This is a genomic window from Bradyrhizobium sp. SZCCHNRI2009 (genome assembly GCF_032485115.1).
Classification (GTDB): domain Bacteria; phylum Pseudomonadota; class Alphaproteobacteria; order Rhizobiales; family Xanthobacteraceae; genus Bradyrhizobium.
Genome location: NZ_JAUEUH010000009.1, coordinates 57,672 through 288,357, shown reverse-complemented (window position 1 = coordinate 288,357; position 230,686 = coordinate 57,672). Strand labels below are relative to the sequence as shown.

Below are 230,686 nucleotides of genomic sequence, written 5' to 3'. Positions count from 1 at the left end.
CGAAAATAAGAAACAGAAGAATTTCTTCAGGAGGGGCTGGACGGGCTTTTCGCAGACACGACCCGTCGGGCAAATCATCACACCTATCCGCCGTTGTCGCCGGCGGCTTGGCTTTGATGGATCATGACTGCCCTGGCCGCGATCAGGCGATCCGCTTCAGGACGACCCGGAAGTGACATTCTGTCGGTGACGACTTCGGTGAGATAGTTCGCGATCGACTCGGCATCGGCACCATCGTCAAGCATGCTGAAGACCTGCAGAGCGTAGCGGTCATATTCGTCTTCGGCGCCCTCGCAGCCCGAAAGGCCGATCGGGTCCCACTCGGACAGAAGAAGAGCTCTGATGAGATCCAGCTTGGATGGCATTGTCTCGCGATTGCTCGGCTGCGGATGTCCACTGATCCTCTACGAAGCCGCCGTCCCATTCCCCGCCGTCTCGTTCCTGAACGCCGCTGCGAACAGCGCGCGGGTGTAGTCGGTCTTCGGCGCCTTGAACAGCTCCACCGCCGGCCCCTCCTCCACCACCTTGCCGTGGCGCATCACGATCAGGTGGCTGGCGAGCGAGGCGACCACGCGCAGATCGTGCGAGATGAACATGTAGGTGAGATCGAGCTTGCGCTGCAGATCGCGCAGCAGCGCGACCATCTGCGCCTGAAACAGCATGTCGAGCGCCGAGGTCGGCTCGTCCAGCACGACGAAGCTCGGCTCCAGCACGACGGCGCGCGCGACCGAGATGCGCTGGCGCTGGCCGCCGGAGAATTCGTGCGGATAGCGGAAGCGCGTCGTCGGATCGAGCCCGACCTCGTTCAGCGCCTTGATGACCTTGGCCTCCCGCTCCTCTTCGCTGAGCCTGGGCTGATGCACGCTGATGCCCTCAGCGATGATGTCGCCGACCGACATGCGCGGGCTGAGCGAGCCGAACGGATCCTGAAACACGATCTGCATGTCGCGGCGGAACGGCCGGACATCCTTGAAGGACAGACCCTGGATCTCCTTGCCCAGGAACACGATCGGGCCGTCCGAGGAGATCAGCCGCAGCAGCGCCAAGCCCAACGTAGTCTTGCCGGAGCCGGACTCGCCGACGACACCAAGCGTCTCGCCCTTGCGTACGGCGATGCTGACGCCGTCGACCGCCTTGATGTGGCCGACGGTCGAACGGAACAGGCCGCGCTTGATCGGAAACCAGACCTTGAGGTCCCTGGCCTGCATCACGACCGGCTGATCGGGCCGCGGCGGCGCCGGGTCCGGCTTCGGCTCGGCCGCGAGCAGCGCCTTGGTGTAGGGATGGGAGGGCGCGGTGAACACCTGCTCCACCGGCCCCTGCTCGACGATCTTGCCACCGTTCATGACGCAGACGCGATCGGCGATGCGCCGGACGATGCCGAGATCGTGGGTGATGAAGAGCAGGCTCATGCCGAGCCGCGCGCGGATGTCGGCGAGCAGCGCCAGGATCTGTGCCTGCACGGTGACGTCGAGCGCGGTGGTCGGCTCGTCGGCGATCAGCAGATCCGGCTCGTTGGCGAGCGCCATCGCGATCATCACGCGCTGACGCTGGCCGCCGGAGAGCTGATGCGGATAGCTGCCGAGCCGCGTTTCCGGCTCGGGGATGCCGACCTGCGTGAGCAGCTCGAGCACGCGCGCCCGCGCCGCGCCGTTCGAGATCGGTCGATGCAGATGCAGGATCTCGCCGATCTGCCGCTCGATCGTGTGCAGCGGATTGAGCGAGGTCATCGGCTCCTGGAAGATGATGGAGATGTCGCTGCCGCGGATGCCACGCATCTCGCCCTCCGACAGCGGCAGCAGATCGCGGCCGTTGAAGCGGATGCTGCCCGACGGGTGCGAGGCGACCGGATAGGGCAGCAGCTTCAGCACCGACAGCGCGCTGACCGATTTGCCCGAGCCGGATTCGCCGACGAGGGCAACGCACTCGCCGCGCCTGATGTCGAACGAGACGTGGTCGACGGCGGTCGACACGCGGCCCTGCTGGTGGAAGGTCACCGAGAGATCGCTGACCGAGAGCAGCGGCTGGCTGGTCGCATCCATGTCGGTCACCTGAACGTCTTGCGCGGATCGAACGCGTCGCGCACGGCCTCGCCTATGAAGATGAGCAGCGACAGCATGATCGCGACCGAGAAGAAGCCGGTCAGGCCGAGCCACGGCGCCTGCACATTGGCTTTGGCCTGCGACAGCATCTCGCCCAGCGACGGCGAGCCGGGCGGCAGGCCGAAGCCGAGGAAGTCGAGCGCGGTCAACGTCATCACCGAGCTCGACACGATGAAGGGCAGGAAGGTCATGGTCGCGACCATCGCGTTCGGCAGGAGATGCCGCCACATGATGACGGCATTGGAGACGCCGAGCGCGCGCGCGGCCTGGATGTATTCGAAATTGCGGCCGCGCAGGAATTCGGCGCGGACCAGGCCGACCAGCGACACCCAGGAGAACAGCAGCATGATCCCGAGCAGCGTGAAGAAGCCGGGCACCAGCACCGCCGACAGGATCAGGAGCAGATAGAGATAGGGGATCGCGTTCCAGATCTCGATGAAGCGCTGGAACAGGAGATCGACCCAGCCGCCGAAATAGCCCTGCACGCCGCCGGCCGCGATGCCGATGATCGAGGAGAAGAACGTCAGGGACAGGCCGAACAGGACGGAGATGCGGAAACCGTAGATCAGCCGCGCGACGACGTCGCGACCCTGATCATCGGTGCCGAGCCAGTTGTATTCGAGATCCCGGCAGCTCTTCAGCCCCTTTCTCTCGACCACCGCCTTGCACTGCGATTCCTTCAGCATCCAGGTCGGCGGCGACGGCGCGGGCGTCGGCAGGTCGAGATTATGCGTGGCGTAGGAATAGCGGATCAAAGGCCAGATCACCGTACCGCCCTTGTCGGCGATCAGCTTCTGCAAATAGGGATCGCGGTAGTCGGCCGCGGTCTCGAAGTCGCCGCCGAATGCCGTTTCCGGATAGGAGACGAACGCCGGGAAGTAAAGGTGGCCGTCGAACTTGATCAGGAACGGCCGATCGTTGGCGATCAGCTCGGCGAACAGCGAGACGACGAACAGAAACAGGAATAGCCACAGCGACCAGTAGCCGCGGCGGTTGGCCTTGAAGTTCTGCCAGCGGCGCTGGTTGAGTGGCGACGGCCGGAAACGATGCCGCGTCGGCGGCACGGCCTCGCCGAGCGGGGCCTGCGCCGTGGTCTCGACCGGAGGGGTGGCTGTGATCGTCATCAGACCTCCCGCGCCTCGAAGTCGATCCGCGGATCGATCCACATGTAGGTCAGATCCGAGACCAGGTTGATGGCGAGGCCGAGCAGCGAAAAGATGAAGAGATTGCCGAACACAACGGGATAATCACGATTCAGAATGCTCTCGAACGAGAGCAGGCCGAGCCCATCCAGCGAGAAGATCGTCTCGATCAGCAGCGAGCCGGAAAAGAACGCGTGGATGAAGGTGCCCGGAAAGCCGGCGATCACGATCAGCATGGCGTTACGGAAGACGTGGCCGTACAGCACCTGGTTCTCGCTGCAGCCCTTGGCGCGCGCAGTCATGACATATTGCTTGCGGATCTCGTCGAGAAACGAGTTCTTGGTCAGCAAGGTCATGGTCGCGAAGGCGCCGAGCGCCATCGACACCAGCGGCAAAGTGAGATGCCAGAAATAGTCGATGATCTTCCAGTACCACGGGAAGTCCGACCAGCCATCCGAGGTCAGCCCGCGCAGCGGGAAGATGTTGAGGAACGAGCCGCCAGCGAGCAGGATGATCAGCAGGATCGCGAACAGGAAGCCCGGAATGGCGTAGCCGACGATGATCACGGCCGAGGTCCAGACGTCGAAGCGCGAGCCATCCTGCACCGCCTTGCGGATCCCCAGCGGAATCGAGATCAAATAGGTCAGCAAGGTCATCCAGATGCCGAGCGACATCGACACCGGCAGCTTCTCCTTGATGAGCTGCAGCACTGACGTGTCGCGGAAATAGCTCTTGCCGAAATCGAAGCGCGCGAAGTTCCAGACCATCAGCGCGAACCGCTCCGGCGCCGGCTTGTCGAAGCCGAACTGCTTTTCGAGCTGCTTGATGAAGGCGGGATCGAGCCCCTGCGCGCCGCGGTATTTCGAGTTCAGCTCGCTGCCGGATCCCACCTGTCCCGGCGGCCGCGCGCCGAAATCCGAACCGCTGCCGCCTGAAATCCGCGAGGTGCCGCCGGTGTCGGCGCCGGTCAATTGCGCGATGACGCGCTCCACCGGACCGCCCGGCGCGAACTGCACCACGACGAAGGAGATGAAGAGAATCCCGAGCAGGGTCGGGAGCATCAGCAAGATGCGACGGGCAATATAGGCAGCCATGAACTACTTCGCCTGCTCCAGCTTTGCGGCCTTGGCGGCATCGTACCACCAGATGTCGGGGGCGCCGACGCCCGAGGCGTATTTCGGCGGCTTCGGCGGATGGTCGAACTGATCCCAATAGGCGATCGGGTGGGTCTGGCGATACCATTGCGGTATCCAGTAGTGGCCGGCGCGGAACACGCGGTCGAGCGCCCGGCAGGCCAAGGTCAGCTCGCTGCGCGTCTCCGCGGCGATCGCCTTGGCGACCAGCGCATCGATCGCGGGATTGCTGATCCCGGCGAGATTGTAGGAGCCCTTGGTCTTGGCCGTGTCCGAGGTGAAATAAGCCCGGAGGCCGTCGCCGGGGGTCGGCGACATCGACATCCGCTGAATGGCGATGTCGAAATCGAAATCCTCGACCCGCGCGCGATATTGCACGGCGTCGACGATCCGCAACTCGGCGTCGATGCCGAGCGTCTGCAGGTTCTTGATCAGCGTGCCGTGGTGCGGCTTGAACGAGACCTCGTCGATCAGGAACTCGATCGCGAACACCTCGCCGGACCGCAGCAGCCGCTTGCCGTCCTTGACCGGCAGGCCGGCCTGCTGCAAGAGCTGCATGGCCTTGCGCAGCAGCGCGCGATCCTGGCCGGAGCCGTCCGAGACCGGCGGCACGAACGGCTCGCCGAACACATCGTCGGGCACCTGGCCGCGGAACGGCTCGAGCAGCTTCAGCTCCTCGGGCGAGGGCGGCCCGACCGCGACCATGTCGGAATTCTGGAACGGCGACACCGTGCGCGCATAGGCGCCGTACATGATGGTCTTGTTGGTCCACTCGAAGTCGAACGCGTAGGTCAACGCCTGGCGGACGCGGGGATCCTTGAACTTGTCGCGGCGGGTGTTGATGAACCAGCCCTGCCCGCCGGACGGCGTCTCGTCCGGCAAGAGCTCGCGCTTGACGCGGCCGTCCTTGATCGCCGGGAAATCGTAGCGCGTCGCCCAGATGCGCGCGGTGAACTCCTCGCGGAACAGATAGCTTTTGGCGGTGAAGCCTTCGAACGCGACGTCGCGGTCGCGATAGAATTCGTAGCGCACGATGTCGAAATTATACATGCCGCGGCTGACCGGCAGATCGGCCGCCCACCAGTCCTTGACACGCTCGAACTCGACGTAGCGGTTGATCTCGTATTTGCCGACCTTGTACGGCCCCGAGCCGAGCGGCACGTCGAGCGGACCCTCGTCGAACGCGCGGTTGGCGTACCAGGCCTTGGAGAAGATCGGCAGGGTCACGACATAGAGCGGCACGTCGCGCGCGCGCTTCTCGACGAAGCTCACCACGACGGTCGCATCGTCGATCGCCTCGGCCTTCACGAAGTCGCGCAGCTGAACAACGATCAGTGGATGGCCCTTCTCCTTCAGCGTGTTCAGCGAGAAGGCGACGTCTTGCGCGGTGAGCTTCGAGCCATCGTGGAAGCGCGCTTCGGGACGGAGCGTGAAGCGATAGGTCAGCTTGTCCGCGGAGATCGCGACGGACTTCGCGACCAGCCCGTACACCGCGTCCGGCTCGTCGCTCGCGCGCACCATCAAGGTCGCGAACGTCATGTCCATGCCCTGCGCGCCCTCACCTTTCAGGACGTAGGCATTGAAGGAGTTGAAGGTCTGATAGGACTGGTTATAGGCGCGCACCGACGGGATCAGCGAGAACAGCCCGCCCTTCGGCGCGTCCGGATTGACGTAGTCGAAATGGCGAAAGTCGGCCGGGTACTTCAAGTCGCCGAAGGCCGACATGCCGTGCGACTCGGGGCCGAACTCCGCGGCCACGGCCGGCGTCAGCAGCGGATAGCTGAGCGCGCCGAACCCAAGCCCGAGCACGCCGCGGCGCGACAGATGCGGGAGCCGGCTCAAGAGCGCTTCACCTTGGCGGCCTTGTCGGCATCGTACCACCACAGATTCGGCCAGCCGGACCGCGCATATTTCGGGAACGGCGTGAAATGGCTGAAGCGGTCCCAGCGCGCGCTGCGCGCAAACGGGTAGGTGAACTGGGGGACGACGTAGAAATTCCACAGCAGCACCCGGTCGAGCGCATGCGTCGCCGCTTCGAGGGAGGCACGATCCTTGGCGTAGATGATCTTCTCGATCAGCGCGTCCACAGCGGGGTTCTTGATGCCGATCGTGTTCTTCGAGCCGGACTCGTCGGCGGCCTTGGAACCCCAGAAATCGCGCTGCTCGTTGCCGGGCGACAGCGACTGCCCCCAAACGTCGATGATCATGTCGTAGTCGAAGGTGCGCACCCGGTTCTCATACTGGACATTGTCGACCTGGCGTACCGTCACGGCGACGCCGAGGCGCTCCAGCGACGGCTTGTAGAACAGCACGATCCGCTCGGAGGACGGGTCCTGGACCAAGAGTTCGACCGTGACCGGCTTGCCGGCGGGATCGACGAGCTTGCGGTCCTTGATCTCGAAGCCTGCGTCCTTCAGCAGCCTGGTGGCCTCGCGCAGATTGGCGCGAACGTTCTCGGGATTGCCGCCCACCGGGGCCTGGTAGACCGTGGTGAACACGTCCGGCGGCACCTTGTCGCGCAGCTCCTCGAGGATCTGCAGCTCCTGGCCCTGCGGCAGCCCGGAACAGGCCAGATCCGTGCCTTCGAAATAGCTGTTGATCCGCTTGTACTGACCGTAGAACAGCTGCTTGTTCATCTCCTCGAAATCGAAGGCGTAGTTGAAGGCACGCCGCAGCCGCGCGTCCTGGAATTGCGGACGCCGCAGGTTGAAGGCGAAGCCCTGCATGCGGCCGGAATCGCTGATCGGGAATTCGTCCTTGACCACACGCTTGTCGTTGATGGCCGGGAAGTCGTAGGCCGTCGCCCATTGCTTGGCGGAATTCTCGTTGATCCAGTCGGCCTGATCGGCCTTGAAGGCCTCGAGGGCGACGATGTTGTCGCGGAAATATTCGAACTGCAGCTCGTCGAAATTGTTCTGGCCGATCTGGACCGGCAGGTTGGCGCCCCAGTAGTCCTTGACGCGCTCCATCTTGATCGAGCGGCCGGGCACGAACTCCTTGATGCGATACGGGCTCGACCCGAGCGGCGGCTCCAAAGTCGTCGCAGTGACGTCGCGCTTGCGGCCCTGCGCGTCGGTGCCTTCCCACCAGTGCTTGGGCAGAACCAGCAGCTCACCGACGATGTGCGGCAGCTCGCGATTGCCCGGACCATCGAAGGTGAACTTGACCTCGAGGTCGCCGGTCTTCTCGGCCTTTACGACATGGCGGTAGTAGGAGGAGTAGTGCGGGCTGTTCTTCTTGAGCACGTCGAGCGAGAAGATGACGTCCTCGGGCGTCACCGGCTTGCCGTCGTTCCAGCGCGCTTCCTTGCGCAGCCGGTAGATGACCCAGGAGTAGTCGTCCGGATAGGCCGCCGACTCGGCGAGGAGGCCGTATTCGGTCGACACCTCGTCCTGCGAGCGCGTCATCAGGGTCTCGTAGACCAGCCCCGCCGCGGACGCGATATTGCCCTTCACATACATCACGACGATGTTGAAATTGTCGAAGGTGCCGAGCGAGATCATCCGCGCTGTGCCGCCCTTGGGCGCGTCGGGATTGACGTAGTCGAAGCGCTTGAAGTCCGCCGGGTACTTGATCTCGCCGAACAGCGACAGGCCGTGGCGCCAGACCAGTTGTTCACCGGCCTGCGCCTGCGCGGCGTCGAGCGGGGCAAGGCTGGCGGCGGTGCCGAGCACCGGGGTCATCGCAGCGAAGACGCTGCTCTGCAGGAGCTGTCGTCGGGTAATCGTCAAATGAGACTTCCTCTGAATAAGACCGCTTGAAGCAGGTGGTCGGCCGTGGCCGCTGCTGCTCCCAGATCCAACGTTCGATCGTAACCCAATTCGCAAGGGCAGGTTTCGCCGGCCTCAGCCAGGGTGCTCCGGCCCCGCGAACCCGTTCCATTCAGGGGACCAATATACGGCAAGGTTTCGACCAATAACCTTGCTTTTTCCTCATGATACCGGGTTGTGAACGAGGTGGATGCGACCAAAGGTCCCAAATGCGGCGAATTTCGTCCCGCAAAGCAAAACGGCCGGGCTTGAGGCCCGGCCGTCGGAAATTGGGGGGTTAGCAGCCGATCACTTGGCTGCGGTCGGCAGCGGCGCCGGATTGTCCGACAGCGAGTTCAGGTAGGCCAGCACGTCGGCGCGCTCCGAGTCCTTCTGGATGCCGGCAAAGCCCATCGCGGTGCCCGGGATGTAGCCCTTCGGATTGGCGATGAAGTGGTTGAGATCCTCGATCGTCCAGGTGCCGCCCTTGGCCTTCATCGCGGCCGAGAAGTTGAAGCCGCGGCCTTCGCCGATCTTGTCGCCGACGATGCCGTAGAGGTTGGGGCCGACGGCATTCTTGCCGCCCTTGTCGAAGGTGTGGCAGGCCGCGCATTTCTTGGCGGCGGCAGCGCCCTTCTCAACCGAGGCGGTCTGCAGCAGCTTCTCGATCGGCTCGGCCGCGGCCGGCGCAGCGGCTTCCTTGCCTGCGCCCTGGGCCTCCTTCACGGCGATCTCGAACCCCGGTTTCTCCGGCATTTTCGGCGCGAAGATCGCGCCAGCGGAGAAGCTCGTGACCAGCACGACCAGACAGGCGGCCAGAACGGCGCCGAGGATTTTGTTCAGTTCGAAGGAGTCCATTTTGGAATCAGGCTCCGAGGGCGGATTTCATTGCTTGGGAGGCCGCGGGGCCGCGACCGTGAATCGCCCCAGGATTCGTCAAGGCATCGAGCGGAATCGAGCCGTCGCGCCTCCCCCTGCGGCAGAAGTGAGATATCGGTTTGCCCGTGCTCTGGCAACCCGTATAAGCGGGCCGCCCCTGCTGTCCCCATCCAGTCCGGCCCGCGCTGTTGCGACCGGCTCCGACCTGCCGTTTCCCGGATGACCAAGTCCAAAATCCTCGTGCTGATCCCTGCCCGCATGGCCTCGACCCGCCTGCCCGGCAAGCCGCTGCTCGACATCGCCGGCCAGCCGATGATCGTGCAGGTGCTCCGGCGCGCGCAGGAGGCCGCGATCGGCCGCGTGGCCGTGGCAACCGATACGCTGGAGATCGCGGACGCCGTGACGGCGGCGGGTGGCGAGGTGGTGATGACCAAGCCCGATCATCCCTCCGGGTCGGACCGCATCTACGAAGCCATGTGCAAGCTCGACCCTGCCCGCGAGGCCGAGATCGTGGTCAATCTGCAGGGCGATTTCCCGACCATCGACCCGCAGAACATCAGCGACGTGCTGCCGCCACTGGACGATCCCGCCGTCGACATCGCGACCCTTGCCGCGCAGATCCATACCGAGGAGGAGAGCCTCAATCCGAACGTCGTCAAGGCGGTCGGCTCGCCTCTCGGCGGCCGGCGCATGCGCGCGTTGTATTTCACCCGGGCCACGGCGCCGTATGGCGACGGACCGAGGTACCATCACATCGGGCTCTACGCCTACCGCCGGGCGGCGCTGGAGCGCTTCGTCAGCCTGCCGCCATCGCCGCTGGAGCAACAGGAAAAGCTGGAACAGCTGCGGGCGCTGGAAGCCGGCATGCGCATCGACGTGATGGTCGTCGACGCCGTGCCCCGCGGCGTCGACACCCCCGCCGACCTCGAAACCGCACGCCGGCTGCTGTCCAAGTCCTAAGCTGCTGCTACAAGGCCCCTCATGAGCAAGATCTTGAAAATCGCATTCCAGGGCGAGCCGGGAGCCAATTCCCACATCGCCATTTCCGAGGCCTATCCGACCGCCGAGGCCATGCCGTGCGCGACCTTCGAGGACGCGCTGAGCGCGATCTCCTCCGGCGAGGCTGACCTGGGCATGATCCCGATCGAGAATTCGGTCGCCGGCCGCGTCGCCGATATCCATCACCTGCTGCCGGCCTCCGGCCTCTACATCATTGGCGAGTGGTTCCTGCCGGTCCGCCACCAGCTGATGGCGCTGAAGGGCACCAAGCTCGCCGACATCAAGACCGTCGAGAGCCACGTCCACGCGCTCGGCCAGTGCCGCCGCATCATCCGCCAGCTCGGCGTCCGGCCGATCGTCGCCGGTGACACCGCGGGCAGCGCCCGGGACGTGGCGCAGCGCGGCGACAGGAGCGTGGCGGCCATCGCCTCGCGCCTCGCCGCCGAGATCTACGGCCTCGACATCCTCGCCGAGGACATCGAGGACGAGGCCCACAACACCACCCGCTTCGTCGTGCTGGCGCGCCAGGAGCAATGGGCCGAGCAGAACTCCGGGCCGCTGGTCACGAGCTTCGTGTTCCGCGTCCGCAACCTGCCGGCTGCGCTCTACAAGGCGCTCGGCGGCTTTGCGACCAACGGCGTCAACATGACCAAGCTCGAGAGCTACATGGTCGACGGCAATTTCTTCGCGACGCAGTTCTACGCCGACGTCGACGGCCATCCCGACGACAAGGGGCTGGCCTTCGCCCTGGAGGAATTGAAGTTCTTCTCGCGCGAACTGCGCATCGTCGGCGTCTATCCGGCGCACCCGTTCCGCGCGACCTTCAGCGAGCGGATGGAATGATCGGACCGTCATCCCGCGGCTCCACATAGGCCGCCAGCTCGGCCGGCGTTCCCACCGGGAATGCCTGCTTCAGATGGTCGAGAAAGGCGGAGACGCGCGCGCTCAACAGCCGCCGCGACGGATACAGCGCCCACAGCGCAACCGCTGGCGCGTCCAAATCGCCCCAATGCGCCAGCCGGCCAGCCGCCAGATCGCGGCTGACGAGCGAGAGCGGCAGGCATGCGGCACCGACGCCGGCACGGACCGCATCGCGCACCATGATCAGCGATGACAACCGCAGGATCGGATCGATCGCGATGCGCGATGATCCCGTTGCAGCCATGACGTCCCACGCTGCGATCTGCTCGGTGCTACGAACAACCGCAGGAACGAGCGCGCCGTCCGCCGGCCGCGTCAGGCTTGGGCTGGCCACGACCACCAGCTGATCGCGCAGGAAGATGCGGCCGACAAGGCTCTCATCGGGATCGGGATTGACCCGGATCACCAGGTCATAGCCCTCCTCGACCATGTCGACGGCGCGGTCGTCGGTCGTCACCTCGAGCCGGACCTCCGGATATCTGAGCGCGAACGTAGCGGCGAGCTTGCCCATCGCGGTCTGCGAGAACAGCAGCGGCGCGCTGATCCGCAACCGGCCGCGCGGCTGGTCGCCGCCTGAGGCTATCGCACCGACGGTCTCGTCGAGCTCGGTCAGCAGCGCGCCCGTGCGCTCGAACAGCGCCCGCCCTTCCTCGGTCAGCTTCAGTGTGCGCCCGCCGCGCTCGATCAGCCTGATGTCCAGGCTCGCTTCGAGCTCTGCGACGCGGCGGGACAGCGTTGCCTTCGGACGACCGCTGGCGCGGGCGGCCCGGCCGAAGCCGCCGTGGCGGGCGACGAGCGTGAAATCGGCGAGCGCAAGCAGATCCATCTGTTCCACCAATGAGACGACATGTCCAAATATAGCGCCTATTGGCTCGCATGTGGATCGATATCTTCCGGGTGTCTCAACACCAACCCGGAGTGATCCCATGACCATCCTCGTGACCGGTGCCACTGGAACCGTCGGCCGTCGCGTCGTCGAACAACTCGTCAGGCGCGGGGCCGATGTCCGCGCCCTCGTCCGCGATCCTGGGAAGGCCAACCTTCCGGCAGGCGTTCAGATCGCCCAAGGCGACCTGCTCGACGTCGATTCGCTGCGCGGCGCGTTCTCGGGCGTCTCGACCCTGTTCCTGCTCAACGCCGTCACGCCTGATGAATTCACCCAGGCGCTGATCGCGCTCAATCTGGTCCGCGAGGCCGGCATCGAGCGCATCGTCTATCTCTCGGTGATCCACAGCGACGTCTACGTCAACGTGCCGCACTTCGCCGGCAAGTTCGCCGTCGAGCGGATGATCGAGCAGTTGGGCCTGAACGCCACCATCCTGCGCCCCGCCTACTTCATGAACAACGATCTCGCGATCAAGGACGTCGTGCTCGACTACGGCGTCTACCCGATGCCGATCGGAGCCAAGGGCCTCGCGATGATCGACGTCAGCGACATCGGCGAGATCGCAGCGATCGAGCTGATCCGCAGGGAGCAGTCAGCCGTGCCGCTGCCGCTCGATCGCATCAACCTGGTCGGTCCGGACACGCTGACCGGCGCTGATGCCGCTGCGATCTGGTCTGACGTGCTGGGCCGCACGATCGCCTATGGCGGCGACAACACCGCGCAGTTCGAGACCAACCTCCGGCAGGTCATGCCGAGCTGGATGGCGTTCGACATGCGACTGATGGCCGAGCGCTTCCTGACCGACGGCATGGTGCCGGACGAGGGCGACGTCGCGCGCCTCGCCACGCTGCTGGGCCGGCCGCTGCGCTCGTACCGCGACTTTGTCGCCGAGATCTCGGCCACGGCCTGAAGCCGAGCCGCTCATCATCCCCCGAAACCGAATTGCGCGGCGCGCTTCCGCGAATGCGCCCCCTCCATGGAGATCATCATGACCAGTCAAGATAGCAATGTCACCACACCCAAGTCTAACATCCTCGTGCTTGGCGCCACCGGCGGCACCGGACGGCTGATCGTGCGCGACGCGCTGGCGCGCGGCCATCACGTCACCGCGCTGGTGCGCTCGCCCGACAAGGCCGGGGACCTGCAAGGCGCGCAACTGATCGTCGGCGATGCGCGCGACGAAGCCACGCTTCGCAAGGCGCTCAAGGGACAGGATGTCGTCATCAGTTCCTTGGGCACCTCGCTCAGCCCGTTTCGCGAGGTCACCACGCTCTCGACATCGACGCGGGCGCTCGTCAAGGCGATGGAGGCCGAGAATGTTGCGCGCCTTGTCGCCATCACCGGGATCGGCGCAGGCGACAGCCGGGGACATGGCGGCTTCGTCTACGACCGGGTCATCGTCCGTCCCGCCATGCTCAACGACAAGCCGGGCGGCCAGACGGTCCGCGCGCTGACGGACCTCACAGGTTTTCACGGCGGCACGATCGCGCGGGCCGATGTCGCGCGCTTCGCGGTGGACCAGGTGAGCGACGACAGCTTCCTGCGCCGCTCTCCGCTGATCACATGGTGAGACCGGCACGGCGCGCTTCGAAGTCCAGATCGCGCCATTGTTCGCCTCAACTCTCTGCACGAACTCCGTTCATCCAAGTGGGGCTAGTTCGAGCACACATCTTCGCGGCGACGGGATTTTACCTCGCCCCGCTTGCGGGGAGAGGTCGGATTGCATCGAAAGATGCAATCCGGGTGAGGGGGGCTCTCCGCGAAGGCGGTGCTCGCGGAGAGCCGGGGCGAGAGAGCCCACCGTCCGTTCCTTGAAGTGACTGGATCCGACTTCGAGATGCGTGCTCACGCTAGCCCCGTCGGGGAGAGCTGAATCTTCATGCTGCACGATCCAGAACTCATCGGCTGCTAGGTTCGTGCGGGACTACGCCGCCGCCTTCCGCTCCAGGCCGAAGGCGTCGGCAAGCAGGCTGTAGGAGCGCTTGCGGGCGTCGTGGTCGAAGGTCGCCGTGATCACCATCAGCTCGTCCGCCTGGCTCGCCGCGATCATCGGATCGAGCTTGGCTCGCACCGTCGCCGGGCTGCCCACGAACAGCCGCGACCGGTTGCGTGCGATCGAGGCGCGGTCGGCGTCTGTATACATGTACGCCGCGGCCTCCTCGGGGCTCGGCAGCGGCAGGAACTGGCCGCGGTCGCGCCTGAGGCGGTTGAGGTCCATCGACGACGCCAGCCGCTCCGCCTCGGCGTCGGTCTCGGCCGTCACCACCGCGACCGCCAGGATCGCATGCGGCTGTGTCCGCCAGCGCGACGGCGTGAAATGTGCGCGGTATGTTCTCATCGCGTCGACGGCGTCGTGGCTGGCGAAATGATGTGCGAAGCCGAACCCCATGCCGAGCTGCGCCGACAGTTCGCTGGAATAGTCGCTGGAGCCGAGCAGCCAGATCGGCGGCAATGGCGCGTCGTCGGGCATGGCGATGACGTTGTTGTAAGGATGACCGGCAGGGAACTCGCGGGTCTCCCACAGCATCAGCTCATGCAGCCGCTCCAGGAAGTCGTCGCCCTCGCGGCGGTCGAGCCGGCTGCGCAGCGCATAGGCCGTGGTGCCGTCGGTGCCCGGCGCGCGGCCCAGGCCGAGATCGATCCGGCCGGGAAACAGTGCCTCCAGCATCTTGAAGCGCTCCGCGACCACCAGCGGCGCATGGTTGGGCAGCATGACGCCGCCGGAGCCGACGCGGATGTGCTGCGTCGCTGCCGCGATCTGCCCAATCATGATGTCGGGCGACGGGCTCGCCACCGACGGCAGGCTATGGTGCTCAGCCAGCCAATAGCGGACGTAGCCGAGCTGATCGACATGGCGGGCCAGATCGATGCTGTTGCGCAGCGCCGCCGAGGCAGGCGTGGCGGTGGTGGTGACGGAGAGGTCGAGGACGGAAAGCGGGATCATGGCTTCAACCTAATGACTGCGCGACGTGCCACAATGGGCCAACCGCGGCGGAGACCTGCTGGAAATGCAGGGATCGACATCAGCCCGAGTTGGGACACGAAAATTGTATACAACACCGCCTTCGAAACGTCCCACACTCAATCTCGATCAAAGCCGCTCACCCACAGCCAACATACGTTGAAACATCAACATTTTGTCTGCCCATTGCGCGATCGGTGACAGCGGACAAAAGTCGTCAAAATACATACAAGTGGGCGAAATCCCATTCCGAGTGGGCTGTCTATTGCGACGCACTTCCCTTATCTTCCCACATCCAAAGAGCGATCCCCTCTTGAGTTGAAATTTACGCGCCACCGGGAACCTGCGCTGCCATGACCGACCTCGCCACCGCCATCGCCGACGGCCACTCCGCAATCATCCGGCCGAAGATCTCGTTCGAGTTCTTCCCGCCGAAGACCGAGGAGATGGACCGGACGCTGTGGGCCTCGATCGAGCGCCTCGCCCCTCTGGAGCCTAGCTTCGTCTCGGTGACCTACGGCGCGGGCGGCTCGACGCGCGAGCGCACCCACGCCACGATCGCGCGCATCCTGAAGGAGACCGCGCTGCTGCCGGCGGCGCATCTCACCTGCGTCGGGGCTTCGCGCCACGAGATCGACGAGGTCGTCGACCGCTATCACGAGGTCGGCGTCCGCCACATCGTGGCGCTTCGCGGCGATCCGCCCGGCGGCATCGGCACGCCCTACTACACCCATGCCGAGGGCTATCAGAGCTCGCCCGAGCTGATCGCCGGCATCAAGAAGCGCCATCCCGATATCGAGGTCTCGGTCTCGGCCTATCCGGAGAAGCACCCCGAGAGCCGCGACTTCGACGCCGACATCGACATGCTCGAGGCCAAGGTCGACGCCGGCGCCACCCGCGCCATCACCCAGGTGTTCTTCGACAACGATCTCTACTTCCGCTACCTCGACCGCGTCCGCGCCCGCGGCATCACGATCCCGATCGTGCCCGGCATCATGCCGATGCACAATTTCAAGCAGGCGCGTGGCTTCGTGACGCGCGCCGGCACGACGGTGCCGGACTGGCTGGCGGAAAAATTCGACGGTCTCGACGACGATCCCGAGACCCGCAAGCTGGTCGCGGCGACCGTCGCCGCAGGCCAGGTGCAAAAGCTCGCCAAGCATGGCGTCGACACCTTCCATTTCTACACCATGAACCGCGCCGACCTCGTGTTCGCGATCAGCCATCTGCTCGGCATCCGTCCGAAGTCCGCCAACAAGGCTGCCGCCTGATGTCCGCCCCTGTATCTCCAGCGCGTACCGCCTTCCTTGCCGCTGCAGCTAAGCGCATCCTGATCCTCGACGGCGCCATGGGCACGATGATCCAGGCGCTGCAGCTCGACGAGGCCGCCTTCCGCAGCGAGCGGTTCAAGGACTTCCATCGCGACCTCCGCGGCAACAACGACCTGCTGATCCTGACGCAGCCCGACGCCATCGAGGACATCCACGCGCAATATCTGCGCGCCGGGGCCGACATCGTCGCCACCAACACCTTCTCGGCAACCTCGATCGCGCAGGCCGATTACGACCTCTCCGACATCATCTACGAGCTGAACCGCGAGGGCGCCCGGCTCGCCCGCAATGCCGCGACCCGCGTTGCGGCCGAGGACGGCAAACAGCGCTTCGTCGCCGGCGCAATGGGCCCGACCAACCGCACCGCCTCGATCTCGCCCGACGTCTCCAACCCCGGCTACCGCGCCGTGACCTTCGACGACCTCCGGCTCGCCTATGGCGAGCAGGCGCGCGGGCTCCTGGACGGCGGCGCCGACATCCTGCTGCTCGAGACCATCTTCGACACGCTCAATGCCAAGGCGGCGCTGTACGCCATCGCCGAGCTCTGCGAGGAGCGCGGCATCGACGTGCCCGTCATGATCTCGGGCACCATCACCGACAAGTCCGGCCGCCTGCTCTCGGGCCAGATGCCGGAGGCGTTCTGGAATTCGGTCCGCCACGCGAAACCGCTGACCATCGGCTTCAACTGTGCGCTCGGCGCCGAGGATCTGCGCGCCCATGTCGCCGACATCGGCCGCGTTGCCGACGCGCTGGTGTGTGCCTATCCCAATGCCGGCCTGCCCAACGAGTTCGGCCAGTATGACGAGACGCCGGCCTACATGGCGCGACTGATCGGCGAATTTGCGCGGGACGGCCTCGTCAACATCGTCGGCGGCTGCTGCGGCACCACGCCCGAACATATCGCGGCGATCGCCGCCGCCGTCGCCCCGCACAAGCCTCGCGCCGTGCCGGAGATCGCGCCGCGGCTGCGGCTGTCGGGCCTCGAGCCGTTCGAACTCACGCCCGCCATTCCGTTCGTCAATGTCGGCGAGCGCACCAACGTCACGGGCTCGGCCAAATTCCGCAAGCTGATCACATCAGGCGATTACACCGCGGCGCTGCAGGTCGCGCGCGACCAGGTCGAGAACGGCGCCCAGGTCATCGACGTCAACATGGACGAGGGCCTGCTGGATTCGGAAGCCGCGATGCGGACCTTCCTCAACCTCGTCGCTGCCGAGCCGGACATCGCCCGCGTTCCCGTGATGGTCGATTCCTCGAAATTCCACGTCATCGAGGCCGGCCTGAAATGCGTGCAGGGCAAGCCGGTGGTGAACTCGATCTCGCTCAAGGAAGGCGAGGAGAAGTTCATTCACGAAGCGAAGATCGCGCGTCGCCACGGCGCCGCCGTGGTCGTGATGGCGTTCGACGAGACCGGCCAGGCCGACACCTACAAGCGCAAGACCGAGATCTGCGCCCGCGCCTACAAGATCCTGGTCGAGCAGATCGGCTTTCCGCCTGAGGACGTCATCTTCGATCCCAACATCTTCGCCATCGCGACCGGACTTGAGGAACACAACAATTACGGCGTCGACTTCATCGAAGCGACACGCTGGATCCGGCAGAACCTGCCGCATGCGCATGTCTCGGGCGGCGTCTCCAATCTCTCCTTCTCGTTCCGCGGCAACGAGCCGGTGCGCGAAGCCATGCATTCGGTGTTCCTGTATCACGCCATCAAGGCCGGCATGAACATGGGCATCGTCAATGCCGGTCAGATGATCGTCTATGACGACATCGATCCGGAGCTGCGCCAGGTGTGCGAAGACGTCGTGCTCAACCGCGACCCCGGCGCCTCCGAGCGGCTGCTGGCGCTGGCCGAGAAATTCCGCGGCCAGGGCAAGCAGACCAAGGAGGCCGATCTGGCCTGGCGCGAATGGCCGGTCGACAAGCGGTTGAGCCACGCGCTGGTGCATGGGATCACCGAGTTCATCGAGCAGGACACCGAAGAGGCACGCGCCGCCTCGACGCGACCGCTCGACGTCATCGAAGGCCCGCTGATGGCCGGCATGAACGTGGTCGGCGACCTCTTCGGCGACGGCAAGATGTTCCTGCCGCAGGTCGTGAAGTCCGCGCGCGTGATGAAGCAGGCGGTGGCCTATCTGATGCCGTTCATGGAGGCGGAGAAGGCTGCCAACAAGGGCCGGGCCAACGAGCGCTCCAACGCCGGCAAGATCGTGCTCGCCACCGTCAAGGGCGACGTCCACGACATCGGCAAGAACATCGTCGGCATCGTGCTCCAGTGCAACAATTTCGAGGTCATCGACCTCGGTGTCATGGTGCCCGCGGCCAGGATCATCGAGACGGCCAAGGCCGAGAACGCCGACATCATCGGTCTCTCCGGCCTGATCACGCCCTCGCTCGACGAGATGGCGTATCTCGCCTCGGAGATGGAGCGCCAGGGCCTGAACGTGCCGCTCCTGATCGGCGGCGCTACGACGAGCCGTGTCCATACTGCGGTCAAGATCGATCCGAACTACCAGAATGGCCCGGTCGTTCACGTCAACGACGCCAGCCGCGCCGTCGGCGTCGCCTCCTCACTGCTGTCGCCGGAGCGCAAGGATACCTACGCCACGGAGGTTCGCAGCGAGTATCAGAAGATCGCCGCTGCGCATCTGCGCGGCCAGGCCGACAAGAAGCGGCTGAAGCTCGCGGACGCCCGCGCCAACGCGCCGAAGATCGACTTCGCCAAGGCGAAGCCGGTCAAGCCGACCTTCCTCGGCACCAAGACGTTCGTCGACTACGACCTCGCCGAGCTTGTGCCCTATATCGACTGGACGCCGTTCTTCCAGACCTGGGAGCTCGCCGGCCGTTTCCCTGGCATCCTCGACGACGCCAAGGTCGGCGAGGCCGCGCGCTCGCTGTATGACGACGCGCTGAAGATGCTGAAGCGCATCGTCGACGAGAAGTGGTTCACGGCGCGCGCCGCGATCGGCTTCTGGCCGGCGAATGCGGCCGGCGACGACATCGTGCTCTATGCCGACGAGGGCCGCACCAAGCAGATCGCGACGCTGCACACGCTGCGCCAGCAGCTCGAGAAGCGCGAGGGTCGCTTCAATACCGCGCTCAGCGACTTCATTGCGCCGCAGGGCTCGGGCGTGCCGGACTATGTCGGCGGCTTCGTCGTCACGACAGGCCTCGGCGAGGATGCCGTCGCCGACCGCTTCAAGAACGCCAATGACGACTATTCCTCGATCCTGGTGAAGGCGCTGGCCGACCGCCTCGCCGAGGCGTTCGCCGAGCGCCTGCATGCCCGCGTCCGCCGCGAGTTCTGGGCCTACGCTCCGGACGAGGCGCTCTCGCCGGACGATCTGATCCTGGAGAAGTATCACGGCATCCGTCCCGCGCCCGGCTATCCGGCGCAGCCCGACCACACCGAGAAGGCGACCTTGTTCGAACTGCTCGACGCCGAGAAGAATGCCGGCGTGCGGCTGACCGAGAGCTTTGCGATGTGGCCGGGCTCGTCGGTGTCGGGCCTCTATTTTGCCTCGCCGGAGAGCTTCTATTTCGGCGTCGGCAAGATCGAGCGCGACCAGGTCGAGGACTACGCCGCGCGCAAGGGCATGACCGTCGCCGAAGTCGAGCGCTGGCTGGCGCCGATCCTGAACTACATTCCGGCAAGGGGCGGCCAGCAGGCGGACGCGGCAGCGCGCGCCGTCGCTTCGCCCGCTCCGGCCAACGACGCCGCCCCCGCCGAGCTCGCGAGCCATCCGGTGGGCTGCACCTGTGCCGTTCATCTCGCCTGGCGCAAGAAGGCGGTCGGCGCGAAGTAGCCGGCGCGGTCGCCCCATCCACAGCTGTCGTCCCCGCGAACGCGGGGACCCATACCGCGTGATCTACCCGTCGTCCGCGGGGCTGATATCGCGCAAAACAACATCTCCCTGTGGTTATGGGTCCCTGCGTTCGCAGGGACGACAGCGGTTATGACGCCCCCTGCTCGGCTCACACGCTGCACTTGGACGCCCCTGCCCGTGTCCCCCGCGCCACGGCCGCCGCGAATGACAATGCGCCACAGCCGGCGCCATGCGATGCAGCGTGGACTTATCCCCGGTAACCGGCTGAAATGCCGCCGGGGCCTCCGGGTGGTTTTTCGTTCATGTCGTTGCAGTTCAGGCTTGCGTCCCGAAACCTGTTCCATGACAGGCTTCGATTCATTGCCACCATCATCGGCATCATCTTCTCGATCGTGCTGGTGACCGTGCAGATGGGCCTCTATGTCGGCTTCCGCCGGATGGTCACGACCATGATCGACCATTCCCCGGCCGAGCTGTGGATCATGCCGGTCGGCACCAAATGCTTCGAGGACCCCTCGCTGCTCGACGAGCGGCAGCGGTTCCGCGCGCTTGCTGTTCCCGGCGTGGCGGAGGCGACGCCGCTGGTGATCGGCTATGCGCAATGGCGGCTGCCGCAGGGCACCACGACGCCGGTCTTCGTGGTCGGCTCGGAACTGCGCGGGCTCGGGCTGCATCCCTGGAACGTGGTGGAGGGACGGCTGGACGACCTGTCCGTGCCGGGCGCGGTCGCCATCGACCAGACCTATTTCGAGCGGCTCGGCATCGGCGGCGCCGGCCAGGCTGCGGAGCTCCGCGACCAGAAGGTGCAGGTGATGGCTGTCACCAAAGGCATCCGCTCGTTCACGACAACGCCTTACGTGTTCACCGACGTCGACCGCGCCCGCGCCTATACCGGCATCGCCTCGAACAAGGCGTCCTATCTGGTGGTCAGGCTGGCGGCCGAGGCCGACCTCTGGACCGTGCAGCGGGCGCTGCGCGACAGCCTGTCCAATGTCGACGTGCTGACCGCAGCCGAGTTCGCGAGCCGCAGCCGCTCGTTCTGGCTGTTCGGCACCGGCGCGGGTGCCGCGCTGTTCGCCGGCGCCCTGCTCGGCCTCATCGTCGGCACCGTGATCGTGGCGCAGACGCTCTATTCCAGCACCAAGGATCACATCAACGAGTTCGCGACCCTGCGCGCGATCGGCTCGTCCAGCCGCTACATCTACACCGTCATCATCTGGCAGGCGCTGCTCAGCGCCATCGTCGGCTTCGCCGGCGCTGCGGCGATCGGCAGGATCGTGGCGGCGGCGACCGCGGAATCGGCGCTGCCGGTCATCATGACCCCGACGCTGACGGTCGCGCTGTTCGTGCTGACGTTGACGATGTGCGTCGGCTCGGCGATCGCGGCGATCCTCAAGGTCATGCGCATTGACCCGACCCTGGTGTTCTCGCGATGACCGACACCGTGCTCGAGGCCACCGATCTCGTGCATCACCTCGGCCAGGGGGCCGGCCGGGTGCAGGCGCTGAAGGGCGTGAGCCTGTCGTTGAAGGGCGGCGAGCTGGCGCTGCTGATGGGCCCCTCAGGCAGCGGCAAGACGACGCTGTTGTCGATCCTGGGCTGCCTGATGACGCCGGATGGCGGTGCCGTGCGGGTTGCCAACCAGCCGGTCGCGGGGCTCGATCCCGAGGCGCTGGCGAAGCTGCGCCGCGAGCGCATCGGCTTCATCTTCCAATCCTATCATCTGTTTCCGACGTTGAACGCCGAGGACAATGTGCGGCTCGCGCTCGACGTGCGCGGCGAACGCGCGCGGGCCACGAAACTGGCGGCGCGCGAGGTGCTCGAGCGGGTCGGCCTCGGCCCGAAGAAGCGGTCGTTCCCGCGCCAGCTCTCGGGCGGCGAGCAGCAGCGCGTCGCGATCGCCCGCGCCATCGTCGGCAAGGCGCAGGTCATTCTCGCCGACGAGCCGACCGGCGCACTCGATACCGCCAACGGTCAGGCGATCATGACCCTGCTCGCCGATATCGCCAAGGATCCGTCGCGCGCGGTGCTGGTGGTGACGCACGATCCGCGCATCCTGCCGTTTGCCAATCGCGTCATTCACATCGAGGACGGCCGCATCGTCCGCGAGGAGAGCGGCGGCGAGTCCATGAAGAAAGTCTCGCACGCATGATATCGGGAATTCCAGAACGCGCTCACCTGCTCGGGCTCGTCGCCGCGGCTGCATTGGCTATCATCGTCACGCCGACCTCGATTCCACCGACGGCGCGTGCCGCCAATGCCCAGGAGGAACGCTGGCTGGCCGTCGCACCCGGCCGGGTCGAGCCGGCATCCGGCCTGATCAAGCTCGGCGCGCCGGTGGTTGGGCTGATCCAGGAGGTGCTGGTCAGGCCAAACGAGACCGTGTTCGCCGGCCAGGCCCTGGTGCGGCTCAGCGATGGCGAAGCTCGCGCGCAGCTCGCCAGCGCCGAGGCGCAGGTCGCGATGCGCAAGCGCGTGCGCAACAAGGAGTCGACGCCGTCTGGCGCGGGTCCCCGGCGCCGCGCCGAAGACGGCCTCGCCGATGCGCAGGCGGCGGCGTTCGACGCGCGTGCTGCGCTCGACAAGGCCGTGACCGAGCGGCGCGCCGGGCGCGGCGCCGATGCCGATGTCGACACCGCACGCACGCAATTGACAGCCGCGCAGGCGAAGCTGGAGCAGCAGGCCGACGAGCTGCGCAAGGTCACCGCTGATGCGCCACTGCCGATCAGCGCCGAGGGCCAGCTCAACGTCGCCCGCAGCGAACTGCAGAGCGCCCGCGCCACGTTGGAAAAGCTCACCATCCGCGCGCCGCTCGACGGCACGGTGCTGCAGGTCAATGCGCGCACCGGCGAGATCGCTTCGCCGCAGACGACGCCACCGCTGGTGCTGCTCGGCGACACGTCCTCGCTGCGCGTGCGCGCCGAGCTCGACCAGCGCGACCTCGACAAGATCAAGGTCGGCCAGCAGGCGGTGGTCCGCTCCGACGCCTTCCGCGGCCGCGACGTCGCCGGCAAGGTCGCCGCCATCGCCCCGCTGGTCGAGAGCAGCCGCACTGCTGCGCTCAGCCAGCGCAACATGACCGATGTCGACGTGGTGGAAGTGCTGGTCGATCTGGCCGAGCCGGGGCCATTCGCGGTTGGGATGAAGGTGGACGTGTATTTCAAGCCGTGAGGGGCGCGCCGTTCGGCCTACGCCTCGTGCGCTGCTGCCCACCCTCCCCTGGAGGAGGAGGGTCGCTCGCACGCGCAGCGGGCGATCGGGGTGGGTGAAGCCACGAGCACTGCTGCTGATGAGAGATCACCCCACCCCGCCTCACGTTTCGCTTCGCTCATCGTGCGGCGACCCTCCCCCTCCAGGGGAGGGTGAGCACCGAGCAAGCGGCACGGTCTGACGTCTCGATGGACTCCATCAATCCCCGCTCGGCGGGGCCAGCGGCTGGACGATCTCCTGGAATGGCGGCAGCGCCTCGCACCTTGCGGCGTGGGCCGCCAGCGCCGGATAGCGCGCGGCGTCGAACAGATGCGGATGCGCCTCGCGTGTGAAGCGCAGCACGCAGGCGACGGCGATGTCGGCGTGGCCGATGTTGTCGCCATACCAATAGGCGCTCGTCACATCTGCGCGCTCGGCCTCCAGCATTGCCAGCACGCCGGAGATCTGGGCCTCGCAGCGCGCGACCCACAGCGCGAGGCGGTCCTTGCGCAGCACGCGCTCGTAGATCAGGCTGACGGCCTTGTCGCCGAGACCGGTCGCGAGCGCGATCGTATGCAGCTGCCTGCGGCGCAGCGCGCCGCTCCGCGCCAGCATCGCGCGCTCGGGCCCGACGGTCTCGTCGAGATGATCGAGGATCGCCGCTGAATCGATCAGCGCCTCGCCGTCATCCAGCACCAGCACCGGCACGCGCAGCAGCGGATTGTACGGCGCGATCTTGTCGGCGTCGCCGAAGGTCGACCACGGCTTGTGCTCGAACGGCACGCCGTAGAGCTTGAGCGCGATCGCGGTGCGGCGGACGAAAGGCGAGTCGTATTGGCCGATCAGGAACATCGGTTATCCTCCTGTGCGGCGCATTGAAGCGCCGTTCGGCGCCGTTGTCAGCTCCCATGTTCAGGCGAGCAGCGGCACATGCGCTGCGACGTCGCGCGGCAGCGTGCCGTCGAGGCGCGGGTCGGGCGCGATCTCGATCTGCCGCTGGAAGGGACGGAAGCCGGAGCGCTGGTAGAAGGCCAGCGCACGGGGATGATCGAAGCTGCAGGTGTGGACCCAGAGCCGCGTCAGCGGCTGCGCCCAGGCGCGGCGCAGCGCGTGGTTCATCAGCAGCCGTCCGGCGCCGGTGCCGATCAGCTTCGACGTGACGCCGAACAGCGCCAGCTCGCAATCGGTCTTCTTGCGGAAATCGAGCTCCAGCAGGGCTTCATCACCGCCGCCATGCGCCAAGGTGTAGATCTCGACTCCGTCAGCGCGAATCGTCTTGGCAAGCTCCGCATCGCTCATCCGCGTGCGCTGCGACCACAGCCACTCCCAGCCGACGCGGGCATAGAGGTCGCGGTACCAAGCGAGATCGGGCTGCGCGACGCGGCGAATGCTCCAGTCGCCGACCGGATCGGGCGGCAGCACCGGCGGTGCCAGCATTTCCAGCGAGGTCACCACGGCCGCGACCTTGCCGGGCGGCACGTCGAAATATCCGTCGGGAATGGTCACTCAAGACGACCTGATTGGAGAGTGATCGGCAACCTGCTTACCCCGGACGTAATTGGAACCGCACAGCGGTCCCGGCATGGTCGGCGCATTCAACATCAGGAGCCATGCCCATGCAACGACGAGACGTGCTGCTGACCGCGGCAGCAGCCAGCTTCGCGGCGACGGGAGCGAGCCTCGCCGCCGCACCGACCGCGGCGCGCCCCCGTATCCGCTGCAGCGACGGCGTGACGCTCTATCACGAGGAGTGGGGCAGCGGCCGGCCGGTGCTGTTCGTACATGCCTGGGCGCTGACCAGCGCGATGTGGACCTACCAGATCTCCGATCTCAGCCAGCGCGGGCTGCGCTGCATTGCCTTCGACCGCCGCGGCCATGGACGCTCCGACGTGCCGGGCAGCGGCTACGAGCTCGACCGCCTGGCCGACGACATCGCCGAGGTCATCGCGCAGCTCGACCTTGATGATGTCGCGCTGGTCGGCATGTCCATGGGCTGCAACGAGATCCTCAACTACGTCGCGCGGCACGGCACGGGACGCATCTCGCGCATCGCGATGCTCGGACCGACGACGCCGTTTCCGCTGCAGACCGCGGACAATGCGCTCGGCGCGCCCCACGGCTATTTCGAGCAGTGCTGGGCCGCGTGGCAGAGCGACTTTCCGAAATGGATCGAGGACAACAAGCTGCCGTTCTTCACGAAGGACGCCTCGCCGCAGATGATGGAATGGGTCGCGGCGATGATGCGCCAGATGCCCATTCCCGTCGCGGTCGCCACCAACCGCGCGCTGATCGCGACCGACCTGCGGCCGGTGCTTGCGAAGATCGACCGTCCCGTGCTGATCCTGCACGGCGACAAGGACGTCTCAGCGCCGCTCGACATGACGGCACGGCCGACCGCCAAGGGCATCAAGGGCGCCGAGCTGAAGGTCTATCCCGGCGGCCCGCATGGGATATTCGTGACCCACATGAAGCAGGTCAATGCCGACCTTGCTGCGTTCCTGGCTTAGCTGCTGTGGGAGGCGAGCGCCCTACTCGCCCTCGTCGCTCGCCAGCACCCCCTTCACGGCGCGAGCCCAGCCGGCGAGCTTGCGCTCTCGCGTCGCCGCGCTCATCGCCGGCCGGAAGCGGTGCTCGAGCCGCCAATTGTCGGCGAACTTTTCCGGCTCCGGATAGACGCCCGCGTGGAGGCCGGCGAGATAGGCGGCGCCGAGCGCGGTGGTCTCCTGGATCATGGGACGGTCGACTGGTGCGTCGAGCAGGTCGGCGAGACGCTGCATGGTCCAGTCCGAGGCGGTCATGCCGCCGTCGACGCGCAGCACGATCGTCGCCGCGGACGCATCGGGCCAGTCGGCCCGCATCGCGGCCCACAGATCGTAGGTCTGGTAGCACACGCTCTCCAACGTGGCATGCGCGAGCTCGGCCGGGCCGGTATTGCGGGTCAGGCCGAACAGCGCGCCGCGCACCCGCGGATTCCAATACGGTGCGCCGAGGCCGACGAAGGCCGGCACCAGATAGACCGACTGCATCGAGTCGGACTTGTCGGCGAGCGGGCCGGTTTCGGCGGCATGCTTGATGATGCCGAGCCCGTCGCGCAGCCACTGCACGGCCGAGCCGGCGACGAAGATCGAGCCTTCGAGCGCGTAGGTCCTGACGCCGTCGAGCTGATAGGCGATCGTCGTCAGCAGCTTGTTGTTCGATTTCACCGGCGTGGCGCCGGTGTTGAGCAGCGCGAAGCAGCCGGTGCCGTAGGTCGACTTCATCATGCCCGGCGTGAAGCAGGCCTGGCCGATGGTCGCCGCCTGCTGGTCGCCGGCGATCCCCGCGACCTTGATCGGGCCGCCGAACAGATCCGGCGTGGTGGTGCCGAAATCGGCGGAGGAATCCTTCACCTCGGGCAGCATCGAGCGCGGCACGCGCAGCAGCTTCAGCAGCGTCTCGTCCCACGCACCGGTGTGGATGTTGAACAGCAGCGTGCGGGAGGCGTTGGTGGCATCGGTGGCATGCACCTTGCCGCCGGTCAGCCGCCACAGCAGGTAGCAGTCGACGGTGCCGAACATCAGTTCGCCGCGTTCGGCGCGCTCGCGCGCGCCCGGCACATGGTCGAGAATCCAGGCCACCTTGGTGCCGGAGAAATAGGGATCGATGATCAGGCCGGTTTTGGCGCTGACATCCGGCTCGTGGCCATCGGCCTTGAGCTTGGCGCAGATGTCGGCGGTGCGGCGGTCCTGCCAGACGATGGCGCGGTGGACGGCCTGGCCGGTGGCGCGGTCCCATACCACGGTGGTCTCGCGCTGGTTGGTGATGCCGATCGCCGCGATGTCCTTGGCCGTCAGTCCCGCCTTCTCAAGCGCATCGCGGCAGGTCATCACCGTCGAGGTCCAGATGTCCTCCGGCTCGTGCTCGACCCAGCCGGAGGCCGGGAAATGCTGCGGGAATTCCTGCTGCGCGACCGCGGCGATCGAGATGTCGGAGCGGAACACCATCGCGCGCGAGGACGTGGTGCCCTGATCGATGGCCAGCACGAAGGACATGGGTTTTCTTCCCGGTAGGTTGACGACGTTGGGCCGACAAGCAAGCGGATCGGGCGGGCGAGGTCAAGGTGGAGCGGCACGTGTCTATCCACCCTCCCCTGGAGGGGGAGGTGAACACCCGCGATCAGCACCGCCGCTCGGATACGAAGGCTACACCGCGGCCGTTGTCACGCCGCCGTCGACGACGATGGTCTGGCCGGTCATGAAGGTCGACGCATCCGAGGCGAGGTAGGCGACCGCGCCGGCGATCTCGTGCGGCTCGCCGATGCGACGCAGCGGGGTGGTGGCACAGCGCTGCTTCAGGCGGGCTTCGTCCTCCCACAGCGCGCGGGCGAAATCGGTCTTGATCAGGCCGGGCGCGACGCAATTGATGCGCACGCCGTGCGGCCCCCATTCGCCGGCAAGGCTGCGGCACAACGCGAAGTCGGCGGCCTTGGAGATGCCGTAGGCGCCGATCACGGTCGAGCCGCGCAGGCCGCCGATCGAGGAGACAATGATCACCGAGCCCTTGCCCCGCGCGGCCATCGGCGGGATCGCCTTGGCGCAGAGCCAGAGATTGCTCTTCACGTTGGAGGCCATGATCTTGTCGAACGCCTCGTCGGTGATGTCGAGCAGCGGACCGTAATACGGGTTGACCGCAGCATTGCAGACGAGGATGTCGACCTGGCCGTATTGGTTGACGGCACCGTCGATCAGCGCGTCGACCTCGGCCCGCCGGGAGATGTTGCAGGGGATGACGTGGGCCTCGCCACCATTGGCGCGGATGGCGCTCGCGACCTCCTCGCAAGCGTCGGCCTTGCGGCTGGAGATCACCACCTTGGCGCCGAGTTGCGCGAGCAGCTCCGCCGACGCCCGGCCGATTCCGCGGCTCGAGCCGGTGATGACGGCGACCTGGCCGGAGAGGTCGAAGGGATTGGGGGTCATGTCTGCTTCCTCCGCGTCATTGCGAGGAGCGAAGCGACGACGCAATCCAGAGTCAAGCATACCGCCCTGGATTGCTTCGCTTCGCTCGCAATGACGGCTCGATTGATCAAATCACTCCGGAGCCGGTCGACACCGGCAGCGTAGCCCTCTCAAATCCGTCATGCGCCGGCTTGACCCGCCTGCGGGGCCGAAGCCCCTTCGGCGCGGCGAAGGCCCGCGCATCCATCTTCAGAAAGCGATGGGTTGCCGGGTCAAGCCCGGCAACGACCAAGCTTTCTAGATCAACCCGCCCGCCTCGCTGACGCGGCGCATGTGGTAGTCGGTGTCGCCGAAGGTGCTCTCGATCATCGTCAGACGCTTGAAGTAGTGGCCGATCTTGGCCTCCATGGTCATGCCGATGCCGCCATGGAGCTGGATCGCCTGCTGGCCGACGAACTTAGCCGACTTGCCGATCTGCACCTTGGCCGCGGCGATCGAGGTGGCGCGCTCCTTGGCGTCGTCGAACTCGGCGGCCATGGTCGCGAACATCGACATCGAGCGGGCCTGCTCCAGCGCGACGAACATGTCGGACGCCCGGTGCTGCAGCGACTGGAACGAGCCGATCGCGACGCCGAACTGCTTGCGCGTCTTGATGTACTCGACCGTGGTCTTCAGCGACTCGTCCATCAGGCCGACGGCCTCCGCGCACAGCGCGATGCGGGCCTCGTCGACGACGCGCTCGATCAGCGGCAGGGCATTGACCGGATCGCCGATCGCGGCGTCGGCGCCGACTTCCACACCGGTGAAGGTGATGTCGGCGGCATGCAGACCGTCCTGGGTCGGATAGCCCTTGCGGGTGATACCCTTGGCGTCGGCCGGCACGATGAACACGCCGATGCCCGACTTGTCGCGCTGGCCGCCCGAGGTGCGCGCGGTCACGATCAAGGTGTCGGCGTTCTCGCCGTTGAGCACGACGAACTTTTCGCCGTCGATGACCCAGCCATCGCCCTTCTTCTTCGCAGACGTCGCAACGTCGAACAGGTCATAGCGCGACTGCTTCTCGAGCTGGGCGAATGCAAACGTCCTGCTGCCGTCGATGATCCCAGGCAGATGCGCGGCCTTCTGCGCCGCCGAGCCGCCATGACGGAGGAAACCGCCGGCCAGCACCACGGTTGCGAGATACGGCTCGAGCACCAGCGCGCGGCCCATCGCCTCCATCACGATCATGGTCTCGACGCCGCCGGCGCCGAAGCCGCCATCGTCCTCGGAGAACGGCAGCCCGAGCAGGCCCTGCTCGGCGAGCTTGGACCACATCGCCTGGCTCCAGCCGCCCTTCTCGCTCATGTACTTCTTGCGCTTGTCGAAATCATAGGCATCCGCCAGCAGGCCGTCGATGCTGTCCTTGAGGAGGCGTTGCTCCTCGGTGAGATCAAAATCCATTGGTTGACTCTCCAGTATCCCCATTCTCCGTCATGCTCGCGCTTGTCGCGGGCATCCACGTCGTGCCGTTGTGCGGGCGGCGTGGATGGCCGGGTCAAGCCCGGCCATGACGGCGTGCGTCGTCGAGGCGCTGCGGCTCACATGTCAGAGCCCCAGCACCGCCTTGGCGATGATGTTGCGCTGGATCTCGTTGGAGCCGCCGTAGATCGAGACCTTGCGGTTGTTGAAGTAGCTCGGCGCGATCTGGGCGGTCCAATCCATGGTCTCGTTGCTGTCGTCGTCGCCGTGAATGTCGTACGGCGCGGCAAACGGGCCGATCACCTCCATCAACAGCTCGGTCGTGGTCTGCTGGATCTCGGAGCCCTTGATCTTCAGCACCGAGGAGGCCGGATTGGGCTTGCCCTTGCCGTGCTTGCCTTCGTCGGCGACGACGCGCAGCTGCGTCAGTTCCAGCGCCTTCAGCTCGACCTCGCAGGCCGTGAGCTTCTCGCGGAACGACGGATCCTCCAGCACCGGACGGCCGCCGGATTCGATCTTGCCGGCGAGCTCCTTGATGCGGCGGATGCGTTCCTTGGAGACGCCGACGCGGGCAATCCCCGTGCGCTCGTTGCCGAGCAGGAACTTGGCGTAGTCCCAGCCCTTGTTCTCCTCGCCGATCAAGTTCTCGATGGGCACCTCGACGTCGTCGAAGAACACCTCGTTGACCTCGTGGCCGCCGTCGATGGTCTGGATCGGACGCACCGTCACGCCCTTCGACTTCATGCTGAAGACGATGAAGGAGATGCCCATCTGCTTCTTCGCCGCCGGATCGGTGCGGCACAGGCAGAAGATCATGTCGGCGTGCTGCGCAAGCGTGGTCCAGGTCTTCTGGCCGTTGATGATCCACTTGTCGCCGCGGCGCTCCGCCTTGGTCTTCAGCGAGGCGAGGTCGGAGCCCGAGCCCGGCTCGGAGAAGCCCTGGCACCACCAGTCGTCGACATTGGCGATGCGCGGCAGATACTTCCTCTTCTGCTCCTCGTTGCCGAAGGTGTAGATGACGGGGCCAACCATGCTGACGCCGAAGGCGAGCGGCTGCGGCGCCGGATAGGCCTGCAGCTCCTCGTTGAAGATGTAGTGCTGCACCGAGGTCCAACCGGTGCCGCCATATTCCTCCGGCCAGTGCGAGACACCCCAACCCTTCTTGTTGAGGATGCGCCACCAGGTCACCATCTCGTCCTTCGACAGATGGCGGCCTTCGATCATCTTCCGCCGCGTCTCCGGCGGCACGTTGTCCCTGAAGAACTGCCGCACTTCCTCGCGGAACGCCTGCTCTTCCTTCGTAAATGCAAGATCCATCGGATCCTCCCTTTAGGTATTCAAATCGACCTGCGGTCAGTTCGTCTTGCTCCGCTGTCGTCCCTGCGAACGCAGGGACCCATATCCACCGGCGGACGTTGGAGGCAAAGGCGTCTGCCAGAATGCCTCAAGCGATATCACGCGGTATGGGTCCCGGGTCTGCACTTGCGAGCGCTCGCGCGCTCGCAAGCTTGCCCGGGACGACAGCTGTGGGAAATCCCGCGCGAGATTCGCGCGGGACGACAATCAAGTTACTGCAGCACTTCGAACAGGCCGGCGGCGCCCATGCCGCCGCCGACGCACATGGTGACGACGGCGTATTTGGCCTTGCGGCGGCGGCCTTCGATCAGCGCATGGCCCGTCAGCCGCGCGCCCGACATGCCATAGGGATGGCCGACCGCGATGGCGCCGCCATTGACGTTGATCTTGTCGGGGTCGATGCCGAGCTTGTCGCGGCAGTACAGCACCTGCACGGCGAACGCCTCGTTGAGCTCCCACAGGCCGATGTCGTCGACGGTGAGGCCGTGGCGCTTGAGCAGCCGCGGCACCGCGAACACCGGGCCGATGCCCATCTCGTCGGGCTCGCAGCCATGCGCAACGAAGCCGCGGAAGATGCCCAGCGGCTGAAGGCCGCGCTTGGCCGCGTTGGCGTCGCTCATGATCACGCAGGCCGAAGCGCCGTCCGAGAGCTGGCTGGCATTGCCGGCGGTGATCGAGAAGCCGTCGCCGCGCACGGCCTTGAGGCCGGCGAGACCTTCGGCGGTCGTTTCCGGACGCGGACCTTCGTCCTGCGAGAAGGTCACGTCCTTGAACGAGATGTTGCCGGTGGCCTTGTCGGTCACCGCCATCTTGGTGGTGATCGGCGCCAGCTCGTCGTTGAACTTGCCGCCCTGCTGCGCGGCCGCGGTGCGGCGCTGGCTCTCCAGCGCATATTCGTCCTGCCGCTCGCGCGAGATGCCGTAGCGCTTGGCGACGATCTCGGCGGTGTCGATCATCGGCATGTAGACGTCGCCCTTGATCTCGAGCAGCGCCGGATCGGTGGCCTGGAACGTGTTCATCTTGTCGTTCTGGACCAGCGAGATCGATTCGCCGCCGCCGCCGACGGCGATCTCGACGCCGTCGAAGATCACCGAGCGCGCCGCGAGCGCGATCGCCTGCAGGCCGGAGGCGCATTGGCGGTCGATCGTGGTACCGCCAACCGACACCGGCAGGCCGGCGCGCAGCAGCGCCTTGCGCGCGATGTTGCCGCCGGTCGAGCCCTGCTGCAGGGCCGCGCCCATCACGACGTCCTCGACCTCGGCCGGATCGACCTTGGCGCGCTTGACGGCCTCGCCGATGGCGTGGCCGAGCAGCGTCGCGCCGCCGGTGGCGTTGAGCGCGCCGCGATAGGCCTTGCCGATCGGCGTGCGGGCGGTGGAAACGATGACGGCATCGGTCATGGGCGGACCTCCTGTTGTTGTTACGGATGTTTGCTGTGAGACGTGGGTGATTGCTGCTGGCGCAATTCGTGGCGCGACAGCTTGCCGACCGGCGTGCGCGGCAGCTCGTCGACGAACTCGAGCGCCGCGGGCAGCTCGTGCTTGCCGAGCTTGCCGGTGAGGAAGGCGCGGAGATCCTCGACCGGGAACGGTGCTGCGCCGTCGCGCAGCTTGATGAAGGCCTTGGCGGCCTCGCCGCGATAGGCGTCGGGAATACCGATCACGATGACCTCCTGCACCGCCGGATGGGTGTAGATCGCCTGCTCGATCATCTGCGGATAGACGTTGAAGCCGCCGGAGATGATCATGTCCTTCTTGCGGTCGACCAGGAAGTAGAAACCGTCGGCGTCGACATAGCCGATGTCGCCAGTCAGGAAATGATCGCCGACGAACGACTGCGCCGTTTCCTCCGGCCGGTTCCAATAGCCCTTGGTGACGTTTGGCCCCTTGATCCGGATCTCGCCGACCTCGTTCACGCCAAGCACCTTTGAGGGATCCTCGAGCGACACGACGTCCATCTCGATGCCGGGCAGCGTGATCCCGATCGAGCCCGGCTTGTCCGGGCCGCCCTTGGGGTGGGCGGTGCCGGGCGAGCAGGTCTCGGTCATGCCCCAGCCGCTCTTCAGCTTCATGCCGACGCGGCGCTCGAGGATGCGCGCGACCTCGACCGGAAGCGGCGCGCCGCCGGAGCCGACGCTGGTCAGCGACGACAGATCGCGCGTGTCGAGGTCGGGCAGGTTGGCGATCGCGATCCACATCGTCGGCACGCCCGGGAAATAGGTCGCGCGCTTGACCTCGATGTCGCGCATCACGGCTTCCAAGTCGAAGCGCTGATGCAGCGAGATCAGGCTGCCGAGGCGCAGCGAGGTCAGCAGCACCACCGTCAGCGCATAGATGTGGAACAGCGGCAAGACGCAGATGACGCGGTCGGAGCCGTTGCCGTTCGCGCGCCCCCAGATTGCGGCGATCGACACCGCCGAGGTGAGATTGCCATGCGTCAGCATCGCGCCCTTGGGCAGGCCGGTGGTGCCGCCGGTATATTGCAGCAGGGCGATGTCGTCGGGCGAGATGGCCGGCCATTTCGCGGGCACCACCGCGCCATCGACGAAGGCGCGGTGCGTGACGACCGCAGGGTTGTCCGGCAGCGGCGTTTGCGGCGTGCCGACCTTGCCCCAATGGTCGTCCTCGCAGACGATCAGCCGATCGAGCAGGCCCTTCTCCAGGAACTTCAACGCCGTCGGCAGCAGCGCGCTGAGGTTCGACGTCACCAGGATGCGCGCGCCGGAATCGCTGAGCTTGTGCGACAGCGCGATCTCGCCATCGAGCGGCGACAGGTGCACCACGCGGGCGCCGGCCTTGAGCGCGCCGAAGAAGTTGATCGGATGATCCGGCGTGTTGCCGAGGAACAGCGCGATCGAGGCACCCTTGCCAAAGCCCGCACGCAGGAAGGCCGCGGCGGCCTGGTTGGCAAGCGCTTCGAGCTGCTTGAATGTGATGGGGCGGTCGCGGAATTCGAGCGCGTCGCGATCGCCGAACTCGCTCACCGCCTGCGCCAACAGGTCCGGCAAGGTGCCGCGCGCGATCGGCGCGTCCCAGCGGACGCCTTGTGGATAGTATTGTTCGCCGGGATGGGTCATGAGGACTCTGTATTTCTTGCCGTAAGGCGGCCCCGCTCTCTCCGTTCCCTCCCCCCTTGTGGGGGAGGGCCAGGGAGGGGGGTGGCCCCAGGCGAGACCGCCGTTGTGGACCCCCACCCCCGCCCCCTCCCCGCAAGGGGGAGGGGGGCGCAGTTGAGCGCGGAGCTAGAGCGAAGCCTCAAGCGGCCTTCCCCTGTGCCAGCGACGCGAAGGTCTTGCCTTCGTCGGCGAGCTTCTTCAAAAGCGGCGCCGGCTCCAGCGACGGGTCATTGGTCTCCTTGGCGTAGTAGGCCAGCCGCTCGGCGATGTGCTTCAGACCGACGCTGTCGGCCCAGTACATCGGCCCGCCGCGATAGATCGGCCAGCCATAGCCATAGAGCCAGACGACATCGATATCCGACGGCCGCGCGGCAATGCCCTCGGCGAGGATCTTCGCGCCCTCGTTGATCATCGGATACATCATGCGCTCGAGGATCTCCTCGTCGCTGACCGCGCGCCGCTTGAGGCCGAGCTTGGCCAGCGTCTCGTCGATCAGCTTCTCGACATCGGGATCCGGCAGCGGCGCACGCGAGCCGGCCTCGTATTTGTAATAGCCCTTGCCGGTCTTCTGGCCGAAGCGGCCGGCCTCGCACAGTGCGTCCGCGATCTCGCTCTTGATGCCGCGGTCCTTGCGCGAGCGCCAGCCGATGTCGAGGCCGGCGAGATCGCCCATCGCGAACGGGCCCATCGGCATGCCGAACTTGGTGACGACGGCGTCGACCTGCTGCGGCAGCGCACCTTCGAACAACAGCTTCTCCGCCTGCTTGCCGCGCTGCGCCAGCATGCGGTTGCCGACGAAGCCGTCGCAGACACCGACCACCGCCGGCACCTTGGCGATCTTGCGCGCGATCGATACTGCCGTGACAAGCGCGTCCGGCGCGGTCTTCTCCGCACGCACGATTTCGCACAGCTTCATGACGTTAGCCGGCGAGAAGAAATGCATGCCGAGCACGTCCTGGGGCCGGCTGGTCTGCTTCGCGATCTCGTCGATGTTCAGATAGGACGTGTTCGAGGCGAGCACGGCGCCGGGCTTGGCGTATTGATCGAGCTTGCCGAACACTTCCTTCTTGACGGCCATGGTCTCGAACACCGCCTCGATCACGAGATCGGCATCCTTGACGTTCTCGAGTCCGACCTTGCCATCGATCAGCGCCATGCGCTTGGCCGGCGCATCGGCCGGGATGCCGCCCCGCGCGGCGGTCGCCTCCCAGTTCTTCTGCATGATGCCCATGCCGCGCTTGAGCTGTTCCTCGGCGGTCTCGATCAGCGTGACCGGGATGCCGGCATTGGCGAACGACATCGCGATGCCGCCGCCCATGGTGCCGGCCCCGATGATGGCGACGCGCTCGACCTTGCGGCCCTTGGTCCCCTCGGGCACGCCGGCGATCTTGGCAGCCTCGCGCTCGGCGAAGAAGGCGTAGCGCTGCGCCTTGGACTGATCGCTGGTGAGGAGCTTGAGGAAGCCTTCGCGCTCCTTCTTCAGGCCCTCGTCGAACGGCAGGTCGATCGCGTAGCCGACCGCGTCGGCGGCCGCGAACGGCGCCTCGAGGCCGCGCGACTTCTTGGTGATCGCCGCCACCGCACTGGTGAAGATCGAGCGATCGGCCTTGGCGGCCGCCAGCTTGGAATCGTCGTCACGCAACTTGCGCAGCGGACGGTTCTCCGCCACCACCTTGCGCGCGAAGGCCTCGCCGCCCGATGCCGGCCCCTCGACGATCTCCTCGATCAGGCCCGCCTTCAGCGCTTCCGCTGCGCCGATCGGATCACCGCCAACGATCATCTTGACCGCGAGCTCGGGGCCTACGGCGCGCGGCAGGCGCTGGGTGCCGCCCGCGCCCGGCAGCAGGCCGAGCTTCACCTCGGGCAGGCCGAGCTTCGCCTCCTTGGTGGCGACACGATAATGACAGGCGAGCGCCACTTCGAGACCACCGCCCAGGGCCGTTCCATGAATGGCGGCAATCACCGGCTTGGGGCTGTTCTCGATCGTGCTCAAGACGTCGTTGAGCGCCGGCGGCTTCGGCGGCTTGCCGAATTCGGTGATATCGGCGCCGGCGATGAACGTGCGCCCGCCGCAGGTGAGCACGATCGCCTTGATCGCGGGATCGGCGATCGCCGCCTTGACGTTGTCCAGGATGCCGCCGCGCACTGCGGCACTCAGCGCATTGACGGGCGGACTGTCGATGGTGACGATGCCGATGATGTCATGACGATCAAGCTTTGCCACTTCGCTCACGCGTAAGCTCCTTGGGATGTCGTTTCTTTGCGGCCGGTTAACGTGCCGGCCAATTCTTGGCTTTTCATTTGCGCAGAGTATCAGCCTTGCTTGCGTCTACCCGCTGCTGAACGTCAATTCCGCAGTGCGAAATCTAATTCCACATCTTGACATCCAGGGTTATTTTGAAGCACGAGCGTTGTCAACGAGGCTCATCAATCAACAGCCGATGACATGAAACGCCCAGGGAAGAAACCAGCGACCGATCGGAGCTTCGTCGTCGCGCTGGCGCGCGGCCTGGACGTGCTGCGGGCATTCCGGCCGAATGACGGCCTGCTGGGCAATCAGGAAATCGCCGCGCGCACCAACCTGCCGAAGGCCACGGTCTCGCGCCTGACTTACACGCTCACCAAGCTCGGCTATCTCACCCCGGTGCCGCGCTTCGAGAAATACCAGTTGGCGCCATCGGCGCTGGCGCTGGGCTATGCCGCGCTCGCCAACCTCGGCATCCGCCATCTTTCCGAGCCATTCCGCGAGCAGCTGATGCGCGAGACCGGCGGCGCGGTCGCGATCGGCGGCCGCGACCGGCTCAGCATGATCTATTTCGGCCAGAGCCGTCACGGCGTCGTCAACGTTCAACTCGACGTCGGATCGCGCATTCCGATTGCAACTACAGCAATGGGCCGCGCCTACATCTGGGCGCTGCCGGACGAGGACCGCGCCGCGTTGATGCGGGAGATGCGCGAGCATTATGGCAGCCGTTGGCCGAAGATCCGCGACGGCATCGAACGCGCCGGCGAGACCGTCGCGAAATATGGCTTCACCATCTCGGCCGGCGAATGGCAGGACGACGTTCATGCGGTCGGCGTCGCGTTGCGGCTGAACGACGGAACCGGTCCCTACGCCGTGAATTGCGGAGCACCGGCATTCCGCTTCACGGAAGAGCGTTTGCGGACCGACATTGGACCTCGTCTCGTCGCGATGGTAAGGAACATCGAAGCGGCGCTCGGCGGCCTCGCGCTGTCAACTAATCAAACAAGCAGCCCATCAAACAAAGAACTCAATAAGAAGCCGAAGCCAGGAGGAAAAGTTGCCCGTGTTGCCGAGGGTATCAGATAGCCTGCATCATCGCGGTCGGCTGGCGCCGCGTCCTGACCTGAACGATTTCGGGAGGGGCGAGACGAGATGACGCAGGCACAACTCGCCCAGACCAACGATCCGCTGCTCGCCGTCCGCGACGTCAGCGTCGTGTTCGGCGGCATCGTGGCGCTGAACGGCGTCTCGTTCGACATGCGCCAGGGCCAGATCCTCGGCCTCATCGGCCCGAACGGCGCCGGCAAGACCACCCTGTTCAACTGCCTCAGCCGCCTCTATCAGCCGAGCTCCGGCGACATCCTGATGGAAGGCCGCAGCATCCTGAAGCGGCCGCCGCACCGCATCGCCGAGATCGGCATCGGCCGCACCTTCCAGAACGTCGCGCTGTTTCCCAATCTCTCCGTGCTCGACAACGTCCGCGTCGGCACCCACGCGCGCACCTCCAGCGACATCATCTCGGATTCGCTGCGTCTGGCCTGGGTCCGGCGCAGCGAGAATTCCGTCAACACCAAGGTTCACGAGATTCTCGCCTATCTCGACCTCGAGGAGGTCGCGCACAAGACCGTGTCCGGGCTGCCGTTCGGCACCCAGAAGCGCGTCGAGCTGGCGCGCGCGCTCGCCGCCGACCCGAAGATCCTGCTGCTCGACGAGCCCGCCGGCGGCCTCAATCACGAGGAGGTCCATGTGCTGGGCGATCTGATCCGGCGCATCCGCGACGACCGCAAGGTGACCGTGCTGCTGGTCGAGCATCACATGGGACTGGTGATGTCGATCGCCGACCACGTCGTGGCGCTGAATTTCGGCCGCAAGCTCGCCGAGGGCACGCCCGCGCAGGTGCAGGCCGATCCCGACGTCATCAAGGCCTATCTCGGGAGCAAGGATCAATGACGCCGCTGCTCAACGTCAAGGACCTGCGCGCCTATTACGGCCAGGTCCAGGCCCTGCACGGCCTCTCCTTCTCCCTCAACGAAGGCTCGCTGACGACCCTGCTCGGCGCCAACGGCGCGGGCAAGACCACCACCCTGCGCGCCATCTGCAACATGGTGCGCTCGACCGGCTCGATCGAGTTCGAGGGCAAGCCGCTCAACAACAAATCGACCGAGAGCATCGTGCGCTTCGGCATTGCCCATGTGCCGCAGGGCCGCGGCACCTTCACCAACATGACGGTGGAAGAAAACCTGCAGCTCGGCGCCATCACCCGCAGCGACAAGGCCGGCATCGTTGCCGACATCGAGCGGATGTATTCCTACTTCCCGAAGCTGAAGGAGCGCCACACCCAGCAGGCCGGCACCCTGTCCGGCGGCGAGCAGCAGATGCTGGCGGTGGCGCGGGCGTTGATGCTGCGTCCCAGGTTGATGCTGCTCGACGAGCCGTCGTTCGGCCTTGCGCCGCTGGTGGTCCGCGACCTCTTCGGCATCCTCGGCAAGATCAACCGCGAGGAAAAGGTATCGATCCTCGTCGTCGAGCAGAACGCGCAGCTCGCGCTGGAGCTCGCCGACCAGGCCTATGTGATCGAGACCGGCCGCATCGTCATGTCGGGTGTCGCCTCGGACATCGCGAACGACGAGAACGTCCGCAAATCCTATCTGGGCTACTAACGGAGGCGGGACAATGGAGCTGTTCACCAACCAGGTCCTGGCCGGCATTGCGACGGGTGCGATCTACGCCTGCATGGCGCTCGCGGTCGTGATGATCTACCAGGCGATCGACCATCTCAACTTCGCGCAAGGCGAGATGGCGATGTTTTCGACCTTCATCTCCTGGCAGCTGATGCAATGGGGCCTGCCCTACTGGGTTGCCTTCGTGGTGACGCTGGCCTTCTCCTTTGCCGGCGGCATCGCCATCGAGCGCGTGCTGTTCAAGCCGCTCACCAAGGCGCCGATCCTGACCCAGGTCGCGGGCTTCATCGCGCTGTACTCGATCATCAACTCCTTTGCCGGACTGACCTGGGACTTCACCATCAAGCAGTATCCGACACCGTTCGGATCGTCGCCGTTCCTGGGCAGCCAGCTGATCTCGACGCATCAGGCCGGCATGATCGGCATCACCTTGCTGCTGCTGATCGGCCTGTACTTCTTCTTCCAGTACACCAGGGTCGGGCTTGCGATGCGCGCGGCGGCGGCGGTGCCCGAGTCGGCGCGACTGGTCGGCATCAACACGTCCTGGATGATCGCGCTCGGCTGGGGCATGGCGGCGGCGATCGGCTCGATCGCCGGTATGCTGATCGCGCCGGTGGTCTTCCTCGAGCCCAACATGATGGGCGGCGTCCTGATCTACGGGTTCGCCGCGGCCGTGCTCGGCGGCCTCACCAGCCCGTTCGGCGCGGTGCTCGGCGGCTTCCTGGTCGGCATCTTCGAGAATCTCGCCGGAACCTACATCCCGCATGTCGGCAACGAGATGAAGCTGCCGATCGCGCTGGCCCTCATCATCTCCGTCCTGGTCATCAAGCCCGCCGGCCTGTTCGGCCGCAGCATCGTGAAGCGAGTCTGATCATGAGCGCAATCGAGGACATCACATCCCAGGCGCCCGCGGTCGAGGCCGTTCCGAAGCGGGCCATGACCTTGAGCTCCGGTACGACCTTCGTGATCGTGCTGCTGCTCCTGGTGGTGCCGCTGTTCGTCAAGAACTTCATCATCTTCCAGATGACGATGCTCCTGATCTACGGGCTGGCCGTGCTGGCGCTGAACATCCTGACCGGCGGCTCCGGCCAGTTCTCGCTGGGCAACAGCGCGTTTTATGCCGTCGGCGCCTATACGTCGGCGATCCTGATGGAGCAGTACAACGTCAACTACGCGCTGACCCTGCCGGTCGCCGGCGTCATATGCTTCGGCTTCGGCTTCCTGTTCGGCCAGCCGGCGCTGCGGCTGTCAGGTGTCTATCTCGCGCTCGCCACATTCGCGCTCGCCACGGCGATGCCGCAGATCCTCAAGCTCGGCTTCTTCGAGCAATGGACCGGCGGCGTGCAGGGCCTGGTGGTGACCAAGCCGGATGCGCCGTTCGGCTTGCCGATGTCCCAGGACATGTGGCTGTACTACTTCACCCTGGCGATCACGATCGCGATCTACGTGTTCTCGGTCAACCTGCTGCGCTCGCGCTCCGGCCGCGCCTTCATGGCGATCCGCGACAACGAGATCGCGGCCTCCGCCATGGGCATCGACGTCGCGACCTACAAGACGCTGGCGTTCGGCGTCAGCGCCGGCATCACCGGCGTCGCCGGCGGTCTCGGCGCCATCGCGGTGCAGTTCGTGGCGCCCGACAGCTACACCATTACGCTCGCGATTTCGCTGTTCCTCGGCATGGTCGTCGGCGGCGTCGGCTGGCTGCCCGGCTCGTTCGTCGGCGCCGCCTTCATCATCTTCGTCCCCAATATCGCCGAAAGCATTTCGAAGGGCCTGTCCGGCGCGGTGTTCGGCGTGCTGCTGTTCCTCGTCATCTTCCTCGTGCCGCACGGCTCGCGGCAGGTGGCGATGGCGGCGCAGCAGCTGCTCGGCAAACTCAGAAAGAACTAAGGAGGAACTCTTGCAGCTCATTCAACAACTACGAATCGCCGCGCTCGCGACGGCGGTCATCGCCCTCACCTCGGGCGGAGCATTCGCCCAGAAGAAATACGACACCGGCGCCTCCGACACCGAGATCAAGATCGGCAACATCATGCCTTATAGCGGGCCGGCGTCCGCCTACGGCGTGATCGGAAAGACCGAGGAGGCGTATTTCAAGAAGATCAACGCCGAGGGCGGCATCAACGGCCGCAAGATCAACTTCGTCAGCTATGACGACGCCTATTCGCCGCCCAAGGCGGTCGAGCAGGTGCGCAAGCTGGTCGAGAGCGACGAGGTGTTGTTCGTCTTCAATCCGCTCGGCACGCCGTCGAACTCGGCGATCCAAAAATATCTCAACGGCAAGAAGATCCCGCAGCTGTTCGTCGCCACCGGCGCCACCAAGTGGAACGACCCGAAGAACTTCCCGTGGACCATGGGCTGGCAGCCGAGCTACCAGAGCGAGGGCCGCATCTACGCGAAGTACCTGCTCAAGGACAAGCCCGGCGCCAAGATCGGGGTGCTGTTCCAGAACGACGATTTCGGCAAGGACTATCTCAAGGGCCTCAAGGACGGCCTGGGCGACAAGGCCGCGTCCATGATCGTCATGGAAGAGAGCTACGAGACCTCAGAGCCCTCGATCGACGGCCACATCGTCAAGCTCAAGGCCTCGGGCGCCGACGTGTTCTTTAGCGTCACGACGCCCAAATTCGCTGCACAGGCGATCAAGAAGCTCGCCGAGATCGACTGGCATCCGACCCATCTCGTCGTCAACGTGTCGGCCTCCGTCGGCAGCGTGATCAAGCCGGCCGGCTTCGAGAACTCGCAAGGGATTCTTTCGGCCGCCTATGCCAAGGATGCTGCGGATCCGCAGTGGAACGATGATCCCGGCATGAAGAAGTTCTTCGACTTCCTCGCGCAGCACTATCCCGACGCCAACAAGCTCGACAGCTCGACGGTCTATGGCTACGGCGCCGCGCAGACGCTGGTGAAGGTGCTGCAGATGTGCGGTGACGACCTGACCCGCGCCAATGTGATGAAGCAGGCCGCGAGCCTGAAGGACTTCGCGCCCGACACGCTGCTGCCGGGCGTCAAGATCAACACCTCGGCCACCGACTTCGCGCCGATCGAGCAATTGCAGATGATGCGGTTCAAAGGCGAGAAGTGGGAGCTGTTCGGCGAGGCGATCAGCGGCGCCATCGAGTAATCGCGCATCGCCGCAGAAAGCGGTGCCGATCTCCACTGGCCCTCCGCGCTATCGGCGCGGAGGGCTTTTTCATATCTGGATCGGCATCGAGCCAATTATCTCAGGCTGTTCTTGCAGAGCACTCACCCGCGGAGATTGCGCCGATCTCTCGCAGTTGCACATGACATGGACCGCCCAGGCACCGCGAAAACACGGACCGTGCCGTGATGTCGCAACCACCCCGGTGCAGCTCTGCTATAGTTCCGGGCGTAACAAGAGCCTCCATCAAGGCGGCCGCGACACGTCAACCAAACCAACACGGGAGAAACGCACCATGATGATCACGCGAAGGGCCGCCCTCGCCTCGGCCGCCGCCATCGTCCTCGCCTCGAGCTCCGCAATCGCCGCCGACAAGAAGTACGACACCGGCGCCTCCGACACCGAGATCAAGATCGGCAACATCATGCCCTATAGCGGGCCGGCCTCGGCCTACGGCATCATCGGCAAGACGGAAGCGGCCTACTTCAAGAAGATCAACGCCGAGGGAGGCATCAACGGTCGCAAGATCAACTTCATCTCTTATGACGACGCCTATTCGCCGCCAAAGACGGTCGAACAGGCACGCAAGCTGGTCGAGAGCGATGAGGTGCTGTTCATCTTCAATTCGCTGGGCACGCCGCCGAACTCGGCAATCCACAAATACATGAACTCGAAGAAGGTCCCGCAGCTTTTCGTCGCCACCGGCGCCACCAAGTGGAACGATCCGAAGGATTTCCCCTGGACCATGGGCTGGCAGCCCAACTACCAGAGCGAATCCCGAATCTACGCAAAATATCTGCTGAAGGAAAAGCCGGACGCCAAGATCGCTGTGCTTTATCAGAACGATGATTACGGCAAGGACTATCTGAAAGGGCTGAAGGACGGGCTTGGCGCCAAGGCCGCCTCAATGATCGTCATGGAGGAGAGCTACGAGACCGCCGAACCCTCGATCGACAATCACATTGTCAAACTCAAGTCCACGGGCGCCGACGTATTCGTGAACATCACCACGCCGAAATTTGCGGCGCAGGCAATCAAGAAGGTCAAGGAAATCGACTGGAAGACGCTGCATATCCTCAACAACGTCTCCGCCTCCGTCGGCAGCGTCCTGAAGCCGGCTGGCTATGAGAATTCGCAGGACATCATCTCGGCGGCCTATCTGAAGGACGTCTCCGATCCGCAATGGAAGGACGATGCCGGGATGAAGCAATTCCTCGACTTCATGTCCAAGGATTTTCCCGATGGCGACAAGCTCGACGGCGGAACGGTCGTCGGCTACAGCGTCGCGCAGACGCTGGTCCAAGTGCTGAAGCAGTGCGGCGACAACCTCACCCGCGAGAACGTTATGAAGCAGGCCGCATCCCTGCGCAACTTCCGCACCGAGATGCTGCTGCCTGGCATCACGATCAACACCTCGGCGACCGACTTCGCACCCGTCAGCCAGTTGCAGCTGATGCGCTTCAAGGGCGAGAAGTGGGAGCTGTTCGGCGACGTGATCTCCGCCGACGTCGGCGGCTAACGACGGAACGCAGTTGAAACCGCCTCCTGCGGCCTCCCGCCGCAGGCGGCGCTCTCTCCAAGCATCTTTGCTGTCTTTGCCAAGAATTTCTTAAGCTAGGAGTTGAAAGAGAGGCGGTCATGCAGCGGCGGCGGTTACGCCGAGCGCGCGGCTGCGCTATGGGGACTCGTCCGGAGTGAAACGAGTCGCCCGCCTTGCGGGCGGATCCAACAACAAGGCCAAGCTCCAAGGCCGAGAGGAGTCCCCACGTGACCACTGCCCTCACCCGCCGCACCGTCTCCAGCATGCTCGGTCTCGCCCTGGCCGGCGCAGTTGCCGGCAGCGCCCATGCCGACAAGAAATACGACACCGGCGCGAGCGACACCGAGATCAAGATCGGCAATATCGTGCCCTATAGCGGCCCGGCGTCGGCCTATGGCTCGGTCGGCAAGGCGATGACGGCCGTGTTCAAGAAGGTCAATGACGACGGCGGCATCAACGGCCGCAAGATCAACTTCATCTCCTACGACGACGCCTATTCGCCGCCGAAGACGGTCGAGCAGGCGCGCAAGCTCGTCGAGAGCGACGAGGTGCTGTTCCTGTTCGGCGTGCTCGGAACCGCGCCCAATACGGCGATCCAGAAATATCTCAACTCCAAGAAGGTGCCGCAGCTGTTCGTCGCGACCGGCGCCACCAAGTGGAATGAGCCCAAGACATTTCCATGGACCATGGGCTGGCTGCCGAGCTACCAGTCCGAGGCGCGCATCTACGCGAAGTATCTCACCGCGCAGCAGCCCGCCGGCAAGATCGCCGTGCTCTACCAGAACGACGACATGGGCAAGGACTACCTGAAGGGCCTCAAGGACGGGCTCGGTGATGCGTCGCGCCTGGTGCTGGAAGAGAGCTACGAGATCGCCGAACCCACGGTTGAATCGCACATCGTCAAGATGAAGTCGGCCAACCCCGACATCGTCGTGCTGTTCACCACGCCGAAGTCCGGAGCGCAGGCGATCAAGAAGCTCGGCGAGATGAACTGGAAGCCGCTGACCATCATCTCGAACGTCAGTGCCTCCACCGCGGCCGTGATGCGGCCGGCCGGCGTCGAGAACTCGCAAGGGGTGATCTCGGCGGCCTATGCCAAGGACGCGTCCGATCCGCAATGGGCCAACGACCCGGGCCTCGGCGCGTTCAGGGAGCTGCTCGCCAAATATCTGCCGGAGATCAACCCCGTGGATTCGTCGGCGCTGACCGGCTACAACATCGCCACCACGATGGTCGAGGTGCTGAAGCGATGCGGCGACGAACTGACCCGCGCCAATGTCATGAAGCAGGCGGCAGGCCTGAAGCAGTTTGCGCAGGGCGGGCTGTTGCCCGGCATCACGCTGACCACCGGTCCGGACGACTTCCAGCCGATCGAGCAGCTGCAGCTGATGCAGTTCAAGGGCGAGCGCTGGCAGTTGTTCGGCGAGGTCATGAGCGGCGAGCTGAAATAGGCTCTGCACGGCAGATGGGCGGCGCCGCATGACCAGCCGCCGTCCGTTGTTGCGCTCGATCTTCGATGCCGCCGTCGCCGCGGCGCATCCCGACGTCGTGCTGCCGGCATTCCTGCCGGCGGCTCCCAAAGGACGAATCATCTGCCTCGCCGCCGGCAAGGGCGCGGCCGCGATGGCGCTCGCGGCCGAGCGCCATTACCTGGACACGCTCGGGTTCGATCCCGCGAAGCTGACCGGCATCGCAACCACCCGCCACGGCCATGGTGTGCTGACCCGGCGGGTGAAGGTGATCGAGGCCGGACATCCGATGCCGGACGAGGCCGGGCTGAAGGCCGCCGACGAGACGCTGCAATTGGCGGCAACCGCCGAGCCCGGCGACCTGATGCTGGTGCTGCTCTCCGGTGGTGGGTCCGCCAATTGGGTCGCGCCGGTGAACGGTGTCAGCTTCGCGCAGAAGCAGCAGCTGACCCGCGCGCTGCTCCGCTCGGGCGCACCGATCGGCGAAATGAATACGGTCCGCAAGCATCTGTCGCGAATCAAGGGCGGCCGGCTGGCGCGGGCCGGGCAGAAGGCCGAGATCGTGACGCTGGCGATCTCCGACGTGCCGCATGACGATCCCTCGGCGATCGCATCGGGTCCGACGGTGCCCGATCCGACCACGCTGGCCGATGCCCGCGGCATCGTCGCCAAATACAAGCTCGAGGTCGACCCGGCGATCGGTCGGGCGCTCGATGATGCCGCCAATGAGAGCTGCAAGCCCGGCGATGCCGCCTTCGTCCGCGCCTCGTTCGAGCTGATCGCGCGCCCCGCCAGCTCGCTGGAGGCGGCCGTGGCCAGCGTCAAGGCCGCGGGCTACGACGTGCTCGATCTCGGCGCCGATCTCGAGGGTGAGGCCCGCGAGGTCGCGGCCGATCACGCCAAACTGGCGCGCGAGGCCCGCGCGCTCGGCCGCCGCATGGCGATCATTTCCGGCGGCGAGCTCACCGTGACGGTGCGCGGCCAGGGCCGCGGCGGCCCGAACCAGGAATATGCCCTGGCGCTCGCCGACCTCCTCAAGGACATGGAGGGCGTCGCGGCGCTCGCCGGCGACACCGACGGCGCCGATGGCGGCGGCGGCAGCGCCTCCGATCCGGCCGGTGCGCTTGTCGATGCCGAGGTCATCGCCGCGATGCGGGCGCAGGGGCTGGATCCGCAGGCCTATCTCGCCAACAACGACGCCACCGCGTTCTTCGCCGCGACCGGCGGCCTGCTGCAGACCGGACCGACGCTCACCAACGTGAACGACGTCAGGGTCATCCTGGTCGATTGAAGGGCGCGACTGCGTCCTTCAGAACTCCTCCGCGATCTTGGTGAGCATCGCCAGCAGCGCGTCGCGGCCATCCGGGCCCAGCAGCTCGTTGAGCCGCGCCTCGTGCTTCGACACCACCAGCTTCTTGGCGCGGGCCAGCACGGCGCGGCCCTTCTCGGTCAGCATCAGGATGTGCGAGCGCCGGTCGTTGGCCGAACGCACCCGCGCACACAGGTCGCGGCTCTCGAGGCTGTCCAGCAAGGACACGAAGTTCGGCCGCAGGATGCCCAGGGTGTTGGCGATCTCGGTCTGGTTACGGCCCGGATTGGCGTCGAGCAGCAGCAACACCGAGAACTGGGCCGGCGTCAGTTGCAGCGGCGCGACGCAGCGCAGGAAGTCCTCGAACACCTTCAACTGCGCCCGTTTCAGCACATAGCCAAGCAGATCCGACAGCTCGCCGAGCTGGACCGCTTGCGTCTCGTCGGCCGCTACGGCAGCTTCCTTGCGGCTTTCCCTCTTGCTGACGGGCTTGGCGCTATCGGCCATCACGGTCCGCCAAATTCATCGCATTTGCTTCCATCCCTGGTCTCGAATGCCGCAGCCGGAACAGCGGCCTTGAGATTATAATCGATAATTGTTATCCACTATATCAAACACGGGCAGCCCAATTCAACTGCCCAAGACCGGCGGACGGCGCAGGGCGCCGGCCGCGCCCGGTCACCACAGAGGGGGAGCGTCCTGTCTTGAACACAACGATCTTGCTGTTCCTGTTGCAGGACGGCATTACCAATGGCGCGATCTACGCGCTGCTCGGGCTGGCGCTCGTGCTGGTGTTTGCCGTCACCCGGGTGATCCTGATCCCGCAGGGCGAATTCGTCACCTACGGCGCCCTCACCTATGCCTCGCTCGCTGCCGGCCAAATGCCGGGCACCGCGAAGCTCGCCGTCGTGATCGGGCTCGCGGCCTTCGCCTTCGACCTCTACGCCATGCGCAAGACGCTGCACGCGCCGAAGATCGCGCGCACCTTCGGCCTCAACGTCGCCCTCCCTGTCGTCATTCTGCTCGCCAGCATGTGGGCGGCGAACCAGCGCATGCCCGCCGGCGTCAGCCTGGTGCTGTCGCTGCTGATCGTGGCCAGCATCGGCCTGTCGCTCTACCGCATCGTGTTCCAGCCGCTCGCGCACACCTCGGTGCTGGTGCTGCTGATCGCCTCGGTCGGCGTTCACCTCGCACTGCAGGGCCTCGGCCTGCTGTTCTTCGGCGCCGAGGGTCAGCGTGGCCCGACCCTGCTCAATGCCACGGCGACGCTCGGCTCGCTGCGCTTCACCGGGCAGGGCATAGCGGTCTACGGCATCACCATCGCCTTCATCGTCGGCCTCTGGCTGTTCTTCGGCCTGACGCTCTACGGCAAGGCGCTGCGCGCCACCGCCGTCAACCGGCTCGGCGCCCGCCTCGTCGGCATCCGCACCACGCTGTCGGGCCAGATCGCGTTCCTGCTGGCCTCCACCATCGGCGCGCTCTCGGGTATCCTGATCGTCCCGATCACGACGCTCTATTACGACACCGGCTTCCTGATCGGCCTCAAAGGCTTCATCGCCGCGATCATCGGCGGCCTGATCAGCTATCCGCTGACTGCGGTCGCCGCGCTCGTCGTCGGCATCGTCGAGGCGTTCTCCTCGTTCTATGCCTCCAACTTCAAGGAGGTGATCGTCTTCACGCTGCTGATCCCGGTTCTGCTGCTGCGTTCGCTCGCCGCGCCCGCGGTCGAAGAAGAGAAGGATTGAGCCGTGCGCGAGCGTTGGCCTCTCATCGTCTTTGCCGTCATCGTCGCGGCGATCCCGTTCGTCCCGGGCATGCCGCCGTTCTGGATCGTGCTGCTCGACAATATCGGCCTGTCGGCGCTGGTCGCGATGGGGCTGGTGCTGCTGACCGGCGTCGGCGGTCTGACCTCGTTCGGCCAGGCCGCCTTTGTCGGCTTCGGCGCCTACACGACTGCGGTGCTGTCGGCCAATTACGGCGTATCGCCGTGGCTGACCCTGCCGCTGTCGCTGCTGGTGTCCGGCCTCGCCGCCGTTCTGCTCGGCCTCGTCACGGTCAGGCTGTCCGGCCACTATCTGCCGCTCGGCACGCTCGCCTGGGGCCTCGGCCTGTTCTATCTGTTCAGCAAGCTCGCCTTCCTCGGCCGCAACGACGGCATCTCCGGCATCCCGCCGCTGTCGATCGGCAGCCTCAAGATGCTCGATCCCGGCACGATCTATTTCGCGATCTGGGCCGCCGTTCTGATCTCCGCACTGTTGACGATGAACCTGCTGGACTCCCGCACCGGCCGCGCCATTCGCGCGCTGCGCCGCGGCCACATCGCCGCGGAAGCGTTCGGCGTCTATGCACCTCGCGCCAAGCTGCTGGTGTTCATCTATGCCGCCGTGCTCGCCGGCCTCTCGGGCTGGCTCTATGCGCACTTCACCCGCGCCGTGAACCCGACGCCGTTCGGCGCCCAGGCCGGCATCGAATATCTGTTCGTCGCCGTGGTCGGCGGCGCCGGCTATGTCTGGGGCGGCGTGCTCGGCGCGGCGATCGTCGTCGTGCTGAAAGAGGTGCTGCAAAGCTACCTCCCGCTGCTGCTGCATGGCGAGGGCCAGCTCGAGACCATCGTGTTCGGCATTCTCCTCGTCACGCTTCTCCAGCTCGCCCCGACCGGCCTGTGGCCGTGGCTGACGGCGCGGCTGCCGTTCAAGCCGGTTGCCAAGCAGCCGGACACGTCGGTCAAACTGCCGGCGCGGGAGCGATCTGCGACGACTCCAAACGTGCTGCTCCAGGTCGACAACGCGCGTAAGCAGTTCGGCGGCGTGGTCGCGGTCAACAACGTCTCGTTCGACGTCCAGTCCCGCGAGATCGTCGCGCTGATCGGCCCGAACGGCGCCGGCAAGAGCACGACCTTCAACCTGATCACCGGCGTGCTGCCGCCGACCTCCGGCAACATCTCGGTGCTCGGCAAGGCCGTCGGCAACGCCCCGCCGCAGGACGTCGTCAAGCTCGGCATTTCCCGTACCTTCCAGCACGTGAAGCTGGTGCCGGACATGACGGTGCTCGAGAACGTCGCGATCGGCGCGCATCTGCGCGGCCATTCCAACGCGCTCACGAGCATGTTCCGGCTCGATCGCGGCGACGAAGCCAAGCTGCTCGCGGAAGCCGCGCGGCAGATCGAGCGCGTCGGGCTCGGCGACCAGATGCACCAGCTTGCCGGCTCGTTGTCTCTCGGCCAGCAGCGCATCGTCGAGATCGCCCGCGCGCTGTGCGTGGATCCGATGCTGCTGCTGCTCGACGAGCCGGCCGCCGGCCTGCGCCACATGGAGAAGCAACGCCTCGGCGCGCTGCTGCGCGACCTCCGCGCCGGCGGCATGTCGGTGCTGCTGGTCGAACACGACATGGGATTTGTCATGGACCTCGCCGACCGCATCGTGGTGCTCGATTTCGGCACCAAGATCGCCGAGGGCACACCTGCCGCGATCAAGACCAATCCGGAGGTCATCAAGGCGTATCTCGGAGCCACCGCATGAGCACGCTGCTGGAAGTCACCGACGCCCATGTCTCCTACGGCAAGGTCGAGGCGGTCCGCTCGGTCTCGCTCACCGTGGCCGAGAACGAGATCGTCACCATCATCGGCGCCAATGGCGCCGGCAAGACCACGCTGCTCAGTGCCATCATGGGCGTGTTTCCGCTGAAGGGTCGCGTCTCCTTCCTGGGCGAGGACATGGCCCGGCTGGAGATCGAGGACCGCGTCGCGCGCGGTCTCTGTCTGGTGCCGGAGCATCGCGAGCTGTTCGCCACCATGAACGTCGAGGACAATCTGCAGCTCGGCGCTTTCAGAATGTCGAAGGCCCACGCCGCACGCGGCTTCGAGCACGTCTACACGCTGTTTCCGAAGCTCAAGGAGCGGCGCAAGCAGCTCGCCGGCACGCTCTCCGGCGGCGAGCAGCAGATGCTGGCGATGGGGCGCGCGCTGATGGGCGCGCCAAAGATGCTGATGCTGGACGAGCCCAGCCTTGGCCTGGCGCCGATCATCGTCGCCGGCATCTTCGAAATCGTCGCCAAGCTGCGCCAGGAAGGCGTCTCGGTGCTGCTGGTCGAGCAGAACGCCAAGGCCGCGCTCAAGGTCGCCGACCGCGCCTATGTCATGGAGCTCGGCGAGTTCGTGCTTAACGGCAAGGCCAGCGAGATCGCCACCGACGAGCGCGTGGCGGCGAGCTATCTCGGCTTTGCCGAGGCGGCCGCGAGCTGAGCCCGATGTCGATGGGGTGAGGCGCTGCTTCAGGAGGGCGCCTCCTTCGACAGCAGGAAATCGACCATCACGCGCTCCAGCGCCCGGTACATGTCGGTGCCGGTCGCCGTCAGGCAGCCGCGCTGGCGCGCAGCGGCGATGAAGGGCGAGACCTCGGGCCGGGTGATGACACAGCCGCAATAGGCCGACGGGCTGACGGTCGTCATGTCGACCGGCAGAGGATCGCCGGGCTGCATGCCTGCCGGCGTGGCGTTGGCAACCATGTCGAAGCCTGTTGCGTTCATCGAGCCGACAACGGCGCGGCCTTTGCCCCGCTCGTTGAGGCGCGCGATCAGCACATCGCGGCGTCCGGCATCGCTGTCGTGAATGGCAAGCTCGCGCACGCCGGAATCGATCAGCGCCAAAGCGATTGCCGAGCCCGCACCGCCCGCGCCAATCTGTAGCGCGCGGCAGCCTGCAGCATCGAAGCTCGCCCCCTTCGCAGCGCCGATGAAGCCAAGGCCGTCGACCATGTCGCCATGCCAACGGCCGTCAGGACCACGCCGCATCAGATTCACGGCGCCGATGAAATGCGCGCGCTCCGTGGCCGTCGCACAGGCGCGGTAGCAGGCGAATTTGTGCGGGATGGTCGCGACGATGCCGTCGAGATTCTTCACCCGTGTCATCGTCGCCAGGAAGTCAGTCAGGTCGCGCGGCGCGACTTGGACCGCAACCAGGATCGCATAGCTGCCGCGCTCCGAGAACGCCTGGCTGACGCCGGCCGGCGCGCGCACCTGCGCGACGGGATCGCCGATGATGATGTGGAGCCGCGTGGCTCCGGTGGGGGCGGGAATCATGGTAGGCTCCCAAAACGACAAAGATCATCGTCCAAATGGCCGAAAGGCCGGCTCACCGAGCCGGCCTTCCTCACTCGAAGATATCGTCCGTCCAGTTACTTCGCCGGGACGTATTTGCCATCCTTCACCGTCAGGATGATGCGGGCGCGGTCGTCGAGGCCGGAGCGGTCCTTTTCGGTGAAGTTGTAGACGCCCTGCGAGGCCGCCAGATCCTTCTCGGTCAGCAGCGCCTGGCGGATGGCCTCGCGGAACTCCGGCGTGCCGGGCTTGGCAGTCTTCAGCGCCACCGGGATGATGCGCTTGAGGATCTCGAACGCGTCGAACGAATGGCCGGCGAACTGGCTGCGGCTGTTCGGGCCATACTTGCCCTCATACGCCTTGTTCAGCTCCATGCCCGGCTTCTTGGTCAGCGCGCTGTCGTCCTGCGTCTCCGGCGACATCACCGGACCGGACGCCATGATCACCCCCTCCGCCGCCTTGCCGGCGATACGGATGAAGTCCATGCTCGCGGCGCCATGGGTCTGATAGATCAGGCCGGTGTAGCCACGCTCGCGCAGCTCGGTCTGCGGCAACGCCGCGGCGGTGCCGGAGGCGCCGACCAGGATGGCGTCCGGATTGGCGGCGACCAGCTTCAGCACCTGGCCGGTGACCGAGGTGTCGGGACGCGCAAAGCGTTCCTCGTCGGCGATGGTGATGCCCATCGGCACAGCCTGATTCTTCAGATCGTTGAACCAGAGGTCGCCGTAGGAGTCGGAGTAGCCGATATAGCCGACGGTCTTGATGTTGTGCGCCTTCATGTGCTCGTACAGCACCTTGCCCATGATCGGCACCGGCTGCGGCATCACAACCGACCATTTCATCCGCTCCGGCGTGACCGGGAACGGCGCCAGGCCGAAATGCGGAATGCCGGCCTCGTTGGCGACGTTGGACACCGCGATGGTCGGCGGCGTCAGCGCCGAGCCCATGATGATATCGGCCTTCGATTCCGTCACGAAGCGACGGGCGTTGGTCGTGGCCGTGGTCGGATCGCCGCCGTCGTCGAGCACGATCACCTTGAGCGGCACGCCGCCGATCTCCTTCGGCACGAACTCGAGCGCATTGCGCTCGGGAATGCCGAGCGCCGCGCCCGGCCCCGTCGTCGTCGTGGTGATGCCGATGGTGATCTCGCTGGTCTGCGCCAGCGCCGGCGCTGATGCCAGCATCGCGATGACGCCAGCCGCCGCCAGATAGGCCTTCCTCATAAAATCCTCCCTCAATCTTTTCGGTTCAGCTCGTGATCCGCCGATCCTGTTTGCAGTCCCGCCCCCTGTCTGGGGCATCTTCCAACACGACCGGCCGATATGTGTCCAAACGTGATCATAGCATTGAACACGAGAAGATCACTCCTCACCAGTCGACCAAAGCACGACAGCTGAACATCCTTAAGACGGCCGCATGTCGCACCCATTTCCGCGCCTCATTCCCCGAGAAACTTGGCTCGCATCTCCTCCGGGAAAGGTGCCGATTTCAGCTTCTCCGGGTCGGCCGGATCGCGCCCGACCAGCACCCGGGTCTCGAACCCTTCGATGGCCAGCGCCTCACCCTTGAACACCTTGTGGGTGACGTCGAAGGACGAGCGCTTGATGCTCTCGATCCGGCTCTCGATCGTGATCCAGTCGCCATAGGTCGAGGGGATGTAGAACTTGGCGCGGGTGTCGACCATGGGGATGCCGACCAGGCCGTAGCGACGGACGATGTCCTGCTTGGAGAACCCGGCCGCCTCGAACATGACCGAGGTCGCATCGTCGAACATCGCGAAATAGCGCGGGTAGTAGACGATGTTGGCGGGATCGCAGTCGCCCCACTGGATCTGCACGTCGCGGCGGTGAACGAACATGTCTTGAAAGCCTCACACCATCGCCGATAGCGATCTGTAGAGTGGGCAACGGCGCGCAGCGCCTTGCCCACCATTTTCAGCGGCGGTGGGCACGCTACGCTTTGCCCACCCTCCGTTTCTCTACGTCGTCATTCCGGGGCGCGCGGAGCGCGAGCCCGGAATCCATCTCTCAGCAGTGCTAGACGCCGAATGGATTCCGGGCCCGACGCTGGCGCGTCGTCCCGGAATGACAACCACGTGGACGTCGGCGCGCGGCACTTACTTCGGCGCCATGCGCAGCGAGCCGTCGAGGCGAACGACTTCGCCGTTGAGGTAGGCGTTCTCGACCATGTGCAGCGCCAGCGCGGCGAACTCATCGGCGTGACCGAGGCGGCGAGGGAACGGGATCGCGGCGGCGAGCGAGTCCTGGGCCTCCTGCGGCAGGTTGGCGAGCAGCGGCGTCAGGAACAGGCCGGGCGCAATGGTCAGCACGCGGATGCCGAACTGCGCGAGCTCGCGCGCGATCGGCAGGGTCATGCCGACGATGCCGCCCTTGGAGGCGGAATAGGCCGACTGTCCGATTTGGCCGTCATAGGCGGCGACCGACGCGGTATTGATGACGACGCCGCGCTCACCGGTCGCCTGCGGCTCCAGCTTGGTCATGCCGTTGGTGACCAGACGCAGCATGTTGAACGAGCCGATCAGGTTGACCTTGATGACCTTCTCGAAATCGGCCAGCGGCATCGGACCGTCGCGGCCGACGACGCGCTTGGCGACCCCGATGCCGGCGCAGTTCACCAGCACGCGCGGCTGCTGGCCGAGCGCCTCGACGGCCTTGGCAACAGCCGCTTCCGCGCCGGCGGCGTCCGAGACGTCGCAGACCACCGGCACGCCCTTGATCTCGGCCGCGACCTCGTCCGCCAGCTTGGCGTTGAGATCGAACACCGCGACCTTGGCGCCCTGCGCAGCGAGCTTGCGGGCGGTGGCGGCCCCGAGGCCGGAAGCGCCGCCGGTGACGATGGCGGCCTGGTCCTTCAACAACATTGTCGTTTCTCCCTTGGATGCGTCGATCAGCCGGCGATGATGATGTCGTCGTCCGGCGTCGCGGCGTAGATGCGTTCGATCAGGTCCTTGCGGTTCTCCAGCACGGCGCGCTGGTTGATCGATCCCTTGTCGGTGACCTCGCCCTTGTCGATCGACAGCGGCACGCCGAGCAGGACGGCGCGCGTGATGCGCGTCGACGAGCCGGTCGCGGTCTGCAGGAATTTTGCGAAGCGCTGACGGAAGGCCTCGATGATCAGCGGATCGGCCGCCGTGGCGGCGAGGTCGTCGAACGGCAAGGTCGCGTTGATCAGGCGGCAACCATCGAGATCGAGCACGACGATTGCTGCGATCTCGTCGCGGTTGATGCCGGCGATGATCACATCGCGCGCCAGCGGCGCGCACGCAGCCACGAAGCGGGCCCGCAACGGGCCGACGGAAACCCAGGTGCCGCTCGCCAGCTTGAAGTCCTCGGCAACACGGCCGTCAAAATCGAAGCCGGCATTGAAGTCGTCGGGATCGACGGGCTTCAGCGCGTCGCCCATCTTGTAGTAGCCTTCGTCATCAAAGGCCGCGGCCGAGACCTCCGGCAGGCGCCAATAGCCCGGCGTCACGTTCGGCCCCTTGGCGCGCACTTCCATCTTGCCGTTGTTGGGAACGAGCTTGGCCTCGTTGCCGGAGACGGGCAGGCCGACATGGCCGGAGCGGCTGGTGCGCGGATTGACCGACATGAAGAACGGTGCGGTCTCGGTGGAGCCGAGGCCCGTCAGCATCGGCACACGAGTGCCCGTCTCGGCCACCGAGAGCTCGTCGAGCTCGTTCCAGACATGCGGCGCCAGTGCGGCGCCGGAGAAGAACATCGCGTGCAGCCGCTGGAAGAAGGACTTCCGCAGCGCCGGGTCCTCGCGGAAATAGGGCAGCAGCGACTCGTAGCCCTTGGGGACGTTGAAATAGACCGTCGGCGAGATCTCGCGCAGGTTTCGCACGGTCTCCTCGATGCCGCCTGGCACCGGCTTGCCCTGGTCGAGATACATCGAGCCGCCGTTGAACAGGGTCAGGCCGATGTTGTGGTTGCCGCCGAATGTGTGATTCCAGGGCAGCCAGTCGATGATCACGGGCGGCTCGTCCTTGAGGAAGGCGAGCGTCTCGCGGATCATCACCTGGTTGGCGCAGATCATCCGCTGGGTGTTGATCACGGCCTTCGGATTGCCGGTCGAGCCCGAGGTCAGCAGGAATTTCGCGATCGTGTCCGGACCGATCTTGTCATGGGCGGCGTCGAGGCCAGGAAACAGCGGCGATGCGATCAGATCGGCGAGCATCGTGATCTTGCGGCCCGGCACCGAGCCGAACGACGCCACGATCTCGGTGCCTTCGGGTACGTTGGCGATGAGCGCGTCGGCGAACTTGTCGGCGTCGTCGACGAAGACGAGGCCCGGCGTCAGCAGCTTCATCAGGTAGGCGAGCTTGCCGTAGTCGCGCGACACCAGCGAATAGGCCGGCGACACCGGACAGAACGGCACGCCGGCATAGAGCGCGCCGAACGCGACCAGCGCATGGTCGATCGAATTGCCCGACAGGATCATGACCGGCCGGTTCGGCGACAGCCCGCGCGCGAGCAGCCCCGACGCGATGTGCCGGCTCGCCGCCAGCAGCGTGGCATAGGTCAGCTCGCGCCAGCCCTCCGGGCCAACGCGCTCGGCCATGAACACGCGCTCAGGCGTGGCTTTGGCGAAGTGATGCAGCCGGTCGGTGATCCGCGGCGGATAGTCGCCGAGCGGCTGCTTCGGACGGAGATAGATGGTGCCGTCGTCTCGGCGGTCGACCGTGACGGCCGGGTCATTGAACGAGATCGCGCGCAACGGATGAACACTGGCGCTGCGCGCCGTGTCGTCCGTTCCTCCCTGTGTGCTTGTTATTGTTTGTGCGGTCATGTCACGTCGGCTTCACTTTGGCGGTCTTGTGATCGAGGAAGGCGCGGATGCGATTCTTGGCCTCCTTGTCGCTCTGCGCGACGGTGGCCATCAGCGATTCCATCAGCAGGCCGGTCTGCGGATTGGCCTCGGCGATCATCGGCAGCGCCTGCAGCACCGCGAAATTCGTCAGCGGCGCGTTGTTCGCGATCTTCGCCGCCAGCTCCATCGCCTTGGTCATCGAGGCGCCGGCCTCGACCAGATATTGCGCGAAGCCGTAGGACGAGCCTTCGGTCGCCGAATAGACCCGGCCGGTCAGCATCATGTCCATCATGCGGGCGACGCCGATCAGGCGCGGCAGCCGCACCGAGCCGCCGCCACCGACGAAGATGCCGCGCTGGCCCTCGGGCAGCGCGAAGTAAGCCGACGGCTCGGCAACACGGATATGCGCGGCGCAGGCGAGCTCGAGACCGCCGCCGATGACGGCCCCCTTCAATGCGGCGATCACCGGCACGCGGCAATACTGGATGCGGTCGAACACGCGATGCCACATCTGCGAGTGCACCAGGCCTTCGGTGGCGTCACGTTCGCGCAGCTCCGAGAGATCGAGGCCGGAGGAGAAATTGTCGCCAATCCCGTGGATCACGATGCAGCGGACGTCGTCAGGCAGGCTGGTGAAGCACTCGCCGATGGCGAGGATGATGCCGTCATTCAGCGCGTTGCGCTTGGCCGGGCGGTTGAGCCCGATCGTCAGGACGGCGCCCTGCTGTTCGATCTGCAGCAGAGACGAATCCCCCGCAGGCGTGGCGGTGTCGGCGTTTCCCATGGGCTCTATTGTGTCCTGTTCAGAATAGTTATGTTTTATAACGATCTTCGCGGGAGTCAACAAGCGGCGCCCGACATCATGTTGTGCAATGCAAAAGAACAAGCCGCCGAGGGGCTCGGTCGCGCAGCATCGTAAGGCCCGCCTGCGCGCAAAGGCAAATGACATGATCCGGCATTCCCGCGGCGAAATCACGCCCGGGGCTTGCTGATATTCTTCACCCTCCGGTGCGGAGGGCGCAGGGAAGGCCAGGCGCCGGCTGACGCCTGCGGCCCGCCTGCGAGAAAAATGCAGGCGGCAGGTACCACAGGTGTAGCCGGGAACGCCCGGCCTTCCCTGCGCGATGGTCTTCACGCTTATACGCAGTCTCCCTGGTGCACCGGCTTGTTGGCCACCATGATCCGCGCGGCGCGTTGGCGCCATCGCGAACGTAACACCGGCAACGGGGTGTCAGGACGCTGCGACTTCACGTCCGCGTCACGTCGTTCGTCCGCGCGCCCGAAGACACGCTGCGACATGATCGCGGCCACCGCTCCCCGCCCCGCGTGTCGTGACGATCGCGCGCTACGCCCCTCGGCTTGGGACGGGATGGCGAGAGGAAATCACGTTTTCCGATAACACGCAAGATATTTATTTTTATCAGAATATGCTGGGAGGCTGCCGTTTAGGCCGGAGCCCCGGGGCGACTTCCGAGATGAACGGCCGACAACATTGCATTCAGGGTGGCTTCAAAGCGCGCCCTATAGAACGTCATCGTCACCACACTTCCCAATGGAGGGGACCATGGTTTCGCTGAAGACATCTCTCGCAGGCGGCATCGCCGCGCTCGCCGTCACCGCCACCCTGCTCGCCGGCGCGGCGCCGGCTCAGGCTCACGACGGGCGCAACGCGGCGCTGTTCGGCGGCCTGGTGGCCGGAGCTCTCATCGGGGGCGCGCTGGCGGCAGCGTCGGAAGCGCAGGCGTATGAGCCTGCGCCGGTCTACCGGTCCCACTATCGCGACGCGGCGTATGGCGGCTACGGCTACGGCTACGAGCGCTACCGCTATGTGCCGGCTCGCCACTATCGCAATTGCGACCACGACGGCTACGGCCGGGCTTCGGGCTGGGACGACGAGGATTAGTCGTAGGTCTACCGAATACGAAGCCGTCGCGACGAACAGCCGTTTCAACCAGTTGCTCCGTCATGCCCGGGCTTGTCCCGGGCATCCACGTCGTTCGGAGCATGCAGAACCACGTGGATGGCCGGGACAAGCCCGGCCATGACGACGTGGAGACAGGCAAGCCCTAAACTCCCGACCGCTTTATGCGATCGCCCTTCGCAAGGAGAGCGTAGCCTACAGCACCACATGCACGTCGATGAGGACGCGATCGGCGTGGCGGGCGGCGGAGCCTATGAAGACGTGCTCCATCAGCCAGCGATACTTCTCGTGGCCGGTCTCGAAGCGCGGGTGGGTGCGGAAGTAGATCAGCCTGGGGTCCACCGGCTCGCCGCGCTTGAGCTTCTGCAGCAGGTCGACCGGCCCGAAGCGGATGCCGCGGTTCTCGACGTAAATCGTCGCGCCGTCGTCGGTCTCGAAGCCGTATTTCGCTTCGAGGTCGATCAGCTCGTTGGGACGGATGACCTGGAAGTCGGCGCCGAAGTTGCAGATCCTGCCGCTGATGCCCTCACCGGCGCGACCGGGGCCCTTCACCTCTCCGCCATGGATCGGGATGATCCGGCGCACGCCGATGCCGGTCTCGCCGGCACTGGTGACGTCGCCGATCATCACGGTGAGGGTGAAGACGTAGCGAGTCTCGAGGATCGGAGTCGTCATCAGCGGGCCATCATCTGTTGCGGCAGCCAGGTGGCGAGGAGCGGGAAGGCGATCAGGATCACCAGCCGGATCAGGTCGGTCGCGACGAACGGCAGCACGCCCTTGAAGATCGTCGAGAACGACACGTCCTTCACCACGCTCTTGATCACGAACACGTTCATGCCGACGGGGGGATGGATCAGGCCAAGCTCGACGGTCATCACGATGATGACGCCGAACCAGATCGGATCGAAGCCGAGATGCGAGATCACCGGGAAGATGATCGGCACGGTCAGGATGATCATCGCCATCGCGTCCATCAGGCAGCCGAGGACGAGATACATCACCATGATCAGCGCCAGCACCCCGTAGGGCCCGAGGCCGAGACCGGTGAGGAACTCCGTCACCTTCTGTGGCGTCTGCGTCACCGTCAGGAAGTAGCCGAAGATCAAGGCGCCGATCAGCACAGTGAACACGGCCGCGGCGGTACGCGTCGCCTGCAGCAGCGAAGCCAGGATCTTCTCCTTGTTCAGCCGGCCGGTGAACACGCCGATCAGGAACGCGCCGGTGGCGCCGACGCCGCCGGCTTCCGTCGGCGTGAAGCGCGGCAGGAAGGGCAGACCGTAGAGGCCGCCGATCACGAACAGGAACAGCAGCACCGGCGCCCAGATGCCCTTCAGGCCGGCGATGCGCTCGCGCCACGGCGGCGCCTCGCCCCTGGGCAGGAAATCCGGCCTGACACGGCCGATCACCGTGATGGTGATCATGTACATGGTCATCGCCAAGAGGCCGGGGATGATGCCGGCGATGAACAGCTTGCCGATGTCCTGCTCGGTGATGATGCCGTAGACGGCGAGCACGGTCGACGGCGGCAGCATCGCGCCCAAGGTGCCGCCGGCGGCGATGACGCCGGTGGCGAAGGATTGCGGATAGCCGAAGCGGCGCATCTCCGGATAGGCCACGGCCGAGAAGGTCGCGGCGGTCGCCACCGACGAGCCGCAGATCGCGGCGAAGCCGCCGCAGGCCGCCACCGTGGCGATGCCGAGCCCGCCGCGCAGATGGCCGACGAAGCCGTTGGCGGCGCGGAACAGCTCGCGGCTCATGCCCGAGTTGGACACGAACGTTCCCATCAGCAGGAACATCGGGATCACGCCGAACGTGTAGTCCGTGACCGTGCGCATCGAGGTCTGGCCGACCAGCTTCAGCGCCGCCGTACCGTTGACGAGATAGGCGAAGCCGGACACGCCGACGAGTCCCATCGCCATGCCCACCGGCACGCGCAGCAGCATCAGCGCAAACAGCGCAACGAAGCCGATGACGGCAACCGCATCCGTGCTCATGCGGCGCTACTCCGTGGGCTTGACTTGAGGGTCATGAATCTCCTCGGGGTGGAAGATCAGGCGATAGGTCCGGATGGCGATCAGGAGCACCGCCGAAACGTCGCCGATCCAGGCGACGGCGAAGAACGGCCAGGTCGGCATGTGCAGATCGAAGGTGAGGACGTTGTCCTCATAGGTGCCGCGCACCTTGTCGAACAGGGTCCAGGTCTGCACCGTGACGACGAACAGCAGTACCAGCGTTGCGAAGATGTCGATCCAGCGCTGATAGCGCGGGCCAACATTGCCCCAGATGAGATCCACGGTGATGTGGGTGCCGCGGTATGACGTCGCAGCGATGCCCCAGAAGATCAGGATGCCGAGCAGCATGCGCCCGATGTCGAAGGAATCGGGGATCGAATAGTTCAGCGTGTTGCGGAGCAGCACCGACAGGAAGATGTCGAGCGCGACGATGCCGACGAAGAACGCGGCGATCCACTCGATCCCGTCGATGATCCGGTCCATGAAGGCGCGCTGCATGGCGTCCCCGTGTCAGAAAGCTTGGTGGTTATGGTGGATGCGAAGCGAGCTGCTGCGTAGCGGGCGGTTCTTAGCCTCTCCCCGCTCCCGGGGAGAGGCCGGATTGCATCGTAGATGCAATCCGGGTGAGGGGCTCTCCGCACGGTCGGTGCGTGCGGCTGCCCCTCACCCCAACCCTCTCCCCGTAAGGAACGGGGAGAGGGAGCGCACCGTCCGCCGCGCAAGAGCTTGGGTATGAAAAGAAGCTACTGTGCCAGCGCCTTGTACTTGGCGAGCGAGGCCTTCAGCTCGGTCATGGCGGCCTCGGCATCGACGCCGGTCTTCTTGACGCCATCGGCCCAGGTCTTGAACAGCGGCTCGGAGGCCTTTTTCCACAACGCGGTCTGCTCCGGCGTCAGCTTGTAGACCTCCTGGCCGGACTCGGCCTTGATCTTGTCGACGCCGGCATCCTCAAACTTGCCCCAGGGCTCGCCGACCTTGCCGGCGGCCTCCGTGTTGCAATTGTCGTCGATCGCCTTCTTCTGCATCGCCGACATCTGGTTGTACTTGTCCTTGTTCATGACGAACACGAAGGTCGTCACGTAGAACGGCGCATCCATGTGGTACTTCGTGACCTTGTCGACTCCGAACAGCACCAGCGAGCCCGCCGGAAAGGTGACGCCGTCGGCGACGCCGCGCTCGATGATGTCGCGCACTTCCGGCGCCGACGACTGCACATTGGTCCCGCCGAGCAGGGTGACGAAATTGGCGATCGTCGCATCGGCCGGGCGGATCTTCATGCCCTTGACGTCCTCAGGCACGACGACCTTCTTGGTGCGGGTGTGGAAGGCCGACGGCGTGTGGACGAAGGCGAGGCAGTACTTGACGTCCTTCATCTCCTTCTCGGCATATTTGCGATACCACGCGTCCAAACCTTCCGAGCCGCCCTTGGCGTCGGAAATCAGGAACGGCAACTCGCCGGCGCCGATGATCGGGAAACGGCCAGGCTGATAGCCGGGATTCACATAAGTGACATCGGCGATGCCGTCGCGCGCCATGTCATAATGGTCGAACGCCTTGCCGAGCTGCTGGGCCGGGAACACCTTGCCCTTGATGGTGCCGCCCGAGGCCTTTTCGACCGACGCGGCCCAATCCTCCAGCGCCTTCTGCAGCGGATGGCTCGCCGGCACCCAGTGCGAGATCTTCAATTCGAATGTCTTGTCCTGCGCGAGCGCGGGGGTCACACCGGCGGCCAGAGCCAACGCCAGAAGCGTCTTCCTCATCGGGATCGTCTCCTCCATCAGTGGGCCTTCGAGGGCCCTTTGCTTCATTGTTATAGCATATAAGCATCATTGCAAGCGCGGCAGCAGGTTGGCCACCAGTGCACGCGCCAAGCGGAGCCTAGCGCGCCCGCCAGCGCAAGTCTGGCAGACGAAAGTTGCAGGCCCGTGGCCATTTCATTAACACGTTAAGGATCTCGCCTGCACCCGAAATTGCACGGCGGGAGCATCGCACCACGAAATTGCCGCAGGGCCGCACCGGACGCCCGGCGACATCGCGCGCGACCCATCCGCGTGCATCCGATGCGCAACGTGTCAAACGCCCGCGCAAAAGACGTTTGAAACTTTGTAGGCGGTGCAAAATCCGCGCTGATGTCGTTGACTGCGGACATCGCCAGCAACGATCGAGACACTCATGAGCAGCGTCCCCGCCGGATTCGAACCGCATTTCCGCAAGAGCCCGTTCACCGATCCCTGGGAGCCGCTCTACGCCAAGAAAACCGACAAGGCCGTCATCCTCGGCCTGCGGCTCGCCACGCCGCACACCAATTCGCGCGGGCTGATCCATGGCGGGCTGATCGCATCGCTGGCCGACAATGCGATGGGCTATAGCTGCGCCCAGGCGCTTGGCTGGAAGGCGTCGCTGGTGACGATCAACCTCGCGGTGGACTACATCGGCAGCGCCGGGACCGGACAGTGGCTCAGCGTCGAGAGCGACGTCATCAAGAGCGGACGCACCGTCTGCTTCGTCCAGAGCCTGGTGCTGGCCGACGACGCCGTGATCGCGCGTGCAAACGCGACCTTCCGGGTGGTGCCGAAGAAGGGGTGATCGAAACCGCCGTTCTTTCGCATCAAGACCAGTATCGCACCAAGGTCGGCGCAATCGCATCCACTCGTCATTCCGGGTTCAAGGCCTTCGGCCTTGCCCCGGAATGACGGGGTGTGGCGTCGTAGTCGCTTTCAGTCGAAACGCCAGTCGCAGGTTGCGGTGATCAGGTCGATGAAGGCGCGCACTTTGGCGGAGAGCAGGCGGGAGCTCGGAAACACGATGTGGATCGGGAGCGGCGGAGGCTCGTATTTCGCCAGCACCCGCTTGAGACGGCCGCCGCGCAGCGTGTCCGCCGCCTGATAGGCCATCACCCGTGTCACGCCGCCGCCCGCCTCGGCATACTGGATCGCGGCGTCGGCATTGTTGGTGACGAGCCGCGGGCTGACCGCCATCCGCAGTTCCCTGCCGTCCTTGACAAAGCGCCATTCGTCGGACGGACCGAACTGGATGGTCTGGTGCTTCGTCAGCGCCTCGGGCGTCCGCGGCTCACCATGGACCTTGAAGTAGGCGGGAGCTCCGACCACGATCCGGCGCATGCTGCCGACCTGGCGGGCCACGAGCGACGAATCGCCGAGATGGCCGATACGAACGGCACAATCGACGCCGTCCTCCACCAGATTGATCTGGCGGTCCTCGAGGCGCAGCTCGGCCGCGACCTCGGCATAGCGGCTCAGATACGCGGCCATGACCGGACCGACATGGAGCCGGCCGAAGCCGACGGGCGCCGAGACCACCAGCCGCCCCACCGGCTGCAGGCGCTCGCTCTCCGCGGCGCGCTCCGCCTCCGCCAGATCGGCCAGGATGCGGCTGGCGCGGTCGAGATAGCGTCGTCCGGAATCGGTCAGCGTCACCGAGCGCGTCGTCCGCTGCAGCAGGCGGACGCCAAGATGCGATTCGAGCGCGGCGACCAAACGGGTGACCGCCGATGGCGACAGCTTGAGCCGGCGCGCCGCCGGTGCGAAGCCGTTCAGCTCGGCGACGGTGACGAAAGCCTGCATGCCATCGATGCGGTCCATGGGATTATTGCAGCATCTGCAACGATCCAATGTCAACTGGCCAGATTATTTCCGAAGAGGATTGGGACCATATTGGCTCCACGGCGGCAGTCACTGCCGCAGCGACAAGGAGTCATTGCGATGACCCAGACAACCATCCAGGCACCCGGCGACGTCATGTTCTCCCCCGCCGTCAAGGCGATCCAGGCGCGCAAGGGGTCGCGCGAGAGCTACGCGCATGTGGAGCAGAGCCGCGGCTTTCGCCACGAGGTCGACGCCGATCTCGCCGGCCGCCTCGCCGAGGCCACGAGCTTCTATCTCGCGACCGCCTCGGCCGAGGGTCAGCCCTATATCCAGCACCGCGGCGGACCGAAGGGCTTTCTCAAGGCGCTCGACAGCCACACGCTGGCCTTCGCCGACTTCAGCGGCAACCGGCAATATATCACCCAGGGCAATCTGTCGGAGAACCCGCACGCCTACATCTTCATCATGGACTACGCGCATCGCCGCCGGGTGAAGATCTGGGGGACGGCGCGGGTGGTGGAGGATGATGCCGCGCTGACGGCCTCGCTGATGCCGAGAGGCTACAAGGCGCGGCCCGAGCACGTCATCCTGTTCACGATCAGCGCGTGGGACACCAACTGCCCGCAGCACATCCCGCAGAAGTTCGACGCGGCCGACGTCGCGGAAGCGCTGGCCGTTCGCGATGCTCGCATCGCGGAGCTCGAGGCCGAACTGGCGCGGTTGAAGGGCGAGAGCAAGCCCTCCGCCTAGGTCCTGCGCGCTGCGGGCCGCGCCTTTGGCTTGTTAGTCATTCCGGGGCAGTCGCCAGTGCGCAGCGGCGCACTGGCGATTGAACCCGGAATGACGGTGAGTGGGACTCGACTGATCAGCTCACGCCGCCTCGGCCGCCCTGCCCCATTCGAACTCCGGAAAATATTGCGCCATCATGCGCTCGGCATAGGCGACCAGATTGCCGAAGCTTTCGGTGCGGCGGCGTAGCTCGGACTCGAAGAACGGCGTGAGGATGCCGGCGACGACGGCGAACGCCGTCGCGTCGGTGCCGCAAGGACGATCGCCCATCAGATAGGGCCGGTCGCCGAGCTGCACCGACAGCGCGCGCAGCGAGCGTGCGGCGAGATCGACGTCCTCGTCCGGCGCGTGGCGGCCGAGCCCGGAGATCAGATAGTTCTCGGCGACGCGAAACTGCGCGTCCTCGCGCAGCTTCTCGCGCTTGTCGGCCGGCACGCCGTCGAAGAAGTGGGCCGGCCCCTTGGCGAAGTTGACCGGATCGACCCAGCGCGCCCCGACCAGCGCGAAATACAGGTGATGCTCGATCATACGCTCGAACCCCCAGGCCTGCGCCCGCGCGCGCACGTCGAGCCCATGATCGAAGTCGAAGCCATATTTGCGCTCGACATGGGCGCGGATGAAGGTCGAATCGGCGATCAGCTCGCCGCTGTCGTCGATGAAGGGCAGCTGCCCCTTCGGCGATGCCGGCGGCATCGCCCGCTGCTTCCGAAAAGCGAGGCCCGCCATCTTCAATTGCACCTCCGTCTTGGTGACGAAGGGGCTGATCTCCGGCAGGCCGAAGCCCGCGCCCAAACCGAACAATGTGATCATGACAGCACTCCCGACTTCCTGAGCAGACGCCGGACGCTACGAGCATGCTGCTGCCACCATGGTGTCAGCAGCGGCAGTAGCGTGGTGGCAAGGCCAAGGCCATAAAACATCATCATCGACATCACCCCTTCAATCTCGTTGTTGGCCCGGTATAAGGACAGGCTGCTGCCAGCATCCTGTCAGCATCGGCGGGGGTGCTCGCCCATGCAGGACACACCATGAGACGCGCCGACCGGCTATTCCAGATCATCCAGGTGCTGAGACGCACGCGCCGCCCATTGACGGCGGATGCGATCGCGGCCGAGCTCGAGACCTCGAAGCGCACGATCTATCGCGACATCGCCACCCTGATCGGCCAGCGCGTGCCGATTCGCGGCGAGGCCGGCATGGGCTACATCCTGGAGAAAGGTTTCGATCTGCCCCCCCTGATGCTGACGCCGGACGAGATCGAGGCGGCGGTGCTTGGCGCGCAATGGGTCGCGGTCAACGCCGACCCGGTGCTGGCGCGCGCGGCGGAGGACCTGATGGCCAAGATCGCCGACACCGTGCCGGAGCGGCTGCGGCCATTCGTGCTGGAACCGGCGAGCCGCGCGCCGCGGCCGTGGATGCGCGAGCCGGACCGCATCGACATGTCGCGCACGCGCTCGCAGATCCACGAGGGACGCAAGATCAGGCTGCGCTATCGCGACGAGCAGGGCCGCGACAGCGAGCGCGTGATCTGGCCGATCGCGATCGGCTATCATGACGCGGTGCGCATCCTCGCCGCCTGGTGCGAGCTGCGCCGCGACTTCCGCAGCTTCAGGACCGACCGTGTCGTCGAGGCGGATTATCTCGACGATAAATATCCCGAAAGGCGCGAGGCGCTGCGCGCCAAATGGCGGCGCAGCCTGGTGTGGGAGGTTCCCAAGGATGTCTAAACCGATGTCTGGCGAAACTGACAGCAGCCCCTGTCAGAGCTGCGGCGCGTGCTGCGCCTATTCGTCGAACTGGCCGCGCTTCACGATCGAGGAGGATGCCGCGCTCGACCTGATCCCGGCCGAGCTGGTCAACGAGCGGCTGTCGGGCATGCGCTGCGACGGCAACCGCTGCTGTGCGCTCGATGGCGAGATCGCGCGCGCCGTGGCGTGCCGGATCTACGCGATCCGTCCCGAGGTGTGCCGCATTTGCATGCCGGGTGACGCCGAATGCGCGATGGCCCGGCGCAAGTTCGGGCTGCCCGTGCTCGCCTGAGCAAAGGCAAGGAAGACGGGGAGTCAGGCCGTGACCGGCTCGGGGCTGTCGTCGAGATCGTCCTCGAACGGCTTCATCACCGACAGTGGCTTGGTCGACAGCGAGATCGGCTTGCGGCTCGAGGTCGCGCCGGCCGGACCCGCCCGACCGCCGCGGGACTGCGCATACAGCGCCGATCCGACCCGGCCGCCGAACTGCGACAGGACCTGCTCGCTGCAGGTGGATGCAATCGCAAGCGCCAGCGGGTGAAGATGCGTGCGCCGGTAACAGAACAGCGCCAGCATGGCCCTCACATCGGCGGAGACGCTCTCGACCAGCGCGGGCAGCCCGTTGGCGTCGGCACGGTAGAGCTCACCGAGAAGCTCGTCGCCGACCGGGCACGAATCGCTGTCGAACGCATCGCGGCTTTGAAGCATCGGTTTGATTGCCATGACGCGACGATGCAGCGCGAATCGCTAATGACCGGTTAACCAAACCGAACGGTCGTCCCACCCCCGGCTTGACACGGGACTGCCGCGGTCGGTGCGGCTTCGCCGTGACGCACCGTGGCCGAACGCTCAGCCGTTTGCGGCCATGAAGATCGAGAGGCCGAATCCGGTGAGGTGATGCAGCGCCTGGTCGACGCCGATCAGGGTCCAGAACCAGGGGTGCTCGGTATTCATGCCGAACCGCGACGAGCAGATGCCCTTGATGCGATCGATCGTGATGTGAATGGCGAAGTCGATCACGGCGACGAACCAGAATCTCGGCGCGACGATCAAGATCAGGACCATGGCGACGGCGAGATGGATCAGGCAGTGCACCAACAGCGGCAGCGCCCAGCCCTTCCGCTGGTCCTTGCCATAGGCCATCCAGGCGTTCTGCAGCACGAAGTCGCCAATGATGTGCTTGAAGGTCAGCAGCAGCATCCAGCCGACCAGCGCACCAACCGGAACCTGCGACGACAAAGAGGGAAAAGACAAAGCTGACGCTCTCGCTACGACTAACCCTTGGAACCAACCCTTGGACGCACGGGGAACTGGAGGCGTTCAGCGCAATCTGATGAGAATACCCGGCCAATTCGACGCGTATGCGACGCTTATGACATCTCCGGTAGCGAATTGCACGCGAAAGGGAACTTCAAATCGCACCTTGCTACCCTTCGCGGCAATCCCGCCGGGGGTAAGGTTACCCACGCCGCGGCGCATCCGGCGGCAACCGTCGCTGCGGCGGCGTCATTCCGCGGCGTTGGTTTTCGGCACTGAGAGCGCCCTCGCCCGGATCTGCGCGATGGTCCGCTTCAGCGCCCCCTGTCCCGGCTCTGCCAGCGCAACGGCGCGCGCCTCGGCGATGGCGGAGGCGAGATCCGAGATCGGCAGGACGCCATCGAAGGTGGGCTTGGCCAGGCCATCGATGATGGCATGCCAATCAGCGAGACCCTGCCGGTAGCCGTCGCCCTGCCCCTGGATCATGGTCGCCGTCGCGATCACGGCGGGCGCCGCCGCAGGCTGCTTGTCCAGCGCGCGCGCGATCATGTGCAGCCATCGCTCGGCCCAGGCGCGCTCCTCGCCATAGCGCACCGACTGCAGCCGCCAGCGCCGCAGGCCGGCCATCAGCTTGAGGCGGCGAATGGCCAACCGCGATCGGACCGAAAAGCGGACCTTGACCCGGCGCCGACCTAACCAGCCGATCTGCTCGAAGGCTGCCAGCAACGATTCCGCCACGGCTTGCGGCAGCGCACCGATCAGCTCGTCGAGGCGGAACCTCCTGACGTCGTCGCTCTCGCGTCCCTCCGGGCGCTTCCCCATGTCGAGGCTGATCAATCTGAGCTGGGCGATCCGGATCGGATCCTCGTAGGCCATGCGGGCGGCCAGCAGCTGCGCGATCTGAGACAGCATGCCGGCATCGACGTTCGATCTGCGCACGAACCGCTTGATGCGATCGACATAGAGCTGCGCGTAGCTCGCGCCCTGATACTCCATCAGCAGATGGATGCCATCGCTCACCGCCGGCACGGCGGCGTCAGGAAGGCCCTGAGGCAGAAAAGGCGGCTCGCCATCGTCGACGCCGATGACGTCGGCGAACAGATATCGCAGCGAGGACCGGACGCTTTCCACTGGGCTTCAGGCTCCCCGGATCACGCCGGCTTGGCGACGGGCGCCGGCGCGGTGGTCTGTTGCGCCAGCCGCCGCTCGAGCGTTTCGATGTTCTGGAACAGCCGGGCGCTGGCGAGGCGCAGGAAGTAGAAGGCGAAGGCGGGGTTCTGGACGTAGAGCTGCTCGACCTGGTCGTAGGAGACCGACAGGATCAGACCGCCCTCGACGCATTCCAGCGTCTGCGTGCGCGTATTGGACGGCGAGATCATGCCGAACTCGCCGACGATCGCACCGACCGGCAGCTCGATACCGGATTCGACCAGGCGGAAGCGGCCACTGACGATGTAGTACATGCTGTCGGCCTTCTCGTCCTTGTAGAACAGCACCTCGCCTGGACCGCATTTGCGCTCGGTCATGAACGGCTTCAGCCATTCCATGGAGAGGTCGCTGTTGACCGACTGCTTCACGTCGCGGACCAGCTGCAGCATCTGGTGGAGCCGGTAGCTGTTGAGCGGCAGCAGCACCCCGTGCAGGATCAGGACCGGGTAGTTGTGCATCGGCACCGCGGTCGCGATCAGGACGATATTGGTGAGGATGGCGAATACCCGCAGCGGAATCATCGTCCGCATCGACAGCGTGGCGACCACGAAGATCGAGGCGAAGAGGCTGCCGGCGGCGCCCGCATGTTCGACCAGGTGTGAGGTATCCATCGGGATCAACCAGACTCTTGGGACGCAGGAGGGCGGACGCTCGGTTCCGAGCCTCCTTTTGCCTAATTTAGCGTGTCCATGCCGACCTCTGATATACGGCGAACAGACGACGTTTGAACCGGTATTTGAGCCGGTACGGAAAAATTCCCCGCTCGACGTAGAACGGCTGGACCTGCCGGATGACGCTGCAAAACCGATCCACCCGCATCGTTGACGGGATTCCCCCGATCGGGGCACCTTGACGCCGCCGCGATCTCCTGCGGCTCTGAGATCAGCGACTGACGCCCGCCCGCAATGACCAAACCGCAGCACCCTGCCCTGGCGGCATTCGTCACCGCGCTGACCGGACGCAACATGACCAGAGCGGCCTATGTGGCCGTGGCGCTCGGCATGAGCGCCATGGTGTTGTTGACGATGGACCCCGCCTACGAGGCCGGGGGGCGCTGGATCATCGCCCTGCTGTGGGGATGCCTTGTCTTTTTCGTCGTCGAATGGGCCGCTCGGGTTCAGCAGGCGGTGCGGGCGCATCGCGCCGCCGCCTACCTGATGTCGGGCCGGGGACTGCTGGACACGCTCTCCGCCCTCGCCGTGCCGGTTGCGCTGGTCTCGGGCATGGAGTCACGCACCGCGTGGCTGCTGGCGGTCATCTGGGTGCTCAAGGTGATCCCCGGCGTGCCTGGCCTGCGCCAGCTCCGCCGGGTGCTCGTGGTCGAAGCACGCCCGCTGCTGTCGGTGCTGGTGCTGTTCCTGCTGGTGCTGTTTCTCGGATCGGTCGCCGAATACGCGCTCGAACACGACGAGCAGCCGGCCACCTTCGGCACCATCCCCTCCGCGCTATGGTGGGCCGTCGTGACCCTCACCACCACGGGCTATGGCGACGTGGTGCCGATCACGCCGCTCGGGCGGGTGGTCGCCGCCACGGTGATGATCTCCGGCCTCGGCGTGTTCGGCCTATGGACCGGCATCCTGGCGACCGGCTTCGCCGCGGAAACCCGGCGCGACAACTTTCTGAAGACCTGGGAATCGGTCAGCAGGGTACCGTTCTTCGCCAGCCTCGGGCCCGCCACGATCGCCGACGTTGCGCAGATGCTGCGCACCATCGACCTGCCGCCGCGCGCCACCGCAATCCGCAAGGGCGAGCCGGGGGACTGCATGTATTTCATCGCCGCCGGCGAGGTCGAGGTCGACCTTCCCGGCAAGAAGGTCCGGCTCGGCGAGGGCGCGTTCTTCGGCGAGATGGCGCTGCTCGGGAACAACCTGCGTTCGGCCGACATCAGCACGACCGGACTGTCGAAGCTGCTGGTCCTCGACCTCGTCGATTTCCGCGTGCTGATGGCACGCCACCCCGATCTGGCGCAGAGCATCGATGCCGAGGCCAGGCGCCGAACCATGGAGAACAGGACATGACGACAGGACGGACCACCCAGGCCGATGACGCGCCGAGCATGCCGCTCCTGACCATCGACGGCGCACGCGCCACCATTCGGCTCAATCGTCCGCAGCATCTCAACCGGCTCCAGCCGGAGGATCTCGGCGAGCTGCTGGCGCTGTTCGACCGGGTCGAGGCCAACGCCGCCTTGCGCGTGCTGGTCCTGACCGGCACCGGGCGGGCGTTCAGCGCCGGCTTCGACCTTGGCGCCATCGGCGCAACGCCGGCGGATACGGCCGAGGCTTCCAGCCCGGCATTCGAGGAGGTCGTCGACCGGCTGGAGGACCTCGCGCTGCCGACGATCTGCCGGCTCAACGGCGGGGTCTATGGCGGCTCGACCGATCTGGCGCTGGCCTGCGATTTCCGGATCGGGGTCGATACCAGCGAGATGTTCATGCCGGCAGCGCGGCTCGGGCTGCACTACTACCCGAATGGCATCAAGCGCTACGTGTCCCGCCTTGGTATCGACAATGCCAAGCGTCTGTTCCTGACGGCGGAGAAGATCGACGCGGCCGAGATGCTGCGCATCGGCTATCTCACCGGCGTGGCGACGCCCGATGCGCTCGACGCGGAGGTCGACCGGCTGGCGGCCATTCTGGCCGGCAACGCCCCGCAGGCCATGCGCGGCATGAAGCGCGCCATCAACGAGTTTGCACGCGGAGCCCTCGACGATGCGGCGGCTCGTCGCAGGCATCGGGACAGCATGAGCGGCGCCGAAATCCAGGAAGGCATGAAATCGTTTGCAGAGAAGAGAACGCCGAAATTCTGAGCGCAGCCGCGCCCCGAACTGATAAATTTTGCATGCAAACGTCTGTATCCAGCCGGTGTTCTGACACACGCTCAACGAACTATCGACCTGAATCTCCAATTTGCGGTTGACAGCCTTTTGTCCGTGGCTAGCTTGAACCACGGGCGGAGACTTTCACATGCAAGTGATGGACGCGTATTGGGGACGACGAGCTCTGGAGTACGTCGATGCGATCGAAGCGTCGAAGACCAGCGCGAGCGTGCTCTCCCAGTTCGAGAAGATGATCAGCAACCTGGGCTTTCACGCCTACATCATGGCCGGCGTGCCGACCTCGGGCCAATCGCTGCAGCAAACCATTCTCGCCAACGGCTGGCCGCGGGAATGGTTCGACATGTATGCGCGCGAGCAGTTTCACCGCTGCGATCCGATTCCGCGGCACTGCATCTCGACATTGAATCCATTTGCGTGGTCGGAGGCTCCCTATGACCGCGAGGACGAGCCCGGCGCGCACGAGGTGATGACGCGCGCGAAGGACTTCCGATTGAACGAAGGCTTCTGCGTTCCCATCCACTACGACGATGCCGTGGGCGCCGTCAGCATTGCAGGCGAAAATCCGAATCTCGCTCCCGATGCGCGGGGCGCGCTGCACCTGATCAGCATCTTCACGCACAGCAGGCTTCGCGCACTGGCGCGCTCCGCCGCGAGCAACCAGAGCCGACGCCTGTCGCGAATCGAGGCCGAGGTGCTGGGCTGGGCGGCGCGCGGCAAGACCGCGTGGGAGACGGCGCGCATCCTCGGTGTCTCCGAACGCAACGTCCGGTGGCATCTGGAAGAAGCACAGCGCAAGCTAGCAACCAAGAACAAGACGGCGACGGTTGCGACCGCTCTTGTCAACGGCGAGATCTCGATCTGATCTGTCGTTTCTCCCACTGGATCAATTCGAGCGCATCGGCAATCTGCAAACCCCAATTTGATTCAGACGACCGGGGGTTTCGATGCCTGAGATTCATGTCGTTCGAAAAGATAATCGCGCTCTGTACGAGAAATATTTCGATCCGTATTACCGGCTGCGCCACGAGATCTACGTCAAGCAACGCAAGTGGATGGCACTCGATCGTCCCGACGGGCGCGAGATCGATCAGTTCGACACCGAGGATTCGGTCTATCTGTTCTGCATCGACAACGGCCAGTTGATCGGCTCGATGCGCGCGGTGCCGACGCAGTTGCCGACGCTGATGAGCGACATCTTCCCGTATCTGAATCTGCGCGGCCCGATCCAGCGCCCCGACGTCTACGAACTGTCGCGCATCTTCGTGATCCCGGAGCGCCGCGGCGAGCATGCCGGCCCGCGGATCGACATGCTGCTGCTCACCGCAATCATGGAGTACGGCATCTCGATCGGGTTGACCGGCTTTTCGATCGTGCTCGAAACCTGGTGGCTGCCGCGGTTCGAGAAGTGCGGCTGGAAGGCGCGGCCGCTCGGCGTACCTCACATGATGGACGGGATGTCGGTGATGGCCGTGCTCGTCGACTGCGATGAAACGACATGGAAGTCACTCTGCGAGCAGATCGGCCTGACGCGGCCAACCCTCACGTGGCAGGGGCTCGAAGACGTCAGCCGCCAGGCCCTGCCGGATATCTTTCTTCATCTTCCACCAGCCGCTCAGCCAGCGCAATGATCTGTTCCCTGTGCCGCTTCAGCCTGAGCTTATGGAAAGCCTTCAAGAGGCGGTGACCAAGGAGCGTCGCCTCGTCCACCTCGAGGGCATAAAGGTTGGACGGCGTGTTCATGGAATCCATCGCTGACACTTCAGGTTTTGAGCCGTGACTGAACCTTCAATCGAGAAGATCATCGAGCGTCTGCAATTTTGCATCGTTGACGCTCGGGCGATGCAACTCAAAATGTTAGAGAGAATTTTGTCAATATCATTGCTTGAAGCCCACGAGCTGAAGGAAAAGTGCGCGCCCAATTCGACCAACAGCAGCCATTAGCGCTCCTGCACCGACTCTCGCAACACGTCCGGTCCCTGCAGCGGCGCGTCTCGACTGGTGCATCGCAGACACAAACTGTTGATTTCAGGGCGCCTTTCGATGTGAAGGTCGGACAGGAGAGCACGAGCATCGTTGCCGAAACGCGCTCGCCGAACGTGGACGACACCTCGGCAAAATCATGGCGCCGCCGCCGCAGCTGCTCCCTGTTCAGCAAACTCGGTTTACAAAAAATGGACTCGTGGGGCATCTCGCCCCCTCCGGAGTCCCGGATAACGGAACTCCGCCGGCAACAAATACGCGCGTACGACCTACGGACGGGAAGTCATTCGTCGTGAAAGCGGACCGTTTCGGCGACCGTGGCGCGGTTGGTGCGGTAGGAGTTGGCCTTGTCACCGAGATCGGGACAACCGAACGAGATGCCGCAGACCACCTTGCGGTCGGCGCCAAGCCCGAAGTGCTGCCGCACCACGTCGGAGTGAAACGCGAGCGCCGCCTGCGGCACGGTGGCAATGCCGAGCGCCTGCGCCGCCAGCATGAAGCTCGTGACGTAGCCGCCGCAATCAATCGCGCCATAGGTGCCGAGCGCCTCGTCGCTGTGGATGACCGCCACATGCGGCGCGCCGAAGAAATTGTAGTTCTCCAGCGCCTGCCGGGCATAACCCGCCTTGTCGCCGCGCGGGATGTCGAGCGCGTTGTAGAGCTGGAAACCGCTCTCGCGCCGCCGTTCCAGATAGACGCCGGTGTATTCGCGCGGGAAAGGAAAGTCGCCCGACGCCGCCTTGCCGCTGGAGGCGGCCGCATACATCACCTTCCGGAAAGCCTCGGTCGCCGCACCAGAGGTGATCTCGACACGCCACGGCTGGCTGTTGCACCAGGACGCAGTTTTTTGCGCCGCCGTCAGGATGCGCTCGATGGTCGCGCGCGGCACGGGCTCGGGCCGGAACCTGCGGCAGGAGAAGCGCGCGGCCATCAGCTCTTCGAGAATGGTGATGGGATCCTGCTCTGACTTTGGCGCCGCAGATGACATGACAACCTTCCGTACAGTTCGACCGGCGACGCTCGCTTTGTGCTCGCCCTCCACCCCCGTCTTTCCGGACCGGTCGCCACAGCGACCGCCCCCGGAAGACGGCCGTCGTGATGCCGTCGGATCAGCTGCGCCCCTTGGTCGGCACCTTGTTGAACGGCACGTCCTTGTCGACCCGGATGTCACCGGGCAGACCGAGCACGCGCTCGGCGATGATGTTGCGCAAGATCTCGTCGGTGCCGCCGGCGATGCGCATCGAGGGCGAGGTCAGCAGCATCTGCTGAAACTGGCCCTGCGTCACCGTCTCGTCCGCGCCGGTCAGCACGCCAGCGCCGCCTTCGAGATCCATCGCGTAGGTTGCGATATCCTGCAGCATGACGCCGGCGACCAGCTTGCCGATCGAGTTCTCCGGTCCCGGCCGCTCGCCCTTGGACAGCGCCGAGATCGCGCGGTAGCTCGTGTATTTCAGCCCGCTGGCCTTGACCGCCCACGACGCCAGTTTCGAGCGCGTGGCGCGATCGTCGATGGCGAGTCCGCTCTCGGTCATCAGATTGGCGCAGAACTCGAACATCTCCGGGAAGCCGGTGGCGAGCCGCGCGCCGATCGACATGCGCTCGTTCATCAAGGTGGTCAGCGACACGTTCCAGCCGTCGCCGACCGCGCCAAGGCGCTGCGAGTCCGGGATCACGACGTCGGTGAAATAGACCTCGTTGAACTCCTGCATGCCGTTGGCCTGCTTGATCGGGCGGACCTCGACGCCCGGGCTCTTCATGTCCAGGAAGAACATCGTCAGGCCCTTGTGCTTGGGCACATTGGGATCGGTGCGCGTGATCAGCAGGCCGTAATCCGAGTAGTGCGCGCCCGACGTCCAGATCTTCTGGCCGTTGATGAGCCAGTCGTCGCCGCGCTTCTCGGCGCGGGTGCGCAGGCCAGCAACATCGGAGCCGCCGGCGGGCTCGGAGAACAGCTGGCACCAGATCTCCTCGCCGGAAGCGAGCTTCGGCAGATAGCGCCGCTTATGCTCTTCGCTGCCATAGGCCATCACGGTCGGGCCGCACATGCCCTCGCCGATCTGGAACGGCTGCGTCAGCTTGCCATAGACGCCCTCCTCCTGCTGCCAGATCACGCGCTCGATCGGCGTCGCGCCGCGGCCGCCATACTCCTTCGGCCAGTGCAGGCAGGCCCAGCCGGCATCGGATTTCTTCTTCTGCCAGGCCTTGCCGACCTCGACGATGTCGGCGTGCTTGAGCCGGATGCGGCCGAGCGAGGAGCTCGCGAGCTCCTCCTCCAGCTCCCTCGGCGCGTTGGCCGCGATCCAAGCGCGCGCGGTGTCGCGAAAAGCGGCTTCCTGCGGGGTGTCGTCAAAGTTCATGCCTGACCCTCACTTGATATGCGTAGGGCGGGGGTTGGCCGAAGGCGTAACCCGCCACTTGATCAGCGTTGTACGAGCTAGCGGCGGGTTACGCTGCGCTAACCCGCCCTACGACTGCACTTGTTAGCTTCGTCCCTTGGTCGGGACCTGGTTGAACGGCAGGTCCTTGTCGACACGGATGTCGCCAGGAAGACCCAGCACGCGCTCCGCGATGATGTTGCGCATGATCTCGTCGGTGCCGCCTTCGACGCGGGTGCCGGGCGCGCGCAGCAGCATCGCCTGGAATTTTCCGGCGAGCTCGGCCTCGGGACCGCTGAGCACGCCGGCGGCGCCCTGCAGGTCGAGCGCGTAGGTCGCGACGTCCTGGATCATCGGTCCTGCGACCAGTTTACCGATCGAGTTCTCAGGTCCCGGCCGCTCGCCCTTCGACAGCGCCGAGATGGCGCGGATGCTGGTGTATTTCAGCCCGCTCGCCTTCACCGCCCAACTCGCGAGCTTCGAGCGCACGTTGCGGTCCTCGATCGCGGGACGATCGTCCAGCATCAGGTTGGAGCAGAAGTCGAACAGCTCCGGGAAGCCGGTGGCGACGCCGGCGCCGATCGACATGCGTTCGTTCATCAAGGTGGTGAGCGCGACGTTCCAGCCGTCATTGACCGCGCCGAGACGCTGCGAGTCCGGGATCACGACGTCAGTGAAATAGACCTCGTTGAAATCCGAGTGCCCGCTCGCCTGCTTGATCGGCCGGACCTCGACACCCGGGCTCTTCATGTCCAGGAAGAACATGGTGAGGCCCTTGTGCTTCGGCACCGTCGGATCGGTACGCGTCAGCAGGATGCCGTAGTCGGAATAATGCGCGCCCGAGGTCCAGATCTTCTGGCCGTTGATCACCCAGTTGTCGCCGCGCTTCTCGGCGCGGGTGCGCAGGCCGGCGACGTCGGAGCCGCCGGCCGGCTCGGAGAACAGCTGGCACCACACCTTCTCGCCCGAGGCCAGCGGCGGCAGATACTCTCTCTTATGCTGCTCGGAGGCATAGGCCATCATCGTCGGGCCGCACATGCCGTGGCCGATGATGAACATGCCGGACAGCTTGCCGTAGGGCCCCTCCTCCTGCTGCCAGATCACGCGCTCGATGGGTGAGGACCCGCGACCGCCATATTCCTTTGGCCAGTGCAAGCAGGCCCAGCCGGCCTCGGCCTTCTTCTTCTGCCAGGCCTTGGCGACGTCGAGAATGCTGGCGTTCTTCAGCGCGGTGCGGCCAAGCGAGGACGCGCGCAGTTCGTCCTCGTACTGCTTCGGCGCATTGGCGGCGATCCACGCGCGCGCCTCGGCGCGAAACGCGGCCTCCTGCGGAGTGTCATCGAAGTTCATGAGAATTCCTTTCAGATCGTCATTCCGGACGACCCGCAACGCGGGTCGATCCGGAATCCAGAGGTGAGTCATCTCGAGATTCCGGGTTCGCTCACTCCGCGCAAAATGGCATGGTCATTTTGTCGCGCGCGAGCGCCCCGGAATGACGGGCTTGGGTCACGCCGCATTGCGCTTGCGCATGCGGTCGATCAGTTGGTCTTCCCAGTAAGAGAGGCTGCCGAGGCCGAGCGCGAGCGCGTTGGCGCGTCGGTAGTACATGTGACAGTCGAACTCCCAGGTGAAGCCCATGCCGCCATGGACCTGGATGTTGTTCTTGGCGCAGTGTTGAAAGGCTTGCGTCGCGCTGATGCGCGCTGAGGCCGCGGCCTCCGGCAATTCCGGCGCATTAGTCGAGAGCGCCCAGGCGCCATAATAGGAGTTGGAGCGCGCCAAGGTCGCCGAGACGTACATGTCGGCCAGCATGTGCTTGACCGCCTGGAACGAGCCGATCGGACGGCCAAAGGCGATCCGGTCGAGCGCGTAGTCGCGGCCCATCTCCAGCGCGCGGTCGGAGCCGCCAACCTGCTCGAACGCCGTCAGCACCGCGGCGCGATCGAGCACCTGGGTGATGATGCTCCAACCCTCGCCGGCGGCGCCGAGCGGCTCCGCCTTGCAGTTCTTGAAGGTGAGCTCGGCCTGGCCGCGCGTCGGATCGAGATTGGTCAGCGCCTTGGCTTCGACGCCGCCCGCCTTGGGGTCGACCAGGAACAGCGAGATGTCGCCGTCGCGGCCGGTCGAGCCGGTACGCGCGGCAACGATGATGAGATCGGCGATGGCGCCGTCGGCGACCGGCTTCTTGGTGCCGTTGAGCACGCCGTTGGCGGCCTCACACTTGATCGCTTTGGGCGACGGATTGCCGGTGCCCTCGAACAACGCCAAGGTGCCGATCGCCTCGCCATTGGCGATCTTCGGCAGCCAGGCCTGCTTCTGCGCATCGCTGCCGGCCAGCATCAGGGCCTCCGCGGCAAGATACACGGTCGACGAGAACGGCACCGGCGCCAGCGCGCGGCCGACCTCTTCGGCGATCACGCAGAGCTCGAGATGACCGGCGCCCGCGCCGCCGTACTCCTCAGGAATGGCGACGCCGAGGAAGCCCATCTCGGCGAAGCCTTTCCACAGCGCTCGGTCATACGGCTCCTTGCCATCGAGCACGACGCGCACCGCCTTGGGCGGACACTTCTCGGCGAGGAATTTCCGCGCCTGGTCCCGCAACTGCTTCTGGTCGTCGGAGAAATCGAAGTTCATGGCCTCACCTGCTTCCTGATCGTCATTCCGGGGCGATGCGCAGCATCGAACCCGGAATCTCGATCTGATTTATCTCTGGATTCCGGGTTCACTCGCTTCGCGAGTGCCCCGGAATGACGGTTTCAAAATGCGTCGTCACAGCACGATCACGTCGCTGTCGGGCTCGGCCGCGTAGAGCCGCTCGACCAGCGCGGCACGGCGTTCGAGACCGGCGCGCTGGTTGATGTAGCCCTTGTCGGTCAGCTCATGGCCGTCGATCGAGGGCGGCTCGACCATCAGCATGGCGCGGCCGATGCGCCGGCTGGTCGCGCCCTCGCACTCTTTATTATGGGCTTCGAGACCACGGCGGACGCGGTCGATGACGGCCGGATGCTTCACCACGTCCTCGAACGTCGCGTTGGGATCGCCGACCAACTGGCGGCAGGCGTGCAGATTGGGCCAGGCCAGGAGACCGACATATTCGCGGTCCTGCCCGGTCACCAGTGCATCGTGGATCGCCGGCGTTGCGGCTGCGATCGCATCGGTGCGAAGCGAGCCGACATGGACGAAGGTGCCTGTCGTGAGCTTGAAATCCTCGACCACGCGGCCGGCGAAGATGATGCCTTGCGCCGGGTCATTGGGATCGACGAACACGCCGGCATCGCCGATGCAGTAGAACCCTTCCTCGTCGAACGCCTTCTTCGTCAGCTCGGGCTGGCCGAAATAGCCGGGCATCACGTTGATGCCGCGCAGGCGCAGCTCGTATTTGTCGCCGGTCGGCACCATCTTCAGCTCGACGCCGGGGAACGGCAGGCCGATGAGCCCGACCCGCTCCGTGTTCCAATAGGTGCCGGTCGAGGTCGGCGCGGTCTCGGTCGAGCCCCATCCGGTGTAGAACACGATGCGCTCGCCGGTGGTCTTGACCGCCAGCGCCTGCATCCGCTCGTACAGATCGTCCGGCAGCCGCGCGCCGCCATAGGCCATGATGCCCAGATCCTTGAAGAAGGAGCGGCACAGCGCATCGTCCTTCTCCATCGCCGCCGCCAGCGCCGCATAGCCGGCGGGCACATTGGCGTAATAGGTCGGCGACACCTCGCGCAGGTTCCGGATGGTTTCGTCGAACATGCCGGGCATCGGCCGGCCGTCGTCGATGTAGAGCGTGCCGCCCTCGATCAAGAGCGGATTGAACAGCGCATTGCCGCCCATGGTGTGATTCCATGGCATCCAGTCGAGCACCGTCGAGATCGGCGCATCAGGCCCGCGCGGCCGCGTCTGCATCATCATCGCCGCATTGGCGCACATCATGCGCTGGGTGTTGATGACCGCCTTGGGCATGCCGGTCGAGCCGGAGGTGAACAGCAGCTTGCCGACCGTGTCCGGTGTGATCTGCGCAATCGACGCGTCGACCGCGCCGGTGACCGGCGTCGCGGCGAGATCAGCGAAGCTGATGCTCGCAATGCCCTCGCACGGACGCGCGACATGAACGACGGTGACGCCGTCGAGATCGAGCGCCTTCAGCGCCTTCTCGAAGGTCGGGCCGTCCTGCACCATGACCACGCCCGGCTTCACGAGGCCGAACAGATATTTCAACTTGAGATGATCGTGGCTCATCAGTGAATAGGCGGGCGACACCGGAGCGGCCGGCGAACGGGCCTGCATCGCAGCCATGGTGATGAGCGCATGCTCGATCGAATTGCCGGAGAGGATGGCGACGGGGCGGCCGTCCAGCTTCAAATCGAGCAGGCCCTGCGTCAGCCCATCGACGGTGCGCTTGGCCTCGGCATAGGACAGCTTGCGCCATTGCCGCTCGGCTCCGCTGCGTTGCGCGAGCCAGGTCCGCGTCGGCGCCTCCTTAGCCCAGCGGGCGAGCGGCGCCGCCAAATGCGGCTCATAGGCCTGCAGCGGAATGCGCGATTTGATGACGATGACGCCGTCACCGCGTCTCTCGATATCGATGTCGCGCGCCAGCCAGTTGACCTTGCGGAATGCCGGCTTCTCCAACACCTTCGCTGCCGTCCCGTCCATTTTGCGTCTCCCGAAATATCGTCCTTTGCGGATCTTGATATCTAGCGGTTGGTATAGACCGGCTTTCGCTTCTCGAGGAAGGCTTGAATGCCCTCCTTGAAATCCTCCGAGCGGCTGCACAGCACCTGGTTGCGATCTTCCATCGCGATGACGGCTTCGATCGACGACGCATCGACGCTCATGTTGAGACATTCCTTTGAGAGTCGAAGCCCGACCGGCGAGGCCGTCATCATCGCATCGACGAAGGGCGCGGCCGCGCCCTCGAGCATATCGTCCTCGACGATTTCCGACACCAGCCCGACCATGAGCGCGCGCTCGGCCCCGATGAAGCGGCCGGTGAGGATCAGCTCCGATGCGACGGAGACGCCGACGAGGCGCGGCAGGAAGTAGCTGGTGCCGATGTCGCAGCCCCCTAAGCCAAGCTTGATGAAGGCACAGTTCATCCGCGCCGAGCGGCTGGCGATGCGGATATCGGCCGCGAGCGCCAACGCAAAGCCGCCGCCGGCGGCTGCGCCCTGCACCAGCGCAATGATCGGCTGCGGGCAACGCCGCATCAGCATCACGATGTCGGCGATGCGGCGCTGCGAGTCCAGCGACTCGGTCACGCTGGGCGGCTCATTGACGCCGCCGCGCCGCTGCATCGCGGCCTTCAGATCGAGCCCCGCGCAGAAGTTCTTGCCGGCACCCTTGAGCACGACGACTCGCGTGGTGCGATTGCGCTGCAGGCTTTCGAAATAAGTGTTGAGCGCGTCGATCAGCGCCGGGTCGAGCGCGTTCAGGCTCTCCGGGCGATTGAGCGTCACCCGGTCGACGCCATTGTCGTGTTCGATCAGCAGCGGTTGGGACATGGCGCGCGCTCCACCCTCAGTGTCATCCCGGCGAACGCCGGGATCCATAGCCACCGGCTTGATTGGTAAGAGTGCGGCGTCTGCCAGTCTGCCTATCACAGACGCCGCGGAGTATGGGTCCCCGCGTTCGCGGGGACGACGGCGGAGGTTGCCGTCAGCGCGGGGCCATGCGGATGGCGCCGTCGAGGCGGATGGTTTCGCCGTTCAGCATCGGGTTCTCGACGATGTGGACGGCGAGGTTACCGTACTCGGAGGCGTCGCCGAGCCGGGCCGGATGCGGCACCTGGGCGCCCAGGCTCTTGCGCGCTTCTTCGTTCAGTCCCATCAGCAGCGGTGTCAGGAACAGGCCGGGCGCGATGGTGTTGACGCGGATTTTCTGGCTGGCGAGATCGCGCGCAGCGGGCAGGGTCAGGCCGACGACGCCGCCCTTCGAGGCCGAATAGGCGATCTGGCCGATCTGGCCTTCATAGGCCGCGACGCTGGCGGTGTTGATGATGACGCCACGCTCCTCGCCGACCGGCTCGGCGGTGACGAGGCGCTCGGCAAACAGCCGCAGCACGTTGAAGGTGCCGATCAGGTTGACGTTGATGATGCGCGCGAACTTGGCGAGCGGATAGACGCCGTCCTTGCCGACGATGCGCTGCGAGCCGCCGATGCCGGCGCAGTTCACCAGCACGCGGGCGATGCCGTGGGCCGCCTCGGCCTTGGCGAGGCCGGCCTTGACCTGATCCTCATTGGTGACGTCGGCATGCAGCGCGACGCCCTTGATCTCGGCGGCGATCTTCTCGGCGTTTTCCAGGCTCTGATCGAGCACGGCCACCTTGGCCCCCTTGGCCGCCATGGCGCGCGCCGTAGCTGCGCCGAGACCCGAGCCACCGCCGGTGATGAGAACGGCAACGTTGTTCAACTGCATGTCAGGTTTCCTCCCTAGACGTTTTTGCTTGCGAATAGCGAATAGGGAGTAGCGAATAGAGGCTTCCCCCATTCGCTACTCCCTATTCGCCACTCGCCCGTTTCAATATTCCACCGCAGATCAGCGCCTCCATATGGGCGATGTACTGACGGCAGACATCATCGGTGACCGGGCCGACGCCGATCGCGCGCGACATCGCGTGGCGGCCGAAGAACAGGTGATCGCAGGCGCCGATCAGGCTGGTGTAGAACAGCACCGGATCGACGGCGCGAAACTCGTCCCTGGCGACGCCCTCCTCGATGAGCCGGCGATGGAAATCGAGCAGCGGCGCCACGAAGAACTTCGACACTTCGTCGGCCGCCTCCGCGCTGCTCTCATGCAGCAGATAATGGATCAGCCGGTTCATGTAGGGAAACCGGTGATAGGCGCGGATGATGCCGCTGATGTGCAGCTTCAGCTTCGCCGTCGGCGGCAGCGGCTGCGCCAGGAGATATTCGAGATTGGCCACCTCGGTCGCCGCGTCGCGGGCGAGCAGCGCCAGCAGCAGGCCGTCCTTGTTACCGAAATGATATTTCACCAGCGCTGCATTAGAGCCGGACTTCTGCGCGATGTCGCTGAGCGAGATTTCGATCGAGGACCTCGCGATCATCAGCTCGCTGGCGGCGTCCAGCAGCTTCTCCGCCGTCGCATTCCGCCCCGCGGGAAGTTTCTCTGGCACGCTGTTGTGAAGCTGAGGTCCCAAGACATGTCTCGCGCTTGATCGAGGCAGATAAGCCGAAGCCGGAGTTGATCTCAAGAGTTAATTGATCGATTGACTAACGCTCGATCGGGCATTTAAATCGCCGCCAATCACGAACACCAAGTCTAGGGAGGATACGTCATGGCGGAAGCCTACATCGTCGCGGCCGCACGCACGGCCGGCGGCCGCAAGGGAGGACGGCTGGCCGGCTGGCATCCGGCCGACCTCGCGGCGAAGGTGCTGGACGCGCTGGTCGATCGCTCCGGCGCCGCGCCGGACCAGGTCGAGGACGTGATCATGGGCTGCGTGATGCAGACCGGCGAGCAATCGAACAACATCGCGCGCAATGCGGTGATGGCCTCGAAGCTGCCGGAGAGCGTGCCGGGCACCTCGATCGACCGGCAGTGCGGCTCGTCGCAGCAGGCGCTGCATTTCGCCGCGCAGGCAGTGATGTCGGGCGCGATGGATGTCGTGATCGCCGCCGGCGTGGAGTCGATGACCCGGGTGCCGATGGGTCTCTCCTCCACGCTTCCGGCGAAGAACGGCTTCGGGCACTACAAGAGCCCTGGCATCGAGAGCCGCTATCCGAACATCCAGTTCAGCCAGTTCACCGGCGCGGAAATGATGGCGGAGAAGTACGGTCTCTCCAAGGATGAACTCGACGAATATGCCTATAACAGCCATCAGCGCGCGATTGCCGCCACGCAGGCAGGCCACTTCAAGGACGAGATCATCCCGCTCGCGATCACCCGTGCCGACGGCTCGACCGACACCCACCACATCGACGAGGGCATCCGCTTCGACGTCAGCCTCGACGGCATCAAGAGCGTCAAGCTGATCGCCGAGAACGGCAAGCTGACGGCGGCCACGGCCAGCCAGATCTGCGACGGCGCGTCCGGCGTCATGGTCGTCAACGAGCGCGGCCTGAAGTCGCTCGGCGTCAAGCCGCTGGCCCGCGTCCATCACATGACCATGATGGGCGGCGACCCCGTCATCATGCTGGAGGCGCCGCTCCCGGCGACGCAGCGCGCGCTGCAGAAGGCCGGCATGTCGATCGACGAGATCGATCTCTATGAGGTCAACGAGGCGTTCGCTTCCGTGCCGACCGCGTGGCTGAAGACCATCGGCGCCGATCCGAACCGCCTCAACGTCAATGGCGGCGCGATCGCGCTCGGCCATCCGCTCGGCGGCTCCGGCACCAAGCTGATGACCACGCTGCTGCATGCGCTGAAGGCCCGCAACAAGCGCTATGGGTTACAGACGATGTGCGAAGGCGGCGGCATGGCGAATGTGACGATCGTGGAGCGGCTGTAGATCGCGCAACAACAACGGTGTCGTCCCCGCGAACGCGGGGACCCATAACCACCGCGCTACGTTTTGCGCGAGCTGTTGCGGCAGCTCGTTATCACCACAGGATCCTGTGGTTATGGGTCCCGGCGCGAGGCCGGGACGACACCTTGTTCCTGATCAGCGGTGAGCTCTCATGACCCACCCCTCCATTCACGCCCGCAGCCATCCCGACAAGATCGCCTATCAGATGGCCGGCACCGGCAAGGCCATCACCTATCGCGAGCTCGACGAACTCTCGAACCAGGGCGCTCATCTATTCCGTGCGCTGGGGCTCAAGGCCGGCGACCATATCGCCTTCCTGATGGAGAATCGGCTGGCGTTCATGGAAATCGTCTGGGCGGCGCAGCGCTCCGGCCTGTACTACACCGCGATCAGCCGCTATCTCACCAAGGACGAGATCGCCTACATCATCAGGGATTGCGGCGCCAAGGTCTTCATTACCTCGCCGAAATGCGCCGAGCAGGTGCGCGATCTCGTGAGCGCCACGGACGGCCCGCTGTTCTTCATGGTCGACGAGCCCGAGCCCGGTTTCCGCTCCTGGGACAAGGAGGCCGGCGCCCAGCCCAAGACGCCGATTGCCGACCAGGTCGCCGGCTACGACATGCTGTATTCGTCGGGCACCACCGGACGGCCGAAGGGCATCAAGAAGGATTTCGAAGGCAATCCGATCGATCAGCCGAACCAGTTCCTGCGCGTGCTGTGCGCCGACATGTGCGGCATGAATGCCGAGAGCACCTATCTGTCGCCGGCGCCGCTCTATCATGCAGCTCCCTTGCGCTTCAACATGATGGTCTCAGTGCTCGGCGGCACCTCTATCATCATGGAGCATTTCGACGCCGAAGACTTCCTGAAGCTGGTCGAAAAGTACAAGGTCACGCAGTCGCAGCTTGTGCCGACCATGTTCGTGCGCATGCTGAAACTGCCGGAGGACGTGCGCAAGCGCTACGACGTGTCGACCCTGAAGGGCGCGATCCATGCCGCTGCGCCCTGCCCGGTCGACGTCAAGGCCAGGATGATCGAGTGGTGGGGTCCGATCCTGATCGAGTATTATGCCGGCTCCGAAGGCAACGGCGTCACCGTCTGCACCTCGAAGCAGTGGCTCGAGCACCGCGGCAGCGTCGGGCGCGCCGTTGTCGGCAAGATCAAGATCCTCGGCGAGAATGACGAGGAGCTGCCGACCGGCGAGATCGGCACGGTGTATTTCGCCGACGCGCCGGTGTTCTCCTATCACAACGATCCGGAGAAGACGAAGCGGGCCTACAACGACAAGGGCTGGTCGACGCTCGGCGACGTCGGCTATCTCGACGCCGACGGCTTCCTCTATCTGACCGACCGCAAGTCCTACATGATCATCTCCGGCGGCGTGAACATCTACCCGCAGGAGACCGAGGACGTCCTCATCACGCATCCCGACGTCGCCGATGTCGCCGTGTTCGGCGTGCCGAACGAGGAGATGGGCGAGGAGGTCAAGGCGGTGGTGCAGCCGCACGACATGGCGCGCGCCGGCAAGGCGTTCGAGGAGCAATTGATCCTGTTCTGCCGCCAGCATCTGTCGCCGATCAAGTGCCCGCGCTCGATCGATTTCGAGCCGGAGCTTCCGCGCACGCCGACCGGCAAGCTGGTCAAGCGCCACCTGCGCGAACGCTACTGGCCGAAGAAGGGCGCGGCCTAGCTCCAATAACGGTAGCTGTCGTCCCGGCCTTGCGCCGGGACCCATAGCCACCGCAGCCGATGATGCGAAGGGTATAAGCTCCAGCTTGGCGCCACATGAGCGCCTGTGGTTATGGATCCCGGCTCGCGCTCGCTTCGCTCGCTTGGCCGGGACGACGCGAGGAGAGTGCACGCCATGTCCCAGTCCCTTCCCCCGCTTCCCCTCCCACCCACGATCCGGTCCCGCTTCGTCGACGGCATCAACGGCCTGCGCATGCACGTGCTCGAAGCTGGCTTCGAGACGCCCGGCCGTCCCTGTTTGCTGCTGCTACACGGCTTTCCCGAGCTGGCCTATAGCTGGCGCAAGGTGATGCCGGCGCTGGCCGCCGCCGGCTACCACGTGCTGGCGCCGGACCAGCGCGGCTATGGCCGCACCACAGGGTGGAGCGCCGACTATGACGGTGATCTCGCGCCGTTTCGCTTCACCAATCTGGTGCGCGATGCGCTCGGCGTGGTCTATGCATTCGGCCATCGCCATGTCGCGTCTGTCGTCGGCCACGACTTCGGCAGCCCCGTCGCGGCGTGGTGCGCGGTGATCCGCCCCGATGTCTTTCGATCGGTCGTGATGATGAGCGCACCGTTCCCGGGGCCACCCGCAGCACCGTTCGACATCGCCAGCCATCCCCTCGCGGCGCAGGAGGATCCCGTGCATCGCGAACTGGCTGCGCTGCCGCGTCCGCGCAAGCACTATCAATGGTACTACGCGACGCGGCAGGCCAATGCGGACATGCATCATCCCCCGCAGGGGCTGCATGAATTCCTGCGCGCCTATTACCATCACAAGAGCGCAGACTGGGCGGCCAACGCCCCTTCTCCTCTGCAGGCCTGGGACGCGGCCGAACTCGCCAAGCTACCGACCTACTACGTCATGGACCTCGACAAGACGATGGCCGAGACCGTCGCCGAGGAGATGCCGGATGCGGCGGCGATCGCGGCGAATCGCTGGCTGCCGGACCATGAGCTCGCGGTCTATACCGCCGAATATGAACGAAACGGCTTCCAGGGCGGGCTGCAATGGTACCGCTGCGGCACGTCTGGTCTATTCGACGCTGAATTGCAGACCTGGTCGGATCTCACGATCGACGTTCCGTCCGCATTCATCTCCGGCCTGCAAGACTGGGGCATCTACCAACGGCCCGGTGTGTTCGAAGCGATGCAGTCCCGAGTGTGCACCAACATGATCCTGTGCGAGCTGATCGATCGCGCCGGACATTGGGTGCAGCAGGAGCAACATGAACGAGTCAATAAGCTCCTGTTCACGTTCCTGAACAAATCGACAGCCTGATTTCGGACGCCGTTCCGACGTATTAGGCGAATCGAGGAACGAACATTCGGGGTTGACGTTTTTGCATCCGGGCAATGCGCATCAGGAGAAGATTTATGGATAAGAAGATCGCAGGCTTGTTGGGCGCGGTCGCCGCTGTCGGCGCGCTCGGCACGGCGCAGGCGTCAGCGGCTCCGGCCCCGAGCGACGTGCTGAAGGCCAACTCCTACGCCGACCTGCTCGAGCCGATCCCGAATGCGGCCAAGGTGCTGCAGGCGCTCGACGAGCAGGCGCCGCCGGAGGCCGAACCGAAGGTGCAGCTGGCGCAGTGGTACCACCACCACCACCATCATCACCACCATCACCATGGCTACTGGCGCGGCTATGGCTACGGTCCTGGCTATGGGTACGGCTACGGCCCCCGGGTCTATGTGGTGCCGCGCCGGTACTACCATCACCACCACCATCATCACCATCACCACTGGTACTACGATCGCTACTGATCGTTGAGAGGTGAAAGCTCGGGGGGCGCCGACCGTGAGGTCGGCGCTCTTTCGTTTGAGGAAGACGGAAGCGTCAGGACTTGCGCGCCTTGTCCTTCGCCGCGCGATGCAGGTGGCGGTAGGTGCCGTCGAACACCGTGTCGGTGCTCGACACCCATTCGGTCTCCTTGGCGAGCACCGGACGGCTGGCGTGGATGCGGCGCGACTGCAACTCGCGCTCGGCCGCCTCGTCCGGAGTCATGGGCTCGACCGTGAAGTTTGCCTCCTCCGGAATCACGATCACCTGAGCGAACGGCTCGCCCGGACGGAAGATATGCGTCCGCCCTTCCGCGGGCGCCTTGAACACGCAGAAGAACAGCATCGGCCAGAAATTGCGCACCAACGCCGGCACCGCGATCGGGCAGGTATCGCTGCGGTCGGTATAGAAGCGCGGATGCGGCTCGGTCCGGATCGCGAAGCCGTTGGGCACCTTGAGATCGAGCAGGATCTGGTAGGTGTAGAAGGCATCGCCAAAATTGCGGAACGGCGGCCATTGCAGGCTCGGGCTCGGCGGCTCGCCCCAGTCGCCGGACAGCTCCAGCTTGCCGTCGCGCGTGGTGACGTGCAGCTCGAAGTCGTACGGATAAAATAGCTCGATGCCATATTGCGCACCTTCCGAGAATGGTACGCAATGCCAGACCTGCTCATGCGAGCCATTCGCTCGTGGCTGGCGTTCGCCTGCCCAGCCCGGGATATCCATCCGGGTGCGGCGCGGCGCCAACCCTGGATCGTTGAGCCGATATTTGACGCTATCCATGAGAACTCCTTAGGTGGCTGAGCGGAACGCGAACGACGGACTATCCTCGCAGTTCCATGACTGGAGCTTGAATGCGCTGTCACCGAAGGGTTTCGCGACCAATCAGCGGCCGGAGTTTGACCGCGGTGCGGCAAATCCATATAGACTTTAGAACCGTTCTAAACACTCGAATGTTGAGAGCGAGAGATCCGGGGACCTTGGAATGAAGAACTTCGCCGACCTCACCGAGCGCGAGATCCTGGCAATCGCGATCTCGGCCGAAGAGGAAGACGGCCGTATCTATATGAGCTTCGCGGAGGATCTGGCGGAACGTTATCCGGATTCAGCCAAGCTGTTCGAGCAGATGGCCGAGGAGGAGAAGGGCCACCGCCACATGCTGCTCGAACTCTATGAGGAGCGCTTCGGCAAGAACCTGCCGCCGATCCGGCGCGAGAACGTCAAGGGCTTCATGCAGCGCCGGCCGATCTGGCTGACCAAGAACCTGTCGCTCGACGCCATCCGCCGCGAGGTCGGCACGATGGAGTTCGAGGCCGAGCGCTTCTACGCCAAGGCGGCCGAGCAGGCCAAGGACGTCGGCGTGCGCCGGCTGCTCGGCGATCTCGCCGAGGCCGAGAAGGGCCACGAGAAGGTCGCGGCGAAACTGACCGACAAGATCCTCAGTCCGGACGTCCGGCACAAGGAGGACGAGACGCGGCGGCGCGTGTTCGTGCTGCAATATGTCCAGCCCGGTCTCGCCGGCCTGATGGACGGCTCGGTCTCGACGCTGGCGCCGCTGTTCGCCGCCGCCTTCGCCACGCATCAGAATTTCCAGACTTTCCTGGTCGGTCTGGCCGCTTCGATCGGCGCCGGCATCAGCATGGGCTTCGCCGAGGCGCTGTCCGACGACGGCTCGCTGACGGGCCGCGGCTCGCCGTGGCTGCGCGGCGCCGTGTGCGGCGCGATGACGACGCTCGGCGGACTGGGGCACACGATGCCCTATCTCGTCCCGGACTCCTGGACCAACGCGTTCTGGATCGCGACCGCGATCGCGAGCCTCGTCGTGTTCTTCGAGCTGTGGGCGATCGCCTACATCCGCGCGCGCTACATGGATACGCCGTTCCTGCAGGCGGTGTTCCAGATCGTGCTCGGCGGCATCATCGTGCTCGGCGTCGGAATATTGATAGGAGCGGCCTAGCGTCCGCACCCCCGCGTCTTGCCAAACGCTCAGCCGCGAGGCTGATGGCGCCGGACCGATCACAACGGAAAACTCGTCATGACGCCACGCCTGCATTACGGCACGCCCGCGAAGATCCTGCACTGGCTGGTGGTGGCGCTGCTCGCCATCCAGTATCCGATCGGCTGGCTGATGCCGGACCTGCATGCCAATACACCCCCCGGCGCGCCGATGATCCTGCACATTTCATTCGGCCTCACCATTCTGGCATTGATCGCCGTGCGCTTCGTCTGGCGGCTCACCCATCCGGTCGCACCGGAGAGCTCGCTGCCGCCCTGGCAGCGGCTGAGCTCGGAGGTCGTGCACTGGATGCTCTATGTGATGGTGCTGGCGAGCACCATCACCGGCTGGCTGTTCGCCTCCTTCCGCGGCTGGAGCGTATCGTTCTTCTACCTGTTTCCATTGCCGATGCTGGCCGCGCGCAACCCGGCCGGTAACCGCGCCATCGACGGGCTGCACCAGGCCTCCGAATGGCTGCTGCTGATCCTGATCGTCGTTCACGTCGCCGCCGCACTCGCGCACGTCTTCATCTATCGCGACCGTGTCATGCAGCGGATGCTGCCGGGCTAGAATCCGCAATTTTGGTCAAGCGATCGCCATCCGCATCGGTTAGGACTCCCGGCAAACATCTCACCGGGAGGATCGACCTTGGCCGCACCGCAATGGACGTTCGCAACCGCCGTCGACACGGCGAAGGCGTTGGCAGATCGTGAGATCTCGTCGGTCGAGCTGACCAAGCTCGCCATCGACCGCATCGAACGTCATGACCCCGAGATCAACGCCGTCTGCGTGCGCGATTTCGAGCGCGCGCTCGCTGCCGCCGACGCCGCCGACGCCGCGCTGGCGCGCGGCGAACGGCGGCCCCTGCTCGGCCTTCCGCTCACGGTGAAGGAATCCTACAACGTCGCCGGCCTGCCGACGACCTGGGGTTTTCCGCAGCACAGGGATTTCATCGCGGCCGAGGATGCGCTGACGGTGACGCGCGTGAAGGATGCCGGCGGCATCGTGCTCGGCAAGACCAACGTGCCGCTCGGGCTCGGCGACTGGCAGAGCTACAACGACATCTACGGCACCACCAACAATCCCTACGATCTCGGCCGCACGCCGGGCGGTTCGTCAGGCGGATCGGCCGCTGCCCTCGCGGCGGGCTACGGCTCGCTGTCGCTCGGCTCCGATATCGGCGGCTCGCTCCGGGTGCCGGCGTTTCATTGCGGCGTCACCGCGCACAAGCCGAGCTACGGCCTGGTGGCCTCGCGCGGCCATACGCCGCCGCCGTTTCAGCCGCTGCCGGGCGAGGCCGACCTCGCCGTCGTCGGCCCGATGGCGCGCTCGGCCGCCGATCTGTCGCTGCTGCTCGATGTGATCGCAGGCCCCGACCCGCTCGAGGCCGGCAAGGCATATCGCCTCGACCTGCCGCCGCCGCGCCACGGTCGCCTGCCGGATTTCCGCGTGCTGGTGGTCGCGAGCGATCCGCTGCTGCCGACCGACAGCGCCGTGCGCGGCGCGATCGAGCGGCTGACGGCCGACCTCGCACGGGCCGGCGTGAGCGTCACGACGGACAGCCCGCTGCTGCCGGACTTCGCCGCATCGAGCCGGCTCTACATGCGCATGCTGCTCGGCTTCATCGGCGCCACCATGCCGGCGGAGGTCCACGCCGGCGCCAGTCACGCGGCCGCGCAATTGCCGAAGGAGGCAGCGAGCCTCGCGGCCGAGCGGCTGCGCGGCATCGCGCTCAGCCATCGCGACTGGGTGCAGGCCGGCGGGGCGCGGGCGCGGCTGCGCGCGCAATGGCGAACGCTGTTCGAGCAGTTCGATGCCGTGATCTGCCCGATCATGCCAACGCCGGCCTATCCGCACGACCATTCGCCCGACCAGGAGCAGCGCCGCATCAGCATCGACGGCGTCGAGCATTGCTACACCGATCAGCTCGCCTGGCCGGGCATCGCCACCTTGCCCGGACTGCCCGCCACCGCGATTCCGCTTGGACTCGCCGACGGCCTGCCGGTCGGGGTGCAGATCGTCGGCCCGTTCCTCGAGGACCGCACGCCGCTCAAGCTCGCCGACCTGATCGAGCGCGAATTCGGCGGCTTCGTCCCGCCGCCGCGGTTCGCGAACTAGTTCGCGATCGGGCTTCTTCAACAACGCCTCGCCAAATTCCGCCGTCGTCCTACATCGTCATGGCCGGGCTTGCCCCGGCCATCCATCTTGCAGAGAGGAGGATGCCCGGGTCAAACCCGGCCATGACGGGTAACTAATAGGCAGACCCGCCGAACCTCATCACCTGCCTCACACCCGACCACCCACCTCACGCATCGAACATGATCACGCTGCGCAGCGTCTTGCCTGCCTTCATGTTGGCAAAGCCCTCGTTGATCTCCGACAGCTTCAGCTTGGCGGAGATCCAGTCCTCCAGATGCAGCTTGCCGCGCAGATAGAACTCGACGAGGCGGGGCATGTCGACGCGAAAGTGGTTCGAGCCCATCGACGAGCCCTGGATGCGGCGCTCGCGCAGGAAGTCGAAGCCGTGCAGCTCGATCTTCTGGCCGAACGGGATCATGCCGACGATGGTCGCGGTGCCGCCCGGCGCCAGCATCGCAAACGCCTGCTCGGCGGTCTCCTTGCGCCCGAGCACCTCGAAGGCGTGGTGCACGCCGCCCTTGGTGAGCTCGCGCACCTGGGCCACGACGTCGCCCTCAGTGGGATTGATGATGTCGGTCGCGCCCAGTTTCGTCGCAAGCTGCAGCTTGGCCGGATTGGTGTCGATGGCGATGATGCGGCCCGCGCCCGCGATCTCGGCGCCGTTGATCGCAGCCATGCCGACGCCGCCGCAGCCGATCACGGCTACCGTCTCGCCGGCCTGCACCCGCGCCGTGTTGACGACGGCGCCATAGCCGGTGATGACGCCGCAGCCGATCAGCGCCGCGAGATCGAGCGGCATGTCCGGGCGGATCTTCACAATCGCGTTCTCGTGCACCAGCATCTGCTCGGCGAAGGACGAGAGGTTGAGGAACTGGTGCAGCTTCTCGCTTCGTCCCCATGACAGCCGGTTGGAGGTGCCGGGCGGCATCTTCACCGTCGTATCGGTGCACAACACCGGGCGGCCCGTGGTGCAGTTGTCGCAGGTGCCGCAGAACACGGACAAGCACGTGACGACGTGATCGCCCGGCTTCACATAGGTCACGTCGGCGCCGACCTGCTCGACGATCCCAGCCGATTCATGGCCGAGCACGGCGGGCAGCGGATGCGGATACAGGCCTTCGATGAAGTGCAGGTCGGAATGGCAGAGACCGGCAACCGCCGTGCGGATCAGCACTTCCCGCGGCCCCGGCTTGGGCACACTGATGTCCTCGATCACCAGCGGCTTGTTGACCTCCATCAGCACGGCGGCTTTCATTGGCGTTCTCCCGATCTTGTTTGTTGTTGGTCGCGGCAAGCCTACGCCGCTGACAGCAGTTCGCCAACCTCCTCCATGTCAGCGGTACGTTCGCCGAGCAGCAGTGTCGCGATGGCATCATCCATCCTATTTTCCGCGAGCCGGAACGGATCGGACGGCGTCAGCCGGTGCGCGACGATGAGCTTTGCCAGCAGCAGCCTGCGCGCGTCGCCGCGCATCGCGTGGATGCGCCCGCTTTCCCAAGTCGTCGAGACGGCGCTCGCCACGTGATACAGCAGGCTGGTGGCGCGGCGCGCTTCGGACTCATTGTCGGCGCGTCCCGCGACCTCGCGCGCAAAGCCCACGGCACGATCCAGCAGTCGATGCAGCTGATCGCGCCAGGCCTGCGGCACGGCGGCGCTGTCGTCGAGCCGCGCATGCAGGTCGGCTGCCAGCGCGGCCTCCGCACCGTGCCGGCCCACGGCGCGCTTCAGCGCATCGAGCGCGACGATGTTGCCGGTGCCTTCCCAGATCGAGCCGAGATGGGCGTCGCGCAGCAGCCGCGCGGTGACGAACTCCTCGACATAGCCGATCCCGCCGCGCATCTCCAACGCATCGCCGCAGACCTTGCGCGCGTCGCGCGTGGCGCGGAATTTCAATGTCGGCGTCAGGATGCGCAGCAGCGCCGCGGCATCCTGGCTGCCGGCCTCGGCACGGTCGAGTGCGTCGGCGGTGAGGAAGCTCAGCGACAGCGCCTGCTCGGTCGCGAGCAGGATCTTCAGCAGTTGCCGCCGCCCGAGCGGCAGGTCGACGATGCGTTTTCCGAACACCACGCGGTTGCGCGCGACCGTGATCGCGTCGTGCCAGGCCCGCCGCATCAGCGCCGTCGACTTGACGCCGTTGGAGAGACGCGACGAGTTGACCATCTCGGCCATCTGCACGAAGCCGCGATCGAGCCTCCCGACCGCATAGGCGACGGCACCCTCCAGCTTGATCTCGCCCGAGGCCATCGAGCGCGTTCCGAGCTTGTCCTTCAGGCGCACGATCCGATAGTGGTTCTGGCTGCCGTCATCGAGGAAGCGCGGCATCAGGAACAGGCCGACGCCGCGCGTTCCAGCTTCGGCACCTTGCGGCCGCGCCAGCAGCATCACGACTTTCGCATCGGCATTGGAGCAGAACCATTTCTCGCCATGCAGGCGCCAATGGTCGCCCTCCGGGACGGCGACCGTCGTCAACGTGCCGACATCGGAGCCGCCCTCCTTCTCGGTCATGAACTGGCCGCCCTGGGTCAGCTTTCTCATGTCGGTCTGGGTCAGGCCATCGAGGTACTTGGCCTTGAGCCCGTCGCTACCGAAGCTCGCCAGCAGCTTGGCGCATCCGTCGGTGACGTTGATCGGACAGCCCAGCCCGAACTCCGCCTGGTTGAACAGGAAGGTGAAGGCGTGCTTGGCCGTGACCGGATACTTGGTCGGCCAGCCGAGAATGCCCTTGCGGATCGACATCGCGTGAATGCCGAACTCGCCAAAGGCGGCGCGCTCGAGCTCGCGATAGGCCGGATGGTACTCGACCCACTGCACGTCGCGGCCGAAGCGGTCGCGCTGGTGCAGCACAGGGCCATGGCGGTCAGCCAAGCGGGCGCATTCGTCGAGATAGGAGCCGGCGAGCTCGCCGAGACGGTCGAGATGCGGCACGAGGTGCCGAAACAGCGCTTCGGGCAGATGGATGCGCAGGAGATCGGCGAGCGCGGGGTCGGCGCGATAGAAGTTCAGCCCGGTGGTATCGGGCGCCAGCAGCTCCGGCCTTGCGCCGCCGGTCATCACGTCATCGCGCCTCAGGAACTGATGCATGATCGTTAAGCCCTCGTTCGTTTCCGCAAGTCTCTGATGGACTCTTCGACAGGTTGCGCCTGATCGGATACACAACAGGCAGCGGCGTGCGCCGAACCGGGAGCAGATCCATGACCAATCAGCCGACGGAGGTTTATCGCATCTTCGGGGCGGAGATGTCGCCCTATTCGGTCAAGGTGCGATCGTATCTGCGTTACAAGGGCATCCCGCATCACTGGATATTGCGCAATGCGGAAAGCGAGGCGGAGTTCGCGCGGCACGCCAAGCTGCCGATCATTCCGCTGGTGGTCGCCCCCGACGAGGTGCCGATGCAGGACTCGACGCCGATCATCGACGCACTGGAGCTCGACTTTCCGCAACCCACGATTCATCCCGGCGACGCGCTGACGAGCTTCATCTCGGCCTTGATCGAGGAGTTCGGCGACGAGTGGGGCAACAAGTGGATGTTCCATTATCGCTGGGCGCGCGATCTCGACCAGCGCGCCTCGGCCGGACGCATCGCCCGCATCCGCGCCCCCAGGGCGGACGAGGCCGAGTTGGGCGAGCTGGCCGAGAAGATCCGCGCGCGCATGGTCGAGCGGCTGTGGTATGTCGGCTCCAACGAGATCAACGCGCCGCAGATCGAGCAGGGCTTTGCCGAAATGCTCGACCTGCTCGAACGGCATCTCTCGGTCAGGCCGTATCTGTTCGGCCACCGTCCGGCCTACGGCGATTTCGGACTGTGGGGCCAGCTCTACGAGCTGTGGACCGATCCGACTGCCGGCGCCCTGATCGAAGGCCGCGCGCCGCATGTGCTGGCCTGGATCCACCGCATGCTATGGCCGCGCGCCGAAGGCGAGTTCGAGCTGTGGCCGGAACTATCACTGACCTTGATGCCGATCCTGACCCGTCAGGTCGGCGCGCTGTTCATGCCATGGACGCTCGCCAACGAGCAGGCACTGGCCGAGAACCGCAGCGTCTTCCGCGTCCAGTTCGGCGACTTCACATGGATGCAGAAGCCGCAGAAATATCACGCGCGCTCGCTGGCAATGCTCCGCGGCAAATACGCCTTCCTGCACGATCGCAGCCGGCTCGATGTCGTGCTGGAGGAGATCGGCTGCCTCGCCGGATTGCAGCCGCGTCCCACCTGAGGACGCGCGACAAAAATGTGGAGACGAGCCGTAGGAAGTCGGCCGCCGGTGCACTAGCTTGATGTCTGCGGACGCTTTGGCCCAAGGACATGCCCATGGACATCCCTGCCTACAAGATCGCCCTCATCGTCGGTGCCGGCGAGGGGCTCTCGGCCTCGCTGGCGAGGCTGTTCGCGCGCGAGAAGATCCGCGTGGCGCTGGCCGCCCGCAAGATCGAGAAGCTCGGCGCGCTCTGCAACGAAACCGGCGCCCGCGCCTACCCCTGCGATGCAACCAATCCGGAGGAAGTCGAGCGGCTGTTCGGCATCGTCGAGCGCGAGATCGGCGCGCCTGATCTCGTGGTCTACAATGCCAGCGCGCGGGCGCGCGGAGCGCTCACCGATCTCGTGCCGGCCGACGTGCAGCAGTCGATTGCCGTCAGCGCCTTCGGCGGCTTCCTGGTGGCGCAGCAGGCGGCACAGCGCATGCTGCCGAACAAGCACGGCGCCATCCTGTTCACCGGCGCCTCCGCCAGCGTGAAGGGCTACGCCCAGTCGGCGCCGTTCGCGATGGGCAAGTTCGCGCTGCGCGGCCTCGCCCAGAGCATGGCGCGCGAACTGTCGCCGCAGGGCATCCACGTCGCGCATTTCGTCATCGACGGCGCGATCAAGAGCGCAGAGCGTCAGGAAGCCGCGGAGCGCCCGAATTCGATGCTCGATCCGGATGCCATCGCCGCAAGTTATTGGAGCGTGCTGCAGCAACCACGGAGTGCCTGGAGTTGGGAGATGGAGCTGCGGCCGTGGGTGGAGACGTTTTGAGAAGTTGATGTTCCGTATGACGTGGGCACAGACGCACCACGATCACCGTCATTGCGAGCGAAGCGAAGAATCCAGAGCGGAGCAAGGACTCTGGATTGCTTCGCTTGCGCTCGCAATGACGCGGATCGATGGTCGCTTCATAGCAACTGTGATCGCCCGGCTCGACCGGGCGATCCAGTACACGCAACTGATGGCTGGTGACACGGTGAGGCCGCGGCGTACGGGATGCCTGCCTTCGCAGGCATGACGTCATTTGATCTCGGACGTGGCGACTTGCGGCTCGCGACCGACCACGCGCAAATCTGCCCCCACTGAATGAGCCACCACTCCGCTTAGACCCTTCTCGAACCGCACCAGGGTCCAATCGTCCGCATGCGGCTTGATCGCGAAACCGGCCTTGCGGGCCAATGCAATCATTACGTCGTTGGTACGCAGCGCATCGCCCGACAGGGTCACGCCACCCAACGCCAGCGCGCGTTCTTCCAGATTCGCGATAAGCGCCGGACCGATGCCGTGGCCTTGCCAGCGGTCATGGACCGACAGGCCAAACTCGACACGACCGACGCCGCGATCGAATGCGTAGCGCGCCTCGGCCACGATGGTTTCGACACCTTCATGGTCCATCGTCGCGATCAGGCTGTAGCGGTCGTTGCGGCCGAGCGCGACGAAATCCTCGAGCACCGCCTTTGGCAGCTCGTTGAGTGCGCCGAGGAAACGCTTGTGGCGCGAACGTTGGCTCAAGGACCGGACATAGCTCTGCAGCGCCTCGGCGTCGTCAGATGTGACGAAGCGCAGGCGCACCTCCTCGCCACGCCGCGTGTGAATGATGTTGGAGCCGGCAGCGATATCGGCAATGGCGGGCGTCGGCATGCGCGGCTCCAACCGGGAAGCTTGCCGGCGCCCTCCTTTGCGGAGCGGCACCGGCGCGGCGGGATGAGTAAGGGGGATCAACCCCGCCAGAACGGCTTGTCGATCTCGGCGGCGATATCGCTGCGGGACAGACCGAGGTCGTGCAGGTCGCGCTCCGACCAGTGCGCCAGCTCGTGCCGTGTGCGGTAGCGGAAGCGCCACGCGGCGAGCAGCTCCACGACGCCGGACCAGAACCCCGGGCCATGATGTTTCGTCATTGACGAGGAGACGTAGATGGACATGAAAGCCTCCTGAAAATTCCTTGAGGCTGCAATATTGAGCGCTTGCGCTTCATCCACAAACGACATTTACTACCGTTTCGGATGAAATAACGTCATGAACCGGGGAGGCCGTGAATGGCCCGACTGCCGTCGCTGAATGGATTGCGGGCGTTCGAGGCTGCGGCGCGGCATCTGAGCTTCACCCGCGCGGCCTCCGAACTGAACGTGACGCAGACCGCAATCAGCCATCAGATCAAGCGCTTGGAGGACGAGCTCGGGCTGCGCCTTTTCGTCCGCCAGAACCGTAGCCTGGCGCTGACGCCGCAGGCCCGCGACTATCTCCCGCTGGTGCGCGCCGCGTTCGACGATCTCCGGCTGGCAACGGAACGGCTGGTCCGCAAGGACAACGCCAAGGTGCTGACGGTCTCCACCATCGCCTCGCTGGCCGCCAAATGGCTGCTGCCGCGGCTGACGGCCTTTCAGGAGGCCCATCCCGGCATCGACGTGCGAATCACGACGTCGACCGGCTTGGTCGATTTTCGCAAGGACGACGTCGACGCCGCGATCCGCTATGGCCGTGGCCATTGGCCGGGCGTGCGGGCGGAGTGGCTGATGGCCGACGAGCTGTTTCCGGTGTGCAGTCCGGCGCTGCTGCACGGCGACAAGCCACTACGCTGTCCGGAGGACCTCGCACATCACACGCTGCTGCAGGTCAGCGGCGGCTATGACGACGACTGGCGGCTATGGCTGACCGCGGCGGGTCTGCCGGTGGAGATGTCGAGGCAGGGTCGGCTGAGCTTCGACCTGTCGCTGATGACCGTTCAGGCCGCGATCGACGGGCTCGGCGTCGCGATCGGGCGTACGGCCTACGTCCAGGACGACATCGCCAAGGGCCGGCTGGTGGTGCCGTTCAAGATGACGCTGCCGAGCGATGCCGGGTTCTATCTGGTGACGCCGGAGGGCCGGACCGATCCGCCGAAGCTGAAGGCGTTCCGGCAATGGCTGAAGGGTGCAATGCAGCAGAAGTCGGCCGCCGCCAATTCTGTTCAGGCCTAGAGCGCCTTGAGCGCAAAGCTATTGGCCGCCAGGGCTTGGCGTGGCAGATTGTCGCACCTTTCCCCTCGGCCGGCGTAGAAATCCTCCGCACGAGCCTCTCGACGGTAGGAGTTTCCCCGCGTGTCCTCAACGTCAATCCCGCAGCCGGCTACGATCCATTCGCGCATCGGCGCGATCCTGCGCGCCACCAGCGGCAATTTCCTCGAGCAGTTCGACTTCTTCCTGTTCGGCTTCTACGCCCCGATCATCGCCAAGGCGTTCTTCCCATCGGAGAACGAGACTGCATCTCTGCTCAATGCCTATGGCGTGTTCTGGCTCGGCGCCCTGATGCGACCGGTCGGCGCCATCGTGCTCGGCGCCTATGTCGACAAGATCGGCCGGCGCCAGGGCCTGATCGTGACGCTCGGCATCATGGCGATCGGCACGATCGTCATCGCATTCTGCCCGACCTATGCGACGATCGGCATCGCGGCCCCGATCATCGTGCTGCTCGGCCGGCTGTTGCAGGGCTTCTCGGCCGGTGTCGAGCTCGGCGGCGTGTCGGTCTATCTGTCCGAGATCTCCACGCCCGGCAATCGCGGCCTCTACACCTCGTTCCAGTCGTCCAGCCAGCAGGTCGCGATCTTCGTCGCGTCAGTCATCGGCTACGTGCTCAACCAGGCCATGCCGGCGGACATGGTGGCCGCCTGGGGCTGGCGCATTCCCTTCTTCATCGGCTGCCTGATCATTCCGCTGATCTTCTTCCTGCGCCGCACGCTGGAGGAGACGCCGGCCTTCCTCGCGATGAAGAAGCACCCGACCGCGCGCGAAGTATTCGCCTCGGCGCTGGAGAACTGGCGCATCGTGATCCTCGGCATGATGATCGCGGTGCTGACCACGACGACGTTCTACTTCATCACCGTCTACGGTCCCGGCTTCGGCAAGCAGCTGAAGCTGTCGGCGGCGGATTCACTGCTCGTCACTTTGCTGGTCGCCGTGACCAACTTTCTCTGGAATCCGGTCGGCGGCGCGGTGTCGGATCGGATCGGACGCAAGCCGGTGCTTGTGACCATCGCGACGCTGGCGTTCCTCACCGCCTACCCGGCGTTGCACTGGCTCGCGGCGGCGCCGAGCTTCGGCAAGCTGCTCACTGTCGAAATGCTGTTCTCGTTCTATTTCGGCGTCTATAGCGGCACCATGCTGGGCTGCCTGGTCGAGATCGTGCCTGCGCATGTCCGCACCACCTGCTTCTCGATCGCCTTTGCGCTGGCGGCTGGGCTGTTCGGCACCGCGACTCCGGCGGTCTCGACCTGGCTCATCAACAAGACCGACGACAAGGCCTCGCCCGGCTACTGGCTGATGTGCGCCGCCGTGCTCGGTATCATCGCAGCGATGACCGTCTATCGCGGCGGCCGCCAGGCCGTCGCGGCGCGCGAGCCGATCATTGCGTGATCGCTGCGAGGGGCAGCGCCTTCCTCGACGTGCGCTTTCGGCGCATGATGGTGGGGAATGAACAGCAGCCGGCAGCGGCGGGTGTCGACGCTGCCGAAGGACGACCGCCATGCAGCACCTCATCGCTGTCGCCGAGAAGGTCGCGGCACGGCTGATCGCCAAAAAGCAGACCATTGCCGTTGCGGAATCCTCCGCCGGCGGCCTGATCGCGGCGGCGCTGCTCGCGGTGCCCGGCGCCTCCGCCTATTTCCTCGGCGGCGCCGTGGTCTATACGCGCGACGCCCGCCGCGTGCTGATGGACATTCCGGACGAGGCGATGAAGGGCATCCGCTCGGCGTCGGAGCCTTATGCGGAGCTGCTGGCGCGGCAGATCAGGACGCGCTTTGCGACTGATTGGGGAGTGTCGGAGACCGGTGCCGCGGGTCCTGCCGGCAATCGCTATGGCGACGCGGCGGGACATGCGTGCTTCGCGGTTGCGGGGCCCGCGACCGCAGTCGTCACTCTGGAGAGCGGCCACAGCGACCGTTTTGCCAACATGCAGCTGTTCGCGAAGAGCGCGCTGGAGCTGTTACTCAAGAAACTCGACGAATAAGCCGCTGTCCTCCCGGGCAAGCCCGATGACGCGCAGCGTCGGCGGGCGCCAACCCGGGACCCATACTCCGCAGCAGAAATGGGGCGCGACGCGAGACGTCACGAGCATCTCGCGCCACGACTGCTCCCTGTGGTTATGGATCCCCGCGTTCGCGGGGATGACAGCGAGATTGGAGCGCTGCCCGCCGTCTCTGCAGGGACGGCAGCCGGGCCCCTCACTTCTCCCGGAACGCACGCATCAGCTGGTCGTGCAGCGGCTTCATCAGGTAGGAAATGACAGTGCGGTCGCCGGTCTGCACGAATGCCTCGACCGGCATGCCCGGGATCAGCTTGACGTCGCCGAGCCTTGCGATCTCCTCGGGCGGCATCGAGACGCGGATGGTGTAATAGCTCTGGCCGGTGCGCTGGTCGGTGGTGACGTCGGGCGAGACGCGGCTGACGACGCCGTTCAGCTCCGGCGTGGTGCGCTGGTTGAAGGCGGACAGCCGCAGCAACGTCTTCTGGCCGACCTGCAGCTTGTCGATGTCCTGCGGATTGACCTTGGCCTCGACCTGGAGATCGTCGCTCTGCGGCACGATCAGCATGATGGTGTCGCCGGCGGTGATGACGCCGCCGACGGTATGGACGCTCGACTGCAGCACCATGCCGTCCTGCGGCGCGCGGATGTCGACGCGGCGAAGCTGGTCCTCGGCGGTGACCTTGCGCTCGACGAACTCGCCGATCTTGTCGGTGGTCTCGCGCAGATCCTTGGACACCTCGCTGACCATGTCCTTGTCGACCTGGATGATCTGCAGCTCGGTCTCGCTGATCTTGCCCTTGGCCTGGGCACGCGCGGCGATGAATTGCGCGCGCTCGCCGTTGAGGCGGGCAGCGTCGCGCTCCAAGGTGGTCAGGCGCGACAGCTGCACCAGATGCTGCTCATAGAGCTGGCGCACGCCGTCGAGCTCCTTCTGGACCAGCGCGATCTCCTGGTCCTTGGCGCTGACCTGCGCGGAGAGTCCCTCGATCTCCTCGTTCAGCTGGGTGACGCGCTCGCGCAGCTGCGCCTTCTGACCAATGCGGCCGTTGACGCGGACCTCGAACAGCTTGGTCTCGCTCGCCGTCAGGCTCTTGACCTCGGGATCGCTCATGCGCTGCAGCAACTGCGGCGGAAACAGGATCTTGGCCCAGCCGCGCTGCTCGGCCTCCAGCCGGGCGGCGCGCGCCTGCAGCGCATCGAGGTTCTTGGTGACGATGGCGAGACTTGCCTTGGTCACGGTGTCGTCGAGCCGCACCACGATGTCGCCGGACTTGACGACGTCGCCGTCGCGCGCCCGAAGCTCGCCGACCACGCCGCCGGTCGGATGCTGCACCTTCTTGACGTTGGATTCGACCACGATCTGGCCGGGCGCGATCAACGCGCCGGAAATCTGCTGCGTCGCGGCCCAGCCGCCAAGCCCGCCGGCGACCGCAACGACGACGCCCATGCCGATCAGCAGGTGGCGGCGGATCGACTCGCGCACGCTCTCCGTCTTGCGGCCGCCAGGAAGTGGACCGGCAACGACCTGACTGCTCATGGCTTTGCCACTCCGGCTTCCGAGACGATCTTGATCGGCGACGGCGCACGCGGCTGCAGCACCTGCGCCAGCACCGTCTCCTTCGGACCGAACGCCTGGGCACGGCCGTCCTTCATGACCAGCACCTGGTCGACCGCCTCGATGCCGATCGGCCGGTGCGCGACGACGACCACGATCGCGCCGCGCGCCCGCGCTGAGCGCACCGCGCGTGACAGCGCCTCGTCGCCTTCGGTATCGAGATTGGAGTTGGGCTCGTCGAGCACGATCAGGAACGGATTGCCATAGAGCGCGCGCGCCAGCGCCACGCGCTGCGCCTGGCCTGCCGACAGCGCGGCCCCCTGCTCGCCGATCTCTGTGTCATAGCCGTCGCGCATCTTGATGATCATGTCGTGCACGCCGGCTTCCTTGGCGGCGGCGATGATGCCGTCGGCGGAGGCCTGCGGATCGAAACGGCAGATGTTCTGCGCGACGGAGCCTGCGAACAATTCGACATCCTGCGGCAGATAGCCGATGTGACGGCCGAGCTCGTCCGTCGACCATTGGTCGAGCGCCGCACCATCGAGCCGGACATGGCCGCGCACCGGACGCCAGACACCGACCAGCGCCCGCACCAGCGACGACTTGCCCGACGCGCTCGGACCGATGATGCCGAGGCCGTTGCCGGCCGACAACGCGAAGCTCACGTCCTGCACGATCGCCTTCTGGTCCCCCGGCGCGACGATCGAGACGGCCTCGACCGAGAGCTTGCCGACCGGCGGCTGCAGCAGGGTCGGCGCCGGTCGCTGCGGCATCGTCTGCAACAGATGGCTGAGACGGCGCCAGCTCTGGCGCGCGGCAACGAAGCTCTTCCAATGTGCGATCGCGAGATCGACGGGCGCCAGCGCCCGCGCGCTCAGGATCGAGCCGGCGATGATGATGCCCGCGGTCGCCTCCTGATGGATCACGAGATAGGCGCCGACCGCGAGCACCGCGGACTGCAGCATCATGCGCAGCACCTTGGCGATGGCGCCGAGGCCGCCGGCGACGTCGCTGGCGCGCTGGTTGCCGGCGAGATATTTTTCGTTGGTCTCGCTCCAGCGCGACAGCATGCGCCCGGTCATGCCCATCGCGACCAGGACCTCGGCGTTGCGGCGACTTGAGGTGGCGAGATCGTTGCGGCGGGCGGCGAGCCCCATCGCCTCCTTGGCCGGCGTGCGGGTGAGGAATTCGGTGATCAGCGTCAGGGCGACGAGGATGATGGCGCCGGCCAGCGCGGTAACGCCGAGCATCACGTGAAAAGCGAAGCAGATCGCCAGATACAGCGGCAGCCACGGCAGATCGAAGAACGCGCCCGGCCCCTGGCTGCCGAGAAAGCTCCTGATGTTATCGAGGTCGCGCAGCGGCTGCAGGCCCTCGTTGCGGCCGCCGGCGGACAGCGGCAGCCGCACCACGGTGTCGAACACCCGCGCGTTCAGGCTCTCGTCCAGCGCGGTGCCGATCCGCCCGAGAATGCGGCTACGGATCATGTCGAGCGCGCCCTGGGCGGCGTAAAGCCCCGCGGCGATGATGATCAGGCCGATCAGCGTCGGCACGGACCGGCTCGGCAGCACCCGATCGTAGACCTCGAGCATGAAGATCGAGCCGGTGAGATACAGCAGGTTGATGATGCAGCTCATCACCCCGACGCCGATGAAGGCGCTACGGCAACCGCGCAAGGCATCGCTGAGCTCGGATTGCCTCACGTGAGGTGCAGCCGCCATCACCACCATCTCTTCAATTGATCAAATGAGCTACGTGGCCGCCGACCAAAAGCACAAACTGGCGGCAAACAAGGCGAAATATACTGATTCCCGCGGTGAGCGTCCAACGATGCTCACTTTAGCGTAAATTAGCTATGTGCTGGGGTATGTCGCGTGGCGCGGTGCAAACGTTCAGCCACGCCGGATCGCAAGTCCTAGAGCCGCCCGCCGGTCCGCACCAGCCGCACCACCAGCAGGAGAATGATGGCGCCGAGCGCGGAATAGACGATTTCCGACACGAGGCCGGTGCCGATCCGGACGCCAAGCCGCGGGAAGATCAGGCTTGCGACCAAGGCGCCGAGCACGCCGATCACGATGTCGCCGACCAGCCCGAAGCCGGTGCCGCGGACGATCTTGCCGGCCAGCCAGCCTGCAACCAGGCCAACGAACAGAATGACCAGGATACCTTCGTTCGATACGTGCATGGCGTGTCCTCATCCAGCGCGGACGATCGGTCCCACGCGTGGCAGCACCTTAGCGAGGCCGTTGCGACGCTTCGACACGCGATGGACGGTTTCGGCCAGAGACGAGCGCGTTTCGGGCGAACCGTTACGTGGCCGCCACACTTGCCGGCGCCTCGGCCAGGACGCAGCGCGCCAGCCGCTGTGGCCCGAGCGCAATGTTCGGCGGCATCGCCTGCGAGCAGCGCGGCTGCGCCAGGCCGCAGCGCGGTGCGAACGAGCAGCTCCGCGGCGCCCGGTCGAGCGAGGGTGGCGTGCCGGGAATGGTCTGCAGCCGCTCGCCGCGCCTGGCACCATGGATCGTCGAAGCCAGCAGGCCGCGCGCATAGGGGTGCACGGGTTGGCGCACGATTTCGCGCAAGCTGCCCTGCTCCACGATCTCTCCGGCATACATCACGGCGAGGCGGTCGCAGATCTCGATCGCGACGCCGATGTCGTGGGTGACGAAGATGACGGACATGCCGAACTCGCGCTGCAGTTCGCGCAGCAGCAGCAGGATCTGGATCTGGACGGTGGCGTCGAGTGCGGTGGTCGGCTCGTCGGCCAGCAGCACTTTCGGCCGGCACGCCAGCGCCAGCGCGATCATCGCGCGCTGGCGCATGCCGCCGGACATCTCGTGCGGATAGGACTCCAGGCGACGCTTGGCCGAGGGAATCCTGACGACGTCGAGCATCTCCAGCGCCCGCGCCTGCGCTTCCGCAAAACTCTTGCCCTCGTGCCGCATCACGGTCTCGGCGATCTGCCGGCCGATGGTGTAGACCGGATCGAGCGCAAGCCCCGGCTCCTGGAAGATCATCGACACGGAGCGGCCGCGAAACTGCGACAGCTCCTCGCCGTTCATCGCCAGCACGTCGCGGCCGAGCACCTTGACACTGCCGGAGATCTGCGTCCGCTTATTCGGCAACAGCCGCATCAGCGCCCGCATGGTCACGCTTTTGCCCGAGCCGGACTCGCCGAGCAGGCCGAGCACCTCGCCATCGCCGAGCGACAGGCTGACATCGTTCACCGCATGCACGGTGCGCTCGCCGGTGAAGCGGATGGTGAGATTGTCGATCTCGACGAGGTTGGTCATGGGGAGGCTATCTCACCTTGCCGTCAGGAATGCCGTGGCCAATTGCGAAGTGAGCTGCGCCCCTCCCCTGGAGGGGGAGGGTCGGCTCGCATGAAGCGCAGCGGAATGCGAGACGGGGTGGGGTGACAGCCCCTCCATGGACTCGCTTCCAAGGGGAGAGACCGTCACCCCACCCCGATTGCGCATGAGATGCGCAATCGACCCTCCCCCTCCAGGGGAGGGTGAGACCATCGAGCGGGATACACAGGTCTCCCTCATGGCAGCGTCGGCACCCTGGCGTGGAAATCAGTCGCGCGCTGGAAGGCGGCGCCGATGGTCAGAATCGTAGCCTCATCGAAGGAGCGGCCGATCAATTGCATGCCGACAGGAAGCCCCGTCGACGTGAAGCCGGTCGGGATCGCCAGCGACGGCAGGCCGAGATAGTTCACCGGGCGGGTGAAGCGGGTGATGCGCTGGATCACGGCTTCCGCGCCCGGCGCGCCGCCGACATCGCTCTCGGCGATCGAGGGCGTCACCAGCGGCGACACCGGCGCGATCACGGCATCGACGCCAGAGGTTGCCGCGACATGCGCCGCCAGCGCCGCACCGCGCCAACGCAGCGCTTCCAGATAGGCGACGCCGGAGACGGCCAGAGCGTTCTGCAGCCGCATCAGCACCTGCGGGCCATAGTCCTGCGGACGCTCGATCATCCAGCGCTTGTGGAAGGCGGCCGCCTCGACCGCTAGCACGAGCTGGCAGGCTGCGGTGAGCTGGCGCTGATCCGGCAGCTCGACCTGAACCACATCGGCGCCCTCGGTCTTCAGCACCGCGATCGTCGCATCGAGACAGCGCGCCACCTCAGGATCGAGGTCGTCGACATAGAACGCCTTGGGCACGCCGATCCTGAGACCCTTGATCGAGGCCTGGGTGGCGGCGACATAGTCCGGCACGGGCGCCGCGCTGGCGGTGGGATCCTCGGGATCGGGACCAGCCATCAGCCCAAGGATCAGCGCACAATCCTCCGCGGTCTGCGCCAGCGGCCCGACCGTGTCGAGCGACTGCGACAGCGGCATCGCACCGGCGCGGCTGACGCGGCCCCAGGTCACCTTCAGGCCGGTGACGCCGCAGAAATTCGCGGGCATGCGGATCGAGCCGCCGGTATCGGAGCCGAGTGCCGCGAAGGTCAGGCGCGCGCCGACCGCCGAGCCGGAGCCGGACGACGAGCCACCGGTGACGTAGCCGAGCTTCCAGGGATTGTGCACCGGACCGTAATGCGCGTTGTGTCCCGTCGGGCCATAGGCGAATTCGGCCATCTGCAGGGTGCCGAGCCGGATCGAACCGGCATCCTTCAGCCGCTGCAGCGCGGTCGAGGTCGTCGTTGCGACGAAGTCGCGCCGAATCAGCGAGCCGCAGGTCGAGATGTGGCCGGCCTCGTAATACATGTCCTTGTGCGCAAGCGGAACGCCGTGCAGCGGGCCCTTGGGGCCGTCCTTGGCGAGCGCTGCATCGGCTTCGGCGGCGGCCTTCAGCGCCGGCTCGGATTCGATCGCCATGAAGGCGTTCAGCTTCGGCTGCCACTGCGCGATGCGATGCAGGCAGGAGCGCGTCACCTCGACCGAAGAGAGCTTCCTGTCCGCAATCGCCTTCGCGACGTCGGTCAGGGTCATCAAGGCAGGTTCGGTGCTCATCGGCCCACCTTCAGCGTCTGCGCCAGGACGTAGCTCGCCGGCTCCAGGTCGAATGGGAGTGTACCGGCAACCGCGGCGAAGTTGTCGAAGGCCGGTCCGATCGAGTCGGCGATGCGGGTGGCAACCTCCTTGTCGACCGGCAGGCCGGAGGCCTCCGCGATGGCACTGACTTGCTGGGGCGTGGGTCTGGTCATTCCGCTTCTCACTGCTGGTGTCTGCCCGTCAGGCGGCCGGCGCCCGGCTGTGTCCCGAGCCTGGGATCGCCATGTGGCAGGCGGCCTGATGGCCCATTGTATCCAGCTCCGTCAATCTTGGCGCGACATTCGCGCATGGCGCCTCGGCAAATGGACAGCGGGTGTGGAAGCGGCAGCCGGCGGGCGGATCGATCGGGTTGGGTGGATCCCCAGACAGCGGCGGCTCCTCCGTGCGCCTGTCGGGATCGGAGGACGGCATCGCCGCCAGCAGCGCCCGTGTATAGGGATGCGCCGGCCTGGCCCAGACCTGCTCGACCGGACCGAGCTCGACGACCTCGCCGAGATACATCACCAGCACGCGGTCGGAAATGTAGTTGATGACGTTGAGGTCGTGGCTGATGAACAGATAGGTCAGGCCGAACTCGCGCTTCAGGTCCATCAGCAGGTTCAGCACCTGCGCCTCGACCGACTTGTCGAGCGCCGACACCGCCTCGTCGAGGATCACCAGTCGCGGCGACAAAGCGAGTGCACGGGCGATGTTGACGCGCTGGCGCTGGCCGCCGGAGATCTCGTGCGGATAACGGTTGGCGAAGGTCTCGGGCCTCAGGCCGACCTTGCCGAGCAGCTCGCGCGCCAGCGCACGCGCCGCAGTGTCGGTCATGCCGTGCACCTTCGGCCCGAATGCAATCGACTCCTCGATCGTCAGCCGCGGATTGAGCGAGGCATAGGAGTCCTGGAACACCATCTGCATGCCGCGCCTGAGCTCGCGCAACGACATCTCGTGGCCGACCTGCCGGCCGTCGAAGATGATCTCGCCGGCATCGCGGTCCATCAGATGCATCAGGAGCCGCGCCGTGGTGGACTTGCCGCAGCCGGACTCGCCGACGATGCCGACCGTCTCGCCCTTGCCGATGACGAACGAGACGTCGTCGACGGCGCGCACCGTCTTGCGCGCGCCGAACAGGCCGCCACGGACCGGGAAGTGTTTCGTCAGGCCATCGACCCGCAGCAGCGGCTGCGCCTTGCCGCCGAGGTCCTCGATCGGCTGCAGTCCGGTGACTTCCGATGCTTCATTCATGCCTCTCAGCTCCGGATGTCCATCGCGCTACGCAGGCCGTCGCTGAGCAGGTTGAAGCAGATGGAGACAGCGAAGATCATCACGCCCGGCAGCGCCGCCACCCAGGGATTGACGTAGATCGCCGTACGCAAGGTGTTCAGCATCAAGCCCCATTCCGGCTCCGGCGGCTTGGTGCCGAGACCAAGGAACGAAAGACCGGCCGCGAGGATCATCGACACCGAGATCAGCCCCGTCGCATAGACGAAGATCGGTCCGAGCACGTTGCCAAGCATGTGCGCGCGCATGATCGTGAACGCGTTCGCGCCCGAGGCGCGCGCGGCCTCGACGAAATCGCGATTGCGCACACCCGTGGTGACGCTCTCGGCGACGCGGGTGATCTGCGGCACGAACACGATGGTCAGCGACACGATGGAGTTGGTGATCCCGGCGCCGAGCGCGCCCGAGATCGCGATCGCCAGAAGCACCGAGGGGAAGGCGTAGAACACGTCGATGGTGCGCATGATCGCGGTGTTGACCCAGCCGCCGACATAGCCGGCGACGAGGCCGAGCATCGTGCCGATGCCGAAGGCGAGGATCACGGGCGAGATGCCGATCAGCAGCGACAGCCGGCCGCCATAGATCAGCCGCGCCAGCATGTCGCGTCCCAGCTCGTCGGTGCCGAGCGGATAGTTCGGCGTGCCGATGTGGCGCAGGCGCCGAATCATCGAGCCCTGATAGGGATCCGCGAGATGCAGATAGGGCGCGAGCAGCGCGGAGAGAAAGATCAGCAGCAGAATCGCGACGCAGACCATGCTGAGCTTGTCGCGGACGATCCGGCGACCGACGGTCGCCCAATAGCCGCGTGCGTTCGCGATCGGCGCGGCCTGCAGCGAGGCGTCGTTGAGGGCGCCGGGGGTACTGACGCTCATCGTTAGCCTCGCTTGATGCGCGGATCGATCGCGGCCTGCGCGATGTCGACCACGAGATTGAGGATGACGAAGAACATCGCCAGCACCAGGATCGTGCCCTGCAAGAGCGGCAGGTCGCGCTGGAAGATCGCCGAGTTCAACAGCAGACCCGAGCCGGGCCACGAGAACACAGTCTCGATCAGGATCGAGCCGCCCAGCATGTAGCCGAGCTGCAGGCCCATGACCGCCAGGGCGGTCGGCGCGGCATTCTTCAGCACGTGGCGGAACACCTGGGTTTCGCGCAGGCCCTTCGCGCGCAGCGCCTCGACGAAATCCTGGCTGAGGATGTCGCCGGTCAGCGCACGCACGGTGCGCGTGATGATGCCCATCGGAATCACCGAGGTGGTGATCGCGGGCAGGACCAGGAAGCGGATATGGGCCCAGTCCCACGACCATGCGCCCGAGCCGGACGGACCGGCGCCGACCGCAGGCAGCCAGTTCAGCTCGACCGAGAAGATGATGACGAGCACCATGCCGAGCCAGTAGTGCGGCAGCGATACGCCGGCGATCGCAATGGACGTCGCCACCTTGTCGATCCAGCTGTCGCGGAAATAGCCGGCGACGAGGCCGAAGAACAGGCCGAGCGAGAAACCGATGATGGCGGCGGCGATCGCCAGCGTCACGGTGTTGGACACGGCGCGCAGCACCTCGGCGAGCACGGGACGGCCGGTGGCGATCGAGCTGCCGAGATCGCCATTGACGGCGCGCCACAACCACAGCCCGAACTGCACCGGCAGCGGCTTGTCGAAGCCATAGGCCACGCGCAGCTGCTGTGCCAGCTCCTGCGACGCGTCGGCCGGCAGCACCGCAACGAGCGGATCACCCGGCGTGATGTGAACGAGCATGAAGCAGACGAGCGCGACGCCGATGATGATCGGGATCGCATAGACCATCCGCCTGGCAGCATAAGAGAGCACGAGTCACCTTCATAAGCCTCTCCTCATCGGCGGAGAGTCGCGAGATACAAGCGGCACCAAGAAAGCTCCCCTCCCCCTTGCGGGGAGGGGTGGGGGGTGGGGGTCCACACAAAAACTGCCGCCGGAGTACCCCCCCTCCCCACCCCTCCCCCACAAGGGGGGAGGGAGCGCAGCGGGGCAAGCGGCGAGATCAGCCTGCGAACGTGGACAAATACTCCACCACGCGAACGGCTACTCCACCGAGATCGGCGAGAAGTCGATGAACCAGCTCTTCGGCTGCACCACGCCCTTCACCTTCGGGCTCATCGCGCGCGGGCCGACGTCGTGCGCCACGTAGAGGAACGCCGCGTCATCGACCGACGCCGCATGCAGCTCCGCCAGCGCCTTGTCGCGCTCGGCCGGATCGAAAGTCTGGCGCGCCTTCTTCACCAGCTCATCGAACTTCGGGTTGTTGATGAAACCCCAGTTGTTGGAGACCGGCGGCGCCATCGAGGACTGCAGGAAGCGCACCAGCGCAAAGAAGGGGTCCATCGCCGCGTAGGTGACGTTGGTGGCGTTGGCGCCGTTGGCGGACGGATCCTTGGCGCCGCGACGCCAGTTGGTGAACAGCGTGTTCCACTCGATGACGTCGAGCTTGACGTCGAAATAGCACTCGGCCAGTGCCTGCTGCAGATATTCGTTCATCGGCAGCGGCTGCATCTGGCCCGAGCCCGACGCCGACGTCTGCGTCTTGACCTCGAGCTTCTTGTTCGGGCCGTAGCCGGCCTCCTGCATCAGCTTCTGCGCGGCCGCCTTGTCGTACTTGATCTCGAAGGTGACGTTGCCGCGCCAGGGATGGCCCTTCTCGAAGGTTCCGGTCGCCGGCACCATCAGTCCGGCAAGCAGGCCGTCGCGCAGGCCCTCGCGATCGATGCAGAGGTTGGCAGCCTTGCGAACGCGGATGTCGTTCCACGGCGAGCCTTCGACGCGCGAGAACTGCCAGGGCCAGACATGCGGCTGCTCGTTGGCGTAGAGCTTGAAGCCGCGCTGCTTGATCTCCGGCAGCGCATCCGGCGCCGGCGCCTCGACCCAGTCGACCTGTCCGGACAGCAGCGCCGCGGTGCGCGCGTTCGCCTCGGGCATCGGCAGCAGGATCATCTTGTCGGCCTTGGGCACACGCGCCTTGTCCCAGTAGGCCTCGTTCTTGACCAGCTCCAGCCGCTCGCGCGGCGTGAACTTCGCCATCTTCCACGGACCGGTGCCCGAGGCATCCTTGGCGAAGGCGGCCCAGGCGGCTTGCGACTTCGCCTTGTCGTCGGCGCCGGTCGCGGACTCATAGAGCTTCTGCCACTTCGTCGGGCTCGCCATGAACAGATTGGTGAGGTTGATCGGCAGGAAGCTGTCCGGCTCCTTTGTCGTCAGTTCGACGGTGAGATCGTCGATCTTGCGCGCCGATGCCAGCGTCGGCATGCGCGAGGCGGTGACGCCGACCTGGCTCGGATCGAACTGCGGCGCGTCCTGCTTCAGCACCTTCTCGACGTTCCACACCACGGCGTCGGCATTGAACGGCGCGCCGTCATGGAAGGTGACGCCGGGACGCAGCTTGAACGTCCACTTGGTCTTGTCGGCATCGTCGACCTTCCACTCGGTGGCGAGGCCGGGAATGACGACGCTCGGCTTGTCCGCCGACGACAGGTCCCACATCGTCAGCGCGTCGTACATCGTGAGGCCGGTGAAGCGGTTGCCCTCGAAGCCCTGATCGGGCTGGCCGAGCGTGCGCGGAATGTCTGCGGCAGTCATGCCGATGCGCAATACGGTTTCCGCGCCCGCCTGCGCCGGCAGCACGAGGATGGCAGCGCTGGTCATCATGGCGGCCGCAACGGCCACGCGCGTCGTCATTGAGGTCGCAATACGCAAAAGCACGATCAAGGTCTCCGATCAGCTGGCTAAATTCTGGGCAGCATTATGCAACGCCTATGCCAGCGGTGCTCCCGATCTCGTGCCTGCGACGCGAGGTCACAACCGTTTGTGCTCGAACGATCCGGTCAGAGGCTTGGCACCCCGATTGCAGGTCTTGCGCGTCGAATTTGATCCGGTTTCAACGGAGCTTCATCTTCATGCGTATCCGATTCTCATTACTCGCCACTGCGCTCGCGCTCAGTCTTTCCGCGGTCGCGGCGCGGGCCGAAACGGTTCTGCGCTACGGCATCTCGATGGCGGACATTCCGCTGACGACGGGCCAGCCCGATCGCGGCGCCGGCGCCTATCAGTTTACCGGCTACACGATCTATGATCCGCTGGTGGCCTGGGACATGAGCATCGCCGACAGACCGGGCAAGCTCATTCCCGGCCTCGCCACCGAATGGAAGATCGACGAGGCCGACAAGACCAAATGGCGCTTCACCCTGCGCAAGGGCGTCAAGTTCCACGATGGCAGCGACTTCAATGCCGATGCGGTGATCTGGAATCTGGACAAGGTGCTCAACGATAAGGCACCGCAGTTCGACAAGCGGCAGAGCGCGCAGGTCAAGACGCGGCTGCCGTCGGTGGCGAGCTACGCCAAGATCGACGACTCCACGATCGAGATCACCACCAAGACGGTCGACTCGTTCTTCCCCTATCAGATGCTGTGGTTCCTGATTTCGAGCCCGGCGCAGTACGAGAAGCTCGGCAAGGATTGGGACAAGTTCGCGAGCCAGCCCTCCGGCACCGGCCCGTTCAAGCTGACCAGACTGGTGCCGCGCGAGCTCGCGGAGCTCACCAAGAATTCCGAATATTGGAACAAGGACCGGCTGCCGAAGACGGACAAGCTCGTGCTCGTGCCGATGCCGGAAGCGCTGACCCGCACCAACGCGCTGCTCGCCGGCCAGGTCGATCTGATCGAGACGCCGGCGCCGGACGCCGTGCCGCAGCTCAAGGCGGCCGGCATGAAGCTCGTCGACAACGTCACACCGCATGTCTGGAACTATCATCTCAGCGTGCTGCCGGGCTCGCCCTGGACCGACATCCGCCTGCGCAAGGCGCTCAATCTCGCGATCAATCGCGACGAAGTGGTCGGGCTGATGAACGGCCTCGCCAAGCCCGCCAAGGGCCAGGTCGACCCGTCGAGCCCGTGGTTCGGCAAGCCGAGCTTCGAGCTGAAATACGATCTCGCCACCGCCAAGAAGCTGGTCGAGGAAGCCGGCTATTCGCCAGCCAAGCCGCTGAAGACGACCTTCATCATCGCGCAGGGCGGCACCGGCCAGATGCTGTCGCTGCCGATGAACGAATATCTGCAGCAGAGCTTCAAGGAGATCGGCATCGACATCGACTTCAAGGTCGTCGAGTTGGAGACGCTGTACACGCATTGGCGCAAGGGCGCCGCCGACGAGATGAACGCCGGCATCACCGCCAACAACATCGCCTATGTCACATCGGACCCGCTCTACGCGATCGTCCGCTTCTTCGCCTCCGACCAGATCGCGCCCGTTGGCGTCAACTGGGGCGGCTACAAGAATCCCAAGGTCGATGCGCTGATTGCTGAAGCCAAGCAGACGTTCGATCCGGCCAAGCAGGACGAGTTGATCGCGCAGGCGCATGCGGCCGTGGTCGACGATGCGGTGCTGGTCTGGGTCGTGCACGACACCAACCCGCACGCGCTATCGCCGAAGGTCAAGAAGTTCGTGCAGGCGCAACACTGGTTCCAGGACCTGACGACGATCGGGGCGGAATAACTGACCGGGCCGGCTGCCGTCGCGCTCGCAAAGAAGGAAGCCCGGCGTTTTGCCGGGCTTCCTCTTCAGCACGACAGCCAGTATTTCATTTCCCGAAGGCGCCCGAGTCAAACTTGTAGGAGGCCTGGAGAAAGCCGCCGTACCGCTCGTAGCTGAAGGTCGTGGGCGACCCCGGGACTCCAGGAAATTGGGTGGTCCCACTGGTCGTCCGGGCGTACCAATAGCGGCCACCGACGCCGACGCTGAAATTTCTCGTCACGTCGTATGACACAATGCCCTCGAGCTGGTAGCCCCAGCCATTTCCAGATTGCGGAAGCGGATTGATGTCGGGCCGCAGCCAGTGATTGTCGAATCCGCTCAGCCGGACATAGGGCAGAACGGCGCCATCGAGGGTGACGTTCCAGTTCTGGCCGAGCTTGAAGACGCCGTTCAACCCCACGCGGAGCGAATCCCAGTTCTCGGTCTTGCTGAGCACCAGCACGCCCCCCGCAACAGGATCGAGACCACAGATAAACGGATTGGTCGCGACCTGGGTACATCCGTATGCGTTCACGGTTTCGTAGAAATGATTGTAGCCGACGAAGCCGCCGACCTTGAACGCCGGCCCCCTCCAGAAATTGTAGCCGGCGTCGATCGTGCCGTACCAAAGCCTGCCGCTGTTCACGCTGCTGTCCGTATTCGAGTACGGAATGACGGCCGGCGGGAAGTCTTCGTCGTTGAGCCTGCCGCTGAAGATGTTGCCACCGCCCGCAAAGCCCTTGGCGAAGAAACCCAAACTGTGATCGGCCCTGGCGAACCCCTCGCCGGCATGGCTGTTGAGATTCTTGTAGGTCAGCAGAGAATTGGTTTGGCCAGCGACGAAAGGATCGCCCAACGTGTAGCGGGTGCGGCCCGAACTGTAGAAATAGCGGGCGCCGACCTCGAACTCCCACAACGAGACCGGCGGAGGCGGCGCCTTGACCGGGAGATCCGCGGCCGACACCGCGCCCGCCCCGAGCACACAAGCCACAGCAGCAATGAGGCTGCCCGCAACTGGTAGAGTGAAACGCTTGATCGCACCCCGTGCCGGCCTGCCCTGCGTCAAACCGGCCGCACTCCCGTCCTCAGAAGACTGCATCGATGCCCCCCATCTGCATGCACTTTCTATCTTGAGTAGAAAAATGCTACAAGCACGCGCAGATTCATGCAATCGACGTCACATGACACAAGTTGCTTCTTATCCCGCTGTTGCAACCTCGCAACAAACGCGATGCGCTCGACGCCTGCTCGATTGCGCTATCCTTGTACCCGTCCCGCAGACTGGAGCGCGCTATCGTTCGGTCAAGCTCGTCATCCTGTCGCTCGCATTCATCGGCAAGCTCGCGGCGGTGGACGCCCAGACATCATCCAATGGGCCTGGAAACCGCTTCATCCCATCGTCATCGAAGCACGATGCGGGCAAGCTGCCGCGTGCCAAGCGAAGCCTCCCGCCACGGCACTCCACCCGCCCCGTCCCCGGCACGGAAGAGCGCAGCAAGCGTTGCCCGCCCTATTCGGCTTATGTGGTCTGCAAATGATGAGCATACTCATCGCGCGGGCACCGGACCTGGCCAACGAGGCCGCCGCGACATGATGCGAACTCGGGAACGGAGCACCGGCTACTTCGCCAGCAGTGCGTACGCCCCGTTCCAATCCTCGGGCGGCGGATTGACTTGGTAGTTGCGGATGCGTGCGTCATAGAGATCATAAAGCTTGGCCAAGTCTTGTCCCTGGTCGCTCTTGCGGCCGCGCTCGATCGCGGCCAGCGCCCCTTCCCAATCGCGGCTGCGATAGCTCGCCAGCATCTCGATGGTGAGGTTGCGGAGCAACTGGAAGCGCTCGGAATACATCACGTCCTCGCGGCCGGCGATGGCGTAGATCACCTCCGGTTCGGTCTTACCCTTGACCATGATGAAGTCGAGCTCGAGAATCGCGAGCCGGTCCTTCACGGCCATCGCAGTCGCCGAGCCGACGATGATCGGAAAGCCGTACTCCTTGGTCTGGCCCTCCAGGCGCGAGGCGAGGTTGACGCTGTCGCCAAGCGCCGAATAGTTGAACTTCAGGTCGGAGCCCATGTTGCCGACCACGCCGATGCCGGTGTTGAGGCCGATGCCGACCTTGAGCGGAATATAGACGTGGCCGCCATGCTCGGCCTCCTGCTCGCGTTCGCCGTTCACCTGATCGATCCGCTCGAGCATGTCGAGCGCCGCTTCGCAGGCATTGATCTGATGATCCTTGTCGGCGAGCGGCGCGTTCCAGAACGCCATGATGGCGTCGCCCATGTATTTGTCGACATAGCCCTTGCGGGCGATGATGGCGTTGGTCAGCGGCGTGAGGAAGCGGTTCATCAGCTGCGTCAAGCCCTGCGGATCGTGCTTGTAGCTCTCCGAGATCGTGGTGAAGCCGCGCACGTCCGAGAACATCACCGTGATCTCGCGCTCCTCGCCGCCCAGCGTCGGCGGCGATTGGGCAAGCTGCTCGACCAGCACCGGCGACAGATATTGCCCGAACACCGAGCGCATCTGCCGGCGCTGATTCTGCTCGCGGACAAAATTGGCGAAGATCAGCGTCAGATAGATCGCCGTCGTCGACAGCATCGGATAGGTGAAGTCGATCAGGAGCCGGTGCTGGGTGTAGAAGTACCAGGACAGGCCAAGCAGGGCGCTCGCGAACACCGCTCCCACGATCACCAGCGTAATGGCGCCGAGCTGCGGAGCGAAGACGATGACGAGCAGCCCTAGCAGGAGCGCGCCAAAGAACTCGACCACGACGCCCCAATAAGGCCGCGCCAGGATCGACCCGGTGAGCACCGACTCCAGCACCTGGGCGTGCACCTCGACGCCCGGCATCGCCGAATAGACAGGTGTTGTCTTGATGTCATTCAGGCCAATCGCGGATGGCCCGATCAGGATCAGCTTCCTCGCGATCTTCTCCGGTGGTACGCGGCCCTCGAGCACGTCGATGGCGGAGACATAGATGGATGGGTCATGATTGGCGTAATGGACCCAGATCTTGCCGTTGCCGTCAGTCGGAATGTGAACGCTGCCCAGCCCGATGCTGGTGATACCGCCTGGATCGGCCTTGACCAGAACAGTGCCGGACCCGGTCAGGACCCGCAGCATTTCGAAGCTCAGCGCCAGCATCTTGATGTCCTGGGCTCGCATGACCATGGGCACCCGGCGGACGATGCCGTCGCGCTCCGGCTCGATCGTGAACAGGCCCCGGCCGGCCGCCGCATGCTCGATCAGCGGCACGTTGCGCAACAGCCCCGGGAACGGCTCCATGAAGGGGATGGGCTCCCCTACCATCGCAAATCCGGTCTCCGGCAGCGTCTTGTCGGGTTCGGCCCGCACGTCGCGGCTCGCCGTCTCGCCGAGGACGACGCGCGACCGGCGCAGGGAATCGGCGAGCACCTGATCGTTCGACGGCAGCGCCCTCAGCTTTTCGCGCGTCGCTTCGTCGAGGCTGGGAAAGGTCTCAGCTGCAATCGCGGGATTCAGCCGGTCCGGCTCGGCGAACACGACGTCGAAGGCGATGACAAGCGCGCCGAGCTGCGTCAGTTTGTCGACGATCTCGGCGATTCGCGTCCGCGGCCATGGCCACTGACCGAGCTTGGGGTCGGCGACACTCTTCTCATCGATGTCGACGATGGTGACCGGGCGCATCGTCTTGACCCGGGGGCTGAACGCCTGGAAGTTGTCGAAGGCGCGGAGGCGTAGCTCCTGCATCGGCGCGGGATCGGCAGCGCGCAGCGCCGCGAAGGCGACCAGCAGCACCAGGCACATCAGGCGCGCAAAGCCGAACTTGCGTGCGAACCATCGAGGAACTGCTCTCAATCGCTTCATGCAGCATCCGATATCACGCCGAGGCGGGCGATCCGAGGCGTCTGATCGTCTCCAAAGAGCGCTCGGCTTGGCAACGCCGGCGCCCGCATCGCAGACGGACGTGCGGGCTCAGACGAGGTGGAAACCGTCGTGATGCGCCTTGAATTGATCCAACGTCACCCCCTTGAGCGTGAGCGTATCATGCACCGCATCGGTGATGACGGTGTCGTGGCCGCCATTGGCCGACTGCGCGGCAGCGACCATCGCTTCGACGCTGGCAAACAGCGAATGATCGAGCTCGACGATGTCCTTGTTGAGATCGAAATCGCCGATCGTGGCGCTGCCGAAATGCGGGTTGAAGACGAAGGTGTCGTTGCCGTCCTTGCCGAAGATCGTCACGCCGCCGCCGACATTGACGAAATTGTCGTTCTGGTCCGTGCCGTTGATCGTCGATGCGCCGTTGCCGGCCAACGTGACGGTCAGCGCCTTGGTCGCAGTTCCGCCACGGCCGTCGCTGACGTCCGCCTGATAGGTCACGGTCAGCGTGTCACCGGGATTGAGAAAATCCAGGTTCACGTCGGCCGGATGATATGTCCAGTGCAGCACCTCGGAGCCGCCATCGGATATCGCGCTGTCGAAGGTGATCGCGTGGGCATCGGCCAGCGCCTGGACATGGGCATTCGAGGGCAGGCTCGGCAAGCCATTGTATTTGATCACGCCGTTCTGGACCACCGAAGCGGTCAGCGTGTCGCCGACATCCCTGTCGAGCACCGTCAAAGTGCCGGACATGCCGCTCGCCAATTTCACCGGCTGATCGGCGATGAAGCCCGCCGAGACGTTGTCGAGCTCGAATGCATTCTGGCTGCTGGCGAGCACGACCTTGTTGAACGGCGACAGGCCGAGGAACTCGACATAGCCGTTGGAAGCCAGCGACGCCTGCCCGCCATTGGCGAGCAGCGGCGCGACGTCGCTGCCTGTGTAGGACGCCACCAGCTTGTTGCCGTTGTAGAAGGAGATGCTGTTGTAGCTGTCGACCGAGCCCCAATACAGCCCGAAGCTGTTCTTGACGCTGTCGAAGGTGATGGTCTCCTGCGCGTGGTTGCCGATGCTGAGATAGTTGGTCTTGTCGGCGCCGTCGGCCATGTAGGGCGCCGCCGACACCGGGGAGGAGCCGTGCACGATTCCCGCATTGCCGCTGGCCGTGAAGGTTGCGTGCAGCGCCTCGCTGTAGAAGCTGCCGTGACCGCGCCCGTTGTCGGAGATCGAGCCCTCCGACACGCGATCGAAGGTCTCGGTCGGCATGCCCTCGGCATTGGTCTTGGCGGTGCTCGCCAGCACGGTCGCCCGCTCGGCCAGGACGACGGTCTGCACGGTCGGATCGGTCTCGCCGGCGATGACGGGCGCGTCCTCGGCGCCATTGACCGTGATGGTCACGGGCACGTTCTGAACGTCGCCGTGGCCGTCGGCGATCTCGATTGTATAGGTCAGCGTCACGTGCTGGCCGCCTCCGAGATAGTCGAACGCCTTGTCGCTGGCAGCGAAGCTCCAGGCCTGCGATCCCGCACCGTTGCCGCACTCGGTGAGCGCACCGAGTGACAGCCAGCTCTTGAGCACGGTCATGTCCGACGGCAAGCCGCCGTCGTTGCCCGAGGTCGCGACGTCGCCGATCACCTTCAGGACATGCGTGTCGGTGACATCCGCGTCCGTGAAGGTGATGGTGCCGCTCGCGGTGTCGGGCAGATCCGAGCCGGACTTGGCCGCACGCTCGGCGACGTCGGCCGCCTGCGCATCGCTCGTCACGACCGGCAGATCGTTGGTGCCAGTGATGGTGATCACAATGTCCGAGGCCACCATACGGCCCTGGTGATCATCGACCTGAACCGTGGTGGTCACCATAACGGTCTGGCCGGCGCCGAGAAAATCCAGCTTCCCGTCCGCAATGGCATAGGTCCAGTCGATCTTGCCATTATTGGCGTTGCCGCCCTGGCTGAGCTGCAGGGCGTGTTCGAGCGCAGCGATCTGATCCGAGTTCAGCTGGTTCGACAGATCGGTCTGCTGGTCAGACGCAGTCCAGGTCACGCTTTGCGTACCGATCGATGCGGTCGGCCGATCGGTCAGGTCGATATCGGCGAAATGAATGCTTCCGCTGGCTCTCTGCGGATCGGACGCGCCCGTCTGCGCTGCCGCTTCCGTGATCGCACCCGGCCGGCCGGCATCTGTGATCACCGGCGCAGTGTCATCAGCGATCAGGGTGATCAGAGTGCCACCATTCGCGTCTTTGCTACCGGCGAAATGCAAGTCGCTGAAATCGCCGACAAGTGTGAGGGCGATGCTGTGCCCTTGGCCATCGACGACGGTAAGCACGCCCGTGTCCGCATCGTAAGACGCCGTCGTGGCCTCCGTCCATTTGATCGTCTGTAGATCGATCTTGTCGCCTACTCCGAGGCCGGCGAGTTTGGCGGAGAAGCTGGAGTCGTCGATGACGATCTCGCTGCTTCCCTTGCTGCTGAAGTCGATCGTCTGTTCGATATGGCCGTCGATCTTCAGGATGGCGTCGGCATCGACCTTGATCTGGCCGGAGCCTTGGACATCGCCAGTGATCTCGAACGTACCGCCCGTGATCTCGATCGTGCCGTCGTTGTAGATCGTTCCACTGAGGCCGCTCGTGCCGCTCGCCGTGATCGTGCCATGGACATGCAGCTCACCATCGCCGCTCACCTTGGTGTCGGCGAGATCGAGGTAAGCGCCGAGATCGACGGTGAAGACGTGGAGATTCTCGACGTCTACCCCGCTCAGCGTCACGTGACCGGCGATCTCCAGCGTGCCCGCGATCTGGATCTTCAAGGTGCCGCCCGTGAGCGTCGTGCTCCCGTCGAGCACCAACGTCGAGGGGACCGGCATCTCACCATCCTCATCGATGATGATCTGACCGTCCGTGTTATCGATGGTGACATTGTCGAACGTGGTCGCCGCCGCAGTCTCGACATGCACGATGCCGTGGTTGACGAGATCGCCGCCGGTGATCGTGCTGCTCTCGATCACTAGCACCGCGCCGTCGTCCACCTGGACTGTGCCGGAATTGTCGACGGTGACACCGGCCAGGGTCGCGGTCTCGTCTGCAGCGACCTCGAGCGTCGAGCCGTCGCCGATCGTGATGCCGACGTCGGTCAACGACGCGCCGCCCTGAACGGTCAGGATCGCCGTCATTTCCGCAAGCGGACCGGTCTCGCCGATCAGCAGTTCTCCGCCAGCGACGGCGCTGCCGTCGATCGTGCTGTCGCCGTCGACGGAGATCGTCCCATGGCTGGTGATAGCGCCGCCGGCGATGCTCGTGCCGCTCAGAGAGAGAGCACCAGCCAGCGCAATGGTGATCGCGGCGGCGTTCGCATTGGTGATCGTCTCGTCCTCGAACGCATTGCCGCTGCCGGACACGGCGATCGTGTCGAAATTGTCGAGCGTCCCGCCGATCAGCGCGGCGTGGCCGATGAGGGCCACCGCTCCGCCGGACTCGTTGATCAGCGTGCCGCCGCTGACGCGCGCCTGTGACAGGGTCAGCGTTCCGGCGTCTTCGACCGTGATCGTACCATCGGTATTGTCGATGCTGGTGTCGTTGGCGAGCGCGAGCGCGCCACCCGCCTTGATGTCGATCAGGCCGACGTTCGTGACGATCTCGTTCGAGATGGCATTTCCGGCGGCAGACACATCGACCGCGCCGAAATTGGTCAGCTGGCCATTGCTGATGTCGGCTCCGCCTTTCAGGACGAGCAGACCGTTGGCTTGCGGCGGCGTTTGCCCGTCGTTCTCCAGCGTGCCAAAATTCTGAACGATCGGCATTCCCTGGATCAGAATGGTGCCGCCATCGATGCTGCCACCCTCCAGGGTCAGCGTCGCGCCCAGGTCGACCTGGATGAGGCCGGAGCTGTCCTCACCGCCGTTGGTGACGTCGCCTTGCACGGTCAGCGTACCGCCGGACAGCTCGATCGTTCCGGTGTTGAAGATGCCGGCGTTCGCCCCAAAGACGCCGCCGCCAGCCAGCAGCACAGTGCCGGCATTGTGAAACTCGCTTTGCTCGAGGATCTGCACCGAGCCGCCGACGGTGATCGTCGCACCCGAGAAGTTGTAGATGAGCGAGTCGGCCTTGGCCGTCAGCGCGCCGCTGATCGTCAGCGTGCCGTTATTGTCGAGCTCCGGAACGGCGCCGCCGCCGAAATCATTCAGCGTGACCGATTTGGCATAGGCGTAGGCGTCGTCATCGATCGTCACCGGAAAGGCCGGCGTCAGGCCGTGCAGCTGATCGGTGATGATGATGACGTCATCATCGGCGGTCGGAGCCAGACCGGTTGCCCAGTTCGCGCCGTCGCTCCACAGATGAACCTGCCCCCCGCTGCTCTCGCCAGGCTGCGTCGTGGCGATCCAGACCACCGCCGGATCGTCGGTGCCGGTGATCGTCACCGTGACCGTCTGCGTCGATGTCGCGCCTTGCGAGTCCGTCACGGTCACGGTGTAGGTGAGCGTCACCTTCTGACCCGCGGGAATGAAATCCGCGACATAGACCGGCAGGTTGGCGAAGCTCCAATTGATCTTGCCGGTGCCGCTTCCGGTGCTGTCGGAGGCCAGAGACGCAGTCAGGGCCTGTTCGAACAGCGCGAACGGGGCCGGCGGAATGCTGCCGCCGCCCTCCAAAACCGCGCTGGTCAGCTTCGCCGAGACGGTATGGCTGTCCGTGAGATCAACGTCCTTGAAGGTCAGCGTGCCCGAGGTCGGATCGTCCGATGTCAGCGGGCCGCCGGGCACGCTGGTGCCGCCCTCGAACGCGATGGTCTGGACGCTCGCAACGATCTCGGGCTTATCGTTGGTCCCCGTCACGGTGATCGTGATCGGGACCAGAGCGAATTCGTTGGACGGCGCAAAGTTGTTGTCGACGCGGACGATGTAAGTCAGCGTCAGCGTTTCACCTGCCGCCAAAAAATCGAAATACTTGTCGGGAACGCTGTAGGTCAGCGTCGCCGTGCCGAAATTCTTGTTGTTCGGATCGGGCGTGACCGTGATCTTCACCGCGGTCGCCAGGACGTCCTGCAATTGTAGGGCATTCAACGAGGCCGTGACGTCGGCCTGCTGCGCGCTCTTATAGGCGTAGGAACTGAAACTGACGGACACCGTCGGCCGGTCGATGCCATTGATGTCGACGAAATTGACGCGACTGAGCACGGCGTCGAGATCGGCGCCGTTCCCGGTCTGACCGGCGCGCTCCATAATTCCGAAAGCCGTCGTCAGCCGGCCGCCGGTATCGAGAATCCTGACTTCCGGCGGACCCGGGATGTGCGACAGCTGCTCGCCGGTCTGGCCAGTCCCGGTCGTCGCGCCGGTGTCGTCGACCACGCGGATGATCGGCGTCGCGCTGGTGCCATTGGGCAAGGTCAGCGGCGTCAGCGTCTGCGGCACCCCGATGTCGGTGAAATGGGTCGTCGACTTCGGATTGCTGTTGTCGGTGAACTTCAGCGTGAAGACGTCATTGATGAGCTTCTGGATGTCCGGCGTGAGCGGGACAGCGCTCTGATTCACGATTCCGTTGCTGATCTGGATCTGCTGTCCGGCCTGATTCACCACAGCGATCGGCTGCAGCGTCGTCTTGTCGAACAGAACGTAGGAGCCGGTGTGGCCATCGGGCTCGACCAGCACCTGGAACTTGGCATCGGGCAGACTGCCCTGCCCCGGCACCGTGAAGTCGATCTCGACCAGCACGGCCGTGCCGCGAATGCCCATGGTCGCCACGGGCGTGTCGACCTTCATGTCGCCATGCTTGGCGGTCTCGCCGGCCACGAACGAGATCGTGCCGGCGACGAGGCTGATCAGCGAGGAATTGTTCGACCCGTTGGGGTCGTACACCATTTCATTCAGCACCATCCGCGCATTCGACGACAGGCCGAACACGGTGCCGTCGATGAAGGTGATGCCGAGCGTCGAATCCGAGCCGGACTGGACGACGTCGCCCTTCTCGACGTTGTCGCCGTTGTGAAGGAGGATCGAAACGCCGTTGCGGATGACCGTCGCGGTGCCCTGCAGCTTGGTCACATGGCCGATGACCTTGCTCACGCTCGCGGCCGCCCCGGCCTGGCTGACCTGCACCGCGCCGGAGAGCGCGTTGACGAGGTCGCCGGTTAGATGCGCGCCGTCCGGCGAGGCCAGCGGCGCGCGTTTCTCGCCCTTGAAATAGTCCGGCAGCACCATCTCGCGTCCGTCGGACGACAGGATCAGGTCGAGACCAGACCGCTTGAAATCGGCATTGAACAGAAAATGCGCGTCCGGAACGACGATCGCGTCGGTCGGCGCATGGGCATGCGGCGTCTCCAGCCGCACGTGACCGTGCGAAGAGGCGCCCCGGCCTTCGGAGAAAAGCGCGGCGTCAGAATTGCCAGCGTAATTCAAGGGGCCACCGACTATGGTTAATGAATACATAAGAATGAGTGTTCAAGGCGTGCATATCACTGGCAAGTGTCTGGCGGAACCACCTTCAGCTTGTGCTTCAGGTGGCCAAAAACGGCGGCTTCCGCGGGATGGCTACGATGTTGTCGAGTTTCTGCCCTCTTTAAAGCTGACCCCGGCCGAGACCTTCTAAGTCAAAATTCACGTCGTTTCAGAAAATCAAAGTAATTCCAAGTATTCATAGGCCATCCAATACCTTTGCCGACATCAACATCCGCACCGGCTTACCCCTGACAACGGATTTCAAGTGGAGGACTGCGGGTGGGAGAACAAGAATCGACGAATTGCATCAATTTGGCAGGAGCTGCGGATGGGTTCGAAGCACAACTTCACCGCGAACCCTCCAGACCTTCGCGACCATCGTTCAGCTTTCGCTAGGATTTGTCGCATCGGAGCAACACAACGTTCAGCGTAAATCCCGCGATTTGGTCGCCGGATTGCCGGTTTTAAGCAGAGGCCAAGCCTCCGCACCCATGCTGACCCCCAACAAGCATTCGGTTCCGTCAGGCGCTGCGTCGCGCCGGCCGAGATCCGGGCACGGGGCGTCACATGAATTTTCTTGCGCTGATGCGCGCATCGCTGGCGGCCGCGGCCGCCAGCGCCGCCATATGGATCGGCGGCCCAGCGGGCGCCGGTCCTGTCGCGCAGCCGTTGGGGTTCGCAACCGCCATCGAGGATACGGCCGAGCCATTCGGCCTGCCGCGGGTCGGCCTGGAGGCCGGCGCGTTGCGCGACAAGTGGTTGGCGCTCGCGCGCAAGCTCGAAGACGAGCGCGTACAGCTCGCGCTGTGCGATGGCGACCGCGAGCGCTGCGTCTCCCCTGCCGCCCTCAGCCTGCTGGCGATCATCGATCAGGGCCGTCTCCGGGCGGGACGGGCAAGGCTCGGCGAGATCAATCGGGCGGTCAATCTGGCCATCCGGCCGGCCAGTGATCTCGCTCAATATGGCCAGGTGGACGTGTGGGCCTCCCCTCTCGCTACCTTCGAACGCCGTGCCGGCGATTGTGAGGACTACGCGATCGCCAAGCTCGTCGCGCTTCGGATGGCCGGCGTTGCCATCGACGATCTGCGGATCGTGATCCTGCACGATGTCGTCCGGGACGAGGATCACGCCGTCGCGGCGGCGCGCCTCGACGGGCATTGGCTGATGCTCGACAATCAGCGCATGGCGATGATCCAGGACAGCGATGCGCGGCAGGTGCGGCCGTTGTTCGTGATCGACGAGACCGGCATCTCCCGGTATCAGGCTTTGCCCCTGATGGCGGAGGTCCGGGCGCTGTCGCCTGAGGGGACGGCTTCCGTGAACTATTGACGATCGCGCATCGTTGCCGCGTGCCCACAACTTGAGACGTGGCCGGGAGTTCACGGGACGAGGACGGCAGGAATGCGGCCAGTGCGCCGACGGAACCGGCCGGCACCGAAGGACACGATGCGGCGGCTCGTTCACCGCGCCGCAACGAGTTGCATCCACATTGCAGACGCGAACCGAACGAGGCGATAGTGCCGTCATGACCCCAGGCAGCCCCGCCCTCGCCGTGCGAGAACTGACGAAATGTTTCGAGCGGCCGGCGGTCGATGCGCTCGACCTCGTGGTGCGCTCGGGTGAATTCTATGCACTGGTCGGCCCGAACGGCGCCGGCAAGACGACGACGCTGCGCATGGTCGCGGGCCTGCTGCGGCCGGATGCCGGGCGGATCGAGATCTTCGGCATCGATGCACTGCGCGACCCGATCGCCGCCAAGCAGGTGATGGCCTGGGTCTCCGACGAGCCCATGATCTACGACAAGCTCACGCCGCTCGAATATCTCGAGTTCGTCGCCGGACTGTGGGGCATCGATCCGGCGACCTCGAGTAACGCGGCAACCGAACTTCTGGTCTCGCTCGGGCTGGAGCCGCATCTGCACGAGCGCTGCGAAGGCTTTTCCAAGGGCATGCGCCAGAAGGTCGCGCTCGCCGGCGCGCTGATCCACGACCCGCGGCTGATCATCCTGGACGAGCCGCTGACGGGCCTGGACGCGGTGTCGGCGCGGCACGTCAAGGGCCTGCTCGCCGAGCGCGTCCGCCGCGGCGGCACGGTGATCATGACCACGCACATTCTCGAAGTCGCCGAGCGCATGGCCGACCGGATCGGCGTGATCGCCGCCGGGCGCGTCGTCGCCGAAGGCACTCTGGCCGAGCTGCGCCAGCAGAACGGTCGCACCGACACCAGCCTGGAGGAGTTGTTCATCGCACTGGTCGACGTCGAGTCCGCGGCATGACGCGGGCGGCGACGCTCGCCTGGTTCGCCCGTCACGAGCTCCGGCTCGCCTGGCGGGAATGGCTCGGCATGATCACGGCCGGCAGGCGCCGCCGCACGCGGGCCGCCATCATCGGTCTCGTGCTGTTCGGCGCCCTCATGCATCTGCCGGCCTGGGTCGTGGTCGGTCGCTACGCCGATCTCGAGCTGCCGCTCGACAAGACCGCGCTGATCGTCATCACCGCGACCATCATGCTGTCCTGGGCGCTGATGCTGTCGCAGGCGATCGAATCCGTCACACGCGTGTTCTACGCCCGTGCCGACCTCGATCTCATCATGTCGTCGCCGGTGCGGCTGGCCGAGATCTTCTCCGTCCGGATCGCGGCGATCGCGCTCTCCGTGACCAGCATGGCGCTGCTGCTCGCGACCCCCTTCGTCGACGTGCTGCTGATCGAGGGCGGCGCACGCTGGCTCGCGGCGTTCGTCGTGGTCGCAGCCGTCGGCCTGTCGGCGGCCGCGGTCGCCATTGCCATCACGATCGTCCTGTTCCGCCTCATTGGTCCGGCGCGAACGCGGCTGGTCGCCCAGATCCTGGCGGCCGTGATCGGCGCCGGCTTCGTCATCGTGCTGCAGATCGCGGCGATCGTGTCCTATGGCACGCTGTCGCGCTTCGCCATCCTCACCTCGGATGCCGCGGCCGCCATCGCGCCCGATCCCGACAGTCTTGTTTGGCTGCCGGCTCGAGCGGCGCTCGGCGACGGCCAGGCGCTGCTGATTCTGCTGGCAGCCGGACTGTTGTTGCTCGGCGTCGTCATGATGGTGTTCTCGCCGCGCTTCGCCGACACCGCGATCAGCGCCGCGGCCCAGGGCATCTCCAGCCGCGCCGGCGCACGCGTCAGGTCGTTTCGGGGCGGCTCGCGGCAGCAGGCGCTGCGGCGCAAGGAGTTCATGCTGCTGCGGCGCGATCCCTGGCTGATCTCGCAGACGCTGATGCAATTGCTCTATCTGGTGCCTCCGGCGCTGCTGCTGTGGCGCAGCTACTCCGACAGCTCGCAGGCGGTGTTCCTGATCACGCCGGTCGTCGTGATGGCGGCGGGCCAGCTCGCGGGCGGCCTCGCCTGGCTCACCATCTCCGGCGAGGACGCGCCCGAGCTGGTGGCGACGGCGCCGCTGCCGGCGACGCGCATCGTGCGCGCCAAGGTCGAGGTCGTGCTGATCACGATCGCGATGATCTTCGCTCCGCTCGTGCTTGCGCTCGGTTGGGTCGCACCGGCGCAGGCGGTGGTCACGGCCGTTGCCGTTCTGGTCGCGACCGTCTCCTCGACGGCCATCCAGCTCTGGTTCCGGATCCAGGCGCGTCGCAGCCAGTTTCGCCGCCGCCAGACCTCGTCGCGGCTGGCGACCTTTGCCGAGGCGTTCTCCTCGATCGGCTGGGCGGCGACCGCGGCGCTGGCGCTCGCGCTGCCCGAGGCCGCCATCGTCTGCGGCCTGATGACCGCGGGCCTGTTGCTCGCGGCCTGGAAGCTGAGCCCGGCGCGGGCCTGAAGCGTTCAGCGCAGCAGCTCCGTCACGGCGGCGGCGAACGCCTCCGGCTCTTCCTGCGGCAAATTGTGGCCGGCCCGCGCGATCACGCGATGGCCGATCCGATTGCTGAACTTCGCAGCATGCGCCTGGCCGTCCGTTGCCGGGATCACGCCGTCGGCGTCGCCATCGAGCGTGATCGTAGGCACGGTGATGACGGGCAGGGTCGCCAATCGCCGCTCCAGCTCCTGATAGCGCGGATCCCCATCGGCCAGCCCGTAGCGATGCCGATAGCTGTGGATCACGACATCGACGTGATCGGGATTGTCGAACGCGTCCGCCGCGCGCGCGAAGGTCGCATCGTCGAAGCGCCAGTGCGGCGACCATTGCCGCCACAGCAGCCGTGCGATGTCGGCGCGGTGGGCGGCGAGCCCGGCGCGGCCGCGCTCGGTCTGGAAGTACCACTGATACCAGAACGCGAACTCGCGCGGCACCGGCGCCGGCTCCAATGCCCGCGCGATGTCCTGGATCAGATAGCCGTTCACGGAGACCAGGCCCGTGCAGCGCTCGGGCCACAGCGTCGCGCCGACGCAGGCGGCCCTGCCACCCCAATCATAGCCGGCGAACACGGCGCGCGGGATCGCCAGCGCATCCATCAGCGCGACCAGATCGGCGCCGACCGCGGCCTGCTGGCCCGAGCGCGGCGTCGATGCGTTGCGGAAACGAGTGGGTCCATAGCCGCGCAGATAGGGCACGATGACGCGGCAGCCCTGCGCGGCGAGGCGCGGCGCGACCTCGACATAGGAGTGGATATCGTAGGGATAGCCGTGCAGCAGGATGACGACGGGGCCATCGGCCGGCCCGCTCTCGACATAGGCAATGCGGAGCACGCCTGCGTCGATCTCCCGCAACGGCTGCAACACCCGATCCGTCATGCCATCTCTCCACGTCGTCGCGCCGCGCTCTCGAGCCGGGCGTTGCGCCGAGGATAGTTCTGATCCGGATTCCCCGCTACACTCACACGCGCTGTCGAAGGGGAACTGCCATGCTGCGCTCGCTGGTCTCGCTGCTTGCCGTCCTGGTCGCGTTCGCATCGCCCGCTCTGGCGCAATCGGGGCCGCGCACCAGCGAGTGCCTGGCGATGGCCGGCGACCAACCGCGCGCGATGCCGGTCAGCCTGCGCCGGACGGCGTCTGCCGGCAACGAGGTGACGATCACCTATGCCGGCCACTCGACCTACTTCATCGACACGCCGATGGGCATCCGCATCGCGACCGACTACAGCGGCGCCTATCAGGTCGGACGGCTGCCCGACGTGATCACCATGAACCGCGCGCATTCGACGCACTACACGCTGGCCCCCGATCCGCGCATCCCGCATGTGCTGCGCGGCTGGGGCGACGACGGCAAGCCGGCCCAGATCTTCGAGCGAATCGGCGACGTGCTGATCCGCAACATCACCACCGACATCCGCCGCTATTTCGGAGATTCCGTCGGCATCGACATGATCAAGGACGGCAACTCGATCTTCATCTTCGAGGTCGCCGGCCTGTGCATCGGCCATCTCGGCCACCTGCACGTCAAGCTCGACGAGACGCATTTCGCCGCGATCGGCCGGCTCGACGTGGTGATGGTGCCGATCGACGGCACCTACACGATGTCGCTCGACGGCATCTCTGAGATCACCAAGCGGCTGCGCGCCTCGGTGGTGCTGCCGATGCACCGCTTCGCGACGCCGCTCGACGAGTTCATGCGCAAGATCGGCCAGCAGTTCGAGATCGACCGCCGCGCCGAGCGCACCTTGAAGATGTCGCGCGAGCTGCTGCCACAGGTCCCGACCGTGATCATCCTCGACGGCGTCTAGGCGCCCGCAAGGCTGGTGCCGCGGCGGCCTTCCGGCGTCAGGAACATGCGCTTGAGCTTGTTGATGACCCGCACCGCGAGGCCGAGCACGTAAGGCTGCGTCTTCAGGCAGAAGGCGAGCTTCTTGACGTGGCCCTCGACATGCCATTTGGCATGCGCGCCGTCGCGGAAGAAGATCACGTCGCCTGGCCCGTAGCGCTTCGCCGGCATGCCCTCGCTCTCCAGCGTGATCGCGCCTTCGAGGATCAGGATGGTCTCGTCGAAATCGTAGTACCAGTTGAACTTGCCCTCGGTGCAATGCCAGACGATGGTCGAGCCCAGCCCGTCGCTGCTGCGCGCGATGGTGCAGGAGGTCGCGGTCGGATTGCCCTCGATGATCCAGGACGGCTCGATCGGAGCGGGCGCCAGGTCGACGGTGAGATTGGCGGTTTCGATCAAGGACGGAGACATCTTGGACCTCAAATGCATGGGACTGAAATGACCGGGCGAACGCCGGCACGAGCCTGCGACCGTAGCCGATTGCACCTAATGGCTGCTTTCCGCAGTCGTTAAGATTTGAACCAACCGCCGCGACCAGCCGTCGCATCACAAACACGCAAGCGCTATAAACTTCACGCGAACGCCGCAATTTGTTCGCGGCCTCGCCAAACCTGCTGATCTACTGTTTGCTCGCACTGCAAGATGCGGACAGGCGCCCCTCCGGTCGCCGTGCCCATCCTGCGCCGTGCCGTCACCTTTAAAGATTTGCCGCCTTCGCAGAGATAAGGATTTCCCAGGATGCGCCGACTGAGCCTTGCACTCGCCCTCACGCTGTCCGCTACCGCCCTTGCAACCAGCAGTCTCGTCATGGCGGGCGAAACGCCCGCCCCCGAAAACGCCAAGGCCTACTTCATCAACCTGAAGGACGGCGACACCGTCTCCTCGCCGGTCCTGATCCGCTTCGGCCTGTCCGGCATGGGCGTCGCGCCATCCGGCACCGAGGCTCCCAACACCGGGCACCACCACCTGCTGATCGACGCGCCCGCGCTCGAGGGCGACGCACTCAACGAGGCGATCCCGGTCGATGCCGGCCACGTGCATTTCGGCAAGGGCCAGACTGAAGCCTCGGTCAACCTCACGCCGGGCAAGCACACCTTGCAGCTCGTGCTCGGCGACTGGAGCCACATCCCCCACAACAAGCCGGTGATGTCGGAGCGGATCACGATCGACGTGCAGGCCACCACCGGCAGCGCCAAGCAGTAGGCAGGTTCGATCGACGACGACACCGCCGCGAGCATTGCTCGCGGCTCGCTTCGGGCCGGTGCACGCGTGGCGCCGGCCCGTCATGCGTCAGGCCCACTCGCCCTTGCGGAACACCGGGACGCGGCGACCATCTTCATGGAGGCCGTCGATGTCGGTGTCGGCCGCGCCGATCATCCAGTCGATGTGGATCAGGCTCTGGTTGCCGCCCTGGGCTGCGATCTGCTGCGGCGACAGCGACGTGCCGTTGACGAAGCATTTGGAGTAGCACTGGCCGAGCGCGATGTGCGAGGCCGCGTTCTCGTCGAACAGCGTGTTGTAGAACAACAGGCCGCTCTTGGAGATCGGCGAGGAGTGCGGCACCAGCGCGACTTCGCCGAGCCGGCGCGCGCCCTCGTCGGTGTCGAGCACTTTGTTAAGCACCTCCTCGCCCTTCGAAGCCCTGGCCTCGACGATGCGACCCTCCTCGAATCTGACCTGGATGTTGTCGATCAGCGTGCCCTGATAGGACAGCGGCTTGGAACTGACGACGTGACCCGACACACGGCGGCAATGCGGCGTCGTGAACACTTCCTCGGTCGGAATGTTGGCGTTGCAGGTGATGCCGTTCTTGGCAGTCGAGGCGCCGCCCTCCCATTCATGGCCGTCGGCAAGACCGATCGTCAGGTCCATGCCGGGTCCGGTGTAATGCAGCGCGCTGAAACGCTGGCCGTTGAGCCACTCGGTGCGCTCGCGCAGCACCGCGTTGTGGCGCTCCCAGGCAGACACGGCATCCTCGTGGTCGACACGCGACGCTGCGAAGATCGCGTCCGCGAGCTTCGCCACCGCGACCTCCTCCGGCACGTCCGGGAAAACCAGCTTGGCCCAGGACGTGCTCGGATAGGCAATGATGTTCCAGTTGGTCTCGAAATTGGTGATCTTTTCCAGCGCCGGCTGATAGGCCTTGGAGTTGGCCTTGCTGGCGCGCGCCACCTTGGCCGGATCCTGGCCGGACAGCAGCATCGGATTGTCGCCGACGATGGCGAGCCGCGCGGTGTTCTCCGAGAACGCCTTGGCCATGCCCTGATAGAGCCAGTCGGCGGCGCGATCGAAGCTGTTGTCACGGCCAAAACGGTAGCGCGCCAGCGTCAGTTCCTCGTCGGAGAAGAACGAGGTCACGATCCCAGCGCCGGCCTTATAGGCGTGTTCGGCGACCTTGCGCACCAGCGGCAGCGCCATCGAGGGCGCGGTCAGCAGCAGATCCTGACCCGGCTGCAATTGCAGGCCCACCTTCACCGCCACCTCGGCCAGGCGGTCGAGCTTCACGGGATCGATGGCGGTATCGAAGCTGCTGAAATGTGCGGTCATCAGGGGATCCAGTTCCGTTTCTTTGCGGTGTTGAAGAGATAGGCCAATCGATGGGGCGGTCAATGGTGAAGGGGAGACGGCTCCTGCATCGCCTCTCCGCCCTCGTCGCCGTGCAGGGCATGGCCCGGACAACTGCCGTGAAGGTGTTCGGAGACATAGCCGACACCTCGGAACGGGCCCTATGGATCCGCATCAGTCGCTCTCCAAAGCTAAGCCGCGAGCTCGGTGCCCACCCTCCCCTGGAGGGGGAGGGTCGCCTCGCGGTGAGCGAAGCGAAACGTGAGGCGGGGTGGGGTGATCTCTCCACGTGCACAAGCGCTCGCGGAGAGATCACCCCACCCCGCTCGCCCGCTTCGCGTGCGACCGACCCTCCCCCTCCAGGGGAGGGTGGGCACCGAGCCATTGGCGCCGTCGTGATCAACAATTTTGAGGCATATGGGATGTGCATATGGGGATGTGCGTCCGTAGCCTCGCGGCGCCCCGGGCGTCCGAGTGATACAGTGGTCTCACCCTCTTCAAACGAGAGGGTGCAGGGAAGGCCGGACCTCGACTGAGGCCCGTGGCCCGCCTGCTCAAAAAATGCAGGCGGCAGGTACCACAGGTCCAGCCGGACGATCCGGCCCTCCCTGCGCGATGGCACTACGGCTGCTTCGCGTTCTCCCCGGTGCGCCGGGCTTTTGGGTCACCGTCACCCACGCGGCGCCATTGGCGCCAGCGCAGGCTTGATACTGGCATCGGAGTATCAGGACCACGCGACTTGACCGTGCGAGCCGATGTTGTTCGTCCGCGCGAATGACCACGCTGCAAACCGGCCCGCCCATCACATCCCACCTTCACGCTTCGTGACGACCGCGCAGCGCCCCTCGTCGATGAGGCGGGACAGCGACAAACAATCATGATTTTCCGAAATTGCCAAGCAGGATATTTTTTCTGCCGGGACTGGACAGCCCAAATCAGCCCGGACTTGCTCGTGAAATCGGATTCCGGACGCAGCGGCGATCGGGCGGATATGAAGCCTCGACAGGCTTGTCCGATCTCGGCGTGAGGGGCATGAGTCGCCCGACGAGCGGCATTCTGATTGCGTCAGTCCTCGACGCGCAGCCCGTCACCATCGACGTACCAGTCGGCACGTGACGCCCAATGCGCATGGCGATCGGGAGCGGCGCCGAGCGGCTCGTCGAAGCTCCCGGCGGGAATGATCGCTTCGCGGCCGCTGCGCGTCAGATGCGGCATCGGGCTGCCACATGTGCTGCAGAAGGCGGTGGCGAAGCTGCGCGCCTGCGGCAGGTCGAACCGTGTGACGTTCGCCTTGCCCCGCATCCACCGCAGCGCCGACGCCTTGACGATGACCTCACAGGAGTGCGCCGTGCCGCTGGCCTTGCGACAGCGCGAGCAATGGCAATTGAGGAAGTTGTCGAACGGCCCATCGACCTCGAAGCCGACCCGGCCGCAGAGGCAACTGCCGCGGAACGTGGTCATGACGATCTCCTGTCGTGGTCTGGAACGAAATGCCCAAGAGCGCCGCACGCGTGGAGGATGTTATTTATCCTCATTGCATCTTTGTGGCTATTAGGACGACTGAAGGCCGGCCGCGGTCGCCGCGCTGTTAGTAGGTAGTCTGATCTTCCCAAGGCGGAACATTCATTTGTTGTGAGTCATTCTCGACGTCGAGAGTCAATCACTTCGAATGATTTGGAACCAGTCCGAGCGGGCAGCGCCGTCCCGCATTTGCATGGCTCAGGGGTGATTCGGTCACTTTGAGGACATGTTTGGACGTTGATTGGCGCGCGGCAGGGGGATTTCACAGTGTACAGGAGTCCTCCGAATGTACCGCGTTGTAATTGTCGTCGCCGCATTGCTGGCTCTCTCCGTTCAAGCCGAGGCGCGTCCTCGTCACCATCATCATCACTACTCGTACCGTCACCATCACTCCTTCATGAACGCCATGGCCTCGATCCCCGGCGAGGGCCGCGTCGTCGGTGGCCGGCCGTCGGGATGCCCGCATGCCTTCTGCGGCTGCGAAGCGTCGCTCTACACGTTCGGCCGGGTCATTCCCGAGTTGAATCTCGCATCCAACTGGCGTCGCTTTCCACGCGCGGCTCCCGCACCGGGCATGGCGGCGGTCCGCTCCGGCCACGTCATGATCCTGCAGCAGCAGGTCGCCGGCAATGTCTGGTATGTGCATGACGGCAATTCCGGCGGTCACGTCACCCGCGAGCATCCGCGGTCGATCGCCGGCTACGCGATCGTGAACCCGAACGGCGGTTCCACGATGTTCGGCGCAGCGGCTCGTGTCACGCGCGAGGCCCGTGCGCCGAGATATCAGCGGTTCGCCCGCAATGCACGCTCCGACGGCTGGATGGCCAGCGCGGCGCCGATGGCCTTCAACTAGGTCCCGACGCCGTCGCGGGCGGGCGGCATGCAGCTATCAAGTCGGGAACTGCATGCCGCTTATGCCGACGCGGACCGCGCCTCGCGTCTGAACAGCACGTAGAGCGCCGGCAGCACCAGCAGCGTCAGCATCGTCGACGAGATGATGCCGCCGATGACGACGGTGGCGAGCGGGCGCTGGACCTCGGCGCCGGCGCCGGTCGCGATCGCCATCGGCACGAAGCCGAGCGAGGCGACCAGCGCCGTCATCAGCACCGGCCGCAATCGCGCCAGCGCGCCCTCCTCCACCGCGGCCCGCACCGAGCGTCCCTCCCGGCGTAGCCGTTCGATGAAAGCGATGATGACCAGGCCGTTGAGCACGGCGACGCCTGACAGCGCGATGAAGCCGACGCCGGCCGAGATCGACAGCGGCAGGCCGCGCAGCAGCAGCGCCGCGATGCCGCCGGTCAGCGCCAACGGCACGCCGGAGAACACCAGCGCGGCATCGGCGAACGAACCCATGCTCATGAACAGCAGCAGGAACACCAGCGCGAGCGCGATCGGCACCACGATCGTGAGACGCTTGGTCGCCGACACCAGTTGCTCGAACTGTCCGCCCCAGCCGATCCAATAGCCTGGCGGCAGCTTGACCTTCTCCGCGACGGCGGCCTGCGCCTCGGTCACGAACGAGCCGAGGTCGCGGGCGCGAACATTGGCTGACACGACGATCCGCCGCTTGCCGTTCTCGCGGCTGACCTGGTTCGGCCCCGGCGCCGAAGCCACGGCCGCGACCGACGACAGCGGCACGTAGCGCGGCTGTGCGGCCGAGGAGAAGGCGGTGCGCAGCGGCGCGGCATTCGCCTCCTCACCCGCCGGCAGTGGAATCGGGATCGCGCGGATCGCATCGAGATTGCCGCGCAGACGCTCGGGGAGGCGGACGACGATGTCGAAGCGGCGGTCGCCGTCGAACAGCTTTCCGGCCGCCTTGCCGCCGATCGCGATTTCGACCACGCTCTGCACCTCGGCCACGCTGAGGCCGTAGCGCGACAGCGCCTGGCGGTCGATCCTGACCGTCAGGATCGGCAGCCCCGCGACCTGCTCGGTCTTGACGTCGGTCGCGCCATTGACGCCGCGGATCGCGGCTTCGACCTGGCGCGCCGCGCCCTGCAGGATATCGAGATCGTCGCCAAAGATCTTGATACCGACGTCGCTGCGCACGCCGGAGATCAGCTCGTTGAAGCGCAACTGGATCGGCTGCGAGATCTCGTAGTTGCTGCCGGGGATCTCGTCGGCCGCCGCCTCGATCTCGGCGACGAGCTGCGCCTTCGGCTTCGCCGGGTCGGGCCACGCCTGGCGCGGCTTCAGCATGATGTAGCCGTCACCCTGCGACGGCGCCATCGGATCGGTCGCGACCTCGGCCGTGCCGATGCGGGTGAACACGTCCTTCACCTCCGGGATGCGTCGCAGCCGCGCGTCCAGCGCCTTCTGCAGGTCGACCGAGAGGGTGAGGCTCGTTCCGGGGATGCGCAGGGCCGCGAGCGCGACGTCGCCCTCGTCAAGGCTCGGAATGAACTCGCCGCCCATGCGCGTCGCGGCAAAGCCGCTCGCCGCGACGATCACCACGGCCAGAGTTACGACCATCAGGCGGTGCGCGATCACGCCGCGCAGCAGCGGCGCGTAGACCCGCCGCGCGCCGCGCATGATGAGGTTCTCCCGCTCGGATACCTTGCCGGTGACGAAGATCGCGACCGCTGCCGGCACGAAGGTGATCGAGAACAGCACGGCGGCACCGAGCGCCATCAGCACCGTCAGCGCCATCGGCGTGAACATCTTGCCCTCGACGCCGGTCAGCGTCAGCACCGGAAGATAGACCACGGCGATGATGCCGGTGCCGAACAGGCTCGGCCCGATCACCTCGCGCGCGCCGCTGATGATGGTCTGCAACCGCTCGGCGGTCGTGAGCAGTCTGCCCTTGCGATGCTGCGCCTGGGCGAGCAGCCGCAGGCAGTTCTCGACGATGATGACGGCGCCGTCGACGATGATGCCGAAATCGATCGCGCCGAGGCTCATCAGGTTGGCGCTCACCCTGCTCTCGACCATGCCGGTGATGGTCATCGCCATCGACAGCGGGATGATGCAGGCTGTGACCAGTGCGGCCCGGATGTTGCCGAGCAGGAGGAACAGCACGACGACGACCAGCGCGGCGCCTTCGAGCAGGTTCTTCTCCACGGTGCGGATCGTCGCTTCGACCAGATGGGTGCGGTCATAGAGCGTGCGCGTGACCACGCCCTCGGGCAGCGACTTCGCGATGTCGTCGAGCCGGGCGGCGACGCGGCGCGCAACGGCGCGACTGTTCTCGCCGATCAGGAGCATCGCCGTGCCCAGGATCGCCTCCTCGCCGTTGAGCGTCGCCGCCCCCGTGCGCAGGTCGCGCCCTTCGGTCACCTCGGCGACGTCTCCGATGCGCACCGGCGTGCCGCCGCGGGCGCCGATCACGATGTCCTTCAGCTCGGCGGCGCTGCCGACCTGGCCGGGCGCGCGCACCAGATATTGCTCGCCATTGCGCTCGATATAGCCGGCGCCGACATTGGCATTGTTGGACGCCAGCGCCGCGATCACGTCACGGAAGCTGATCTTGTAGGCCATCAGACGGCCGGGATCGGGCAGCACGTGGAATTGGCGCTCGAAGCCGCCGATCGTGTTCACCTCGATCACGCCCGGCACGCCGCGCAGTTGCGGTCGGATGATCCAGTCCTGGATGGTGCGCAGATCGGTCGGCGAGTAGTCGGCGCCATCAGGCGTCTTGGCGCCGGGCTTGGCTTCGACCGCATACATGAAGATCTCGCCGAGCCCGGTCGAGAGCGGTCCCATCGCGACCTCGACGCCCGGGGGCAGCTGATCCTTGATCTGCTGGATGCGCTCGTTGACGAGCTGGCGCGCGAAATAGATGTCGGTGCCGTCCAGGAACACGACGGTGACCTGGCTCAACCCATAGCGCGACAGCGAGCGCGTGTAGTCCAGCTTCGGCAGGCCGCCCATCGCGGTCTCGACCGGGAAGGTGATGCGCTGTTCGGTCTCGAGCGGCGAGTAGCCGGGCGCCTTGGTGTTGATCTGCACCTGCACGTTGGTGATGTCGGGCACGGCGTCGATCGGCAGCCGGGTGAAATTCCAGGCGCCGAAGCCGGCGGCGGCGAGCGCAGCGATCAGCACCAGCCAGCGCTGGCGCACGGCGAACGCGAGGACCGCGTCAATCATGCTCGGCCTCCCCCTTGCCCATCTCCGCCTTCACCACAAAGCTGTTCTCGGCGACGTAGTGTTCGCCGGCGGCGAGGCCATCGCGGATTTCGACATAGGTCGGGTCGGACTCGCCGGTGACCACGGGGCGCGCCTCGATCTTGTCGCCCTCCTCGCGCACGAACACGACGGTCTTGTTCTCCAGGGTCTGGATCGCGCTCGCGCGGACCGCCACGGCGACGCTGCGCTTGGCGAGAACCAGCCGCGCGGTGACGAACAGGCCCGGGCGCAGCCGGCCGTCGGGATTGGCCAGCACGACGCGGGCAAGCGCGGTCTGCGTCTCGCTGGCGCCGACGGGGGCGATGTAGGACACGTGGCCGCGGATCGCGCCGCGTCCGTCATCTGGATCGATCAGCACCTCGTCGTCGAGGCGGACGCGCCGGAGATCCTGACGGTAGATCGACAGGTCGACCCAGATCGTGGAGAGATCCGCGACCACGAAGGCCGGCTTCTGCTCGGAGGCGTATTCGCCGAGCGAGATCTGGCGGTCGATGATGGTGCCGCCGATCGGCGCCTTGAGATCATACGAGGTCAGGCTCTGATTGCTCTCGATCGCGGCGAGCAGCTCGTCCTTGGCGACGGTGTCGCCGATGCGCTTTTTGATGGCACGGACGATGCCCGGAAAGCGCGGCGTCACCTGCACCAGCGCTTCCTGATTGGCGCGCAGCACGCCGTTGAACGCCAGCGTATCGGACAAGATCGCAGGGCCGGCTTCGGCGAGCGCGACGCCGGCCGCGGCGAGCTTCACGTCGCTGATGCGGATGCGGTCGGCGCCATGCTCGTCCTGCTCGACATGGTCCTTCGGTGCCTTCTCGGCATGATCGGCATGGCCGACGGTTGCCTGGGCCTGCGGCTCCGCCTCGACCAGCAGGCGCGATGCGCCGGCGCCGGCGGCGGCCGCCAGGATGACAATGAGGATGACGGTGGATGGTCTCATCGCGCAGTCTCCCGTTCCAGGGTGAAGGGACGGCCGACCAGGCCTTCGATCGTCGCCACGGCGACATGGATGTTCTGCAGCGCCTCCTGCTCGCGCAGCCGCGCCTGCGCCACGCTCGCCTGTGCGTCCAGCACCTCGAGCAACGAGAAGCGGCCGGCGCTGTAGCCCTGCGCGATCTCGTCGGCCGCCTCCTGCGCCTTCGGAATTGCGATCTCGCGCAGCACGGACAATTCCCGCAGCGAGCCCTGCAGCGAGTCGTAGGCGCGGCCGGCGATCACCAGCAGCGCGTTGCGGTTGGCCTTGCGCTCGGCTTCGGTCTTGGCGAGGCTTTCCTGCGCCGAGAGGATGTTGCCCTGGTTCTGGTCGAACACCGGGATCGGCACGGAGACGCTGAGCCTGACGGCGTCGTCCTGCGTGTCGTTGAAATGCCGCCAGCCGGCACCGATGCGGACGTCGGGGTACGGCTTCAGCCGCGCCAGCAGCAGCTCGGCATTGCGCTGCGCGTAGACCGCGGTCCAGCGGACGAGCTGCGGATTGGCATCGATCGCCGCGATCACGGTCTGGAACGCCGGCGGCTGGCCGGTCGCATCGAACCGCCCGGTGACGGCCGAGAGCTTCGCCGAGCTGTCGCCGATCAGCACGGCGAGCTCGCGGCGTGCGCTCGAAAGCGTCGCCTTGACGCGCTCGCGATCGGCTCGCACCAGCGCCGAGGCGACCTCGGCGCGGCCGGTCTCCGCCGGCGACGACGCGCCCGCCTCGACGCGACGGCGCAGCAGCGGCGTCAGGCGATCGAGCGCTGCGACCTGATCGTCGAGGATCTGGATGCGCCGCTGCGTGGCGAGCACCGTCACGAAGGCGATCGCGGTCTCCGACAAAATCTCCAGCCGTACCGCCTGGCGCTGGATCTCGGCGGCGCGCACGCCGGCCTGGCCGGCGGCGATGCGGGCGTCGCGCTTGCCGAACCATTCGAACGCCTGGCTGATCTGCAAGGTCGTCTCGGCCGATCGCGTGCCGCGATATTGACCCGAGCCGAATGAATTGTCCTGCTCGTAGGACAGCTCGGGATTGAGCAGCGCGCCGGCCTGGAGCCGCTGGCCGGAGGCGATGCCGATGTCGCGGTCGGCGGCGGATAGCCGTGGATTGGCGGCGAGGGCGCGCGACAGCGCCGCGCGGAGGGTCAGCGTCTGCGCCGCGGAGGCGTGCACGGACAGAGCGAGCAGGGCTGCGGCGCCGATGGCACGCGCAGCCATCCCGGGGAATGGCATGAGATGAACCTGTCTGGACGGGCAAGGATGGACGGCATCGGCCGTCCGGCACGTTGCGTCAGCTCAGGCGTTTTGGCGGCGGAGACTCGGACTCGGGGAGGACGCCTGCACTGAGCAGGGGAACGGCCCAGCCGGTTGCGGCCACGACCTCGGCCGGGACGGCGGCGAACTGCGGCTGCGGCACGGCCACCGAGAAGCAGCCATGGCAATGATGGTCGGCGATGCCGCGCTGATCGGTGTGGCCCGCTCGGTCGAGCAGCGACGCGATCTCCGGCTTGCCCGCGGAGGGATGGGCGACGTCGATGTCACAAGCGCCGTGCAGCGCGCCCGCGAGGACATAGGCGAGCATCAGGCAGGCAGCCACGATCCGGCGCAGCATGCGCGAACGGCTCGTGATGTCTCGTTTGCCAATGCTGCGCACCGCGCCCCCTGTTCGGCGAGCGGATAGCACGTGGCCGGCGCGGTTGTCGATCAGCAACAATGTAACAAGCGGAACCGCTCATGGCGCGCCAAGGGCGGGCGCCAGGATCACGCAGGCGAGCAGCGCCAGGGCCGCAGCGCTGCAGCGATAGCCGAGCCACGCCGGCACGACATGTCCGAGACCGCAGCGCAGCGTCGCGCCGAGCACGATCCAGGCTCCTCCGATCGTCGCGGTCGAGAGCCCGAGCACGACCAGGAACGGCCATAGGCTCGCCGCATCGCCTTCCGGCGGCAGCAAGGTGAAGGCGAAGATGATGGCCTTTGGATTGAACAGCGTCGTGATGAACACGCCGCGCAGGGTGACCGGCGCCGCATCGCTTGCGCCGCTGCTGCTGCCATGGCGCCAGAGCGCGGCCGCGAGGTGCAGCAGATAGAGCACGACCACGACACGGAGAGCATGTCCGACCAGCGGCGCGGTCGCAACGAGCGGACCGAGCGTGATGCGCAGCGTCGCGATCGCGAGCAGATAGCCGGCAAGCTCGGCGAGCAGCAGATGAACGGAGGCGCGCACGCCACGACTCGCACCGGCAGTGGCGAGCAGCGTGTTGGTTGGGCCGGGCGTGACGAGCAGCGCGGCGCCCGCCGCGCCGAAGGTCAGGATATCCATGACCGCATCAAGCACGCGCGCCATGCGCCGGCCTTGACGAGCGTCAACGTCCGGCGCCGCGGGCCGCAGTCCCGTTTTCCGGAACGGCTCGTATGTCGGCTTCATTGCGCACGATGGTCGGCCGCGCCGCATGATAGGATCGTATGGCAGCATGCAGGGCGATTGATTGACTTGGCTCTCGTGCAAACTAAGGTTCGCGGCGCCGGAAGTGGAACAGCGCCTGATCATCGCACCGTTCGGACGCGTAGCATCGATGGTCGGCGCGCAAGGATCGGAAGACAGATGACGTTGGCGATGAGCTGGGACGAGTGGGCCCGGCATGATGGCATGGCGCTGGCGGCGCGCGTTCGCAGCGGCGAGCTGACGGCGGCGGAGCTGGCGCGGCAGGCGGCTGAAGGCATTGCCCAGGTGGATCCCGCGCTATCGGGCGTGGTCGAAGTCTTCGCCGACGCCGTCGAAGATCCCATCAAGGCGGGCGCCAATGCCGACGGCGCCTTCGCCGGCCTGCCGTTCCTGATGAAGGATCTCGGACCGACCATGGCCGGACGCCTACAGGAGCAGGGCTCGCTGTTCATGCGTGGCAACCGCCCCGCCGCCGACACGCACCTGACGGCGAAGATGCGCAAGGCCGGCCTCAACCTGATGGGGCGCACCACCACGCCGGAGTTCGGCGTTTGCAGCTCGGCCGAGAACCCGGCCGTCTACGTCACGCGCAATCCGTGGAATACCGACTACACGACCTGCGGCTCGTCGGCCGGCAGTGCCGCGATGGTCGCCGCCGGCGTGGTGCCGATCGCGCATGCCACCGATGGCGGCGGCTCGATCCGGATTCCCGCAGGCGTCAATGGCAATATCGGGCTGAAGGTCTCGCGCGGCGTGTTCTCGATCGCGCCGCATCTGTCGGATCTCTCCGGCCTCGTCTCGATCCAGGGCTGCCAGTCGCGCAGCGTGCGCGACACCGCGGCGTTCGTCGACCATTGCCGCGGCGGCGCGCCGGGCGAGTTCATGCCGTACTGGACCACGCCGGAGCCTTACGTCGAGCTGATCAAGCGCGATCCCGGCAAGCTCAGGATCGCGCTGTCGCATCAATGGGGCGACTATCGCGCCACGCCGCACATCGCTTCAGAGCTGGCGCGTGTCGGCAAGTTCCTCGAGGGCCTCGGCCACCACGTCGGCTACGCGCTGCCCGACGTGGATTATCGCGCCGCATTCGCGGCGCAGACCACCTGCTACATCTCCAACTTCGCGATCGTCATCAACAACCTGCTCGCGTCGCACAAGCTCGAGCGGCCGCCGGCCGAGCTGATCGAGCCGATCAACATCCGGATCTGGGAGGCCGGCCGCGGCACCAGCTTCGCCGAGCGCGCGGCGATGCAGGCGGTGTTCAACACCACCTCGCGCGCCTTCGGCGCCTTCTTCGAGGACTGGGATATCATCCTGACCCCGATCACCGCGCTGCCGACCCCGAAGATCGGCACCACCGAATATCTGACGATCAGCGACAATCCGGACGTGCTCGACTGGTTCGAGAATCTCTGGCGCAACTTCGCGTTCACGCCGCTCGCCAACCTCTGCGGCATTCCGGCGATCTCGCTGCCGCTCGCGACCAACGAGCACGGCCTGCCGCTCGGCATCCAGGCGATCGGCAAGCAGGCCGACGACGGCCTGCTGCTGCAGTTGGCCGCCCAGATCGAGCGCGCGATCGAGGGCAAGTGGAACGGCGGTACCACGCCCGCCGTCCACGTGACCAAAGCCTGAGCCGCAACCACGAGCGCCCCGCGGGCCACTGATCCGGCGGCGCTCATCGATCGTTGTTCAGCGTGGACGGTGCCGGCCGGAGCCGGCGCGTCGCACTGATCGGCGAGGGCGAACGTGACGGACGAGCGGATTGCGACGCGTTCCGGCAGGGAGGCGGCAGATGCCGCCCTGCCCCGGCGCGGCATTTGGGTCGCGTGGTGACGCCATGCCGAAGATGCGGCGCAAGGCCGACTTGCCGACCAGGATATGCGCTGCGTGCGGCCGCCCGTTTGCGTGGCGGCGCAAATGGGCACGCGACTGGAACGAGGTGAGATACTGCTCGGACCGCTGCCGATCCGACCGCGGCCGGACGCCCACTGCGATCGCCAGGAGCCGCGGAGGCTAGCGTCATGATGTCCGGCGTCCCCGCTTCGATGCGCATTCTCGGCCTCGCCGGGCTGATTCCGTTCGCGGGCCTCGCCGCATTGGTGATTGCAGGTGACGGTCCGATCCGGCTGGCCGCGCTGCGCGCGCAGATCGGCTATGGCGCGGTCATCGTGAGCTTTCTCGGCGCGATCCATTGGGGCGTCGCCGTGCAGACGCCGGCGCTGGCAGGCTGGCCGCGCATGAGCTGGGGGGTGACGCCGTCCCTGCTCGGCTGGGTCGCGCTGTTGCTGCCGGCGCTGCCCGCGTTGGTGCTGCTCGCAGCCGCGCTGCTGACCGCCTTGGTCTACGATGAGTTCAGCTTCGGCGGCGACGATCGACGGGCCTGGTTCCTGAAGCTGCGGCGGCTGCTCAGCCTTGGTGCAATACTGTCTCTGCTCGCCACGCTGATAGGCATCGTGGTCAAGGGCGCGCTCTGACGGCCACCGTTGTGGACAATGCGGCAATCCCTCGGGCAAGCTCGCATATCCACTCGCGAGGCGCCATGAACATCGTACTGCTCAATCCCAACATCCGCACCGACATCACCGACCTGATGCTGCAGGTCGGCCGGGAGGCTGCTGCGCCCGGCACCACCCTGATCCCCTGCACCGCGCCGCGCGGCGTGCCCTACATCGCCACCCGCGCCGAGGCGCAGATCGGCGGCGCCGTCGCACTGGAGATGCTGGCGGAGCGTCACGGCACCTTCGACGCTGCGATCATCGCCGCGTTCGGCGATCCCGGCCTGTTCGCGGCGCGCGAGCTGTTCGACGTGCCGGTGATCGGGCTTGCGGAGGCCGCAATGCTGACGGCCTGCATGGCCGGACGGCGCTTCGCGATCGTCACCTTCGCGCAGGCGCTCGGCCCCTGGTACGAGGAGTGCGTGCGCATGCACGGGCTGATGGAGCGCTGCGCCGGCATCCGCATGCTCGACGGCAGCTTCAAGCAGATCTCCGACGTGCAGCATGAAAAGGAGGAGCTGCTGGTCGAGCTGGCGCTGCGCGCGGTCGAGGAGAATGACGCCGATGTCCTGATCTTCGCCGGCGCGCCACTGTCGGGGCTCGCCGCTCGGGTCGCGCATCGCATTCCCGTCCCCGTGGTCGATCAGGTGATCGCCGCGGTGAAGCAGGCCGAAGCACTGCTCGCCTTGAAGATGCGCAAAGCCACCGCCGGCACCTTCCGCCGCCCCGCCGCGAAGCCGACGACAGGCTTGCCCAAGGCGCTGGCCGCACGGCTGGAGCATCGCGACGGTTAGCTGGACGGCACTGTTAGTGGGCTTGCTCGATCCGTGCCTCTCCCCGCAAGCGGGGCGAGGGAGCGCATCGCCGTCGGCGCACGCCCGTGCCTCCTAGCTGGAATGGCATCTTAATACTGGCGTACCTGTCACACCCTCTTTTGTACACAAGCAGCCGCCACTGCCTGAAAAGGCGGCACGCTTCTTGCTTTTTCAAACGAATAGAGCAGGAAGCCCATGGCCAGCGTATCGGAAGCCAAGTCGCTCGTTCTGGATCGGATCACGCACCGCTTCGCCAGCGGCACGATGGCCGTCTCCGACATCAATCTCGATGTGAAAGGCGGCGAGATCATCGCCCTGCTTGGGCCCTCGGGCTGCGGCAAGACCACGCTTTTGCGCATCATCGCCGGCTTCATCGGCCAGAGCGAGGGGCGCGTCATCATCGGCAACGACGTCGTCGACGCGCTGCCGCCCAACCGCCGCGCCGTCGGCATCGTGTTCCAGAACTACGCCCTGTTTCCGCATCTCTCGATCACCGAGAATGTCGGCTACGGCCTCGCCGCGCGCGGCGTCGACAAGGCGACGCGCAACAAGGAAGCGCAGCGGCTGCTCGACATGGTGCAGCTCGGCCCGTTCGGCGAGCGGCTGCCGCGGCAGTTGTCCGGCGGACAGCAGCAGCGCGTGGCGCTGGCGCGCGCACTGGCGATCAAGCCGTCGATCCTGCTGCTCGACGAGCCGTTCGCGGCGCTCGACAAGAATTTGCGGCTCGACATGCAGATCGAGGTCAAGCGGCTGCAGCGCATGGCGGGCACCACAACCTTGATCGTGACGCACGACCAGGAGGAGGCGCTGTCGATGGCCGACCGCGTCGCCGTGCTGAGCCATGGTCATCTCGAGCAGTTCGGCACGCCGTCCGAGATCTACGACCAACCGCAGACGCTGTTCGTGAACAGCTTCGTCGGCACGGCGAACAAGATGAAGGGGACCGTGATCGCGACCGACGCGGGCAGTGTCAAGGTTGGTCTGGAGGCCGGCGGCGAGATCATCGCGCGCGCACCGCATCCGGTCAGTGCCTCAGACAAGGTCACCGTCTGCCTGCGTCCCGAGCACCTCACCTTCGTCAGCGACGACACCGGCTTTGCCGGCGAGATCGGCATGGCGTTGCCGCTCGGCGCCACCGTCGTCCACGAGATCAAGGCCAAGGACGGATCCAGCATCAAGATCTCGCAGGCCCGCACCGGCGGCACGCCGCTGCGCGAGGCCGGCGCCCCGGTGCGGGTCGCACCGATCGCACCCGGCCTCGCCACCGTCTTCCCGCAATAGACCAACAGACACATCGGAGTGGAACATGATGCTTGATCGCCGCCGGCTCCTGACCAGCGCCTTGACGCTGGGAGCCATGCACGCCTTCCCGGGCTTGAGCCTCGCGCAGGCGCGGCCGCTGGTGTTCGCGACCTTCACCGGCAGCTGGGAAGAAGCACATAAAGCCGTGCTCGTCCCTGCCTTCCGCAAGGCCAACACCGATGCGGCGATCGTGCTCGATCCGATGCTGTCGGTCGACCAGATCGCCAAGGTCAACGCCGCCAAGGCCAATCCGCCGATCGACGTCATGCTGCACGACCCGGGTCCGGCGCTGGTCGCGATCGGCCAGGATCTCGTCGAGCCCTACCCAGCCGACAAGAGCACCTATTTCAAGGACCTGATTCCGGAAGCGCAGGACGCGATGGGCCCGGCGCCGTTCTTCCAGGTCGTCGGCCTCACCTACAATCCAGAGACGGTGAAGACGCCGCCGACCTCGTGGGCCGATCTGTGGAAGCCCGAGTTCAAGGGCAAGGTCGGCATCACCAATCTGAACTCCACGCTCGGCACCGGCTGGCTGGTCGAGATCGCGCGCATGCGCGGCGGCTCGGAAGCCAATGTCGACGAAGGCTTCAAGGCGCTGGAGGAGCTGAAGCCGAACCTCGCCGCCGTCGCCGCCAATCCCGGCGCGCTGGCGACCCTGTTCCAGCAGGGCCAGATCGACATCTCGCCCGGCAACTTCAACGCCATCCAGATCCTGAAAGCGCGCGGCGTGCCCGTCGAGTTCGTGGCGCCCAAGGAAGGCGCGATCGCCTTCAAGACCACGATCCACATCGTCAAGAACTCACCGAACAAGGAGCTTGCCTTCAAGCTGATCGAGGCGGCGCTGTCACCGGAGGTGCAGACCACGCTGATGAACTCACCGTATCTGATCGTGCCGACCAACACCAAGGTCGCGATGTCCGGCGAGATCGCAAAGGTGCTGGCCAAGGACACCGCGGAGCTGAAGAAGAAGTTCGTGTTCCAGGATTGGAAGAAGATCAACGAGCAGCGCGCGTCCTGGATCGAGAAGTTCAACCGCGGCATCAAGATCTGACGCGATGAAGAGCGCCACGACCGCACCTGGAGACGTGACCAGCTTCAGCCTAGGGCTTGCTCTGCCCTTGGGCCTGGTGTTCGCGATCTTCTTCGTGCTGCCGCTGGCGCAACTTCTTTTTCTCTCGCTGCACAACGACACCGCGGCGACGGTGTGGGGGCTCGGCCAGTACGTCAAATTCCTGACCGACCCCTTCAGCCTCGCCGTGCTCGGCTCGACGCTTCTGCTCGGCGCCGAGGTGACGCTCGCCTGTCTCGTGCTCGGCTATCCCATCGCCTGGCTGTACCAGCGCTCCGGCAGCCGGGTGCAGACCCTGATCATCATGATCGTGCTGCTGCCGCTGCTCACCAGCGTCGTCGTCCGCACCTTCGCCTGGATCGTGATCCTGGGCCGGCAGGGCATCATCAACTCCGTGCTGCAATCGCTCGGGCTGATCGGCACGCCGCTGCGCATGATCTACACGCAAGGCGGACTGGTCGCGGCGCTCGCGCAGGTACAGATGCCGCTGATGGTGCTTCCCCTGATCACCGCGATCGGCCGCATCGATCCCAATCTCTCCGACGCCTCGGCCTCGCTGGGCGCCGGAAGCTGGCGCACCTTCGTCAAGGTGATGCTGCCGCTGTCGATGCCAGGCATCATCGCGGGCTGCACCCTGACCTATGCGGCTGCGATCACCGCTTTCATCACGCAGTCGCTGGTCGGCGGCGGTCAGATGCTGTTCATGCCGATGTATCTGTATCAGCAGGCCTCGACCTTGCAGAACTGGCCGTTCGCGGCGGCGATCTCGATCATCTTCCTGTTCGCAGTGCTCGCCATCGTCGCGCTGTTCTCGACACTCGGGCGGCGTGCGCGCGGCTATGGAGACGCCAGATGAGCCAGCGCCAGCGCAACTGGGAAGCGCTGAGCTTCCAGATCGTGATGACGGTGGTTGCCGTGCTGGCGCTGATCCTGATCGTGTCGCCGTCGCTGGTCGTGGTGATCGTCTCCTTCACGTCCGGCTTCTCGCTGAAATTCCCGCCGCCGGGCTATTCGACCCGCTGGTACGTCGAATTGTGGAACGCCTGGCAGCTGCAGTTCGCCGCACGCAACAGCGTCGTCGTCGCGCTATGGTCGACGGGTCTGTCGATCATGCTCGGCGTCGCCGCGGCGCTGGCGATCTCGCGCTCGAAGACGCTCACGGCGAAGCTCCTGGACTCGTTGTTCATGTCGCCGCTGGTACTGCCGGCACTCGCCTTCGGCTTGGCGGCGCTGATGTTCTTCTCGCTGATCGGCCTACCGGTGTCGCTGCTGACCCTGGTGATCGGCCACACCATCGTCTGCGTGCCCTATGTCGTCCGCAACACCGTCGCGGCACTGGCCCAGCTCGAGCCGACCCTGCTGGAAAGCTCGGCGATCCTCGGCGCCTCCAGGCTCTACACGTTCCGCCGCATCGTCTTGCCGCTGATCCGCCCCGGCATCATCTCCGGTGCCTTCATCGCCTTCATGTCATCGTTCGACAACGTGCCGGTGTCGCTGTTCCTGCGCGACGCCGCCACCGACATGCTCCCGATCCGCATGTGGCAGGACCTCGAAGGCAAGCTCGACGTCACCATCGCCGCGCTGTCGAGCGTGCTGATCATTGCCACGATCGCGCTGATGACGATCATGGAGCGCACCACCGGACTGTCGAAGCGGCTGACGGGTTGAGGCTGAGTGCCCGTTCCTGAAATTGGGAGTTCGTGCCCGTCCAACTCCAAGCCGTCATGGCCGGGCTTGTCCCGGCCATCCACGTCGGCCGGCGATCGTGGATGGACGTGGATGCCCGGGACACGGGCATGACGAGTATTTCCTTGGCAGGCAGGATCGTCCAACCATCAGCGTACGACGGCGCGAGCTGTACCTCAGGCCCCACGGAAGATCGAATAGCCCCAGGGAGTGAATTTGAGCGGCAGATGAAAGTGCTCCTCGACCTTGTCGATCGCGAAGCGAAACGGCACTGTGGTGAGGAATTTCGTCTGAGCGCCAGTCCCGAAGAACTCGCCGACATGAAACAGCACCTCATACTCGCCGGCGGTCACGCCGTCGCCCTCGACGACCGGCGCCTGCAGAGTGCCATCGGCGCCGAGCTGTCCCTCCGCGAGCAGCGTGCGATCGGGCGTCACGCGCCAGATCGCGACGCGCAGGCCACGCGCGGGGCGCCCGTTCGCCACATCAACCGCATGAACCGAGATTCCACCGGCCATTTCGTGCTCCGCCATCAGGTTGTCGCGGCATGATAGCCGCGAAGCAAGCATCAACGCCAGCGCCGCCGCTGTGGCCTGCAGTCGCTGCGATGACCGCGCTGCAGGCCCTGGTGTCGCTGGCGCTGTTCGCGCCGGGCGTCGTGGCGCCGCGCGCTGGACTGAGCATCGAGCAACTGTCGCTGTTCTCCACCACAGCCTTCACCATCAGCCTCGTCTCCTCGTTCTGGGGCGGCACGCTGGTCCAGCGCGTCGGCTCGCTGCGCGTGGCGGCCCTGTGCGCGGTCGCCGTCTGCGCTGGCATGTCGCTGGCGCTGTTCGAGAGCGGATGGGCGCTGCTCGGGGCCGGGCTGATGCTCGGCCTTGCGGTCGGACCGGAGACACCGGCAAGCTCGGCGCTTCTCGGACGGCTCGTGCCGGCCGAGAAGCGCGCGATGGTGTTTTCGATCCGGCAGACCGGCAACCAGATCGGCGCCGTCGTCGGCTCGCTGCTGCTGCCGCCGATCGCCGTGCTGCTGGCGCCGAGCTCCGCCTATGCCGCCGTGATCGTCTGCGCCGCCATCGCCGTCGCCGGCTTCGAGCGTCTCAGACCGGCCTATGCCATGACGCCGCCAACCATGCCGCGGCTCGGCCTGTTCGATCGATTGCGACTGATCAGCGCCGACCGCCGCATGGCCGCGCTCGCCGTCGCCTCGATTCCGTTCAGTGGCATGCAGGTCATCCTCAATACCTGCTTCGTCAGCTTCGGCACGTCAGAGCTCGCGCTGAGCCATGTCGAGGCCGGCTGGGTGCTGGCGTCGGCGCAAGGCGCCGGCCTGATGGGACGGCTGGGCTGGGGCGTGGTCGCGACGCGCCTGCGCTCGGCGCGCGCCGTGCTGGTGATGGCGGGCGTGGGCATGGCCGTCTGCGCGATGCTGCTCGGTCTCTGCGGGCCACTGCTGAGCCGATCGATCCTGATCCTGCTCACGATCGTGTTCGGGCTGACGGCGAGCGGCTGGAACGGCGTGTTCATCGCCGAGGTCGCCAATCTCGCCAAGCCCGGACGCGTCGCCGAGGCGACAGGCGCAGTGCTCACCGCCTCGTTCCTGGGCCTTGTCGCCGCACCGCTGCTCGTCGCGCTGCTGACTCCCCGCGTGGGACTCGGCGGCAGCTTCGTCGCACTCGGATTGACGGCGGCCGCAGGCACAGCCGTACTGCTGATGGAGCGATCCCATGCGCGCAAGTGACATCGCACGCGCTGTCATGGCGCGGCAAAGCACCGCCAGAGAGATGGCCGAGCAGGCGCTGGCGCGGATCGCGGCGGCCCATGACCTCAACGCCGTCGTCACCACAGATCCGGCGCGAACGAGCGCCGAGGCCGATGCCGTCGATGCGCGCGTGGCCGCCGGCGAAGCAATGCGGCTCGCCGGCGTGCCGATCGTGGTCAAGGACAACATCTGGGTCGAGGGCTGGCGCATCACGCAGGGCTCGCGGCTGTTCGCTGATTTCATCGCGCCCGAGGATGCGATCGCGATCGCGCGGTTGCGCCGCGCTGGCGCCGTGATCGTTGGCATCGGCGCAACTTCCGAGTTCGCCTGCAAGGGCGTGACGACCTCGCGGCTGTTCGGACCGACCGTTCATCCGCAGGACCGGCAGCTCACGCCCGGCGGCTCGTCGGGCGGTCCCGCCGTTGCGGTGGCGGCTGGGCTCGTGCCGCTCGCGATCGGCACCGATGCCGGCGGCTCGAGCCGCCGGCCGCCGGCCCATGTCGGCGTGGTCGGCTTCAAGCCGTCGTTCGGCGCCATTCCCTACGGCCCGGGATTCCCCGAGCCATTCTGGCGCATCTCGGTGATTGCGCCGATTGCGGCCGATGTCGGCGATGCCAGGCTTGCATTCGAGATCATGGCCGGCGCCGATCCGCGCGATCCTGATACGTTCGATGTGGCCGCGGCGGATCATGCAACGCCGCCGCGCGTGGCGTTCTCGCCGCGGCTCGGGCTGGACGTCGCGGTCGATGACGACATCAGCGCTGGCCTGCAGCGGGCGGTCGACCGCCTCCGCGCCGGTGGCATGCCGATCGTCCACAAGGATCCCGTCTGGCCGCCGGGCCTTGCCGAGGACGCGGTGATGCCGCTCCAGCATGCCGGGCTGGCCGCGCTCTACGGCGACGCCTTCCACAATGATCCGGCGCAATTCGATCCAGATATCGCCAAGCAGATCGAGCGCGGGCTCGGCCTGAGCGGCGCCGACGTCGCGCGTGCGCTCGAGGCAAGCGCGCAGATCGCGCGGGCCTTCGCAAGCTTCTTCACACAGGCCGACGTGCTGCTGGCGCCGACCGTGCCCTGCGTCGCCTGGCCATTCACGCAGCTCGGCCCATCCAAGATCGGCGGCAAGCCGGCGAGCCCGCGCGCGCATGCGGTGTTCACGCCTTACGCCAATCACGCCGGCGTGCCGGCGATCTCGATCCCCTGCGGCGCCAACGTTCACGGACTGCCATTCGGTCTGCAACTCATCGCGGCCCGCGGCCGCGACCGCCTGCTGCTCGATGTCGCTGCCGACGCCGAGCGGATCCTTGCTCAGTCCTGATCGAACTTCTTCGCCAGCCGGGCTCGGGTGATGTGACCGATCTGGTCGATGGCGTTGGCGATCTCGGTGTCCGGGTCGTTGCCGATGCGACGCTCCATCTCGGCGATGACCGAGGGGCGGTCGGCGTGCAGCGCCAGAGCGACGATCAGCGGCATGCCGAACTTGTCGCGATAGCGGCGGTTGATGTCGGCGACGCGCTCGAACTCGGCGCGCGACAGCGAGGTGAAGCCGAGCCGACCCTGCTCGCCGATCGAGTCGTTCGTCATCTCACCCGCCAGTGCCTCGCGGCCGGCGAGCTCCGGATGGGCGCGGATCAGCTTCAGCTTCTCGTCGCGGCTCATGGCGCGGACGACGTTCATGAGCGTCGTATGCAGCGCATCCGCGGCGTCGTCGAATGCGGACAGGCCGGCGCGGTAAGCGCGGTCGGCAATCTCCGGGGAGTGCTCGAAGATGTCGCCATAGCGCTCCACGAACAGCACGCGCGACATCTGCGAGGGCCGCCACGCGCCGGCCGGCGGATGGGTCCGGATCCAGTGCCGGGCGATGTCGAGCCGGGTCGCGACCCAGACCTTGTCATGACCCGTGATGTAGTCGAGGAAGCGCGCCAGCGCGGCCGCGCGCCCGGGGCGGCCGACCAGCCGGCAGTGCAACCCGACCGACATCATGCGCGGGCTCTCCGCGCCCTCCGCGTAGAGCGTATCAAAACTGTCCTTCAGATAGGCGAAGAACTGGTCGCCGGAATTGAAGCCCTGCGGGGTGGCGAAGCGCATGTCGTTGGCATCGAGCGTATAGGGCACGATCAGTTGCGGGCCGTGCGGCCCTGCGATCCAGTACGGCAATTCGTCGGCATAGGAATCGGCGCTGTAGACGAAGCCCTGCTCGTTCAACACGATGTCGAGCGTGCGCTCCGACGTGCGGCCCTGGTAGAAGCCGAGCGGCCGCTCGCCCGTCAGCTCGGTATGGAGCCGGATCGCCTCCTCGATATCGGCGCGCTCGTCGGCCTCGGGGACATCGCGGTAGTCGATCCATTTCAGGCCGTGGGAGGCGATCTCCCAGCCGGCTTCCTTCATCGCAGCAACAGCATCCGGATTGCGCGCCATCGCGCTCGCGATGGCGAACACCGTCACCGGCAGCTTGCGCGCGGTAAACATCCGCCACAGCCGCCAGAAGCCGGCGCGCGAGCCGAACTCGTAGATCGACTCCATGTTCATGTGGCGCTGGCCAGGCCACGGCTGGGCGCCCACGATCTCGGACAGGAAGGCTTCGGAGGCAGCGTCACCGTGCAGGATGTTGTTCTCGCCGCCCTCCTCGTAGTTGATCACGAACTGCACCGCGATGCGGGCATCGCCGGGCCAGCGCGGATGCGGCGGCGTGCGGCCGTAGCCGACCATGTCGCGCGGATAGACGTCAGCACTCATCCGGATCAGCTCCCGCGATAGGTCTGGTAGCTCCAGGGCGTCGCGAGCAGCGGCACATGATAGTGCGCGCCGGCATCGGCGACGGAAAAGCGGAGCGGGATCAGATCGAGAAACAGCGGGTCGCCCAAGGCGAGGCCATGGGCCTTGAAATAAGCTCCCATATGGAAGGTCAGCATGTAGGTGCCGGTGGCGAAGTCATCGTCCGCCAGCACCGGCTGGTCGGTGCGCCCGTCGGCATTGCTCCGGACCTGCTTGACGCGGCGCCAGGAGCCGTCCGGCTCGAGGACATCGAGATCGATCGCGACGCCGGCCGCAGGCTTGCCCCTGACCGTATCCAGAATATGCGTGCTCAGCCGCCCCATGCATCGTTCCCTCTGCTGCCGGTTCGGAACACTATCAGCGCCAGGTTAAAGGTTCGAGGCGATTTGCAGTTCAGTCTCAGCCTACGGGCTGGTCACGTCGCGCTCCTTGCCGAAGCGCTCGACCAGGAAGTCGATGAACAGCCGCACCTTTACCGAGAGGTGCCGCGTCGGCGGATAGATCGCATACAGCGCGAGCGGCGGCGCGGCGTAATCGGCGAGGATCGCGGTCAGCGCGCCGCTCTCGAGCGCGTCCGCCGCAATGAAGCGCGGGATCAGCGCAATGCCCTGTCCCCTGATGGCGACGTCGCGCAGCACCTCGGCATTGTTGACGCACAACGACCACGCCGGCTGGACCCAGTGGTCGCCGTCGCGGCCGGTGAGCTTCCACTGATTGCCGGTCAGCAGGAAACCGTAGGTGAGAGAGGTGTGACGACGCAGCTCCTCCGGGCTGCCAGGCGTGCCGTGCCGCGCGAGATAGGCCGGCGCGGCGCAGATCACGCGCTCCACCGGCATGATCCGCCGCGCCACCAGGCTCGACGATTCCAGCTCGGCGATCCGCAAGGTCACATCGAAACCGTCCTGGACCGGATCGAGCAGGTCGTCGCTCAGCACGATCTGCAACTGCAGCTCGGGATAGCGGGCCATGAAATCGGCGACGACGGGACCGAGCCGCATGGTGCCGAACGACATCGGCGCGTTGACGCGCAAGAGCCCGCGCGGCGCGGCCTGCGACTGGCTGACGGCCTGATCGGCGGCGTCGAGCTCGGCGAGAATCGAGACTGCACGCTCGAAATAGAGCTGGCCGGTCTCGGTCGGGCTGGCATGGCGGGTGGTACGGACGATCAGCTGGACGCCGAGGCTCGCCTCCAGCTCGCCGATATATTTCGAGATCGCCGAGCGCGACAGCCGCAACTGCCGGCCGGCCTCGGCGAAGCTGCCGCTCTCGACCACCTTCACGAAGGCCCGCAGGCTGCTCAGCTTGTCCATAGGCCCGCCATTGTCGCCAAATCGTAGACAGAGACGTCACAAGAGCACGGATTGTCTCCAAATCAAAGCAGGCCAATATGGCGTCCAGGAATTCAACGGTCCTTTCGGGGGCCCATCGACAGGAGACCCACATGCCCGGACTGCACCACGTGACTGCGATTGCCGGCGATCCGATCCGCAATTTCGGCTTCTACACCCGCGACCTCGGGCTGCGCTTCGTCAAGAAGACGGTCAATTTCGACGATCCCGGCACCTATCATTTCTACTACGGCGATGAGACCGGCCGCCCCGGCACCATCCTGACCTTCTTCCCCTGGGCCGGCGTGCGGCCGGGCCGCCGCGGCGTCGGCGAGACCCACCAGACCGCGTTCCGGGTGCCGCAGCGCTCCCTTGGCTACTGGACGCAGCGCCTGACCGAGAAGGGCATCGCCTATGAGGCGCTGGAGAAGCGCTTCGGTGAATCCGTGCTGCCGTTCGCCGATCCGGACGGCATGGCGCTCGCGCTGGTCGGCGTCCCCGGCGCGGAGAACGAGCCCGGCTACAGCAATGGCGACATTCCGGCCGAGCACGCGATCCGCGGCTTCCACGGCGTGACCCTGCTGCTCGACTCCGCCGAGAAGACCGCCGCCGTGCTGACCGATGTGTTCGGCTTTGCAGAGCAAGGCCGCGAAGGCTCGGTCATCCGCTTCAAGGCGCCGGGCGACGCGCAGGGCAGCGTGGTCGACATCTACGAGGCCAAGGGCTTCCTGCGCGGCGCGCAGGGCGCCGGGTCGGTGCATCACATCGCCTTCCGCGCCGCCGATGACGCCGCACAGGGCGTGATGGCGCAGCGGCTGGTCGATCGCCACGGCCTGCATCCGACCGAGCAGAAGGACCGCAACTACTTCCGCTCGATCTACTTCCGTGAGCCAGGCGGGGTGCTGTTCGAGATCGCGACCGATATCCCGGGCTTCGCGGTCGACGAGCCGGTCGCCGAGCTCGGACGAAACCTGAAGCTGCCCGCTTTCCTCGAATCGCACCGCAAGCAGATCGAAGGCGTGCTGCCCAACCTCGAAGAGGCCGCATCATGACCGTGGCATTGTCCTTCACCCACCGCTTCCAGCCCGGACACACGGCGGGAGCAGCTCCACTGCTGCTCCTGCACGGCACCGGCGGCGACGAGAACGATCTGCTGCCGCTCGGCGCCACGCTGTCGCCCGGCGCCGCCCTGCTGTCGCCGCGCGGCCAGGTGCTTGAGCATGGCATGCCGCGCTTCTTCCGCCGGCTTGCCGAGGGCGTGTTCGACGAGGACGACGTCCGCCGGCGCGCGCTGGAGCTCGGCGCCTTCGTCGGCGAGGCGCGTCAGCACTACGGGATCGGAGCGCCGGTCGCGGTCGGCTACTCCAACGGCGCCAACATCGCCGCCGCGCTGCTGCTGCTGCAGCCGGAAGCGCTGACCGGTGCAGTGCTGTTCCGCGCCATGGTGCCGCTGGCGCATCCTCCGGCCGCCACGCTCGCGCGCCGGCCGGTGCTGATGCTGTCGGGGCTCGCTGATCCGATCGTGCCCGCCAGCAATTCGGCGAAGCTGTGCACGCAGCTCACCGAGGCCGGCGCCGACGTGACCCACACGACGCTTCCGGCGGGGCACCAATTGTCGCAGGCGGATGTGACGTTGGCGCGCGACTGGCTCGCCGGACTGCCGCAGGCGATCGCCGCCTGAAGACGCTTGCGGCTGTCGCGGCTCCTGGCCAAGAATGTGGTCTCATCGGCACCAGCATCGGACCGCCCCTCCGGCGGCTCCGATGCTGGCGGATGGATGGGAAGGATCGTGCATGGCCGTCGACAAGCTGTTCATCAATGCGCGGCTCGACCATGGCGCGCGCCATGCGATCACGGTCGACGGCGGCCGCATCAGCGGTGTTCTCGCTGAGACCGAGCGCCCCGAGGCGCGCGAGGTGATTGATCTCGGCGGCGCGCTGCTCGTGCCAGGCTTGGTCGAGGGCCACATCCATCTCGACACCAGCTTCTACGGCGATGCCTGGAAGCCGCACAAGCCGTGCACCAACGGCTTCGACGTGCATGAGCGCGTCACGTTCCAGGCGCAGAACATGGCGGCGGCGGCGCCGATGGACGTGCGCGCCCGCAACCAGCTCGATCTCTGCATCGGCCACGGCACCACGCGGATGCGCAGCCATGTGATGGTCGACGGCTCCGTCGGCCTCACATCGCTGGAAACGATCCTGCGCGTCCGCGACGAGTATCGCGAGCTGATCGAGATCCAGCTCGTCGCCTTTCCGCAGAGCGGCATCCTCAAGAGCCCGGGCACGCCCGAGCTGCTCGACGAGGCCATCCGGCTCGGCGCCAACCTCGTCGGCGGGCTCGACCCCGCGAGCTTCGACCGCGACGTCGAAAGGCATCTCGACGTCGTGTTCGGCACAGCCCACAAGCACGGCGTCGATGTCGATATCCATCTGCACGATCCGGGCATGCTCGGCCTGTTCGAGCTGGAGCAGATCGCGGCGCGCACGCGCGCCCTCGGCATGCAAGGGCGCGTCGCGGTCAGCCACGCCTACGCGCTCGGCGACCTGCCTGCTGACCCGCTGAAGAAGATTGCCGACGTCCTGGCGGCGTCTGGCGTCGCCATCATGACCAACGCTCCGGGCGCGCGGCCCTTCCCGCCGGTGGCGGTGCTGCGCGCGGCGGGGGTCACCGTGTTCAGCGGCAACGACAACATCCGCGATTCCTGGTGGCCCTATGGCGACGGCGATCTGTTGAACCGCGCCATGATGGTCGGCTATCGCTCCGGCTTCTATGTCGATGACGAGTTGCGGATGGCCTTTGACCTCGTCACCGAGGCCGGCGCCAAGGCCTTGAGGCTTGCGGACTACGGCCTGCGCGTCGGCGCGCGGGCCGACTTCATCACCCTCGATGCCGAGCACGTGCCGGAGGCCGTCGTCGCCGTGCCAAAGGGCCGCTCAGTCTACAAGGACGGCCGCCTCATCGCGCGCGACGGCCGTGTGATCAGGCAGCCGACCTAGGCCCGCGTCGTTGTGCCGGCTCGACCGGTGCCTGTGAGCGCGGCGGCTCGGCGCGCGACACCGTCGCGGACTCGATCCAGCGCGTCACGGCCGACAACTGTCCGCCGGACTCGCGATAGGCCTGCAGCTGATAGTCGGCCGAGCTGCCGAACTGCATGATGATGCGGCAGTGCTCGACCTCGGCGAGACATCCAAGAGCCTCCGCATGCGGTGCGACATCCGCGATCATGCGGTTGAGGATCTCCTGGCCCGTCACGGGACCGTCCTCGGTCACGAACAGACAGTCGGTGCCATAGCGCTGCGCCCGCCACTTGTTCTCGACCGCGATAGCGCGCTCGACATTGCCGACGGTCTCCGCAAGATCGGGATTGAGATAGAGGTAGCGTGCCAAAGCGCGATAGAGCGAGGCAATCGCCACGGCGTCATCCATCGACGTGCAGACGTCGGGCGCACGCAACTCCAAGGTCGGATGCCGCAGCGACGGCCGCATCGCCCACCAGACATGGCTCTCGTCCGGCATCACGCCGGACTTCGTCAGCGCCGCGACATAGCGATCATATTGCTGCTTCGAGGTGAAAAGCTCGGGCAGGCCGCTGCGCGGCAGCTCGTCATAGGCGGCGAGCCGATAGCCCTTCAGGCCCGTCTCGCGCGAATTCCAGAACGGCGAGGACGCAGACAGCGCGACGAACACCGGGATGTGAGGGAGCATCGCCCGCATCACCGCGAAGCGCAGGTCTGGGTCCGGCAACTGGACATGCACGTGCATGCCGCATAGCATGTTGCGCTGGCCGACGATGCGGAGGTCCTCCATCATCTCCGCGTAGCGCGGCTTGGGGCTCGGCTGTGAGCTGCGCCACGTCGCGGTGGGATGCGTGGAGCAGGCCAGGATGGTCAGGCCATACTGACTCGCCACGCTGGCAACCTCGCGCCGCAGGAATTTCAGCTCCTCGCGCGCATCGCCGACATCGACATGCACGTTGGTGGCGACCTCGAGCTGCGCCTGCAGCATCTCGCGCATGGCCTGCCCGCCGGTCGACCAGTTGGCGGCCTCGAACAGATCGTCCGGCGTGCGGATCGCGACATCGCGCGTCTGCGCATCGACGAGAAAGTACTCCTCCTCGATGCCGAACGAATATTCCGTGACTTCCTCGCTGCCGGTGGCCGAGCGGATCACCAGACGACGCTCGTCATCGCTCAGGCCGAGCCGCAGCTTCTCCAAGATGCGTGGATCCAATCCCATGTGATCAATCCTGTCAGACGTCAAATGCCGTGAGTCTGAAGCCATGCCTCGAGCAGGGCCGCCTGCCACAGCCGCGAATGTCCCTTGGGGCTCATCTCGGTTTCGGGGTTTTGCAACATGTGGTCGATAAAGTCGCGCTGGTAGAGACCGCGTGCGCGCGCCTTCTCGTCGTTGAGCACGTCGCGGACATAGTCGAGAAACGGGCCGCGCAGATAGCGCAGCGACGGCACCGGAAAGTATCCCTTGGGACGGTCGATCACCTCCGCCGGCACGCAGCGGCGGGCCGCCTCCTTGAGAATGTGCTTGCCGCCGTTCTTCACCTTCAGCTCGGCGGGCATGCGCGCGGCGAGCTCCACCACGTCGTGATCGAGGAACGGCACGCGGGCCTCCAGCCCGAACGCCATCGTCATGTTGTCGACCCGCTTCACCGGGTCGTCGACCAGCATGATCTCGGTGTCGATCTGCAGCACCTTGTCCACCGCCGAGGCGCCAGCGTGAGCTGCGAAGAAGCGCTCCACGAATGCCAGGCTCTCGTCGTCTTCGCCGAGCAACTCCGGCGCCAGCAGCCGCTGCAGATCCGAATGCGTCCAGTCGAAATAGGCATTTTGATATTGCTGAACGGGATCGTTGGCCGAGAGAAAGCCCGGATACCAGCTGTACCCGCCGAACACCTCGTCCGCACCCTGCCCGCTCTGCACCACCTTGACACGCTTGGCGACCTCGGACGACAGGAGATAGAATGCGACCGCGTCGTGGCTGACCATCGGCTCGGACATGGCGGCGATGGCATGGGGCAAGGCGTCGAGCGCGCAGGTGCCGCCTATCCTGATCTGCTCGTGGTTGGTGCCGAACGTCCGTGCAATGATGTCGGAGTAGTGGAATTCATCGCCGGCGTGCTTGCCCACAGCGTCAAAGCCGATCGAGAAGGTGCGGATGTCCTCGTGTCCCAGCTTGGACAGCAGCGCGACCAGCAGCGACGAATCCAGCCCGCCCGACAACAGCACACCGACGGGCACGTCGGCGACGCGGCGACGGTCCACCGCCGATGTCATCGCGTCCAGCAATGCATCCGACCATTCTTCCTGGCTCGTGGCGCGATCGGTGGAGCGCGACGCGCCGACGCTGAACTGCCAGTACCCTTCGCGGCGCTGCGTTCCATCGGGCTCGATCGTCAGCAACGTCGCCGGCTCGAGCTTCTTCACGCCATTGAGGATCGTACGCGGCGCCGGAACGGCGGCGTGAAAACTGAAGAAATGATGCAGCGCCGTTCGGTCGATCGAGGTGTCGACATCACCACCGGCGAGCAGCGCCGGCAGGGACGAGGCAAAGCGGAGGAAGCCCGGCCCCTCGGTGTAGTACAGCGGCTTGATGCCGAGACGGTCGCGCACGATCACGACGCGTCCGCTGTCGCGCTCCCACAGCGCGAAGGCGAACATGCCCTTGAAGCGCTGAACGCAGGTCTTGCCCCAGGCATGATAGGCCTTGAGGATCACCTCGGTATCGCCGTCGGAGAAGAAGCGATAGCCCTTCGCCTGCAGCTCGGCGCGCAGCTCGCGGAAATTATAGATGCACCCATTGAACACGATGCCGAGGCCGAGCGCGGCATCGATCATCGGCTGCTGCGCGGCGGCTGATAGATCGAGAATGCTGAGACGACGGTGGCCCAGCGCGATTCCGCCCTGCACGTAGAGGCCAGTGGCGTCGGGACCGCGCGCCTGCATCGCATCGTTGACGCGGCCGAGCGCCGCGAGCGCGGGCTGTCCGGAAATCCTGACTTCACCACAAATGCCGCACATCGCGGATCATCCAGTTCCTGTTGTTCTTAGGTGCCGCCGACAACCCTCTGTCTTCGTTTGTGTTCCGCGGCGAAACCGGCAGAGTCTGCGTCAAATAGCGGAACGATTTCAGCGCGTCTGGACGCGCGCGCGACCAGCACGTGATCGGGCGGAACCTCGATCCAGTCCGGCTCCTTGTCAAAAGGCTCGGAGACGGCGATGACCTGATCACCATCTTCCCGGTAGTAAAGCGAGTTGGCGCGATCATTCGCAGCGAAGCGAAATGCGTAGAGATCGTGGCCGTTCGACAGGGCGGACGTGAAGCGCAGGTGCTCACGCAGACCGTCCTCGTTGACCAGCTGGCGGAGCGCGCGCAGCACGTTCGATGTCGCACCGATCGGGTCCTGATCGATGCCGGCGCCGACGATGGCGAGGAACACGGCTTCGGAATCGGTGGTGCCGAGCCGCGATGGATACAGCGCGTCCGGGATCATTGCCTCGACCTTGCGGCGAAGCCTGTTCCAGCTACCGACGAAGCCGTTGTGCATGAATAGCCAGCGGCCGCAGGCAAACGGATGGCAGTTCTGACGGGTCACGGCCGTGCCGGTCGCGGCGCGCACATGCGCGAAGAACAGATGTGAATGCAGGTGTCGGCAGAGATAGCGGAGGTTCTCATCGGACCACGCCGGGCGCGTCTCGCGATACAGGCCGGGCTCAGGATGATCCCCATACCAACCCAGACCGAAGCCATCGCCATTTGTGCCTGCGGTGGATTCCAGCGCGCGGATGCTCTGCGTCACCAGGGAATGTTCCGGCTCGGTCACATAGTGCTCGAAGGCGGTCGTCTCACCGCGGTACGCGATCCAGCGGCACATCCTGCCCCTCCGGTTCAATCAATGGGCTCGCGGCACGCCTGCGCGTGTCACGTTCTTTCGGAGCAGGCGGAAACGCGTCAAAGCACCCCTGGTTCCCGCGCACTCAGTCACGCACGGGACGTCAGCCTGTGGGAGCGCAGCTCAGCGAGTCATGCGCGAAGGCAACCTTCGTCAGCTCCTGCCGTTCCCGTCCGCACGTCCGAGGTCGCCTCTCCGGGCTCGCGCTTTCGCGGCGTTGCGACAGGTGTTCGATCGTTGCGAGTTGTGCGTAGAGCTCAGGTCCTCTCCAATCGCCATGGCGACACCGACCGTCTCGCCGCACGTTCCTCACAGATGAAGCGACATCGTCGCACTCATGTTCACGCCTCGCCGCGCTCGCGCACCAGCCGTAGCCACGACGCCGCGGCCGGCGAGAGATAGGCGCCACGACGCCAGGCCATCGCCAGCGTCCATTCGGTGCCGGGCTCGTCGAGCAGGACGAGACTGATCGGCACCTGCGTGCGCTGGGTCGCAATCATGCGCGGCAGAAAGGCAACCCCGAGACCGGCGCCGGCGAGTTCGGCAATGAAATCGATCTGCGTGCTGCGCGCGGCCACAACCGGCTCGAAGCCGTTGCGGCGGCAGGCCTCGCGGAGGATGCGGTTGAGCGCGAAGCCGGCCTCGAACAGCACGAACGGCGTGTCGCGCAGCTCGGCGAGCGTGATCGTCTCGCGGCGGGCCAGCGGATGCTCGACAGAAACGAGCGCCATCAGCGGCTCGCGGCGCACGATCTGCGCGGCAAACTCATCGGCGATCGGCGGCAGCAGGCCGGCAAAATCGATGTCGCCTGCAGCCAGCAATTCGCTGAGCCGGTCGCTGCCGTGCTCCACCAGCCGGATCTCGATCTCCGGATGAAGCTGGCGGTAGAGCGCGAACAACGGCGCGAACAGCGTGCTCGATCCGATCGGCGGCAGGCCAAGGCGCAGCACGCCGCGCTTCAAGCCGCGCAGCTCGGCGAGCTCCGCCTGCAGATCATCGCGCTCCGTCAGCAGCCTGATCGCACGGCGATAGACGATCTCGCCAGCCGCTGTCATGCGGCTCTTGTGGCCGAGCCGGTCCAAGAGCGGCAATCCGAGCTCGTCCTCGAGCTGCTTGACGGCCTTGCTCACGGTCGACTGGGTCGCAAACACCACCTTGGCGGCCTGGGAGAAGCCGCCTTGCCGGACGACCTCGACGAAGGTCCTGAGGGTACGGAGTTCCATAAATTGCGCCTTAGTATTCCATTTTAGACTTATTATCATTCAATCAATTCGCTTTCTACATGCTGCGATGCGACATACCTTGAAGGCGCAATCACTTCTCGGACGCGTCGCATGATGCATCGCAGCATTTCCATTGGGGTTCATCGCCTGCTCCGCCGCAACCGGCTGGTGCAGATCGGCCTGCTCGGCCTGTTCTGGTCTGTCGGCGAGGCGCTGGCCCGGACGACCGGCCTGCCATTGCCCGGCGGCATCATCGGAATGGCACTCGCGCTCGCCCTGTTCCTGGCCGGCGGGCTGAAGGTCGCCAGCATGAAGCGCGGCGCGAACTGGATGCTCGCCGAGATGCTGCTGTTCTTCGTGCCGGCGGTGCTGGCGCTGCTCGACCATCGCGAGCTGTTCGGCCTGCTTGGCCTGAAGATCTTTGCCTTGATCGTCGTCAGCACCACCGCCGTGATGTGCGTGACCGCGCTCACGATCGACCTCTGCTACCGTTGGACCGAGCGTCATGACCCTCGCCGCGCTGTGGCGTGAGCCGCTGATCCAGGCGGCGGTCTGGTCGCTCGCGACGATCCTGCTCTATCTGCTGGCGAAGCGCGTGCACCGGCGCTGGCCGCGCTGGTGGCTGATGCCGCTCGCGGTGGCGCCCGCGCTGCTGATGATCGCGGCGCTCGCGCTCAACGTCTCCTATCGCGACTACATCCGCGGCACGCATTGGCTGGTGGCGCTGCTCGGCCCGGCCACCGTCGCCTTCGCCGTGCCGATCTATGAGCAACGCGCGCTGATCCGCCGCCGCTGGCCGCTGCTGTTGGCCGGCATGGTCGCGGGCAGCCTCACCGCCGTGGCGACCAGTTGGGCACTGGCCTATGTCCTCGGCATCGATGGCGAGCTGCGTCTGAGCCTGTTGCCGCGCTCGATGAGCACGCCGTTCGCGATGGAAGTCTCAGGCGAGATCGGCGGCATCCCCGATCTCACGGCCGTGTTCGTCGTGCTCACCGGCATCATCGGCGCCGCCGTCGGCGACGTCGTGCTGGCGCGGCTGCCACTGCGCTCGACGCTCGCCAAGGGCGCGCTGTTCGGCGTCGGCGCGCATGGTGCGGGCACCGCGCGCGCCCACCAGATCGGCCGCGAGGAGGGCGCGATCGCCGGCCTCGTGATGGTGCTGGTCGGGCTGATGAACGTGGCGCTGGCGCCGCTCATCATTCAGTTCATGCGGTAGCGTTCTCAGCGTCACGCGAGCGAGGCGATCCAGTTGCTGATCTCGGCCTGCCGGACCCCGTCATTCGCGACGTCCTGGTCGAGCCCGAGCCGCCACAGAATGTCGCGCCGGGCGCGGTCGTGATGCAGGGTGGCGAGATCGGCTGCGTAGCGCTCGAGCTCCGCCGGATCGACGAAGAAGCCCTCCTCGACCAGCGGCTGGCCGATGCGGCGGATCACCCAGGCAACGTCCTGCAGGCTGAATTCCGGATGATATTGGACGCCCCAGAACCGGCCGTAGCCGCTGCGGATCTCCGCGGCCTGCACCTCGCTCATGGCATTATGCGCGGTGACCGTCGCATCCGGCGGCAGCCGGGTGACGATGTCGCTGTGAATCGCCGGTGCATCGAACACGGCGCCCCGCGCCGCATGCATCGGATGGTCGCGGCCCGCCTCCGTCAGCGCGATCTTGCGCGCAAAGCCGACCTCACGGCCGGCCGGATTGAGCGACACCTCGCCGCCGGCCGCCACGGTTGCGAGCTGGAGTCCCCAGCATGAGCCGAACATCGGCACGCCCCGCGCGAAGATCGTCCGCACCAGCTCGATCTGGCGCAGCGCTTCCGGCTCGCGCTGATAGATGTTGAGCGCTGATCCCGTGATGACGATGCCCTGATAGGCCTCGATCGGCTGCGGCAGGCGCGCATCGGCATCAGCGGGCGTGGCGATGTCAATCGCCGCGTGCGGCGCCAGCGCGCGCAGCACGGCCGCGTAGCTCTCCGACGGCGTGGCGCCGGCGACCTCGGCCCAGCGGCGCCGGCCGTCCAGCGAGTTGCCTTCGAGCACGAGCAGTCTCAGCACTCGTCAAACCTCCGCCCGCCCGATCACGGATCCAACACGCCGCGCAGGAATCGCGCGCTCCGCTCGTGCACCTCCGGCCGGTTCAGGATCGTATGGACGTCGGCATCGATCACCATCACCTCCGCCTTCGCATCGTCCTTGAGCGCGGCGGCGCAGGAGCCGGTGACGGCGCGGTCCTTGTTCCAGGGATTGGCGGCCGAGAAATAGGGATCGCGCGCCGAAATCGCGTTCAGCACCGGCTCGCTCGGGCCGATGCCGAGTCCGGGCGCGGTGACGAAGTAGTTGTCCTCGCACGACCACGAAAAGATCAGCCGCGCCGCCACGTCCTTGCCGGCGTAGCGGCCGACCGCCACCGCGCCCTCGCTGGTGCCCGCCAGCACGATCCGCAGCCGGTCGACCCAGCTCCAGTCGCGCGACGCCTTCAGCGCGTTCTCCAGCTCGGCCAGCCGCAAGGCGTGGACGTGCTCATAGGTCGCGACGTCGACCGGCGAGGTGTAGGTCAGCCGGTCGGGAATCGCGAGGCTGTCGGGCGCCACCGATGCCACTCCGAGCTCGTCGGCGAGCCAGGCCTGGAACTCCTTCACCGCCGGCGCGACGCCGCTCGACCCGTGCATCACGATCACGAGCGGCGCGATCCCGATCACGTCGGGCGCGTCCTCCGCACGGCCCTCCCAGCGCCGTCCGCCGGCGAGTGTCGCCGGCAACACCAGGTTGGCCCCGCTCCAGGTCAGCGCAAGATTGGCCGGCGACGGCTCCAGCACCGTACCCCTGGTGTCGCCGGGCTTGTCGGCCGCGAGGGCGGCGGTCGCGCAGAGAAAGGCGGCGGCCATCGGCAGGACACGCGCCACGAACATGATCGATCCGTCCTCCTGCGAGGCGAGCACAGCGAGCCTGGCGCGCACCGTTCGTTTCAATCACGGCATCGGGCTGCGGACAAGCAAGGTGCGACGGACGGTGCATGCAGGGCACCCATGCGGTGATGCGATCAGCAGGCGCGCAGCCGCCGGCGCTGGGCACGCGGCGTCTCCATCGACCGGACGTGATGGCGCGGCGTGGCCGCAGTGCAGACCATCGCATTGAGCGCGCCGTCCGGCACGGCGGCGGCCTCGCGCGCTCCTCCGCAACCGCTGACGGCGCGAAGCCGCGGCACAACCGGCGACATGTCCCGCAAGGCCTCCTGGCGTACGCTCACATCACTCCGGATCTCCACGGGAGAGAGCGCCAGCAGCGTCGCCCGCAAGCCGCGAAGGATGGCGGCCATTGCGCGCGACGGCTGCGCCCAGCGAAACGGCCGGGCCGAACGCTTGGCGCGGCCATCGGCGCGCTTGGCTCGCCCGGCTCCGCTGGCGCGACGGCCGCGCTGATTGGATGCTGATCCCTCGTCATCGACCTGCAACATCAGCCGGAACGGCTGTTCCGAGGGGCCGGCCGCGATCAACAACTTGCGCATGCGTCTCACCTTGATCTCGTCACGGCCAACCCGGCGGCCGCGTTCATCGACACCATGGCGCAAGCGCGGTGACCGCAAGCTGTTGCCCGATGTCAGCGACATGTCAGCTCCGCCGGCGGCATTGTCGCCGGATGGCGACGCGTCGCTCACAGTCTCCCTCCCAGCCGCGCCATCACCAGATCCAGCACGCCGGCGTCGTCGAACGCCGCCGCGGTCAGCGCCGCGCCGGCCGCGATCAGCTCGTCGTGACCGAGATTGGTGCGCATGCCGACGGTGGCGATGCCGGCCGCCGTCGCCGCCGCGATGCCGGCGCGCGAATCCTCGAAGGCGACCGACCGTTCCGGCACGGCATCGATCGCGCGCAGGCCTTCCAGATAGGGCAGCGGGTGCGGCTTGCCGTGCGGCAGCTCGTCGCCGATGACCACGGCGCGAAACCGGTCCATCAGGCCGAGCCCGTGCAGGATCAGCTCGGCATTGGCCCGCGGCGCGTTGGTCACGGCCACCACTGGAATCGCCGCCGCCGCGGCCCGATCGAGCAGCGCCATCAGGCCCGGCAGCGGCTGCACCGCGCCGGCGGCGAGGCTGCGAAACACCTCCTCCTTCTGCGCCATGACCGCCGCGCGCCGCTCGGGCGGCTGATCGGGCAGAAATTGGGCGGAGATCGACAAATTGGATCGGCCGAGCAGTTCGCGTGCCGCCCGCGCGCGGTCGAACACATGACCATATGGCCCGAACACCGCGTTGAAGGCCTGCAGATGCAGCGCATCGGTATCAGCGAGCGTGCCGTCGATGTCGAACAGCAAAGCCCGCCCCTTATTGATAACGCCTCGCATCAGCAAATTGACCTCAACTCATCCGGATGTTGACGCGATCTGATCCAACTCTCGACCAGACCAGCTGTCGTTATTCCTCAAACGGCGTGAAACCGCGACGGGGGAAATTGCGATGATCGGCCAGTTGAGCGCATTGCCTGTTTTGACATCGTCGAGGCTCGGAGCGGCCGCCGCGCTGGTCTCCGTCATCTGCATTGCCGCGCCCGGCGCCGCGCAGGCCGGCTCCGCCAACGGCGACATGGTCAACGGCCAGTACTGCAACGATCTCTGCAAGGCCTATATGGCCTGGTCCGACCGCATGCTGGCCGTCACCCAGCCGGCGTCCTATTCGCGGCCGCAGGTGCGGGTCGCGGTGCCGCAGAGCATGACGCCCAAGAAGATGGACAAGTCTGAGAAGCCGGACCGGATGGCGCAGCATGGGCCGAAGCCGCATCGGCCGGCGAACCTGAACTCCTTTGCGCAGCTGCCCTCCGGCACCCAGGCCGCGCAGTCTTCGATGGAGCCCCCGCCGAGCGACCTCGCCGCCTCCGACGCGCCGGCGACAGGTCGGCTGTTCGCCGCCGACCCGCTGCCCCACTCCGCCATCGCCGACATGCGGCGCGCGACCGACGCCGCCGGCCTGCGGCTGGTGTCGATGACCGAGCCCGGCATGGCCCCCGTCACGGTCGGCGAGGCCGGCGGCAGCCCGCGCTCGAAGATGCCCTCGATGTGGATCATGCTTGCCGCAGCCGCGCTGCTGGCCTATTTCGGCCATGGCTGGCTCAAGCGCCGCAACGGCGCGTCGCATCACCTCAACTGAGACGGCAGGAACCGCGACGTCAGGTCGCCCGCGCAACGCCGCGGGAACCATTCCGGACAAATTGACCACCTGCCCTCGCCTGCGACCGGGGCTTTGGTTGAACTCGCAGCGCCGCGGCTCTATGCGTGGGCGATGAACATCGCCCTCACCGCCCCACCGCTGAGTTCCTGGCCGCGCCATCGCGCGGACCTCAGGCCTGCGCCGTTCCTGCCGATGAGCCGGAAGGAGATGGACGCGCTCGGCTGGGACGCCTGCGACATCGTGCTGGTGACCGGCGACGCCTATGTCGACCATCCTTCCTTCGGCATGGCGATCATCGGCCGGCTGCTCGAGGCCCAGGGCTTTCGCGTCGGCATCATCTCGCAGCCCGACTGGCACTCCGCCGAGCCGTTCAAGGCGCTCGGTAGGCCGCGCGTGTTCTTCGGCGTCACCGGCGGCAACATGGATTCCATGGTCAACCGCTACACGGCCGATCGCCGCATCCGCAGCGACGACGCCTATACGCCCAATGGCGACGGCGGCCGGCGGCCGGACCGCTGCACGCTGGTCTATGCGCAGCGCTGCCGCGAGGCGTTCAAGGACGTGCCCGTCGTGCTCGGCGGCATCGAGGCGTCGCTGCGCCGCATCGCGCATTACGACTACTGGTCCGACAAGGTGCGCCGCTCGGTGCTGGCCGACGCCAAGGCCGACATCCTGATCTACGGCAATGCCGAGCGTGCGGTGATCGAGGTCGCGCATCGGATCGCCGGCGGCGAAGCGCCGAAGGACATCCAGTCGGTGCGCGGCACCGCGCTGTTCCGGAAAGTGCCCGAAGGCTTTGTCGAGCTGCATGCCGACGATCTCGACTCCGCCGACGAAGGCGCTGCGCGCGAGAAGGGCGACGTCGTGGTCCGGCTGCCGTCCTGTGAGCAGGTCGAGGCGGACAAGGAAGCCTATGCCCGCGCCTCGCGCGTGCTGCACCGGGAGAGCAATCCGGGCAATGCGCGTCCCCTGGTGCAGCGTCATGGCGACCGCGACCTCTGGCTCAACCCGCCGCCGATCCCGCTGACCATGGCGGAGATGGACAGCGTCTACGATCTGCCCTATGCCCGCGCGCCGCATCCGTCCTATGGCGACGCCAAGATCCCGGCCTGGGACATGATCAAGTTCTCGGTGACGATCATGCGCGGCTGCTTCGGCGGCTGCACCTTCTGCTCGATCACCGAGCATGAGGGCCGCATCATCCAGAGCCGCTCGGAAGGCTCGATCCTGCAGGAGATCGAGCGCATCCGCGACAAGACGCCGGGCTTCACCGGCGTGATCTCCGACATCGGCGGCCCGACCGCCAACATGTACCGGATGGCGTGCAAGGATCCGAAGGTCGAGGCTGCGTGCCGCCGGCCAAGCTGCGTGTTTCCGGAGATCTGCCCGAACCTCAACACCTCGCATGACGATCTCATCCGCCTCTATCGCAAGGTGCGCGAGGTCAAGGGCGTCAAGCGCGTGATGGTGGCCTCCGGCGTACGCTACGACCTCGCGGTCGAGAGCCCGGCCTACATCAAGGAGCTGGTCACGCATCACGTCGGCGGCTACCTGAAGATCGCGCCGGAGCATACCGAGCGCGGCCCGCTCGACAAGATGATGAAGCCGGGCATCGGCAGCTATGACCGCTTCAAGCAGATGTTCGACGCCGCCGCCAAGGAGGCCGGCAAGAAGTACTACCTGATCCCGTATTTCATCGCCGCCCATCCCGGCACGTCAGACGAGGACATGATGAACCTCGCGCTGTGGCTCAAGCGCAACCGCTACCGCGCCGATCAGGTCCAGACCTTCCTGCCGTCGCCGATGGCCACCGCGACGGCGATGTACCACACCGGCGTCAACCCGCTGCGCGGCGTGCGTCACGGCGGCAGTGACAAGGTCGAGGCCATCAAGGGCCTCAAGCAGCGAAGGCTGCACAAGGCGTTTCTGCGCTATCACGATCCGGACAATTGGCCGGTGCTGCGCGAGGCGCTCCGCGCGATGGGCCGCGCCGATTTGATCGGCTCGCGCCCCGAGCAACTGGTGCCGGCGCATCAGCCGCCGGGCACCGGCAAGGCCGCAACGACACGGCGGCCGGTGCGCCCGGAGCAGCGACCGCAGCGGTTCACGACCAAGGGCGTGAAGATCATGAAGTAGTTGGTAGGTCGCGGCCTTGTCATGGAGTCCCGCCCTAACATCCTCTCCGCTGTCGTCCCGGGCTTGACCCGGGACCCATAACCACAGGGAGACGTGTTGGGCGCGCCCTGAGCCACTTGCCTGCCTCACACCTCCGCCGGTGGTTATGGGTCCCGGCTCAGGGCCGGGACGACATCGAGTTTGTCGTGAGGCCGTTCCAACTCACAGGCGTGATGCGCATCGCTTAATGCGTGCACCTCCGCCTCCGTCCACTGCACGATTTTCCCAAACAGCCCGCCGCAGCCCCGCGACGCACCCGCGCCCAGGTCATGCTGCCGACAACGCCCTCGACAAACGAGAGGGCGCGGGGAAGACCGGACCTCGACTGAGGCCCGTGGCCCGCCTGCAGAAAAAATGCAGGCGGCAGGTACCACGAGTCCAGCCGGACGACCCGGCCTTCCCCGCGCGCTGGTTTGAACGGCTGCTTCGCGATCTCCCTGGGGACCGGGCTGTCTTGCCCCCATCACCGGCGAGACGCGTCTGACGCATCATCGACCGGCTTGACCTCAGCATCGGGAGGCCAGGACCACGCGACTTGACCGTACGCACCAGGCTCATTCGTCGGCCCGCTTGCGCGAAAGCCCCGAACCCGATACGTCCAACGCTCCCCGCTGCTACGCTCCGTGACGATCGGCCGAAACGCCCCTCTTCATCGCGAGCGGGATGGCCGGAAACATCGTTCTGATTTGCCCGACGATGCAAGCCGAACAGCGTGCGACAAACTGGCTCGACGGGCAATCTGCGCATGACGGGGATGCGGGAATTGCCCGTCGGGCCGACAGAGAACTGATGAGCACGGACGGGCCGACGTTCGCCACCGATGGCGACCACCTCCTCACGACGCTCATTCATGATTGCGTTTGCCCCGCACTGTCCGCCATAATTGTACAACAGACATTTTCGCGGGTTTGATTGCAGCCAAGACGATTGGAAGCCGAACGTTCTTTTGGGGAGAGAGCGCACATGCACGCGCCAGTGGCCGGCTCGAAACCGGTTCCCGTGGTCGGCACGGCCTACAGGCCGGATATCGACGGACTGAGAGCTGTCGCAGTCATGTCCGTCGTCGTGTTCCACGCCTTTCCGCATGTGCTTCGCGGCGGCTTCATAGGAGTCGACATCTTCTTCGTCATATCCGGGTTCTTGATCACCTCGATCATCGTTGCGGATCTGGCGAACGGATCATTTCGTGTTCGAACCTTCTACGCTCGTCGCGTCAAGCGCATCTTCCCCGCCCTCATCGTGGTTCTTCTCGCCGCCCTCCTGCTCGGATGCTTTCTTCTGTACACCGACGAATACAAGGAGCTCGGCAAGCAAGTTGCGGCGAGCGCCGGATTTGCCGCGAACCTGCTGTTCTGGAAGGAGGCCAACTATTTCGACCTGGCCGCGGAAACGAAGCCGCTGCTTCACCTATGGTCGCTGGGCATCGAAGAGCAATATTACATCCTCTGGCCGCTGCTGCTGTGGCTGTGCTGGCGGACAAGGAAGCGCGCCCTGCCGTACCTCGTGGGGCTGCTGCTCGTCGGGTCATTTCTGCTGAACATCAAAGCCATGGGCACCAGCCCGACCGAGGCCTTCTACTCCCCGCTCACGCGCGCATGGGAGCTGTTTGCAGGCGGCCTGCTGGCGATCGCGTCGTCCCCATACACCCGGCCGCTCTTCGGCGCTGTCCCTGACACGGGGCATCGATCACTCATTTCCGATCGGCTCGCGGCGTCGGGAATAGTACTGTTGGCGGCGAGCCTGATCCTGATTTCGAGAAATACGCCATTTCCCGGGTGGGCAGCCCTGCTGCCTGTCGCAGCGACCTGCATGCTCGTCGGCGCCGGGCCGTATAACTGGGTCGCTCGACGCATTCTCTCGCATCCTTTCCTGGTTGGAATCGGGCTGATCAGCTACCCGCTCTATCTCTGGCATTGGCCTCTGCTCGTCCTGACTCGCGCCTGGATGGGCGAGGCAGGCTCCGCACCGCTTCGATCCGGCGTCATCGCGCTGAGCGCCGGTTTGGCCTGGATGACCTATCGATTTCTGGAACGTCCAATCCGGTTTGGGCAATCGCCCTTGCGGTCGGTCCCACTGCTCTGCGGTGCCTCGGCGACGCTCGCAGGAATCGGCGCCCTGACCATGACCTACGGCTGGACCTTCAAGCCGGGCGATCTGAACAGCTACGCGGCCTATTTCGATTCCTTCCGCACGGGCGTGTCGCCGGCTCGGGAAGAGCTGGTGGAAATCAACCAGAACCAATGCAACTTCTACAACTTCGAGAGTGCGCTTCCCACGCGCGTCCCTCGGGACGGCATCAGCCCGGACTGCTACACCAGCCACTCTCGCAGAGCGGTGCTGCTCTGGGGCGACTCTCATTCGGCGCATCTCTTCCATGGCTTACGGAAGACGCTTCCGTCCGATACGTCCCTGCTGCTCGTTTATGCGTCGGGGTGCCGTCCACACCCGATCGATCTGACCAGACTGACGACCGACTACTGCGAGATGTCCAACTCCTTTGCGCTGTCGACAATCAAAGAGGTCGTTCCTGACGTCGTGGTCATCTCATTCAACAATTCCTTCGATACGGAGTACCTGCGCGAGGTGTCTCGGGACATCAAACGGATCGGCGTGAAACGGGTGATCGTGCTCGGACTGGCGCCTCATTGGGAACCGTTCCTCTTCAAGGTGGTCATGCAGCACTATTGGCAATTCACACCGGCACGAATCTCGACGCACCTCGACCAGCATGCGCTTGGCATCGACAAGGCATTTCGAGACGAGCTCCAGGCCAACGAACCGTTCGAGTACCAGAGCCTTCATGACTTCTTCTGCAATCGAGAAGGCTGCCTCATCTATCTCGATCGCAACCGGCGCGAGGGTCTCGTCAGCTTCGACAATGCGCACCTGCGACCGCTTGCGTCCCTCTACCTCGCCGAGCACCTGCTCACCCCGCTGATCCAGCGCGACGTCCGTCCGCCGAGGACGCGTGACGACGCGCCACCGCATGGTGGCGGGACGGTGACTCTCGATGACCGGCCAGGAGTGCAGTGAAGATACGGCGCATTGCCGGGGCGGATCACGAGACATCCCGCGCAGCCATCCGCGTCCGCCTGCCAATGCCCGACCTGTCCGCTCAAACCGCCCGCGGCTTGTTCACGTCTCGATGCGATCGAGAATCTTGCCGAGATCGCGCCTCGCGGACGTCGTAGTCGGTCTGAAGATTGAGCCAGAGCTCCGGCGGTGGATCGATGAATGTGCATTGAACGCGCCGATCGTCGTTCGGAAAAAGCGGCTTGCGCTGCCCGATCGTCACGTATAGACGGCGCCTGTCGCGAAAAGCGGCCGCTGCCTGCGGCCGAGTACAAGCCGTCCATCTGCCTTTCTGGCATGGGACGGCCCAGCGTCTCCCACACATCGATCGCCTGACGGATCGTCAGGCTCCAGCGAGCGGTCGCGCGTGTTTGCGCCATCGGCTCGCGTGGACCGGAGCGCGCCATGACCAGGGCTGTTGCCGTCATCTATCTCACCATCGTGCTCGATGCCGCCGGCATCGGGCTGATCTTTCCGATCCTGCCGGCGCTGCTGCACGACGTGACCCACACCGGCGACGTGGCGTTCCTTCTCGGCGTCATGACGGCGCTCTACGCCGCGATGCAGTTCATCTGCGCCCCGGTGCTGGGCTCGCTGAGCGATCGGCTCGGCCGGCGCCCGCTGCTGCTGGTCTCGCTGGCCGGCGCCATCGTCAACTACCTGTTCCTGGCCGCTGCGCCCGATCTCTGGATGCTCCTGCTCGGTCGCGCCATCGCCGGCATCACCAGCGCCAACGTCTCGGTGGCCACCGCCTACATCACCGACGTCTCGCGCGAGGACGAGCGGGCCCGCCGCTTCGGCCTCCTCAATGCGATGTTCGGCATGGGATTCATCATCGGGCCCGTGCTCGGCGGCGCGCTCGGCGACCATTGGCTGCGGCTGCCGTTCGTCGTGGCGGCGGCCTTGAACGGATGCAACGTCCTGCTGGCGTTGCTGATGCTGCCGGAATCGCGACCGCCGGGCCCTGGCAAGATCGAGATCGCAGTTCTGAACCCGCTGCGGCCACTGCGCTGGGTGTTCGCCGTCAAGAGCCTGCTGCCGGTCGTTCTCCTCTTCTTCCTGTTCAGCGCGACCGGCGAGGCCTATGGCGTCTGCTGGGCGCTGTGGGGCGGCGATACCTTCCACTGGAGCGGTCTTTGGATCGGCCTGTCGCTCGGCACCTTCGGGGTGTGCCAGATGCTGGCCCAAATATTCCTTCCCGGTCCGGCCGTGAGATTGCTGACCGAGCGCGGCGCCATCCTGACCGGAGTGACCTGTGTCTGCACGGCCCTCACCGCCATGGCGTTCGCCAACCAGAGCTGGATGGTGTTTGGCGCGATGCCGCTGTTCGCGCTCGGCGGCATGGGCATGCCGGCCCTGCAGTCGATCGCCACCCGGCAGGTGGACGCACATTTGCAGGGCCAGTTCCAGGGCGTGCTCGCCGCCACGGTCAGCCTCGCCTCGATCGTTGCGCCGCTCGGCTTCTCGAGCCTCTACTTCGCCGTCAGGGACGAATGGCCCGGGGCGATCTGGCTGTCGGTCGTCGCCATCTACGCGATCGCCATTCCCGTCGTCGTCACGCTGCGCCCGGCCAAGCCGGCGCCTGCGCCCTGATGCGTCGGAACCATCGCCGTCGCCGCCCGTTGGCCCGGATGCCTGAGATCGAACTCGCAAAGCCGCTCGTTCGAGCGATGCAGATCTATCGTCGCGTGGCCAGACACGATCTGGACCAGGGAGCGCGGCGCGCCCTGGCGCGGCATATCCGCGGACTGGCCGAACAAGGCGTGCATGATCCCGGCCGGCTGACCGTCTGCGGCCTCAGCTATCTGCGCAAGCTCGACCGACAACGCGACCGCGAGCGATCCTGACCTGTCGCGTCGGACACATGGCGATCGATCGTGAGCGGACCGCACCTCCGATCCGCCCGATCGCTTGGCTACATCACGCCTTTCAGTTCAGGCGAGTGCGACGGAGATGGCCGGGGCAAGCCCGGCCATGACGACGATGAAATGGCGGGCATGACTTAGATCGACTACGCGATGGCCTTCTCGCGCCCAATCAATCCTCTGCTGGTAGCGACCGCCTCAGTTCGCACTGATCGCGTGCAGATGCATCGCGAGCATCATCGGATCGTGGTGCGGCTCGGCGGAATAGGACGCATGGGCCGTTGCTTGGTCATGGTTCGCGCCGGCATCGGCGCCATTCAGCGCAGCAGCGTCGGCCTGGACATTCGCCAGCACCTGCGCGGCGCCGGCGGCATCACCCAGCTTGGTGAGGCTGGCGGCCGTCTCGGCGGCCACCGCGGAGGCGATCGCGACGGCCTGCTGCGGCGTCTGCACCGGTGCGGCGACCCCGGCGGCGTGCGGGATCTGGGCGAGCAGGGCCTGCGTGTCGGGAGTCGAGATATTGTAGCCGAGCGTCTCCAGCACCACGAGATCGATCGGCGACAGCGTCTGCGACGTGGTCGGATTGTAGAATTCGTTCAAGGGATCGCGGGCGCCCTGGATGCCGGTGTTGAGGAAGTCGGCCGGGTCCGACATCTGGCCGTAATCGGCGATCTTGGTGAGCCCGCCGTCGAGCGAGAAATACGCGGGAGGCGCCGAGCTGATGCTGTTGTTGATCAGATGCTGCCCCGGCTTGGTGAAGTCGAACAGGTCGAAGATGTCGAGATTGCCCGGCGACGGCACCCGTCCCAGCGCATGCGACAGTTCGTGCAGCGCGACGCCGACCAGCGACTGCGTCGGGATGTCGGTGTTGAAGACGGCGAAGCCGTCCTCAGTCGTCGTGCTGTTTGGATCGATGAGCCCGAGCACCTTGGCCTGAGCATTGGCGACGAACACCTGGGAATGGCCCTGCACTGCCCGCCCCGTCGGCAGGTTGTCGAACACCGTGTCGCCGGCCGCCGCGTGGTCCTGCAGATCGGTTCGGAGCTGCGCGTAGCTGGTGAGCACGCCATTGGAGACATTGGCGCCAGCCCCGCCGCCGGTGCCGGCGAAATCGATCGCGAGGTTGACCGTGGCCTGATCGGTGATCGCCGAGGACAGGATCGCCGCCGCCTGCTCGACGCCGGCGCGGAAGCTTTCGGGCGCGGCCGCGGCGGCGGCATCGAAGGTGAGGTTGAAGGTGAGCCCGCCGGTGTGAACCGAGACGGTCTCGGAGCCGTCGGCGTGTACCACCGGATCCGACACCGCGCCGGGCGGCAGCACGACAGGCGAGGCAGCCGCAGCCATATTGGTCGTCGTGTTCTTCGCCGCCGCGGCCGGATCGGGCATCATGAGGCCATCTGAGCTCAGCCCGAGCTGGTCATGGGTCAGCGTGTTCATCAGACGGACTCCTTGATCATGGCCCCCCGCGTCTCCAGCTGCGAGGCGTTCGCAGGCTGCGACCATCATCGGCAAGTGAGTGAAAAGTCTGACGCTGCCGGACCCACTTCGGGGCAGCCGTGCCACGGTTTGGATGCGGCCGGGCGGGCCCGCCATGCTCCTGCCGCGCTGGTCTCGCGCGACGAATGACGGCAATCTGCGGCAGGCGTCCGCGACGGATGCAGCCAACATCATTCAGATCGAGAGCCTCCCATGAAGATGCGCCCGCTCGGCCGTTCCGGCCTCAACGTTCCGCCCCTCTGCTTCGGCTGCAACGTGTTCGGCTGGACGGTGGACGAGGCGGCCTCGTTCCGCCTGCTCGACAAGGTGCTGGAGTCCGGCATCAACTTCCTCGACACGGCGGACGTCTATTCGCGCTGGGTGCCCGGCCACAGCGGCGGCGAGTCCGAGACCATCATCGGCAAATGGATGAAGCTGCGCGGCAATCGCGATCGTGTCATCCTCGCCACCAAGGTCGGCATGGACATGGGCGACGGCAAGGTCGGGCTGAAGGCCGACTACATCGCGCGCGCGGTGGAGGACAGCCTGCGCCGGCTGCAGACCGACGTGATCGATCTCTATCAATCGCACAAGGACGACGAGACGACGCCGCAGGAGGAGACGCTGGCGGCCTATGACAGGCTGATCAAGGCCGGCAAGGTGCGGGTCATCGGCGCCTCGAACTTCTCGGCGGAGCGGCTGCAGGCCGCGCTCGAGCTGTCGGCGAAGAGCGGCTTGCCGCGCTATGAGAGCCTGCAGCCGGAATACAGCCTCGCCGAGCGCGCATCCTACGAAGGCGCGCTGCAACGCGTCTGCGAGAACTACGGCGTCGGCGTCATCACCTTCTTCTCGCTGGCCGCCGGCTTCCTCACCGGCAAGTATCGCTCGGAGGCCGATTTCGGCAAGAGCCCGCGCGGACAGCGCGGCATCCCGAAATACATGAACGAACGCGGCATGCGCATCCTCGCCGCGCTGGACGCGGTCGCAAGGGAGACCGGAGCGCAGCAGGCCTCGATCGCGCTGGCGTGGCTGCTGGCCAAGCCCTCGGTGACGGCGCCGATCGCCAGCGCCACCAGGCCCGAGCACGTCGACACGCTGGTGGCGGCGACGGAGCTCGCGCTGACCGCGGACCAGGTCGCGCGGCTCGACGCGGCGAGCGCGTGAGCGCCGGCGCGCGGCGCCACCATTCAGCGCCAGGCGTGCGACGTTTCGACACGCACGCAGGACGGTCGTTCTCCACCGAACACGGCCTGTGATCGAGGATTCGGCGCGCTCAGCGCCGGTCCCCGATCGCAACACTCGATCACGCTCCTGCACCGCATTTTCAGCACAGCGGTGAAGCGGGCCGGGCGACTTTGCAGCATCTCGCGGATCGCCACCTCACGGCCAAACTTCGGCCGGGATCGAACTGCTAAGTCCACTGTCAATTTAGAATGTATCGAGGAAGCGTTCGGTGAATCGTGTCGCGCGCGTAACTGTTGGCGCATTCCTATTTGCATGTGTTCTGTCATCCCTCGTGGCGCTGTCTGGCAGCGCCCGAGCGCAGCAATTGCCGCAGCGCCCGCCCACCGGCGGCGCCGTCGGTACGCTGCCGGACCGCGAGGCGCTGAACTCCGGCACCGTCACCGTGATCACCGCGCCGATCGGCGGGCCGATGTCGGTCATGGGCTCCGACATGGCCGCGGTGCTCGACGAGGGCGAGAGCCTGCGCGTGCTGCCGATCCTCGGCAGGGGCTCGGCGCAGAACCTCATCGACATCATCATGTTGAAGAACATCGACATGGGCTTCGTCACCACCGACGCGCTGGAATTCGTGAAGACGGAATACAACATTCCAGACATCGCCCAGCGCGTGCGCTACATCGCGCAGCTCTTCCACAACGACGTCCACATCGTCGCGCGGCGCGAGATCCGCTCGCTGGAGGATCTCAATGGACGGCGGGTGTTCGCCGAGCGCTCGATCGGCCTGCCGGCGGCGCGCACGATCTTCCGCCGGCTCGGCATTCGCGCCGACATCGACTCCCAGACCGATCCGACCGGCGGGCTGCAGAAGCTGATCGACGGCCAGGGCGATGCCTGGATCGCATCGGTGTCGAAGGACGCGCCGATCATCAAGGGCATCAAGAACGAGGGCGGCCGGCTGCACCTCTTGACGGTCCCCTATGACCACGCGCTGCAGGACATCTATCTGCCGTCGTCGTTCTCGTCCGAGGAATATCCGAACCTGGTGCCGCCGGGCACCAAGGTCGAGACCGTCGCCGCCTCGACCGTGCTGATGGTCTACAATTGGCCGGAGAACAGCGAGCGCTATCGCCGTACGGCGCGGTTCGTCGACGCGCTGTTCGGCAAGATCCAGGTGCTGCAATCGCCGCCACGGCATCCGAAATGGCGCGACACCGTGCTGTCGGCGCCGGTGCAGGGCCTGGTCCGCTTCAAGGCGGCGCAGGAATGGCTCGATGGCGCCCGCGCGATGCAGTCGCCGGGCCAGGATGCCAACCCGGCCGAATTCCGCAAGTTTCTCGACGAGCGCAAGGCGCAGGCGCGGATGTCGCCGGACGAGGCCGCGCGACTCTACAGCGACTTCCTGAAGTGGCAGCGGAGCAGGGAGCCGCGCTGAGCGCGGGCCGCCGGAAACGACGTCCCGGCATCAAGCGCGCGGCGGCGATCCCGCCTGCTCGGCCGTGCGCCGGACGGCCGGCAATGTCGCATCCGCAGCGTCGCCTTGCGAAGGCGCGGCGCGCGCGAAGCTGAGCTCGACCGTGGTGCCGCCGCCCGGCGTCTCGCGCAGCGCGACGCGGCCCTGATGCGTCGCCATGACCTGCGACACGATCGAAAGCCCGAGCCCCATGCCTTCGCCGCGGGCGTGGCCGCGCTCGAACGGCTGCAGCAGGCGTTCGGGCTGATCGGATTGCAGGCCGGGCCCCGAATCGATCACGCGCAGGCGCGCCGCGGCGTCGACCTCGACGAGGATCGGACCGCCCGCGCCGGCATGCGCGACCGCATTCCTGATCAGGTTGGAGAGCGCGACCGCGATCGCCGGCTCCGAGCCGCGGATCCGGACCGGCGCATCGCAGCCGGCGAAGCCGATCTCGAGCCCGGAGTGCAGCGCCATCGGCACATGCTCGGCGGTGACGCGCCGCGCCAACGCGACCAGGTCGATCTCGCCCAGCTCGTCCGGCTCCAGCGAAATCCGCGCCAGTTGCAGCAGCATGGTGACGATCGACGACAGCTTCTGGTTCTCGCCGACCAGTTTCGCGCGCAGGCCGGCATCCGGCACCGCCTCCAGCATGGTGCGGGCGTTGGTCAGCGGGGTCCGCAGCTCGTGGGCGGCATTGGACAGGAAGTTGCGCTGCGCCTCGGCGGCGTGGTCGATGCGCGACAAGGCGCGGTTGAAGGCGGTGACCAGCGGCAGCAATTCGGCCGGCGCGTCCCGCTCGGGCAGCCTTCGGCCGTCGGGCACGCCGTCGATCATCTCGGCCGCGCGTGCGACCGCACGCACCGGGCGGGCGATCAGCGTCGGCACGAACAACAGCGCCGCCAGCACCGTCGCGACCAGGACCAGGATGATCGGAAGCGCGACGATGGTCGCGTCGGTCAAGGTGCCCGTCATCAGCTGCGTCGACGTGTAGGCGACGCCGCCGGTCTCGATCAAGACCTCGCCGACCGGCGTATTGCGGACCGCCATCATCCGTTTCAGGCGCCGGGTCTCGCCGTCGATCGCATAGGCCAGGAAGCTGGTGCCGTTCTGCGACGACGGACCCTTGTGCGGCCGCCATTTCGGAATCGGCCCGTAGCTCACCTCGCCGCTCTTGTCGGAGACGACGTACCAGAACGTCGGGAAGTCCTGCATGATCGTGTCGAGGCGGGGCGTCTGCTTCACGAGCAATTGGCCGCCAGCATCGCGAGCCACGGCCTCCTTCAGCGCATCGGCAACGTCGGCCGCGCCCCACGTGCCGTCATCGTCGCCGCCGAAGCGGATCAGCAAGGCAGCGGCGCAGATCAGCATGATGGTGGTAACGACCGCAATCAGCGTCGCGGAGAGCAGCGTGATGGAGCGGCGGATACGGCTGAGCTTCTGCCACCTCACCTGCGTCACTCGCCGCTCAGGAGATAGCCGAGGCCGCGCACCGGCCTGATCGTCGCCCTGCAATTGGCTTCGCGCAGGCGGCGGCGCAGCCGCGACACATGGGCCTCGATCGCGTTCGACTGGATCTCGTCCTCGAAGCCGTAGGCCGCGGTCTCCAACGTCTCGCGCAGCACCACCCGCCCGCTGCGGCGAACCAGCGCCTCGAGGATCGCCAGTTCGCGCCTGGGCACCACGATCGGCGCCTGGTCGACGCAGACCGCGCGATTGACGATGTCGAAGCCCAGATTGGCGATCGAGACCATCGCGCCGCGGTCGAGAAACAGCCGGCGCAGCACCGCCCTCGCTCGTGCCACCAGCTCGATCGGCTCGAACGGCTTGGCGACGTAGTCGTCCGCGCCCTCGTCGAGCGCACGCGCGATGTCGGCGGGATCGTCGAGCGCCGTCAGCACCACGGTCGCGGGGCTCGGCTTCTGCTGCCGCAGGTCCGGCAATAGCGCCAGCCCGTCGCCGTCCGGTAGTCCGCGGTCAATCACCACGAGCTCGAAATTGCGCACCGCGATCGCCGCCCGCGCCTCGTCGAGCGTCGTGACGATGTCCGACGAGCCGAACGCCGTCGCGAGTGCATCCCGCAGCCAGAGCCCGAGCTGGGGATCGTCCTCAACGACCAGAACGCGCACGCCATCCTCCCGCAACATCGACAATCGGCTGTTCCTATCATTACAGACGGATTACAATAGGATTACGTCGGCGGCATTTTGATACCGTTGTTTTTTTCAGCGCTCAATCGAAGTCGACCCGATCTGCCAGGGCTGATCGAGCCTCCATCGCGATATCTCAGTTGCAAGCCGAACGACTTCTCGGCCGGCGCGATTGCGGTGGTATGACGTGCCATGCCGCGATGATACGATTTTCGACGTCAGCCTTTCGTAATCGTCTCGGCCTAGACTGGCATTCAAATACGCGCCGAGGATTCGCCCGCATGAAGCCTGCCGCATGATCGACCGGACATACCGGGCGATCCGCCATTCTTTGTCGGCCGCGGCTGCCGATCGCGCGTCACATCCGTCGCCTCATCATTGATCAACACCGACATGTTCCATGGCTTTGCGTTCTCGACCGTCGCCGAACGGTCGGACTGTCATCCGGCGGCCTGGCGCCGTCCGTTCCTGCGCTGGCTCGACGGCATCGAGGCCGGCTGGGCCGTGCCGCTGCTGCTGGTGTGCTTCGTGGCCGTGTGGACGGCCTATCTCTCGATCGCCTATGCCGGCGCCGGCCTGCATCCCGACGTGATCGAGACCTGGACATTCGGACGGCAGTTCGCCTGGGGCTACGACAAGCATCCGCCACTGATGGGCTGGATCGCCGGCGCCTGGACCGCCGTCTTCCCTCTTTCCGACTGGTCGTTCCACCTGATGGCGATGACCAATGCGGCGCTGGCGCTGTGGTTCGTCGACCTGATTTCGCGCCGCTTCGTCGTCGGGGACAAGCGGGTGATCGTGCTGCTGCTGCTGATGCTGACGCCGGCCTATCAGTTTCACGCGCAGCGCTTCAACGCGAACTCGGTGCAATTGGCGACGTGGCCGCTCGCCACCTACTGCTTCCTGCGCGCGTTCGAAACGCGAACGATGCCCTGGGCGGCGGCCGCCGGCCTGACGGCCGCGCTCGCGCTGCTCGGCAAGTACTACTCGATCTTTCTGGTGATGAGCTTCGCATTCGCCGCCATGGCGCATCCGCAGCGACGCGCCTATTTCACCTCGGCGTCGCCATGGATCTCCACGGCCGCAGGCCTCGCCGCGCTGTCGATGCATCTCGACTGGCTCGTCGGACACGACGCGCCCATCCAGCATGCGCTGATGCACGCGCGCTCCACCCTGGCGACGTCGTCGCGGGATTCCCTGTTCTTCCTGCTGGGGCTCGCGGCCGCGATGGCCGTGCCGGCTGCCACCTGGCTGATCGTCGCCGGCGCCAGGATCAGGTCTTTCACCACGGAGATGGCCGCGCTGAACGGCGGCCTCCGGCTGTTGTCCTATATCGCCATCGGCACGGTCGGTCTGCCCGTCATCAACGCGCTGATCATGGGTACCGACCTGCCATCGCTATGGGCACTGCAGGGACTGTTCCTGTTCGTCGTGGTGATCGTCTGCGGCGGAGGCTATCCGATCGCGCGCTTCCACACCGTCAACATCGCGGTGCTGACGGCCGGGATCGCCGTCCTGGCTGCGATCGTCGCGGCGCCGCTCCACGCCTTCTACCGCAACAGGCACGGCTATGAGGAAGGCCGCACCTTCTACCAGCAGACCGCGCGGGAAGCGACGCGCCAATGGCGGGAGTTGACGGGGAAGCCGCTCGAGCATGTCGGCGGCACCGAGAGCCTCGCGCTCGCAACTGCCTTCTACAGCGCTGATCATCCCGCTTACGGTCTACCCGTCTCGATCCACAAGACCGGTGCGGACTCTGGCAGCGAAGGCTGGATTTCGCTGTGCTTCCGCGACCAGGCGGATTGCATCGGCGCCGCGGAAGCGGCGGCCGCCCGATCCGGCACCTACGTCAAGCGCGAGTTCGCGGTGCAGGCGCGGCTGCTCGGCTGGACAGGATGCAAACGAACGGTGGTGGCATTCCTGGTGACGCGGCCGAAGGAACCATAGGATTGAGGCAACGCCGGACGCGGCAGCCTCGTCAGCGGATCCGAACATTCGGACCAAGGACAAGGTCCCGTATTGGCGGGACCTTGTCCTCGGGCGGCGGTCTCAGTCGTTGTCCCAGGATCCGTCGGAATAGCCGTCCCGGTAGCCGGACAAATAGCCGTCGCCATAGTTGCCGTATTCCGCGTCGTACTCATAGACGCGGTGACGACGATAGACGACCCGCGGCGGCGGATAGTCGTCGTAGCTGTAGACATAGGTGGGCGCGGAACGGGCGGTTGCCGCCGAACCGATCAGGGCTCCGATCGCCAGACCTCCGACGACGCCGGCGGCGACCGCCGCTCCGCGATTCCCGCCAGCGTTGGCCGGCGTGGCGATCGTGCCTGCGATGGTCGAGGCCATGATCATAAGCGCGCAAATTCGTTTCATTGGGTTCTCCTTGCGATCGGCTCGGCCGTCGCTGCGAGAGCCTCGTGGCTGCGGCTTACCGCATCATTACAGACGGCGGATGGCAGATGCACAACGAACATGTGAGCGCGAGCACCGCCCCGAGCTCCATCATCGCAGGCCGTTCGGACGTGTGGGGCTGGGACACAAACCGAACGGCCTGCTCACTGGACTCCGACGACGTTCGAAGCCATGCGGCGCCAGATCATGATGGAAGGTGCCGCAGGTGGGACGGAGCCGACCTGATCAGGCCGGGCTTTCGGGTCTGCGGCGGCGCTCCAATGTCCTTCCGATCGAACGCCACATCGAGAGACGGCGAGCAATGGCTCATCATGACACGCTGTCGATGGCAAACCGATCTGACCTCGATCAAGGACGCGTTGAAGCTAGCGTCACGGCCTTACCGCAGGATTACAGTACGACGCGGATGATCCGGGCATCTCACCAGTGCATGGCCGGGAAAAATTCCAAGGGCGGCCATGCTGATGGCCTCCGTGCTGAACACAGCGCGCGCGAGCAGCGGGGTTCGATGTGATGGAAGACAACGGGCCCGACAGCGCGCTGATGTGCTTCACGGACGAGCCGTTCCGACGGCGAAACGGCGATGTAGTTCCGTATGAGCGGCGGCGATTTCAGAGCGTCCGGTGCGCGAGCTCGCCGCGGCGTCGGAGATATCGCGCCCGCCTCATGCCCGCCCAGGAAACTCCGCAGTTCCGCCGGCGTGCGCGTGACGCGACGAGCGTTGCGCAGATCGCTCAGTTTCTTTCCCGCGCGACGCGAAGCGAAATCAGCAGGCATCGCGCTGGAATTGTTGTGCGGCTCCGCCGCCATCTGCTAGGGAGTGCGGCATCGCGCGATCAGCCGGTTGGGAGAGTGGGTGTCTCTGACACGCGAACGAATCGAAGGGCTCGCGCCTGATCAGGCCTCACTCGCCGCAGCGCTGAAGCTCGTGAAGCCTGCCAACTGGCCAATGCTGGCCGCGAGCAGCGATGCCGAGGTGCTGTGGGGCGAATGCCAGGGCTCCGGCGCGACGCCGTATCGCGTGGTCGCCGCGGCCGACGGCAGCGGCTACAAATGCACCTGCCCGAGCCGCAAGTTTCCCTGCAAGCACGTGCTGGCGGTGCTGTGGCAGCGGGTCGACAAGCCCGAGCGGTTCGAGACCACCAACCCGCCGCAATGGGTCGAGGATTGGAGCGCGCGGCGGCGCGGCTCGAGCGGCCGCGCGCCGGGCAAGCCCAAGCCGGAGGGCGACGATGCGGGCGCGCCACCGTCGCTCGATGCTGCCCTGGCAGAGGCCGCGACGATTGCTCCCGCCGACCCAAAGGCTGCCGCGCGCGCCGAGGCGCAGCGCGAGCGGATCAGGGCCGAGCGCGAGGCGGCGATCCTCGCCGGACTCGACGAGCTGGAGCGCTGGATCGCGGATCAGCTCACCCAGGGGCTTGCCGATTTCGCCGCCCGCGGCGCGTCCGCCGCGCGCACGCTGTCGACGCGACTGGTCGACGCCAAGGCCGGCGGCCTCGCTGCGCGGCTCGACCAGCTCTCATCCGAACTGTATCGCGTCGGAGAGGATCGCCGCGCCGATCTCGCCATCGAGCAGCTCGGCATCATGTCCCTGATCGCCTCGGCCTACCGGCATCAGGACCGGCTGCCGGCACCGCTGCGCGAGGATGTCCGACGCGCGGTCGGCTGGTCGCTGCGCCGCGAGGAGCTGCTGGCGGACGCCACGGCCCCGCGCGCGAGCAGCGTGTGGATCGTTGCCGCCAACCTGTCCGAAGTGCAGCCGGACAAGCTGCGCAGGCTGGAGACGTGGCTCGTCAACACGGGCGATGACCCCGGCCAGCCGCGCGCCGCGGTGCTGATCGATTTCGTGCCGGTGTCCGGCGGCGGCACCGGATTTCCGTTCGCGCCGGGGGAGATCATCGACGGCGAGGTCGTGTTCTATCCGTCGGCCGCGCCGTTGCGCGGGCTGCTGGCGAGCCGCAAGACGGCGGCGACCGCGACCTGGCCGCGGCCATCGCCGGGGCTTGCCCCAGCGCTGCAGGACTACACGGCGCGGCTCGCCGCGCTGCCGTGGCTCGATCGCTGGCCGCTGCTGCTCGCGGGCGTCACGCTTCACACCGCGGGAAAGGGTGCGCTCGTCATCGCCGACAAGGCCGGAGCTGCGATCGCGGTGGAGCGCGGCCAGTTCGACCAACTGACGCCGCTGCTCGGCCTCGAGGACCTGTCGCTGCTGTGTCTGTGGGACGGCCGCATTGCGCAGGTGCTGGCCGCCGAAACGGCGCTCGGCCGCTGGCATCACGAGAGCTGACGATGGCGAGCGCGATCGATCCCCAGAGCCATGCCCGCCTGCGCCAATCCTTCCTGCTCGGCCTGGCGCGGCAGCCCTTGACGACGCCGCCGGCGCTGGCCGAGCTGTTGCCACGAGGACGCGAGCCTGCTCTGCCACTGCTGGCGCTGGCCGCACAATGGCAGCGCTTCGCCGGCGCGACGGCGCCCGTCGCCGATCCCGTCCCGGACGCCGCCCTGCGGCTGCACCAGGACGCGCGGCCCATCCTGCCCGAGGCGGCGCGGCGCGCGCTCAAGGCATTGGCGCGCAGCGTCGAGAAGTCGCTGGCGTCGAGCGCCTTGCCGCTCGCGCTGCGCCGTATCCAGGCCGCCGGCTGCCGGCTGCATCCGTTCGATCTGCCGGATTTCGTGCCGCACATCAAGGCCAATGCCGAGGAGCAGGGCCTCGCCGAGCGCGCCTATCTGGCGCTGATCGCCTCCGACGCCGATGACGATGCCACCAAGGGCCTGTTCTTCGAACGCATCACCATGGAGAACTGGACCACCTTCCCGAAGACGCAGCGCCGCGCCTTCGTGGCGGAGCAGCGCCGCAACAATCCCGCCGACGGCCGCGCGCTGATCGAATCGGTCTGGAAGAGCGAGCCCGCGCCGGTCCGCGCTGCGCTGCTCGATGCACTGATGGTCGGCCTCGGCCCCGATGATCGGCCGTTTCTGGAGAGCCTGAGCGCCGATCGCGCCGACAGCGTCAAGCAGATCGCCGCACAGCTCCTGACCCGGATCGCCGAACGCACCGAGCACGGCGCCCGGCTGACCGAGGCCGCGCGATGCTTCCAGCGCGCGGGCTCGTTGCTGGCCAAGATCGGCCTCGGCGCGGCGTCGACAGTGACCTTCAAGCTGCCGGCCGACGGCCTGAAATGGCAGGAGGCCGAGGCGTTGCGCGAGCGGCTGTTCGGCGGGCTGCGGCTCGCCGCGCTCGCCACGGCGGTCGGCGCGCCGCCCGAGGCGCTGATCGCTTCACTGCCGCCGTCCGAGCACCGCGTGCTCACGCTGCTGATGGATGCCGCCGCGGCCGAGGGCGATGACGACACCGTGCTGCGCATCATCGGCGCGCGCCTCTGCGGCGGTGACGCACTGCACGGATATGCGCTGATGTCCTTGGCGGCGAAGGCCCGCCAGCCACTCGCGCCGCAGGTCGCCGAACGCGTGCTCGCATCGCCGGCCTGGCAGAAGGCGATCCAGGACCTCGCCGACGCGACGACGACGGCGGCGCAGAAGGACGACGGCCGGCTGGTGCTCATGGCTGCGCTGATGCCGCGCGCGACGATGCCCGCCTTCGTCGCCACGCTCACCCCGCTGTCCCCCGCGACCGCGCGCGCGGCCAAGGATTTCGCCGACCTCGTTCTCGCGTTGCCGACGTAACGCACCATCAAACAGTCCGGAGCACGCCCATGACAAACGCTGATGCGAGCCCAAGCGACGGCCAGTTGCGCCGCTCCGCGGAAGCATTGCATGCCCACGAGCTCGAGGCGTTGGCGCAGGAGGACACGCGGGCGCGGCCGGCGCAATGGCGGCTGTCGCCGCAGGCGGTCGTCACCTATCTGATGGGCGGCCGCACCAAATCGGGCGTCGAGATCACGCCGAAATATATCGGCAACCGCCGGCTGATCGAGACCGCGGTGGCGACGCTCGCGACCGACCGCGCGCTGTTGATCCTCGGCGTGCCCGGCACGGCGAAGTCGTGGGTCTCCGAGCATCTCGCCGCCGCGATCTCCGGCTCGTCCGAGCTGATCGTGCAATGCACGGCCGGCACCGACGAGAACCAGATCCGCTACGGCTGGAACTACGCGCTGCTGCTCGCCAAGGGCCCCTCTCGCGAGGCCATGGTGGCGACGCCCTTGATGCGCGCGATGGAAGCGGGGCGGATCGTACGCTTCGAGGAGCTGACCCGCATGCCGTCGGACGTGCAGGACACGCTGATCACGGTGCTGTCGGAGAAGCTGATGCCGATCGCGGAGATCAACGACGCCGTTCACGCCCGGCGCGGTTTCAACATGATCGCGACGGCGAATGCGCGCGACAAGGGCGTCAACGAATTGTCCTCGGCGCTGAAGCGGCGCTTCAACGTCGTGGTGCTGCCGCTGCCGGCCGACCTCGATGAGGAGGTGAGGATCGTCACCAAGCGCGTCGGCGAAATCGGCGGCGGCCTCGAGCTGCCGAAGATCGCGCCGGCCGACCAGGAGATCATGCGCATCGTCACGGTGTTCCGCGAGCTGCGCGACGGCCAGACGCTCGACGGCCGGCTCAAGCTGAAGTCGCCATCGGGCTCGCTGTCGACGGCGGAAGCCATCGCGGTGACCATCGGCGCCTGGGCGGAGGCCGGCCATTTCGGCTCCGGCGTGATCGATGCGCAGAGCATGGCGGCGAACCTCGTCGGCGCCATCGTCAAGGATCCGGTGCAGGACAAGGTCGTGCTGCAGGAATATCTCGAAACGGTGGTGCGCGAGCGCAAGCCGTGGGCCGACCTCTATGGCGCAATCCGCGACGTGATCTGACATGGCCGCGCCGCAGCCCGATCGCCTGCATCTGCTCGGCATCCGGCATCACGGGCCGGGCTCGGCGCGCGCCGTGCTATCAGCGCTCGACGCGGCCGATCCGGCCGTGGTGCTGATCGAAGGGCCGCCGGATGCCGATGAGCTGATCGCGTTCGCCGGCTTGCCCGCGATGGTGCCGCCGATCGCGCTGCTGGTCCACGCCCAGGACGATGCCGCCAATGCGAGCTTCTTTCCGTTCGCGCTGTTCTCGCCCGAATGGCAGGCGATCCGCTGGGCGCTGGCGAGGGGACGGCCGGTGCGCTTCATCGACCTGCCGGCGTCGCACCGTCTTGCCGAACGGGCAAAGGCGAAGCAGACGGAGAGCAACGAGGGCGAGGTCGCGCCCGAGGACACTCGTGCGCCTGCGCCAGATGAGCCGGACACGGTCGATCCCGAGCTGGCGCAGATCCGGCGCGATCCGCTGGCCTATCTCGCCACCCTTGCCGGCTATGACGACAGCGAGTCCTGGTGGAATGCGATCGTCGAACAGGGCGCGCATGGTCCGGAGATCTTTGCCGCGCTGGAAGCCGCGATCGCGGCGTTGCGCGAGAAGATCGATCAGCTGCCCTACCAGCCTGCCGATGAAGCCCAGCGCGAGCTGCGCCGCGAAGCGCATATGCGCTTGGAAATCGCGGCGGCGCTCGGCGAGCAGGACGGGGCCGTCGCCGTCATCTGCGGCGCCTGGCACGTGCCGGCGCTGCGGCGGAAAGTGGCGCTGAAGGATGATCGCGCGCTGCTGAAGGGGCTGCCGCAGGTCAAGGTCACCGCCACCTGGGTGCCGTGGACGGAGACGCGCCTCGCCGCCGCGTCCGGCTATGGCGCCGGCGTAATTTCGCCGGGCTGGTACGCGCATCTGTGGCAGGGAGTGCAGCACGGCCAGGCCGCCGCGCTCGACGCCACCGGCTTCACGACCCGCTGGCAGGCCCGTGTCGCGGAGCTGCTGCGGCGGAACGGGCGGCCGGCATCGACGGCATCTGTCATCGAGGCGTCCCGGCTCGCGATCACGCTGGCCGCGTTGCGCAACGTCGCTTTGCCGGGATTGGCCGAGATGCGCGAGGCGAGCCTTGCGACGCTCTGCGAGGGCGAGACGGCGCCGTTCCGCCTGATCGAGCAGCAGCTCATCATCGGGCAACGTGTCGGCGAGATCGACGACAGCGTGCCGCAGATGCCGCTCGCCGCCGATCTCGCGCGCTGGCAGCGCAAGCTGAAGCTGAAGCCCGAGGCGCTCGACACCGACATCGCACTCGACCTGCGCAGCGAGGCAGGGCTTGCCAAGTCGCAGCTCCTGCACCGGCTGGGCCTGATTCAGGTGCCGTGGGGACGGTTGCAGGGATCGGGACAGAGCCGCGGCACCTTTCGCGAGAACTGGCGCCTGCGCTGGGAGCCGGAGTACTCGGTGCGTCTGGTCGAGGCGCTGGTGCACGGCACCACCGTCGCGCAGGCTGCGGGCAATGCCGCCGTCACCAACGCACAGGCGGCGACCTCGTTGAACACCGTCGCGGCCATCGTGCGCGGCTGTCTCGAAGCGGGTCTGAGCGAGGCGGCCGAGACGACGATCGCGCTGCTGCAGCAGCGCTCGGCCGCGACAAGCGACGTTGCCGATCTCACCGAGGCCGTGCCGCCGCTCGCCGAGATCCTGCGCTACGGCACCGCGCGGGCGCTGCCGACCGAGGCGCTGCGCCTGCTGGTGACCAGCCTCGTCGAGGCGATCTGTGCCGGCCTCGTCTATGCCTGCCGCAGCCTGCAGGCCGATGTCGCCGCCGATCTCCGCGGCAGGCTTGCGCGGCTCGACGTCGCGATCGGACTGATCGAGGATCGCGGCCTGCGCGACGGCTGGAGCCGCGCGCTGTTGCACGTCGCCGCCGATGCGTCGGCGCATCCGCTGTTGAAGGGCCTGGCGAACCGCGTGCTGTACGATCAGGGGATCGTGTCACCGGAGCAGACCGCGCTGGCACTGTCGCGCGCGCTGTCCCGCAGCGTGCCGACCCTGGAGGCCGGCGACTGGCTCGACGGGTTTCTCGGCCAGAGCGGCCAGGTGCTGCTGCACGACCAGATGCTGCGCCGGATCATCGACGGCTGGCTGGCTGCGATCGACGACGAGGCGTTCAACAACCTGCTGCCGGTGATGCGCCGTGCCTTCGCGAGCTTCGACCGCAACGAGCGGCGGCGCCTGCTGGACGAACTGGCCAGGCAGCGGCCGCTGGCCGTCCGCTCCACCTCCGACGCCAGCCCGCTGCTGCCGCCCGCGCCGCTGCCGGCCACCGCCGCCGGCTTCGACGCGGCCCTGCCCTTGCTGCTGACCATCCTCGGCGCCGACCGGCCGATCAAGGAGGCCAATCGATGAGCGACGACGCTGATGCCGAGCGCAATCGCCGCTGGCGCCTCGTGCTTGGCGGCGACGACCAGGCCGGCCTGTCCGATCGCGATCGGCGCCTCGATGCGGCACTGGCCGGACTCTATGACGCCGGCTCCGGCGGCAAGCGCGGCGGCGGCCGACGCGGCGGTCTCGGCGGCTCGGCGCCGCGCGTCGCGAGCTGGCTCGGCGATATCAGGGAGTTCTTTCCGGCACCGGTCGTGCAGGTGATCCAGAAGGACGCGTTCGAGCGGCTCGGCCTGAAGGAGATGCTGCTGCAGCCTGAGTTTCTTGCAGCCCTCGAAGCCGACGTGCATCTCGTCGCCGACCTCATGGCGCTACGCTCGGTGATGCCGGAGAAGACCAAGTCGACGGCGCGCCAAGTCGTCGCCAAGGTCGTCAAGGAGCTGATGGAAAAGCTCGATGCCCGCACCACCGAGACGATCCGCGGTGCGGTCGACCGCCGCCGCCGCACCCGCCGACCGCGCGCCGGCGACATCGACTGGCCGCGCACGATCGGCAAGAACCTGCGCCACTGGCAGGCCGAGCATCGCACCATCGTGCCGGAGACATTGATCGGGCACGCGCGCGCCGCGCGCCGGACCAATCTTGAGGAGGTGATCCTGTGCGTCGACCAATCGGGCTCGATGGGCACCTCCGTCGTCTACTCCTCGATCTTCGCCGCGGTGCTGGCCTCGATCCCGGCGATCGCGATGAAGCTCGTGGTGTTCGACACCAACATCATCGACCTCACCGAGGAGCTGGCCGATCCGGTCGAGGTGCTGTTCTCGGTGCAGCTCGGCGGCGGCACCGACATCAACCAGGCGCTGGCCTATTGCGAGCGCCTGGTGCGCGAGCCGGCGCGCACGCACATGGTGCTGATCAGCGACCTCATCGAGGGCGGCATCGCCGAGCAGATGCTGGCCCGCGCCAAGGCGCTGGTCTCGTCGGGCGTCAACCTGATCGTGCTGCTCGCGCTCAACGACGACGGCCGCCCGGCCTACGACGCCAAGCACGCCGCGATCCTGGCCGCGCTCGGCTGTCCGGTGTTCGCCTGCACGCCGCATCAGTTTCCGGAGTTGATGGCAACGGCGCTGAAGCGCCAGGACATCTGGTCGTGGGCCGCAGCACAGGACATCAAGCTGGTGCGGCCGGAGGACGTCAATCAGGGCGTGTAAATGAAGCGTCTCGTTCTGTCATGCATCCTGCTGCTCGGGCGCTACGCTGTTCTGCCGGTCGTCGCGCTGGCCGCCGGATTGCTGTTCATCTGGCTGATCGCGCTGGACGACTACACGAGAGTTGCGCTCATCACCGCCCCCATCATATTCTGCGTGGTCGCGGCCGCCGTCGCGCTGGCGCTCGGAATTCTTTTCGTGCCGGCCCGGCGCGAGCGGAGCAACGTCCTGGACGAAGCAATGGCGCCCGCGCTCTGGCGGATCTGGCAGGAACTCGATCCAGCCTTCGCCAAGCCGAGGCGCACCCTGCGGTTCGACGCCGAGTTCAATGCGTCGGTCAGCGAAGCGCGCGGCTATGCCGGCATCTTCCGCCAGCACGTCACGATGACCGTCGGACTGCCGATGCTGATGATCCTCGACGAGCGGGCCATCCGCGCCACCATAGCCCATGAGGTTGCCCATGCCGAGCTGCGTCACGTCACCGGGGCCGGCAATCTGTTCGACTTTCTGCGCGCCTGCGAGAACGTTCTGCACTACGCGAACCCCGATCGCACCGTCACCGGCCGGATCGCAGCATTTCTGCTGCGCGCGGTGCTTCGAGGGGTCAACAGGGAGTATCTCGCACTCTCACGCCAGAACGAGCTGGCCGCCGACCGGCGCGCGGCCGCGCTTTTGGGACCAGCCGAGATGGCGCGATCGCTCGTCCTGATCGCCGGCGGCGTGGCGCGGCTGCGCGAGCTGGTGTTCTCTCCCTTGGAGACCGACATGCTCGGCGCCATCAGCCTGCCGGCGACGCCGCTGCAGCGGATGTCGACCCATCTCGTCGACATCCGCGATCATGATGCGCTCACCGCTGCTGCGGCCAAGACGATCGAGGAGGAGCCCATGGAGGACCCGAACTCGACCCACCCGCCGCTCCGTGCGAGCCTTGCCAATCTCGGCTATGCCACGATCCCCGCGGTCGATCCGATCGAGGCCCCGGCCATCGAGCGACTGCTCTCACCGGATGCCGCGCCCAACCTGTCGGCCGGGCTCGATGCCGAGTGGCGCAAATTGGCACAGAACCGGGTCCGTCTTGGAGGCTGAAATTCAGCATACCTGCCGGCGACGCCTGCCCCCGTGGAACTCGGCGCGCATCTATGCTAAGGTCCTGCCGTGCACGATCTCCGGGAGCCTTCGGTGCGACGCGCGCAGGTCAAGGTTGATGTCCAGGCCGACGAGCCGGACTGGGCACCTGCGCGACAGGACTTGTGGCAGCGCATTGCCGCGCATGATTTCGAGCCGGATACGCCGTTCAACTTCACCCAGCGATTGGCGCGCGACCATGGCTGGAGCCTCGATGAGGCCCGGGCCGCGATCGAGGCGTATCGCCGCTTCTGCTTTCTCGCGATGGTTTCGCCGACGCCGGTGACGCCCAGCGAGGTGGTTGACGAGGTCTGGCACCAGCATCTGATCTATTCGCGCGACTATTGGGTGATCTGGTGCGGCGAACGGCTCCAGGCCCCGCTGCATCATGATCCGACGCCCGGCGGACCGCAGGCGCAGATGACCTACCGCCGGCAATATGCCGAGACGCTGGCACTGCATGAACGCTTCTTCGGTCCGCCCAGCCCCGATCTGTGGCCTGCGACACACATCCGCTTCGCCGGACCGCGCTATCACGTCACCGACCTCACCCATTGGCTCATTCTGCCCCGGCCCCGCGCATGGCTGCGGCGGCTGTTCAGGAGATGAATATGGCGCTCAATCCGTTCGACTGGACGGCCGGCCCATTCCTACTCGTCTACATCGTTCTCGGCGCCATCATTTTCCTCAAGGCCTTCGCTCTACGCGGCACGATCGGCGCGGCCGCGGCCAAGCCCCAGCCGCCTTTGAACGAGCTCGAGCTGGCCTATCTCGCCGGCGGCGCGCCACGTTTCGGCGATACCGTGCTGCTCGGCTTCGCTGCGAACGGCGCAGCAACCTTCACCGCCCGCGACCACAAGATAACAGTGACGGATCAGACGTCGCTGGCGGCGCTGATGGACCGTCCGCCGCGGCTTGTATTCCGCCCGGAGATGACACGGCAGGAATTCCAGCAGGCGCTTGCGCCACTCACGGCGCGCATTCAGGCGCGGCTGGAGGCTCTCGGCTATGCACCGACCGACAGCCAGATGGTGGCATTCCGCAAGACCGTGTTGCCATTCGTCGGCGCGCTCATCCTGTTCGGACTGATCAAGGTCCTCGTCGGCGCTTCGCGGCAACACGACGTAGGCTTTCTAATACTACTACTCGGTCTTACGGCGCTGGGCGCGGCGATGATCGCAAAGGCGCCCTCCCGCACATACGCCGGCAACGAGGTGCTGCGGAGCTATCAGGCGACCCATGCGCGCGCAGCCCGCGCCCCGCGCGAGCATGAATTGCTACTGGCCGTCGCACTGACCGGCGCGGCGGTGCTGTCCGGCACCGCCTACGCTTCGGTGCTGGCAACATCCAAGGCGCTGAGCAGCAGTGGCGGTGGTTGCGGCGGTGGCGGTTGCGGAGGTGGTGGTGGAGGCGGTGGTGGCGGCGGCTGCGGCGGCTGCAGCTGACAATCAATCGCTCCTCGCCGGTGTCACCGCCGTAGACTTTCCTGTTCGCATCCGACGCGGCATCATGCGCGTCATGAACGACGAAGCACGGCGCGGCATCGGCCATTCGACCAATCTCGTGGGACGTCCCTCGGAATGGCTGGCGAGCTGCGCCTTCAACGACAGCGCGGCGCCGCTGCACATCTGGGGCGTCACCGAGATGAACCCCAGCCTGTTCACGATGCTCGCGCAGGCGGAGCATCTCAACGAGGCCGGCCAGGCCTTCTCGGCCTACATGATGGCGATGTTCGGCCTCGATCCCGAGCAACGCGCCACGACGTCCGGCGGCCAGCGGCGTTTCCGCTCGTCCTTCCTGCGGCTGATCCAGGGCTGGGGCTTCGACAGCAACGGCCCGGAGGGCGCCGTGCTCAAGGGCTGGGTCGAGAGCCGGTTCGGCCTCGGTCCGTCCTACCACAAGGAGATCATCGAACGCGTGGCAAGCCGGGCCTGGACGACCTATGTCCAGGAGAAGATGTCGAGCCGCTTCCACAACAATGCGATCTGGGTGCAGCTCGATCTGCTGTTCGAATTCTGCCAATGGGCGATCCGCCGCTTCGCCTTTCCAGGCGAGACGCATCTGACGCTGCATCGCGGCGTCAATTCGTTCGACGAGCATTGGATCGTGGCGCGAACAACGCGGCGCGAGGCGGTGGTCCGGCTCAACAACCTCGTCTCGTTCTCCTCCGACCGCGACACTGCGGGCTGCTTCGGCGACATGATCCTCACCGCGCGGATTCCCGTCAGCAAGATCGTGTTCTTCAACGGCCTGCTGTCGTCACATGCGCTGAAGGGCGAAGGCGAATACCTCGTGATCGGCGGCGACTACCGCGTGAGCGTCGACTATGTGTGAGCGGATCACAGCATGACCGCACCCGACGTCGAGGAACGCGCGCTCGCGGCCTATCTCGGCTTTGCCATCGGCGACGCACTCGGCGCCACCGTCGAGTTCATGACCCGAGGCGAGATCGTCGCGCAATACGGCGTGCATCGCGACATCATCGGCGGCGGCTGGCTCAAGCTCAGGCCGGGGGAGGTCACCGACGACACCGAGATGTCGCTGGCGCTGGGACGCTCGCTGATCCGCAAGCGCGGCTTCGACGCGCGCGACGTCTGCGAGGAGTTTGCCGCCTGGCTCCGGACCGGGCCGGCCGATGTCGGCAACACCTGCCGCCGCGGCATCCGCCGCTACGTCATGCACGGCACGGTCGAAGGCGTCTACGCCGAAGGCGACGCCGGCAATGGCGCGGCGATGCGCGTGCTGCCGGTGGCGCTCGCGACGCTCGAGGCACCGGACAACGCCGAGACGTGGACGCTGGCGCAGGCACGCGCCACGCACCATCATCCGCTGTCGGACGGCGCCTGCATCGCGCTGGTGCGCATGACTCACGCCTTGCTGCTGGGGGAGGGCCAGGACGCCGTCCGCCGCGAAGCCGATGCTCTGATCGGCAAGCACCGCGCCTTCAGCTTCGTCCCCTATCCGGGGCGGAGCTCGGCCTTCGTCGTCGACACCATGCAGACCGTGCTGCACCACTATCTTGCCGCCAACTCGTTCACCGAATGCCTTGTGCAGACCGTCAACCAGGGCGGCGATGCCGACACGACCGGTGCGCTCGCGGGCATGCTGGCCGGCGCCACCTATGGGCTGGCGGCGATTCCTGCGTGCTGGCGCGACAGGCTCGACCGCGACGTGGCGGCGGACATTGAGGTGCAGGTGCCGCGGCTACTGGCGATTGCGCGCGCGATTCGGGCCTGATGTCTTGGAGCAATGGCATCCAGACGTCGCAAAGTGTGCCGGCCGTGGCGGATCGGCTCCGACCGATCGTCGTCTCAGCCACGGCCCTCAACCATTCTGCGCCAACACCTCGCGCAGCGCGTCCGTCAGCCGCGCGAGCTCCGTCTCCGAGCCGATGGTGATACGCAGATAGTCCGCGATCCGCGGGGCGGTGAAATGGCGGACGAGCACGGCGCGCTGGCGCAACGCTGCGGACAGCGCCTGGCCGGAATGGTCCGGATGCCGGGCGAAGACGAAATTGGCGCTGGACGGCAGCACCTCGAAGCCGAGACGAACCAGCGCGGCGGTGAGGTCCGCGCGGTTCTTCATGATGACCGAGCGCGCCTGCTGGAAATGGGCGTCGTCCTCGATCGAGGCGATCGCGCCGGCCTGGGCGGGGCGGCCGAGCGGGTAGGAGTTGAAGCTGTCCTTGACCCGCGTCAGGCCTTCGATCAGCGCGGCGTCGCCGATCGCGTAGCCGACGCGGAGTCCTGCGAGCGCGCGCGATTTCGACATCGTCTGCACCACCAGCAGGTTGGGATGCTCGGAGATCAAGGGGATCGCGGTCTCGGCGCCGAAATCGACATAGGCCTCGTCGATGACGACGGCCGCGTCGCTGCGGGCAGCAACCAGCCGTGCGATCTCGGCACGCGACAGCGCAATTCCGGTCGGTGCGTTCGGATTGGCGATGATCACCGGGCCGGGACGGCCGACATAATCGTCGATACGCACGCGCATCTCGGCATCGAGCGGAACGGTCGCGTAGTCGATTCCGAGCAGCCGGCAGTAGACCGGATAGAAGCTGTAGGTCACGTCAGGGAACAGAAGCGGCGCCGGCTGCTTCAGGAGCGCCGCGAAGGCATGCGCCAGCACCTCATCCGAACCGTTGCCGACGAACACCTGCTCGGGTGAGACCTTGTGATAGGCCGCGAGGGCCTCGCGCAGCCGCGTTGCCTGGGGATCGGGATAGAGGCGCAAGGTGTCGGCCGCGGCGGCCCGTATGGCCCCGATCGCCTTCGGCGAGGGCCCGAACGGACTCTCATTGGTGTTGAGCTTGACCAGGCCCGGGATCTGCGGCTGCTCGCCGGGCACATAGGGCGACAGCCGATGAACGAGCTCGGACCAGAAGCGACTCAAGATTGCTCTCCTGCGCACCCGAGATCCGCCGATCGACGCATCGATCGGAAGCGATGGACGTGCGAACTGAACGTGGTGTGGATCATCGGCAAATGGCGCGCCCGGAACGATTCGAACGTCCGACCCTCAGATTCGTAGTCTGATGCTCTATCCAGCTGAGCTACGGGCGCGTTTTTCGCATTTGGCAGGCTCCGGGCCAGTGGCCGGATCCCGGAAGGCCGGAGCGGCAAACGCCGGCAGGCCTCGCGAAGGGCCCCTGACTAACGGCTCGGAGACCGCTTGGCAAGGCTGGAGCGGGACATTTTGCGACCATTTTTCCGCAGACGCGCCGGCGCGGTTCGGCATGGCCGGAGCGGATGGGCTTCGTTCCGACACGCCAGGAGTTCCGCGCTCGACGCCTGCGGCATCGCCCGCCGGAATGGCAGGTGAGGCCGATCGGGTTCAGGCGCTGGCGCGCTCGGTCCAGAAGGTCTGCAACTCGACAGGACGGTCGGGGATCGTGATTCGGAAGGTCGCCCCCAGGGTCCCTTCGACCAGTTGGATGTCGCCATCATGGGCCCGGACCAATTCGGCCGCAATCGCAAGGCCCAGCCCCGAGCCGCCCGGACGACCGGCACCGCGGAAGGCCTCGAACAGGTGCTCTCGCACCTTCGCCGGGACACCGGGACCCGTGTCCGAGACCTCCAGGATCGCCACCCCGCCTTCGCGGCGGCCGGTGATGCGGATCTGGCGCACGCCGGCGTCCGCCGCGAGGCTGTCCAGGGCCTGGGCGGCATTGCGCACCAGGTTGAGCAGCACGCGGAACAGCTGGTCGGGATCGGCATCGATCTTCAGCCCGCGCTCGATCGCCGCGATCCAGGTGATCGAGGCATCCGGCGACAGGCCGGCGGTCTCTCGCACCTCGGCGACGACGGGCTCGACCACCACCATGCGGCGGTCCGGCGCCGGCTCCTGTACCTTGCCGTAGGACAGCGTCGACTGGCAGAACGCGATGGCGCGCTCCAGCGAGCGCATCAGCTTCGGCGCGAAGCGCTGCACCCGCGGATCCGGCACGCTGGCGAGCTGATCCGACAGCAGCTGCGACGAGGCCAAGAGGTTGCGCAGATCGTGGTTGATCTTGGACACGGCGAGGCCGAGCGCGGCGAGCCGGCTCTTCTGATGCAGCATCGAGACGAGGTCGCGCTGCATGTCGGCGAGCTCGCGCTCGGCGACGCCGATCTCGTCGGAACGCTGGCTCGGCACGATGATTCGCGCCACGCTCTCCGGATTTTCGTGGAAGCCGACGAGGCTCGCGGTGAGGCGCCGCATCGGCCGCACGAACAGGAAATGCAGGGCAAGATAGACCAGCGCCGCGGTCAGCACCGCCAGCAGCAGCGACACGCCGAGCAGGTTGCGCGAGAACCGGTACATCGCCTTGCGCAGCGGCTTCTCGTCGGTGACGACCTCGATGAACTGGGCTCGGCCGGGCGCCGGTCCGATCACCCGCATGGTGTGGTCGCCGGTCTCCGTCATCATCGTCAGCGAGTTCACGATCGACGACCACGCCGTCATGTCGCGCATGTCGAAGTCGTGGTCGATCGAGGCGGGCAGGTCGGCGCTCGCGAGCAGACGGCGCTGCTGGCCCATCTTGATGGCGACGCCGCGCGCGTTGATGGAGGTGAGGATCTGCCGCGCCAGCGAATCCGGCACCATGCCGGACGGTGCGGCGTCGAGCACCAGGGCAGCGGTATTTGCGGCCGCCAGGCGGTCGTTGAGCCGGTTGGTCCAGAAATTGGCGATCGCCGGCACGTAGATCAGCACCTCCGCGATCATCACCAGCGGAATGGTCAACAGCAGCAGCTTTCCAGACAAGCCGAGCCGCCGCGACCGTTTCGGTCGCAGGCGCTCCAGGATTGGCTGGTTGTCGCTCTCGGTCACGTATCGCCCTTGTAAGAGACACCCCACCCTTACGGGACCGCAAGATGGGACTGCACCGGAGTCCGGTCAAATTACGGATCGCTCATGTTCCGGTTTCCAAATCGTTCATAATGGAACCCGAAACTGCACGATCTCTGACGTCTTCAACCCCGCCGCGCCGAAGCCATTCTTGCCTTCGTCGTGTGCGCAGGGTCTTGTGCGCAGGGACTTGCGTTCTCGTCCTGCCTCGTGTCGTTCGCGACGCTGATCTACGGCTGGTGACGAAGGTCTTGACGAGATCTCGGCGTCGTCGATCCCTGCACCGCCTATGACGTCTTGCCGCGATTGACGAAGGCAGGACGCTCCCTTATAAGCCGCGCCAACCGTCCGCGATGACCCGGCTCGCCCGGGAGCGGCTCGATTTCAGGGCCGGCAGCGGTCCATTTCGGGCCCGTAAACATCATCGGACATCAATCGACATTTCAAGCAGGCAAGTTGTCAACTGGCAAATTGCCCGTCAGCGGAGAACGACCCGTGAAGCGGACTTATCAACCCAGCAAACTGGTGCGCAAGCGCCGTCACGGCTTCCGCGCCCGTCTCGCCACCACCGGCGGCCGCAAGGTCCTTGCCGCGCGTCGCGCCCGGGGCCGCAAGCGTCTCAGCGCCTGAAGCCAGGGCGTCTGTCCCGGAGATTTCCATCATGGATCGGCTACGGCAGCGGGCGGACTTCCTCGCCGTTGCCGATGGCGTGCGGGCGAACAGCCCTGCCTTCGTCGTCCAGCGCCGGGAACGGCCGGACCGGGGCCCGGTCCGGATCGGCTTTACCGTCACCAAGAAGAATGGCACCGCCACGGAGCGTAATCGCATCCGTCGGCGGCTGCGCGAGCTTGTGAAACGGCTCGATCCCCTGTCGATGCGGCCGCACACTGACTACGTGCTGGTCGGCCGGCGGGATGCCCTGTCACGCGACTTCCAGACCATGCTCGCCGATCTCCAGGCGACGCTCCGCCGCCTCGACCGGCCGCAGGCCAAGCCGCAGCCGCGCAAGCCGTCGGATGCGGACAAGCCAAACGCTCCCGCACCGGACGCGCATTCCCGCAAACCGGATTGAACGACGAGACGATAAGAAAACGATGACCGACAATCGCAACACCATCCTCGCCGTCATTCTGTCCGGCCTCGTGCTGATCCTTTGGCAGGTCTTCTACAACGGACCGCAGATGGAGAAGCAGCGCGCGCAGGCCCAGATGCAGGCCGAGCTCGCCAAGAAGCAGGCGCCGGCAACGCAGCCTGACAGCGCCGCGCCGTCGGCCACCCCGCAGCCGGGCGCGGCCGCGACCGGCAGCCCGAGCGCGCCGGGCGGCGCCGTGACCAGCACCGGCGTGATGCCGCGCGACACCGCCATCGCCGCCACGCCGCGCGTCAAGATCGACACACCGCGGCTGACCGGCAGCATCTCACTCAAGGGCGCACGCATCGACGACCTGGCCTTCGTGCAGTACCGCGAGACGGTCGATCCGAAATCGCCGGCGATCGTGCTGTTCTCCCCGTCCAACACCGCCGAGCCCTATTACGCCGAGTTCGGCTGGGTGAACGCCGCCGGCGCCAAGGTGCAGGTGCCCGACCAGAACACCGTCTGGCAGCAGGACGGCTCGAATGCGCTGACGCCGTCGACCCCGGTGAAGCTGACCACCACCAACGGCGACGGCCTGACTTTCCAGCGCACCATCAGCGTCGACGATCACTATCTCTTCACCATCAAGGACGACGTCACCAACGCCGGCAACGCACCGGTGACGCTGTATCCCTACGGCCTGATCTCCCGCCACGGCACGCCGCACGTGTCGGGCTATTACATCCTGCACGAAGGCCTGATCGGCTATCTCGGCGAGAAGGGCCTGCAGGAGTTCACCTACAAGAAGATGGACGACGAGAAGGCGGCGAAGTTCGACGTCACCAATGGCTGGCTCGGCATCACCGACAAATATTGGGCGGCGGCGCTGCTGCCGATGACCGATGCGCGGCTGCAGGCAAACTATTCGTCGAAGCTGGTCGACAACCAGCATCGCTACCAGACCGACTATGTCGAGACCCCGCAGACAGTGCCGGCCGGCGGCTCGGCGTCGGTCTCCACCCGGCTGTTCGCCGGCGCCAAGGAGGCCGGCGTGGTCGGCATCAACTTCCCGATCGGCGGCCTCGGCGGCTACAATCAGAAGCTCGCGCTGAACCATTTCGATCTCTTGATCGACTGGGGCTGGTTCTACTTCCTGACCAAGCCGATGTTCCTGGCGCTCGACTTCTTCTTCCGCTTCTTCGGCAATTTCGGCGTCTCGATCCTGCTGGTGACGGTGCTGGTGAAGGCCCTGTTCTTCCCGCTCGCCAACAAGTCCTATGCCTCGATGGCCAAGATGAAGGCGATCCAGCCGCAGCTCCAGGCGCTGAAAGAGCGCTATCCGGACGACCGGATGAAGCAGCAGCAGGAGATGATGGAGATCTACAAGAAGGAGAAGATCAACCCGGTCGCCGGCTGTCTCCCGGTCGTGCTGCAGATCCCGGTGTTCTTCTCGCTCTACAAGGTTCTCTTCGTCACGATCGAGATGCGGCACGCGCCGTTCATCAGCTGGATCAAGGATCTCTCGGCTCCGGATCCGACCAATCTGTTCACGCTGTTCGGCCTGATCCCGTTCGATCCGACGCAGCTGCCGCTGTTCGGTCACTACCTGGCGCTCGGCATCTGGCCGATCATCATGGGCATCACGATGTGGTTCCAGATGAAGCTGAACCCGACGCCGCCCGATCCGACCCAGGCGATGATCTTCAACTGGATGCCGCTGATCTTCACCTTCATGCTCGCGGGCTTCCCGGCCGGCCTCGTGATCTACTGGGCCTGGAACAACACGCTCTCGGTGCTGCAGCAGGGCTTCATCATGCGCCGCAATGGCGTGAAGGTGGAGCTGTTCGACAACATCCGCGGCACGTTCAAAAAAAAAGCGGCGTGACGAGTAAGGCGGCGTGAGCCGCTGAAGCAACCAACCATCTACCGTCATGGCCGGGCTTGTCCCGGCCATCCACGTTTTGATATCCCGCGCAATGGGCGTGGATGCCCGGGTCAAGCCCGGGCATGACGAAGAGCGAGGCCTTGTCATGACCACCAGCCACGACACCGACGAGCGCCTGATCGAAAAAGGCCGCAAGCTGTTCGCCCAATCGTGGCGCTTCACCCATGCATCTCCCTCGATCGAAAGCCTGCCGCCGATGGGGGCGATCGAGGTCGCCTTCGCCGGCCGCTCCAATGTCGGCAAGTCCAGCCTGATCAACGCGCTGACCGGCCAGAACGCGCTGGCGCGCACCTCGCATACGCCGGGCCGCACCCAGGAGCTGATCTTCTTCGAGGGGCCCGAGCATGCGCCGCTGCGGCTGGTCGACATGCCCGGCTATGGATATGCCGCCGCGGCGAAGACCAAGGTCGCGTCCTGGACCGAGCTGATCCACAAATTCCTGCTCGGCCGCGCCTCTCTCGCCCGCGTCTATGTGCTGATCGATGCCCGTCATGGGCTGAAGGAAGTCGATCAGGAGATCCTCAAGACGCTGGACCGGTCCGCCGTCAGCTATCAGCTCGTCCTGACCAAGGCCGACCAGATCAAGCCGGCTGAGCTCGCAAGCCGGATCGCCGAGACCGAGGCCGCGCTCGCCAAGCATCCGGCGGCGTTTCCTCACGTGCTGGCGACGTCGTCACGATCCGGCACCGGCATGCCGGAGCTGCGTGCCGCCATGGTGCGGCTGCTGGAAGAGCGCAGCACATGATGACGCCGTGGCGAATCCTGGCCGCAATGGCCGGGCTGATGGGCGCCGCCGGCGTCGCGCTGGCGGCCAAGGCCGCGCACGAGCCCGACGCAGCGCGGCTCGCGACCGCCTCCACCATGCTGCTGTTCCACGCCTGCGCCCTGCTCGGCACCATCGCTCTGGCAGAGCGCGGCGTGGTTCATCGGCGCATCGGCCTGGTCACGGCGATCGGCTTCGCGCTCGGCCCGGCCCTGTTCGCCGGCGACCTCCTGATGCGGCAGTTCACCGGCAATCGGCTGTTTCCGTTCGCGGCGCCGATCGGCGGTAGCTTGCAGATCGCGAGCTGGCTCGCACTCGCGGTCTGCGCGCTGTGGCCGCGGCGGGCGTGATCCGGCGCTTTGCGCCGCGGGCGGCAATCGGCTAGAACGCGGCGCGACGCCCCCGACAGCCGAGACCTCCCAGACATGACCGACGCGACCACCATCAGCCCGCTCGATCAGGCCCGCATCCTGTCCGAAGCGCTCCCGCACATGCAGGAGTACGACGACGAAACCATCGTCATCAAATATGGCGGCCACGCCATGGGCGACGAGGACACCGCAAAAGCGTTCGCGCGCGACATCGTGCTGCTGGAGCAGACCGCGATCAATCCGGTGGTGGTGCATGGCGGCGGCCCGCAGATCGCGACCATGCTCAAGCGCCTCGGCATCGTCTCCGAATTCGCCGCCGGCCTGCGCATCACGGACGCGGCGACGATCGAGATCGTCGAGATGGTGCTGGCCGGCTCGATCAACAAGCAGCTGGTCGGCTACATCAACGAGGCCGGCGGCAAGGCCGTCGGGCTGTGCGGCAAGGACGGCAACATGGTGCGCGCGGTCAAGGCGACCCGCACCATGGTCGATCCTGACAGTCACATCGAGAAGGTGGTCGATCTCGGCTTCGTCGGCGAGCCGGACAAGGTCGATCTGACGCTGCTGAATCAGCTGATCGGCTACGAGCTGATCCCGATCCTCGCACCGCTTGCGACTTCGAAGGAAGGCCAGACCTTCAACGTGAACGCCGATACGTTCGCCGGGGCCGTGGCCGGTGCGCTGAAGGCCAAGCGCCTCCTGCTGCTCACCGACGTGCCCGGCGTGCTCGACAAGTCGAAGAAGCTGATTCCGGAATTGTCGGTGAAGGACGCACGCAAGCTGATCGCCGACGGCACCATCTCCGGCGGCATGATCCCGAAGGTCGAGACCTGCATCTACGCACTCGAGCAGGGCGTGCAGGGCGTCGTCATCCTGGACGGCAAGGTGCAGCATGCCGTGCTGCTCGAGCTGTTCACCAACCAGGGCACGGGCACGCTGATCCACAAGTGAGCAGCCACCACCATCTCTCGCCGTCATGGCCGGGCTTGTCCCGGCCATCCACGTTGTTCGGCGAGTTCGGAGCGAGAAACATGGATGCCCGGGTCAAGCCCGGGCATGACGATGGGGAGAGAGCGGGGCGTATCAAACCCTCCCGGACTCGCGCTCCGCTCAGCCTCACTGTGATCCTTCTGGCCTTGTTCGCCTCCCTCACCCCCGCCCGCGCCGACCTCAAGCTCTGCAACCGAATGAGCTACGTCGTCGAGGCCGCAATCGGCATCGACGAGAAGGCGGCAACCGCGACACGCGGATGGTTCCGGCTCGATCCGGCGACCTGCCGCGTGGTGCTGCAGGGGACGATGACCGCCGACCGCATTCTCCTGCATGCACGCGCGCTCAGCCTCTACGGCGCGTCGCCGCTCGCCGAGAACGGCAACGATCAGCTGTGCGTGGCGGCGGACAATTTCGTCATCGCCGCCGCCCGCCAGTGCCGCACCGGTCAGACGCCGGCGGCGTTCACGCAGGTGACGCCGAGCAAGGCCGACGACGGCACCCTGATCGCCTATCTCGCCGAGAGCGCAGAATATGACGACGAGCAGGCGCGGCTCGCCGGCATCCAGCGGCTGCTCGGCATCGCCGGCTATGACGCCTCGCCGATCGACGGCGTCGACGGGCCGAAGACGCAAGCCGCGCTCGCGGCGTTCCTGAAAAGCCGCGGGCTGTCATCCGACGTCGTGTCGCAGCCGAATTTCTTCGCGACCATGGTGGACGCGGTGCAGACGCCCTCACCCACCGGGCTGACCTGGTGCAACGACACCCCGCACAAGGTCATGGCGGCGGTCGGCACCGACGACGGCCGCACCGTGGTCAGCCGCGGCTGGTACCGCATCGATGCCGGCAAATGCCTGCATCCCGACATCACCGGGCAGCCGAAGAAGGTCTACAGCTTCGCCGAGGCGGTCGACGATGAGAACCGCACCATCAAACTGAAGAACAAGCCGCTGAACTGGGGCGGGCTGGTGCAGCTCTGCACCCGCGAGAACAAGTTCGAGACATCAGAGCAGGGCGACTGCCCGAGCCGCGGTTTCACCGCCACCGGATTCACCGCCGTCGACATCACCCGCGGCGGCAAGACGCTGCGCTTCGCGTTGCCGTGATGGGCATAGCGATGTTGCCCACGTTGCCACCACACCCACAGCTGTCATCCCGGCGAACGCCGGGATCCATAACCACCGGCCGAGGTTTGGGCCATCGGCATCAGCCATCATGCCGCAAGATAGCTTCCGCGGTATGGGTCCCGGCGTTCGCCGGGACGACAGCGGAATATGCCGCCCTAGCCGGGCATGATGACCGAAGGCAGGATGGACCGACGCCCACATGACAAAATCCCCTCGCGCCTTCGATCACGTCGACACCTGGGTGTTCGACCTCGACAACACGCTGTATCCGCATCACGTCAATCTGTGGCAGCAGGTCGATGCCAGGATCGGCGAGTTCGTCTCCAACTGGCTCAAGGTCGATGCGGAGGAGGCGCGCCGCATCCAGAAGGACTACTACCGCCGGTACGGCACCACGATGCGCGGCATGATGACCGAGCATGGCGTGCACGCCGACGACTTCCTCGCCTACGTGCACAAGATCGACCACTCGCCGCTGGAGCCGAACCCGGCGATGGGCGCGGCGATCGAGAAGCTGCCTGGGCGCAAGCTGATCCTGACCAACGGCTCGGTCGACCACGTCGACGCGGTGCTGGCGCGGCTCGGCATTGCCGCGCATTTCCACGGCGTATTCGACATCATCGCCGCCGAGTTGACGCCGAAGCCGGCGCGCGAGACCTATGACAAATTCCTCAAGCTCCATGACGTCGATCCTGCCAGGGCCACGATGTTCGAGGATCTCGCCCGCAATCTCGTCGTCCCGCACGACCTCGGCATGACGACCGTGCTGGTAGTGCCCGACGGCACCAAGGAGGTGGTGCGCGAGGACTGGGAGCTGGCGGGGCGCGACGATCCGCATGTCGATCATGTCACGGACGATCTGACCGGGTTCTTGCAGCGGCTGGTGGGGTGAAACCCGCCACGCATTGAGCTGTCATTCCGGGACGATGCGAAGCATCGAACCCGCAATCTCGAGATTCCGGGCCTGGTCCTTCGGACCATCCCGGAATGACGGAGCACGATAAGCCGCACCTCCCGCGCGGACGGCCCCCGCCACCGATGCGTCCTTGACTCTCCGGGTCCAAATCCCGAAAAAGCCGCCCTGCCCACCATGCTCGTACACGGCCGTCCCCGGCTTTCTGCCCAGGGACCAAGCGAGGATCGACCGATGTCACTGTCCGCCCTGGAATCCACCATCAACAGCGCCTTCGATGCCCGTGATGGCGTCTCGACCACGACCAAGGGCGAGGTCCGCGACGCCGTGGAGAGCGCGCTCGAGCTGCTCGACAAGGGCGAGGCCCGGGTCGCTGAGCGCGGCACTGACGGCAAGTGGAGCGTCAACCAGTGGCTCAAGAAGGCCGTGCTGCTGTCGTTCCGCCTCAACGACATGAGCGTGATCCCCGGCGGCCCCGGCCAGGCGTCGTGGTGGGACAAGGTGCCGTCGAAGTTCGAGGGCTGGGGCGAGAACCGCTTTCGCGACGCCGGCTTCCGCGCCGTGCCCGGCGCGATCGTGCGCCGCTCGGCCTTCATCGCCAGGAACGTCGTGCTGATGCCGTCCTTCGTCAATCTCGGCGCCTATGTCGACGAGGCGGCCATGGTCGACACCTGGTCGACGGTCGGCTCCTGTGCCCAGATCGGCAAGCGCGTGCACATCTCCGGCGGCGTCGGCATCGGCGGCGTACTGGAGCCGCTGCAGGCCGGCCCCGTGATCATCGAGGATGACTGCTTCATCGGCGCGCGCTCGGAGGTTGCCGAGGGCGTGGTCGTCCGCAAGGGAGCGGTGCTGTCGATGGGCGTTTTCCTGGGCGCGTCGACCAAGATCGTCGACCGAGAGACGGGCGAGGTTTTCGTCGGCGAGGTGCCGGAATATGCCGTCGTGGTGCCGGGCGCGCTGCCGGGCAAGCCGATGAAGAACGGCCAGATCGGCCCATCCACCGCCTGCGCCGTCATCGTCAAGCGCGTCGACGAGCGCACCCGCTCCAAGACCTCGATCAACGAGCTGTTGCGCGACTGATTGAACCGCGGCTGCGGCCGCAGCAACGAATCTCCGGGCCGGCCAAGCCATCGGTCCGGAGGACGTCCATGGACTGGACCTGGTTTCTGTTTCGCTTCCACGGCCGGATCAACCGCGCCAAGCTCTGGCTGTCGTTGCTGGTGGTGCTCTGCTGGATGGTCTTTGCCGCCGCGCTGGCGGCGGGCGCGAGCAGGCTGCTGGGCGGCCCGACGGCCTTCAGCTTCAATCTGACCGACATCTTCGCGGTCCTCGACCCGGACACCTTTCGCGGCCTGACCCGCGCCGATATCGTCCACGCCACCTTCCACGTCATCCTCACCCCCGTGTTCGTCTGGGTGTTTGCCGCAGGCGCCATCAAGCGGCTGCATGACCGCGACAGGAGCGGCTGGTGGACGGTTCCGTTCTTCGTCGTGCCCGGGCTGGTCAACCAGTACGCGGAGCGCATTCCCGGGACGGTCATTCCCGCGATCGTGGGCGGCGCTGGTGCGCTGCTCTCGCTGTGGGCCTTCATCGAATTGTACTGCCTTGCCGGCGATCCCTGGACCAATCGCTTCGGGCCCAATCCGTTGCCGAAGGTCCGATCCAGCGAACGCTCCCGCCAGCCAAGACCGCCCGCGCCCGCCTGGAACCAGCACAAGGAGCTGGAGTTCACCCCGCACGTTGCGAGCCCGCCGCGAGGGGAAGCGGCAATCGGCAGCACTAGCCCGCCGGCAAAATAGCATGTTAAGCGAAAGGCATGACCGATGCCCTCGCCATCACCCGCGACCTGATCCGCTGCCCCTCCGTGACCCCGGCCGATGCCGGCGCGCTTGGCGTGCTCGAGGCCCTGCTGAAAGGGGCGGGCTTCACGACGCATCGCGTGACGTTCTCCGAAGCAGGCACCGCCGACATCGACAACCTCTATGCCCGCATCGGCACCGACGGGCCGCACATCACGTTCGCCGGCCACACCGATGTGGTGCCGCCCGGCGATGAAGCGGCGTGGAGCCTGCCGGCGTTCTCGGGCGAGGTGAAGGACGGCTACATCTATGGCCGTGGCGCCGTCGACATGAAGGGCGGCATCGCCTGCAGCGTCGCGGCTGCACTCGACTATCTGCGCGATCACAGCGGACAGCCGAAGGGCTCGATCTCGTTCCTGATCACCGGCGACGAGGAGGACGTCTCGATCAACGGCACCATCAAGCTGTTGAAGTGGGCGGCCGAGCGCGGCGAGCGGTTCGACCATTGCGTGCTCGGCGAGCCGTCCAATCAAGAGGTCATGGGCGACTGCATCAAGATCGGCCGCCGCGGCTCGCAGTCCGGCACCTTGATCGTCGAGGGCAAGCAGGGCCACGTCGCCTACCCGCACCGCGCCTCCAACCCGGTGCCGGACATCTCGCGCCTGATCGTGGCCTTGTCGGACGAACCGCTCGACAACGGCAGCGCGCAGTTCCAGCCGTCGAATCTCGAATTCACCACCGTCGATGTCGGCAACACCGCCAGCAACGTCATTCCCGGACTGGCGCGGGCGAAGTTCAACATCCGCTACAATGACTGCCATACGCAGGAGACGCTGCGCGCGCTGGTCGAGGAGCGGCTGACGAAGGCCTGCGGCAATCGCATCCGCGCCCGCATCGACTGGCTGCCGTCGAACTCCAACGTGTTCCTGACCAAGCCCGGACCGTTCACCGACCTCGCGGTTGCGGCGATCGAGAGCGTGACGGGCCGCAAGCCGGAGCTCTCTACCACCGGCGGCACCTCCGACGCGCGCTTCATCTCGAGCTACTGCCCGGTGATCGAGTTCGGCCTGGTCGGCCAGACCATGCACCAGATCGACGAGCGCGCCTCGGTCGCCGACATCGCCACCCTGACGAAGATCTATCGCGGCATTCTCGATCGCTACTTCGCGTGACCCCCTCTCTGCGCATCATTGCGAGCGCAGCGAAGGAATCCAGGAGGTCTCCGCGGCAGCGATCTCGATCGCTTGGCGCCTCAATTGTGCGCCACCGCGATCTCGACCGGAACGGCCGCAATTAGTAGTCGACCTTCACGAGGTAAAGCCCTTCCGGCGGCGCGACGACGCCGCAGGCGGCGCGGTTGCGCGCGGCGAGCGCGGCGGCCAGATCATCGGCGGTCCAGCGACCCCGCCCGACCCACACCAGTGAGCCGACCATCGAGCGGACCTGGCTATGCAGATAGGAGCGGGCGGAGGTGAGGATGGTGATCGCATCGCCGTCCCTCACGACGTCGAGCTGATCCAGCGTCTTCTCCGGCGATTTCGCCTGGCATTCGGTATCGCGGAACGTCGTGAAGTCGTGCTTGCCGATCAGCCGCTGCGCGGCTGCATGCATTGCATCGGAATCGAGCCGCTGCGGCACCCGCCAGACGCGGCCGACCTCCAGCGCGAGGTTGGAGCGGCGATTGACGATCCGGTAACGGTAGTGCCGCCTGCGCGCGGAGAACCGCGCTTCGAAGGTGTCGGGCATGATCTCGGCGGCGAGCACCGCGACCGGGTTCGGCCGCAGATGCGCGTTGAGCGCGTCGCGCAGCTTGTCCGGGCGGAACTCCTTGGCGATGTCGCAATGCGCAACCTGGCCGGTAGCGTGGACGCCGGCGTCGGTGCGGCCTGAGCCGTGCACACGCGTGGGCACGCCGCAGGTCGCCTGCACCGCCGCTTCGAGCGCGCCCTGCACCGACGGCAAGGTCTCCTGCAGCTGCCAGCCGCAGAACGGCGCGCCGTCATATTCGATGGTGAGCTTGTAGCGGGGCATTCGGTCTATTGCTGCCGTCATCGCCCACGCAGGCGGGCGATCCAGTATTCGCCGACGTCTCGGCGCGACAATGCACGTCTCAGCGTACTGGATACCCCGCTTTCGCGGGGTATGACAGCGTTACGAAAAACGAGCACCGCGATTCAATGGGGTGCCGCGCAGGAAATCCGCGGCCTTCATCGGGCCCTTGCCGGCGCGCTGCAGCTCGGTGATGCGGATCGCGCCGTCGGCGCAGGCGATGGTGAGCTGGTCATCCAGAACAGTGCCGGGCGCGCCCGCGCCGCCGGCCTGCTCACAGCGCAGCATCTTCAGCCGTACCGCCTCGCCGTCGAGCACGACCTCGCTCCAGGCGCCGGGAAATGGCGACAGGCCGTGGATGTGCCGCAGCACCGTATGCGCCGGCTTCGTCCAATCGATCCGCGCCTCCGCCTTCTCGATCTTGGCAGCGTAGGTGACGCCCTCCTCGGCCTGCTTCGTCAACGTCAGCCCGCCGCGCTCCAGCGCCGCCATCGCGCGCACCATCAGGTCGGCACCGATCCGCGAGAGGCGATCGTGCAGATCGGACGCCGTCATCGCGTCGGTGATGGGCAGACGCTCGGCCATCGCAACGTCGCCGGTGTCGAGACCGACATCCATCTTCATGACCATCACGCCGCTTTCAGCGTCCCCTGCCATGATGGCACGGTTGATCGGCGCGGCGCCGCGCCAGCGTGGCAGCAACGAGGCGTGGAGGTTGTAGCAGCCGAGTTTCGGTGCATCGAGAATCGCCTGCGGCAGGATCATGCCATAGGCGACGACAACGGCGGCATCGGCCTCATGGGCGCGGAACGCAGCCAGCGCGTCCTCGGTCTTCAGCGTCTTCGGCGTGAGCACGGGAATGCCGAGCCGGCGCGCCTCGGTCTCGATCGGCGTCGGCACCAGCGCCAGGCCGCGGCGGCCGCCGGGTTTGGGCGCGCGCGTATAGACCGCCGCGATCTCGTGGCCGTGGCCGGCGAGTTCGAGCAGGGTCGGCACGGCGAAATCCGGCGTGCCCATGAAGATCAGGCGAAGCGGCATCTGGTGGAAGATCCTGCATTGCCGAATCCTCCGCGTCATGGCCGGGCTTGTCCCGGTCATCCACGTCGAGCTGCCTGTAACGCGCGGCGCGACGTAGATGCCCGGGTCAAGCCCGGGCATGACGGAGGAGAGAGTTGATCGTTACTCGCTGGCGCGCTTGGCGGCCTTGGCGAACTTCTTCATCACGCGGTCGCGCTTGAGCTTCGACAGATAGTCGATGAACAGCACGCCGTTGAGATGGTCGATCTCGTGCTGGATGCAGGTGGCGTAGAGCCCCTCGGCATCCTCCTCGCGAACCAGCCCGTCGAGATCGGTGAAGCGCACGCGCACCCGCGCCGGCCGCTCGACCTCCTCGTAATATTCGGGGATCGACAGGCAGCCTTCCTCGTAGACCGACAGCTCGTCCGACTTGGCAACGATCTCCGGATTGATGAAGACGCGCGGCTCGCGCTTGCCTTCCCCGTTCGCGTCGGGCTTGGCCAGATCCATGGTGATGACGCGCAGCGGCTGCGCGACCTGAATCGCTGCGAGCCCGATGCCAGGCGCGTCGTACATGGTCTGAAACATGTCGTCGACCAGCTGCCGGATCTCCGGCGTGACCTTCTCGACCGGCTTGGACACCAGCCGCAACTGCCGGTCCGGCAGAATGATGATTTCTCTTAGGGACATGGCGCGCGATTTAAGCCGCGGAACCGGCGCGGTCAATGTGATGGCTCGCAGTTAAGACTTCGCTAACCATGAATTTCAACGCCTCGTTAACCATGATTCTTAACCTGGCCTTAACCATAAATGTTCTCTCTTCGTTCGCGAGCTTGTGCGAATCGGATAGACGGGCGTGATGACCGCCGCCAGCCAGTCCCTCAATCCTGTCGTCATCATGATCGGCGACCTTCCGGTCCGCGCCAGCGATGCGCTGATCGGATTTGGCGTGCTGGTGGTGCTGCTGCTCGTGATGATCGTGGCGGCCGTGGTGCGTTCCGGCCGGCGCGGCGCCGAGCTCGCGGCCCAGCAGGCGATGCGCAGCGATGAGATCGAACGACGGTTCAGCGAGATGATCCGCGTCCAGAGCGAGGCCTCCGGCCGGGTCGACGCGATGGCGCAGCTGCTCGCCGGCCGGCAGGTTGATCTTGCCCGCAGCGTCAACGAGCGGCTCGATGCGGTGACTCATCGCGTCGGACAGTCGATGGAGCAGAGTACGCGCCACACCATGGATAGTCTGCGCGTGCTGCACGAGCGGCTCGGCATCATCGACAATGCCCACCGTGATCTCAGCGAGCTGACGACCCAGGTCACGACCCTGCGCGACGTCCTCGCCAACAAGCAGTCGCGCGGCGCGTTCGGCCAGGCGCGGATGGAGGCGATCGTGCAGGACGGACTTCCGAAGGGCAGCTACGCGTTCCAGTACACGCTCGCCAGCGGCAAGCGGCCGGACTGCGTCGTGTTCCTGCCCGACGCGCGACCGCTGTGCATCGACGCCAAGTTTCCGTTGGAAGCCGTGACCGCGCTGCATGATGCGGAGACGGACGAGGAGAAGCGCACCGCCGCACAGCGCCTGCGTACCGACGTGCTGCGTCACGTCAACGACATCGCGGAGAAATATCTGGTGGTCGGCGAGACGCAGGACACCGCGCTGATGTTCGTGCCGTCGGAATCGGTCTATGCCGAGATCCATGATGGCTTCGACGACGTCATCCAGAAAGCGTATCGCGCGCGCGTCGTGCTGGTGTCGCCGTCGCTGCTGATGCTCGCGATCCAGGTCATGCAGCAGATCATGAAGGACGCACGCATCCGCGACGCCGCCGACCAGATCCGCAACGAGGTGATCCATCTCGGGGACGATCTCGGCCGCCTGCGCGAGCGCGTGCTCAAGCTGCAGAAGCATTTCGGCGATGTCGGCGAGGACATCCGCCAGATCCTCATCTCGGCCGACAAGATCGAGAAGCGCGCCGCCCGCATCGAGGAGCTCGACTTCAGCAAACAGGACACGCCGGTGGAGTCGCCACGCATCGCGCCGGCTACGGGCACCGCGCCGGATTTGTTTCCGCTGGCGGGACGCGTGCAGGCGGGGGAGTGATTGGGTAGCTCGCCCTTGTCGCAGCTTGAATTTTGCCAAGACTGTCATCGCCCGGCTCGCGGACGATGACAGCTGAGATGGAGAGCGTTTCTTGCGCCAATCTGCTACCACCCATCCATGACCGTACCTGAGGCTTCTTCCGACATCACCGCGACCGGCGCAAAGCCCGAGGCTGCGCCAAAAGCCCCCACCTGGCGCGAGAGCATGGCCGTCTATCTACAGCCGCGCGTGCTCGTGGTGCTGTTCCTCGGATTTTCGTCGGGGCTGCCGCTGGCCCTGTCCGGCTCGACCTTGCAGATCTGGATGCGCGAACTCGGCGTCGACCTCGGGACCATCGGGCTATTCGCGCTCGTCGGCACGCCCTACACGCTGAAATTCCTCTGGGCGCCGCTTGTCGACGCGCTGCACGTGCCGCTGCTGACGCGCGCCTTCGGGCGGCGGCGCGGCTGGCTGGTGTTCGCGCAACTGCTGCTGATCGCCGCCATCCTGCTGCTGGCGTTGACCGACCCGGCGCACGCGCCGTTCATGGTGGCGCTGGCCGCGCTGCTGGTCGCCGCGATGTCGGCGACCCAGGACATCGTGGTCGATGCCTTCCGCGTCGAGAGCCTGCCGGAGAGTGAGCAGGCCGCGGGCATGGCGGCGTATGTCGCCGCCTACCGCATCGGCATGCTGGTCTCGACCGCCGGCGCACTGGTGGTGGTCAGTGCATTCGAGAACTCGGGGCTGACGCGTCCGTCGTCCTGGATGTGGGGCTATGTTGCGATGGCCGGACTGGTGCTGATCGGCACGATCACGGCCCTCGCGGCGACCGAGCCGGCCCAGTCGCAGCAGGCGGAGGCCGCGATGGGTGCGGACACCGCGCTCACCCGCGTGATGCATGCGGCTGCCGGAGCCTTCGTCGAGTTCCTCGGCCGACGTGATGCGCTCACGGCGCTCGCCTTCGTCGTGCTGTTCAAGTTCACTGACGCCTTCTCCGGCACGATGACCGCGCCGTTCGTGATCGATCTCGGTTTCAGCAAGGTCGACTACGCCGCGATCGTGAAAGGCGTCGGCCTCGCCGCCACGCTCGCCGGCGGCTTTGCCGGCGGCTTCGTCGCGCGGCGCTATTCGCTCGCCATCAGCCTGTGGATCGGCGGCATCGTGCAGGCGCTGGCCAACCTGTCGTTCTCATGGCTCGCCATCGTCGGCGTCAATCAGTGGGCGCTGGCGCTGGCGATCTCCGCGGAGAACCTCACCAGCGCGATCGGCACCGTGATCTTCGTCGCCTATCTCTCTGCGCTGTGCCAGAACCCGCTGCACACCGCGACCCAATATGCGCTGCTCACCGCGCTCGCCGCGGTTGGACGAACCTATCTGTCATCGGGCGCGGGCTATGTGGCGAAAGCGACCGGCTGGCCTGCATTCTTCGTCATCTGCGTGCTCGTCGCGATCCCGAGCCTCGTGCTGCTCGCTTGGCTGCAACGGCGTGGGCATTTCGATGATTTGGGGCCGGTGAAGTTGTAGCTGCCGCCTCACCGTCAACTGTCGTCACTCGCGAAGGCGGATGACCCAGTATTCCAGAGACGTCAGCTATCAACCGAGGGCCGCGGCGTACTGGATCGCCCGGTCGAGCCGGGCGATGACTGCAGAAGTCAGGAGGCGGCGCTCGCAGCGTCCCAAGTGTCACCGCTTCACCAAGCTCCACTTGGTCACGACCGCCTCGCTCATCTGCCCCGCATCCTGGGCGCAGGCGATCTCGTCGACCTTGACCGCGATCTGCTTGCCGAGCAGGCCCTTGAGCTGCGAGGCCTGCGCCGTGTTCGCGGTGACGAGCTGGAACGTCTCCGGTCCGGTCTCGAGATTGCACAGCCCGCTCGGCGGCGGCAGGCGGCGCGGCTCGCTGGTGATCTGATAGGCGGCGGAGGGCTGGCCCGATTTGGCGCCTTTCAGCTTCAGCGCCGTCAGCTCGCCCGACAGCACGTCACCGGCATTGAGCGGACGCCCCGCCTTCTGCGGTGCCTCGCTTTGCTGCGCCAGCACCGACGGCGCCGAGAGTGCCGCCAGAATCGCGCCCAAAGCCAGCCGTTTGCCGAATCCGCGTTTCGTCATCAATTCACTTCCGTCTGTGCTTAGAACAAGGTCCGCTGCCGCATCGCGGCCGAGAGCGTGCCTTCGTCGAGATAGTCGAGCTCGCCGCCGACCGGCACGCCATGCGCCAGCCGCGTGACCTTGACGTTCGCCTCCTGCAGGAGGTCGGTGATGTAGTGCGCCGTCGTCTGGCCGTCGACCGTCGCGTTCAGAGCGAGGATGATCTCCTGCACCTCCGGCGCATGCGCGCGCTGCACCAGCGCGTCGATGGTGAGATCCTGCGGACCGACTCCGTCGAGCGGCGACAAGGTGCCGCCGAGCACGTGATAGCGGCCGTTCGAGGCCTTGGCGCGCTCCAGCGCCCAGAGGTCGGCGACATCGGCGACGACGACGATCATCGCGGGATCGCGCCGCGGATCGGTGCACACCGTGCAGGGATTCTGCGTATCGATGTTGCCGCAGGTCTTGCAGACCTGGATGCGATCGATCGCGACCTGCAGCGCCGAGGCAAGCGGCACCATCAGCGCCTCGCGCTTCTTGATCAGATGCAGGGCGGCGCGCCGCGCCGAACGCGGCCCGAGGCCGGGCAGGCGCGCGAGCAGCTGGATCAGGCGTTCGATCTCAGGACCAGCGACGGCCATCAGTTCACGAATGTCATCAGGTCAACTAACCAAAACCGAAGCCGGGCGGCAGGCCGAGCTTGCCGGTGATGGCCTGCATCTTCTCCTGCATCGCGGCTTCCGCCTTGCGCCGTGCATCGCCATGCGCGGTCACCAGCAGGTCCTCCAGGATCTCGGCCTCCTCCGGCTTGAGCAGCGACGGATCGATCTTGATGCTCTTCACGTCCATCTTGGCGGTCATGCGCACGGCAACCAGACCGCCGCCCGAGATGCCCTCGACCTCGACGTTGCCGAGTTCCTCCTGCATCTCCTGCATCTTCGTCTGCAGCTGCGCCGCCTGTTTCATCATGCCGAGAAAGTCAGCCATCGGAGCACCTCATCATCAGCCATCTGGTTGAGCATGATCTCCGCGCAAACGCCTTTGGCGTTTGTCGCGAGGAAAACCGTTTTCCACTTTTCCGGATCATGCTCTAGAAATCATCATCGTCGGACTCGTCGGGCGGCTCGACAGCACTGGCGTCCGATTCGGGCGGCTCGGGGGCGAGCCGGCGCACTTCGACCACCTTGGTGCCCGGGAACCGCGCCAGGATCTCCTGTACGCGCGGATCGGCCTCCGCCGCCGCCTCTCGCTCGCTCTTGGCGCGCAGATTCTGCTCGCGCAAGGTCGCCTGACCCGGCTCGTTGGAAACGATCACCGTCCAGCGCCGCCCGGTCCAGTCTTCCAGCTTGCGGCCGAGGTCCGAGACAAGCGAGCGCTGCGCCGTCCGTTCCAGCGCGATCTCCAGCCGTCCCTCCTCGAAGCGGACCAGCCGCACGTCCATCTCCAGCGCGCTCTTGGTGATCAGATCACGATTCTTGCCGGCCAGCGCGACGAGTTCCTGAAAGCTCGCGATGCGTAGCGCGGGCTGGTCCTGTGTTGCCGGCGCCGGCTGTGACGACATCGCCTGCGGGCGCATCGAACCGCCGACCGCGGCGAGCGTCGGGCCTTGCGCGCGCGGCGCCTGCATCGGCGCCGACGTCATCACAGGCGGCGTTCCCGCGCTCATGGTGGATGCCGGCGCAGCACGCGCTCCGCCGCCGTTCGTGACAACGGGAGATCCGCCGCCGTTCTGGTCGATCATCCGAATGGCTTCGTCGGGCGTCGGCAGATCGGCCGCGTAGGCAATCCGTACCAGCACCATTTCCGCGGCGGCGGCCGGGCGCGTCGCGCCTTGGGTCTCGGCGATGCCCTTGAGCAGCATCTGCCACATCCGCGACAGCACCCGCATCGACAGCTTGGTGGCGAAGTCGCGCGCGCGCAGCCGCTCGGTCTCGCTGAAGGCGACGTTGTCGGCCGTGGCCGGCACGACCTTCACCCGGGTGACGAAGTTCACGAACTCGGCCAGATCCGACAGCACGACCACGGGGTCGGCGCCGACGTCATATTGCTCGCGGAATTCCTTGAAGGCGGCAGCGATGTCGCCGCTGGCGAGATGGTGGAACAGGTCGATCACGCGGGAGCGGTCGGCGAGGCCCAGCATCTGACGGACATCGTCGGCTCGGACTTCGCCGGCGCTGTGCGCGATCGCCTGATCGAGCAGCGACAACGAATCGCGCACCGAGCCTTCGGCGGCGCGCGCGATGATGCCGAGCGCCTCGGGCTCGATCGTCACGCCTTCCTTGGTCGCGATGCCCGAAAGATGCTTCATCAGCACGTCGGCCTCGACGCGGCGCAGATCGAAGCGCTGGCAGCGCGACAGCACCGTCACCGGCACTTTGCGGATCTCGGTGGTCGCAAACACGAACTTGGCGTGCTCCGGCGGCTCCTCCAAGGTCTTCAGGAAGGCGTTGAACGCCGCTGTCGACAGCATGTGGACTTCGTCGATGATGTAGACCTTGTAGCGCGCGCTGGCCGGCGCATAGCGGACGCTGTCATTGATCTGGCGGACGTCATCGACGCCGGTGTGGGACGCCGCGTCCATCTCGAGGATGTCCATGTGCCGGCTTTCCATGATCGCCTGGCAATGGGTGCCGAGCACCGGCATATGGATGGTCGGCCCCTTCACCGAGCCGTCCGGCAGCTCGTAATTCAATGCGCGGGCGAGAATGCGGGCGGTGGTCGTCTTGCCGACGCCGCGGACGCCGGTCAGAATCCAGGCCTGCGGAATCCGGCCGGTCTCGAACGCGTTCGAGACGGTGCGCACCACGGCCTCCTGGCCGATCAGATCTGCGAAGCTGGAGGGGCGGTATTTGCGCGCCAGCACCCGGTAGGGCTTGGCGGGAGCGTCGGCGCTGTCAGGCGGAACAGGTGGGGCGCCAGCGTCGGTCATCGAGCGATCCGCAAGTGAGCATTCCAGGCCGGCATCGATCGCGATCGTCGACGCAATCAGCCGGAGCGCGGTCGAGCGCCCGCCCTGCGCGGGGTCCCCGCCATCTTTGCGCGATTCGCTCGAGAAAACAGGTAGGAGACTGACGAGCGACCCGATCCGGACCTCGTTAGGGCTGCTTCCTTCCGGACCTGACCCGGTTGGCGAGTGGCTCGTCCACCGCCAATCTCCCGCTGCCTATTTGGGGCCAAATGGTCCGGAAAGCAAGCGCGAGCTTCGCCGGCCTAGTCTACCGCCCCGCGGGCTTGTGCCGCAGCTCGGAAAGGCTTTAGGTGCCCGCGAGCTCCCCACCTGACCATCCGCCAGGAACCGCCGCATGCCCGAATCAGCCTGGTCGCTGCATCCGCAACTTGCGAAGGATACGATCGACATTGGCGACCTGCCGCTGTCCCGCGTGCTGGTGATCAAGGACGCGAACTATCCTTGGCTGCTGCTGGTGCCGCGGCGCGAGGGCGCGGTCGAGATCATCGATCTCGACGAGGTCGCGCAGGCGCAGCTGATGACCGAGATCACGCGGGCGTCACGCGCGCTCAAAGAGATCACCAAATGCGACAAGCTCAACGTCGCCGCGCTCGGCAACATGGTGCCGCAGTTGCACGTCCACATCATCGCGCGACGCACAAGTGACGTGGCCTGGCCGCGACCGGTGTGGGGCGCCGCGCCCGCTGTGCCCCACGATGCGCAGGAGGTGCAGCAGTTCATCAGCGCTATCAGGCGCAAGATCTGGCTAGGGTGAGAGATGTCGCCATTCGACTTGTTTCCGTTGGGCAAGCCGGCCTTCGTCGGCCATCCGATCGATCGCGCCGCCCATCTGCGCTTCCATGACGAGAGGCTGCTCGGCTTCGAGAGCAAGCCGTCGACGCGGGCCTATGTCGTGCATCGCGATTCGCTGGTGCTGAAGCGCGAGGGCGACAAGCTGCGCGCGCTGCTGTCGATCGACGAGGCGCTGAAATTCGGTGCCAATCCGGGAACGATCTTCCTCGGGCTGCAGGACGGCGCGGCGGTGTTCGGCATGGGCATCTCGCCGGCGGCCGTCGAGAAGCTCGCCGGGCGCGACGATGTGGCGGTCACCGAGCTGCGCGGGGTGGCGATGCAGGGCGCGATCCCCGTCGACCAGTTGGCGACGATCGCGATGGCGAAGTCCCTGGTATCATGGCATCAGCGCCACGGCTTCTGCGCAAATTGCGGCGCCAAGACCGCGATGCGCGAGGGCGGCTGGAAGCGCGAATGCCCGAGCTGCAAGACGGAGCATTTCCCGCGCACCGATCCGGTCGTGATCTCGCTGGTCGCCTCGGGCGACAAGTGCCTGCTCGGGCGGCAGAAGCAGTTTCCGGCCGGCATGTATTCCTGCCTCGCCGGCTTCGTCGAGGCGGCCGAGACGATCGAGGACGCCGTCCGGCGCGAGGTGTTCGAAGAATCGGGCATTCGCTGTACCGACGTGACTTATTACATGACCCAGCCTTGGCCCTATCCGTCGTCGTTGATGATCGGTTGCAGCGCCCGAGCGCTCAACGAAGACATCGTCATCGACCGCACCGAGCTCGAGGACGTGCGCTGGTTCAGCCGCGACGAGGCCCGGCAGATGCTGCTGCGGCAGCATCCGGATGGCTTGGCGGGACCGCATCCGTTCGCCATTGCTCATCATCTGGTCGGCCGCTGGCTGAAGGAGAACGACGAGCGGTAACAAGAAACCAGCCCGGCGCTCTGCGGAAACGGCCAGACCCGGCCGCAAAGGGCTGAACGGCCGATCCTTGCCTTGGAACGATTTTCTCTATATGAGGGTTTTATAGCCTTCCTATGGAACAAGTTTCTCCATGACCGATGTCGCCGCCCAAGGCTCCGAGGCCAATCGCCGGCTCGATGCCATTGACCGCAAGATTCTGATGGTCCTGCAGGAGGACGCATCGCTCTCCGTCGCCGAGATCGGCGATCGGGTCGGATTGTCGTCGACACCGTGCTGGAAGCGCATCCAGCGGCTGGAGGCCGATGGCGTGATCCTGCGCCGGGTGGCCCTGGTCGATCAGAACAAGATCGGGCTCGGCATCTCCGTGTTCGTGTCGGTGGAGAGTGCGGACCATTCCGAGGCCTGGCTGCGCAAATTCGCCGAGGCGGTCAGCTCGATGCCGGAGGTGATGGAGTTCTACCGGATGGCCGGCGACGTCGACTACATGCTGCGCGTCGTCGTTGCGGACATGCAGAGCTACGATGTCTTCTACAAGAAGCTGATCAGCGCGGTGCCCCTGAAGAACGTCACCTCGCGCTTCGCCATGGAGAAGATCAAGTCGGTGACGGCGCTGCCGGTGCCGCCGGTCTGAGCCGAGCATTCCGGGCCGCTTGGACGTTGCAGCGCCGGCGTCCCAAACTCCAGTCGTCATCCCTAACGAACGTTTACCGGAAGTTATTCCCATCCCTCTATTCTTGGATGTGATGACGTCCGGTGCAACCATACCTCAGTCTTCGCGCCCGTGGCTCAATGCCACGGCGCTTCTGATCGCGAGCTTTGTCGCGGTCGCAGCGCTGTCACTCCAAGTGCGCGCGGGGAGCGAAATCGTGGCCGTCGCTTTCCCACCTTGGTGGAGCGCGCAACACGCGATGCTCGCTGCGGCCTCGGCTGACGCCGCGCTCGTGCGCACAACGACCATTTCATCGCTGCTGGTCGTTCGTCCCGGCGAACACGACGGCTCGGCGCGGCTGCGCGAGGCCGGAGCCTGGCTCATCATCGATCCGCAGGCGGTCTCCGCCTGCCTTGCAAAATGATCTCTTTGGGGGAATCGGAAATGAACGTCGAGACCAGCGATCTGGCAACCCTCCGGCACACGACCAGCAAGCTTCTGCTGGCGGTACTCTGGGTTCACGTTCCGCTCTCCCTCATCATCGGGCTGTCGCGCGGCGACTGGCTGATGCCGACCATGCTCATGGTCGTCATGGCGGTGGTGGCGACCCTTTCCTGGCGCAGCGCCGGCGACACCTTGTCGACCCAGCTCACGGTCGCGGTCGCCGTCATGGGCGGTGTATCTGTGCTTGTCTACCAGATGTCCGGACATGCCTGGCAGATCGACATGCACATGTATTTTTTCGCCGCGCTCGCCTGTCTGGTCGCATATTGCGACTACCGGCCGATCCTGGCCGGCACCGTCGCCGTCGCGCTTCACCATCTGGTCCTGAACTTCGTCTTTCCTGCAGCGATCTACCCGGGCGGCGCTGATTTCGGCCGCGTTGTGCTGCATGCGGTCATCCTGCTGATCGAGGCCGGTGTTCTCATCGCCCTTGCGCTCAAGCTGACGCAGTTGTTCGAAACCAGCGCGCGCAAGACCGCGGAAGCCGAATCGGCGATCGCTGCCGAGGCGCGCGCCACCGCCGAGCGGTTCGAGGCCGAGCAACGCGTCAAGCAGCAGGCTGATCTTGCCCGTCGCGAGCTTGCGGAAGGCTTCGAGCGCAAGATCGGCGGCATCGTCGAGGCGGTGGCCGTCGCCGCCAACGAGATGCAGAGCCTGTCCTCGTCGATGAGCCGGAGCAGCGCGGAGTCCTCGCGCCAGACGTCGGCCGCGGCCGGCGCCTCGCAACAGGCGTCGACCAATGTCGAGACGGTCGCTGCCGCAACGGAAGAGCTGACTGCGTCGATCAACAGTATCTCACAGCAGGTGACGCGGTCGGCGGAGATCGCCGCGAAAGCGGCGGACGAAGCTCGCCGCACCAACACCGTGGTCGCGAGCCTGGCTGCCGGCACTCAGAAGATCGGCGAGGTGGTGACGCTGATCCAGACGATCGCCAGCCAGACCAACCTGCTGGCGCTGAACGCCACCATTGAGGCGGCGCGCGCGGGCGAGCACGGCAAGGGCTTTGCCGTCGTGGCAAGCGAGGTCAAGGCGCTCGCCAACCAGACCGCGAAGGCCACCGAGGAAATTTCCAGCCAGGTGCAGAGCATCCAGAGCGCAACGGGTGACGCCGTCTCCGCCATCCAGGCGATCGGGGGAACGATTGCCGAGATCGACGACATCTCCAAGGAGATCGCCACCGCGGTCGAGCAGCAGGGCCTCGCCACCGGAGAAATTTCCGGCAACGTGCAGCAGGCGGCCGAGGGCACGCGGCTGGTCAGCCAAAGCATGGGCAGCGTGACCCGTGCCTCCGACGAGACCGGCAGCGCCGCCTCGCGCCTGCTGGAGTCCGCGACCGGACTCACCTCGCAATCGACCCGGCTCAAATCCGAGGTCGATCAGTTCCTGAGCTCCCTGAGGGCCGCTTGATCCCATCGAATAGGATGGGATCAGCGCCCTAACGGGACATCATCAGCGCGGCCTCAGATCGTCTGGTTGTAGGCGCCGACTTCGGGATGCGTCCGCAGCACCTCGTTGACCGCCTCGAACATGTCGTGCATGCGCCGCTCGGACACCGGGCTTTCGACCACCACCACGAGCTCGGGCTTGTTGGATGACGCTCGCACCAGACCCCAGCTGCCGTCCTCGACGGTGACGCGGACGCCGTTGACGGTGACGAGATCGCGGATCTTCTGCCCCGCCACCTTGCCGCCCTGCTGCTGCAGCGCCTGGAAGTGCTTCACGACAGCGTCGGCGACGCCGTATTTGACCTCGTCGCCACAATGCGGCGACATGGTCGGCGACGACCATGTCTTTGGCAGCGCGTCCTTCAGGTCGGCCATCGACTTGCCCGGCGCCCGATCGAGCATCTCGCAGATCGCGATCGCCGAGACCAGACCGTCGTCATAGCCTCGCCCGAACGGGCGGTTGAAGAAGAAGTGTCCCGACTTCTCGAAGCCGGCGAGTGCGCCGAGCTCATTGGTCCGGCGCTTCATGTAGGAATGGCCTGTCTTCCAGTATTCGGTCTTCGCGCCCTGCGCCTGCAGTACCGGATCGGTCATGAACAGGCCGGTCGATTTCACGTCGACGACGAACTGTGCATCCTTGTGAATCGCCGATATGTCGCGCGCCAGCATCACGCCGACCTTGTCGGCGAAGATCTCCTCGCCGGTATTGTCGACTACGCCGCAACGGTCGCCGTCGCCGTCGAAGCCGAGGCCGACATCGGCCTTGTGCGCCAACACGGCGTCCCGGATGGCGTGCAGCATCTCCATGTCTTCGGGATTGGGATTGTATTTCGGGAAGGTGTGATCGAGCTCGGTGTCGAGCGGGACAACCTCGCAGCCGATCGCCTCCAGCACCTGCGGCGCGAACGCGCCCGCGGTGCCGTTGCCGCAGGCCGCGACCACCTTCAGCCTGCGCTTCAGCTTGGGACGGCTGGTGAGGTCGGCGATGTAGCGCGCCGGATAATTCTCATGGAACTGATAGGAGCCGCCGCTGCCATTCTTGAACGCGGCCTCGAGCACGATCTCCTTGAGCCGGGTCATCTCTTCGGGGCCGAAGGTGAGCGGGCGGTTGGCCCCCATCTTCACGCCGGTCCAGCCGTTGTCGTTGTGCGAGGCGGTCACCATGGCGACGCAGGGCACGTCGAGATCGAACTGGGCGAAATAGGCCATCGGCGTCACGGCAAGGCCGATGTCATGCACCTTGCAGCCGGCGGCCATCAGGCCCGAGATCAGCGCGTATTTGATCGAGGCGGAGTAGCCGCGGAAATCGTGCCCGGTCACGATCTCCTGCTTGACGCCGCGTTCGGCGATCAGCGCGCCCAGCCCCATGCCGAGCGCCTGCACCCCCATCAGATTGATCTCCTTGTTGAACAGCCAGCGCGCGTCATATTCGCGGAAGCCCGTCGGCTTCACCATCGGCTCGGATTCGAAGGCGTAGGTATTGGGAACCAGGACGGGCTTGGGTTTCGGAAACATCAGGAGACGGCCTCGGCAAATATCACATCAATGGAAGAAGGCATTCGTGCTTAGCACGACGTCAGACAACAGTGTCAGAAGGCAGAGGAATGCAGGCAACAATCGGGCAGGACCGCTCGAGCAGGCCACCAGACGAGCTATTCAATGACTGCGACTCGGGATCGGCCTGCCTGCCGGTATGTGAGGGCCGGTGACGCGCGAAACAACATTCCGCTTCGGTACAGCCTACTGCTCCAGCACCATCTGGCCGTTGGCGTAGGCGAAACGCTTCAGCTTGGACAGGAAGGACAGGCCAAGCAGATTCTCCGACAGCGCCGTATCGGGCAGCACCAGGGCATCGACGTCTCGCACGGTGAGCTCGCCGAGCTCGACCATCGCGAGCCTGGCTCGGGCGGCCTTCACGGTGCCGTTGGCCGTGGTCACGGTGGCGGTGTAGTCGCCGCGCGCCGGACGCAGGCCGAAACGGGCGGCCGAGCTCTCGTTCAGCGCGACCATCGAGGCGCCGGTATCGACCATGAAGCTGATGCGCTGGCCGTCGATGCGGCCGTCGGCGCGGAAGTGACCGCGGCGGTCGGTCGGAATGCTCAGGCTGCGCTGGCCCGCAGCAGACGGTTCCGCCGTGGCAACCCGCGCGGACGGCGTCGCGGATGCCGACGCGGGGGTCAGGCGATCGGCCAGTTGCGCCATGAAGGTGCCGAGACCGACGAGAACGGCCGCGAAGATCATTATGTTACGCATGACGCAAACGCCCGACTTTACCCCGCAACCGATTTGACCATCAAAGCCGCTGACGGGCGACTGCGAACGACCGGCTGCCGCCGCCATTTTGGCGAAAACGATGAGTGAAGCGTTAACGACAACGACGGCGGCGGTACAATTTGCATGAGCTACGTCCCCCGCGGCTTGGCCCGCCGGGTCGGCTCGGCATGGGCCGGATCGTCGGGCCAAGGATGGCGCGGATAGCGGCCGCGCAGGTCGGTGCGGACCGCGGCATAGGAACCGCGCCAGAAGCCGGGCAGATCGCGCGTCACCTGCACCGGCCGCTGCGCCGGCGACAGCAGCTCCAGCACCAGGGGCACCGCGCCGCGCGCGATCGAGGGATGGACGTTCAGGCCGAACAGCTCCTGCAGCCGCACCGCGATGGTGGGCCCCTGCTCGGCCTCGTAGTCGATCGCCAGCATGGTGCCGGTCGGCGCCTCGAAATGCGTCGGCGCCTCCCGGTCGAGCCGGGCGCGGAGATCCCAGGGCAGCAGCGCCATCACGGCGTCGGAGACGTCGCCGGGCGATATGTCCTTGAGCGAGGTCTTGTCGGCGAGCAGCGGCACCAGCCAGTCCTCGCGCCGCTCGGCCAGGCCCGCCTCCGACAGGTCCGGCCAACTGTCGCCTTCCGCCTTGCGCAGGAAGGTGACGCGGTCACGCCACTGCCTGGCGGCCTTCGACCAGGGCAGCCGGTCGAGCCCGGCCGCGCAGATCCCTTCCGCGAAGATGCGCGCGGTCTCCTCCGACGGCGTCAGCGCGACTGGCGCATCCGCCATGGTGATCGCATGCAGCTTGCGCCGGCGGCGCGCCCGCAACGCCATCGCGTTTTGATCGAAGCTGACCTCGTCTCTCGCTTCGATATGTGCAGCAAAATGCCGCTCGATATCCTCGATCGCCAGCGGCGCCGCCAGCAGGATGCGGCCGCTGGCCGCCGTTCCCGTCAGCTCACCGACCGCGATATACGGCACGCGCGCCAGCGACGAGGCGGGGTCGACGGCGGCGCCGCGGCCATTGGCGAGCACGAAGCTGCCATTGCCGCGATTGCGCGCGACCCGGTCGGGAAAGGCGAAGGCGAGCATCAGGCCGGTGGAGATGTCCGCGTCTCCGGCGCGGGCGGACGCGGACGACACCTGCTGCGCCCACCGCCGCGCAAGGTCGCGGGCACTTTGCGCGCGCGGCGAGCGGTCGCGGCGGAACTGATCGAGCCGCACCTCGAGATCAACGCTGTCGCCGCCCAGCCCGCGCTCGGTCAGGATGGCGGCGATGTCGGCGGCCTGCGCCGCCGCGCCGTGGTCGGCGGCATCGACGATCATCCGCGCCAGCCGCGGCGGCAGCGCCAGCGCCCGCAGCCGCCGGCCCTCGTTGGTCAGCCTGCCATCGGCATCGAGCGCATCGAGCTCGCGCAGCAGGTCCCTTGCCTCCTTCCAAGCCGGTTGCGGCGGCGGATCGAGGAAGCTCAGCGCGGAGGGGTCATTGACACCCCATTGCGCCAGGTCGAGCACCAGCGAGGACAGGTCGGCGCTGAGGATTTCCGGCTGCGTATAGGCCGCCAGCGAGGCCGTCTGCGGCTCGTCCCATAGCCGGTAGCAGACGCCAGGCTCGGTGCGGCCGGCGCGGCCGCGGCGCTGATCGACAGCGGCGCGCGAAGCCCGCACCGTCTCCAGCCTGGTGAGGCCGATGTCCGGCTCGTAGCGCGGCACCCGGGCGAGACCGGAATCGACCACGATGCGGACGCCTTCGATGGTCAGCGAAGTCTCGGCAATCGAGGTCGCCAGCACCACCTTGCGCTGCCCTTTCGGGGCGGGCGAGATCGCGCGGTCCTGGACGGCGGAATCGAGTGCGCCGAACAGCGGCACGATCTCAACGCTGGCATCATGAACGCGCTCGGCGAGCATGGTCTGGGTACGCCGGATCTCGGCCGCGCCCGGCAGGAAGGCGAGCACGGAGCCGGCATCGGCGCGCAGCGCGCTGGCGATGGTCTCGGCCATCTGGCGCTCGACCGGCGCATCCGGCTTGCGGCCGACATAACGGGTCTCGACCGGATAGGCTCGGCCCTCGCTCTCGACCACCGGCGCATTGCCGAGCAGTCTGGCGACGCGGGCGCCGTCGAGCGTCGCCGACATCACGAGGATACGGAGATCCTCGCGCAGCCCCTGCTGCGCATCGCGCGCCAATGCGAGGCCGAGATCGGCGTCGAGCGAGCGCTCGTGGAATTCGTCGAACAGCACGGCAGCGACGCCGATCAGTTCGGGATCATCGAGGATCTGCCGGGTGAAGATGCCCTCGGTGACGACCTCGATGCGGGTCGCGCGCGAGATCTTCGAGCCGAAGCGCACGCGGTAGCCGACGGTGTCGCCTACGCGCTCGCCGAGCGACTTCGCCATGCGCTCGGCCGAGGCGCGGGCCGCGATCCGGCGCGGCTCCAGCACGATGATCTTCTTGTCCCCAACCCAGACTGCATCACGCAAGGCCAGCGGCACCCGCGTGGTCTTGCCGGCGCCGGGCGGCGCCACCAGCACGGCGGTGTTGCTGCGTTCGAGCGTGCCGGACAGGTCGTCCAGCACGGCATCGATGGGCAGCGGTGTGTCGAAGCGGAGGGGCAATAGCAGCAACCCGTCATCACCCGCGAAGGCGGGTGATCCAGTAAGCGCAAATCTCGCGGATCACGAAGATCGGGCGTACTGGATACCCCGCCTGCGCGGGGTATGACAATGCCATGTCAACCGCCCTTCACCGATGGCCTGCCGATGCTCTCGTAGACGAAGCCGTGGGCGGCCATCTCGTCGGGGCGGTAGACATTGCGCAAATCGACGACGACCGGATGCGCCATCACCTCCTTGAGGCGATCGAGATCCATGGCGCGGTACTGCACCCATTCGGTGACCAGCACGATCGCATCGGCGCCGGTCGCGCACTCATAGGGATCGTCGTAGTAGGCGATCTCCGGCAGCTCCTTCTTGGCCTGCTCGATGCCGACGGGATCATGCGCGCGGACCTTGGCGCCCATGTCGAGCAGACCGGTCACCAGCGGGATCGACGGTGCCTCGCGCATGTCGTCGGTCTCCGGCTTGAAGGTGAGGCCGAGCACCGCGACCGTCTTGCCGCGCAGATTGCCGCCGACGGCATGCGCCACCTTGCGCGCCATCGCGCGCTTGCGGTTGTCGTTCACCGCCAGCACCGATTCGACGATGCGCAGCTGCGTGTCGTAGTCCTGCGCGATCTTGATCAGCGCACGCGTGTCCTTCGGGAAGCACGAGCCGCCGAAGCCCGGACCGGCATGCAGGAACTTGGAGCCGATGCGGTTGTCGAGACCGATGCCGCGCGCCACCTCCTGCACGTCGGCGCCGACCTTCTCGGCGAGATCGGCGACCTCGTTGATGAAGGTGATCTTGGTGGCGAGGAACGCATTGGCGGCGTATTTGATCAGCTCGGCGGTGCGGCGCTCGGTGTACATCATCGGCGCCTGGTTCAACGACAGCGGGCGATAGATGTCGCCGAGCACCTTGCGGCCACGCTCGTCCGCGGTGCCGACGACGATGCGATCCGGCCATTTGAAATCGCGGATCGCGGCACCTTCGCGCAGAAATTCCGGATTGGAGGCGACGACGACATCGGCCGTCGGATTGGTCTCGCGGATGATGCGCTCGACCTCGTCGCCGGTGCCGACCGGCACCGTCGACTTCGTCACGACCACGGTGAAGCCGGTGAGCGAGGCCGCGATCTCGCGCGCGGCGGCATAGACGTAGGTGAGGTCGGCGTGTCCGTCGCCGCGCCGCGACGGCGTACCAACCGCGATGAAAACGGCGTCGGCCTCCGCGACCGGCTGCTTGAGGTCCGTGGTGAAATCGAGCCGCTTGGCCTTGACGTTGGCCGCGACCAGCGCATCCAGGCCGGGCTCGAAGATCGGGATTTCTCCGCGATGCAGCGCGGCGATCTTGCTCTCGTCCTTGTCCACGCAGGTCACCTGGTGACCGAAATCGGCGAAGCAGGCACCGGACACCAGACCCACATAGCCCGTGCCGATCATCGCAATTCGCATCGAAACCCATCCTTCAAGGTTAATACTTTCGCGTCTTAAACCATTTGCGGTTCAAGGGGAATTTAGAAAACGGCATGACGTTTGGATGACAAGGAGGAGTATTAACGGCTCTGCCCGACAATGCGGCAGCTCCGCGCCAAAGAGGGACAGCATGACCGCGAATGGTACGCCGAAAACGGCCGGAACCGAGACGCGCATCGACTGGGTGGACTACGCCAAGGGTATCTGCATCATCATGGTGGTGATGATGCACTCGGTGCTCGGCGTCGAGCTCGCCGCCGGCGAGACCGGCTTCATGCACGCCGTCGTCGCCTTCGCCAAGCCGTTCCGGATGCCCGACTTCTTCCTGATTTCCGGCCTGTTTCTGCCACTGGTGATCAACCGGGACTGGCGTACCTATCTCGACCGCAAGGTGGTGCATTTCGCCT

At 66.1% G+C, this 230,686-nt stretch carries 202 protein-coding genes, 1 tRNA gene and 1 other RNA gene (1 of these 204 running past the window's edge); 103 read left to right on the top strand and 101 right to left on the bottom strand.

What is annotated here, in order from left to right:
* Positions 1-83: 83 nt before the first annotated feature.
* The 7 genes from QX041_RS28840 to QX041_RS28810 form a co-directional block, all read right to left on the bottom strand.
* Entirely contained in the window at positions 84-365 is a 282-nt protein-coding gene (locus QX041_RS28840) for a hypothetical protein (protein WP_316167385.1), read from the bottom strand.
* A gap of 39 nt (positions 366-404) precedes the next feature.
* Positions 405-2,042, bottom strand: a complete 1,638-nt coding sequence (locus QX041_RS28835; protein ID WP_316167402.1) for an ABC transporter ATP-binding protein — start codon at positions 2,040-2,042, stop codon at positions 405-407.
* 5 nt (positions 2,043-2,047) lie between these two features.
* Positions 2,048-3,226, bottom strand: coding sequence for an ABC transporter permease (locus QX041_RS28830; RefSeq protein ID WP_315713802.1), 1,179 nt, complete (start codon positions 3,224-3,226; stop codon positions 2,048-2,050).
* Entirely contained in the window at positions 3,226-4,338 is a 1,113-nt protein-coding gene (locus QX041_RS28825) for a microcin C ABC transporter permease YejB (protein ID WP_315713801.1), read from the bottom strand. The genes QX041_RS28830 and QX041_RS28825 overlap by 1 nt, the downstream gene beginning before the upstream one ends.
* Positions 4,339-4,341: 3 nt before the next feature.
* Positions 4,342-6,219: an extracellular solute-binding protein gene (locus QX041_RS28820; RefSeq protein ID WP_316167383.1), complete on the bottom strand. Its 1,878-nt coding sequence runs from the start codon at positions 6,217-6,219 to the stop codon at positions 4,342-4,344.
* Entirely contained in the window at positions 6,216-8,060 is a 1,845-nt protein-coding gene (locus QX041_RS28815; protein WP_316167400.1) for an extracellular solute-binding protein, read from the bottom strand. Before QX041_RS28815 ends, QX041_RS28820 begins: the two co-directional genes overlap by 4 nt.
* Before the next feature lie 375 nt (positions 8,061-8,435).
* A complete protein-coding gene (locus tag QX041_RS28810; protein WP_315825971.1) occupies positions 8,436-8,984 on the bottom strand; it encodes a c-type cytochrome in 549 nt (182 codons plus the stop codon).
* 240 nt (positions 8,985-9,224) lie between these two features.
* Between QX041_RS28810 and QX041_RS28805 the strand changes: the two genes are divergently transcribed.
* Positions 9,225-9,965, top strand: coding sequence for a 3-deoxy-manno-octulosonate cytidylyltransferase (locus QX041_RS28805; protein ID WP_315713798.1), 741 nt, complete (start codon positions 9,225-9,227; stop codon positions 9,963-9,965).
* Positions 9,966-9,986: 21 nt separating this feature from the next.
* Complete coding sequence (locus QX041_RS28800) at positions 9,987-10,847, top strand: prephenate dehydratase (protein WP_316167381.1); 861 nt, start codon at positions 9,987-9,989, stop codon at positions 10,845-10,847.
* On the opposite strand, the gene QX041_RS28795 is transcribed toward QX041_RS28800, so the two are convergent.
* Positions 10,828-11,751 (bottom strand): LysR family transcriptional regulator, encoded by a 924-nt coding sequence (locus QX041_RS28795; protein WP_315713796.1) that lies wholly within the window; start codon positions 11,749-11,751, stop codon positions 10,828-10,830. The two genes, QX041_RS28800 and QX041_RS28795, sit on opposite strands and share 20 nt — an antisense overlap.
* A 100-nt stretch (positions 11,752-11,851) precedes the next feature.
* Between QX041_RS28795 and QX041_RS28790 the strand changes: the two genes are divergently transcribed.
* Together QX041_RS28790 and QX041_RS28785 are read left to right on the top strand one after the other, a co-directional pair.
* Complete coding sequence (locus tag QX041_RS28790; protein WP_315713795.1) at positions 11,852-12,721, top strand: NmrA/HSCARG family protein; 870 nt, start codon at positions 11,852-11,854, stop codon at positions 12,719-12,721.
* A 78-nt stretch (positions 12,722-12,799) separates the two neighbouring features.
* Positions 12,800-13,381: an NAD(P)-dependent oxidoreductase gene (locus QX041_RS28785; RefSeq protein WP_315713794.1), complete on the top strand. Its 582-nt coding sequence runs from the start codon at positions 12,800-12,802 to the stop codon at positions 13,379-13,381.
* A gap of 354 nt (positions 13,382-13,735) precedes the next feature.
* Here QX041_RS28785 and QX041_RS28780 read toward each other — a convergent pair whose 3' ends face one another.
* Positions 13,736-14,755, bottom strand: coding sequence for an LLM class flavin-dependent oxidoreductase (locus QX041_RS28780; protein WP_315713793.1), 1,020 nt, complete (start codon positions 14,753-14,755; stop codon positions 13,736-13,738).
* A 371-nt stretch (positions 14,756-15,126) separates the two neighbouring features.
* Here QX041_RS28780 and metF point away from each other — a divergent pair, with 371 nt between their 5' ends.
* The 5 genes from metF to QX041_RS28755 all read left to right on the top strand — a co-directional run bounded on the left by metF (position 15,127) and on the right by QX041_RS28755 (position 23,102).
* The gene (gene metF / locus QX041_RS28775) at positions 15,127-16,044 is read left to right on the top strand and encodes a methylenetetrahydrofolate reductase [NAD(P)H] (protein ID WP_315713792.1); all 918 of its coding nucleotides are present in this window, start codon (positions 15,127-15,129) and stop codon (positions 16,042-16,044) included.
* Positions 16,044-19,910: a methionine synthase gene (metH, locus tag QX041_RS28770; RefSeq protein ID WP_316167379.1), complete on the top strand. Its 3,867-nt coding sequence runs from the start codon at positions 16,044-16,046 to the stop codon at positions 19,908-19,910. Before metF ends, metH begins: the two co-directional genes overlap by 1 nt.
* 323 nt (positions 19,911-20,233) lie before the next feature.
* Positions 20,234-21,367: an ABC transporter permease gene (locus QX041_RS28765; protein ID WP_316167378.1), complete on the top strand. Its 1,134-nt coding sequence runs from the start codon at positions 20,234-20,236 to the stop codon at positions 21,365-21,367.
* On the top strand, positions 21,364-22,083 hold the full coding sequence (locus QX041_RS28760; protein WP_316167376.1) for an ABC transporter ATP-binding protein: 720 nt from the start codon (positions 21,364-21,366) through the stop codon (positions 22,081-22,083). Before QX041_RS28765 ends, QX041_RS28760 begins: the two co-directional genes overlap by 4 nt.
* Entirely contained in the window at positions 22,080-23,102 is a 1,023-nt protein-coding gene (locus tag QX041_RS28755) for an HlyD family secretion protein (RefSeq protein WP_316167375.1), read from the top strand. Before QX041_RS28760 ends, QX041_RS28755 begins: the two co-directional genes overlap by 4 nt.
* A gap of 237 nt (positions 23,103-23,339) precedes the next feature.
* Here QX041_RS28755 and QX041_RS28750 read toward each other — a convergent pair whose 3' ends face one another.
* Together QX041_RS28750 and QX041_RS28745 are read right to left on the bottom strand one after the other, a co-directional pair.
* Entirely contained in the window at positions 23,340-23,972 is a 633-nt protein-coding gene (locus QX041_RS28750) for a glutathione S-transferase family protein (protein ID WP_316167374.1), read from the bottom strand.
* Between the two features lie 60 nt (positions 23,973-24,032).
* Positions 24,033-24,626 carry a GNAT family N-acetyltransferase gene (locus QX041_RS28745; protein WP_316167372.1) on the bottom strand — a complete coding sequence of 198 codons (594 nt, stop codon included), beginning with the start codon at positions 24,624-24,626 and terminating at the stop codon, positions 24,033-24,035.
* 110 nt (positions 24,627-24,736) lie between these two features.
* Here QX041_RS28745 and QX041_RS28740 point away from each other — a divergent pair, with 110 nt between their 5' ends.
* Entirely contained in the window at positions 24,737-25,627 is an 891-nt protein-coding gene (locus tag QX041_RS28740; protein ID WP_316167371.1) for an alpha/beta hydrolase, read from the top strand.
* A gap of 21 nt (positions 25,628-25,648) precedes the next feature.
* Here QX041_RS28740 and glpK read toward each other — a convergent pair whose 3' ends face one another.
* From glpK to QX041_RS28705, 7 genes are all read right to left on the bottom strand, one after another.
* A complete protein-coding gene (gene glpK, locus QX041_RS28735) occupies positions 25,649-27,151 on the bottom strand; it encodes a glycerol kinase GlpK (protein ID WP_316167370.1) in 1,503 nt (500 codons plus the stop codon).
* 150 nt (positions 27,152-27,301) lie between these two features.
* Positions 27,302-28,075, bottom strand: coding sequence for an SDR family oxidoreductase (locus QX041_RS28730; RefSeq protein WP_316167369.1), 774 nt, complete (start codon positions 28,073-28,075; stop codon positions 27,302-27,304).
* Between the two features lie 276 nt (positions 28,076-28,351).
* Positions 28,352-29,494, bottom strand: coding sequence for a pimeloyl-CoA dehydrogenase small subunit (gene pimD, locus QX041_RS28725; protein ID WP_316167368.1), 1,143 nt, complete (start codon positions 29,492-29,494; stop codon positions 28,352-28,354).
* 144 nt (positions 29,495-29,638) lie between these two features.
* On the bottom strand, positions 29,639-30,829 hold the full coding sequence (gene pimC, locus QX041_RS28720) for a pimeloyl-CoA dehydrogenase large subunit (protein WP_315775503.1): 1,191 nt from the start codon (positions 30,827-30,829) through the stop codon (positions 29,639-29,641).
* A 251-nt stretch (positions 30,830-31,080) separates the two neighbouring features.
* On the bottom strand, positions 31,081-32,268 hold the full coding sequence (locus QX041_RS28715; protein WP_315753494.1) for an acetyl-CoA C-acyltransferase: 1,188 nt from the start codon (positions 32,266-32,268) through the stop codon (positions 31,081-31,083).
* A 20-nt stretch (positions 32,269-32,288) separates the two neighbouring features.
* Positions 32,289-33,944 (bottom strand): dicarboxylate--CoA ligase PimA, encoded by a 1,656-nt coding sequence (gene pimA / locus QX041_RS28710; RefSeq protein ID WP_316167366.1) that lies wholly within the window; start codon positions 33,942-33,944, stop codon positions 32,289-32,291.
* Positions 33,945-34,122: 178 nt separating this feature from the next.
* Positions 34,123-36,216 carry a 3-hydroxyacyl-CoA dehydrogenase NAD-binding domain-containing protein gene (locus QX041_RS28705; protein ID WP_316167365.1) on the bottom strand — a complete coding sequence of 698 codons (2,094 nt, stop codon included), beginning with the start codon at positions 36,214-36,216 and terminating at the stop codon, positions 34,123-34,125.
* Between the two features lie 213 nt (positions 36,217-36,429).
* Here QX041_RS28705 and QX041_RS28700 point away from each other — a divergent pair, with 213 nt between their 5' ends.
* The 9 genes from QX041_RS28700 to QX041_RS28660 all read left to right on the top strand — a co-directional run bounded on the left by QX041_RS28700 (position 36,430) and on the right by QX041_RS28660 (position 46,351).
* The gene (locus tag QX041_RS28700; RefSeq protein ID WP_315734694.1) at positions 36,430-37,314 is read left to right on the top strand and encodes an IclR family transcriptional regulator; all 885 of its coding nucleotides are present in this window, start codon (positions 36,430-36,432) and stop codon (positions 37,312-37,314) included.
* 66 nt (positions 37,315-37,380) lie between these two features.
* Entirely contained in the window at positions 37,381-38,178 is a 798-nt protein-coding gene (locus QX041_RS28695; protein WP_315734696.1) for an ABC transporter ATP-binding protein, read from the top strand.
* On the top strand, positions 38,175-38,888 hold the full coding sequence (locus QX041_RS28690) for an ABC transporter ATP-binding protein (RefSeq protein WP_316167364.1): 714 nt from the start codon (positions 38,175-38,177) through the stop codon (positions 38,886-38,888). Before QX041_RS28695 ends, QX041_RS28690 begins: the two co-directional genes overlap by 4 nt.
* Before the next feature lie 13 nt (positions 38,889-38,901).
* Positions 38,902-39,780 (top strand): branched-chain amino acid ABC transporter permease, encoded by an 879-nt coding sequence (locus tag QX041_RS28685; RefSeq protein ID WP_315753504.1) that lies wholly within the window; start codon positions 38,902-38,904, stop codon positions 39,778-39,780.
* Positions 39,781-39,782: 2 nt separating this feature from the next.
* Positions 39,783-40,799, top strand: coding sequence for a branched-chain amino acid ABC transporter permease (locus QX041_RS28680; protein WP_316167362.1), 1,017 nt, complete (start codon positions 39,783-39,785; stop codon positions 40,797-40,799).
* Between the two features lie 10 nt (positions 40,800-40,809).
* A complete protein-coding gene (locus QX041_RS28675) occupies positions 40,810-42,033 on the top strand; it encodes an ABC transporter substrate-binding protein (protein ID WP_315734705.1) in 1,224 nt (407 codons plus the stop codon).
* Positions 42,034-42,346: 313 nt separating this feature from the next.
* Positions 42,347-43,570, top strand: a complete 1,224-nt coding sequence (locus tag QX041_RS28670; RefSeq protein WP_316167360.1) for an ABC transporter substrate-binding protein — start codon at positions 42,347-42,349, stop codon at positions 43,568-43,570.
* 248 nt (positions 43,571-43,818) lie between these two features.
* Positions 43,819-45,042 (top strand): ABC transporter substrate-binding protein, encoded by a 1,224-nt coding sequence (locus QX041_RS28665; RefSeq protein WP_316167359.1) that lies wholly within the window; start codon positions 43,819-43,821, stop codon positions 45,040-45,042.
* Positions 45,043-45,070: 28 nt separating this feature from the next.
* Positions 45,071-46,351, top strand: coding sequence for a glycerate kinase (locus QX041_RS28660; RefSeq protein WP_316167358.1), 1,281 nt, complete (start codon positions 45,071-45,073; stop codon positions 46,349-46,351).
* 18 nt (positions 46,352-46,369) lie between these two features.
* Here the strand turns inward: QX041_RS28660 and QX041_RS28655 are convergent, their stop codons facing one another.
* The gene (locus QX041_RS28655) at positions 46,370-46,876 is read right to left on the bottom strand and encodes a MarR family winged helix-turn-helix transcriptional regulator (RefSeq protein ID WP_315713766.1); all 507 of its coding nucleotides are present in this window, start codon (positions 46,874-46,876) and stop codon (positions 46,370-46,372) included.
* Between the two features lie 197 nt (positions 46,877-47,073).
* Here QX041_RS28655 and QX041_RS28650 point away from each other — a divergent pair, with 197 nt between their 5' ends.
* The 3 genes from QX041_RS28650 to QX041_RS28640 are packed head-to-tail and all read left to right on the top strand — an operon-like array spanning position 47,074 to position 50,609.
* Positions 47,074-48,114 (top strand): branched-chain amino acid ABC transporter permease, encoded by a 1,041-nt coding sequence (locus QX041_RS28650; protein WP_315713765.1) that lies wholly within the window; start codon positions 47,074-47,076, stop codon positions 48,112-48,114.
* A 3-nt stretch (positions 48,115-48,117) separates the two neighbouring features.
* Positions 48,118-49,887: a branched-chain amino acid ABC transporter ATP-binding protein/permease gene (locus QX041_RS28645; RefSeq protein ID WP_315713764.1), complete on the top strand. Its 1,770-nt coding sequence runs from the start codon at positions 48,118-48,120 to the stop codon at positions 49,885-49,887.
* Positions 49,884-50,609, top strand: a complete 726-nt coding sequence (locus QX041_RS28640; RefSeq protein WP_315713763.1) for an ABC transporter ATP-binding protein — start codon at positions 49,884-49,886, stop codon at positions 50,607-50,609. The genes QX041_RS28645 and QX041_RS28640 overlap by 4 nt, the downstream gene beginning before the upstream one ends.
* Before the next feature lie 29 nt (positions 50,610-50,638).
* Here the strand turns inward: QX041_RS28640 and QX041_RS28635 are convergent, their stop codons facing one another.
* From QX041_RS28635 to QX041_RS28610, 6 genes are all read right to left on the bottom strand, one after another.
* Positions 50,639-51,445, bottom strand: a complete 807-nt coding sequence (locus QX041_RS28635) for a shikimate dehydrogenase (RefSeq protein ID WP_315713762.1) — start codon at positions 51,443-51,445, stop codon at positions 50,639-50,641.
* Between the two features lie 95 nt (positions 51,446-51,540).
* Complete coding sequence (locus QX041_RS28630) at positions 51,541-52,686, bottom strand: ABC transporter substrate-binding protein (RefSeq protein WP_315713761.1); 1,146 nt, start codon at positions 52,684-52,686, stop codon at positions 51,541-51,543.
* Positions 52,687-52,901: 215 nt separating this feature from the next.
* The gene (locus QX041_RS28625; RefSeq protein ID WP_315713760.1) at positions 52,902-53,321 is read right to left on the bottom strand and encodes a thioesterase family protein; all 420 of its coding nucleotides are present in this window, start codon (positions 53,319-53,321) and stop codon (positions 52,902-52,904) included.
* A 258-nt stretch (positions 53,322-53,579) separates the two neighbouring features.
* Positions 53,580-54,344, bottom strand: a complete 765-nt coding sequence (locus tag QX041_RS28620) for an SDR family NAD(P)-dependent oxidoreductase (protein ID WP_315713759.1) — start codon at positions 54,342-54,344, stop codon at positions 53,580-53,582.
* 26 nt (positions 54,345-54,370) lie between these two features.
* Complete coding sequence (locus tag QX041_RS28615) at positions 54,371-56,272, bottom strand: feruloyl-CoA synthase (protein WP_315713758.1); 1,902 nt, start codon at positions 56,270-56,272, stop codon at positions 54,371-54,373.
* A 1-nt stretch (position 56,273) separates the two neighbouring features.
* A complete protein-coding gene (locus tag QX041_RS28610) occupies positions 56,274-57,077 on the bottom strand; it encodes a crotonase/enoyl-CoA hydratase family protein (protein ID WP_315714363.1) in 804 nt (267 codons plus the stop codon).
* A gap of 780 nt (positions 57,078-57,857) precedes the next feature.
* Here QX041_RS28610 and QX041_RS28605 point away from each other — a divergent pair.
* The gene (locus QX041_RS28605) at positions 57,858-58,196 is read left to right on the top strand and encodes a hypothetical protein (protein WP_315713757.1); all 339 of its coding nucleotides are present in this window, start codon (positions 57,858-57,860) and stop codon (positions 58,194-58,196) included.
* Positions 58,197-58,409: 213 nt separating this feature from the next.
* Here QX041_RS28605 and QX041_RS28600 read toward each other — a convergent pair whose 3' ends face one another.
* The 4 genes from QX041_RS28600 to QX041_RS28585 all read right to left on the bottom strand — a co-directional run bounded on the left by QX041_RS28600 (position 58,410) and on the right by QX041_RS28585 (position 61,986).
* Positions 58,410-58,889, bottom strand: a complete 480-nt coding sequence (locus QX041_RS28600) for a DUF3237 domain-containing protein (RefSeq protein WP_315713756.1) — start codon at positions 58,887-58,889, stop codon at positions 58,410-58,412.
* On the bottom strand, positions 58,889-60,208 hold the full coding sequence (locus QX041_RS28595) for a TRAP transporter permease (protein ID WP_315713755.1): 1,320 nt from the start codon (positions 60,206-60,208) through the stop codon (positions 58,889-58,891). The genes QX041_RS28600 and QX041_RS28595 overlap by 1 nt, the downstream gene beginning before the upstream one ends.
* Before the next feature lie 6 nt (positions 60,209-60,214).
* Positions 60,215-60,724: a TRAP transporter small permease gene (locus QX041_RS28590; protein ID WP_315713754.1), complete on the bottom strand. Its 510-nt coding sequence runs from the start codon at positions 60,722-60,724 to the stop codon at positions 60,215-60,217.
* 245 nt (positions 60,725-60,969) lie between these two features.
* Positions 60,970-61,986, bottom strand: a complete 1,017-nt coding sequence (locus QX041_RS28585; RefSeq protein WP_315713753.1) for a TRAP transporter substrate-binding protein — start codon at positions 61,984-61,986, stop codon at positions 60,970-60,972.
* 412 nt (positions 61,987-62,398) lie between these two features.
* On the opposite strand from QX041_RS28585, the gene QX041_RS28580 reads away from it, so the two are divergent.
* Positions 62,399-62,812, top strand: a complete 414-nt coding sequence (locus tag QX041_RS28580) for a PaaI family thioesterase (RefSeq protein WP_315713752.1) — start codon at positions 62,399-62,401, stop codon at positions 62,810-62,812.
* Between the two features lie 131 nt (positions 62,813-62,943).
* Here QX041_RS28580 and QX041_RS28575 read toward each other — a convergent pair whose 3' ends face one another.
* On the bottom strand, positions 62,944-63,828 hold the full coding sequence (locus tag QX041_RS28575; RefSeq protein ID WP_316167356.1) for a LysR family transcriptional regulator: 885 nt from the start codon (positions 63,826-63,828) through the stop codon (positions 62,944-62,946).
* A gap of 120 nt (positions 63,829-63,948) precedes the next feature.
* Here QX041_RS28575 and QX041_RS28570 point away from each other — a divergent pair, with 120 nt between their 5' ends.
* A complete protein-coding gene (locus tag QX041_RS28570; protein WP_316167354.1) occupies positions 63,949-64,581 on the top strand; it encodes a pyridoxamine 5'-phosphate oxidase family protein in 633 nt (210 codons plus the stop codon).
* 120 nt (positions 64,582-64,701) lie between these two features.
* Here the strand turns inward: QX041_RS28570 and QX041_RS28565 are convergent, their stop codons facing one another.
* Positions 64,702-65,430 (bottom strand): glutathione S-transferase family protein, encoded by a 729-nt coding sequence (locus tag QX041_RS28565; protein WP_315713749.1) that lies wholly within the window; start codon positions 65,428-65,430, stop codon positions 64,702-64,704.
* 218 nt (positions 65,431-65,648) lie between these two features.
* Here QX041_RS28565 and QX041_RS28560 point away from each other — a divergent pair, with 218 nt between their 5' ends.
* On the top strand, positions 65,649-66,347 hold the full coding sequence (locus QX041_RS28560; protein ID WP_315713748.1) for a YafY family protein: 699 nt from the start codon (positions 65,649-65,651) through the stop codon (positions 66,345-66,347).
* Positions 66,348-66,351: 4 nt separating this feature from the next.
* Positions 66,352-66,660, top strand: a complete 309-nt coding sequence (locus tag QX041_RS28555; protein ID WP_410051897.1) for a YkgJ family cysteine cluster protein — start codon at positions 66,352-66,354, stop codon at positions 66,658-66,660.
* 23 nt (positions 66,661-66,683) lie between these two features.
* On the opposite strand, the gene QX041_RS28550 is transcribed toward QX041_RS28555, so the two are convergent.
* The 4 genes from QX041_RS28550 to QX041_RS28535 all read right to left on the bottom strand — a co-directional run bounded on the left by QX041_RS28550 (position 66,684) and on the right by QX041_RS28535 (position 69,445).
* Positions 66,684-67,076, bottom strand: a complete 393-nt coding sequence (locus tag QX041_RS28550; RefSeq protein ID WP_315714362.1) for a hypothetical protein — start codon at positions 67,074-67,076, stop codon at positions 66,684-66,686.
* Between the two features lie 141 nt (positions 67,077-67,217).
* Positions 67,218-67,568, bottom strand: coding sequence for a DUF3307 domain-containing protein (locus QX041_RS28545; RefSeq protein WP_315714361.1), 351 nt, complete (start codon positions 67,566-67,568; stop codon positions 67,218-67,220).
* Between the two features lie 306 nt (positions 67,569-67,874).
* Positions 67,875-68,756, bottom strand: a complete 882-nt coding sequence (locus tag QX041_RS28540; RefSeq protein WP_315713746.1) for a DUF6537 domain-containing protein — start codon at positions 68,754-68,756, stop codon at positions 67,875-67,877.
* 20 nt (positions 68,757-68,776) lie between these two features.
* Positions 68,777-69,445 carry a cyclic nucleotide-binding domain-containing protein gene (locus QX041_RS28535; protein ID WP_315713745.1) on the bottom strand — a complete coding sequence of 223 codons (669 nt, stop codon included), beginning with the start codon at positions 69,443-69,445 and terminating at the stop codon, positions 68,777-68,779.
* Between the two features lie 294 nt (positions 69,446-69,739).
* Between QX041_RS28535 and QX041_RS28530 the strand changes: the two genes are divergently transcribed.
* The 4 genes from QX041_RS28530 (at position 69,740) to QX041_RS28515 (ending at position 73,301) form a co-directional block, all read left to right on the top strand.
* Positions 69,740-70,852, top strand: a complete 1,113-nt coding sequence (locus QX041_RS28530; RefSeq protein WP_316167351.1) for a cyclic nucleotide-gated ion channel — start codon at positions 69,740-69,742, stop codon at positions 70,850-70,852.
* A complete protein-coding gene (locus QX041_RS28525) occupies positions 70,849-71,643 on the top strand; it encodes an enoyl-CoA hydratase/isomerase family protein (RefSeq protein ID WP_316167348.1) in 795 nt (264 codons plus the stop codon). The genes QX041_RS28530 and QX041_RS28525 overlap by 4 nt, the downstream gene beginning before the upstream one ends.
* A 157-nt stretch (positions 71,644-71,800) precedes the next feature.
* Entirely contained in the window at positions 71,801-72,535 is a 735-nt protein-coding gene (locus QX041_RS28520) for a LuxR family transcriptional regulator (protein WP_315713742.1), read from the top strand.
* 82 nt (positions 72,536-72,617) lie between these two features.
* Complete coding sequence (locus tag QX041_RS28515; RefSeq protein WP_315713741.1) at positions 72,618-73,301, top strand: acyl-homoserine-lactone synthase; 684 nt, start codon at positions 72,618-72,620, stop codon at positions 73,299-73,301.
* A gap of 635 nt (positions 73,302-73,936) precedes the next feature.
* Here the strand turns inward: QX041_RS28515 and QX041_RS28510 are convergent.
* The 8 genes from QX041_RS28510 to QX041_RS28475 form a co-directional block, all read right to left on the bottom strand.
* Positions 73,937-74,584 carry a nitroreductase gene (locus tag QX041_RS28510; RefSeq protein WP_316167399.1) on the bottom strand — a complete coding sequence of 216 codons (648 nt, stop codon included), beginning with the start codon at positions 74,582-74,584 and terminating at the stop codon, positions 73,937-73,939.
* Positions 74,585-74,762: 178 nt separating this feature from the next.
* Positions 74,763-76,010 (bottom strand): acyl-CoA dehydrogenase, encoded by a 1,248-nt coding sequence (locus QX041_RS28505; RefSeq protein ID WP_316167346.1) that lies wholly within the window; start codon positions 76,008-76,010, stop codon positions 74,763-74,765.
* A 123-nt stretch (positions 76,011-76,133) separates the two neighbouring features.
* The gene (locus QX041_RS28500; RefSeq protein ID WP_316167345.1) at positions 76,134-77,378 is read right to left on the bottom strand and encodes an acyl-CoA dehydrogenase; all 1,245 of its coding nucleotides are present in this window, start codon (positions 77,376-77,378) and stop codon (positions 76,134-76,136) included.
* A gap of 156 nt (positions 77,379-77,534) precedes the next feature.
* Positions 77,535-78,662, bottom strand: a complete 1,128-nt coding sequence (locus QX041_RS28495) for an acyl-CoA dehydrogenase family protein (protein ID WP_315825934.1) — start codon at positions 78,660-78,662, stop codon at positions 77,535-77,537.
* A 135-nt stretch (positions 78,663-78,797) separates the two neighbouring features.
* Positions 78,798-80,666 (bottom strand): AMP-binding protein, encoded by a 1,869-nt coding sequence (locus QX041_RS28490; RefSeq protein WP_315825933.1) that lies wholly within the window; start codon positions 80,664-80,666, stop codon positions 78,798-78,800.
* A 41-nt stretch (positions 80,667-80,707) separates the two neighbouring features.
* Positions 80,708-81,514, bottom strand: a complete 807-nt coding sequence (locus QX041_RS28485; protein ID WP_316167344.1) for an enoyl-CoA hydratase/isomerase family protein — start codon at positions 81,512-81,514, stop codon at positions 80,708-80,710.
* Between the two features lie 154 nt (positions 81,515-81,668).
* A complete protein-coding gene (locus tag QX041_RS28480) occupies positions 81,669-82,427 on the bottom strand; it encodes an SDR family NAD(P)-dependent oxidoreductase (protein ID WP_315825931.1) in 759 nt (252 codons plus the stop codon).
* An 82-nt stretch (positions 82,428-82,509) separates the two neighbouring features.
* Positions 82,510-83,169, bottom strand: coding sequence for a TetR family transcriptional regulator (locus QX041_RS28475; RefSeq protein WP_316167343.1), 660 nt, complete (start codon positions 83,167-83,169; stop codon positions 82,510-82,512).
* Positions 83,170-83,307: 138 nt separating this feature from the next.
* On the opposite strand from QX041_RS28475, the gene QX041_RS28470 reads away from it, so the two are divergent.
* From QX041_RS28470 to QX041_RS28455, 4 genes are all read left to right on the top strand, one after another.
* A complete protein-coding gene (locus QX041_RS28470; protein WP_316167342.1) occupies positions 83,308-84,480 on the top strand; it encodes an acetyl-CoA C-acetyltransferase in 1,173 nt (390 codons plus the stop codon).
* Between the two features lie 169 nt (positions 84,481-84,649).
* Positions 84,650-86,188, top strand: a complete 1,539-nt coding sequence (locus tag QX041_RS28465) for an acyl-CoA synthetase (RefSeq protein WP_316167341.1) — start codon at positions 84,650-84,652, stop codon at positions 86,186-86,188.
* 252 nt (positions 86,189-86,440) lie between these two features.
* Positions 86,441-87,511 carry an alpha/beta hydrolase gene (locus QX041_RS28460; RefSeq protein ID WP_316167397.1) on the top strand — a complete coding sequence of 357 codons (1,071 nt, stop codon included), beginning with the start codon at positions 86,441-86,443 and terminating at the stop codon, positions 87,509-87,511.
* Positions 87,512-87,606: 95 nt separating this feature from the next.
* The gene (locus QX041_RS28455) at positions 87,607-87,993 is read left to right on the top strand and encodes a hypothetical protein (RefSeq protein ID WP_315713731.1); all 387 of its coding nucleotides are present in this window, start codon (positions 87,607-87,609) and stop codon (positions 87,991-87,993) included.
* A gap of 73 nt (positions 87,994-88,066) precedes the next feature.
* On the opposite strand, the gene QX041_RS28450 is transcribed toward QX041_RS28455, so the two are convergent.
* A complete protein-coding gene (locus QX041_RS28450; RefSeq protein WP_315713730.1) occupies positions 88,067-88,789 on the bottom strand; it encodes a hypothetical protein in 723 nt (240 codons plus the stop codon).
* 202 nt (positions 88,790-88,991) lie between these two features.
* On the opposite strand from QX041_RS28450, the gene mbfA reads away from it, so the two are divergent.
* The 3 genes from mbfA (at position 88,992) to QX041_RS28435 (ending at position 92,120) form a co-directional block, all read left to right on the top strand.
* Entirely contained in the window at positions 88,992-89,963 is a 972-nt protein-coding gene (gene mbfA / locus QX041_RS28445) for an iron exporter MbfA (protein ID WP_315713729.1), read from the top strand.
* A 78-nt stretch (positions 89,964-90,041) separates the two neighbouring features.
* The gene (locus QX041_RS28440; protein ID WP_316167340.1) at positions 90,042-90,572 is read left to right on the top strand and encodes a cytochrome b; all 531 of its coding nucleotides are present in this window, start codon (positions 90,042-90,044) and stop codon (positions 90,570-90,572) included.
* 78 nt (positions 90,573-90,650) lie between these two features.
* Positions 90,651-92,120, top strand: a complete 1,470-nt coding sequence (locus QX041_RS28435) for an amidase (RefSeq protein WP_315825926.1) — start codon at positions 90,651-90,653, stop codon at positions 92,118-92,120.
* Positions 92,121-92,307: 187 nt separating this feature from the next.
* Here QX041_RS28435 and QX041_RS28430 read toward each other — a convergent pair whose 3' ends face one another.
* Together QX041_RS28430 and QX041_RS28425 are read right to left on the bottom strand one after the other, a co-directional pair.
* Positions 92,308-93,396 (bottom strand): Zn-dependent alcohol dehydrogenase, encoded by a 1,089-nt coding sequence (locus tag QX041_RS28430; protein ID WP_316167339.1) that lies wholly within the window; start codon positions 93,394-93,396, stop codon positions 92,308-92,310.
* A gap of 41 nt (positions 93,397-93,437) precedes the next feature.
* Positions 93,438-95,222 carry an acyl-CoA dehydrogenase family protein gene (locus QX041_RS28425; RefSeq protein ID WP_316167338.1) on the bottom strand — a complete coding sequence of 595 codons (1,785 nt, stop codon included), beginning with the start codon at positions 95,220-95,222 and terminating at the stop codon, positions 93,438-93,440.
* Positions 95,223-95,332: 110 nt separating this feature from the next.
* Here QX041_RS28425 and QX041_RS28420 point away from each other — a divergent pair, with 110 nt between their 5' ends.
* Together QX041_RS28420 and QX041_RS28415 are read left to right on the top strand one after the other, a co-directional pair.
* Positions 95,333-96,352, top strand: a complete 1,020-nt coding sequence (locus QX041_RS28420; RefSeq protein ID WP_315825924.1) for a glutathione S-transferase family protein — start codon at positions 95,333-95,335, stop codon at positions 96,350-96,352.
* Positions 96,353-96,447: 95 nt separating this feature from the next.
* The gene (locus QX041_RS28415) at positions 96,448-97,149 is read left to right on the top strand and encodes an SDR family NAD(P)-dependent oxidoreductase (RefSeq protein WP_315713724.1); all 702 of its coding nucleotides are present in this window, start codon (positions 96,448-96,450) and stop codon (positions 97,147-97,149) included.
* A 249-nt stretch (positions 97,150-97,398) separates the two neighbouring features.
* On the opposite strand, the gene QX041_RS28410 is transcribed toward QX041_RS28415, so the two are convergent.
* Positions 97,399-98,019, bottom strand: a complete 621-nt coding sequence (locus QX041_RS28410) for a GNAT family N-acetyltransferase (protein WP_316167337.1) — start codon at positions 98,017-98,019, stop codon at positions 97,399-97,401.
* A gap of 77 nt (positions 98,020-98,096) precedes the next feature.
* Complete coding sequence (locus QX041_RS28405) at positions 98,097-98,300, bottom strand: DUF1127 domain-containing protein (RefSeq protein ID WP_316167335.1); 204 nt, start codon at positions 98,298-98,300, stop codon at positions 98,097-98,099.
* Between the two features lie 114 nt (positions 98,301-98,414).
* Between QX041_RS28405 and QX041_RS28400 the strand changes: the two genes are divergently transcribed.
* The 3 genes from QX041_RS28400 to QX041_RS28390 all read left to right on the top strand — a co-directional run bounded on the left by QX041_RS28400 (position 98,415) and on the right by QX041_RS28390 (position 101,358).
* Positions 98,415-99,335: a transcriptional regulator GcvA gene (locus QX041_RS28400; protein WP_316167334.1), complete on the top strand. Its 921-nt coding sequence runs from the start codon at positions 98,415-98,417 to the stop codon at positions 99,333-99,335.
* A 120-nt stretch (positions 99,336-99,455) separates the two neighbouring features.
* The gene (locus QX041_RS28395; protein WP_316167333.1) at positions 99,456-100,766 is read left to right on the top strand and encodes an MFS transporter; all 1,311 of its coding nucleotides are present in this window, start codon (positions 99,456-99,458) and stop codon (positions 100,764-100,766) included.
* Between the two features lie 109 nt (positions 100,767-100,875).
* Complete coding sequence (locus QX041_RS28390) at positions 100,876-101,358, top strand: CinA family protein (protein WP_315713719.1); 483 nt, start codon at positions 100,876-100,878, stop codon at positions 101,356-101,358.
* A gap of 214 nt (positions 101,359-101,572) precedes the next feature.
* On the opposite strand, the gene QX041_RS28385 is transcribed toward QX041_RS28390, so the two are convergent.
* The 10 genes from QX041_RS28385 to QX041_RS28340 all read right to left on the bottom strand — a co-directional run bounded on the left by QX041_RS28385 (position 101,573) and on the right by QX041_RS28340 (position 112,905).
* Entirely contained in the window at positions 101,573-102,913 is a 1,341-nt protein-coding gene (locus QX041_RS28385) for an HlyD family type I secretion periplasmic adaptor subunit (protein ID WP_315713718.1), read from the bottom strand.
* Positions 102,910-104,652 carry a type I secretion system permease/ATPase gene (locus QX041_RS28380; RefSeq protein WP_316167331.1) on the bottom strand — a complete coding sequence of 581 codons (1,743 nt, stop codon included), beginning with the start codon at positions 104,650-104,652 and terminating at the stop codon, positions 102,910-102,912. Before QX041_RS28380 ends, QX041_RS28385 begins: the two co-directional genes overlap by 4 nt.
* Positions 104,653-104,846: 194 nt before the next feature.
* Positions 104,847-105,116, bottom strand: a complete 270-nt coding sequence (locus tag QX041_RS28375; RefSeq protein ID WP_315713716.1) for a GlsB/YeaQ/YmgE family stress response membrane protein — start codon at positions 105,114-105,116, stop codon at positions 104,847-104,849.
* 124 nt (positions 105,117-105,240) lie between these two features.
* Positions 105,241-106,224 (bottom strand): ABC transporter ATP-binding protein, encoded by a 984-nt coding sequence (locus tag QX041_RS28370; protein ID WP_316167329.1) that lies wholly within the window; start codon positions 106,222-106,224, stop codon positions 105,241-105,243.
* Positions 106,225-106,478: 254 nt separating this feature from the next.
* Positions 106,479-107,891, bottom strand: coding sequence for an amidase (locus tag QX041_RS28365; protein ID WP_315713714.1), 1,413 nt, complete (start codon positions 107,889-107,891; stop codon positions 106,479-106,481).
* Positions 107,888-108,085, bottom strand: coding sequence for a hypothetical protein (locus tag QX041_RS28360; RefSeq protein ID WP_009026147.1), 198 nt, complete (start codon positions 108,083-108,085; stop codon positions 107,888-107,890). The genes QX041_RS28365 and QX041_RS28360 overlap by 4 nt, the downstream gene beginning before the upstream one ends.
* 28 nt (positions 108,086-108,113) lie before the next feature.
* Positions 108,114-109,163 carry an oligopeptide/dipeptide ABC transporter ATP-binding protein gene (locus QX041_RS28355; RefSeq protein ID WP_315713713.1) on the bottom strand — a complete coding sequence of 350 codons (1,050 nt, stop codon included), beginning with the start codon at positions 109,161-109,163 and terminating at the stop codon, positions 108,114-108,116.
* 5 nt (positions 109,164-109,168) lie between these two features.
* Entirely contained in the window at positions 109,169-110,071 is a 903-nt protein-coding gene (locus tag QX041_RS28350) for an ABC transporter permease (protein ID WP_315713712.1), read from the bottom strand.
* A 2-nt stretch (positions 110,072-110,073) separates the two neighbouring features.
* Positions 110,074-111,027 (bottom strand): ABC transporter permease, encoded by a 954-nt coding sequence (locus tag QX041_RS28345; RefSeq protein ID WP_315713711.1) that lies wholly within the window; start codon positions 111,025-111,027, stop codon positions 110,074-110,076.
* Positions 111,028-111,258: 231 nt separating this feature from the next.
* Positions 111,259-112,905, bottom strand: coding sequence for an ABC transporter substrate-binding protein (locus QX041_RS28340; protein ID WP_410051896.1), 1,647 nt, complete (start codon positions 112,903-112,905; stop codon positions 111,259-111,261).
* Positions 112,906-113,123: 218 nt separating this feature from the next.
* Here QX041_RS28340 and QX041_RS28335 point away from each other — a divergent pair, with 218 nt between their 5' ends.
* Positions 113,124-114,719: an ABC transporter substrate-binding protein gene (locus QX041_RS28335; RefSeq protein ID WP_315713710.1), complete on the top strand. Its 1,596-nt coding sequence runs from the start codon at positions 113,124-113,126 to the stop codon at positions 114,717-114,719.
* Positions 114,720-114,804: 85 nt separating this feature from the next.
* Here the strand turns inward: QX041_RS28335 and QX041_RS28330 are convergent, their stop codons facing one another.
* Positions 114,805-115,836 carry a hypothetical protein gene (locus QX041_RS28330; protein ID WP_316159349.1) on the bottom strand — a complete coding sequence of 344 codons (1,032 nt, stop codon included), beginning with the start codon at positions 115,834-115,836 and terminating at the stop codon, positions 114,805-114,807.
* Between the two features lie 82 nt (positions 115,837-115,918).
* Between QX041_RS28330 and QX041_RS28325 the strand changes: the two genes are divergently transcribed.
* On the top strand, positions 115,919-116,275 hold the full coding sequence (locus QX041_RS28325) for a hypothetical protein (protein ID WP_315825914.1): 357 nt from the start codon (positions 115,919-115,921) through the stop codon (positions 116,273-116,275).
* 81 nt (positions 116,276-116,356) lie between these two features.
* Here QX041_RS28325 and QX041_RS28320 read toward each other — a convergent pair whose 3' ends face one another.
* Positions 116,357-118,582, bottom strand: a complete 2,226-nt coding sequence (locus QX041_RS28320) for an adenylate/guanylate cyclase domain-containing protein (RefSeq protein WP_316167326.1) — start codon at positions 118,580-118,582, stop codon at positions 116,357-116,359.
* Between the two features lie 108 nt (positions 118,583-118,690).
* Positions 118,691-124,987, bottom strand: a complete 6,297-nt coding sequence (locus QX041_RS28315) for a VCBS domain-containing protein (RefSeq protein ID WP_316167325.1) — start codon at positions 124,985-124,987, stop codon at positions 118,691-118,693.
* 606 nt (positions 124,988-125,593) lie between these two features.
* On the opposite strand from QX041_RS28315, the gene QX041_RS28310 reads away from it, so the two are divergent.
* The 3 genes from QX041_RS28310 (at position 125,594) to QX041_RS28300 (ending at position 128,824) form a co-directional block, all read left to right on the top strand.
* On the top strand, positions 125,594-126,355 hold the full coding sequence (locus QX041_RS28310; RefSeq protein ID WP_316167323.1) for a transglutaminase-like cysteine peptidase: 762 nt from the start codon (positions 125,594-125,596) through the stop codon (positions 126,353-126,355).
* 196 nt (positions 126,356-126,551) lie between these two features.
* On the top strand, positions 126,552-127,301 hold the full coding sequence (locus tag QX041_RS28305; protein WP_315754967.1) for an ABC transporter ATP-binding protein: 750 nt from the start codon (positions 126,552-126,554) through the stop codon (positions 127,299-127,301).
* Positions 127,298-128,824 (top strand): permease, encoded by a 1,527-nt coding sequence (locus QX041_RS28300; RefSeq protein WP_315713704.1) that lies wholly within the window; start codon positions 127,298-127,300, stop codon positions 128,822-128,824. Before QX041_RS28305 ends, QX041_RS28300 begins: the two co-directional genes overlap by 4 nt.
* Positions 128,825-128,829: 5 nt before the next feature.
* Here QX041_RS28300 and QX041_RS28295 read toward each other — a convergent pair whose 3' ends face one another.
* Positions 128,830-129,735, bottom strand: coding sequence for an alpha/beta hydrolase (locus QX041_RS28295; RefSeq protein WP_316167321.1), 906 nt, complete (start codon positions 129,733-129,735; stop codon positions 128,830-128,832).
* Positions 129,736-129,845: 110 nt separating this feature from the next.
* On the opposite strand from QX041_RS28295, the gene QX041_RS28290 reads away from it, so the two are divergent.
* Positions 129,846-130,664, top strand: coding sequence for an MBL fold metallo-hydrolase (locus tag QX041_RS28290; RefSeq protein WP_316167319.1), 819 nt, complete (start codon positions 129,846-129,848; stop codon positions 130,662-130,664).
* Here the strand turns inward: QX041_RS28290 and QX041_RS28285 are convergent.
* Positions 130,661-131,113: a cupin domain-containing protein gene (locus QX041_RS28285; protein ID WP_315713701.1), complete on the bottom strand. Its 453-nt coding sequence runs from the start codon at positions 131,111-131,113 to the stop codon at positions 130,661-130,663. The two genes, QX041_RS28290 and QX041_RS28285, sit on opposite strands and share 4 nt — an antisense overlap.
* 327 nt (positions 131,114-131,440) lie before the next feature.
* Here QX041_RS28285 and QX041_RS28280 point away from each other — a divergent pair, with 327 nt between their 5' ends.
* Positions 131,441-131,905 carry a DUF4399 domain-containing protein gene (locus QX041_RS28280; protein ID WP_316167317.1) on the top strand — a complete coding sequence of 155 codons (465 nt, stop codon included), beginning with the start codon at positions 131,441-131,443 and terminating at the stop codon, positions 131,903-131,905.
* Between the two features lie 87 nt (positions 131,906-131,992).
* Here the strand turns inward: QX041_RS28280 and QX041_RS28275 are convergent, their stop codons facing one another.
* Both QX041_RS28275 and QX041_RS28270 read right to left on the bottom strand, forming a co-directional pair.
* On the bottom strand, positions 131,993-133,249 hold the full coding sequence (locus QX041_RS28275; RefSeq protein WP_316167316.1) for an aminopeptidase: 1,257 nt from the start codon (positions 133,247-133,249) through the stop codon (positions 131,993-131,995).
* Positions 133,250-134,332: 1,083 nt separating this feature from the next.
* Positions 134,333-134,728 (bottom strand): GFA family protein, encoded by a 396-nt coding sequence (locus tag QX041_RS28270; RefSeq protein ID WP_316167315.1) that lies wholly within the window; start codon positions 134,726-134,728, stop codon positions 134,333-134,335.
* Positions 134,729-135,074: 346 nt separating this feature from the next.
* Between QX041_RS28270 and QX041_RS28265 the strand changes: the two genes are divergently transcribed.
* On the top strand, positions 135,075-135,641 hold the full coding sequence (locus tag QX041_RS28265; RefSeq protein ID WP_315825903.1) for a hypothetical protein: 567 nt from the start codon (positions 135,075-135,077) through the stop codon (positions 135,639-135,641).
* Between the two features lie 59 nt (positions 135,642-135,700).
* Here the strand turns inward: QX041_RS28265 and QX041_RS28260 are convergent, their stop codons facing one another.
* The 5 genes from QX041_RS28260 to QX041_RS28240 are packed head-to-tail and all read right to left on the bottom strand — an operon-like array spanning position 135,701 to position 142,202.
* Positions 135,701-138,874, bottom strand: coding sequence for a CusA/CzcA family heavy metal efflux RND transporter (locus QX041_RS28260; RefSeq protein ID WP_316167314.1), 3,174 nt, complete (start codon positions 138,872-138,874; stop codon positions 135,701-135,703).
* Positions 138,867-139,850 (bottom strand): divalent metal ion exporter adaptor subunit IhpB, encoded by a 984-nt coding sequence (gene ihpB, locus QX041_RS28255; protein ID WP_316167313.1) that lies wholly within the window; start codon positions 139,848-139,850, stop codon positions 138,867-138,869. Before ihpB ends, QX041_RS28260 begins: the two co-directional genes overlap by 8 nt.
* Complete coding sequence (gene ihpA, locus QX041_RS28250; RefSeq protein WP_316167311.1) at positions 139,847-141,115, bottom strand: divalent metal ion exporter subunit IhpA; 1,269 nt, start codon at positions 141,113-141,115, stop codon at positions 139,847-139,849. Before ihpA ends, ihpB begins: the two co-directional genes overlap by 4 nt.
* 58 nt (positions 141,116-141,173) lie before the next feature.
* Positions 141,174-141,593, bottom strand: coding sequence for a hypothetical protein (locus QX041_RS28245; RefSeq protein ID WP_315752156.1), 420 nt, complete (start codon positions 141,591-141,593; stop codon positions 141,174-141,176).
* A gap of 21 nt (positions 141,594-141,614) precedes the next feature.
* Entirely contained in the window at positions 141,615-142,202 is a 588-nt protein-coding gene (locus QX041_RS28240; protein WP_316167309.1) for a LysE family transporter, read from the bottom strand.
* Between the two features lie 282 nt (positions 142,203-142,484).
* Here QX041_RS28240 and QX041_RS28235 point away from each other — a divergent pair, with 282 nt between their 5' ends.
* The 8 genes from QX041_RS28235 (at position 142,485) to QX041_RS28200 (ending at position 149,677) form a co-directional block, all read left to right on the top strand.
* The gene (locus QX041_RS28235) at positions 142,485-143,960 is read left to right on the top strand and encodes an amidase (RefSeq protein ID WP_316167308.1); all 1,476 of its coding nucleotides are present in this window, start codon (positions 142,485-142,487) and stop codon (positions 143,958-143,960) included.
* A gap of 205 nt (positions 143,961-144,165) precedes the next feature.
* A complete protein-coding gene (locus QX041_RS28230; protein ID WP_315713691.1) occupies positions 144,166-144,345 on the top strand; it encodes a DUF2256 domain-containing protein in 180 nt (59 codons plus the stop codon).
* 4 nt (positions 144,346-144,349) lie between these two features.
* Positions 144,350-144,802: a DUF3429 domain-containing protein gene (locus QX041_RS28225; RefSeq protein WP_316167307.1), complete on the top strand. Its 453-nt coding sequence runs from the start codon at positions 144,350-144,352 to the stop codon at positions 144,800-144,802.
* Positions 144,803-144,867: 65 nt separating this feature from the next.
* Positions 144,868-145,617, top strand: coding sequence for an aspartate/glutamate racemase family protein (locus QX041_RS28220; RefSeq protein WP_316167306.1), 750 nt, complete (start codon positions 144,868-144,870; stop codon positions 145,615-145,617).
* Positions 145,618-145,833: 216 nt separating this feature from the next.
* Positions 145,834-146,919 (top strand): ABC transporter ATP-binding protein, encoded by a 1,086-nt coding sequence (locus QX041_RS28215; protein ID WP_315825895.1) that lies wholly within the window; start codon positions 145,834-145,836, stop codon positions 146,917-146,919.
* Positions 146,920-146,944: 25 nt separating this feature from the next.
* The gene (locus QX041_RS28210) at positions 146,945-147,991 is read left to right on the top strand and encodes an ABC transporter substrate-binding protein (RefSeq protein WP_316167305.1); all 1,047 of its coding nucleotides are present in this window, start codon (positions 146,945-146,947) and stop codon (positions 147,989-147,991) included.
* Between the two features lie 4 nt (positions 147,992-147,995).
* Positions 147,996-148,865 carry an ABC transporter permease gene (locus tag QX041_RS28205; protein ID WP_315713686.1) on the top strand — a complete coding sequence of 290 codons (870 nt, stop codon included), beginning with the start codon at positions 147,996-147,998 and terminating at the stop codon, positions 148,863-148,865.
* Positions 148,862-149,677, top strand: coding sequence for an ABC transporter permease (locus tag QX041_RS28200; RefSeq protein ID WP_315713685.1), 816 nt, complete (start codon positions 148,862-148,864; stop codon positions 149,675-149,677). Before QX041_RS28205 ends, QX041_RS28200 begins: the two co-directional genes overlap by 4 nt.
* Positions 149,678-149,871: 194 nt before the next feature.
* Here QX041_RS28200 and uraH (QX041_RS28195) read toward each other — a convergent pair whose 3' ends face one another.
* Positions 149,872-150,213, bottom strand: coding sequence for a hydroxyisourate hydrolase (gene uraH / locus QX041_RS28195; RefSeq protein ID WP_315713684.1), 342 nt, complete (start codon positions 150,211-150,213; stop codon positions 149,872-149,874).
* Positions 150,214-150,242: 29 nt separating this feature from the next.
* On the opposite strand from uraH (QX041_RS28195), the gene QX041_RS28190 reads away from it, so the two are divergent.
* Both QX041_RS28190 and QX041_RS28185 read left to right on the top strand, forming a co-directional pair.
* Positions 150,243-151,436, top strand: a complete 1,194-nt coding sequence (locus QX041_RS28190) for an MFS transporter (protein WP_315713683.1) — start codon at positions 150,243-150,245, stop codon at positions 151,434-151,436.
* On the top strand, positions 151,423-152,775 hold the full coding sequence (locus QX041_RS28185) for an amidase (RefSeq protein WP_316167303.1): 1,353 nt from the start codon (positions 151,423-151,425) through the stop codon (positions 152,773-152,775). The genes QX041_RS28190 and QX041_RS28185 overlap by 14 nt, the downstream gene beginning before the upstream one ends.
* Here the strand turns inward: QX041_RS28185 and puuE are convergent.
* The 3 genes from puuE to QX041_RS28170 all read right to left on the bottom strand — a co-directional run bounded on the left by puuE (position 152,766) and on the right by QX041_RS28170 (position 155,542).
* On the bottom strand, positions 152,766-154,193 hold the full coding sequence (gene puuE, locus QX041_RS28180; RefSeq protein WP_316167302.1) for an allantoinase PuuE: 1,428 nt from the start codon (positions 154,191-154,193) through the stop codon (positions 152,766-152,768). The genes QX041_RS28185 and puuE overlap by 10 nt on opposite strands.
* Before the next feature lie 5 nt (positions 154,194-154,198).
* Entirely contained in the window at positions 154,199-154,555 is a 357-nt protein-coding gene (gene uraH, locus QX041_RS28175) for a hydroxyisourate hydrolase (protein WP_315752164.1), read from the bottom strand.
* An 81-nt stretch (positions 154,556-154,636) separates the two neighbouring features.
* A complete protein-coding gene (locus tag QX041_RS28170) occupies positions 154,637-155,542 on the bottom strand; it encodes a LysR family transcriptional regulator (protein WP_315713679.1) in 906 nt (301 codons plus the stop codon).
* A 131-nt stretch (positions 155,543-155,673) separates the two neighbouring features.
* Between QX041_RS28170 and QX041_RS28165 the strand changes: the two genes are divergently transcribed.
* The 3 genes from QX041_RS28165 (at position 155,674) to QX041_RS28155 (ending at position 158,559) form a co-directional block, all read left to right on the top strand.
* Entirely contained in the window at positions 155,674-156,612 is a 939-nt protein-coding gene (locus tag QX041_RS28165; RefSeq protein WP_316167301.1) for a ring-cleaving dioxygenase, read from the top strand.
* Positions 156,609-157,241 (top strand): alpha/beta hydrolase, encoded by a 633-nt coding sequence (locus QX041_RS28160; protein WP_315713677.1) that lies wholly within the window; start codon positions 156,609-156,611, stop codon positions 157,239-157,241. Before QX041_RS28165 ends, QX041_RS28160 begins: the two co-directional genes overlap by 4 nt.
* Before the next feature lie 112 nt (positions 157,242-157,353).
* Positions 157,354-158,559 carry an amidohydrolase family protein gene (locus QX041_RS28155; protein ID WP_315825891.1) on the top strand — a complete coding sequence of 402 codons (1,206 nt, stop codon included), beginning with the start codon at positions 157,354-157,356 and terminating at the stop codon, positions 158,557-158,559.
* Here the strand turns inward: QX041_RS28155 and QX041_RS28150 are convergent.
* The 4 genes from QX041_RS28150 to QX041_RS28135 all read right to left on the bottom strand — a co-directional run bounded on the left by QX041_RS28150 (position 158,543) and on the right by QX041_RS28135 (position 163,690).
* Complete coding sequence (locus QX041_RS28150; RefSeq protein ID WP_315825890.1) at positions 158,543-159,799, bottom strand: carboxylate-amine ligase; 1,257 nt, start codon at positions 159,797-159,799, stop codon at positions 158,543-158,545. The genes QX041_RS28155 and QX041_RS28150 overlap by 17 nt on opposite strands.
* Positions 159,800-159,819: 20 nt before the next feature.
* On the bottom strand, positions 159,820-161,595 hold the full coding sequence (locus QX041_RS28145) for an N-acetylglutaminylglutamine amidotransferase (protein ID WP_316167300.1): 1,776 nt from the start codon (positions 161,593-161,595) through the stop codon (positions 159,820-159,822).
* A gap of 26 nt (positions 161,596-161,621) precedes the next feature.
* Positions 161,622-162,449 carry a class II glutamine amidotransferase gene (locus QX041_RS28140; protein WP_315752171.1) on the bottom strand — a complete coding sequence of 276 codons (828 nt, stop codon included), beginning with the start codon at positions 162,447-162,449 and terminating at the stop codon, positions 161,622-161,624.
* Positions 162,450-162,808: 359 nt separating this feature from the next.
* Positions 162,809-163,690, bottom strand: coding sequence for a LysR family transcriptional regulator (locus QX041_RS28135; protein WP_316167298.1), 882 nt, complete (start codon positions 163,688-163,690; stop codon positions 162,809-162,811).
* Between the two features lie 111 nt (positions 163,691-163,801).
* On the opposite strand from QX041_RS28135, the gene QX041_RS28130 reads away from it, so the two are divergent.
* Both QX041_RS28130 and QX041_RS28125 read left to right on the top strand, forming a co-directional pair.
* Complete coding sequence (locus tag QX041_RS28130; RefSeq protein ID WP_315825888.1) at positions 163,802-164,221, top strand: CidA/LrgA family protein; 420 nt, start codon at positions 163,802-163,804, stop codon at positions 164,219-164,221.
* Positions 164,196-164,906: an LrgB family protein gene (locus QX041_RS28125; protein ID WP_315752174.1), complete on the top strand. Its 711-nt coding sequence runs from the start codon at positions 164,196-164,198 to the stop codon at positions 164,904-164,906. Before QX041_RS28130 ends, QX041_RS28125 begins: the two co-directional genes overlap by 26 nt.
* Before the next feature lie 11 nt (positions 164,907-164,917).
* Here the strand turns inward: QX041_RS28125 and QX041_RS28120 are convergent, their stop codons facing one another.
* From QX041_RS28120 to QX041_RS28105, 4 genes are all read right to left on the bottom strand, one after another.
* Positions 164,918-165,742, bottom strand: coding sequence for a type 1 glutamine amidotransferase (locus tag QX041_RS28120; RefSeq protein WP_316167297.1), 825 nt, complete (start codon positions 165,740-165,742; stop codon positions 164,918-164,920).
* A gap of 23 nt (positions 165,743-165,765) precedes the next feature.
* Positions 165,766-166,596, bottom strand: a complete 831-nt coding sequence (locus tag QX041_RS28115; protein ID WP_316167395.1) for a hypothetical protein — start codon at positions 166,594-166,596, stop codon at positions 165,766-165,768.
* A gap of 131 nt (positions 166,597-166,727) precedes the next feature.
* Complete coding sequence (locus QX041_RS28110; protein ID WP_316167296.1) at positions 166,728-167,192, bottom strand: hypothetical protein; 465 nt, start codon at positions 167,190-167,192, stop codon at positions 166,728-166,730.
* A gap of 146 nt (positions 167,193-167,338) precedes the next feature.
* On the bottom strand, positions 167,339-168,031 hold the full coding sequence (locus QX041_RS28105) for an HAD-IA family hydrolase (protein ID WP_316167295.1): 693 nt from the start codon (positions 168,029-168,031) through the stop codon (positions 167,339-167,341).
* Between the two features lie 106 nt (positions 168,032-168,137).
* Here QX041_RS28105 and QX041_RS28100 point away from each other — a divergent pair, with 106 nt between their 5' ends.
* From QX041_RS28100 to QX041_RS28080, 5 genes are all read left to right on the top strand, one after another.
* Entirely contained in the window at positions 168,138-168,824 is a 687-nt protein-coding gene (locus QX041_RS28100; RefSeq protein ID WP_316167294.1) for a hypothetical protein, read from the top strand.
* Positions 168,825-168,956: 132 nt separating this feature from the next.
* The gene (locus tag QX041_RS28095; protein WP_316167394.1) at positions 168,957-170,981 is read left to right on the top strand and encodes a YgiQ family radical SAM protein; all 2,025 of its coding nucleotides are present in this window, start codon (positions 168,957-168,959) and stop codon (positions 170,979-170,981) included.
* 1,002 nt (positions 170,982-171,983) lie between these two features.
* Positions 171,984-174,053: an acyltransferase family protein gene (locus tag QX041_RS28090; protein WP_316167293.1), complete on the top strand. Its 2,070-nt coding sequence runs from the start codon at positions 171,984-171,986 to the stop codon at positions 174,051-174,053.
* 444 nt (positions 174,054-174,497) lie between these two features.
* Positions 174,498-175,685 (top strand): TCR/Tet family MFS transporter, encoded by a 1,188-nt coding sequence (locus QX041_RS28085; protein WP_315825881.1) that lies wholly within the window; start codon positions 174,498-174,500, stop codon positions 175,683-175,685.
* Between the two features lie 77 nt (positions 175,686-175,762).
* Positions 175,763-175,939 (top strand): hypothetical protein, encoded by a 177-nt coding sequence (locus QX041_RS28080; protein ID WP_315752186.1) that lies wholly within the window; start codon positions 175,763-175,765, stop codon positions 175,937-175,939.
* A gap of 216 nt (positions 175,940-176,155) precedes the next feature.
* Here QX041_RS28080 and QX041_RS28075 read toward each other — a convergent pair whose 3' ends face one another.
* On the bottom strand, positions 176,156-177,394 hold the full coding sequence (locus tag QX041_RS28075; RefSeq protein WP_316167291.1) for an NF038122 family metalloprotease: 1,239 nt from the start codon (positions 177,392-177,394) through the stop codon (positions 176,156-176,158).
* A gap of 252 nt (positions 177,395-177,646) precedes the next feature.
* Here QX041_RS28075 and QX041_RS28070 point away from each other — a divergent pair, with 252 nt between their 5' ends.
* Together QX041_RS28070 and QX041_RS28065 are read left to right on the top strand one after the other, a co-directional pair.
* Complete coding sequence (locus QX041_RS28070) at positions 177,647-178,597, top strand: aldo/keto reductase (protein WP_315715410.1); 951 nt, start codon at positions 177,647-177,649, stop codon at positions 178,595-178,597.
* 340 nt (positions 178,598-178,937) lie between these two features.
* Positions 178,938-180,050, top strand: a complete 1,113-nt coding sequence (locus tag QX041_RS28065; protein WP_409998662.1) for a TAXI family TRAP transporter solute-binding subunit — start codon at positions 178,938-178,940, stop codon at positions 180,048-180,050.
* Positions 180,051-180,080: 30 nt separating this feature from the next.
* On the opposite strand, the gene QX041_RS28060 is transcribed toward QX041_RS28065, so the two are convergent.
* Together QX041_RS28060 and QX041_RS28055 are read right to left on the bottom strand one after the other, a co-directional pair.
* Complete coding sequence (locus QX041_RS28060; RefSeq protein ID WP_316167289.1) at positions 180,081-181,529, bottom strand: HAMP domain-containing sensor histidine kinase; 1,449 nt, start codon at positions 181,527-181,529, stop codon at positions 180,081-180,083.
* The gene (locus tag QX041_RS28055) at positions 181,526-182,197 is read right to left on the bottom strand and encodes a response regulator transcription factor (protein ID WP_315715407.1); all 672 of its coding nucleotides are present in this window, start codon (positions 182,195-182,197) and stop codon (positions 181,526-181,528) included. The genes QX041_RS28060 and QX041_RS28055 overlap by 4 nt, the downstream gene beginning before the upstream one ends.
* 414 nt (positions 182,198-182,611) lie before the next feature.
* Here QX041_RS28055 and QX041_RS28050 point away from each other — a divergent pair, with 414 nt between their 5' ends.
* Complete coding sequence (locus tag QX041_RS28050) at positions 182,612-184,165, top strand: glycosyltransferase family 39 protein (protein ID WP_316167287.1); 1,554 nt, start codon at positions 182,612-182,614, stop codon at positions 184,163-184,165.
* 102 nt (positions 184,166-184,267) lie between these two features.
* On the opposite strand, the gene QX041_RS28045 is transcribed toward QX041_RS28050, so the two are convergent.
* A complete protein-coding gene (locus tag QX041_RS28045) occupies positions 184,268-184,591 on the bottom strand; it encodes a hypothetical protein (RefSeq protein WP_315715405.1) in 324 nt (107 codons plus the stop codon).
* 895 nt (positions 184,592-185,486) lie between these two features.
* Between QX041_RS28045 and QX041_RS28040 the strand changes: the two genes are divergently transcribed.
* The 10 genes from QX041_RS28040 to draG all read left to right on the top strand — a co-directional run bounded on the left by QX041_RS28040 (position 185,487) and on the right by draG (position 197,376).
* Positions 185,487-186,917 (top strand): SWIM zinc finger family protein, encoded by a 1,431-nt coding sequence (locus tag QX041_RS28040; RefSeq protein ID WP_316167286.1) that lies wholly within the window; start codon positions 185,487-185,489, stop codon positions 186,915-186,917.
* 2 nt (positions 186,918-186,919) lie between these two features.
* Positions 186,920-188,314: a DUF5691 domain-containing protein gene (locus QX041_RS28035; protein ID WP_316167285.1), complete on the top strand. Its 1,395-nt coding sequence runs from the start codon at positions 186,920-186,922 to the stop codon at positions 188,312-188,314.
* Between the two features lie 29 nt (positions 188,315-188,343).
* The gene (locus QX041_RS28030) at positions 188,344-189,447 is read left to right on the top strand and encodes an AAA family ATPase (RefSeq protein ID WP_315825874.1); all 1,104 of its coding nucleotides are present in this window, start codon (positions 188,344-188,346) and stop codon (positions 189,445-189,447) included.
* Position 189,448: 1 nt separating this feature from the next.
* Positions 189,449-191,830: a DUF5682 family protein gene (locus QX041_RS28025; protein WP_316167284.1), complete on the top strand. Its 2,382-nt coding sequence runs from the start codon at positions 189,449-189,451 to the stop codon at positions 191,828-191,830.
* Positions 191,827-193,017, top strand: coding sequence for a vWA domain-containing protein (locus QX041_RS28020; RefSeq protein WP_316167282.1), 1,191 nt, complete (start codon positions 191,827-191,829; stop codon positions 193,015-193,017). Before QX041_RS28025 ends, QX041_RS28020 begins: the two co-directional genes overlap by 4 nt.
* Positions 193,018-194,100, top strand: coding sequence for a M48 family metallopeptidase (locus tag QX041_RS28015; protein ID WP_316167281.1), 1,083 nt, complete (start codon positions 193,018-193,020; stop codon positions 194,098-194,100). It begins immediately after the preceding gene.
* A 93-nt stretch (positions 194,101-194,193) separates the two neighbouring features.
* Positions 194,194-194,748, top strand: a complete 555-nt coding sequence (locus QX041_RS28010; protein ID WP_315752198.1) for a hypothetical protein — start codon at positions 194,194-194,196, stop codon at positions 194,746-194,748.
* A 2-nt stretch (positions 194,749-194,750) separates the two neighbouring features.
* Entirely contained in the window at positions 194,751-195,584 is an 834-nt protein-coding gene (locus QX041_RS28005) for a TIGR04222 domain-containing membrane protein (protein ID WP_316167280.1), read from the top strand.
* A gap of 64 nt (positions 195,585-195,648) precedes the next feature.
* On the top strand, positions 195,649-196,473 hold the full coding sequence (locus QX041_RS28000; RefSeq protein WP_315752314.1) for an NAD(+)--dinitrogen-reductase ADP-D-ribosyltransferase: 825 nt from the start codon (positions 195,649-195,651) through the stop codon (positions 196,471-196,473).
* 12 nt (positions 196,474-196,485) lie between these two features.
* A complete protein-coding gene (gene draG, locus QX041_RS27995; RefSeq protein WP_316167279.1) occupies positions 196,486-197,376 on the top strand; it encodes an ADP-ribosyl-[dinitrogen reductase] hydrolase in 891 nt (296 codons plus the stop codon).
* A gap of 87 nt (positions 197,377-197,463) precedes the next feature.
* Here draG and hisC read toward each other — a convergent pair whose 3' ends face one another.
* From hisC to QX041_RS27980, 3 genes are all read right to left on the bottom strand, one after another.
* Positions 197,464-198,531 carry a histidinol-phosphate transaminase gene (gene hisC / locus QX041_RS27990; RefSeq protein WP_315715393.1) on the bottom strand — a complete coding sequence of 356 codons (1,068 nt, stop codon included), beginning with the start codon at positions 198,529-198,531 and terminating at the stop codon, positions 197,464-197,466.
* A 93-nt stretch (positions 198,532-198,624) separates the two neighbouring features.
* Positions 198,625-198,701 (bottom strand) — tRNA-Arg (locus QX041_RS27985).
* Between the two features lie 271 nt (positions 198,702-198,972).
* Positions 198,973-200,448: a HAMP domain-containing sensor histidine kinase gene (locus QX041_RS27980; protein ID WP_315715364.1), complete on the bottom strand. Its 1,476-nt coding sequence runs from the start codon at positions 200,446-200,448 to the stop codon at positions 198,973-198,975.
* A 513-nt stretch (positions 200,449-200,961) separates the two neighbouring features.
* On the opposite strand from QX041_RS27980, the gene rpmH reads away from it, so the two are divergent.
* The 11 genes from rpmH to dapE all read left to right on the top strand — a co-directional run bounded on the left by rpmH (position 200,962) and on the right by dapE (position 210,621).
* Complete coding sequence (gene rpmH / locus QX041_RS27975; RefSeq protein ID WP_006609582.1) at positions 200,962-201,096, top strand: 50S ribosomal protein L34; 135 nt, start codon at positions 200,962-200,964, stop codon at positions 201,094-201,096.
* Positions 201,097-201,127: 31 nt separating this feature from the next.
* Positions 201,128-201,538 carry a ribonuclease P protein component gene (gene rnpA, locus QX041_RS27970; protein WP_315715363.1) on the top strand — a complete coding sequence of 137 codons (411 nt, stop codon included), beginning with the start codon at positions 201,128-201,130 and terminating at the stop codon, positions 201,536-201,538.
* 22 nt (positions 201,539-201,560) lie between these two features.
* Positions 201,561-203,426, top strand: a complete 1,866-nt coding sequence (gene yidC / locus QX041_RS27965; protein ID WP_315715362.1) for a membrane protein insertase YidC — start codon at positions 201,561-201,563, stop codon at positions 203,424-203,426.
* A gap of 145 nt (positions 203,427-203,571) precedes the next feature.
* Positions 203,572-204,231: a ribosome biogenesis GTP-binding protein YihA/YsxC gene (yihA, locus tag QX041_RS27960; RefSeq protein WP_315715361.1), complete on the top strand. Its 660-nt coding sequence runs from the start codon at positions 203,572-203,574 to the stop codon at positions 204,229-204,231.
* Entirely contained in the window at positions 204,228-204,599 is a 372-nt protein-coding gene (locus QX041_RS27955; RefSeq protein WP_316167277.1) for a DUF423 domain-containing protein, read from the top strand. The genes yihA and QX041_RS27955 overlap by 4 nt, the downstream gene beginning before the upstream one ends.
* A gap of 75 nt (positions 204,600-204,674) precedes the next feature.
* Positions 204,675-205,571 (top strand): acetylglutamate kinase, encoded by an 897-nt coding sequence (gene argB, locus QX041_RS27950; protein ID WP_012047096.1) that lies wholly within the window; start codon positions 204,675-204,677, stop codon positions 205,569-205,571.
* A gap of 80 nt (positions 205,572-205,651) precedes the next feature.
* Positions 205,652-206,716: a DUF1036 domain-containing protein gene (locus QX041_RS27945; RefSeq protein WP_315715359.1), complete on the top strand. Its 1,065-nt coding sequence runs from the start codon at positions 205,652-205,654 to the stop codon at positions 206,714-206,716.
* A 220-nt stretch (positions 206,717-206,936) separates the two neighbouring features.
* A complete protein-coding gene (locus QX041_RS27940) occupies positions 206,937-207,629 on the top strand; it encodes a pyrimidine 5'-nucleotidase (RefSeq protein ID WP_315752205.1) in 693 nt (230 codons plus the stop codon).
* 255 nt (positions 207,630-207,884) lie between these two features.
* Positions 207,885-208,730, top strand: coding sequence for a 2,3,4,5-tetrahydropyridine-2,6-dicarboxylate N-succinyltransferase (gene dapD / locus QX041_RS27935; RefSeq protein ID WP_316167275.1), 846 nt, complete (start codon positions 207,885-207,887; stop codon positions 208,728-208,730).
* Positions 208,731-208,798: 68 nt separating this feature from the next.
* Positions 208,799-209,449 (top strand): DUF805 domain-containing protein, encoded by a 651-nt coding sequence (locus QX041_RS27930; protein WP_316167274.1) that lies wholly within the window; start codon positions 208,799-208,801, stop codon positions 209,447-209,449.
* A gap of 17 nt (positions 209,450-209,466) precedes the next feature.
* Entirely contained in the window at positions 209,467-210,621 is a 1,155-nt protein-coding gene (gene dapE, locus QX041_RS27925; RefSeq protein ID WP_316167273.1) for a succinyl-diaminopimelate desuccinylase, read from the top strand.
* Positions 210,622-210,742: 121 nt separating this feature from the next.
* On the opposite strand, the gene truA is transcribed toward dapE, so the two are convergent.
* The 3 genes from truA to def form a co-directional block, all read right to left on the bottom strand.
* Entirely contained in the window at positions 210,743-211,480 is a 738-nt protein-coding gene (gene truA, locus QX041_RS27920) for a tRNA pseudouridine(38-40) synthase TruA (protein ID WP_316167272.1), read from the bottom strand.
* A 120-nt stretch (positions 211,481-211,600) separates the two neighbouring features.
* Positions 211,601-212,536 (bottom strand): methionyl-tRNA formyltransferase, encoded by a 936-nt coding sequence (gene fmt, locus QX041_RS27915; RefSeq protein ID WP_316167270.1) that lies wholly within the window; start codon positions 212,534-212,536, stop codon positions 211,601-211,603.
* 141 nt (positions 212,537-212,677) lie between these two features.
* Positions 212,678-213,205, bottom strand: coding sequence for a peptide deformylase (gene def / locus QX041_RS27910; RefSeq protein WP_315715353.1), 528 nt, complete (start codon positions 213,203-213,205; stop codon positions 212,678-212,680).
* Between the two features lie 169 nt (positions 213,206-213,374).
* On the opposite strand from def, the gene QX041_RS27905 reads away from it, so the two are divergent.
* Together QX041_RS27905 and QX041_RS27900 are read left to right on the top strand one after the other, a co-directional pair.
* Positions 213,375-214,610 carry a DNA recombination protein RmuC gene (locus QX041_RS27905; RefSeq protein ID WP_316167269.1) on the top strand — a complete coding sequence of 412 codons (1,236 nt, stop codon included), beginning with the start codon at positions 213,375-213,377 and terminating at the stop codon, positions 214,608-214,610.
* Positions 214,611-214,727: 117 nt separating this feature from the next.
* On the top strand, positions 214,728-216,113 hold the full coding sequence (locus QX041_RS27900; protein ID WP_316167268.1) for an AmpG family muropeptide MFS transporter: 1,386 nt from the start codon (positions 214,728-214,730) through the stop codon (positions 216,111-216,113).
* A gap of 159 nt (positions 216,114-216,272) precedes the next feature.
* Here QX041_RS27900 and QX041_RS27895 read toward each other — a convergent pair whose 3' ends face one another.
* The 5 genes from QX041_RS27895 to ffs form a co-directional block, all read right to left on the bottom strand.
* Positions 216,273-216,698: a hypothetical protein gene (locus QX041_RS27895; protein WP_315715350.1), complete on the bottom strand. Its 426-nt coding sequence runs from the start codon at positions 216,696-216,698 to the stop codon at positions 216,273-216,275.
* A gap of 20 nt (positions 216,699-216,718) precedes the next feature.
* Positions 216,719-217,318: a recombination mediator RecR gene (recR, locus tag QX041_RS27890; protein ID WP_315715349.1), complete on the bottom strand. Its 600-nt coding sequence runs from the start codon at positions 217,316-217,318 to the stop codon at positions 216,719-216,721.
* Positions 217,319-217,343: 25 nt separating this feature from the next.
* On the bottom strand, positions 217,344-217,664 hold the full coding sequence (locus QX041_RS27885; RefSeq protein ID WP_315715348.1) for a YbaB/EbfC family nucleoid-associated protein: 321 nt from the start codon (positions 217,662-217,664) through the stop codon (positions 217,344-217,346).
* 103 nt (positions 217,665-217,767) lie between these two features.
* On the bottom strand, positions 217,768-219,606 hold the full coding sequence (locus tag QX041_RS27880; protein WP_316167267.1) for a DNA polymerase III subunit gamma/tau: 1,839 nt from the start codon (positions 219,604-219,606) through the stop codon (positions 217,768-217,770).
* Between the two features lie 131 nt (positions 219,607-219,737).
* Positions 219,738-219,834, bottom strand: an RNA gene (gene ffs / locus QX041_RS27875) — signal recognition particle sRNA small type.
* 145 nt (positions 219,835-219,979) lie between these two features.
* Here ffs and QX041_RS27870 point away from each other — a divergent pair.
* From QX041_RS27870 to QX041_RS27850, 5 genes are all read left to right on the top strand, one after another.
* Positions 219,980-220,399: an HIT family protein gene (locus QX041_RS27870; RefSeq protein ID WP_315752213.1), complete on the top strand. Its 420-nt coding sequence runs from the start codon at positions 219,980-219,982 to the stop codon at positions 220,397-220,399.
* Positions 220,400-220,402: 3 nt separating this feature from the next.
* The gene (gene nudC, locus QX041_RS27865) at positions 220,403-221,347 is read left to right on the top strand and encodes an NAD(+) diphosphatase (RefSeq protein WP_315752214.1); all 945 of its coding nucleotides are present in this window, start codon (positions 220,403-220,405) and stop codon (positions 221,345-221,347) included.
* Between the two features lie 130 nt (positions 221,348-221,477).
* Positions 221,478-221,978, top strand: a complete 501-nt coding sequence (locus QX041_RS27860; RefSeq protein WP_315715344.1) for an Lrp/AsnC family transcriptional regulator — start codon at positions 221,478-221,480, stop codon at positions 221,976-221,978.
* 112 nt (positions 221,979-222,090) lie between these two features.
* On the top strand, positions 222,091-222,420 hold the full coding sequence (locus tag QX041_RS27855) for a hypothetical protein (protein WP_315752316.1): 330 nt from the start codon (positions 222,091-222,093) through the stop codon (positions 222,418-222,420).
* Between the two features lie 20 nt (positions 222,421-222,440).
* Positions 222,441-223,907, top strand: a complete 1,467-nt coding sequence (locus QX041_RS27850; protein ID WP_316167266.1) for a methyl-accepting chemotaxis protein — start codon at positions 222,441-222,443, stop codon at positions 223,905-223,907.
* 53 nt (positions 223,908-223,960) lie between these two features.
* Here QX041_RS27850 and QX041_RS27845 read toward each other — a convergent pair whose 3' ends face one another.
* From QX041_RS27845 to QX041_RS27830, 4 genes are all read right to left on the bottom strand, one after another.
* Positions 223,961-225,460: a phosphomannomutase/phosphoglucomutase gene (locus QX041_RS27845; RefSeq protein WP_316167265.1), complete on the bottom strand. Its 1,500-nt coding sequence runs from the start codon at positions 225,458-225,460 to the stop codon at positions 223,961-223,963.
* 225 nt (positions 225,461-225,685) lie between these two features.
* Entirely contained in the window at positions 225,686-226,186 is a 501-nt protein-coding gene (locus QX041_RS27840; protein ID WP_315799204.1) for a TIGR02281 family clan AA aspartic protease, read from the bottom strand.
* Positions 226,187-226,347: 161 nt separating this feature from the next.
* Entirely contained in the window at positions 226,348-228,822 is a 2,475-nt protein-coding gene (hrpB, locus tag QX041_RS27835) for an ATP-dependent helicase HrpB (protein ID WP_316167392.1), read from the bottom strand.
* Positions 228,823-228,938: 116 nt separating this feature from the next.
* Positions 228,939-230,258, bottom strand: a complete 1,320-nt coding sequence (locus QX041_RS27830; RefSeq protein ID WP_315715339.1) for a UDP-glucose/GDP-mannose dehydrogenase family protein — start codon at positions 230,256-230,258, stop codon at positions 228,939-228,941.
* A 151-nt stretch (positions 230,259-230,409) separates the two neighbouring features.
* On the opposite strand from QX041_RS27830, the gene QX041_RS27825 reads away from it, so the two are divergent.
* On the top strand, positions 230,410-230,686 hold the 5' end (the start) of the coding sequence (locus QX041_RS27825; protein WP_316167264.1) for an acyltransferase family protein. It continues 776 nt past the right edge of the window; 277 of the gene's 1,053 nt are visible here — the first part of the coding sequence; the start codon lies at positions 230,410-230,412; the stop codon falls past the right edge of the window.

Coding starts and splice junctions, on each gene's coding strand:
- QX041_RS28840 (WP_316167385.1), bottom strand. CDS start 365: ATGCCATCCAAGCTGGATCTCATCAGAGCTCTTCTTCTGTCCGAGTGG.
- QX041_RS28835 (WP_316167402.1), bottom strand. CDS start 2,042: ATGGATGCGACCAGCCAGCCGCTGCTCTCGGTCAGCGATCTCTCGGTG.
- QX041_RS28830 (WP_315713802.1), bottom strand. CDS start 3,226: ATGACGATCACAGCCACCCCTCCGGTCGAGACCACGGCGCAGGCCCCG.
- QX041_RS28825 (WP_315713801.1), bottom strand. CDS start 4,338: ATGGCTGCCTATATTGCCCGTCGCATCTTGCTGATGCTCCCGACCCTG.
- QX041_RS28815 (WP_316167400.1), bottom strand. CDS start 8,060: ATGACCCCGGTGCTCGGCACCGCCGCCAGCCTTGCCCCGCTCGACGCC.
- QX041_RS28810 (WP_315825971.1), bottom strand. CDS start 8,984: ATGGACTCCTTCGAACTGAACAAAATCCTCGGCGCCGTTCTGGCCGCC.
- QX041_RS28805 (WP_315713798.1), top strand. CDS start 9,225: ATGACCAAGTCCAAAATCCTCGTGCTGATCCCTGCCCGCATGGCCTCG.
- QX041_RS28800 (WP_316167381.1), top strand. CDS start 9,987: ATGAGCAAGATCTTGAAAATCGCATTCCAGGGCGAGCCGGGAGCCAAT.
- QX041_RS28795 (WP_315713796.1), bottom strand. CDS start 11,751: ATGGATCTGCTTGCGCTCGCCGATTTCACGCTCGTCGCCCGCCACGGC.
- QX041_RS28790 (WP_315713795.1), top strand. CDS start 11,852: ATGACCATCCTCGTGACCGGTGCCACTGGAACCGTCGGCCGTCGCGTC.
- QX041_RS28785 (WP_315713794.1), top strand. CDS start 12,800: ATGACCAGTCAAGATAGCAATGTCACCACACCCAAGTCTAACATCCTC.
- QX041_RS28780 (WP_315713793.1), bottom strand. CDS start 14,755: ATGATCCCGCTTTCCGTCCTCGACCTCTCCGTCACCACCACCGCCACG.
- metF (WP_315713792.1), top strand. CDS start 15,127: ATGACCGACCTCGCCACCGCCATCGCCGACGGCCACTCCGCAATCATC.
- metH (WP_316167379.1), top strand. CDS start 16,044: ATGTCCGCCCCTGTATCTCCAGCGCGTACCGCCTTCCTTGCCGCTGCA.
- QX041_RS28765 (WP_316167378.1), top strand. CDS start 20,234: ATGTCGTTGCAGTTCAGGCTTGCGTCCCGAAACCTGTTCCATGACAGG.
- QX041_RS28760 (WP_316167376.1), top strand. CDS start 21,364: ATGACCGACACCGTGCTCGAGGCCACCGATCTCGTGCATCACCTCGGC.
- QX041_RS28755 (WP_316167375.1), top strand. CDS start 22,080: ATGATATCGGGAATTCCAGAACGCGCTCACCTGCTCGGGCTCGTCGCC.
- QX041_RS28750 (WP_316167374.1), bottom strand. CDS start 23,972: ATGTTCCTGATCGGCCAATACGACTCGCCTTTCGTCCGCCGCACCGCG.
- QX041_RS28740 (WP_316167371.1), top strand. CDS start 24,737: ATGCAACGACGAGACGTGCTGCTGACCGCGGCAGCAGCCAGCTTCGCG.
- glpK (WP_316167370.1), bottom strand. CDS start 27,151: ATGTCCTTCGTGCTGGCCATCGATCAGGGCACCACGTCCTCGCGCGCG.
- QX041_RS28730 (WP_316167369.1), bottom strand. CDS start 28,075: ATGACCCCCAATCCCTTCGACCTCTCCGGCCAGGTCGCCGTCATCACC.
- pimD (WP_316167368.1), bottom strand. CDS start 29,494: ATGGATTTTGATCTCACCGAGGAGCAACGCCTCCTCAAGGACAGCATC.
- pimC (WP_315775503.1), bottom strand. CDS start 30,829: ATGGATCTTGCATTTACGAAGGAAGAGCAGGCGTTCCGCGAGGAAGTG.
- QX041_RS28715 (WP_315753494.1), bottom strand. CDS start 32,268: ATGACCGATGCCGTCATCGTTTCCACCGCCCGCACGCCGATCGGCAAG.
- pimA (WP_316167366.1), bottom strand. CDS start 33,944: ATGACCCATCCCGGCGAACAATACTATCCACAAGGCGTCCGCTGGGAC.
- QX041_RS28700 (WP_315734694.1), top strand. CDS start 36,430: ATGAAACGCCCAGGGAAGAAACCAGCGACCGATCGGAGCTTCGTCGTC.
- QX041_RS28695 (WP_315734696.1), top strand. CDS start 37,381: ATGACGCAGGCACAACTCGCCCAGACCAACGATCCGCTGCTCGCCGTC.
- QX041_RS28690 (WP_316167364.1), top strand. CDS start 38,175: ATGACGCCGCTGCTCAACGTCAAGGACCTGCGCGCCTATTACGGCCAG.
- QX041_RS28685 (WP_315753504.1), top strand. CDS start 38,902: ATGGAGCTGTTCACCAACCAGGTCCTGGCCGGCATTGCGACGGGTGCG.
- QX041_RS28680 (WP_316167362.1), top strand. CDS start 39,783: ATGAGCGCAATCGAGGACATCACATCCCAGGCGCCCGCGGTCGAGGCC.
- QX041_RS28670 (WP_316167360.1), top strand. CDS start 42,347: ATGATGATCACGCGAAGGGCCGCCCTCGCCTCGGCCGCCGCCATCGTC.
- QX041_RS28660 (WP_316167358.1), top strand. CDS start 45,071: ATGACCAGCCGCCGTCCGTTGTTGCGCTCGATCTTCGATGCCGCCGTC.
- QX041_RS28655 (WP_315713766.1), bottom strand. CDS start 46,876: ATGGCCGATAGCGCCAAGCCCGTCAGCAAGAGGGAAAGCCGCAAGGAA.
- QX041_RS28640 (WP_315713763.1), top strand. CDS start 49,884: ATGAGCACGCTGCTGGAAGTCACCGACGCCCATGTCTCCTACGGCAAG.
- QX041_RS28635 (WP_315713762.1), bottom strand. CDS start 51,445: ATGATTCCCGCCCCCACCGGAGCCACGCGGCTCCACATCATCATCGGC.
- QX041_RS28630 (WP_315713761.1), bottom strand. CDS start 52,686: ATGAGGAAGGCCTATCTGGCGGCGGCTGGCGTCATCGCGATGCTGGCA.
- QX041_RS28625 (WP_315713760.1), bottom strand. CDS start 53,321: ATGTTCGTTCACCGCCGCGACGTGCAGATCCAGTGGGGCGACTGCGAT.
- QX041_RS28620 (WP_315713759.1), bottom strand. CDS start 54,344: ATGTTGTTGAAGGACCAGGCCGCCATCGTCACCGGCGGCGCTTCCGGC.
- QX041_RS28615 (WP_315713758.1), bottom strand. CDS start 56,272: ATGACCGCACAAACAATAACAAGCACACAGGGAGGAACGGACGACACG.
- QX041_RS28610 (WP_315714363.1), bottom strand. CDS start 57,077: ATGGGAAACGCCGACACCGCCACGCCTGCGGGGGATTCGTCTCTGCTG.
- QX041_RS28605 (WP_315713757.1), top strand. CDS start 57,858: ATGGTTTCGCTGAAGACATCTCTCGCAGGCGGCATCGCCGCGCTCGCC.
- QX041_RS28600 (WP_315713756.1), bottom strand. CDS start 58,889: ATGACGACTCCGATCCTCGAGACTCGCTACGTCTTCACCCTCACCGTG.
- QX041_RS28595 (WP_315713755.1), bottom strand. CDS start 60,208: ATGAGCACGGATGCGGTTGCCGTCATCGGCTTCGTTGCGCTGTTTGCG.
- QX041_RS28590 (WP_315713754.1), bottom strand. CDS start 60,724: ATGCAGCGCGCCTTCATGGACCGGATCATCGACGGGATCGAGTGGATC.
- QX041_RS28585 (WP_315713753.1), bottom strand. CDS start 61,986: ATGAGGAAGACGCTTCTGGCGTTGGCTCTGGCCGCCGGTGTGACCCCC.
- QX041_RS28580 (WP_315713752.1), top strand. CDS start 62,399: ATGAGCAGCGTCCCCGCCGGATTCGAACCGCATTTCCGCAAGAGCCCG.
- QX041_RS28575 (WP_316167356.1), bottom strand. CDS start 63,828: ATGGACCGCATCGATGGCATGCAGGCTTTCGTCACCGTCGCCGAGCTG.
- QX041_RS28570 (WP_316167354.1), top strand. CDS start 63,949: ATGACCCAGACAACCATCCAGGCACCCGGCGACGTCATGTTCTCCCCC.
- QX041_RS28565 (WP_315713749.1), bottom strand. CDS start 65,430: ATGATCACATTGTTCGGTTTGGGCGCGGGCTTCGGCCTGCCGGAGATC.
- QX041_RS28560 (WP_315713748.1), top strand. CDS start 65,649: ATGAGACGCGCCGACCGGCTATTCCAGATCATCCAGGTGCTGAGACGC.
- QX041_RS28555 (WP_410051897.1), top strand. CDS start 66,352: ATGTCTGGCGAAACTGACAGCAGCCCCTGTCAGAGCTGCGGCGCGTGC.
- QX041_RS28550 (WP_315714362.1), bottom strand. CDS start 67,076: ATGCTTCAAAGCCGCGATGCGTTCGACAGCGATTCGTGCCCGGTCGGC.
- QX041_RS28545 (WP_315714361.1), bottom strand. CDS start 67,568: ATGCTGCTGCTGACCTTCAAGCACATCATTGGCGACTTCGTGCTGCAG.
- QX041_RS28535 (WP_315713745.1), bottom strand. CDS start 69,445: ATGGATACCTCACACCTGGTCGAACATGCGGGCGCCGCCGGCAGCCTC.
- QX041_RS28530 (WP_316167351.1), top strand. CDS start 69,740: ATGACCAAACCGCAGCACCCTGCCCTGGCGGCATTCGTCACCGCGCTG.
- QX041_RS28525 (WP_316167348.1), top strand. CDS start 70,849: ATGACGACAGGACGGACCACCCAGGCCGATGACGCGCCGAGCATGCCG.
- QX041_RS28520 (WP_315713742.1), top strand. CDS start 71,801: ATGCAAGTGATGGACGCGTATTGGGGACGACGAGCTCTGGAGTACGTC.
- QX041_RS28515 (WP_315713741.1), top strand. CDS start 72,618: ATGCCTGAGATTCATGTCGTTCGAAAAGATAATCGCGCTCTGTACGAG.
- QX041_RS28510 (WP_316167399.1), bottom strand. CDS start 74,584: ATGGCCGCGCGCTTCTCCTGCCGCAGGTTCCGGCCCGAGCCCGTGCCG.
- QX041_RS28505 (WP_316167346.1), bottom strand. CDS start 76,010: ATGAACTTTGACGACACCCCGCAGGAAGCCGCTTTTCGCGACACCGCG.
- QX041_RS28500 (WP_316167345.1), bottom strand. CDS start 77,378: ATGAACTTCGATGACACTCCGCAGGAGGCCGCGTTTCGCGCCGAGGCG.
- QX041_RS28495 (WP_315825934.1), bottom strand. CDS start 78,662: ATGAACTTCGATTTCTCCGACGACCAGAAGCAGTTGCGGGACCAGGCG.
- QX041_RS28490 (WP_315825933.1), bottom strand. CDS start 80,666: ATGGACGGGACGGCAGCGAAGGTGTTGGAGAAGCCGGCATTCCGCAAG.
- QX041_RS28485 (WP_316167344.1), bottom strand. CDS start 81,514: ATGTCCCAACCGCTGCTGATCGAACACGACAATGGCGTCGACCGGGTG.
- QX041_RS28480 (WP_315825931.1), bottom strand. CDS start 82,427: ATGCAGTTGAACAACGTTGCCGTTCTCATCACCGGCGGTGGCTCGGGT.
- QX041_RS28470 (WP_316167342.1), top strand. CDS start 83,308: ATGGCGGAAGCCTACATCGTCGCGGCCGCACGCACGGCCGGCGGCCGC.
- QX041_RS28465 (WP_316167341.1), top strand. CDS start 84,650: ATGACCCACCCCTCCATTCACGCCCGCAGCCATCCCGACAAGATCGCC.
- QX041_RS28460 (WP_316167397.1), top strand. CDS start 86,441: ATGCACGTGCTCGAAGCTGGCTTCGAGACGCCCGGCCGTCCCTGTTTG.
- QX041_RS28455 (WP_315713731.1), top strand. CDS start 87,607: ATGGATAAGAAGATCGCAGGCTTGTTGGGCGCGGTCGCCGCTGTCGGC.
- QX041_RS28450 (WP_315713730.1), bottom strand. CDS start 88,789: ATGGATAGCGTCAAATATCGGCTCAACGATCCAGGGTTGGCGCCGCGC.
- mbfA (WP_315713729.1), top strand. CDS start 88,992: ATGAAGAACTTCGCCGACCTCACCGAGCGCGAGATCCTGGCAATCGCG.
- QX041_RS28440 (WP_316167340.1), top strand. CDS start 90,042: ATGACGCCACGCCTGCATTACGGCACGCCCGCGAAGATCCTGCACTGG.
- QX041_RS28430 (WP_316167339.1), bottom strand. CDS start 93,396: ATGAAAGCCGCCGTGCTGATGGAGGTCAACAAGCCGCTGGTGATCGAG.
- QX041_RS28425 (WP_316167338.1), bottom strand. CDS start 95,222: ATGCATCAGTTCCTGAGGCGCGATGACGTGATGACCGGCGGCGCAAGG.
- QX041_RS28420 (WP_315825924.1), top strand. CDS start 95,333: ATGACCAATCAGCCGACGGAGGTTTATCGCATCTTCGGGGCGGAGATG.
- QX041_RS28415 (WP_315713724.1), top strand. CDS start 96,448: ATGGACATCCCTGCCTACAAGATCGCCCTCATCGTCGGTGCCGGCGAG.
- QX041_RS28410 (WP_316167337.1), bottom strand. CDS start 98,019: ATGCCGACGCCCGCCATTGCCGATATCGCTGCCGGCTCCAACATCATT.
- QX041_RS28405 (WP_316167335.1), bottom strand. CDS start 98,300: ATGTCCATCTACGTCTCCTCGTCAATGACGAAACATCATGGCCCGGGG.
- QX041_RS28400 (WP_316167334.1), top strand. CDS start 98,415: ATGGCCCGACTGCCGTCGCTGAATGGATTGCGGGCGTTCGAGGCTGCG.
- QX041_RS28390 (WP_315713719.1), top strand. CDS start 100,876: ATGCAGCACCTCATCGCTGTCGCCGAGAAGGTCGCGGCACGGCTGATC.
- QX041_RS28385 (WP_315713718.1), bottom strand. CDS start 102,913: ATGAGCAGTCAGGTCGTTGCCGGTCCACTTCCTGGCGGCCGCAAGACG.
- QX041_RS28380 (WP_316167331.1), bottom strand. CDS start 104,652: ATGGCGGCTGCACCTCACGTGAGGCAATCCGAGCTCAGCGATGCCTTG.
- QX041_RS28375 (WP_315713716.1), bottom strand. CDS start 105,116: ATGCACGTATCGAACGAAGGTATCCTGGTCATTCTGTTCGTTGGCCTG.
- QX041_RS28370 (WP_316167329.1), bottom strand. CDS start 106,224: ATGACCAACCTCGTCGAGATCGACAATCTCACCATCCGCTTCACCGGC.
- QX041_RS28365 (WP_315713714.1), bottom strand. CDS start 107,891: ATGAGCACCGAACCTGCCTTGATGACCCTGACCGACGTCGCGAAGGCG.
- QX041_RS28360 (WP_009026147.1), bottom strand. CDS start 108,085: ATGACCAGACCCACGCCCCAGCAAGTCAGTGCCATCGCGGAGGCCTCC.
- QX041_RS28355 (WP_315713713.1), bottom strand. CDS start 109,163: ATGAATGAAGCATCGGAAGTCACCGGACTGCAGCCGATCGAGGACCTC.
- QX041_RS28350 (WP_315713712.1), bottom strand. CDS start 110,071: ATGAGCGTCAGTACCCCCGGCGCCCTCAACGACGCCTCGCTGCAGGCC.
- QX041_RS28340 (WP_410051896.1), bottom strand. CDS start 112,905: ATGACGACGCGCGTGGCCGTTGCGGCCGCCATGATGACCAGCGCTGCC.
- QX041_RS28335 (WP_315713710.1), top strand. CDS start 113,124: ATGCGTATCCGATTCTCATTACTCGCCACTGCGCTCGCGCTCAGTCTT.
- QX041_RS28330 (WP_316159349.1), bottom strand. CDS start 115,836: ATGCAGTCTTCTGAGGACGGGAGTGCGGCCGGTTTGACGCAGGGCAGG.
- QX041_RS28325 (WP_315825914.1), top strand. CDS start 115,919: ATGACACAAGTTGCTTCTTATCCCGCTGTTGCAACCTCGCAACAAACG.
- QX041_RS28320 (WP_316167326.1), bottom strand. CDS start 118,582: ATGAAGCGATTGAGAGCAGTTCCTCGATGGTTCGCACGCAAGTTCGGC.
- QX041_RS28310 (WP_316167323.1), top strand. CDS start 125,594: ATGAATTTTCTTGCGCTGATGCGCGCATCGCTGGCGGCCGCGGCCGCC.
- QX041_RS28305 (WP_315754967.1), top strand. CDS start 126,552: ATGACCCCAGGCAGCCCCGCCCTCGCCGTGCGAGAACTGACGAAATGT.
- QX041_RS28300 (WP_315713704.1), top strand. CDS start 127,298: ATGACGCGGGCGGCGACGCTCGCCTGGTTCGCCCGTCACGAGCTCCGG.
- QX041_RS28295 (WP_316167321.1), bottom strand. CDS start 129,735: ATGACGGATCGGGTGTTGCAGCCGTTGCGGGAGATCGACGCAGGCGTG.
- QX041_RS28290 (WP_316167319.1), top strand. CDS start 129,846: ATGCTGCGCTCGCTGGTCTCGCTGCTTGCCGTCCTGGTCGCGTTCGCA.
- QX041_RS28285 (WP_315713701.1), bottom strand. CDS start 131,113: ATGTCTCCGTCCTTGATCGAAACCGCCAATCTCACCGTCGACCTGGCG.
- QX041_RS28280 (WP_316167317.1), top strand. CDS start 131,441: ATGCGCCGACTGAGCCTTGCACTCGCCCTCACGCTGTCCGCTACCGCC.
- QX041_RS28275 (WP_316167316.1), bottom strand. CDS start 133,249: ATGACCGCACATTTCAGCAGCTTCGATACCGCCATCGATCCCGTGAAG.
- QX041_RS28270 (WP_316167315.1), bottom strand. CDS start 134,728: ATGACCACGTTCCGCGGCAGTTGCCTCTGCGGCCGGGTCGGCTTCGAG.
- QX041_RS28265 (WP_315825903.1), top strand. CDS start 135,075: ATGTACCGCGTTGTAATTGTCGTCGCCGCATTGCTGGCTCTCTCCGTT.
- QX041_RS28260 (WP_316167314.1), bottom strand. CDS start 138,874: ATGATTGACGCGGTCCTCGCGTTCGCCGTGCGCCAGCGCTGGCTGGTG.
- ihpB (WP_316167313.1), bottom strand. CDS start 139,850: ATGAGACCATCCACCGTCATCCTCATTGTCATCCTGGCGGCCGCCGCC.
- ihpA (WP_316167311.1), bottom strand. CDS start 141,115: ATGCCATTCCCCGGGATGGCTGCGCGTGCCATCGGCGCCGCAGCCCTG.
- QX041_RS28240 (WP_316167309.1), bottom strand. CDS start 142,202: ATGGATATCCTGACCTTCGGCGCGGCGGGCGCCGCGCTGCTCGTCACG.
- QX041_RS28235 (WP_316167308.1), top strand. CDS start 142,485: ATGACGTTGGCGATGAGCTGGGACGAGTGGGCCCGGCATGATGGCATG.
- QX041_RS28230 (WP_315713691.1), top strand. CDS start 144,166: ATGCCGAAGATGCGGCGCAAGGCCGACTTGCCGACCAGGATATGCGCT.
- QX041_RS28225 (WP_316167307.1), top strand. CDS start 144,350: ATGATGTCCGGCGTCCCCGCTTCGATGCGCATTCTCGGCCTCGCCGGG.
- QX041_RS28220 (WP_316167306.1), top strand. CDS start 144,868: ATGAACATCGTACTGCTCAATCCCAACATCCGCACCGACATCACCGAC.
- QX041_RS28215 (WP_315825895.1), top strand. CDS start 145,834: ATGGCCAGCGTATCGGAAGCCAAGTCGCTCGTTCTGGATCGGATCACG.
- QX041_RS28210 (WP_316167305.1), top strand. CDS start 146,945: ATGATGCTTGATCGCCGCCGGCTCCTGACCAGCGCCTTGACGCTGGGA.
- QX041_RS28205 (WP_315713686.1), top strand. CDS start 147,996: ATGAAGAGCGCCACGACCGCACCTGGAGACGTGACCAGCTTCAGCCTA.
- QX041_RS28200 (WP_315713685.1), top strand. CDS start 148,862: ATGAGCCAGCGCCAGCGCAACTGGGAAGCGCTGAGCTTCCAGATCGTG.
- uraH (WP_315713684.1), bottom strand. CDS start 150,213: ATGGCCGGTGGAATCTCGGTTCATGCGGTTGATGTGGCGAACGGGCGC.
- QX041_RS28190 (WP_315713683.1), top strand. CDS start 150,243: ATGATAGCCGCGAAGCAAGCATCAACGCCAGCGCCGCCGCTGTGGCCT.
- QX041_RS28185 (WP_316167303.1), top strand. CDS start 151,423: ATGCGCGCAAGTGACATCGCACGCGCTGTCATGGCGCGGCAAAGCACC.
- puuE (WP_316167302.1), bottom strand. CDS start 154,193: ATGAGTGCTGACGTCTATCCGCGCGACATGGTCGGCTACGGCCGCACG.
- uraH (WP_315752164.1), bottom strand. CDS start 154,555: ATGGGGCGGCTGAGCACGCATATTCTGGATACGGTCAGGGGCAAGCCT.
- QX041_RS28170 (WP_315713679.1), bottom strand. CDS start 155,542: ATGGACAAGCTGAGCAGCCTGCGGGCCTTCGTGAAGGTGGTCGAGAGC.
- QX041_RS28165 (WP_316167301.1), top strand. CDS start 155,674: ATGCCCGGACTGCACCACGTGACTGCGATTGCCGGCGATCCGATCCGC.
- QX041_RS28160 (WP_315713677.1), top strand. CDS start 156,609: ATGACCGTGGCATTGTCCTTCACCCACCGCTTCCAGCCCGGACACACG.
- QX041_RS28155 (WP_315825891.1), top strand. CDS start 157,354: ATGGCCGTCGACAAGCTGTTCATCAATGCGCGGCTCGACCATGGCGCG.
- QX041_RS28150 (WP_315825890.1), bottom strand. CDS start 159,799: ATGGGATTGGATCCACGCATCTTGGAGAAGCTGCGGCTCGGCCTGAGC.
- QX041_RS28145 (WP_316167300.1), bottom strand. CDS start 161,595: ATGTGCGGCATTTGTGGTGAAGTCAGGATTTCCGGACAGCCCGCGCTC.
- QX041_RS28140 (WP_315752171.1), bottom strand. CDS start 162,449: ATGTGCCGCTGGATCGCGTACCGCGGTGAGACGACCGCCTTCGAGCAC.
- QX041_RS28135 (WP_316167298.1), bottom strand. CDS start 163,690: ATGGAACTCCGTACCCTCAGGACCTTCGTCGAGGTCGTCCGGCAAGGC.
- QX041_RS28130 (WP_315825888.1), top strand. CDS start 163,802: ATGATGCATCGCAGCATTTCCATTGGGGTTCATCGCCTGCTCCGCCGC.
- QX041_RS28125 (WP_315752174.1), top strand. CDS start 164,196: ATGACCCTCGCCGCGCTGTGGCGTGAGCCGCTGATCCAGGCGGCGGTC.
- QX041_RS28115 (WP_316167395.1), bottom strand. CDS start 166,596: ATGTTCGTGGCGCGTGTCCTGCCGATGGCCGCCGCCTTTCTCTGCGCG.
- QX041_RS28110 (WP_316167296.1), bottom strand. CDS start 167,192: ATGCGCAAGTTGTTGATCGCGGCCGGCCCCTCGGAACAGCCGTTCCGG.
- QX041_RS28100 (WP_316167294.1), top strand. CDS start 168,138: ATGATCGGCCAGTTGAGCGCATTGCCTGTTTTGACATCGTCGAGGCTC.
- QX041_RS28095 (WP_316167394.1), top strand. CDS start 168,957: ATGAACATCGCCCTCACCGCCCCACCGCTGAGTTCCTGGCCGCGCCAT.
- QX041_RS28090 (WP_316167293.1), top strand. CDS start 171,984: ATGCACGCGCCAGTGGCCGGCTCGAAACCGGTTCCCGTGGTCGGCACG.
- QX041_RS28085 (WP_315825881.1), top strand. CDS start 174,498: ATGACCAGGGCTGTTGCCGTCATCTATCTCACCATCGTGCTCGATGCC.
- QX041_RS28080 (WP_315752186.1), top strand. CDS start 175,763: ATGCAGATCTATCGTCGCGTGGCCAGACACGATCTGGACCAGGGAGCG.
- QX041_RS28075 (WP_316167291.1), bottom strand. CDS start 177,394: ATGAACACGCTGACCCATGACCAGCTCGGGCTGAGCTCAGATGGCCTC.
- QX041_RS28070 (WP_315715410.1), top strand. CDS start 177,647: ATGAAGATGCGCCCGCTCGGCCGTTCCGGCCTCAACGTTCCGCCCCTC.
- QX041_RS28050 (WP_316167287.1), top strand. CDS start 182,612: ATGTTCCATGGCTTTGCGTTCTCGACCGTCGCCGAACGGTCGGACTGT.
- QX041_RS28045 (WP_315715405.1), bottom strand. CDS start 184,591: ATGAAACGAATTTGCGCGCTTATGATCATGGCCTCGACCATCGCAGGC.
- QX041_RS28035 (WP_316167285.1), top strand. CDS start 186,920: ATGGCGAGCGCGATCGATCCCCAGAGCCATGCCCGCCTGCGCCAATCC.
- QX041_RS28030 (WP_315825874.1), top strand. CDS start 188,344: ATGACAAACGCTGATGCGAGCCCAAGCGACGGCCAGTTGCGCCGCTCC.
- QX041_RS28025 (WP_316167284.1), top strand. CDS start 189,449: ATGGCCGCGCCGCAGCCCGATCGCCTGCATCTGCTCGGCATCCGGCAT.
- QX041_RS28020 (WP_316167282.1), top strand. CDS start 191,827: ATGAGCGACGACGCTGATGCCGAGCGCAATCGCCGCTGGCGCCTCGTG.
- QX041_RS28015 (WP_316167281.1), top strand. CDS start 193,018: ATGAAGCGTCTCGTTCTGTCATGCATCCTGCTGCTCGGGCGCTACGCT.
- QX041_RS28005 (WP_316167280.1), top strand. CDS start 194,751: ATGGCGCTCAATCCGTTCGACTGGACGGCCGGCCCATTCCTACTCGTC.
- QX041_RS28000 (WP_315752314.1), top strand. CDS start 195,649: ATGCGCGTCATGAACGACGAAGCACGGCGCGGCATCGGCCATTCGACC.
- draG (WP_316167279.1), top strand. CDS start 196,486: ATGACCGCACCCGACGTCGAGGAACGCGCGCTCGCGGCCTATCTCGGC.
- rnpA (WP_315715363.1), top strand. CDS start 201,128: ATGGATCGGCTACGGCAGCGGGCGGACTTCCTCGCCGTTGCCGATGGC.
- yidC (WP_315715362.1), top strand. CDS start 201,561: ATGACCGACAATCGCAACACCATCCTCGCCGTCATTCTGTCCGGCCTC.
- yihA (WP_315715361.1), top strand. CDS start 203,572: ATGACCACCAGCCACGACACCGACGAGCGCCTGATCGAAAAAGGCCGC.
- QX041_RS27955 (WP_316167277.1), top strand. CDS start 204,228: ATGATGACGCCGTGGCGAATCCTGGCCGCAATGGCCGGGCTGATGGGC.
- argB (WP_012047096.1), top strand. CDS start 204,675: ATGACCGACGCGACCACCATCAGCCCGCTCGATCAGGCCCGCATCCTG.
- QX041_RS27945 (WP_315715359.1), top strand. CDS start 205,652: ATGGATGCCCGGGTCAAGCCCGGGCATGACGATGGGGAGAGAGCGGGG.
- QX041_RS27940 (WP_315752205.1), top strand. CDS start 206,937: ATGACAAAATCCCCTCGCGCCTTCGATCACGTCGACACCTGGGTGTTC.
- dapD (WP_316167275.1), top strand. CDS start 207,885: ATGTCACTGTCCGCCCTGGAATCCACCATCAACAGCGCCTTCGATGCC.
- QX041_RS27930 (WP_316167274.1), top strand. CDS start 208,799: ATGGACTGGACCTGGTTTCTGTTTCGCTTCCACGGCCGGATCAACCGC.
- dapE (WP_316167273.1), top strand. CDS start 209,467: ATGACCGATGCCCTCGCCATCACCCGCGACCTGATCCGCTGCCCCTCC.
- truA (WP_316167272.1), bottom strand. CDS start 211,480: ATGCCCCGCTACAAGCTCACCATCGAATATGACGGCGCGCCGTTCTGC.
- fmt (WP_316167270.1), bottom strand. CDS start 212,536: ATGCCGCTTCGCCTGATCTTCATGGGCACGCCGGATTTCGCCGTGCCG.
- def (WP_315715353.1), bottom strand. CDS start 213,205: ATGTCCCTAAGAGAAATCATCATTCTGCCGGACCGGCAGTTGCGGCTG.
- QX041_RS27905 (WP_316167269.1), top strand. CDS start 213,375: ATGACCGCCGCCAGCCAGTCCCTCAATCCTGTCGTCATCATGATCGGC.
- QX041_RS27900 (WP_316167268.1), top strand. CDS start 214,728: ATGACCGTACCTGAGGCTTCTTCCGACATCACCGCGACCGGCGCAAAG.
- QX041_RS27895 (WP_315715350.1), bottom strand. CDS start 216,698: ATGACGAAACGCGGATTCGGCAAACGGCTGGCTTTGGGCGCGATTCTG.
- recR (WP_315715349.1), bottom strand. CDS start 217,318: ATGGCCGTCGCTGGTCCTGAGATCGAACGCCTGATCCAGCTGCTCGCG.
- QX041_RS27885 (WP_315715348.1), bottom strand. CDS start 217,664: ATGGCTGACTTTCTCGGCATGATGAAACAGGCGGCGCAGCTGCAGACG.
- QX041_RS27880 (WP_316167267.1), bottom strand. CDS start 219,606: ATGACCGACGCTGGCGCCCCACCTGTTCCGCCTGACAGCGCCGACGCT.
- QX041_RS27870 (WP_315752213.1), top strand. CDS start 219,980: ATGCCCGAATCAGCCTGGTCGCTGCATCCGCAACTTGCGAAGGATACG.
- nudC (WP_315752214.1), top strand. CDS start 220,403: ATGTCGCCATTCGACTTGTTTCCGTTGGGCAAGCCGGCCTTCGTCGGC.
- QX041_RS27860 (WP_315715344.1), top strand. CDS start 221,478: ATGACCGATGTCGCCGCCCAAGGCTCCGAGGCCAATCGCCGGCTCGAT.
- QX041_RS27855 (WP_315752316.1), top strand. CDS start 222,091: ATGACGTCCGGTGCAACCATACCTCAGTCTTCGCGCCCGTGGCTCAAT.
- QX041_RS27850 (WP_316167266.1), top strand. CDS start 222,441: ATGAACGTCGAGACCAGCGATCTGGCAACCCTCCGGCACACGACCAGC.
- QX041_RS27845 (WP_316167265.1), bottom strand. CDS start 225,460: ATGTTTCCGAAACCCAAGCCCGTCCTGGTTCCCAATACCTACGCCTTC.
- QX041_RS27840 (WP_315799204.1), bottom strand. CDS start 226,186: ATGATCTTCGCGGCCGTTCTCGTCGGTCTCGGCACCTTCATGGCGCAA.
- QX041_RS27830 (WP_315715339.1), bottom strand. CDS start 230,258: ATGCGAATTGCGATGATCGGCACGGGCTATGTGGGTCTGGTGTCCGGT.